General features: G+C 60.4%; 219 protein-coding genes, 3 tRNA genes, 2 rRNA genes and 4 pseudogenes (1 of these 228 running past the window's edge). 122 read left to right on the top strand and 106 right to left on the bottom strand.

Features of this window, described 5'->3' with window-relative positions:
* The 4 genes from nusA to ACP7E6_RS17240 all read left to right on the top strand — a co-directional run.
* Window positions 1-878 carry the 3' portion of a transcription termination factor NusA gene (nusA, locus tag ACP7E6_RS17255; RefSeq protein WP_426230971.1) on the top strand. 730 nt of this gene lie to the left of the window's left edge, so only the last 878 of its 1608 coding nucleotides appear in the window; the start codon falls outside the window, past its left edge; it ends in the stop codon at window positions 876-878.
* Window positions 879-926: 48 nt separating this feature from the next.
* Window positions 927-1613, top strand: coding sequence for an RNA-binding protein (locus tag ACP7E6_RS17250; protein WP_426230970.1), 687 nt, complete (start codon window positions 927-929; stop codon window positions 1611-1613).
* A 104-nt stretch (window positions 1614-1717) separates the two neighbouring features.
* Window positions 1718-4423, top strand: coding sequence for a translation initiation factor IF-2 (infB, locus tag ACP7E6_RS17245; RefSeq protein WP_426230969.1), 2706 nt, complete (start codon window positions 1718-1720; stop codon window positions 4421-4423).
* Window positions 4424-4600: 177 nt separating this feature from the next.
* Entirely contained in the window at window positions 4601-4984 is a 384-nt protein-coding gene (locus tag ACP7E6_RS17240; RefSeq protein ID WP_426230968.1) for a hypothetical protein, read from the top strand.
* A 34-nt stretch (window positions 4985-5018) separates the two neighbouring features.
* Here ACP7E6_RS17240 and ACP7E6_RS17235 read toward each other — a convergent pair whose 3' ends face one another.
* Window positions 5019-5468 (bottom strand): DoxX family protein, encoded by a 450-nt coding sequence (locus ACP7E6_RS17235; protein ID WP_426230967.1) that lies wholly within the window; start codon window positions 5466-5468, stop codon window positions 5019-5021.
* Window positions 5469-5657: 189 nt separating this feature from the next.
* Here ACP7E6_RS17235 and ACP7E6_RS17230 point away from each other — a divergent pair, with 189 nt between their 5' ends.
* The 4 genes from ACP7E6_RS17230 (at window position 5658) to ACP7E6_RS17215 (ending at window position 8334) form a co-directional block, all read left to right on the top strand.
* Window positions 5658-5939, top strand: a complete 282-nt coding sequence (locus ACP7E6_RS17230) for a SelT/SelW/SelH family protein (RefSeq protein WP_426230966.1) — start codon at window positions 5658-5660, stop codon at window positions 5937-5939.
* A gap of 85 nt (window positions 5940-6024) precedes the next feature.
* Window positions 6025-6381 carry a YqaA family protein gene (locus tag ACP7E6_RS17225; protein WP_426231178.1) on the top strand — a complete coding sequence of 119 codons (357 nt, stop codon included), beginning with the start codon at window positions 6025-6027 and terminating at the stop codon, window positions 6379-6381.
* A 288-nt stretch (window positions 6382-6669) separates the two neighbouring features.
* Complete coding sequence (locus tag ACP7E6_RS17220) at window positions 6670-8109, top strand: phosphomannomutase (protein ID WP_426230965.1); 1440 nt, start codon at window positions 6670-6672, stop codon at window positions 8107-8109.
* Window positions 8110-8247: 138 nt separating this feature from the next.
* Window positions 8248-8334: transfer RNA gene (locus tag ACP7E6_RS17215), tRNA-Leu, on the top strand.
* Window positions 8335-8446: 112 nt separating this feature from the next.
* Here ACP7E6_RS17215 and ACP7E6_RS17210 read toward each other — a convergent pair.
* Window positions 8447-9475: a helix-turn-helix transcriptional regulator gene (locus ACP7E6_RS17210; protein WP_426230964.1), complete on the bottom strand. Its 1029-nt coding sequence runs from the start codon at window positions 9473-9475 to the stop codon at window positions 8447-8449.
* Between the two features lie 221 nt (window positions 9476-9696).
* Between ACP7E6_RS17210 and ACP7E6_RS17205 the strand changes: the two genes are divergently transcribed.
* From ACP7E6_RS17205 to ACP7E6_RS17190, 4 genes are all read left to right on the top strand, one after another.
* Window positions 9697-11952, top strand: a complete 2256-nt coding sequence (locus ACP7E6_RS17205) for a TonB-dependent siderophore receptor (RefSeq protein ID WP_426230963.1) — start codon at window positions 9697-9699, stop codon at window positions 11950-11952.
* Window positions 11946-13106: an ABC transporter substrate-binding protein gene (locus tag ACP7E6_RS17200; protein ID WP_426230962.1), complete on the top strand. Its 1161-nt coding sequence runs from the start codon at window positions 11946-11948 to the stop codon at window positions 13104-13106. The genes ACP7E6_RS17205 and ACP7E6_RS17200 overlap by 7 nt, the downstream gene beginning before the upstream one ends.
* A 12-nt stretch (window positions 13107-13118) precedes the next feature.
* Window positions 13119-14186: a DUF2218 domain-containing protein gene (locus tag ACP7E6_RS17195; protein WP_426230961.1), complete on the top strand. Its 1068-nt coding sequence runs from the start codon at window positions 13119-13121 to the stop codon at window positions 14184-14186.
* A gap of 446 nt (window positions 14187-14632) precedes the next feature.
* Window positions 14633-15094 (top strand): RrF2 family transcriptional regulator, encoded by a 462-nt coding sequence (locus tag ACP7E6_RS17190; RefSeq protein ID WP_426230960.1) that lies wholly within the window; start codon window positions 14633-14635, stop codon window positions 15092-15094.
* Between the two features lie 138 nt (window positions 15095-15232).
* On the opposite strand, the gene ACP7E6_RS17185 is transcribed toward ACP7E6_RS17190, so the two are convergent.
* Window positions 15233-16258: a porin gene (locus ACP7E6_RS17185; RefSeq protein ID WP_426230959.1), complete on the bottom strand. Its 1026-nt coding sequence runs from the start codon at window positions 16256-16258 to the stop codon at window positions 15233-15235.
* Between the two features lie 667 nt (window positions 16259-16925).
* On the opposite strand from ACP7E6_RS17185, the gene ACP7E6_RS17180 reads away from it, so the two are divergent.
* The 7 genes from ACP7E6_RS17180 to ACP7E6_RS17150 all read left to right on the top strand — a co-directional run bounded on the left by ACP7E6_RS17180 (window position 16926) and on the right by ACP7E6_RS17150 (window position 24951).
* Window positions 16926-18062 (top strand): transporter substrate-binding protein, encoded by a 1137-nt coding sequence (locus ACP7E6_RS17180; protein ID WP_426230958.1) that lies wholly within the window; start codon window positions 16926-16928, stop codon window positions 18060-18062.
* A complete protein-coding gene (locus tag ACP7E6_RS17175; RefSeq protein WP_426230957.1) occupies window positions 18059-18640 on the top strand; it encodes an ANTAR domain-containing response regulator in 582 nt (193 codons plus the stop codon). Before ACP7E6_RS17180 ends, ACP7E6_RS17175 begins: the two co-directional genes overlap by 4 nt.
* Window positions 18640-19488 carry an ABC transporter permease gene (locus ACP7E6_RS17170; protein WP_426230956.1) on the top strand — a complete coding sequence of 283 codons (849 nt, stop codon included), beginning with the start codon at window positions 18640-18642 and terminating at the stop codon, window positions 19486-19488. Before ACP7E6_RS17175 ends, ACP7E6_RS17170 begins: the two co-directional genes overlap by 1 nt.
* Before the next feature lies 1 nt (window position 19489).
* Window positions 19490-20410 (top strand): ABC transporter permease, encoded by a 921-nt coding sequence (locus tag ACP7E6_RS17165; protein ID WP_426230955.1) that lies wholly within the window; start codon window positions 19490-19492, stop codon window positions 20408-20410.
* 32 nt (window positions 20411-20442) lie between these two features.
* Window positions 20443-22062 carry an ABC transporter substrate-binding protein gene (locus ACP7E6_RS17160; RefSeq protein WP_426230954.1) on the top strand — a complete coding sequence of 540 codons (1620 nt, stop codon included), beginning with the start codon at window positions 20443-20445 and terminating at the stop codon, window positions 22060-22062.
* A gap of 265 nt (window positions 22063-22327) precedes the next feature.
* Entirely contained in the window at window positions 22328-23272 is a 945-nt protein-coding gene (locus tag ACP7E6_RS17155) for an acetamidase/formamidase family protein (protein WP_426230953.1), read from the top strand.
* On the top strand, window positions 23269-24951 hold the full coding sequence (locus tag ACP7E6_RS17150; protein ID WP_426230952.1) for an ABC transporter ATP-binding protein: 1683 nt from the start codon (window positions 23269-23271) through the stop codon (window positions 24949-24951). The genes ACP7E6_RS17155 and ACP7E6_RS17150 overlap by 4 nt, the downstream gene beginning before the upstream one ends.
* A 49-nt stretch (window positions 24952-25000) precedes the next feature.
* Here the strand turns inward: ACP7E6_RS17150 and ACP7E6_RS17145 are convergent, their stop codons facing one another.
* On the bottom strand, window positions 25001-26053 hold the full coding sequence (locus ACP7E6_RS17145; RefSeq protein WP_426230951.1) for a LacI family DNA-binding transcriptional regulator: 1053 nt from the start codon (window positions 26051-26053) through the stop codon (window positions 25001-25003).
* Window positions 26054-26162: 109 nt separating this feature from the next.
* Here ACP7E6_RS17145 and ACP7E6_RS17140 point away from each other — a divergent pair, with 109 nt between their 5' ends.
* Complete coding sequence (locus ACP7E6_RS17140; RefSeq protein WP_426230950.1) at window positions 26163-26999, top strand: phytanoyl-CoA dioxygenase family protein; 837 nt, start codon at window positions 26163-26165, stop codon at window positions 26997-26999.
* 27 nt (window positions 27000-27026) lie between these two features.
* Here the strand turns inward: ACP7E6_RS17140 and ACP7E6_RS17135 are convergent, their stop codons facing one another.
* Complete coding sequence (locus ACP7E6_RS17135; protein WP_426230949.1) at window positions 27027-27644, bottom strand: flavodoxin family protein; 618 nt, start codon at window positions 27642-27644, stop codon at window positions 27027-27029.
* Window positions 27645-27807: 163 nt separating this feature from the next.
* Between ACP7E6_RS17135 and ACP7E6_RS17130 the strand changes: the two genes are divergently transcribed.
* The 8 genes from ACP7E6_RS17130 to ACP7E6_RS17095 all read left to right on the top strand — a co-directional run bounded on the left by ACP7E6_RS17130 (window position 27808) and on the right by ACP7E6_RS17095 (window position 34090).
* Window positions 27808-29340: an acyl-CoA carboxylase subunit beta gene (locus ACP7E6_RS17130; protein WP_426230948.1), complete on the top strand. Its 1533-nt coding sequence runs from the start codon at window positions 27808-27810 to the stop codon at window positions 29338-29340.
* Window positions 29341-29576: 236 nt separating this feature from the next.
* Window positions 29577-30497, top strand: a complete 921-nt coding sequence (gene yghU, locus ACP7E6_RS17125; protein ID WP_426230947.1) for a glutathione-dependent disulfide-bond oxidoreductase — start codon at window positions 29577-29579, stop codon at window positions 30495-30497.
* Between the two features lie 10 nt (window positions 30498-30507).
* Window positions 30508-30885, top strand: coding sequence for a hypothetical protein (locus ACP7E6_RS17120; protein ID WP_113246236.1), 378 nt, complete (start codon window positions 30508-30510; stop codon window positions 30883-30885).
* A 4-nt stretch (window positions 30886-30889) separates the two neighbouring features.
* A complete protein-coding gene (locus ACP7E6_RS17115; RefSeq protein WP_426230946.1) occupies window positions 30890-31303 on the top strand; it encodes a hypothetical protein in 414 nt (137 codons plus the stop codon).
* A 229-nt stretch (window positions 31304-31532) separates the two neighbouring features.
* The gene (locus tag ACP7E6_RS17110; protein WP_426230945.1) at window positions 31533-31721 is read left to right on the top strand and encodes a hypothetical protein; all 189 of its coding nucleotides are present in this window, start codon (window positions 31533-31535) and stop codon (window positions 31719-31721) included.
* A gap of 173 nt (window positions 31722-31894) precedes the next feature.
* Window positions 31895-32077: a hypothetical protein gene (locus ACP7E6_RS17105; RefSeq protein WP_426230944.1), complete on the top strand. Its 183-nt coding sequence runs from the start codon at window positions 31895-31897 to the stop codon at window positions 32075-32077.
* 46 nt (window positions 32078-32123) lie between these two features.
* Window positions 32124-32570, top strand: a complete 447-nt coding sequence (locus ACP7E6_RS17100) for a winged helix-turn-helix transcriptional regulator (RefSeq protein WP_426230943.1) — start codon at window positions 32124-32126, stop codon at window positions 32568-32570.
* Between the two features lie 242 nt (window positions 32571-32812).
* Window positions 32813-34090 (top strand): MFS transporter, encoded by a 1278-nt coding sequence (locus ACP7E6_RS17095; protein WP_426230942.1) that lies wholly within the window; start codon window positions 32813-32815, stop codon window positions 34088-34090.
* 6 nt (window positions 34091-34096) lie between these two features.
* On the opposite strand, the gene ACP7E6_RS17090 is transcribed toward ACP7E6_RS17095, so the two are convergent.
* Both ACP7E6_RS17090 and ACP7E6_RS17085 read right to left on the bottom strand, forming a co-directional pair.
* Window positions 34097-35128: a hydroxyacid dehydrogenase gene (locus ACP7E6_RS17090; protein WP_426230941.1), complete on the bottom strand. Its 1032-nt coding sequence runs from the start codon at window positions 35126-35128 to the stop codon at window positions 34097-34099.
* A 105-nt stretch (window positions 35129-35233) separates the two neighbouring features.
* Window positions 35234-35551 (bottom strand): hypothetical protein, encoded by a 318-nt coding sequence (locus tag ACP7E6_RS17085; RefSeq protein WP_426230940.1) that lies wholly within the window; start codon window positions 35549-35551, stop codon window positions 35234-35236.
* 141 nt (window positions 35552-35692) lie between these two features.
* Between ACP7E6_RS17085 and ACP7E6_RS17080 the strand changes: the two genes are divergently transcribed.
* From ACP7E6_RS17080 to ACP7E6_RS17065, 4 genes are all read left to right on the top strand, one after another.
* Window positions 35693-36319, top strand: a complete 627-nt coding sequence (locus ACP7E6_RS17080; RefSeq protein ID WP_426230939.1) for a ribonuclease D — start codon at window positions 35693-35695, stop codon at window positions 36317-36319.
* Window positions 36320-36446: 127 nt separating this feature from the next.
* The gene (locus ACP7E6_RS17075; RefSeq protein ID WP_426230938.1) at window positions 36447-36773 is read left to right on the top strand and encodes a DUF817 family protein; all 327 of its coding nucleotides are present in this window, start codon (window positions 36447-36449) and stop codon (window positions 36771-36773) included.
* Window positions 36774-36874: 101 nt separating this feature from the next.
* Window positions 36875-38236: a hypothetical protein gene (locus ACP7E6_RS17070; RefSeq protein WP_426230937.1), complete on the top strand. Its 1362-nt coding sequence runs from the start codon at window positions 36875-36877 to the stop codon at window positions 38234-38236.
* A gap of 70 nt (window positions 38237-38306) precedes the next feature.
* Complete coding sequence (locus ACP7E6_RS17065) at window positions 38307-39368, top strand: hypothetical protein (RefSeq protein ID WP_426230936.1); 1062 nt, start codon at window positions 38307-38309, stop codon at window positions 39366-39368.
* Between the two features lie 51 nt (window positions 39369-39419).
* Here the strand turns inward: ACP7E6_RS17065 and ACP7E6_RS17060 are convergent, their stop codons facing one another.
* Entirely contained in the window at window positions 39420-40802 is a 1383-nt protein-coding gene (locus ACP7E6_RS17060) for a nicotinate phosphoribosyltransferase (protein WP_426230935.1), read from the bottom strand.
* A gap of 360 nt (window positions 40803-41162) precedes the next feature.
* On the opposite strand from ACP7E6_RS17060, the gene ACP7E6_RS17055 reads away from it, so the two are divergent.
* Window positions 41163-43019, top strand: coding sequence for a hypothetical protein (locus ACP7E6_RS17055; RefSeq protein WP_426230934.1), 1857 nt, complete (start codon window positions 41163-41165; stop codon window positions 43017-43019).
* 92 nt (window positions 43020-43111) lie between these two features.
* On the opposite strand, the gene rpsA is transcribed toward ACP7E6_RS17055, so the two are convergent.
* The 3 genes from rpsA to ACP7E6_RS17040 form a co-directional block, all read right to left on the bottom strand.
* Entirely contained in the window at window positions 43112-44815 is a 1704-nt protein-coding gene (rpsA, locus tag ACP7E6_RS17050; RefSeq protein WP_426124856.1) for a 30S ribosomal protein S1, read from the bottom strand.
* Window positions 44816-44967: 152 nt separating this feature from the next.
* A complete protein-coding gene (cmk, locus tag ACP7E6_RS17045; protein WP_426230933.1) occupies window positions 44968-45618 on the bottom strand; it encodes a (d)CMP kinase in 651 nt (216 codons plus the stop codon).
* A complete protein-coding gene (locus tag ACP7E6_RS17040) occupies window positions 45615-45830 on the bottom strand; it encodes a hypothetical protein (RefSeq protein ID WP_426230932.1) in 216 nt (71 codons plus the stop codon). The genes cmk and ACP7E6_RS17040 overlap by 4 nt, the downstream gene beginning before the upstream one ends.
* 155 nt (window positions 45831-45985) lie before the next feature.
* Here ACP7E6_RS17040 and ACP7E6_RS17035 point away from each other — a divergent pair, with 155 nt between their 5' ends.
* The 3 genes from ACP7E6_RS17035 to ACP7E6_RS17025 all read left to right on the top strand — a co-directional run bounded on the left by ACP7E6_RS17035 (window position 45986) and on the right by ACP7E6_RS17025 (window position 47612).
* Entirely contained in the window at window positions 45986-46375 is a 390-nt protein-coding gene (locus tag ACP7E6_RS17035) for a TIGR02300 family protein (protein ID WP_060638155.1), read from the top strand.
* 202 nt (window positions 46376-46577) lie between these two features.
* A tRNA-Ala gene (locus tag ACP7E6_RS17030) sits at window positions 46578-46653 on the top strand.
* A 179-nt stretch (window positions 46654-46832) separates the two neighbouring features.
* A complete protein-coding gene (locus ACP7E6_RS17025) occupies window positions 46833-47612 on the top strand; it encodes an SDR family oxidoreductase (protein ID WP_426230931.1) in 780 nt (259 codons plus the stop codon).
* Between the two features lie 62 nt (window positions 47613-47674).
* On the opposite strand, the gene ACP7E6_RS17020 is transcribed toward ACP7E6_RS17025, so the two are convergent.
* The gene (locus ACP7E6_RS17020; RefSeq protein ID WP_426124861.1) at window positions 47675-47929 is read right to left on the bottom strand and encodes a DUF6894 family protein; all 255 of its coding nucleotides are present in this window, start codon (window positions 47927-47929) and stop codon (window positions 47675-47677) included.
* 149 nt (window positions 47930-48078) lie between these two features.
* Between ACP7E6_RS17020 and ACP7E6_RS17015 the strand changes: the two genes are divergently transcribed.
* Window positions 48079-48798 carry a Crp/Fnr family transcriptional regulator gene (locus ACP7E6_RS17015; RefSeq protein ID WP_426230930.1) on the top strand — a complete coding sequence of 240 codons (720 nt, stop codon included), beginning with the start codon at window positions 48079-48081 and terminating at the stop codon, window positions 48796-48798.
* Between the two features lie 16 nt (window positions 48799-48814).
* Here the strand turns inward: ACP7E6_RS17015 and ACP7E6_RS17010 are convergent, their stop codons facing one another.
* From ACP7E6_RS17010 to tauA, 3 genes are read right to left on the bottom strand one after another with little or no spacing between them, the layout of a single operon-like run.
* A complete protein-coding gene (locus ACP7E6_RS17010) occupies window positions 48815-49663 on the bottom strand; it encodes an ABC transporter permease subunit (protein WP_426230929.1) in 849 nt (282 codons plus the stop codon).
* Window positions 49660-50457, bottom strand: a complete 798-nt coding sequence (locus ACP7E6_RS17005) for a taurine ABC transporter ATP-binding protein (RefSeq protein WP_426230928.1) — start codon at window positions 50455-50457, stop codon at window positions 49660-49662. Before ACP7E6_RS17005 ends, ACP7E6_RS17010 begins: the two co-directional genes overlap by 4 nt.
* A 56-nt stretch (window positions 50458-50513) precedes the next feature.
* Window positions 50514-51524 carry a taurine ABC transporter substrate-binding protein gene (tauA, locus tag ACP7E6_RS17000; protein ID WP_426230927.1) on the bottom strand — a complete coding sequence of 337 codons (1011 nt, stop codon included), beginning with the start codon at window positions 51522-51524 and terminating at the stop codon, window positions 50514-50516.
* A 217-nt stretch (window positions 51525-51741) separates the two neighbouring features.
* Between tauA and ACP7E6_RS16995 the strand changes: the two genes are divergently transcribed.
* A complete protein-coding gene (locus ACP7E6_RS16995; RefSeq protein WP_426230926.1) occupies window positions 51742-53109 on the top strand; it encodes an LLM class flavin-dependent oxidoreductase in 1368 nt (455 codons plus the stop codon).
* A 4-nt stretch (window positions 53110-53113) separates the two neighbouring features.
* Here ACP7E6_RS16995 and ACP7E6_RS16990 read toward each other — a convergent pair whose 3' ends face one another.
* The 3 genes from ACP7E6_RS16990 to ACP7E6_RS16980 all read right to left on the bottom strand — a co-directional run bounded on the left by ACP7E6_RS16990 (window position 53114) and on the right by ACP7E6_RS16980 (window position 55786).
* The gene (locus ACP7E6_RS16990) at window positions 53114-53767 is read right to left on the bottom strand and encodes a methionine ABC transporter permease (RefSeq protein ID WP_426230925.1); all 654 of its coding nucleotides are present in this window, start codon (window positions 53765-53767) and stop codon (window positions 53114-53116) included.
* Window positions 53748-54827 (bottom strand): methionine ABC transporter ATP-binding protein, encoded by a 1080-nt coding sequence (locus ACP7E6_RS16985; RefSeq protein WP_426230924.1) that lies wholly within the window; start codon window positions 54825-54827, stop codon window positions 53748-53750. The genes ACP7E6_RS16990 and ACP7E6_RS16985 overlap by 20 nt, the downstream gene beginning before the upstream one ends.
* A gap of 125 nt (window positions 54828-54952) precedes the next feature.
* Complete coding sequence (locus ACP7E6_RS16980; RefSeq protein ID WP_426230923.1) at window positions 54953-55786, bottom strand: MetQ/NlpA family lipoprotein; 834 nt, start codon at window positions 55784-55786, stop codon at window positions 54953-54955.
* 268 nt (window positions 55787-56054) lie between these two features.
* On the opposite strand from ACP7E6_RS16980, the gene ACP7E6_RS16975 reads away from it, so the two are divergent.
* Window positions 56055-56483, top strand: coding sequence for an OsmC family protein (locus ACP7E6_RS16975; protein ID WP_426230922.1), 429 nt, complete (start codon window positions 56055-56057; stop codon window positions 56481-56483).
* A gap of 19 nt (window positions 56484-56502) precedes the next feature.
* Here the strand turns inward: ACP7E6_RS16975 and ACP7E6_RS16970 are convergent, their stop codons facing one another.
* The gene (locus tag ACP7E6_RS16970; protein WP_426230921.1) at window positions 56503-57084 is read right to left on the bottom strand and encodes a DUF1349 domain-containing protein; all 582 of its coding nucleotides are present in this window, start codon (window positions 57082-57084) and stop codon (window positions 56503-56505) included.
* A 188-nt stretch (window positions 57085-57272) separates the two neighbouring features.
* Between ACP7E6_RS16970 and ACP7E6_RS16965 the strand changes: the two genes are divergently transcribed.
* From ACP7E6_RS16965 to ACP7E6_RS16955, 3 genes are read left to right on the top strand one after another with little or no spacing between them, the layout of a single operon-like run.
* Window positions 57273-58580, top strand: coding sequence for a UDP-glucose dehydrogenase family protein (locus ACP7E6_RS16965; RefSeq protein WP_426230920.1), 1308 nt, complete (start codon window positions 57273-57275; stop codon window positions 58578-58580).
* Between the two features lie 47 nt (window positions 58581-58627).
* Window positions 58628-59659: an NAD-dependent epimerase gene (locus tag ACP7E6_RS16960; RefSeq protein ID WP_426230919.1), complete on the top strand. Its 1032-nt coding sequence runs from the start codon at window positions 58628-58630 to the stop codon at window positions 59657-59659.
* A complete protein-coding gene (locus tag ACP7E6_RS16955) occupies window positions 59640-60416 on the top strand; it encodes a metallophosphoesterase (RefSeq protein WP_426230918.1) in 777 nt (258 codons plus the stop codon). The genes ACP7E6_RS16960 and ACP7E6_RS16955 overlap by 20 nt, the downstream gene beginning before the upstream one ends.
* Before the next feature lie 23 nt (window positions 60417-60439).
* On the opposite strand, the gene ACP7E6_RS16950 is transcribed toward ACP7E6_RS16955, so the two are convergent.
* Entirely contained in the window at window positions 60440-61597 is a 1158-nt protein-coding gene (locus ACP7E6_RS16950) for a fumarylacetoacetate hydrolase family protein (RefSeq protein ID WP_426230917.1), read from the bottom strand.
* Window positions 61598-61840: 243 nt separating this feature from the next.
* Between ACP7E6_RS16950 and ACP7E6_RS16945 the strand changes: the two genes are divergently transcribed.
* The 3 genes from ACP7E6_RS16945 to ACP7E6_RS16935 all read left to right on the top strand — a co-directional run bounded on the left by ACP7E6_RS16945 (window position 61841) and on the right by ACP7E6_RS16935 (window position 64702).
* Window positions 61841-63025 carry a TMEM43 family protein gene (locus tag ACP7E6_RS16945; protein WP_426230916.1) on the top strand — a complete coding sequence of 395 codons (1185 nt, stop codon included), beginning with the start codon at window positions 61841-61843 and terminating at the stop codon, window positions 63023-63025.
* A gap of 155 nt (window positions 63026-63180) precedes the next feature.
* Complete coding sequence (locus tag ACP7E6_RS16940; RefSeq protein WP_426230915.1) at window positions 63181-63969, top strand: YdcF family protein; 789 nt, start codon at window positions 63181-63183, stop codon at window positions 63967-63969.
* Window positions 63970-64066: 97 nt separating this feature from the next.
* Window positions 64067-64702 (top strand): trimeric intracellular cation channel family protein, encoded by a 636-nt coding sequence (locus ACP7E6_RS16935; RefSeq protein WP_426230914.1) that lies wholly within the window; start codon window positions 64067-64069, stop codon window positions 64700-64702.
* A gap of 33 nt (window positions 64703-64735) precedes the next feature.
* Here the strand turns inward: ACP7E6_RS16935 and irrA are convergent, their stop codons facing one another.
* A complete protein-coding gene (gene irrA / locus ACP7E6_RS16930) occupies window positions 64736-65155 on the bottom strand; it encodes an iron response transcriptional regulator IrrA (protein ID WP_060637917.1) in 420 nt (139 codons plus the stop codon).
* A gap of 320 nt (window positions 65156-65475) precedes the next feature.
* Between irrA and fabA the strand changes: the two genes are divergently transcribed.
* From fabA to ACP7E6_RS16905, 5 genes and pseudogenes are all read left to right on the top strand, one after another.
* On the top strand, window positions 65476-65991 hold the full coding sequence (gene fabA / locus ACP7E6_RS16925) for a 3-hydroxyacyl-[acyl-carrier-protein] dehydratase FabA (RefSeq protein ID WP_318415760.1): 516 nt from the start codon (window positions 65476-65478) through the stop codon (window positions 65989-65991).
* Window positions 65992-66038: 47 nt separating this feature from the next.
* Window positions 66039-67262 (top strand): beta-ketoacyl-ACP synthase I, encoded by a 1224-nt coding sequence (fabB, locus tag ACP7E6_RS16920; RefSeq protein ID WP_426230913.1) that lies wholly within the window; start codon window positions 66039-66041, stop codon window positions 67260-67262.
* 4 nt (window positions 67263-67266) lie between these two features.
* Entirely contained in the window at window positions 67267-68073 is an 807-nt protein-coding gene (fabI, locus tag ACP7E6_RS16915) for an enoyl-ACP reductase FabI (protein ID WP_426230912.1), read from the top strand.
* A gap of 102 nt (window positions 68074-68175) precedes the next feature.
* On the top strand, window positions 68176-70062 hold the full coding sequence (gene htpG / locus ACP7E6_RS16910) for a molecular chaperone HtpG (protein WP_426230911.1): 1887 nt from the start codon (window positions 68176-68178) through the stop codon (window positions 70060-70062).
* A 173-nt stretch (window positions 70063-70235) separates the two neighbouring features.
* A pseudogene (locus ACP7E6_RS16905) lies at window positions 70236-70586 on the top strand (type II toxin-antitoxin system HicB family antitoxin); the annotation flags it as partial.
* Between the two features lie 4 nt (window positions 70587-70590).
* On the opposite strand, the gene ACP7E6_RS16900 reads toward ACP7E6_RS16905, so the two are convergent.
* The 9 genes from ACP7E6_RS16900 to rbfA form a co-directional block, all read right to left on the bottom strand.
* Window positions 70591-70833 carry a hypothetical protein gene (locus ACP7E6_RS16900; protein ID WP_426230910.1) on the bottom strand — a complete coding sequence of 81 codons (243 nt, stop codon included), beginning with the start codon at window positions 70831-70833 and terminating at the stop codon, window positions 70591-70593.
* Between the two features lie 96 nt (window positions 70834-70929).
* Window positions 70930-71946: a class I SAM-dependent methyltransferase gene (locus tag ACP7E6_RS16895; RefSeq protein WP_426230909.1), complete on the bottom strand. Its 1017-nt coding sequence runs from the start codon at window positions 71944-71946 to the stop codon at window positions 70930-70932.
* Between the two features lie 168 nt (window positions 71947-72114).
* A complete protein-coding gene (gene pnp / locus ACP7E6_RS16890; protein WP_426230908.1) occupies window positions 72115-74247 on the bottom strand; it encodes a polyribonucleotide nucleotidyltransferase in 2133 nt (710 codons plus the stop codon).
* A 366-nt stretch (window positions 74248-74613) separates the two neighbouring features.
* On the bottom strand, window positions 74614-74883 hold the full coding sequence (gene rpsO / locus ACP7E6_RS16885; RefSeq protein ID WP_060637911.1) for a 30S ribosomal protein S15: 270 nt from the start codon (window positions 74881-74883) through the stop codon (window positions 74614-74616).
* 178 nt (window positions 74884-75061) lie between these two features.
* Window positions 75062-75394: an SH3 domain-containing protein gene (locus ACP7E6_RS16880; RefSeq protein ID WP_426230907.1), complete on the bottom strand. Its 333-nt coding sequence runs from the start codon at window positions 75392-75394 to the stop codon at window positions 75062-75064.
* A 37-nt stretch (window positions 75395-75431) separates the two neighbouring features.
* Entirely contained in the window at window positions 75432-77141 is a 1710-nt protein-coding gene (locus ACP7E6_RS16875; RefSeq protein ID WP_426230906.1) for a sensor histidine kinase, read from the bottom strand.
* A gap of 181 nt (window positions 77142-77322) precedes the next feature.
* Window positions 77323-78258 carry a tRNA pseudouridine(55) synthase TruB gene (gene truB, locus ACP7E6_RS16870; protein WP_426230905.1) on the bottom strand — a complete coding sequence of 312 codons (936 nt, stop codon included), beginning with the start codon at window positions 78256-78258 and terminating at the stop codon, window positions 77323-77325.
* Between the two features lie 3 nt (window positions 78259-78261).
* Window positions 78262-78717, bottom strand: a complete 456-nt coding sequence (locus ACP7E6_RS16865) for a hypothetical protein (protein WP_426230904.1) — start codon at window positions 78715-78717, stop codon at window positions 78262-78264.
* Window positions 78717-79121 (bottom strand): 30S ribosome-binding factor RbfA, encoded by a 405-nt coding sequence (gene rbfA / locus ACP7E6_RS16860; RefSeq protein WP_113245463.1) that lies wholly within the window; start codon window positions 79119-79121, stop codon window positions 78717-78719. Before rbfA ends, ACP7E6_RS16865 begins: the two co-directional genes overlap by 1 nt.
* A gap of 188 nt (window positions 79122-79309) precedes the next feature.
* On the opposite strand from rbfA, the gene ACP7E6_RS16855 reads away from it, so the two are divergent.
* The 3 genes from ACP7E6_RS16855 to ACP7E6_RS16845 all read left to right on the top strand — a co-directional run bounded on the left by ACP7E6_RS16855 (window position 79310) and on the right by ACP7E6_RS16845 (window position 81522).
* On the top strand, window positions 79310-80062 hold the full coding sequence (locus ACP7E6_RS16855; RefSeq protein WP_426230903.1) for a type 1 glutamine amidotransferase: 753 nt from the start codon (window positions 79310-79312) through the stop codon (window positions 80060-80062).
* A 123-nt stretch (window positions 80063-80185) separates the two neighbouring features.
* Window positions 80186-80944, top strand: a complete 759-nt coding sequence (locus ACP7E6_RS16850) for a pentapeptide repeat-containing protein (protein WP_426230902.1) — start codon at window positions 80186-80188, stop codon at window positions 80942-80944.
* A 116-nt stretch (window positions 80945-81060) separates the two neighbouring features.
* On the top strand, window positions 81061-81522 hold the full coding sequence (locus ACP7E6_RS16845) for a GFA family protein (RefSeq protein WP_426230901.1): 462 nt from the start codon (window positions 81061-81063) through the stop codon (window positions 81520-81522).
* On the opposite strand, the gene ACP7E6_RS16840 is transcribed toward ACP7E6_RS16845, so the two are convergent.
* The 4 genes from ACP7E6_RS16840 to ACP7E6_RS16825 are packed head-to-tail and all read right to left on the bottom strand — an operon-like array spanning window position 81519 to window position 85272.
* The gene (locus ACP7E6_RS16840; RefSeq protein WP_426230900.1) at window positions 81519-81818 is read right to left on the bottom strand and encodes a CcdB family protein; all 300 of its coding nucleotides are present in this window, start codon (window positions 81816-81818) and stop codon (window positions 81519-81521) included. The two genes, ACP7E6_RS16845 and ACP7E6_RS16840, sit on opposite strands and share 4 nt — an antisense overlap.
* Window positions 81818-82048 (bottom strand): type II toxin-antitoxin system CcdA family antitoxin, encoded by a 231-nt coding sequence (locus ACP7E6_RS16835; RefSeq protein WP_426231177.1) that lies wholly within the window; start codon window positions 82046-82048, stop codon window positions 81818-81820. Before ACP7E6_RS16835 ends, ACP7E6_RS16840 begins: the two co-directional genes overlap by 1 nt.
* A gap of 58 nt (window positions 82049-82106) precedes the next feature.
* Window positions 82107-83942, bottom strand: coding sequence for a translation elongation factor 4 (gene lepA, locus ACP7E6_RS16830; protein ID WP_426124900.1), 1836 nt, complete (start codon window positions 83940-83942; stop codon window positions 82107-82109).
* Window positions 83943-83991: 49 nt separating this feature from the next.
* Entirely contained in the window at window positions 83992-85272 is a 1281-nt protein-coding gene (locus ACP7E6_RS16825) for an MFS transporter (RefSeq protein ID WP_426230899.1), read from the bottom strand.
* Window positions 85273-85489: 217 nt separating this feature from the next.
* Between ACP7E6_RS16825 and ACP7E6_RS16820 the strand changes: the two genes are divergently transcribed.
* From ACP7E6_RS16820 to ACP7E6_RS16810, 3 genes are all read left to right on the top strand, one after another.
* Window positions 85490-86065 carry a helix-turn-helix domain-containing protein gene (locus ACP7E6_RS16820; protein ID WP_426230898.1) on the top strand — a complete coding sequence of 192 codons (576 nt, stop codon included), beginning with the start codon at window positions 85490-85492 and terminating at the stop codon, window positions 86063-86065.
* A gap of 5 nt (window positions 86066-86070) precedes the next feature.
* The gene (locus ACP7E6_RS16815; protein ID WP_426230897.1) at window positions 86071-86601 is read left to right on the top strand and encodes a GNAT family N-acetyltransferase; all 531 of its coding nucleotides are present in this window, start codon (window positions 86071-86073) and stop codon (window positions 86599-86601) included.
* 159 nt (window positions 86602-86760) lie between these two features.
* Window positions 86761-87138 (top strand): hypothetical protein, encoded by a 378-nt coding sequence (locus tag ACP7E6_RS16810; RefSeq protein ID WP_426230896.1) that lies wholly within the window; start codon window positions 86761-86763, stop codon window positions 87136-87138.
* A 59-nt stretch (window positions 87139-87197) separates the two neighbouring features.
* Here the strand turns inward: ACP7E6_RS16810 and ACP7E6_RS16805 are convergent, their stop codons facing one another.
* On the bottom strand, window positions 87198-87908 hold the full coding sequence (locus tag ACP7E6_RS16805) for an anti-sigma factor (protein WP_426230895.1): 711 nt from the start codon (window positions 87906-87908) through the stop codon (window positions 87198-87200).
* Complete coding sequence (locus tag ACP7E6_RS16800) at window positions 87905-88456, bottom strand: sigma-70 family RNA polymerase sigma factor (protein WP_426230894.1); 552 nt, start codon at window positions 88454-88456, stop codon at window positions 87905-87907. Before ACP7E6_RS16800 ends, ACP7E6_RS16805 begins: the two co-directional genes overlap by 4 nt.
* Before the next feature lie 241 nt (window positions 88457-88697).
* On the opposite strand from ACP7E6_RS16800, the gene ACP7E6_RS16795 reads away from it, so the two are divergent.
* From ACP7E6_RS16795 to ACP7E6_RS16785, 3 genes are all read left to right on the top strand, one after another.
* Window positions 88698-89486 carry a DUF4394 domain-containing protein gene (locus ACP7E6_RS16795; protein WP_426230893.1) on the top strand — a complete coding sequence of 263 codons (789 nt, stop codon included), beginning with the start codon at window positions 88698-88700 and terminating at the stop codon, window positions 89484-89486.
* A 177-nt stretch (window positions 89487-89663) separates the two neighbouring features.
* Window positions 89664-90329, top strand: coding sequence for an OmpA family protein (locus ACP7E6_RS16790; protein WP_426124910.1), 666 nt, complete (start codon window positions 89664-89666; stop codon window positions 90327-90329).
* Window positions 90330-90533: 204 nt separating this feature from the next.
* Window positions 90534-90668, top strand: a complete 135-nt coding sequence (locus ACP7E6_RS16785; protein WP_426230892.1) for a hypothetical protein — start codon at window positions 90534-90536, stop codon at window positions 90666-90668.
* Window positions 90669-90767: 99 nt separating this feature from the next.
* On the opposite strand, the gene ACP7E6_RS16780 is transcribed toward ACP7E6_RS16785, so the two are convergent.
* Together ACP7E6_RS16780 and epmA are read right to left on the bottom strand one after the other, a co-directional pair.
* Window positions 90768-91838 carry a lysine-2,3-aminomutase-like protein gene (locus tag ACP7E6_RS16780; RefSeq protein ID WP_426230891.1) on the bottom strand — a complete coding sequence of 357 codons (1071 nt, stop codon included), beginning with the start codon at window positions 91836-91838 and terminating at the stop codon, window positions 90768-90770.
* Complete coding sequence (gene epmA / locus ACP7E6_RS16775; protein WP_426230890.1) at window positions 91835-92905, bottom strand: EF-P lysine aminoacylase EpmA; 1071 nt, start codon at window positions 92903-92905, stop codon at window positions 91835-91837. Before epmA ends, ACP7E6_RS16780 begins: the two co-directional genes overlap by 4 nt.
* A gap of 199 nt (window positions 92906-93104) precedes the next feature.
* Between epmA and efp the strand changes: the two genes are divergently transcribed.
* A complete protein-coding gene (efp, locus tag ACP7E6_RS16770; protein ID WP_426230889.1) occupies window positions 93105-93674 on the top strand; it encodes an elongation factor P in 570 nt (189 codons plus the stop codon).
* Window positions 93675-93746: 72 nt separating this feature from the next.
* Here efp and ACP7E6_RS16765 read toward each other — a convergent pair whose 3' ends face one another.
* Together ACP7E6_RS16765 and ACP7E6_RS16760 are read right to left on the bottom strand one after the other, a co-directional pair.
* The gene (locus tag ACP7E6_RS16765; protein WP_426230888.1) at window positions 93747-94076 is read right to left on the bottom strand and encodes a hypothetical protein; all 330 of its coding nucleotides are present in this window, start codon (window positions 94074-94076) and stop codon (window positions 93747-93749) included.
* Window positions 94077-94097: 21 nt separating this feature from the next.
* Window positions 94098-94349, bottom strand: a complete 252-nt coding sequence (locus tag ACP7E6_RS16760) for a GlsB/YeaQ/YmgE family stress response membrane protein (protein WP_426231176.1) — start codon at window positions 94347-94349, stop codon at window positions 94098-94100.
* Between the two features lie 205 nt (window positions 94350-94554).
* On the opposite strand from ACP7E6_RS16760, the gene ACP7E6_RS16755 reads away from it, so the two are divergent.
* Together ACP7E6_RS16755 and ACP7E6_RS16750 are read left to right on the top strand one after the other, a co-directional pair.
* Window positions 94555-95448, top strand: a complete 894-nt coding sequence (locus ACP7E6_RS16755) for an EamA family transporter (protein ID WP_426230887.1) — start codon at window positions 94555-94557, stop codon at window positions 95446-95448.
* A gap of 85 nt (window positions 95449-95533) precedes the next feature.
* The gene (locus ACP7E6_RS16750; RefSeq protein ID WP_426230886.1) at window positions 95534-96775 is read left to right on the top strand and encodes a class I SAM-dependent methyltransferase; all 1242 of its coding nucleotides are present in this window, start codon (window positions 95534-95536) and stop codon (window positions 96773-96775) included.
* Here ACP7E6_RS16750 and ACP7E6_RS16745 read toward each other — a convergent pair.
* Window positions 96765-97586 (bottom strand): lipo-like protein, encoded by an 822-nt coding sequence (locus ACP7E6_RS16745; RefSeq protein WP_426230885.1) that lies wholly within the window; start codon window positions 97584-97586, stop codon window positions 96765-96767. The two genes, ACP7E6_RS16750 and ACP7E6_RS16745, sit on opposite strands and share 11 nt — an antisense overlap.
* Before the next feature lie 149 nt (window positions 97587-97735).
* On the opposite strand from ACP7E6_RS16745, the gene mbfA reads away from it, so the two are divergent.
* Together mbfA and ACP7E6_RS16735 are read left to right on the top strand one after the other, a co-directional pair.
* The gene (gene mbfA, locus ACP7E6_RS16740) at window positions 97736-98719 is read left to right on the top strand and encodes an iron exporter MbfA (protein ID WP_426230884.1); all 984 of its coding nucleotides are present in this window, start codon (window positions 97736-97738) and stop codon (window positions 98717-98719) included.
* A gap of 122 nt (window positions 98720-98841) precedes the next feature.
* Window positions 98842-99444, top strand: coding sequence for a hypothetical protein (locus ACP7E6_RS16735; protein WP_426230883.1), 603 nt, complete (start codon window positions 98842-98844; stop codon window positions 99442-99444).
* Window positions 99445-99564: 120 nt separating this feature from the next.
* Here the strand turns inward: ACP7E6_RS16735 and ACP7E6_RS16730 are convergent, their stop codons facing one another.
* Together ACP7E6_RS16730 and ACP7E6_RS16725 are read right to left on the bottom strand one after the other, a co-directional pair.
* On the bottom strand, window positions 99565-100188 hold the full coding sequence (locus tag ACP7E6_RS16730; RefSeq protein ID WP_426230882.1) for a transglutaminase-like cysteine peptidase: 624 nt from the start codon (window positions 100186-100188) through the stop codon (window positions 99565-99567).
* A 224-nt stretch (window positions 100189-100412) separates the two neighbouring features.
* On the bottom strand, window positions 100413-101216 hold the full coding sequence (locus tag ACP7E6_RS16725) for an alpha/beta hydrolase (RefSeq protein WP_426230881.1): 804 nt from the start codon (window positions 101214-101216) through the stop codon (window positions 100413-100415).
* Between the two features lie 216 nt (window positions 101217-101432).
* On the opposite strand from ACP7E6_RS16725, the gene infC reads away from it, so the two are divergent.
* The 8 genes and pseudogenes from infC to ACP7E6_RS16685 all read left to right on the top strand — a co-directional run.
* The gene (gene infC / locus ACP7E6_RS16720; protein ID WP_113245492.1) at window positions 101433-101969 is read left to right on the top strand and encodes a translation initiation factor IF-3; all 537 of its coding nucleotides are present in this window, start codon (window positions 101433-101435) and stop codon (window positions 101967-101969) included.
* A gap of 223 nt (window positions 101970-102192) precedes the next feature.
* Entirely contained in the window at window positions 102193-102396 is a 204-nt protein-coding gene (gene rpmI / locus ACP7E6_RS16715) for a 50S ribosomal protein L35 (RefSeq protein ID WP_112644609.1), read from the top strand.
* Between the two features lie 36 nt (window positions 102397-102432).
* Entirely contained in the window at window positions 102433-102837 is a 405-nt protein-coding gene (gene rplT / locus ACP7E6_RS16710; protein WP_113245493.1) for a 50S ribosomal protein L20, read from the top strand.
* A gap of 108 nt (window positions 102838-102945) precedes the next feature.
* Window positions 102946-104031 (top strand): phenylalanine--tRNA ligase subunit alpha, encoded by a 1086-nt coding sequence (gene pheS / locus ACP7E6_RS16705; RefSeq protein ID WP_426230880.1) that lies wholly within the window; start codon window positions 102946-102948, stop codon window positions 104029-104031.
* Window positions 104032-104035: 4 nt separating this feature from the next.
* Complete coding sequence (locus tag ACP7E6_RS16700; protein WP_426230879.1) at window positions 104036-104272, top strand: DUF4160 domain-containing protein; 237 nt, start codon at window positions 104036-104038, stop codon at window positions 104270-104272.
* Complete coding sequence (locus ACP7E6_RS16695; RefSeq protein WP_426230878.1) at window positions 104253-104528, top strand: DUF2442 domain-containing protein; 276 nt, start codon at window positions 104253-104255, stop codon at window positions 104526-104528. The genes ACP7E6_RS16700 and ACP7E6_RS16695 overlap by 20 nt, the downstream gene beginning before the upstream one ends.
* Window positions 104529-104615: 87 nt before the next feature.
* Window positions 104616-106031 (top strand): annotated as a pseudogene (pheT, locus tag ACP7E6_RS16690) (phenylalanine--tRNA ligase subunit beta); the annotation flags it as partial.
* Window positions 106008-107108 (top strand): annotated as a pseudogene (locus ACP7E6_RS16685) (phenylalanine--tRNA ligase subunit beta); the annotation flags it as partial. The pseudogenes pheT and ACP7E6_RS16685, both read left to right, overlap by 24 nt.
* A 135-nt stretch (window positions 107109-107243) precedes the next feature.
* On the opposite strand, the gene ACP7E6_RS16680 reads toward ACP7E6_RS16685, so the two are convergent.
* Together ACP7E6_RS16680 and ACP7E6_RS16675 are read right to left on the bottom strand one after the other, a co-directional pair.
* On the bottom strand, window positions 107244-107720 hold the full coding sequence (locus ACP7E6_RS16680) for a TIGR02391 family protein (RefSeq protein WP_426230877.1): 477 nt from the start codon (window positions 107718-107720) through the stop codon (window positions 107244-107246).
* Window positions 107717-108391: a DUF5343 domain-containing protein gene (locus ACP7E6_RS16675; RefSeq protein WP_426230876.1), complete on the bottom strand. Its 675-nt coding sequence runs from the start codon at window positions 108389-108391 to the stop codon at window positions 107717-107719. The genes ACP7E6_RS16680 and ACP7E6_RS16675 overlap by 4 nt, the downstream gene beginning before the upstream one ends.
* A gap of 501 nt (window positions 108392-108892) precedes the next feature.
* Here ACP7E6_RS16675 and ACP7E6_RS16670 point away from each other — a divergent pair.
* Window positions 108893-110083 (top strand): TCR/Tet family MFS transporter, encoded by a 1191-nt coding sequence (locus ACP7E6_RS16670; RefSeq protein ID WP_426230875.1) that lies wholly within the window; start codon window positions 108893-108895, stop codon window positions 110081-110083.
* A 59-nt stretch (window positions 110084-110142) separates the two neighbouring features.
* Here the strand turns inward: ACP7E6_RS16670 and ACP7E6_RS16665 are convergent, their stop codons facing one another.
* Window positions 110143-110301 carry a hypothetical protein gene (locus tag ACP7E6_RS16665; protein ID WP_426230874.1) on the bottom strand — a complete coding sequence of 53 codons (159 nt, stop codon included), beginning with the start codon at window positions 110299-110301 and terminating at the stop codon, window positions 110143-110145.
* Window positions 110302-110924: 623 nt separating this feature from the next.
* On the bottom strand, window positions 110925-111284 hold the full coding sequence (locus ACP7E6_RS16660) for a nuclear transport factor 2 family protein (RefSeq protein WP_426230873.1): 360 nt from the start codon (window positions 111282-111284) through the stop codon (window positions 110925-110927).
* 150 nt (window positions 111285-111434) lie between these two features.
* Between ACP7E6_RS16660 and ACP7E6_RS16655 the strand changes: the two genes are divergently transcribed.
* Complete coding sequence (locus ACP7E6_RS16655; RefSeq protein ID WP_426230872.1) at window positions 111435-112052, top strand: hypothetical protein; 618 nt, start codon at window positions 111435-111437, stop codon at window positions 112050-112052.
* Here the strand turns inward: ACP7E6_RS16655 and ACP7E6_RS16650 are convergent.
* Complete coding sequence (locus tag ACP7E6_RS16650) at window positions 112049-112492, bottom strand: GNAT family N-acetyltransferase (RefSeq protein WP_426230871.1); 444 nt, start codon at window positions 112490-112492, stop codon at window positions 112049-112051. The genes ACP7E6_RS16655 and ACP7E6_RS16650 overlap by 4 nt on opposite strands.
* A gap of 19 nt (window positions 112493-112511) precedes the next feature.
* Complete coding sequence (locus ACP7E6_RS16645) at window positions 112512-113462, bottom strand: aldo/keto reductase (RefSeq protein WP_426230870.1); 951 nt, start codon at window positions 113460-113462, stop codon at window positions 112512-112514.
* Between the two features lie 174 nt (window positions 113463-113636).
* Between ACP7E6_RS16645 and ACP7E6_RS16640 the strand changes: the two genes are divergently transcribed.
* Entirely contained in the window at window positions 113637-114623 is a 987-nt protein-coding gene (locus ACP7E6_RS16640) for a Gfo/Idh/MocA family protein (protein ID WP_426230869.1), read from the top strand.
* A gap of 76 nt (window positions 114624-114699) precedes the next feature.
* Here ACP7E6_RS16640 and ACP7E6_RS16635 read toward each other — a convergent pair whose 3' ends face one another.
* Window positions 114700-114921 carry a hypothetical protein gene (locus ACP7E6_RS16635; RefSeq protein ID WP_426230868.1) on the bottom strand — a complete coding sequence of 74 codons (222 nt, stop codon included), beginning with the start codon at window positions 114919-114921 and terminating at the stop codon, window positions 114700-114702.
* 196 nt (window positions 114922-115117) lie between these two features.
* Here ACP7E6_RS16635 and xseA point away from each other — a divergent pair, with 196 nt between their 5' ends.
* The 4 genes from xseA (at window position 115118) to ACP7E6_RS16615 (ending at window position 118597) form a co-directional block, all read left to right on the top strand.
* Window positions 115118-116710, top strand: a complete 1593-nt coding sequence (gene xseA / locus ACP7E6_RS16630; protein WP_426230867.1) for an exodeoxyribonuclease VII large subunit — start codon at window positions 115118-115120, stop codon at window positions 116708-116710.
* A 1-nt stretch (window position 116711) separates the two neighbouring features.
* On the top strand, window positions 116712-117302 hold the full coding sequence (locus ACP7E6_RS16625; protein WP_426230866.1) for an NAD(P)H-dependent oxidoreductase: 591 nt from the start codon (window positions 116712-116714) through the stop codon (window positions 117300-117302).
* An 83-nt stretch (window positions 117303-117385) separates the two neighbouring features.
* Window positions 117386-117736 carry a MarR family winged helix-turn-helix transcriptional regulator gene (locus ACP7E6_RS16620; protein WP_426230865.1) on the top strand — a complete coding sequence of 117 codons (351 nt, stop codon included), beginning with the start codon at window positions 117386-117388 and terminating at the stop codon, window positions 117734-117736.
* 6 nt (window positions 117737-117742) lie between these two features.
* The gene (locus ACP7E6_RS16615; RefSeq protein WP_426230864.1) at window positions 117743-118597 is read left to right on the top strand and encodes an NlpC/P60 family protein; all 855 of its coding nucleotides are present in this window, start codon (window positions 117743-117745) and stop codon (window positions 118595-118597) included.
* Here the strand turns inward: ACP7E6_RS16615 and ACP7E6_RS16610 are convergent, their stop codons facing one another.
* From ACP7E6_RS16610 to ACP7E6_RS16590, 5 genes are all read right to left on the bottom strand, one after another.
* On the bottom strand, window positions 118598-119557 hold the full coding sequence (locus ACP7E6_RS16610) for a 2-hydroxyacid dehydrogenase (protein ID WP_426230863.1): 960 nt from the start codon (window positions 119555-119557) through the stop codon (window positions 118598-118600).
* Window positions 119558-119568: 11 nt separating this feature from the next.
* Window positions 119569-121197 carry an ABC transporter ATP-binding protein gene (locus ACP7E6_RS16605; protein WP_426230862.1) on the bottom strand — a complete coding sequence of 543 codons (1629 nt, stop codon included), beginning with the start codon at window positions 121195-121197 and terminating at the stop codon, window positions 119569-119571.
* An 8-nt stretch (window positions 121198-121205) separates the two neighbouring features.
* Window positions 121206-122360, bottom strand: a complete 1155-nt coding sequence (locus ACP7E6_RS16600) for an ABC transporter permease (protein WP_426230861.1) — start codon at window positions 122358-122360, stop codon at window positions 121206-121208.
* Window positions 122360-123445 carry a microcin C ABC transporter permease YejB gene (locus ACP7E6_RS16595; RefSeq protein WP_426230860.1) on the bottom strand — a complete coding sequence of 362 codons (1086 nt, stop codon included), beginning with the start codon at window positions 123443-123445 and terminating at the stop codon, window positions 122360-122362. Before ACP7E6_RS16595 ends, ACP7E6_RS16600 begins: the two co-directional genes overlap by 1 nt.
* 179 nt (window positions 123446-123624) lie before the next feature.
* Entirely contained in the window at window positions 123625-125457 is a 1833-nt protein-coding gene (locus ACP7E6_RS16590) for an extracellular solute-binding protein (RefSeq protein WP_426230859.1), read from the bottom strand.
* 217 nt (window positions 125458-125674) lie between these two features.
* Here ACP7E6_RS16590 and mepA point away from each other — a divergent pair, with 217 nt between their 5' ends.
* The 6 genes from mepA to ACP7E6_RS16560 all read left to right on the top strand — a co-directional run bounded on the left by mepA (window position 125675) and on the right by ACP7E6_RS16560 (window position 131720).
* A complete protein-coding gene (mepA, locus tag ACP7E6_RS16585) occupies window positions 125675-126739 on the top strand; it encodes a penicillin-insensitive murein endopeptidase (protein WP_426230858.1) in 1065 nt (354 codons plus the stop codon).
* A 114-nt stretch (window positions 126740-126853) separates the two neighbouring features.
* Complete coding sequence (locus tag ACP7E6_RS16580; RefSeq protein WP_426230857.1) at window positions 126854-127234, top strand: methylglyoxal synthase; 381 nt, start codon at window positions 126854-126856, stop codon at window positions 127232-127234.
* A gap of 49 nt (window positions 127235-127283) precedes the next feature.
* Window positions 127284-128309, top strand: coding sequence for a glucokinase (locus ACP7E6_RS16575; RefSeq protein WP_426230856.1), 1026 nt, complete (start codon window positions 127284-127286; stop codon window positions 128307-128309).
* A 101-nt stretch (window positions 128310-128410) separates the two neighbouring features.
* Window positions 128411-130222 (top strand): ABC transporter ATP-binding protein, encoded by a 1812-nt coding sequence (locus ACP7E6_RS16570; RefSeq protein ID WP_426230855.1) that lies wholly within the window; start codon window positions 128411-128413, stop codon window positions 130220-130222.
* Between the two features lie 16 nt (window positions 130223-130238).
* Window positions 130239-131057, top strand: a complete 819-nt coding sequence (gene dapB, locus ACP7E6_RS16565; RefSeq protein ID WP_426230854.1) for a 4-hydroxy-tetrahydrodipicolinate reductase — start codon at window positions 130239-130241, stop codon at window positions 131055-131057.
* 27 nt (window positions 131058-131084) lie between these two features.
* On the top strand, window positions 131085-131720 hold the full coding sequence (locus tag ACP7E6_RS16560; protein WP_060637854.1) for a 2,3-bisphosphoglycerate-dependent phosphoglycerate mutase: 636 nt from the start codon (window positions 131085-131087) through the stop codon (window positions 131718-131720).
* Between the two features lie 55 nt (window positions 131721-131775).
* Here the strand turns inward: ACP7E6_RS16560 and ACP7E6_RS16555 are convergent, their stop codons facing one another.
* Window positions 131776-132648 carry a methylated-DNA--[protein]-cysteine S-methyltransferase gene (locus ACP7E6_RS16555; RefSeq protein ID WP_426230853.1) on the bottom strand — a complete coding sequence of 291 codons (873 nt, stop codon included), beginning with the start codon at window positions 132646-132648 and terminating at the stop codon, window positions 131776-131778.
* A 64-nt stretch (window positions 132649-132712) separates the two neighbouring features.
* Entirely contained in the window at window positions 132713-133210 is a 498-nt protein-coding gene (locus ACP7E6_RS16550; protein WP_426230852.1) for a DUF2244 domain-containing protein, read from the bottom strand.
* Between the two features lie 22 nt (window positions 133211-133232).
* Between ACP7E6_RS16550 and nth the strand changes: the two genes are divergently transcribed.
* Window positions 133233-133997, top strand: coding sequence for an endonuclease III (gene nth / locus ACP7E6_RS16545; RefSeq protein WP_426230851.1), 765 nt, complete (start codon window positions 133233-133235; stop codon window positions 133995-133997).
* Here nth and ACP7E6_RS16540 read toward each other — a convergent pair.
* Window positions 133990-134568 carry a TetR/AcrR family transcriptional regulator gene (locus ACP7E6_RS16540; protein ID WP_426230850.1) on the bottom strand — a complete coding sequence of 193 codons (579 nt, stop codon included), beginning with the start codon at window positions 134566-134568 and terminating at the stop codon, window positions 133990-133992. The genes nth and ACP7E6_RS16540 overlap by 8 nt on opposite strands.
* An 83-nt stretch (window positions 134569-134651) precedes the next feature.
* On the opposite strand from ACP7E6_RS16540, the gene ACP7E6_RS16535 reads away from it, so the two are divergent.
* On the top strand, window positions 134652-135077 hold the full coding sequence (locus ACP7E6_RS16535) for a VOC family protein (RefSeq protein ID WP_426230849.1): 426 nt from the start codon (window positions 134652-134654) through the stop codon (window positions 135075-135077).
* A gap of 6 nt (window positions 135078-135083) precedes the next feature.
* Here the strand turns inward: ACP7E6_RS16535 and ACP7E6_RS16530 are convergent, their stop codons facing one another.
* Entirely contained in the window at window positions 135084-136253 is a 1170-nt protein-coding gene (locus tag ACP7E6_RS16530; protein WP_426230848.1) for an MFS transporter, read from the bottom strand.
* A gap of 132 nt (window positions 136254-136385) precedes the next feature.
* Window positions 136386-137006: a TetR/AcrR family transcriptional regulator gene (locus tag ACP7E6_RS16525; protein WP_426230847.1), complete on the bottom strand. Its 621-nt coding sequence runs from the start codon at window positions 137004-137006 to the stop codon at window positions 136386-136388.
* 140 nt (window positions 137007-137146) lie between these two features.
* Between ACP7E6_RS16525 and ACP7E6_RS16520 the strand changes: the two genes are divergently transcribed.
* Window positions 137147-138139: an adenosine kinase gene (locus ACP7E6_RS16520; protein ID WP_426230846.1), complete on the top strand. Its 993-nt coding sequence runs from the start codon at window positions 137147-137149 to the stop codon at window positions 138137-138139.
* Window positions 138140-138161: 22 nt separating this feature from the next.
* Here the strand turns inward: ACP7E6_RS16520 and ACP7E6_RS16515 are convergent, their stop codons facing one another.
* Window positions 138162-138701 (bottom strand): SH3 domain-containing protein, encoded by a 540-nt coding sequence (locus ACP7E6_RS16515; RefSeq protein WP_426230845.1) that lies wholly within the window; start codon window positions 138699-138701, stop codon window positions 138162-138164.
* Window positions 138702-138898: 197 nt separating this feature from the next.
* Here ACP7E6_RS16515 and ACP7E6_RS16510 point away from each other — a divergent pair, with 197 nt between their 5' ends.
* Entirely contained in the window at window positions 138899-139903 is a 1005-nt protein-coding gene (locus ACP7E6_RS16510) for a 2-hydroxyacid dehydrogenase (protein ID WP_426230844.1), read from the top strand.
* A 4-nt stretch (window positions 139904-139907) separates the two neighbouring features.
* Here the strand turns inward: ACP7E6_RS16510 and ACP7E6_RS16505 are convergent, their stop codons facing one another.
* The 3 genes from ACP7E6_RS16505 to recF are packed head-to-tail and all read right to left on the bottom strand — an operon-like array spanning window position 139908 to window position 142273.
* On the bottom strand, window positions 139908-140378 hold the full coding sequence (locus tag ACP7E6_RS16505) for a GNAT family N-acetyltransferase (protein ID WP_426230843.1): 471 nt from the start codon (window positions 140376-140378) through the stop codon (window positions 139908-139910).
* Window positions 140375-141136: a molybdopterin-synthase adenylyltransferase MoeB gene (gene moeB, locus ACP7E6_RS16500; RefSeq protein WP_426230842.1), complete on the bottom strand. Its 762-nt coding sequence runs from the start codon at window positions 141134-141136 to the stop codon at window positions 140375-140377. The genes ACP7E6_RS16505 and moeB overlap by 4 nt, the downstream gene beginning before the upstream one ends.
* Window positions 141137-141148: 12 nt before the next feature.
* The gene (recF, locus tag ACP7E6_RS16495) at window positions 141149-142273 is read right to left on the bottom strand and encodes a DNA replication/repair protein RecF (protein WP_426230841.1); all 1125 of its coding nucleotides are present in this window, start codon (window positions 142271-142273) and stop codon (window positions 141149-141151) included.
* A gap of 215 nt (window positions 142274-142488) precedes the next feature.
* Between recF and ACP7E6_RS16490 the strand changes: the two genes are divergently transcribed.
* From ACP7E6_RS16490 to ACP7E6_RS16480, 3 genes and pseudogenes are all read left to right on the top strand, one after another.
* Entirely contained in the window at window positions 142489-142950 is a 462-nt protein-coding gene (locus ACP7E6_RS16490; RefSeq protein ID WP_426230840.1) for a MarR family winged helix-turn-helix transcriptional regulator, read from the top strand.
* A pseudogene (locus ACP7E6_RS16485) lies at window positions 142943-144144 on the top strand (HlyD family secretion protein). Before ACP7E6_RS16490 ends, ACP7E6_RS16485 begins: the two are co-directional and overlap by 8 nt.
* Before the next feature lie 5 nt (window positions 144145-144149).
* A complete protein-coding gene (locus ACP7E6_RS16480) occupies window positions 144150-145691 on the top strand; it encodes a DHA2 family efflux MFS transporter permease subunit (protein ID WP_426230839.1) in 1542 nt (513 codons plus the stop codon).
* A gap of 6 nt (window positions 145692-145697) precedes the next feature.
* Here ACP7E6_RS16480 and ACP7E6_RS16475 read toward each other — a convergent pair whose 3' ends face one another.
* The 4 genes from ACP7E6_RS16475 to dnaK form a co-directional block, all read right to left on the bottom strand.
* Window positions 145698-146417 carry a glutathione S-transferase gene (locus ACP7E6_RS16475; RefSeq protein ID WP_426230838.1) on the bottom strand — a complete coding sequence of 240 codons (720 nt, stop codon included), beginning with the start codon at window positions 146415-146417 and terminating at the stop codon, window positions 145698-145700.
* Between the two features lie 129 nt (window positions 146418-146546).
* A complete protein-coding gene (gene dnaJ, locus ACP7E6_RS16470) occupies window positions 146547-147677 on the bottom strand; it encodes a molecular chaperone DnaJ (protein WP_426230837.1) in 1131 nt (376 codons plus the stop codon).
* A gap of 244 nt (window positions 147678-147921) precedes the next feature.
* Window positions 147922-148515 (bottom strand): GNAT family N-acetyltransferase, encoded by a 594-nt coding sequence (locus ACP7E6_RS16465; protein ID WP_426230836.1) that lies wholly within the window; start codon window positions 148513-148515, stop codon window positions 147922-147924.
* A gap of 89 nt (window positions 148516-148604) precedes the next feature.
* Window positions 148605-150527, bottom strand: coding sequence for a molecular chaperone DnaK (gene dnaK / locus ACP7E6_RS16460; RefSeq protein WP_426230835.1), 1923 nt, complete (start codon window positions 150525-150527; stop codon window positions 148605-148607).
* A 439-nt stretch (window positions 150528-150966) separates the two neighbouring features.
* Here dnaK and ACP7E6_RS16455 point away from each other — a divergent pair, with 439 nt between their 5' ends.
* From ACP7E6_RS16455 to ACP7E6_RS16445, 3 genes are all read left to right on the top strand, one after another.
* Window positions 150967-151686 (top strand): hypothetical protein, encoded by a 720-nt coding sequence (locus ACP7E6_RS16455; RefSeq protein ID WP_426230834.1) that lies wholly within the window; start codon window positions 150967-150969, stop codon window positions 151684-151686.
* A gap of 4 nt (window positions 151687-151690) precedes the next feature.
* Window positions 151691-152059 (top strand): hypothetical protein, encoded by a 369-nt coding sequence (locus tag ACP7E6_RS16450; RefSeq protein WP_037103752.1) that lies wholly within the window; start codon window positions 151691-151693, stop codon window positions 152057-152059.
* A gap of 99 nt (window positions 152060-152158) precedes the next feature.
* On the top strand, window positions 152159-152527 hold the full coding sequence (locus ACP7E6_RS16445) for a hypothetical protein (RefSeq protein ID WP_426230833.1): 369 nt from the start codon (window positions 152159-152161) through the stop codon (window positions 152525-152527).
* Between the two features lie 74 nt (window positions 152528-152601).
* Here the strand turns inward: ACP7E6_RS16445 and ACP7E6_RS16440 are convergent, their stop codons facing one another.
* Window positions 152602-154845 (bottom strand): transglycosylase domain-containing protein, encoded by a 2244-nt coding sequence (locus tag ACP7E6_RS16440; protein ID WP_426230832.1) that lies wholly within the window; start codon window positions 154843-154845, stop codon window positions 152602-152604.
* 409 nt (window positions 154846-155254) lie between these two features.
* Here ACP7E6_RS16440 and ACP7E6_RS16435 point away from each other — a divergent pair, with 409 nt between their 5' ends.
* The 4 genes from ACP7E6_RS16435 (at window position 155255) to ACP7E6_RS16420 (ending at window position 156446) form a co-directional block, all read left to right on the top strand.
* The gene (locus ACP7E6_RS16435) at window positions 155255-155401 is read left to right on the top strand and encodes a hypothetical protein (RefSeq protein WP_426230831.1); all 147 of its coding nucleotides are present in this window, start codon (window positions 155255-155257) and stop codon (window positions 155399-155401) included.
* 116 nt (window positions 155402-155517) lie between these two features.
* The gene (locus tag ACP7E6_RS16430) at window positions 155518-155844 is read left to right on the top strand and encodes a hypothetical protein (protein ID WP_426230830.1); all 327 of its coding nucleotides are present in this window, start codon (window positions 155518-155520) and stop codon (window positions 155842-155844) included.
* A 120-nt stretch (window positions 155845-155964) separates the two neighbouring features.
* Entirely contained in the window at window positions 155965-156159 is a 195-nt protein-coding gene (locus tag ACP7E6_RS16425) for a hypothetical protein (RefSeq protein ID WP_426230829.1), read from the top strand.
* A gap of 23 nt (window positions 156160-156182) precedes the next feature.
* Entirely contained in the window at window positions 156183-156446 is a 264-nt protein-coding gene (locus ACP7E6_RS16420) for a DUF2934 domain-containing protein (protein ID WP_426230828.1), read from the top strand.
* Window positions 156447-156503: 57 nt separating this feature from the next.
* On the opposite strand, the gene ACP7E6_RS16415 is transcribed toward ACP7E6_RS16420, so the two are convergent.
* Window positions 156504-156656: an entericidin gene (locus ACP7E6_RS16415; protein WP_426230827.1), complete on the bottom strand. Its 153-nt coding sequence runs from the start codon at window positions 156654-156656 to the stop codon at window positions 156504-156506.
* A gap of 377 nt (window positions 156657-157033) precedes the next feature.
* On the opposite strand from ACP7E6_RS16415, the gene ACP7E6_RS16410 reads away from it, so the two are divergent.
* Window positions 157034-157243, top strand: coding sequence for a cold-shock protein (locus ACP7E6_RS16410; protein ID WP_056338617.1), 210 nt, complete (start codon window positions 157034-157036; stop codon window positions 157241-157243).
* Window positions 157244-157504: 261 nt separating this feature from the next.
* On the top strand, window positions 157505-157993 hold the full coding sequence (locus tag ACP7E6_RS16405) for a hypothetical protein (RefSeq protein WP_426230826.1): 489 nt from the start codon (window positions 157505-157507) through the stop codon (window positions 157991-157993).
* A gap of 12 nt (window positions 157994-158005) precedes the next feature.
* Here the strand turns inward: ACP7E6_RS16405 and ACP7E6_RS16400 are convergent, their stop codons facing one another.
* The 3 genes from ACP7E6_RS16400 to ACP7E6_RS16390 form a co-directional block, all read right to left on the bottom strand.
* Window positions 158006-158968 carry a lysylphosphatidylglycerol synthase domain-containing protein gene (locus ACP7E6_RS16400; protein WP_426230825.1) on the bottom strand — a complete coding sequence of 321 codons (963 nt, stop codon included), beginning with the start codon at window positions 158966-158968 and terminating at the stop codon, window positions 158006-158008.
* Window positions 158969-159070: 102 nt separating this feature from the next.
* Window positions 159071-160459, bottom strand: coding sequence for a M20/M25/M40 family metallo-hydrolase (locus ACP7E6_RS16395; RefSeq protein ID WP_426230824.1), 1389 nt, complete (start codon window positions 160457-160459; stop codon window positions 159071-159073).
* Window positions 160460-160663: 204 nt separating this feature from the next.
* Window positions 160664-161095: a MarR family winged helix-turn-helix transcriptional regulator gene (locus ACP7E6_RS16390; RefSeq protein ID WP_426230823.1), complete on the bottom strand. Its 432-nt coding sequence runs from the start codon at window positions 161093-161095 to the stop codon at window positions 160664-160666.
* Window positions 161096-162121: 1026 nt separating this feature from the next.
* Here ACP7E6_RS16390 and ACP7E6_RS16385 point away from each other — a divergent pair.
* The 3 genes from ACP7E6_RS16385 (at window position 162122) to polA (ending at window position 166685) form a co-directional block, all read left to right on the top strand.
* Entirely contained in the window at window positions 162122-162763 is a 642-nt protein-coding gene (locus ACP7E6_RS16385; RefSeq protein WP_426230822.1) for a hydrolase, read from the top strand.
* 44 nt (window positions 162764-162807) lie between these two features.
* Window positions 162808-163497 carry a hydrolase gene (locus ACP7E6_RS16380; protein WP_426230821.1) on the top strand — a complete coding sequence of 230 codons (690 nt, stop codon included), beginning with the start codon at window positions 162808-162810 and terminating at the stop codon, window positions 163495-163497.
* Window positions 163498-163658: 161 nt separating this feature from the next.
* Window positions 163659-166685, top strand: coding sequence for a DNA polymerase I (gene polA, locus ACP7E6_RS16375; protein ID WP_426230820.1), 3027 nt, complete (start codon window positions 163659-163661; stop codon window positions 166683-166685).
* A 127-nt stretch (window positions 166686-166812) separates the two neighbouring features.
* Here polA and ACP7E6_RS16370 read toward each other — a convergent pair whose 3' ends face one another.
* From ACP7E6_RS16370 to ACP7E6_RS16330, 9 genes are all read right to left on the bottom strand, one after another.
* Window positions 166813-167454 (bottom strand): TetR family transcriptional regulator, encoded by a 642-nt coding sequence (locus tag ACP7E6_RS16370; RefSeq protein ID WP_426230819.1) that lies wholly within the window; start codon window positions 167452-167454, stop codon window positions 166813-166815.
* Between the two features lie 49 nt (window positions 167455-167503).
* A complete protein-coding gene (locus ACP7E6_RS16365) occupies window positions 167504-170641 on the bottom strand; it encodes a multidrug efflux RND transporter permease subunit (protein ID WP_426230818.1) in 3138 nt (1045 codons plus the stop codon).
* Between the two features lie 11 nt (window positions 170642-170652).
* Window positions 170653-171942, bottom strand: a complete 1290-nt coding sequence (locus tag ACP7E6_RS16360; protein WP_426230817.1) for an efflux RND transporter periplasmic adaptor subunit — start codon at window positions 171940-171942, stop codon at window positions 170653-170655.
* A 237-nt stretch (window positions 171943-172179) separates the two neighbouring features.
* The gene (locus ACP7E6_RS16355; RefSeq protein ID WP_426230816.1) at window positions 172180-173181 is read right to left on the bottom strand and encodes an ABC transporter ATP-binding protein; all 1002 of its coding nucleotides are present in this window, start codon (window positions 173179-173181) and stop codon (window positions 172180-172182) included.
* 70 nt (window positions 173182-173251) lie between these two features.
* Window positions 173252-174307, bottom strand: a complete 1056-nt coding sequence (locus tag ACP7E6_RS16350; protein WP_426230815.1) for a Gfo/Idh/MocA family protein — start codon at window positions 174305-174307, stop codon at window positions 173252-173254.
* Entirely contained in the window at window positions 174307-175146 is an 840-nt protein-coding gene (locus ACP7E6_RS16345) for a carbohydrate ABC transporter permease (RefSeq protein WP_426230814.1), read from the bottom strand. Before ACP7E6_RS16345 ends, ACP7E6_RS16350 begins: the two co-directional genes overlap by 1 nt.
* Window positions 175147-175158: 12 nt before the next feature.
* Entirely contained in the window at window positions 175159-176109 is a 951-nt protein-coding gene (locus tag ACP7E6_RS16340; protein WP_426230813.1) for a carbohydrate ABC transporter permease, read from the bottom strand.
* Window positions 176110-176396: 287 nt separating this feature from the next.
* Window positions 176397-177656, bottom strand: a complete 1260-nt coding sequence (locus ACP7E6_RS16335; protein WP_426230812.1) for an ABC transporter substrate-binding protein — start codon at window positions 177654-177656, stop codon at window positions 176397-176399.
* 53 nt (window positions 177657-177709) lie between these two features.
* The gene (locus ACP7E6_RS16330; RefSeq protein WP_426230811.1) at window positions 177710-178609 is read right to left on the bottom strand and encodes an N-acetylmuramic acid 6-phosphate etherase; all 900 of its coding nucleotides are present in this window, start codon (window positions 178607-178609) and stop codon (window positions 177710-177712) included.
* A 197-nt stretch (window positions 178610-178806) separates the two neighbouring features.
* On the opposite strand from ACP7E6_RS16330, the gene ACP7E6_RS16325 reads away from it, so the two are divergent.
* From ACP7E6_RS16325 to nagA, 4 genes are read left to right on the top strand one after another with little or no spacing between them, the layout of a single operon-like run.
* Window positions 178807-179685 carry a BadF/BadG/BcrA/BcrD ATPase family protein gene (locus tag ACP7E6_RS16325; RefSeq protein WP_426230810.1) on the top strand — a complete coding sequence of 293 codons (879 nt, stop codon included), beginning with the start codon at window positions 178807-178809 and terminating at the stop codon, window positions 179683-179685.
* Window positions 179682-180446, top strand: a complete 765-nt coding sequence (locus ACP7E6_RS16320; RefSeq protein ID WP_113245560.1) for a GntR family transcriptional regulator — start codon at window positions 179682-179684, stop codon at window positions 180444-180446. The genes ACP7E6_RS16325 and ACP7E6_RS16320 overlap by 4 nt, the downstream gene beginning before the upstream one ends.
* A 28-nt stretch (window positions 180447-180474) precedes the next feature.
* Window positions 180475-181497: an SIS domain-containing protein gene (locus ACP7E6_RS16315; RefSeq protein WP_426231175.1), complete on the top strand. Its 1023-nt coding sequence runs from the start codon at window positions 180475-180477 to the stop codon at window positions 181495-181497.
* The gene (nagA, locus tag ACP7E6_RS16310) at window positions 181494-182654 is read left to right on the top strand and encodes an N-acetylglucosamine-6-phosphate deacetylase (RefSeq protein WP_426230809.1); all 1161 of its coding nucleotides are present in this window, start codon (window positions 181494-181496) and stop codon (window positions 182652-182654) included. Before ACP7E6_RS16315 ends, nagA begins: the two co-directional genes overlap by 4 nt.
* 12 nt (window positions 182655-182666) lie before the next feature.
* Here nagA and ACP7E6_RS16305 read toward each other — a convergent pair whose 3' ends face one another.
* The 3 genes from ACP7E6_RS16305 to ACP7E6_RS16295 are packed head-to-tail and all read right to left on the bottom strand — an operon-like array spanning window position 182667 to window position 185670.
* The gene (locus ACP7E6_RS16305) at window positions 182667-183395 is read right to left on the bottom strand and encodes a copper homeostasis protein CutC (protein WP_426230808.1); all 729 of its coding nucleotides are present in this window, start codon (window positions 183393-183395) and stop codon (window positions 182667-182669) included.
* Window positions 183395-184303, bottom strand: coding sequence for an ROK family protein (locus tag ACP7E6_RS16300; protein ID WP_426230807.1), 909 nt, complete (start codon window positions 184301-184303; stop codon window positions 183395-183397). Before ACP7E6_RS16300 ends, ACP7E6_RS16305 begins: the two co-directional genes overlap by 1 nt.
* Window positions 184300-185670 carry an amidase gene (locus ACP7E6_RS16295; protein ID WP_426230806.1) on the bottom strand — a complete coding sequence of 457 codons (1371 nt, stop codon included), beginning with the start codon at window positions 185668-185670 and terminating at the stop codon, window positions 184300-184302. Before ACP7E6_RS16295 ends, ACP7E6_RS16300 begins: the two co-directional genes overlap by 4 nt.
* Window positions 185671-185863: 193 nt before the next feature.
* Between ACP7E6_RS16295 and ACP7E6_RS16290 the strand changes: the two genes are divergently transcribed.
* Genes ACP7E6_RS16290 through ACP7E6_RS16280 form a run of 3 tightly spaced genes read left to right on the top strand, consistent with a single transcriptional unit; the run spans window position 185864 to window position 188443 of the window.
* Entirely contained in the window at window positions 185864-186610 is a 747-nt protein-coding gene (locus ACP7E6_RS16290; RefSeq protein WP_426230805.1) for a sulfate transporter family protein, read from the top strand.
* Window positions 186611-186662: 52 nt separating this feature from the next.
* Window positions 186663-187307, top strand: a complete 645-nt coding sequence (locus tag ACP7E6_RS16285; protein WP_426230804.1) for a helix-turn-helix transcriptional regulator — start codon at window positions 186663-186665, stop codon at window positions 187305-187307.
* Entirely contained in the window at window positions 187304-188443 is a 1140-nt protein-coding gene (locus ACP7E6_RS16280; protein WP_426230803.1) for an aminotransferase class I/II-fold pyridoxal phosphate-dependent enzyme, read from the top strand. Before ACP7E6_RS16285 ends, ACP7E6_RS16280 begins: the two co-directional genes overlap by 4 nt.
* Window positions 188444-188454: 11 nt before the next feature.
* Here the strand turns inward: ACP7E6_RS16280 and ACP7E6_RS16275 are convergent, their stop codons facing one another.
* The 7 genes from ACP7E6_RS16275 to kdpF all read right to left on the bottom strand — a co-directional run bounded on the left by ACP7E6_RS16275 (window position 188455) and on the right by kdpF (window position 196708).
* Window positions 188455-189150: a response regulator transcription factor gene (locus ACP7E6_RS16275; protein ID WP_426230802.1), complete on the bottom strand. Its 696-nt coding sequence runs from the start codon at window positions 189148-189150 to the stop codon at window positions 188455-188457.
* Window positions 189147-191855, bottom strand: coding sequence for a DUF4118 domain-containing protein (locus ACP7E6_RS16270; RefSeq protein ID WP_426231174.1), 2709 nt, complete (start codon window positions 191853-191855; stop codon window positions 189147-189149). Before ACP7E6_RS16270 ends, ACP7E6_RS16275 begins: the two co-directional genes overlap by 4 nt.
* Before the next feature lie 162 nt (window positions 191856-192017).
* On the bottom strand, window positions 192018-192581 hold the full coding sequence (gene kdpC, locus ACP7E6_RS16265; RefSeq protein ID WP_426230801.1) for a potassium-transporting ATPase subunit KdpC: 564 nt from the start codon (window positions 192579-192581) through the stop codon (window positions 192018-192020).
* A gap of 27 nt (window positions 192582-192608) precedes the next feature.
* Window positions 192609-194666: a potassium-transporting ATPase subunit KdpB gene (gene kdpB / locus ACP7E6_RS16260; protein ID WP_426230800.1), complete on the bottom strand. Its 2058-nt coding sequence runs from the start codon at window positions 194664-194666 to the stop codon at window positions 192609-192611.
* Between the two features lie 45 nt (window positions 194667-194711).
* On the bottom strand, window positions 194712-194879 hold the full coding sequence (locus tag ACP7E6_RS16255; protein ID WP_318415949.1) for a hypothetical protein: 168 nt from the start codon (window positions 194877-194879) through the stop codon (window positions 194712-194714).
* An 8-nt stretch (window positions 194880-194887) separates the two neighbouring features.
* The gene (gene kdpA / locus ACP7E6_RS16250) at window positions 194888-196591 is read right to left on the bottom strand and encodes a potassium-transporting ATPase subunit KdpA (RefSeq protein WP_426230799.1); all 1704 of its coding nucleotides are present in this window, start codon (window positions 196589-196591) and stop codon (window positions 194888-194890) included.
* Window positions 196592-196618: 27 nt separating this feature from the next.
* Complete coding sequence (gene kdpF / locus ACP7E6_RS16245; protein ID WP_037103661.1) at window positions 196619-196708, bottom strand: K(+)-transporting ATPase subunit F; 90 nt, start codon at window positions 196706-196708, stop codon at window positions 196619-196621.
* Between the two features lie 702 nt (window positions 196709-197410).
* On the opposite strand from kdpF, the gene ACP7E6_RS16240 reads away from it, so the two are divergent.
* The 3 genes from ACP7E6_RS16240 (at window position 197411) to ACP7E6_RS16230 (ending at window position 200467) form a co-directional block, all read left to right on the top strand.
* Entirely contained in the window at window positions 197411-197884 is a 474-nt protein-coding gene (locus ACP7E6_RS16240; protein WP_426230798.1) for a hypothetical protein, read from the top strand.
* A 352-nt stretch (window positions 197885-198236) separates the two neighbouring features.
* Window positions 198237-199853 (top strand): SulP family inorganic anion transporter, encoded by a 1617-nt coding sequence (locus tag ACP7E6_RS16235; protein ID WP_426230797.1) that lies wholly within the window; start codon window positions 198237-198239, stop codon window positions 199851-199853.
* A complete protein-coding gene (locus tag ACP7E6_RS16230; protein ID WP_426230796.1) occupies window positions 199850-200467 on the top strand; it encodes a ParB-like protein in 618 nt (205 codons plus the stop codon). The genes ACP7E6_RS16235 and ACP7E6_RS16230 overlap by 4 nt, the downstream gene beginning before the upstream one ends.
* Window positions 200468-200512: 45 nt before the next feature.
* Here ACP7E6_RS16230 and ACP7E6_RS16225 read toward each other — a convergent pair whose 3' ends face one another.
* A complete protein-coding gene (locus ACP7E6_RS16225; RefSeq protein WP_426230795.1) occupies window positions 200513-203599 on the bottom strand; it encodes an efflux RND transporter permease subunit in 3087 nt (1028 codons plus the stop codon).
* On the bottom strand, window positions 203596-204840 hold the full coding sequence (locus tag ACP7E6_RS16220) for an efflux RND transporter periplasmic adaptor subunit (protein WP_426230794.1): 1245 nt from the start codon (window positions 204838-204840) through the stop codon (window positions 203596-203598). Before ACP7E6_RS16220 ends, ACP7E6_RS16225 begins: the two co-directional genes overlap by 4 nt.
* Window positions 204841-205293: 453 nt before the next feature.
* On the opposite strand from ACP7E6_RS16220, the gene ACP7E6_RS16215 reads away from it, so the two are divergent.
* On the top strand, window positions 205294-205911 hold the full coding sequence (locus ACP7E6_RS16215) for a Crp/Fnr family transcriptional regulator (RefSeq protein WP_426230793.1): 618 nt from the start codon (window positions 205294-205296) through the stop codon (window positions 205909-205911).
* On the opposite strand, the gene ACP7E6_RS16210 is transcribed toward ACP7E6_RS16215, so the two are convergent.
* From ACP7E6_RS16210 to ccoN, 9 genes are all read right to left on the bottom strand, one after another.
* The gene (locus ACP7E6_RS16210; protein WP_426230792.1) at window positions 205908-206342 is read right to left on the bottom strand and encodes a hemerythrin domain-containing protein; all 435 of its coding nucleotides are present in this window, start codon (window positions 206340-206342) and stop codon (window positions 205908-205910) included. The genes ACP7E6_RS16215 and ACP7E6_RS16210 overlap by 4 nt on opposite strands.
* 164 nt (window positions 206343-206506) lie before the next feature.
* A complete protein-coding gene (ccoS, locus tag ACP7E6_RS16205; protein ID WP_426230791.1) occupies window positions 206507-206680 on the bottom strand; it encodes a cbb3-type cytochrome oxidase assembly protein CcoS in 174 nt (57 codons plus the stop codon).
* Window positions 206677-208944 (bottom strand): heavy metal translocating P-type ATPase, encoded by a 2268-nt coding sequence (locus tag ACP7E6_RS16200; RefSeq protein WP_426230790.1) that lies wholly within the window; start codon window positions 208942-208944, stop codon window positions 206677-206679. The genes ccoS and ACP7E6_RS16200 overlap by 4 nt, the downstream gene beginning before the upstream one ends.
* On the bottom strand, window positions 208941-209426 hold the full coding sequence (locus ACP7E6_RS16195) for a FixH family protein (protein WP_426230789.1): 486 nt from the start codon (window positions 209424-209426) through the stop codon (window positions 208941-208943). The genes ACP7E6_RS16200 and ACP7E6_RS16195 overlap by 4 nt, the downstream gene beginning before the upstream one ends.
* Entirely contained in the window at window positions 209423-210982 is a 1560-nt protein-coding gene (ccoG, locus tag ACP7E6_RS16190; RefSeq protein ID WP_426230788.1) for a cytochrome c oxidase accessory protein CcoG, read from the bottom strand. The genes ACP7E6_RS16195 and ccoG overlap by 4 nt, the downstream gene beginning before the upstream one ends.
* A 112-nt stretch (window positions 210983-211094) precedes the next feature.
* The gene (gene ccoP, locus ACP7E6_RS16185) at window positions 211095-211970 is read right to left on the bottom strand and encodes a cytochrome-c oxidase, cbb3-type subunit III (protein WP_426230787.1); all 876 of its coding nucleotides are present in this window, start codon (window positions 211968-211970) and stop codon (window positions 211095-211097) included.
* Window position 211971: 1 nt separating this feature from the next.
* Window positions 211972-212121: a cbb3-type cytochrome c oxidase subunit 3 gene (locus tag ACP7E6_RS16180; RefSeq protein WP_113552405.1), complete on the bottom strand. Its 150-nt coding sequence runs from the start codon at window positions 212119-212121 to the stop codon at window positions 211972-211974.
* A 14-nt stretch (window positions 212122-212135) separates the two neighbouring features.
* Entirely contained in the window at window positions 212136-212867 is a 732-nt protein-coding gene (ccoO, locus tag ACP7E6_RS16175; protein WP_426230786.1) for a cytochrome-c oxidase, cbb3-type subunit II, read from the bottom strand.
* A 12-nt stretch (window positions 212868-212879) separates the two neighbouring features.
* Window positions 212880-214490, bottom strand: a complete 1611-nt coding sequence (gene ccoN, locus ACP7E6_RS16170) for a cytochrome-c oxidase, cbb3-type subunit I (RefSeq protein WP_426230785.1) — start codon at window positions 214488-214490, stop codon at window positions 212880-212882.
* 186 nt (window positions 214491-214676) lie between these two features.
* Here ccoN and hemN point away from each other — a divergent pair, with 186 nt between their 5' ends.
* The 7 genes from hemN to ACP7E6_RS16135 all read left to right on the top strand — a co-directional run bounded on the left by hemN (window position 214677) and on the right by ACP7E6_RS16135 (window position 220997).
* The gene (gene hemN / locus ACP7E6_RS16165; protein ID WP_426230784.1) at window positions 214677-216023 is read left to right on the top strand and encodes an oxygen-independent coproporphyrinogen III oxidase; all 1347 of its coding nucleotides are present in this window, start codon (window positions 214677-214679) and stop codon (window positions 216021-216023) included.
* 226 nt (window positions 216024-216249) lie between these two features.
* On the top strand, window positions 216250-216693 hold the full coding sequence (locus ACP7E6_RS16160) for a helix-turn-helix domain-containing protein (RefSeq protein ID WP_426230783.1): 444 nt from the start codon (window positions 216250-216252) through the stop codon (window positions 216691-216693).
* A gap of 5 nt (window positions 216694-216698) precedes the next feature.
* Window positions 216699-218504, top strand: coding sequence for a peptide antibiotic resistance protein (locus ACP7E6_RS16155; RefSeq protein WP_426230782.1), 1806 nt, complete (start codon window positions 216699-216701; stop codon window positions 218502-218504).
* Window positions 218505-218529: 25 nt separating this feature from the next.
* The gene (locus ACP7E6_RS16150) at window positions 218530-218745 is read left to right on the top strand and encodes a hypothetical protein (protein WP_426230781.1); all 216 of its coding nucleotides are present in this window, start codon (window positions 218530-218532) and stop codon (window positions 218743-218745) included.
* Window positions 218745-219938 (top strand): YcaO-like family protein, encoded by a 1194-nt coding sequence (locus tag ACP7E6_RS16145; RefSeq protein WP_426230780.1) that lies wholly within the window; start codon window positions 218745-218747, stop codon window positions 219936-219938. Before ACP7E6_RS16150 ends, ACP7E6_RS16145 begins: the two co-directional genes overlap by 1 nt.
* Window positions 219935-220675: a TfuA-like protein gene (locus tag ACP7E6_RS16140; RefSeq protein ID WP_426230779.1), complete on the top strand. Its 741-nt coding sequence runs from the start codon at window positions 219935-219937 to the stop codon at window positions 220673-220675. The genes ACP7E6_RS16145 and ACP7E6_RS16140 overlap by 4 nt, the downstream gene beginning before the upstream one ends.
* A gap of 76 nt (window positions 220676-220751) precedes the next feature.
* The gene (locus ACP7E6_RS16135; protein WP_426230778.1) at window positions 220752-220997 is read left to right on the top strand and encodes a hypothetical protein; all 246 of its coding nucleotides are present in this window, start codon (window positions 220752-220754) and stop codon (window positions 220995-220997) included.
* Between the two features lie 209 nt (window positions 220998-221206).
* On the opposite strand, the gene ACP7E6_RS16130 is transcribed toward ACP7E6_RS16135, so the two are convergent.
* The 3 genes from ACP7E6_RS16130 to ACP7E6_RS16120 form a co-directional block, all read right to left on the bottom strand.
* Window positions 221207-221283, bottom strand: a tRNA-Met gene (locus ACP7E6_RS16130).
* Window positions 221284-221599: 316 nt separating this feature from the next.
* Window positions 221600-221714: ribosomal RNA gene (gene rrf, locus ACP7E6_RS16125) — 5S ribosomal RNA — on the bottom strand.
* A gap of 443 nt (window positions 221715-222157) precedes the next feature.
* A 23S ribosomal RNA gene (locus tag ACP7E6_RS16120) occupies window positions 222158-222266 on the bottom strand; the annotation flags it as partial.

Below are 222266 nucleotides of genomic sequence, written 5' to 3'. Positions count from 1 at the left end.
CCAACGATTCGTCGATCGACCCGGTCGGCGCCTGCGTCGGTATGCGCGGCTCGCGCGTTCAGGCCGTTGTCGGCGAATTGCAGGGCGAGAAGATCGACATCATTCCTTGGAACGAGAACCCGGCATCGTTTATCGTCAACGCGCTGCAGCCGGCTGAAGTCACCAAGGTCGTTCTTGACGAAGACGCAGAGCGCATCGAAGTGGTGGTTCCGGATGAACAGCTGTCGCTGGCCATCGGCCGCCGCGGCCAGAACGTTCGCCTGGCATCGCAGCTGACCGGCTGGGATATCGACATTATGACGGAAGCGGAAGAATCCGAGCGCCGCCAGAAGGAATTCAACGAACGCACCGCGCTGTTCATGGAAGCCCTCGACGTCGACGAAATGGTTGGCCAGGTTCTGGCATCGGAAGGCTTTGCCGCTGTCGAAGAACTTGCCTATGTCGAGGTTGACGAAATTGCTTCGATCGAAGGCTTCGACGAGGACACTGCCAGCGAACTGCAGACCCGCGCTCGCGAATATCTCGATCGGCTTGAAGGCGAATTGGATGCCAAGCGTATTGCTCTCGGCGTGTCCGACGAACTGCGCACGATCAACGGCATGACCAGCCAGATGCTGGTTGCGCTCGGTGAAGACGGCATCAAGACGATGGAAGACTTTGCGGGCTGCGCCGCTGACGATCTCGTCGGTTGGTCGGAACGCAAGGACGGCGAGACGAAGAAGTTTGAAGGCCTGTTTTCCAAGCTCGAAATCTCCCGTGTCGATGCCGAACGCATGGTCCTGCAGGCGCGTCTTGCTGCCGGCTGGATCACCGAGGAAGATCTGGCGCGTGAAGAGGAAGCGCTCGAAGTCGTGGAAGGCGCGGAACAGGACGCCTGATAAGGCGTTGCTGACCGTGATCCAAGCTGATGCTGCTTGAAAATCGCCATGTTGATTGAAGACAAGGACCCTGCCGGGGACATCGATGGTGAAGCAGTGAACGGCCGCATGTGCATCGTGACACGGCAGAGCGGAACTCCGGAAACGCTGATCCGCTTTGTTGCTGGGCCTGATGGCCGGGTGGTACCCGACCTGAAGAAACAGCTACCGGGCCGGGGCTGCTGGGTAAGCGCCGAACGGGCTATCGTCGAGAAGGCGATCGCCAAGAAGTTGTTTGCCCGCGGGCTGAAGCGGACGGATGTGACGGCCGGACCGGAGCTTGCCGATGAGGTCGACCGGCTCCTGTCAATGCAACTGGGCGGCATGATGAACCTGGCGCGAAAAGCCGCGCAGTTCATCAGCGGCGCTTCGAAAGTCGAGCAGGCCGTCCGTGGACTGGCTGCGCTCGCCACCTTCCATGCGGTAGATGCCGCAGCGGACGGGGTGCGCAAGATAGACCAGGCGCGCAAGGCGATGAGCTTTGTCGTCGATGACGGACAGGAAATACCCTCCTTTCGCTTCTTCACCGAGGCGCAAATGGAAGGGCTTTTAGGCCAGAATGCTTTTATCCATGCCGCAGCGCTTGCAGGGCAGGCGGGTGAGGGTGTAGTGAAGCGCGCAAACATGCTCGAAAGATACCGGGGAACCGTCCCCGCTCGAGCCGTTGGCGCCGAATCTGGCTTGCCGACACAATGACGCGGGTCACCGGCGAAGGCCGGCACAACCGCGATTGCAAAACAGAAATTGAACGGCGGGGTCTGGTGATACGCATCCGGCCCTGATCTTAGGAACGGAACGGAATGACCGACAACAACGACGACAAGACATTCGGCGGAGCCAAGAAGACGCTGACCCTGAAGCCTTCCGGGGTGAGCCAGGGAACTGTTCGCCAGGACATGGGTCGCGGCCGGACGAAGGCAGTCGTGGTCGAAACGCGCAAGCGGCGGCCGATGCGGCCGGAAGACGAAAAGCCGGTCATGCCGATTGCAGCCGCACCAGTGGCCCCGGCGCGCGTGGTCGAACCACAGCGGCCGGCGCCCGTGCAGCAGCAGCAACCTGCGCGTCCGGCTCCTCAGCAACAGCAGCCGCGCCAGCAGGACAATCGCCAGGACAACAACAACCGGCCGCGGGTCGGTGTGGTTCTCAATCAGCTCTCTGCTGGTGAGATCGACGCCCGCCGCCGCGCGCTTGCCGAAGCCCAGATCCGCGACGCCGAAGACGCCAAGCGCCGCGCTGCCGATGAGGCACTCCGTCAGGCCGCTGAGGCCGAACGTCTGAAGGCCGAACAGGCTGAAGCAGCCCGTCTCGCCGCCGAAGAGGCAGCCCGGACGCCTGCGGAACGCGCCGCCGAAAAGGCAGCCGCAGAGGCAGCGCTTGCCGCCGAAGCGGAGGCAGCAGCCGTTGCCGCCCGCAAGGCGGAAGATCAGGCGCGCGCCGAGGCCGCAAAGCCTGCAACGACACCTTCGACAATTACCCCGGCACTCGCCGCCCGCCGCAAGGCGGAAGGCGAAGAGACAGAGGCCCGTCCGAACCGCGGCGCCACCGCACCGGTTCGCGGCAAGGTCGTTCGCCCGGAACCTGCCAAGGCCCCTGCCCGTCCGAAGACGGAAGAGGAACGCCGCAAGGGCAAGCTGACGCTGACTGCCGCTCTCGACGACGACGGCAATCCGCGCGGCCGCTCGATGGCTGCCATGCGCCGCCGGCAGGAAAAGTTTCGGCGCAGCCAGATGCAGGAAACCCGCGAAAAGGTCATGCGCGAAGTGATTCTGCCGGAAACCATCACCATTCAGGAACTGTCGCAGCGTATGGCCGAACGGGCCGTCGATGTGATTAAGTACCTGATGAAGGAAGGCCAGATGATGAAGCCGGGCGACGTCATCGACGCCGACCTTGCTGAACTCATCGCCGGCGAATTCGGCCATACCGTCAAGCGCGTTTCGGAATCCGACGTCGAAGAAGGCCTGTTCAACGGCAAGGACGATGGCGATATGATGCCGCGTCCGCCGATCGTGACCATCATGGGTCACGTCGATCACGGCAAGACATCGCTGCTCGACGCCATCCGCAAGACCCATGTGGTTTCGGGCGAAGCCGGTGGCATCACCCAGCATATCGGCGCCTACCAGGTCGAGCAGAACGGTCACAAGATCACCTTCATCGACACTCCCGGTCACGCCGCCTTTACCGCGATGCGTGCCCGTGGCGCCCAGGCGACCGACATTGCGATCCTTGTGGTTGCCGCCGACGACAGCGTCATGCCGCAGACGATCGAATCCATCAGCCACGCAAAGGCTGCCGGCGTTCCGATCATCGTGGCGATCAACAAGGTCGACAAGCACGAAGCCGATCCGCAGAAGGTGCGCAACCAGCTGCTGCAGCACGAAGTGTTCGTGGAAACCATGGGCGGTGAAGTGCTCGACGTCGAAGTCTCGGCCAAGACCGGTCTCGGTATCGACAAGCTGCTCGAAGCCATCCTGTTGCAGGCCGAAATTCTCGACCTGCGCGCCGATGCAGACCGCACGGCAGAAGGTACCGTGGTTGAAGCCCAGCTTGATCGCGGCCGTGGCGCAGTTGCCACCGTTCTCGTTCAGAAGGGCACATTGAAGCCTGGCCAGATCATCGTCGCCGGCGACCAGTGGGGCCGTGTCCGCGCCCTCGTCAACGACAAGGGCGAACACGTCAAGGAAGCGCCTCCGTCGATGCCGGTCGAGATTCTCGGTCTTTCCGGCACGCCGCTGGCAGGTGACAAGTTCGCCGTCGTCGAAAACGAAAGCCGAGCCCGCGAAATCTCGGAATATCGTCAGCGCCTGACCCGCGACAAGGCTGTTGCCCGTGCATCCGGCCAGCGTGGTTCGCTGGAACAGATGATGATGACGCTGCAGAATACCGGCCTCAAGGAATTCCCGCTGGTCATCAAGGGCGACGTGCAGGGCTCGATAGAAGCCATTGCCGGCGCACTCGACAAGCTGGGAACCGACGAGGTTCGTGCCCGCATCGTCCATTCGGGTGCCGGTGGTATCACCGAGTCCGACATCTCTCTGGCGGAAGCCTCGAACGCGGCCATCATCGGCTTCAACGTTCGTGCCAACGCCCAGGCCCGCACCGCCGCAGAACGCGCCGGTATCGAGATCCGCTACTACAACATCATCTACGATCTGGTGGATGACGTGAAGGCAGCGATGTCGGGTCTTCTTTCGCCGGAACGCCGCGAAACCTTCCTCGGCAATGCCGAAATCCTGGAAGTGTTCAACATCACCAAGACCGGCAAGGTCGCGGGTTGCCGCGTCATCGAAGGCAAGGTCGAACGTGGTGCAGGGGTGCGTCTGGTTCGCGACAACGTCGTTATCCACGAAGGCAAGCTCAAGACCCTCAAGCGCTTCAAGGACGAAGTCTCCGAAGTGCCGATGGGCCAGGAATGCGGTATGGCCTTCGAGAATTACGAAGACATCCGCGCCGGCGACACGATCGAGTGCTTCCGCGTCGAGCACATCACCCGCACGCTGTAAGCGCTTCCGGGCTGATAAAGACACTAATGAAAATGGCGGCTCCGGCCGCCATTTTGCTGTCTGGGATCCAACATTGGGCGAAAAGCACTCCCACAGGGCGATCCACCTGAAAATGGATATGGCGGCGGCGGGTGGCAGCGCCTACCTTGCTGGAGTTCAACCGTTCGGAAGGTTCACATGCTCGCGCAATTCCTCGCCATCACCCTGATCAACACATTCACCTGGTTCGGCGGGCAAGGCTATTGCGCCTATGACTTTGCCGTTCTGGAAAGCGGCGAAGAACTGACGGATATTTCGCTGACGCTGCGGCCGCAATTCGACCCTGAGAACACCGCGACCGGCAACACGGAATTGCCGGATGAAACCATCACGTTCGATGTTCTGGGCGGATCGGCCGTCAATGCGGGAAATACGGCGAAGATCGAGACCGACTGCAATGTCGAGGGGTTCGATATTGTCGCTGCCACGGGGACGGCGAAGGGGGAGGCACTGGACCTCATCGCAGCGGAGCGCGTCGAGATCGACACCTACAAGCCGCTGAATCTGAAGATCGGGAAATAGCGCTGCAGCCAGCTTTCGGCCGCAGCGCTTGCTGTCAAATCTGGCGGCCGATCTTGGCGTCGACGGACTGGGAATTCGATCCGCGAATGGCAAAGAAAAAGAAGATCGCGGCCCAGAGGATCGACTTTTCGGCGCCAGCCAGACCTTCGCCCTTAACGATGCCGTGGAAATAGACCGTGACAAGCAGAACGATCATGGCGGCAAAAGATGCGGGGCGGGTGAACAGGCCGATTGCAATCAGGATGCCACCGAAGAATTCCGTAGCCGCCAGGAGCGGCGACCAGAAGACGCCGGGATAGAACCCAAGGCTTTCCACCATGCCGGCAGCGCCAAAGGGATTGATGATCTTGCCATAGCCGTGGGTGACGAGCAGAACGCCGGCCACCACCCGCAGCAGCGTTTCGGCCGTCGTATCGAGCGGCAGGTAGAACCGCTGCAGTGCAGGCAGCATCGCTGGCGGCCGCGTCGATGTAAGGTCAGTCATGTTGGCTCCTCTTGATTTTTGCAACGCAGCATTCTGTTGCTGCGAAAATCACGACGATCAAGGGATGCTCCCGCTAAAACCTGATAAACTGAGTTAACAATTTCGTGAGATATTCTTGATTGGGTGGTGTTGCGGCCCGGCCCGTCGGTGGATAACGTCCGCGCCAACCCAAACCATCACGGAACCGACATGTCTCAGAAGCCGCGCATCGCTATTCTCTATTGCACCCAGTGCAACTGGCTGCTGCGGGCTGCCTGGATGGCACAGGAACTGCTCTCCACCTTTGGCGACAGCCTGGGCGAAGTCGCCCTCATTCCCGGCACCGGTGGCAACTTTGAAATCCATGCCGGCGAGACGCTGATCTGGGAGCGCAAGCGTGACGGCGGTTTCCCTGGGCCGAAGGAATTGAAGCAGCGTGTCCGCGACGTGATCGAACCTGCGCGTGATCTCGGCCACACCGACCGGACCTGATGCCTTGACCATAAGCCTGCTTTTCGGCGTTTTCAGCGCCGCTTTCCTTTCGGCCACGTTGCTGGTCGGCGTCTCGGAAGCCGCATTGATCCTTGCCTCCAGGCAACCGGATGCGCAACTCATTGGCCTTTTTCTGGCCGCGACGGCGGGCAATGTGCTGGGCGCAATCGTCAATTTCGTGCTCGGCCGCTTTCTCCTTCGTTTCGAAAACAGTCGCTGGTTTCCGGTCAGCCCCCTGAACCGGAAACGGGCGGAGGCGCTATTTGGGCGTTATGGCCGGCCTATCCTGTTGTTCTCATGGCTGCCAATAGTCGGCGACCCGCTGACGCTGGTGGCCGGCCTGTTGCGCACGCCTTTCACCGTCTTCCTCATCTATGTGACGATCGGCAAGGCAGCGCGTTACGCGGTGCTGTTATGGGCATGGGACACGTTTGCCGCTTGACAGGAGTACAGACAAAACGGCGGGAAATATCCTGGCCGATTTTTCCATATACGTCCCTTAACGATTGAGGGGAGCGGCAAATCGTGTAGCCTGGGCCACCCACGGGGACACAGTTCGCCGATGGAATGTAGGCGCGGTGCACACGCCGCCCGGTATTTGATTATTCGTGCTTTAATGGTCATAGGCTGGAAATTTGGCACGTTTCACGTCCAGCCCTTCACAATCGGTAGAATGTGCCGATATTGCCTGTAAATCACGCGCCTGCCTGCCGGCGAGACGGAGGATAGATTGAGTTTGAAATTTGGCACCAGCGGCCTGCGCGGCCTTTCCATCGATCTCAACGGCCCCCCTGCCGCCATCTACGCCACGGCGTTTGCCCGCTACCTCATCTCGTCCGGACAGGCCAAACCCGGGGATCCGATCCTGCTTGGCCGGGACTTTCGCGCGTCCAGTCCGGAAGTTTCGGCGATCTGCGCCGGTGCCTTGACCCGCGCCGGACTGACCGTTCTCGATTGCGTTACGGTCCCGACGCCGGCTCTGGCACTCTATGGATTGGAGATCGGCGCCGCTGCATTGATGATCACCGGCTCGCACATTCCCGCTGATCGCAACGGTATCAAGTTCTACCGCCCCGACGGCGAGATCTCCAAAATCGACGAGAATGCGATCGGCAGGGAGGCCGACGCACTCAAGGCCCGGTCCGTCCCGGTCGATGCGACGCCGGGACCGGCGTCCGATCATTCCGAACAGGCCGAAGCCCTGTTCCTCGCCCGCAACGCCGGAATTCTTCCCGCTGGCGCTCTGTCCGGCCTGAAAGTCGGGGTGTACCAGCACAGCACGGTGGCGCGTGACCTGTTCGTCGAAGTGCTGACCGGCTACGGCGCCGATGTCGTGCCACTCGGCCGCTCGGCCGATTTCATTCCGGTGGATACCGAGGCCGTGTCGCCCGCAACCGTCGATATGCTCAAGGCGTGGGCCGCCGAGCATAGGCTCGACGCGATCATCTCGGCCGATGGCGACGGCGACCGTCCGCTGGTCAGCGACGAAACCGGCCTGCCCTTGCGCGGCGACCTTTTGGGGCTGATCGCGGCAGAGTTTACCGGTGCTACAGTTGCCGTCACACCGGTTACCTCCAATTCCGGCCTGGAGCGCCAACCGGGCCTATCCATCCTGCGCACCCGCGTCGGCTCGCCCTTTGTCATCGAGGGTATGGCGGAGGCTGTGCGCAACGGGAAAACCGGCGTCGTCGGTTTCGAGGCCAATGGCGGCACCTTGACCGCCACGGACTTCATGCTCAACGGCACCACGCTCAGAGCCCTGCCGACACGCGATAGCTTCCTGCCGGTGCTCGCGGTACTTTCGCTTGCCGCACGCGGCCACCGGCCTCTCTCGGCGCTTGCGGCTGACTTTGCGCTGCCGGTGGCGCTGAGCGACCGGATCGAGAATTTTCCACTGGAGACAAGTGCTGCGCTGATGCGCTATCTCCGGTCGGGACCGGACAATATAGCGGAATTTCTGGCTCCGATCGGAAAACCGGAATCGCTCAGCGACATCGACGGATTGCGCGTGACGCTGACCGATCGCAGCGTCGTTCACTTCCGTCCTTCGGGCAATGCGCCGGAAATGCGCTGCTATGCCGAAGCGGAAACCGCCGATCAGGCAAAGCGGGTGCTCGAACAGGGGTTGGCTTGCATCCGTGCCTTTGGCCAGCGACACCGCAAAGCCTGATTACAGGAGTTGCGGCGAAATCGTTTTGTGGAAAATCATTGCCCTTCAACGGTTTGCTCAACTTTCCTGCGCATTTTCAAGAAAACTTCAAAAACCCTGTTGACACAAAAGCGTGGGGCCCGTACACCCCCGCTCGTCGCCCAGATGGCGGAATTGGTAGACGCGCCAGCTTCAGGTGCTGGTACTCGAAAGGGTGTGGAGGTTCGAGTCCTCTTCTGGGCACCAATTTCATATTCACAACTGCTCAGGCAGTTCTGAAGATCAAAAAAGCCCGGTTCGCCGGGCTTTTTTCGTTTCGGGGATTCGGCGTTTCCGGCAGGCATTGCAATGCAAAACATCAGCCCTTGCGCGTCAGCATGACATGGCGCGGGGTGGTGCCGAACTGGCGGCGGAAGGCGGTGGCAAAATTGGCCGCCGTTGAGTAGCCGGCAATGGCACTGGCTTCCTGCACCGTCACCTCGCCGCTCTCCAAGGCCACGAAAGCGCGCTCCAGCCGAAGTGTGCGGACATATTCAAAGATGCTCTGGCTTTCAGAAACCCGGAACAGCCGCTGCAGGCCGCTGGCGCTGACGCCGGCCGCGCGGGCGATCATATCGACATTGAGCGGAGCGGCCCAGTGGACGATGATGTAATCCTTGGCTCGTTCCAGGCAGACGGCGTCCTGACGGGTGAGCAGCATGCCTCCCGGTGCACGCCGGCTCGCATGAAGCACCGCCGCCATCGTTTCGGCGACAAGCTCCACAGCCCGGCTTTCAAGGTAAAGGTCCCGCAATGCCGGCAGAAGTGGCAGTGGCGCAAAGATCTGCCGGACCAGCTCGGTCATCCGCGGTGTCAGCATCCAGCGATGCTCGGCCAGATGCTCACGCATCAACCGTTCGCCGCCCCTGGTATCAGCAATCTCCTCCAGAGCATCGAGATGCAGCCATTCGGGCGTCGCCGAGACAACGAGATGCCGTAAATGCTGGCGCCCGTGCGAGGCGCGCTGGAAACTCTCCGGGTTGGCATTCATGATCGCAACGCCGCTTGCCACTCCTTTTTGGGCGTGGAACGCAAAACGGCGGTCGCCAATCGCAAGGTCGATATTGCCGTCGAGAAAGAAGATGCACGATAGCTCTTCGCCGAGCTGCGATGTCGCGGTGAACGGCCGTTCCTCGATCGCGTCGCTGACATGCAGCACGAGCCCGCGGCGGAGTTCCCGATGCAGGAACTCACCCCTTATCAGCGTATCGTCGGGCAAGAGCTGGTCATCCGGACTTTCGAGCACGACGCCGTCCTGACGCAGGAAATCGCGCACCCGCAGCCGCTTGGCCGCACCATGCTGTCCTTGGCCGGCCTCGATGCCCGGTTGAATCGTGGAGGACGTCATAGCAACCCTTCGAAACGCTTCATGTCACCGGTTTGCACCGGGAACCTTACCACCCGCCTTGCGCCTGCTGCCGGACAAAAACTTTGGCGGCGAACAAACCTATCTGCGCGATGCGCAAAGGTCGCTTCGTTGCCGATCGTGGGACAAGTGTCCTAAAGCAATATCTTAACTTGATTTAACAGGTCAAGTTTATCAGAGATGATTTCGTGAGGGACGGGCTGATGAGCGGTGGGCAGAAGACGGCGTTGGGCGAAAATTATCAGGCAAGGTCCTTGAAGCGGGCGATCAGCCTCAAACGCAACGAGATTTTGCTGGCCTCGTCCATGATTTACGGTCTCGTCAGCCTTTGCGGACCGGTCCTTGCTCAGGAAGTCAGCTCAGCCACGTCGCTCGAAAAAATCACCGTCGAAGGCGGCAAGGACAACCCGAAGGGACCGGACCGGGGCATCGTCGCCAAGCGTAGCTTGACCAGTTCAAAGACGGACACTTCGCTCCTGGAAACGCCGCAGGCCGTCAGCGTCGTCACGCGCGACCAGATGGATGCGCAGGGCGCCAATACGGTACCGGAGGCTTTGCGCTACACACCGGGCATTCTGCCGGATCCGAACGGCTATGACATTCGCTATGACTGGCTCTACATCCGCGGCTTCAATACCTACGGCACGGTCTGGCTGGACGGACTGGTGCTGCCCGGCGACCCCAACAACTACGCGACGCCCAGCATCAATCCTTACGCGCTCGAACGCATCGACGTCATCAAGGGTCCAGCTTCGGTGCTCTACGGCCGCGCGATCCCGGGCGGCCTCGTCAACGAAGTCCGCAATCGGCCGCAACAGGAAAGCCGCAACGAACTTGGTATCGAGACCTCCTCGCATGGTGGTATCCAGGGCACGTTCGACTTTACCGGTCCTGTCAGCGCGGGCAGCGACTGGTCCTATCGCCTGACCGGCCTTGGCAAGAACATGGGCACGCAGATCGACCGGGAACGCGAGCGCCAGCTGATGCTCGCGCCGAGCCTGACCTGGGCGCCGACCGACCAGACCGAGCTGACACTTTACGGCTATTATCAGAATGACCGGCCGAAAGATTTCAACCCGCGCTTTTATCCGGCGATCGGTACCTTGATCGAAAACCCGCTGGGGCAGATCCCGCGCGACCTATTTCTCGGCGATCCCGACGCCAGCGTCTTCGAGCGTGATTTCTACGCGCTGGGCTATGAGTTCTCCCACGAATTCAACGAGACCTGGACCGTGCGCCAGAACCTGCGCTACGGCCGCTCCGACCAGAACATGTTCCTCGTGCTGGTCAACCCGGCCTTCGCCTATCAGCCGGACGGCCATACGCTAAACCGCGCCTCGGCCGTTTCCGACGACTGGGTTTCGAGCTTCAACGTCGACACCCAACTTGAAGCGCGCTTCGATACCGGCGCCTTCGATCATACCGCTCTCTTCGGGATCGACTATCTGAGTGCGAATTCCTCCACCAATTTCGGCAACGGTGTTGCCGGTGTGCCGCCGCTCGACTATCTCAACCCGGTTTATGGCGCTGGTTCCATCCCCAAGCCGGCCATCCAGCGTTCAGGACTGCAGGAACAGCGCCAGATCGGCTTTTATGTCCAGGACCAGATCCGCTATGACAACTGGATCGGCACTTTCGGGCTGCGCTACGATCTTTCCGACATCGATACGCAAAACCGGATGCTTGCCGGGTCACCGGCTGTTTCCAATGATGATCGGGAACTGACCTGGCGCGCAGGTCTCACCTATCTGTTCGACACTGGCATCGCTCCCTATGTCAGCTATTCCACCACCTTCCTGCCGGCACTTGGCTCCAGCCAGACCGGCACGCCGTTCGAGGCGCAGAAGGCCGAGCAATACGAGATCGGCGTGAAATACGAGCCGCCGGGCGGCAACGGCATGATCACCGCTTCGCTGTTCGACCTGACGCTTGAGAATGGCCTGACACCGGACCCCACGAGTGCGCTCTACAATGTCCAGACCGGAAAACAGCGCGTGCGCGGCCTTGAGCTGGAAGCCAAGTATGAGGTGACGCCGGAGCTCGACCTGCTCGCAGCCTATGCCTTTTCGCATTCAGAAGTGCTGGAAAGCACGAGCGCCATCGCCAGAGGCCGCGAAATGCTGCGCCTGCCGGAGCATCAGGCCAGCGTCTGGGTAAACTATCATCCGGCTGCGGTCGAAGGCCTGTCACTCAGCGCCGGCGTGCGCATGACATCCCCCTACCAGACGGACGCCGGTTACCTGAAAGCGCTGCGCATTCCCGGCCGGGCGCTTGTCGATATCGGCGCCCAGTATGATTTCGGCGCCATGGATAGGGCGTTTGCCGGAACGACGCTTCGCATCAACGTCACCAATCTCTTCGACAAGGAATATGTCTCCCATTGCCTCAACATGACAGGCGGAAGCTGCAACTACGGCGCAGGCCGGGCCGTTACGGCGAGCCTGAAATACACATGGTAACCGTCCAGCCAGCGATCGTCAGGAAGAGGGCGGCCAGTCTGCTGGCCGCCCTCTTCGCGCTTGTCGCGTTCGGTGCTCTCTCGTTTCTCCTTGCACCGCCTGCGCATGCCGAAATCCGGTTCACGGATGCGGCCGGGCGGGAGGTGCGCCTTGCCAAACCGGCTGAGCGTATCGCCACCAATGAAAGCCTGCTCCTGCTGTCGCTGGCGCTGATCGAGCCCGATCCGATCTCCCGTATCGCCGGCTGGGCAGCGCCGCAGCGGATCGATCGGGGCTACTATAACGACCTCAAGCAGCGCTTCCCAGCCATCGACGCCATTCCCGTGGCTGGCGGTGTGATGGCGTCGACAACCTCGCCGGAAGCGATCCTGGCCGTCAGTCCGGATGTCTTTATCGTTTCCATCTGGGACCAGGGCTGGATGGAAATCGCCGCGACGCTGGAATCCGCCGGGGTGCCCGTCGTCTTTCTCGATGGCCCGCAAAACAAGCACGGCGGACCAGCGGACACGACCATCTTTTCACTGGAACTTCTCGGCAAGGTCATTGGCCGTGAGGCCGAAGCCCGAACGTTCGGCGAATTCCTCCGGCCGCGTTATCAGCGCATTACCGGGCGCACCAGTGGGATTGCCCGCAAGTCCGTTCTGGTCGATGCCCATGCCGGTGCCATCTGTTGTTCGACGCCGGGGCGTGAAAACCGGATGACGGACTATCTGCGGCTGGCCGGCGGCGACAGCATCGGCGCCGATATGCCCGGCTATGACGGAAGGCTCAGCGCCGAGTTCGTGATGGAGAAGGATCCGGACGTCTATATTGCCACCGGCGGCCCGCATCTTGCCGCGCAGGGTGGCCTCGTGCTCGGCGGTGACGTTGGCGCGGAGGCGGCAGCCCAGTCCTTCGCCCATGTCGTCACCAACGATGTGCGGGCCAACCTGACGGCCGTGCGCGAGGGCCGGGCTCATGCGCTCTCCCATCAGCTTTCGATTTCGGTTCTCAATATTCTGGTCTTCGAATGCTACGCGAAATGGATTCACCCGGAGCTCTTTGAGGATATCGACCCCAATGAGACCCTGGCCGAGATCAACAGGCTGTTTCTGAGCGTACCGCTCAAGGGCACCTTCTGGCTGGATTTCGACGCTTCGCGTTTGCCGCAATAAGAGGACGGGTCAATGGATGGTCGGACCTATACGGCACAGACGCTCATCGACCTTGCCGATCCAGAGCCCGTGATTGCTGATCTCTGCAATCACATGCTCGAACACAATGCCGAGATCAGCAAGGAAGCCGGCGACGTGCTGCTGCGCCTGTCCGGCTGCAGTGCCCGCTTCTCTGCTGAAGGGGCACTGACGCGTGTGGTTATCCAAGCACCGGACTTCGAACACCTCTATTTCGCGCGCATGACCGTTGCATCGCACATCCTCGAATTCGCAGGGGAAGCCGCGCCGGCGATCAGTTGGAGCGGCGACCATGACGATACGGCGCGGCCGCCGAATTTTCAGATTCTGACGGTTACCGGCTGCCGGGATGTGACACAGCATGTGCGCCGCATCACCTTCCACTGCGAGAACGCGTCGCGTTTCGCGCGCCTCGACGCCCTGCATCTGAATCTGCTGATCCAGCAGCCCGGTCTTGCGGAACCGCAATGGCCCTTCGTCGGGGCAAGCGGCATCATCGAGTGGGAACGGCCGGATCTGAAACCGTCCATGAGAAAATACACCGTGCGTTCGGTGAACCTGGAAACGAGACAAATCGATATCGACTTCGTGCTGCATGCCGATGCCGGACCGGGATCAAGCTTTGCCGAGACCGTCACCATCGGCACGGAAGTCGGCGTACTCGGCCCCGGCGGTGGCGGACTTGTCGATGCGAGCTGGTATCTGTTTGCCGGCGACGAGACCGCTATTCCAGCCATCGCCCGCATGCTTGAAAACCTGCCGGCCGATGCAGCCGGGGTCGCCTATCTCGAAATTTCCGGCGCTGCCGAAATCCAGAACCTGCAGAAGCCTGCCGATGTCGATATTCAATGGTTGATCCGCAACGAAGAGAGCCCCGGCACGCTCCTTGTCCAAGCGGTAAGCGAAACGCCCAGGCCCCAGGGCGACCAAACCATCTACCTTTGGACCGCCTGCGAATTCAATGCCTTCAAAACCATTCGGCAGTTCGCACGCCAAACCTGGAAACTGAACAACGACCAGCATCTCGTAGTCGCCTATTGGCGGGCGGGCAGGACATCGTGAAACTCCTGCCTTCGACCTCACCGTAGAAGAAGCGGCCTGCCCAACATGGACTTCGAGTTCCATTGCCGAAACTTGCACGTTCATGATTTACTTGAACACCTCCGGCTGCAGCATCCTCGGCGAAAGGCCGCGAATCTGCGATTTCGAAGCGACGGTGCAGCGGACACGAAAGGGCGATGCCCCAGATGCAGCAAATACAAATTTCGCTGAGGCGCCCTCAATATGAGGATTACCCCTATTGAAATCGCATTTCCGAAATCCCATTTGTTCGTCACGAGCGGCGCCGATGTAATCCGAGCCGTATTCTCCCGAAACGATTGGCGATCCGATCAAGCGGGTGCAGTTTTATTGAGGACGATGCCTCTGGCGTTAAAGCGCTGGAGAGTTTTACTATGTCCGCACTAATCATCTAGTTTTTTCAAAAGTGTGCAGTAGTATGTGCCCTCATGATGGACACACGCTTCTCTTCGGCTCTGCAGATCATTATTACAGTCGCCGTCAATGAAAAGAACAACACGCGCTCGACGAGCGATGCACTGGCAGCGAAGCTCGATGCCAGGCCCAGTCTTGTGCGCAAACTGGTTGCGCCATTGATGCAGAAGAACATCCTCGTATCCTCGGAAGGATATCAGGGTGGTTATAGGCTCGGGCGGCCTGCGGAGGCGATATATCTGAGCGAGATTTACCTGGCGGTGATGCCGGACAAGAAAATCTGGGGCACGCGCGACGACATTCCCGCCGAGTGCTTCATTTCAAGCAATATGAATGAATGGTCGGCAAAGCTCAGCAAAAAAGCGGAGCAAGCCCTGCTTGGCCTTCTGGGGGAAAAATCCGTCGAGGATGCCATATCGGAACTGGCGCATATCGACGGCGGCAAGTGTCCGATGGGAAGGGCGATTGCGCCCTGAGACGCCGCGCAATGCGGCCGTGCGGGACGGCCGGAGGGAGCCGGACCGTCCCCGTCACTGATCGGAGGTCAGTCAAATCCGTGACGAACCGTTGGCTAGCCGGGCCTTTGCGCGGCTAGCCAGATATCAAACGGCGATTTAGAAATCGCGCTGCAGGCGCACGAAGCCGAACACTTCGTCATCACCATCGTCTTCGTCGTGATACTGAACGCTCACCTTGCTGCGGAGACCGTCGGTGATCTTGTAATCAACCGTTACGCCGCCGGTCCAGGCATCACCACCGCCAAAGCCGTTGCCGGTGCTGCTCAGGGCAATATTGCTGAAATACTGAACGCCTGGCGTGATCGCGAACTTTTCGTTGACCTTCAGTTCGTACTGAGCGCCAACCGTCCATTCGGATTCTTCGTAGTAGTAGTTGGCGCCGGTTGCATAAGCACCGTAGATGCCGAGCTGGCCTGGGCCGAGATCCGCATAGATGATCGCGCGGACAGCGCCTTCTTCGGTATCCGTGTCATAACCGCCAAGCAGGTAACCGGTGACAGCGCCGACCGTACCGGAAACCTGACCGGTGATGCCGACATTGTTAGGGCCTTCGCCCGGCTTCGTGTTGTAGCTGTCTTCCAGCTCTTCCACGGCGATACCGGCCTTGAAAGCATCGGTTTCGTACTGGTAGCGAATGGCGTTGTGACGGGTTTCGTTGCTGGCGATAGCATCGGTTTCGCCGCTCAAGTCGTCATCCCACCAGCTGTACTGCATACCAACGCGCAGACCGGCGATTTCGATGTAACCCTGGTCAAGGAAGGTCTTGTTGTCCGAAGAACCCGAGGAATTCCGGGCATTGGTACGCAGAGCAACAAGGCTCGTCAGCGTGCCGAATTCGGTGTCGTTCTTTGCCTGGAACTCAAGCTGAGCGCGGGTAAAGGTGTTCCAGTCAGACGAACCCGACTCATTGCGACCGAAGTCGGTCTGGAAACGGATGTAACCGCCGATTTTCAGGCAGGTTTCTGTTCCCGGGATGTAGAAGTAGCCGGTGCCGAACGCGTCGCAGACGCGAACGTATTCCATCGGCTCGGGTTCAGCAGCAACAATAGCGTCGGCGGCAAATGCGCCGTTTGCTGTGGTCAAGGCCGCAGCAGAGGCAAAAAGAATAGCCTTCATAGTCATTTCGGATCCAATCAAGTTTCGATTGGGCACAGGTTTTCGTGGCTGAAAAATCAGCGTCCCCCACCCCAAATATCGATTCAAGCCCCAATGGCAGCGGCCGAAACCGCACGCCGAGATTACATGGGCGAAGAACTGTAACAATCAAAATTACAGTCATGTTCTGTCATAATTGCAGGTTGTGATTTTGAGTGTTGCCGAAACGCAACGGCTTGAGATGCCCGATGGTGAGTACCCTCACTACCTTAAATGTGCATGCAAGCCGGTTCACAAACCACAGAGGGTGTGACCGGTAACATCTCAGATCGTTCAGTTAGGGACCTTTACCCTGAACCGCAAGTGGAATGGCTTGACGTTTTCGTGAAGGACGTCGAAACGGCGCAATGCGCACGAATCTTGCTGGGCGATCGGCCGCCGCGCAGTATTGTAAGGCCGCGGCGCTGCTTTGCCGGGACGCCCTCATGAACGAATCAGTGATTTACCTCCAGTCCGCAGGCGTTGTCGCCATACGAATCGCGCTTGACATGACAGCAATGCCCGTATTTTAATCCTGCCAACGGATTAAGCAGTTTCCTTGATATGACCTTATGGTCGCTGGGCAGTTTGGCCCCACGATGCTCCCATCTCAGATGGGCACGGCGTCGTGGGGTTTTTGGTTTTTGGCGGGCTGATGAAAAACGCGGTACGGATTGGCATCCTTTATTCGACGACCGGCCCTTATGCCGAGATCGGACGCGACGCGCGCGACGGCGCCGATTTTGCGATCGAGGAAGTTCGCGCCGTCCATGGCAATGCCATCGAGCCGGTCACCATCGATCCCCATGCCGATATCGCCGCCTATCTCGAAGGTGCCCGAGCGATGCTGCGCGATCACGGCTGCCGGCATATTATCGGAACCATTACCTCGCTCGCCCGCAAGGAGGTCATTCCGCTTGTCGAAAAACATGACGGCCTGCTCTGGTACATGTGCCCCTACGAGGGCTTCGAAGCCAATGACAATGTCATCTATACCGGCGGCTGTCCCAACCAGCATCTTTTGCCGCTGTTCGACTATCTGATCCCGCGCTTCGGCCGCCGTCCCTATCTGGTCGGCGCGAACTACGTCTGGGGTTGGGAGATGAACCGGCTGGCCCGCGAGCTGATCGAGGACGCCGGTGGCGAGGTGCTCGGCGAGCGCTACCTGCCGCTGGAGGAAACCGCAGTCGAGCGCATCGTGCTCGATATCGAGCAGCGCCGCCCGAGCTTCATCCTCAACAATTTCATCGGCCCGTCCAGTTACGCCTTTCTCGCCGCCATCCGCGCGCTTGGGGCGCGCAATCCGGCCTTCCTCCCGGAAAATTGTCCGGTCGTCAGCTGCGACCTGCAGGAAAGCGAACTCCCCCATATCGGCCTCGGTGTCGCCACCGGCCAGCTCTGCGCGGCCGCCTATTTCGATACGGTGGCGACCCCGGAAAATGCCACCTTCAAGGCGCAGGTGGCAGCCAAGTTCGGCAGCCAGCGGCGTATTTCGAGCGTTTTTGCCAGCGCCTATGCCTCGGTCAAGCTTTGCACTGAAGCCATCATCACAGCCGGAACGGACGATCCGACCGCCGTCGCGCGTCAACTGTCGGCCGCTCCGCATCCAACCGTCCTTGGTCCAATCCTGATCAATCCCGATACCCGCCATGCGGCCCTGCCCTTCCATCTCGGCCGGATCAATGATGAAGGCAGTTTCGATATCATCGCCTCGCAGCCGGCCATCGCCGCCGATCCTTATCTCACCGGCCGACGCACGCGTCCGCCGGCACAGCTGAGGGTCGTGTCATGAGGGAAACACCGAATTTCACCGGCTGGCGCTCCACGATCCTGCACCGGGAAGACAACACCACCGAACGCCTGACGCGGCAATTGAAGCTCATCGGCTTCCAGGTGATGGTTCAATGGCAGCCGCTCGATGCCACCGACCTGCCGGATTTCGTACTTGTCGATGCCGACCAAGGCTGGGACGGTCTTTTGCCATGGAGCGGCGGCAGTGCCCCCCGCCCGCTGGTGGCGCTGCTCGGCTCGGAAGCGCCCGGCCGGATTGCCTGGGCGATGCAACAGGGTGTCGGCGCCATCATCGCCAAGCCGCTGGCCTCTTCGGCCGTTTACCCCGCTCTGGTCATGGCGCTCGGCATTCACCGCGAGCGCAAAGCGATGATCGACAAGCTGAATCATCTGGAAGAGCGCGTGCGCCTGCGGCCGCTGGTCCATGCCGCCGTCGAGCGGATTATTGCCGAGCGTCACGTCGATGAGGAACTCGCCTATACGATCCTGCGCAATTGCGCGATGCGGCGCCGGATGCCGATGGAGCAGGTCGCCGCCTCCATCCTCGGTGGCGCCGAGCCCATGCCGGAGGCCGGTTGATGCGCATCCTGAAAAGCATGATCCGCCAGCCGTCGGCGCTGTTCGGGCTGGCGATCGTCGCCCTCGTCATCTTCATGGCGATCGCAGCGCCATTGATTGCGCCCTACAATCCCGACGAACAGATGTTCGACGGGCTGACGCTCGAGGGCGCGCCGATGGCGCCGAGCGCCCAGTTCCTGCTCGGCACCGACACGCTCGGCCGCGACCTGTTCTCCCGCCTTCTCTACGGTGCCCGCACATCGCTGATCATCGGCCTCGTGGCCAATGGTATCGCGGTGACGATCGGCCTGCTGATCGGCATCCTGTCGGGCTATATGCGCGGCCTCATAGGCAATGCGCTGATGCGCTTCACCGATCTGATGATGGCGTTTCCGGCTCTGCTTCTGGCCATCGTGCTGGCGGCGCTGTTGCGCCCCAGTCTCTGGATCGTCGCGATGGTGATCGCGCTGGTCAACTGGGTACAGGTTGCCCGCATCGTCTATACCGAAACGCGCGGACTGGTGGAGCGCGATTTCATCCTGGCCGAACGGTCGCTGGGTGCCGGCCATATCCGCATCCTGTTCCATCACATCCTGCCGCATCTGATGCCGACGGCGATCGTCTGGGGCACGCTCGGCATCGCCACGACCGTGCTTCTGGAAGCGACCCTGTCCTTCCTGGGCATCGGCGTACAGCCGCCGACGCCCTCCTGGGGCAATATCATCTTCGAAAGCCAGAGCTATTTCCAGGCAGCCCCCTGGCTGGTGTTCATCCCCGGCGCCGTCATTCTGTTGACCGCGCTCTCCTTCAACCTGGTCGGCGATGCGCTGCGCGATATTCTCGACCCGACCCAGCGCGGAAGGGGTTGAGATGATCTTTTTGATCCTGCGGCGGCTCGTCCAGACGGCGCTGATCCTTTTCGGCGTCGCGGCCATCACCTTCCTTCTGCTCTACGCTTTGCCCGCCGATCCCGCCCGGATGATCGCCGGCCGTAGCGCCACTGCCCAGACGGTCGCCAATATCCGCCATGAACTCGGCCTCGACCAGCCGCTCTTCTCGCAATTCTGGAATTACCTGAAGGGCCTCACTGAGGGCAATCTCGGCCGCTCCTACGCGCAAAAGACCGATGTCGGCGCGCTGATCGCCGCCCGGCTGCCGGCAACGCTCATCCTGATGGCGGCCGGTATCTTCGTCGAGGTGGTGCTCGGGCTGTTGCTCGGCGTCATCGCGGCGGTGCGCCGCGGCGGGCCGGTCGATCGTTTCGTGATGATGGCCTCGTTCGTCGGCGTGTCGGCGCCGCAGTTCGTCGCGGCCCTTCTGCTTCTCTATGTCTTCGCAGTCACGCTCGCCTGGTTCCCGATGAGCGGCTTCGGCACCTTCGCCCATGTCGTCCTGCCGGCCACCACGCTCGGCATTCTCGGGGCCGGCTGGTATGCGCGCATGGTGCGCTCGGCGATGATCGACGTGCTCAATCAGGATTACGTGCGCACCGCCCGCGCCAAGGGCCTGTCGTCCGCCCGTATCGTCTTTCGCCATGCGCTGCCGAATGCGCTTTTACCGATCATTGCCATGATCGGCATCGATATCGGCCAGTTCATGAGCGGCGTCGTGGTGGTCGAGGCCGTCTACGGCTGGCCCGGCACCGGCCAGCTCGCCTGGCAGGCAATCCAGCAGGTCGATATCCCGATCATCATGGGCGTGACGCTGGTTTCCGCACTTGCCATCGTCATCGGCAATCTCGTCGCCGATCTGATCGCACCACTCATCGATCCGCGCATTCGTGCGCGCTAACCACATCAGCAACCAAAAAGGGGAACTCAAAAATGTTCAAACGCTGGCTTCGAAATTCGACAATCGCGATGGCCCTCGCCCTCACCCCGCTGCCTGGCTTCGCGCAGGATGCCATCAAGCAAGGCGGCGATATCGTCATCACCTACAAGGACGACATTGCCACGCTCGATCCGGCAGTAGGCTACGACTGGGTCAACTGGTCGATGATCAAGAGCCTCTATTCGCGCCTGATGGATTATACGCCGGGCACGCCGGACCTGATCCCATCGTTGGCCGAGAGCTTTACAGTCTCGCCCGATGGCCTCACCTACACGTTCAAGCTGCGCAAGGGCGTGAAGTTCACCAACGGCCGTGAAGTTGTCGCCTCCGACGTCAAATATTCGATCGAGCGCGCCGTCGATCCGAAGACGCAAGGCCCGGGTGCCGGCTTCTTCGGCGCCATCAAGGGTTTTGACGCGGTCACCGGCGGTACGTCGACGACTCTGGACGGCATTGCCACACCGGATGATCAGACCGTCGTCTTCACGTTGTCGCGTCCCGACGCCACCTTCCTGCACGTTCTCGCCATCAACTTCGCCTCCGTCGTACCCAAGGAAGCTGTCGAGGCGGAAGCCGGTGATTTCGGCAAGAAGCCGGTCGGTTCAGGGACGTTCGTGCTGAAGGAATGGACCATCGGCCAGCGTCTCGTGTTCGAGCGCAACCCGGATTACTTCGTCAAAGACATGCCGCATATCGACAAGTTCACCGTCGAAGTCGGTCAGGAGCCGCTGGTGGCGCTGCTGCGCCTGCAGAAGGGCGAAGTCGATATTGCCGGTGACGGCGTGCCGCCGGCCAAGTTCCTCGAAATCAAGAACTCGCCGGAAGGTGCCGAGATCATCGTCGATGGCGCCCAGCTGCATACCGGCTACATCACGCTGAACACCAAGGTGGCTCCGTTCGACAACGTGAAGGTCCGCCAGGCCCTCAACATGGCCATCAACAAGGAGCGCATCACCCGCATCCTCAACGGCCGCGCCACCGCTGCCAACCAGCCGCTGCCGCCGCTGATGCCGGGCTATGACAAAGCCTTCACCGGCTATGCCTTCGACGTCGAAAAGGCCAAGGCGCTCTTGGCGGAAGCCGGCTTCCCGGATGGTTTCGAAACGATCCTCTACTCGACCAATACCGATCCGCAGCCGCGCATCGCGCAGGCAATCCAGCAGGATCTGGCCGCTGTCGGCGTCAAGGCCGAAGTTCGCGCTCTGGCGCAGGCCAACGTGATCGCCGCCGGCGGCACCGAAGGTGAAGCGCCGATGATCTGGTCGGGCGGTATGGCCTGGATCGCCGACTTCCCGGATCCGTCTAATTTCTACGGTCCGATCCTCGGTTGCTCGGGTGCTGTCCAGGGCGGCTGGAACTGGTCCTGGTATTGCAACAAGGATCTCGATGCCCGCGCAATTGCGGCCGATTCGATGTCGGACCCGGCCAAGGCTGGCGAGCGTCAGGCCGAATGGGGCAAGATCTTCACCGATATCATGGCCGACGCACCGTGGATCCCGGTCACCAACGAACGCCGCGTCGTCGCCAAGTCGCCGCGCATGGGCGGCGACGGCAATATCTACATCGATCCGACCCGCGTCATCAACTACGACGCGATCTTCGTGAAGGAGTAAACGGCGAGTCTACTGGAAAACACAAAGGCAGTTGTTTGATGTTGCCGACATCCATCTTCCGTCATCCTCGCCCTTGTGGCGGGGATCCAGCGACCCGACGTCCGTCGGGTCAAAGGGCCTTTCAGCCCAAAGACTTGGGCTGGCTGGATTCCTGTGACAAGCACAGGAATGACGGAGATTTTTGCCTCGCCCTGAATCCAATAGCCCGCTTATCGACCAAGGGACAAAGCCTCACAGCAAAAAGTCCAAATCCGAGGAACAACCAATGTGCGTCGCCTGCACCCACACCATCCACCGCGCCCAGCACAATTTCGGCTGGAACAAGGATTTCGAACCCGCTCTCATCGCCAAGCCCGGTGAGACCATCCATTTCGAATGCCTGGATTCCTCCGGTGGCCAGCTCGGTGCCGGTTCGACGCTCGAAACCCTGGCGGGGCTCGATTTCAACAAGATCAATCCTGTCACCGGCCCTGTCTATGTCGAAGGTGCCAAGCCGGGCGATGCCCTGAAGGTGACGATCCGCCGCTTCATCCCGTCCGGTGTCGGCTGGACCGCTAATATTCCGGGCTTTGGCCTGCTGGCCGACCAGTTCAAGGAACCGGCTTTGCATATGTGGTCCTACGATCCGCACAGCATGGCGCCGTCGCTCTATGGCCCGGGCGGCAAGGTGCCGTTGAAACCTTTTGCCGGCACGATCGGCGTTGCCCCGGCAGAACCCGGCCTGCATTCCGTCGTGCCGCCGCGCCGGGTCGGCGGCAATCTCGATATCCGCGACCTGACATCCGGCGTGCTGCTCTATCTGCCGGTCGAGGTCGAGGGCGCGCTGTTTTCGATCGGCGACACCCACGCCGCCCAGGGCGACGGTGAAGTCTGCGGCACCGCCATCGAAAGCCAGATGGAAGTCGAGGCGACGATCGAGCTGGTCAAGGACGCACGCCTGCAAAGCCCGCGCTTCACCACCACCGGTCCCGTCACCCGCCATCTCGACGGCATGGGTTATGAAGTGACGACCGGCATCGGCCCGGACCTGATGACCGGCGCCCGCGAAGCGCTGATGCGGATGATCGATCTGCTCGGCTCCGAGCATGGCATGAACCCCGTCGATGCCTATCTGCTCTGCTCGGTCTGCGGCGATCTCAGAATCAGCGAGATCGTCGATATGCCCAATTGGGTCGTCTCCTTCTATTTCCCGAGGATCGTGTTCGCGTGACATCTGCTTTTCCCGTTTCCCCATCGGTCCTCACCGTCGGCAAGCTCTGCGTCGATGCCCGCACACCGGAAGGCCGCAGGCGCGTTCTCGACGACGTCAGTTTCGATCTGAAGCTTGGGGAAACGCTCTGCATTGCCGGCGAAAGCGGCTCGGGAAAATCGGTGACGTCGCTGGCCATCATGGGGCTTCTGCCGAAGGCGTCGTTGCAGATCGCCTCCGGCAGCATCGCGCTCGAAGGCCGGGAACTGTCGCGCCTGTCCAACAGCGCCATGCGCAGCGTCCGTGGCGGCGATGTCGCCATGGTGTTCCAGGAGCCGATGACCTCGCTCAATCCGGTGATGTCGATCGGCGCGCAGCTGACCGAAGCCATTCGCGAGCATCAGGGATCGGAGGGTGACAGTGCCGATGCGGTGGCGCTGCGCATGCTCGATGCCGTCCACATGACGGAGCCTGCCAAACGGCTGAAACAATATCCGCATGAGCTCTCCGGCGGCATGCGCCAGCGGGTGATGATCGCCATGGCGCTGTCCTGCCGTCCAAAGGTGCTGATAGCCGACGAACCGACGACCGCGCTCGACGTGACGGTACAGGCGCAGATCCTCAAGCTGATGGACGAGCTGAAGCGTGAATTCGGCGCCTCGATCATCCTGATTACCCATGACATGGGCGTCGTCGCGCAGATGGCCGACCGCGTCGTCATCATGCAGCAAGGCCGCATCATCGAACAGGGCGATGCCCTGCCGATCTTCAGCGCCCCGACGCAACGCTATACCCAGGAATTGCTGGCCGCCGTGCCCCGGCTCGGCGCCAATGCCGGCACCGATGGCCCGCCGCGTATCAGCCCCGCAGCGGTGGATGCGCCGCCGCTTGATCGCACACCGGTGCTGACCGTGCGCGGACTGGACGTCACCTATGGAAAGGCCACCGGCTGGCTTTCGGGCAAGAAGCCGCCCGCTTCCGCTGTCAGCGGCGTCTCCTTCGAGATCCTTCCAGGCCAGACACTGGGCCTCGTCGGCGAAAGCGGTTCGGGCAAATCCACCACCGGCAAGGCCGTGCTCGGCCTCATTCCCTTCACCGGCGATGTTGTCATCGACGGCCAGAATATTGGCGGCCTCAGCCAACGCCAGATGCGGCCGGTGCGGCGCAGCGCCCAGATGATCTTTCAGGATCCTTATGCCTCGCTCGATCCGCGCATGGCGGTCGGCGCCGCCATCGCCGAACCGCTGATCATCCATGGCCTCGCCAACAAGGGCGAGCGCGACGACCGCGTGGCGGAACTCCTGCGCCGCGTCGGCCTGCAGCCCGATGCCGCCAGCCGCTATCCGCACGAATTTTCCGGGGGCCAGCGCCAGCGCATCTGCATCGCCCGGGCGCTGACGCTCGGCCCGAAACTGATCGTCGCCGATGAAAGCGTTGCAGCCCTTGACGTCTCCGTGCGCGCCCGCGTGCTCGATCTGATGCTGGAACTGCAGGAGACGATGGGGCTTGCCTATCTGCTGATCTCGCACGACATGGCGGTGATCGAGCGCATGTCGCACAATGTCGCGGTCATGCGCTCCGGCCGCATCGTCGAAATGGGATCGCGCCGGTCGGTGTTCGAAAATCCGCAGGACGCCTATACGCGGGCGCTGATGGCAGCTGTGCCGATCCCCGACCCGGCCTTGCGCAACGTCGCTTGATAGGCCGGTAGCGAGCACGCATCTGTAGCCGGATAATCTTCTGTCTGGGCTACGTCGGGGCCGCGAGTGAATCGCGTTCGATGAGGTTGCAATCCATCTTGGTCAGCGGATAGGTCTCCTTGCCGGATCTGCGTCCCTTGCCAAGCTGCCCGATCGCCCAGGCGCCCATGGCCCGGTGCGGCAGGATCAGCGTGCTCAACTGCGGCCGCAGGTGACGGCAGAGTTCGTCGTCGTCATAGCCGATGACCGAGACATCCTGCGGGATTTTCAGGCCGGCATCGCGCAGCGCGTTGTAGCAGCCGGATGCCATCTTGTCGTTCTGGCAGAAGAAAGCGGTCGGGCGGTCCTTCAGCGCCAGAAAACGCTGCGTCGCCTCGAACCCCGAGGTCGGCGACCAGTTGCCCTCGCCGACTAGGCCGGCATCATAGGCGATACCGGCCTTTGCCAGCGCCTTCTTGTACCCCCTCAACCGGTCCTGCGCGGCTTGCATGAACGGTTCGCCGATAATGGTCGCGATGCGCCGATGGCCAAGCCGGATCAGCGTCTCGGTGGCGGCAAAACCGCCGGCGACTTCATCGGGAACGACGGACGGAAAGCGGCTTTCCGGCGCGTAGCAATTGAGCAGCACGACGGGGACCGGAAGACCTTCGAGAAAAGCGGGCGGCGTTACCTGCCGGGTAAAGATCGTCATGTAGATCAGTCCCTCGATGCCGCTGCGCAACATCGCCTCGACGGCCTTTTCCTCGCGGTCAGGATTGCCCATCGTCTGGGCAACGAGGATGGTCGCCCCCTCGTCCCAGCAGGCCTGCCGCGCGCCCTCGATGGCATTGACCGATTCCGGCGTCGTCGCCAGCTGATCGCAGATGAAGCCGATCGTGCCACTGTGCAAATTGCCGAGCACCGACCGATGGATCAGCGACGACGCGCCATAGCCCAGCGCGCGGGCCGCCTCGATGACCTTGCCGCGCGTTTCCGCCGAGATCGTCACCCCCGTCGCATTGTTCAGAACAAACGACACGGTCGCCTGCGAGCAGCCGGCAAGCCGCGCAACATCCGTCATCGTCACGCGGCGCGGCGGTTTTTCATGTTTGGTTTTCGTCAAGACTGCAATTCCCCGGACAGAGCGGGAAATCTAGCTCATTTATTCTCATAAGCATATTGACTAATAAATATTAATTGCACTAGGCTGGGAATAACGGAGGAGACCGATCATGAATGCACCATCGCGATTTTCGTATGACCTGCAGGACAATCTCAAGACCCTGAAGGAGGACGGCATCACCGGACTGAAGGGCGCCTTTGCGCCCGAATGGGCCGATGCGATGCGGGAGGACATGATGACGGCTTTCTGGTCGGCCATCCAGCGTCCGGGCGGCGCGGTCGGCCGTGGTCCGCGGCGCTGGTACGTGGAAATCCATCCGCAGGATTTTCGCGGCTTCGTCGATCTGATCATGCACCCATGGGTGATCGCCATGTGCGAGAATGCACTGGGGCCCGATTACCAGATCGTCGAGATCGGCTTGGACGTACCGTTCGAAGGTGCGCGGTACCAGCCCTGGCATCGCGATTTTCCGTCACCGGAAGACACCTATGTAGACCGCCGCATCACCTCGCTCGCCTTCAACCTGACCGGCGTCGATGTCACGCCGGATATGGGACCGTTCGAGATCGCCCCCGGCACCCAGTATGATGACGGCCGCGAATGGAAACACGAGATGTTTCCGGACAAGGCGCTCTGGGCTCCTTTTCAGGAACGCGCTACCCGCAAATTCCCGCAGCGCGGCGACATTTCCTGCCGCTCTGCTTTGACCGTCCATCGCGGTACCGAACACCTGTCGCCGATCGCCCGGCCGGTCATGGTCTTGGGCGTCGATGCGCCCGGTGCCGGCCATGCGGAACTGCACGACATGATGGTGACGCAGGACTATTTCGATGCCCTGCCTGCGAAAGCCAAGAAGCACCTCATCTGCCGCGTCGTCGATGAACTGGTGCCCATCACCCAGAAGCATGACATCGAGGGGCTGGTGATGGGTGCTGATCCCGCTTAGGCGGATTTTCCGGCGAGGGCGGATCAGTTACGTGTCTTCGCCGGGATATTGTGAGGCTTTGAGCAGACCGGCAAGATGCGCGGTATTGCGGGCAAGCATGGAGATCATCGTCTCAACCACCTCGGGAACCGTGTCCAGATCGACGAAATTGACCGAGCCCATCGCCTCGCCGACCCAATAGGCCACCGCATTGGCCGGGATGGTGAAGCCGACATCGTTGAGCGCCTGATAGACTTCGGCCGAGACATGATGGGCGCCGTCTTCGTTGCCGACCACCGCGACGGCGGCAACCTTGCCATAGGAAACCATTCGCCCGGCATCATCGGTTTCATCGAGAAACGCGTCCATGCGTTCGAGAGCCCGCTTGCAGACGCTGCCCGGCTGCCCCATCCAGATGGGGGTGCCCATGATTAGAATATCGGCGGCCAGGATCTTGCTGCGGATCTCCGGCCATTCATCGCCCTCCCCTTCGTCAGAGGTTACGCCCGGCTTGATATTATGATCAGCAAGCCAGATGGTGTCGGTGCTGACGTCGTACTTGGTGAACTCAACCGCGATCAGGTCGAGCATTTGCGCGGTCGATGATTTCTCGGTCGAGAAAGAGGATTTGAGCGTGCCGTTCAGGGCGAGGGCTTTCAGGGGCATTGGCTTTTTCTCCGTTGACATCAGCGGCTAACGCGCCTTGACCGGAAAAGATGCGGCCTGGATCGGATTCCCCTTCGTCCAACAGGCGGCCCACTGACACGATCGGTGATTTCCTTCGATCGTGTTTCCGGCTAAGCAGGAGACAAAGACGACGGGAGGAAGCATGCGCAATATCATCGACACCGTGGAAGCGCGTCGCACTGAAGCGCGTCTTGGCGGCGGGCAGAAGCGCATCGATGCCCAGCATGCCAAGGGCAAGCTGACGGCACGCGAGCGCATCGAGGTGCTGCTCGACGAAGGCTCGTTCGAAGAATACGACATGTACGTCACCCACCGCGCCGTCGATTTCGGCATGGCGGAGCAGAAGGTGGCCGGCGACGGCGTCGTCACCGGCTGGGGCACGATCAACGGCCGCCAGGTCTATGTCTTCTCGCAGGATTTCACCGTGCTCGGCGGTTCGCTGTCCGAAACCCATGCGCAGAAAATCTGCAAGATCATGGACATGGCCGTGCGCAACGGTGCGCCGGTGATCGGGCTGAACGATTCCGGCGGTGCCCGCATCCAGGAAGGTGTCGCCTCGCTTGCCGGTTATGCCGAAGTGTTCCGCCGCAATGCCGAGGCGTCGGGCGTCATCCCACAGATTTCCGTGATCATGGGGCCCTGCGCCGGAGGTGCGGTCTATTCGCCGGCGATGACCGACTTCATCTTCATGGTGCGCGACAGTTCCTACATGTTCGTCACCGGCCCGGACGTGGTCAAGACCGTCACCAACGAGATCGTCACGGCCGAAGAGCTGGGCGGCGCCGGTACCCATACGAAGAAATCCTCGGTTGCCGACGCGGCCTATGAAAACGATATCGAGACCTTGGAACAGGTCCGCCTGCTGTTTGATTTCCTGCCGCTCAACAACCGCGAAAAGCCGCCGGTCCGCCCGTTCCACGACGATCCGGCCCGCCTTGAAAACCGGCTCGACACGCTGATCCCCGACAGCTCGGCAAAACCCTACGACATGAAGGAGCTCATTCATGCGATCGCCGACGAAGGCGATTTCTTCGAGCTTCAGGAGGCGTTTGCCCGCAACATCATCACCGGCTTCATCCGGCTGGAAGGCCAGAGCGTCGGCGTCGTCGCCAACCAGCCAATGGTGCTGGCCGGGTGCCTGGATATCGACTCATCGCGAAAGGCTGCCCGCTTCGTGCGTTTCTGCGATGCCTTCTCGATCCCGATCCTGACGCTGGTCGACGTGCCCGGCTTCCTGCCCGGCGTGGCGCAGGAATATGGCGGCGTCATCAAGCACGGCGCCAAGCTTCTGTTCGCCTATTCACAGGCGACCGTGCCGATGGTGACGCTGATCACCCGAAAAGCCTATGGCGGCGCCTATGACGTCATGGCGTCGAAACATATCGGCGCCGACGTCAACTATGCCTGGCCGACCGCCGAAATCGCCGTGATGGGCGCCAAAGGCGCCACCGAAATCCTCTACCGCTCCGAACTCGGCGACGCAGACAAAATCGCCGCCCGGACGAAGGAATACGAGGAACGCTTCGCCAACCCCTTCGTCGCCGCCGAACGCGGTTTTATCGACGAGGTGATCATGCCGCACTCCTCCCGCCGCCGCCTTTCCCGCGCCTTTGCCTCGCTGCGCGGCAAACGGAAAGAGCAACTGTGGCGCAAGCACGACACGATACCGCTATAGCCTTCACAGGCTTTTGAACTCACAGCCGTCATCCTCGGGCTTGACCCGAGGATCCACAGATACACACTCCGCCGGAATGTTGGGCATGGATCCTCGGGTCAAGCCCGAGGATGACGGAGAAAGAAAATACGCCTTTGGGGAAATTGACATCGACACTAGCGAAAATCATGGCTCGCTTCCCATATGCCTACTGTGCTCCCCTCTCGCGCGCACCTCCCACTATCAAGGACCACACCATGACCGAAAAAAATCCCGCCGATAATTTTCCCGCCGGTTACGAAGTCCCGAAGGTCTGGACTTGGGACAAGGGCAATGGCGGCACGTTTGCCAATATCAACCGGCCGATCGCCGGACCGACGCAGGATAAGGCGCTGCCGGTCGGCAGACATCCGCTGCAGCTCTATTCGCTTGGCACGCCGAATGGCGTCAAGGTGACGATCATGCTGGAGGAACTGCTGGCGGCGAGGCACAAGGATGCGGAATACGACGCCTGGCTGATTAAAATCGGCGATGGCGACCAGTTCGGCTCGGGTTTTGTCGACGTCAATCCGAACTCGAAAATCCCGGCGCTGATGGACCATGCGCCGAAGGGCGGCGGTGCGCCGGTGCGCGTGTTTGAATCCGCCTCGATCCTGCTTTATCTCGCCGAAAAGTTTGGCGCCTTCCTGCCAACGGACCTTCGCGCCCGCACCGAGACGTTCAACTGGCTGTTCTGGCAGATGGGCTCGGCCCCCTTCCTCGGCGGCGGCTTTGGCCATTTCTATGCCTATGCGCCGATGCACATCAAATACGCCATCGACCGCTACGCCATGGAAGTGAAGCGCCAGCTCGACGTGCTCGACCGGCATCTGGCCGACAACCAGTTCCTGGCCGGTTCGGAATACACCATCGCCGACATGGCCACCTGGCCCTGGTATGGCAACTTGGCGCTCGGTCAGGCCTATGGCGATGCCGGTACCTTCCTCGATGTGCAGAGTTATAAGAACGTCCAGCGCTGGACGGCCGAGATCGCCGCCCGCCCGGCGGTCAAGCGCGGCCGCATGGTCAACCGTCTGAGCGGCGATCCCGCCGAACAATTGCATGAACGCCACGACGCCTCCGACTTCGATACGAAGACGCAGGACAAGATCGCCCCGGCCGGCTCGGCTAAGGCGTAAGGAGACCAAGATGGCCAAGCGGCCCGAGATGACAAAACACAGGGGCTTTCCCTCCGGCTTGCCGGGCCACGGCCATCATTTCACCATCCGGCGGGCGAACGAGAAGGGCGTCACGCCGCTCAAGGCGTTGCAGCGCCTCGCCCGACCGAACTCGATCGAACAGAAGGTCGATGCCGCCTTCCTGCATGCGCTCTGGCACCAGTTTGGCACCGAGCCGTTCGAGCGCGGCAATCTCGATGCCGGACGGCTGAACCTTTTGTTCGGCCGCGAAGTCGTGCCGGCCGAGGAGCCGTTCAACGCCACATCCTATGAGGCATTGCTGCGGATCGACGAACGGGTAGGGCGCAAGAACTTCCCGGAAGCTTTCGAAGACGTGTTCGAGGTGTGACGCCATGGCCAAGACCCCTGAAATGCCCAAGCATCGCGGCTTTCCGCCCGGCCTGCTCGGAACCCAATGGCAGTTCACCCTGCGCCGGGCCAATTCCAAGGTCACCCCTTTGACGGCATGGCCGCGGCAGCGGACCATGGATCAGACGGTGGCACTGGCCGATATCGGCTTCGTGCAGGCGCTCTGGCAGTATTTCGGCACGACGCCGTTCCAGCGCGGCAATCTGGATGGAGAGCGCCTCTGCCGCCTGTTCGGGCGCGAACTGCTGCCGGCGGAACGGGGTTTTGATCCGGCCTCATACGAGGGCCTGCTGAAGCTCAACGAGGCCTTGGCCCGGAAGAATTTTCCGCAAGCTTTCGAGGTTGAGAAGACAGATGCAGGCGCGGTGCGCGGCAGCGGGAAATCGCGCGGCGATTAGCGCATATGCCGCCCCCCCCCGCGCGGTGCTCGACCGTCTGGAAGGCCGGTCGCGCCCCGCGTGAGGCGGCTTCACCCCCATTAATCACCGCTCAAAAATTCTGCTTTCGATTTCAAGGAAATGACGCATTCTGGTCACGTGCTCAGCTGATTCGCCTCATGTGCCTGCGTCCAGACCGGATTGAGAGCCGAACGACAACGCTAAATGATTTAGCCGGGGGGCAGGCGCAATGCAGAAGCGCGACGACGTCGAAAACTGGGCAGTTTACAGGGCACAACAAATTCTGATGCGCGAGGGCATGGACCTCGCGCTGTCGGCACGCGATTTCGATAGCGGCATGGTGAGGGCCAAGGGCAAGCTCCTTGCCATGGCCATCGCAGCCTCGCTGGTCGAAGCGTCGGCAGCCCGGGCGGATTGATCGGACGGAGCAGGCGTCGCGACCGGCAAATCCGCTGCGCGACAGCTCATTCTCCGGCTTAATACCCTAAGATCTGGGACTTGTCAGCGCTGCTGAAGGCTCTACACTATCGGTCCGAACTGGGTATGTTTCGAACGATAGGTGAAGCAATGTCGTTTCTCTCGGACATGGCCTTGAATCAGAGTGAAATCGAAGTGGTCTGCGGCGCGCTCGAGGAGTGGTGCCGGCAAACCCGCACGGCCCTCGACAGCGATGATGGCCGCGATGCCGCCACCGTCATGCTCGGCCTCTACAAAACCGGCCACGAGACCAAGGACTCGATCCTTGCGGCGATGCGCCGGGTCAACGGTGGGTGACGCCGAGCAACTTGCATGATGCAAGCCGAGGCTCTACATAAGGGCCATGCAGCGCCGGAACTTCGACGAGATGAATTGCCCCATCGCCCGCACCCTCGACCGGGTCGGCGAATGGTGGAGCATTCTCATCCTGCGGGATGTCTTCTTCGGCCGCACCAAATTCGACGAATTCCAGAAAAGCACCGGCATTGCGCCGAACATCCTGACCCGCCGGCTGAAATCGCTGGTCGAAGCCGGGCTTCTGGAAAAGCGCGCCTATCAGGACCGGCCGGTGCGCTACGAGTATCTGCTGACCGGTATGGGACGTGAATTGCAGCCGCTGTTGATCGCGCTATCGGTGTTCGGCAACCGGCATTTTGCCGATCGTGGCGTGACCATGCGGCTGACCGACACTGAAACAGGGGCGGCCGCACAACCGATCTATGTCGATGGGCTGACCGGCAAGCCGATAGACGCCGAAAATTTCTCTCTGAAATCAATCCGCCAAGCCTGAATTTTCCCCGGCCCCAGAGACGGCGGTAAACTCCTCTGAGATCGTCAGTAGAGATCGTCTCTTTGCGCTTTTCTACCCCTACACTTCCCGAACCGTCTTGCCGATGAGGCACAGCCCCACGCTGTTCGCCATCCTCCCCGCCAGTAACTTGCATCATGAAAGCTTTTGTATTAGTGACTTTTACATCAATAGTCACTCCGTCGCATCGCTCCTGATGCCGGCGCCCGTTGAGAACCCTGCCCATGCTCTCCACAACGCTCTCCAAACGGCTTGAACAACGGGATATCCACTATGGCTGGATCGTTGCTGCCACCGCATTCCTCACCATGCTCGTCACCGCCGGCACGATCGGCGCGCCTTCGGTGCTGATCCTGCCACTGCAGAAGGAATTCGGCTGGGAGGCTACCGAGATTTCGGCGGCGCTGGCCATGCGCTTCATCCTGTTCGGGTTGATGGCGCCGTTTGCGGCGGCGCTGATGAACCGCTTCGGCATGCGTTTGATGGCGCTGACGGCGCTGACCGTGGTTTTCATCGGCATGGGGCTGTCGCTGTTCATGCGCGAAGTCTGGCAGTTGGTCGTGCTCTGGGGCTTCGTCGTCGGCACAGGCACCGGGCTGACGGCGATGGTCATGGGCGCAACGGTTGCCACCCGCTGGTTTACGGCCCGGCGCGGCCTTGTGATCGGTCTGTTGACGGCCAGCACCGCCACCGGCCAGCTCGTGTTCATGCCGCTGATCGCGGCGCTGACGGAAGCCTATGGCTGGCGTGCGGCCATCCTGTTCATTCTCGGCATGCTGTTCGTCTGCGCCGTGGCCATGCTGCTGTTCATGCGCGACAGGCCTTCCGACCTGGGTCTGCGCCCCTACGGCCAGGTGGTCGACGACCCGCCAGCAACAGGTCCGCTCAAGACCAATTCGCCGATCGACGTGCTGATCGAGGCTTCGAAGACGCGGATTTTCTGGGTTCTGTTCCTGTCGTTCTTCGTCTGCGGCGCCTCGACCAACGGGCTGATCCAGACGCATTTCGTCTCGCTCTGCGCCGATTACGGCATGACGGCGATCACCGCGACCGGCATTCTCGCCATCATCGGCCTGTTCGATTTCGCCGGGACCGTCGCCTCGGGCTGGCTGTCCGACCGTTACGACAATCGCTGGCTGTTGTTCTGGTATTATGGCCTGCGCGGATTGTCGCTGCTCTGGCTGCCGTTCACCGGCTTCGAATTCCTCGGCCTGTCGATCTTCGCCATTTTCTACGGGCTGGATTGGGTGGCCACCGTTCCGCCGACAGTCAAGCTCACCGCCCAGCATTTCGGCCGCGAGCGCGCCAACATGGTGTTCGGCTGGGTGTTCACCGGCCACCAGATCGGCGCCGCTTTTGCAGCGTTCGGCGGCGGCTTCATCCGCGACAATTACGCGAGCTACCTGCCCGCGCTGATGATCGCCGGAGCGCTTTGCCTGATGGCGGCACCCTTGGTACTTTCGGCAGGCACATCCAAGCTGAAGCCGGCGACCGCCGGTTGATGGGGGTCAGTTGACGCTGACGGGCTTGGAACGCATGCGGGACACCGTCTCGCGCTCCGCCCGCTTGCAGCGCATCGGCGGCAGGTTGCGGTCCATCAGGTCCATATCCTCCAGCACCATGTCGCCCATTTTCTTGAAGGCGCTATCGAGCGCTCCAGCCCGATGGGCCGAGCGGAGAAAACCCTTGAGGTTGCGGACGGGATGATCAAGCGGCAATGGCTCGTCGGGATAGACGTCGCTGGCTGCCACGATATGGCCGCTTGCGACCGCCGCCATCAGCGCATCGAAATCGACGACATTGGCGCGGCTGAGCAGGATGAAGGCGGCGCCCTGACGCATGCTGGCAAACGCAGGAGCGCCGAGGAAATGCTGGTTCTCGCTGGTAACGGCCGCGACGACGAAGATGAAATCACTCTGCGTCAAAACATCCTCCAGGCTCGACGGCGTAACGCCGTTATCGATCAGGATCGAGGCCGGCATCCAGGGGTCGTAGACGCGGGTATGGGTGCGAAAACCGGAGAGCACCCGGTTCAGCGCCTTGCCGAGATCGCCAAAACCGATGATGCCGACATCGGCGCCCGAAAGCAGCCTCGCTTGGACATTGCTTTCGCCACCCCAGAGCTCCCGGCCCTCGCGAAAATCGACGTCCGCATCGACGATGCCGCGGGCGATGTTCAGCGCCATGGCAAGGCCCATCTCGGCGACCGGCTCGGCAAACACTTGGCCCGTCGTCACCACATGGATGCCGCGGGCAAACAGCACCTCATAGGGCATGTTGTTGATCAGGTTGCTTTCGACATTGAGGATACAACGCAGCTGCGGCATCCGCGCCAAGGTCTCGGCGCTCAAGGGCGGCTGGCCGATGATGTAGCGGGCTTCACCGAGGATATCATCGCTGAGCCCGGCGATATTGTCCGGATCGGCTTCGACGATCCGATATCCGGCTTTCAGCTTCTCCAGTGCCTGCGGCGTGAAGATCAGATCGAGCGTGCGCGGCTCCGGCGCGCAGATGGCCAGCGGCCGTTGCGTTTCAGGCATGAAATCATCTCCCTGGCCGGGCGCGGGAAAGGCCCGGCATTCCTCTTGGCCGAACTTGTATTGATGATCCGCCGATTTGCAAGGCGGCTGGCCGCGAGGATCGGGCTAATAATCGAGACCGCGCATATAGCGGTCGATCGAGCGGGGCGTGCCGGGAGACTGGAACACCGGGCCGTCGCCCTGGCGGCAATTGTTGATGGTCCGGTAGCGCGGAGCAAAGGTCGGGTGCCCCTCGCGCTCGACGACCGTCTGTTCGCAGTAAATCCGTTTGGCATCGAACGCCTCTTCCGGTGTCTTCACACCCGGCAGGTCGGTGTAGACCTGCGCAAGCTCAACAGGCGCAGTGGAGAGCGGCGCCGCGACGGCCGGGACAGCGGAGAGAACCAGGGAGGTGGAGAGAAAAACAGTCTGCAGGGTCAACATCTACGTTCCAACTGATGCCCGATCAACGCCACAGGTCTCCCCCGGGCGTGAGGAGACGGTATCGCTTCCGGCGAAGTTGCGCTATAGCCCAACGACTTGAACCAAAGCGCGGCACATCGTCCGGCTGATGTGGGGTTTTCCATGGCAAATACAATACGGCTTCACGAAGGCGATATCTCAGTTGAAGACGCTGCCCGCTACAAGGGTGCCATCGCCATCGATACCGAAACGCTCGGCCTCGTTCCGCGCCGTGACCGGCTCTGCCTCGTCCAGCTTTCGCCGGGCGACGGCACGGCCGACGTGATCCGGATTGCCAAGGGCCAGACGCAGGCGCCGAACCTCGTTACCATGCTGCAAGACCCGACCCGCCAGAAGATTTTCCACTTCGGCCGCTTCGATATCGCCGTGTTGTTTCACACGTTCGGTGTGACGACGACACCGGTGTTCTGCACCAAGATCGCCTCGCGGCTGACGCGGACCTATACGGACCGGCACGGGCTGAAGGACAATCTGAAGGAACTGCTAGAGGTCGATATTTCCAAGCAGCAGCAGTCCTCCGACTGGGCCGCCGAAAAACTTTCGCAGGCACAGCTGGAATATGCCGCATCCGACGTGCTGCATCTGCATGCGCTGCGCGACAAGCTGACGGCGCGCCTGATCCGCGACGGCCGCGCCGAGCATGCCGACGCCTGTTTCGCCTTCCTGCCGACCCGTTCCAAGCTTGACCTGATCGGCTGGGAAGACACGGATATTTTCGCACACAGCTGATGCAGCCCATCAAAAATCACCAGACCGGACCTGTCCTTGAACCCATACGGGTGTGGATCCGCCAGCAGCTGGCCAGGCTGCCACCGGCGCTTGCCGAATTCATTCTGTTTGGACTGAAACAGGCGATATGCGCCTCGGGCTGTTTGCGGCCACGCTTCTGCTTTTCGGGCGGGTGCGGATCTATTTTACCGTGGAGCGGGAGGCACGCTGGATGCCGTTGGTTCTGGCGGCCTTCCTCACCAGCATCTTTCTCTGGATTGCCGAGAACATCGGCACGGCAACGGGCATATGGCTTTATCCCGGCCAGACGGAGTGGCACATGGTATCGCTGCAGAAATTGGGCTCCTGGTACCTGTTGCTTTATGTCAGCTTCGTTCTGGTGACGATCGTGTGCAAACCCCAGCCACCGGCGAAAATGATCGGAAGGACGGCTTGGCCTCCTCACGACGCATGACTGACCGCTAATACAACGACCGCGAAAATAGGTTAATCAGACATTAAAGGTTGCCGGTTACTGTTTACGATATCCCACGTTGCAGACCGCGCGGAGCAGCCATGATTACCCCCCTTCAGTCCAGTGCCGCAATCGTTACCACCACTCTGATGCAGTCGATGATCGACCAGGCGGACGAGAAGCGTGCCGAAGACGAAAAGAAGGCGCGCAGGGAGACGAAGGAAGACGATATCCTCAAGGCACGCATTTCGGCAAGCAAGAGCCATGCCGCCCTGAACGACAAGGTCAATGCCCATTTCTTCGGCGCCCTGAAGGGCGACGACAGCCCCATGGTCAAGCTGATCTCGCGTTTTCTCAATATCCTCGGCGTGAGCCGTGACGAGGGCGAATCCGACTCGGATTTCGGTACCCGTGTCGAGGATACGCTGACGCTGGTCTCGATGATCGGCAAGAAGGAAGCGAACCTCCCTGTCAGTTCGCCCATCCCTGGTGGAGCACAGGAGATCACCCTGGCTCGCTTCCGGGTGAAAGTCGATGACATCGATGCGGTGCTCGACGGCACCGCCGAAGAGCCGACCGAAATGACGAAGATGGCTGCCCGCTTCGTGACGCGTTACGGTCTGACAGAGAGCGACGGTGAAGAGGATCTGCCCTACAGCAAGCGGATCGGCGAGACGATGGCGAGCGTGCGCAAGTCGATGCCGGCCGATATTGCAGAGCTCGAAACCAAGGCCGGTTTGAGGGACCTTGGGATCACCACGGCCCAACTTGTGGATGCGATCAAAAACCCCACCGGCAAGCAGGCGCAAATCATCCAGGAAGCTATCGATGATGCGGCGCGCGATACCGGCGGATCGAAGGAAGACAAGCAGATCGCCATCCAGCGGCTGGAGGATGTCGCCGATCCAAAATCCATCGAAGAGCTGAAGCTTGAAAAGACACAGCAGCCGGACCCAACCCGCGTCGAGACTGCCGAAACGCGCAAGGAGCGCGAAGAGGATATTCGCAAGCTGGAGGCGGGAGAGAAGCTCGAGGACGTCAAGGACGTTCAGGAGACGATCGAGAAGGTCAACGATGCCATCCTCGGCGCACCCGGCCAAACCGATACACCGGCCGCTGACGGCAAGCCCGCAGCAGAGGTCGTCACATCGGGCGATCTGCTTCTGACTTTGGCTGCGGGCGCCGAAATGGCGGAAATCGAAGAAGAGGCCGAAAGCACTACTGCCAGCAGCGCGGCTGGCCGCACCGATACGGTCGATCCGGAAGCCGGAACGACGGACACGTCAGAAGAAGCCAAGGAAGAGGCCGATGCGGCCGTTCTGCTGGCCCGAGCCGGCTCAGGAGACGCAGCAGCGCCTGCAGGCGGGGATGCGGAAGCAAGCGGCATTCTGCCCGTTAGCCTGGATGAAAACGGGATTTACGAAATTCTCAAGCGTCAGGCCCAAGGAACGCGGGCCGCCTGATCGAAACCGCAGCTTGAACGACAAGATAGCGCGCTCAACATGACGCCTCAACCGATTGGATCGATTTGACATGCTGTTTCCCACCCAGCAAGCGGCCGCGACCGGCATTACTTCCCTGATGCAATCGGTCATCGATGACGCCGAAAAGCGCCGGGTCGAGGAAGAGGAGAAGCTGAAAGGCAAGAAGGACGACAAGGTTCTCAAGACACAGCTGCGTTCCGACGAGGTGCAGAGCGCCGCCAACGATAAGATCAACGCGCATTTCTTCAATACGAGCGCTCTCGATGTCAACGCGATGAAGATCAAGCTGATCGAATCGCTTGGGGAAATGCTCGGCATCGAAAAGCAGGAGGGTCAATCCGGTTACAGCTACGGAGTGCAGCTTGAAAAGGCGATCGCGCAACTCAGTCCCCAAGAGCAATTTGCCTTGTCTGACAAGCTCGGGCTCGCCGATCTCGGCATTTCCCTTGATGACCTCGTGAAGGCGATCAAGAACCCCTACGGCAAGCAGGACGACAAACTCGAACTTGCCTTGGAAGAACGCGCCACCGGCCTTTCGGGAACCACGGCCTCGCGGACCAGGACCCTGCAGAGGATGGAGGCTATTGCCGACCCGAAAACCCTCGAGGAGCTGAAACTCGAACGGGCGGGAGAGACGAGTGACCCCACTAAGGTCGAGGATGAGGAAACGAAGGCTGAGCTTGAAGAGCATATCGGCGCATTGGAGGCCGGGGAAAAGCTGGAGGATGTCAAGGACCTTCGCGCAGCCGTGAAGACGCAGAACGAACAGGCGCTCGGGAAAGGTACTGCCGAAACCGGTGCAACCGAGGACCCGGTGGCGGTGGCCGTCGAGACGATCCAGGTCCTGGCGGCGGTGGATGGAGAGGCGATCAGCAGCACCGTGGACCCGACAGTGGCAGCTGAGGGCCTTGCCAGCGAGATGGCCGACAAAGGTCCAGCAAACGCCAATGGCAAGAACGATATTTCGTTGAGCGAACAGGACGAGGTCTACCTGATTGCCAAGAACGGCCCGGACATGACCGACGTTGCCGACCCGTCAATCCTACCGATTGCGGTCGATGAAAACGGCATATACGCGCTGCTTTTACAGAAGGAAAAGCAAGCCGCCTGATTACGCCTGACGAGGCCGAGGCGCACCACCATCACTTCCTGGGGCAAAACCCTATTTTACCCGGGTGCGGATTTCCTCAAAGCTCCAATCGCGTAGCAGGTCGCCGTTCTTCCAGACCGTTTCCAGATGATTGTGGCGATCCTTGAGCTCATCAAGGCGCGCCGCTTCGAGGCCACCCAGACCGCTGACAACGGCCTGACGGCCCGCCTTTGAAGCCTTGACGTTCATGGTCGCGGGGCGTTTGAAGACATCGTGCCATTTGCCGGTCTCGTCGAGACGCGCATTGGCTTTCATGGCGAAGGAATAGGTGTCGCGGTTGACCTTCTGCAAAAGCCCGCCGCCCACGCCGAAGGCGATGTTTTCGGCCGAAAAGCCGAAAGCCTCCAGCCGGCCGAGGATTTGGCTGATATCGGCGTTGGAAATACCGTCGCCCTGGATCACCCGGACGGACCTGTCGAGCACCTTGTAGCCTTTGCCGTTCAGCGTTGAGCCGAAGTGATAGTCGAGCTGCTTGATCACATGCACCGGCGTCTCGATCGGATCGCCGCTGTCGGGCCGGATGACCACCGTACCGCCGCTGGCCCTGACCTTTTCACGCAGCTGCTTGCCCCAGATTTCCGAGACGGCATAGTTGATATCGTAGCTATCCGACACGACGGCGAACATGCCGCCGCCGGCAAAACGATCGACCATGTTGGAATAGGCTTCGGCTTCCCGCTCGACGCCCCAGGCGGTCATCGTCGAGTGTTCGGATGCGGGGATCGAGAACCCGGCCATTTCGGCGCCATAGTAGCGCCGGGCATAGAGCACGCCGGTCATCGTGTCGGTGCCCATGAAATTGACGAGATGGGCAGCGCCGCCGATACCGGCCTGTTCAAGCGCGCCGACCCCACGCGCGCCAAAATCGTGCAGGCGGAAGGGCAAGGCGGCGTCAGGATCGTCGCATGTTTTCTCAAGAATCGGCCGGATGATCTGCTTGACCTTGCGGGCATTGCTGGCGACCGACGACGGATACCAGACGGCGCGCAGCAGCGCGGTCTCGATATAGGATGTCAGCCAGAAACTCTCCGGATCGGTATTGACCACCTGCACCATCGGCACGCCGCGGCGCAGCAAGGTGCCCTCCGGCAGGGCCTGGATTTCCAGCGGCAAGTAGCCGCCGAAATGACCGACGATCCGCATCCAGCCGGCGCGGTTGAACGGCAGGCCATGGGCAAGGACGATCGCTTCGGCTTCATCGATATCGGCTGATGTCACCGGCTTGCCGAGATATTCCTTCAGGAACATCTGCAGGCCGAAGAACAGGACGTCGGCCTGATCCGGATGTCCGCGCGTTTCGATATAAGCGGAGATTGCCCGCGTGCCCGGCGGATATTGTAGGAAATGGCTGAACTTGTAGCTATCGGTGTTGAGGATCAGGTTGGTCAAGTTCATCGCATTCCCCCCGAAAGCAATTCCATGCCCACCGCACAATGGCCGGTGACGCAGCGCCAAGATGTACGCGAGCGAAGAAAGGGCGGCAAGGGCCAACGGGCGGCCTTCCGTCCAAGATAACCCGCCTTCGGTATGGTTAATATTCTGTCAATCATTCTGCCCTAATATGAAAGACATACAATGCTCGGCCACCTTGGTTCCGAAGCAGCCGCCGCAGTCTGGTTTGGCCGTGAACGAGCCGTCGGGCATGCGCATGAAGCGCCAATATCCCTGACATATGCGTGGCGACGTCCGGTCCTTAGCCGGCATACCGCACAGATTTGACCACGGAGCTTCAACCCGAGCTTGACGGAGATTGCGATGCTGATGCCCATTCTCTCAGTCAAAACGCCCCTCGCAGTGGCACAGGCGGCCGTCGCCGTTGAAGCCGTCTCGCCCCAGGAGCGGACGCTTCCGGTCTCGATTCCGGGGCGAATTTCGGGAATCCAGTCGGAAGCGGTTCTCAAAATCCTGGAGACGCTGAACCGGCATCTGCTCGGAAGCGAGCCCCTGCCGAAGGATGCGCTGATCCGCCTGCTCGATACGCTGGCAAAAATCCTAAAATTTCCGCCACTGCCGCAGGAGACGCTGCGCGATTTCGGCAAGCGGCTGGCCGTCTTTCTCGAAACGCTGCCGCCGGCAGCCCGGGCAGCGCTGGAAAAGCAATTGGGGCAGCACAACCTGGCGATCTCTATCAAGATCCTCGCCGAGGTGCTGAAAATGCCCTCGATCATCGATATGCCCCGACTGCTGGATAGGCCTTTCGTGCCGCCGATGGTGCCGCGTACCGGCGTCGGCCAACCCGATGGCAGGCCGCTGCCAACGCAGACACAACCGCAGGGACAGACACCCGTGCCGGGCCGGCAGGCGCCGATGCCCGCCTCGCAAACGATCATGGCCAGCCCCCCTGTCGTCATTGCCGATCCCGGGATGTTGCAGGCCGCACTGAAAAAGGCTTTCGGTGGCGACGAAACGACGCCCGCCATTTTAGCCTTCGAAGAAAGCCTCAACGAGGATGGTCCGGCAACTACGTTGCGCGCGGAGCAGCCGGCAAAGGCTCCGACGGCACGCGGCAATGACGCAGCACGGGTCAGCGGGCAACCGCAACAGGCCGCGAAGGCAAGTTCCGACACAATCCCGCTGCTGCGCGCCGCTGCGGCCTTTCTCGCTGCCGATCCGGAGGCTCTGTCACTGATCTCCACCATCGCGTCCGGCATGGATGACCATTTGAAGGCAGAGCTGGTGGAGGAGCTGGGGCTCGACCTTGTCGAGCCAAAGGACGCATCCACACAGCCGGAGGATTCTGCCGGGGCGGACAAGACTGGAGCCGACATCGATGGCGGCGATCTCAACACGCTGGAAGCCGAGACAGACACGCGGGCAACTGCGGAAACGTCAACTGTCAAACCGGCCGGCGCCCGCAATCTCACCGAAGTTGACGGCTTCAAGGGGCACGATCTCGGAGAGTGGGAACTGGAGCCCCAAGCACAGGATCAAACGTTCACGGATGCCGAATATGTTCCTTCGCCCTTGGACGACGCGGAGATGGACCGCTCGGAAAGAAGCCTCGCCCAGACGCTGAAGGCCCTGGTCGAAGCCAGCCTACCGCTGCCCGGCGGCGCGGATGCGCCAGAGACGCTGTTTGCCATGCTGGCCGCCGAGACGGCGGATATGGGCGCCGAGATCCTGTTTGCGCAGCTGGAAGCCACCGACAATGCCGAGATACTGCCGGACACATCCCTGCTCACCGGCGATATCGGCGACGGGATGGAGATGGCGGGGATGGAACCGGACACATGGAGCGCAATGCTGGATGGACCTGAGGAAAAAGCGGCCGGCCGCCAGACGCTCCTGCATTCCGCGACGATGGAAGAGAATGCACGCGAAGCCCTGACGCCGCGGCTGCCCGAAGCGGGCATTATCCGCGACGCCATCCCCTTTGCTATGATCCCCTACCTGCCGGCAAAGACGCTAGACGCGCGCGCCATCGAGTTGGAGGACGAGGAGAAACAGGCCTTTGCAGACGAAGAGGACAAAGGCCAGCAAGGCGAAGACGGCGACCACCCGGAAAGCCGGGAAGAGGATGGGCCCACTGCGCAGCAGACCGGTCAGGACGAGCGCGAGAACGACGGCGACGCCGCCTATGATCTCTACCGCCGCATGGGCGGATACGGCTGAGCCCATTCGCGCGCAGATACTACTTGGAACAGGACACGAAAAAGCCCGCGGAAATCGCTTTCCGCGGGCTTCTTTATTCAGACTGCAAAGGCTTATTCGCCGCCGCGGTTCTTCAGGGCTGCGCCCAGGATGTCGCCGAGCGAAGCGCCACTGTCGGACGAACCGAACTGTGCGACGGCTTCCTTCTCTTCAGCGATTTCCAGCGCCTTGATCGACAGCATGACCTTGCGGTCCTTCTTGGAGAAGTTGGTGACGCGGGCGTCGACAACCTGACCAACGGAGAAACGCTCCGGACGCTGTTCGTCGCGGTCACGCGACAGATCGGCACGGCGGATGAACGAGGTGAGGTCTTCGTGGTTGACGAGCTTCACTTCGATGCCACCGTCGTTGACGGCCAGGACTTCGCACGAGACAACGGCGTTCTTGCGCAGATCGCCAGATGTAGCGGCATCGCCGACTGCATCCTTGCCGAGCTGCTTGATGCCGAGCGAGATGCGTTCCTTTTCGACGTCCACATCCAGAACGACGGCCTTGACCATGTCGCCCTTGTTGAACTCTTCGATGACCTGTTCGCCCGGACGGTTCCAGTCGAGGTCGGAGAGATGCACCATGCCGTCAACGTCGCCGTCGAGGCCAATGAACAGGCCGAATTCGGTCTTGTTCTTGACTTCGCCTTCAACTTCCGTACCAGCCGGATGGCTGTGCGCGAATGCCTGCCACGGATTCTCGAGCGTCTGCTTGAGGCCGAGCGAGATGCGGCGCTTGGTCGGGTCGACTTCGAGAACGACAACGTCGACTTCCTGCGTCGTGGACAGGATCTTGCCGGGATGTACGTTCTTCTTGGTCCAGGACATTTCGGAAATGTGGATCAGGCCTTCGATGCCCGGCTCCAGCTCTACGAATGCACCGTAGTCGGTGATGTTGGTGACGGTACCGGAGATCTTCTTGCCGACCGGGTACTTGGCACCGATGCCATCCCAAGGATCCGACTCGAGCTGCTTCATGCCGAGCGAGATGCGGTGGGTTTCCTGGTTGATGCGGATGATCTGAACCTTGACCTGCTGGCCGATGTTCAGGATTTCCGACGGATGGTTGACGCGGCGCCATGCCATGTCGGTGACGTGCAGCAGGCCGTCGATGCCGCCGAGGTCAACGAACGCACCGTAATCGGTGATGTTCTTGACGACGCCGTCAACAACCTGGCCTTCTTCGAGGTTCTGGACGATTTCCGAACGCTGTTCAGCACGCGATTCTTCAAGAACCGTACGGCGCGAAACGACGATGTTGCCGCGGCGCTTGTCCATCTTGAGGATTTCGAAGGGCTGCGGGTTGTGCATCAGCGGAGTGACGTCGCGGATCGGACGAATGTCGACCTGGGAGCGCGGAAGGAAGGCAACGGCACCATCCAGATCGACGGTGAAACCACCCTTGACCTGGTTGAAGATGACGCCTTCGACGCGTTCGCCGGCTTCGAACTTGACTTCGAGACGGATCCAGCTCTCTTCGCGGCGAGCCTTTTCGCGCGACAGAACAGCTTCGCCCATCGCATTTTCGATGCGCTCGACGTAAACTTCGACTTCATCGCCGACCTTCAGCGTGCCGTCCTTGGCCTTCGCGCCGAATTCCTTCAGAGCGATGCGGCCTTCGACCTTGAGGCCGACGTCAACGATTGCGACGTCCTTCTCGATGGCCGTTACAATACCCTTGGTGACGTAGCCTTCGGCAAGATCCTGCGTAGCAAAGGATTCCTGCAGCAACGCGGCAAAATCGTCGCGGGTGGGGTTAGCTTGAGACATGAATACTCCTGATGTGCCTTCATGGGGCACAGGCGCCGGGGGTTAGCGTTGACAGGTCCAAAAACCATCCGCTCCAATCATGAAGGAGCAAATCCGGCGCGGGGATGGTGGTTCGGACTATTTCGTCGCAGGCTTGACCGGAAAATCGTGGTTCAATTTTCCGAACCTGCTGAATGCTTCAATGCGGCATCGACAAACGTCTTCGCCGTTAAGAATGCGGCCTCTATACTCATTTCGGACGTATCTAGCAAGTGCGCATCCGCAGCCGGACGCAGCGGGCTGTCGGCGCGTCCCATGTCGCGTTCGTCACGTTTGACGATATCGGCCAGGATCTCCAGGAAATCGGCCGGAACGCCGTTACCGACGATCTCGTCGAACCGTCGCCGCGCCCGCACTTCGGCCGAGGCGGTCACATAGAGTTTCACGGGCGCATCCGGGCAGACGACGGTACCGATATCGCGGCCATCGAGCACCGTGCCGGGTTCCCTCAGCGAAAAGGCGCGCTGCGTCTCGACAAGCGCCTGGCGCACCAGCGGCATGACGGCGATCTTGGAGGCCGCTTCGCCGATCGAATGGGCGGAGAGGACGCTGCGGTCGAGCCCTGCAAGCTCGATGTCGCGGGCCATCTGCTCGGCGATCCTCTCGTCGTCCAGCGGCAGTCCGGCATCCAGCAGCGCCTTGGCCGTGGCGCGGTAGGTCAGCCCGGTATCGAGATGATGGAAACCGTACTCCTCAGCGATCCGGCGCGACAATGTCCCCTTGCCCGCAGCCGCAGGTCCGTCGATGGCGATGATGAAAGTCATTGTGCTACCTGAAAGTGGATATGATCGTCGTGGCGTGCCGCGCCCTGGAATCTCACAGTACCGTTGTCCGCGGCAAGCGTTTTTGCGAAATCCACCTCCGGTCCTAGCCAGACCATCCACCCACTTCGGCGGTAGATAAAAAACTCAACGCGCGTGGAACCCCCTATCCGCGACTTTGCATGCTGCGTAACACCAAGTTGCAGAATGGTCATCCTCTCTTCCAAAGAAAAGCGCAGCGGACGCTTGCACAAGTTAATCTTTGACAGACGGGGCCAAGACGATTATGGGGACCGGCTAATTCATTTCACCTTCAACGCCGGTATTCCGGCAGATGCCGGTAATTCCGGCCATTCAAGAGGCTTTGACCGTGGCAAAAGCGGAACTTGGAACAAAACGCGTCGATCCGGAAACGGGCCGTAAATTCTACGACCTGAACAAGGACCCGATCGTTTCTCCCTATACCGGAAAATCCTATCCGCTCTCCTTCTTCGAGGAAACATCCGTTGCCAAGGTAATGGAAAAGGCTGCAGAAGAAGACGAGGTTCAGGAAGTCGATACCGAGAACCCTGAAGTCGAACTGGTCTCGCTCGAGGATGCCGACAGCGAAGCAGCCGGCGGCGACGACATTCCGGATTTGGGCGATGACGACGTCGAAATCGAAGGCGATGACGACGATACGTTCCTGGAAGCAGACGAAGACGACGAGGACGGCCTGTCCGACCTGATCGGCGTCTCGGACGACGACGACGAGGTCTAAACCTCACAGAATTCAAACAATTGCGTCCGCACGGGTTTTTCAACCCTCATGCGGACGCAAGGCTCCGGGCGCACACAATAAAAACGTCGTCCTTTGTCTTTTTCGGCTTGCCATCTTCAAAAAGCAGAAGTATGAAGCCGCCAACCGACCGGACAAACAGTTCGGACGGCCTTCCCGGAACCGGCTTTGCCGGACCCAAAATGGGGCTATAGCTCAGCTGGGAGAGCGCTTGCATGGCATGCAAGAGGTCAGCGGTTCGATCCCGCTTAGCTCCACCAAATCTTTTCCTGATCCACTGTTGAGTACCGCAAAGTGTTTGATCTGCATCGACCGCGTCTTGCTGCGTCAACCTGTTACCCACAACACTCAACCGCCCGTTCCCTGATCTTTTCCGTTGACTGCAAGCCATCCTCGCGCTCCAACCGTCGCTACAAAAAAGCGGCAGCAGGAGCACACCATGGATCTCGGGATCAACAGCAAGCGGGCACTCGTGCTCGGCGGCAGCAAGGGGCTGGGGCGCGGGATTGCCGAAGCGCTGGCGGCAGAGGGAGCGATTGTTGCCCTGACGGGGCGGGATCAGGCCAAGTCGGCGTTGAGTGCGGCGGAGATCGGTGATTCGGTCCGCGGATTTGCGCTTGATCTTGAAGACCCCGATGCCATTGACCCATTCCTCGACCGGCTTGCGGCCGATTTCGGTGATATCGATATCCTCGTGCTGAACGGAGGCGGGCCGCCGCCGAGCCTGGCTTCGGAGATCGATCCGGCGTTCTGGCGCGCGCAATTCGATACAATGGTGCTGGCCGGCATGCGCATCACCAACCGGTTGCTGCCATCGATGCGCCAGAACGGCTGGGGGCGGATCATGGCCGTGGCTTCCACCAGCATTCGCGAGCCGATCGCAGGCCTCACCGCCTCCAACGCGCTGCGCAGCGCCGTTGCCGGCTGGCTGAAGACGCTTGCGGGGGAAGTGGCGGCCCAAGGCGTTACCGTCAACATGCTTCTGCCTGGCCGGCTGGCGACGGACAGAACGCTGAGCTTCGACAAAATGGATGCCGAGAGTGAAGGGTTGAGCATCGAGACGGTTGCGGCGCGCAGCCAGTCAGACATTCCGGTCGGCCGCTATGGTACGCCAGCCGAGTTCGGGGCGGTTGCAGCGTTCCTGGCCAGCCGTCAGGCAGGCTACATTACCGGTATTGCTCTGCCAATCGACGGGGGCCTCAGCCGGGCAATGCTGTAGCTGGATTCATTGCTCCGGCTCGCCAGCGGTCCGGTCCACGGACGGCCGGCGAGCCGATGCTGCTATTCGGTTGGTTCGGCCTCGAACCATGAATTGCTGAAGGTCAGATTGGCCATGGAAACAGCTCTGCCTTTGTCATCGCGAACCACAACGGATACTGCGCCGTTTGGCTGCTCGCCAATCTCATCCTGGACGACATCCAGCAGGATCCGGCTGACTTCCCGGGTCACGCTTTCGCGTGTTGAGAGCTCCAACCCGTCTTCGTCGCGCGTTGCGCCGTCGCCGTTGTGCAGATCGAAAAAGTATCGGCTCATCATCTTTGCATCCGTTGAACGATCAGGAATTCGCCGGAATGAAAATAGTTCCTGAAATCAACAGGATTCGTCATTCATATGTCAATGTTAAATGAGCCCCGGCCGTTTGTGGGATAGGTGGAGAGCCCATCCCTCACACGGCATGCCGCAAATTGATCGATTCCCTTCTTCTCAATCTCCAAAGCCATGATGTGGTGTTGCCGCATGAGGTGGCACTGCTCAGGAACCTGATTTGGCGCGACCGGCGCTTCAAGGTCGACGAGGAGATCGTGGTCGAGGGATCGCGGCCAGGCTACAGCACGCTGCTGATCGACGGCTTTGCGGCGCGTTACAAGTTCCTGGCCGACGGCACGCGCCAGATCACCGCCCTGCACATTGCCGGCGATTTCGTCGATCTGCACGCATTTCTGCTCAAGACCATGGACCATGGCATCGTGGCCATGTCGCAATGCCATGTGGCCTTCGTCGAGCACGGCGACCTCAAGGCCATCACCGAATCACAACCGCATCTCAGCCGCCTGCTCTGGCTCGACACGCTGATCGATGGCGCCATCCACCGCGAGTGGATCGTGGCGATGGGGCGGCGCTCGAAAAAGTCGCATCTCGCCCATCTGGTCTGCGAATTGTTCATGCGGCTGCAGGTGGTCGGGCGCACGACCGGCTACAGCTTTCATTTTCCACTGACGCAGGTGGAACTTGCCGATGTTCTCGGCATATCGCTGGTGCACCTCAACAAGACCCTGCAGATCCTGCGCAAGGCGGAGTTGCTGACCTGGATCGGCCAGATGATCACCATTCTCGACTGGCCACGCCTGCAGGAGCTGGCGCAGTTCGACCCGACCTATCTCAGCCAGACGGTCGAGCCGCGATAGGCCTGAATCCCTTCCCCTAACGATGCGCGGCCCAGGGCACGAACCAGCGCTCCAGCAGGCGCGCCAGGATTTCGAACAGGAACGCGATCGCGGCAATGACGATGATGCCGGCAATGACGATGTCGGTGACGAGGAATTGCGCGGCAGACTGGATCATGAAGCCGAGACCGCGGCTTGCCGCCACCAATTCGGCTGCCACCAGCGTCGACCAGCCTGCGCCGAGCGCGATGCGGGTTCCGGTTAGGATCGACGGGATGGTGCTGGGCAGGATCACCTGCAGGAGGATTTGTAGCCTGGTCGCGCCGAACGATCTGGCCGCATTGATGAAATCGGCAGGCGCCGATTTGACCCCTGCGGCGGTCGATAGGATGATCGGTGGCAGCATGGCGAGCGAGATGACGGTGATCTTCGAGGCTTCGCCGATGCCGATCCAGATGATGATCAGCGGCAGATAGGCCAGCGGCGGCAGCGGCCGCAGGAATTCGACGATCGGATCGAGAATGCCCTTGCCGACACGGCTGGTGCCGATGGCAAGACCGGCTGGAATACCGATGACGATGGCGGCGGCAAGGGCTGCAAAGATGCGCAGCAGGCTGGCCAGCGTGTGCTCGGCAAGCGTCGAATCGACGAAACCATTGACCGCGACGGAATAGATCGCCTTCAGGACGATCAGGGGCGACGGCAGGAAGAGCGGCGACACGAAGCCATAGGCCGAGGCAAGGCTCCAAGCGGCAATGATGACAGCGATGGTTGCTAATGAGACCGGCAAGGTCCCTAAGCTGCGCCTGGGCTTTTGCGCTTCGATCACGGCATCAGCAGGCACAGTCGGGGTGACGGGTACAATGGCGCCGATATTGATCGTCATGCCGCTTCCTCCCCGCTATCCGCATGAATGAGGCCGTTCAGGCCATCGTGAAGACGCCGGTATTCCGGCGTATCCTTGATATCCTGCAGTGATTTTCCGCTGAGCAACTGCCTGCCGAAACTTGCCGGGATATCGGCGATGATACGGCCGGGATTGGGCGCCAGCACGATGACGCGGGTGGCGAGCAGCATGGCCTCCTCGATACTGTGGGTGATCAAGAGCGCTCCGGTCTTGCTGTCTGACCAGACCTTGAGCAGGAATTGCTGCAGGCGGGTGCGGGTCAGCGCATCGAGCGCGCCGAGCGGCTCGTCGAGCAGCAGGAAGCGGGGCTCGGAGGCCAGCGCACGGGCGATGCCGACGCGCTGGCGCATGCCGCCTGACAGTTCCCAGATATTCTTGGCACCGGCATTTTCCAGGCCGACCTTGGCGAGCAACTCATCGGCCCGCAGCCGGCGCTCGCCCTTGGCGATTCCCTTGAGCTTCAGCGGAAAGGCGACATTGTCGCGGGCGTTCAGCCAGGGATAGAGCGCATCGTCCTGAAAGACGACCGCACGATCGGCGGCCGGCCCGGTAATATCCATGCCATCCACAGAGACGCGGCCGGACGTGGGTTTGAGGAACCCTGCGGCAAGGTTGAGAAGGCTGGTCTTGCCGGAACCGGAGCGGCCGATGACCGCAACGAATTCATCCGAGGCAAGATGCAGCGTCACGCCATCCAGCACCAGCCGCGTTTGACGGCTGTCGCGCTCGGCCGGAAACGCCAGGGATACGGATTGCAGCGACAGGACGCTCATGATCACACCGATGGTTTGTGGCGCTGGAATCCCTGATGGATTCCAGCGCCTGTTTTTTAAAGACCAGCCTTGGCGGCTTCGACGACCCAGCGCGACGAGACGTAGGGCGCATAGTCCGGAAGAACCGCCGGGATCTTGCCCTGTTCAAGCAAGAAGGCCGAGGTTTCCGCCACGGCCTTTGCCGTACCGCCGCCGAGCAGATCGGCACCGGCCTGCTCCTTGAGAGATGGGAAATGATAACCCTTCAGAAGAGCCGGAACTTCCTCGACCTTGGCGCCGGTGAGCTTGGCGATTTTTTCCGCTTCCGGCGATGCGGCATTCCAGCTGTCCGGATTGGCAAGGTACGATGCGTAGGCCTTGCCGGTCACCTGGACGAAGCCGGTCACGATTTCCGGATGTTCCTCTGCGAACTTCTTGCTGACGATCCAGGCATCGAAGGTCGGACCGCCCCATGAAGCGACATCCGCCGACGTGGCAAGCACGCTGCCGGTTTTTTTCAGCTCCGACAGGACCGGATCCCAGACGTAGGCGCCGTCGATATCGCCGCGTTCCCAGGCGGCTGCGATTTCCGGCGGCCGCAGGTTGAGGATTTCGACCGATTTCGGATCGACCTTCCAGTGCTTCAGCGCCGTCAGCAGGCTGTAATGGGCAGTGGAAACGAAAGGCGTGGCGATCTTCTTGCCGGCAAGACCTTCGGGCTTGTCGATGCCCTTGACGGCCAGCGCTTCGGCTTCCGAGATCAGGCCGACAACGAAGATCGTCTCGATCGGAATTTCGCGGCTGGCGGCAGCAGCCAGCGGCGAGGAGCCGACATAGCCGATATCGAGCGAGCCGGAAGCGATCGCGGTGATCACATCGGCACCGCTGTCGAATTTCTGCCAGTTGATCTTGGCGCCGGTGACCTTTTCATAGGTCCCGTCGGCCTGCGGGACGCGCGACGGCTCGACGATCGGCTGGTAGCCGATATTGACGTTGACGTCGGCGGCGTATGAAAAATTGCTCTGCGTTGCAAAGGCGAGAACGGCCAAGGTGGCGGTTCCCAAAAGGCAGCGTCGGTTGATTGTCATGTCCCTCTCCCGGCAATGGTTCAATGGCATTCCGCGCCGAAGGCTCCGGTGGAATGATGTTTAATCATTGTAAAATTCATAGAATTTATAGAGATAAAAAATTCCCGATTTCGCGATCCTTTCGTAATGCGAATCTAAATTAACGAAGGACTTGGGTCTTTTCGCCGGAATGGTACTAAACAGAGAAAAACACGACCGAAAGACAGGGGATGGCCGGATGAAAACGATGCAGATCTACGCCTTCGACATGAACTGCGTCGGACACATCAACCATGGTCTGTGGACACATCCGCGCGATCAGTCGGTGCGCTATACCGATCTCGACTACTGGACGGATCTGGCTATCACCGCCGAACGCGGCAAACTGGACGGGCTGTTCCTGGCGGATATCGTCGGGGTCTATGACGTCTACAAAAGCAACCCGGCACCGACGATCGAGACCGGCGCGCAGATCCCGGTCAACGATCCGCTGATCCCGATTTCAGCCATGGCGCATGTCACCAAACATCTAGGCTTCGGCGTTACGGTCAACACAACCTACGAACCGCCATTTCTTTTGGCGCGGCGCATGTCGACGCTGGACCACCTGACCAAGGGGCGGATCGGCTGGAATATCGTCACCGGCTATCTCGACAGCGCTGCCCGCAGTATGGGTATGGAGCGGCAGCCGGACCATGACGCCCGCTACGACGCGGCGGAAGAGTATCTCGAGGTGCTCTACAAGCTCTGGGAAGGCAGCTGGGACGACGATGCGGTGCTGCGCGACAAGACAGGCCGGATATTTGCCGATCCCTCCCGGGTGCGGGCTGTCAGGCATGACGGGCGTTACCACAAGATGGAGGGCATCCATCTCAGCGAGCCCTCGCCACAGCGCACGCCGCTTTTGTTTCAGGCCGGCGCTTCGGCTCGGGGGCAGGATTTTGCCGGCAAACATGCGGAATGCGTGTTCATCGCCAGCGCCGCGCCGCAAGCTGCCAAGCCCATCGTTGAAGGCTTGCGCCGGAAGGCCGAGGAATTCGGACGGGGCCGCGCTGCCTTGCGCATCCTCAATCTGTTGACCGTCGTTGTCGGGCGGACGGAAAAGGAAGCGCAGGACAAGCTGGAGGACTATCGCCGCCACGCCAGCATCGAAGCGTCACTGGCACATTATTCAAGCTCCATCGGCATTGATCTATCCAAATATGGGCTGGATGAACCGATCGAACAATTGACCACCAATGCCAACCAGTCGGCACTGGCGGCAATAACCAAACAGGCGGCAAAGCCGGTGACGGTGCGGCAGATCACCGGGCAGATGCTGCTGGGAAGCCGGATGAAGCCGGTAGTCGGCTCGCCGGAGCAGATTGCCGACCATTTGCAGATGTGGATCGAGGAGGCCGGCATCGACGGCTTCAACCTCGCCCGCACGGTCGCACCGGAGAGCCTTGCAGATTTCGTCGATCTTGTCGTGCCGGTTCTGCAGGAACGCGGTCTGTTCAAGGCCGATTATGCTGAGGGTCCGCTGCGGCAGAAACTGTTCGGCGGCGGAAACGGAAGGCTGACCGCCTCCCATCCCGCCGCCGCATTCAGGCATACAAGAGATTAGCCGGCTATTTATGATCCAGTCTGGCGACGAGGCGGTCGCCAAGCCACTGGATGCCGCAGACCAGAATGATCAGTACGATAACCACGGCAATCATCACCGTGGTCTCGAACCGCTGGTAACCGTAGCGGATGGCGAGATCGCCGAGGCCACCGGCCCCGATGGCACCTGCCATGGCGGAAGCTCCGACCAGAGTCACCAGTGTGACTGTAAAACCGGAGATGATGCCCGGCAGCGCTTCCGGCACCAGCACTTCGCGGATGATCGTCCAGCGATTGCCGCCCATGGCGCGCACCGCATCGATCAGGCCACGATCGACCTCACGCAGCGACACTTCGGCAATACGGGCGTAATAGGGCGTGGCGGCAATCGCCAGCGGCACAATGGCCGCCCAGGTGCCAAGCGCCGTTCCGACGATGAGCCGCGTCAGCGGGATCAGCGCGACGAGCAGGATGATGAAGGGCACGGAGCGGAAGCCGTTGACGATGGCGCCGAGCAGGCTGTTCAACCAGGGCTTTTCGGCAATGCCGCCACGGGCGGTGGCAACCAGCGCCAGACCGAGCGGTAAGCCGGCGACCAGCGAGATGAGGCCGGAGGCACCGGTCATCAGGATGGTTTCCCACAGAGAGCGGAAAAGCAGTTCAAGCATGATTGGTGTCATAACCAAGCACCTCCACCCGCGCACCGCGAGCTTTTAGAAAATTCTGAACCTGTTCGGGCAGTGCAGCGTCGCTTGCGGGAACGGCAATGAAGAACCGCGCCACCGGCTGGTCCTGAATATGATCGATACCGCCGTGAACGAGGCGGAAGGATTGCGGCAGCGCCTGCGACAGATCGGCAAACAGCGCGCCCTGGGCGGCTGGGCCTGCCATGTCGATGCTGAGGATCTGCTCGGCACCACCAACCGGCGACAGCCGCGCGGCAATAGTGTCCGGCAGTTGCGGGCGGATGCCGCTGAGCAGGCTCTGCGTGATCGGCGCCTGCGGATCGGCGAACACCGACCAGACCTGGCCCTCTTCGACGATACGCCCGGCATCGATGACGGCGACGCGGTCGGCGACGCTGCGCACCACTTCCATCTCGTGGGTGATCAAAAGGATGGTCAGGCCGAGCTTGCGGTTGATGTCCTTCAGCAGAGCCAGGATCGAGCGGGTGGTTTCCGGGTCGAGCGCCGAGGTGGCTTCGTCGGACAGAAGTAATGCAGGCCTTGCGGCGAGTGCGCGGGCGATGCCGACGCGTTGCTTCTGGCCGCCGGAGAGCGATGACGGATAGGCTTTCGCCTTGTCGGAAAGCCCGACGAGATCCAGAAGTTCGGCAGCACGCCTCAGGCGCTCGGCCTTGCCGAGGCCTTCGATCTTCAGCGGCAAGACGACGTTTTCCTCCACGGTCTTTGCCGACAGAAGATTGAAATGCTGAAAGATCATGCCGATGCGGCGGCGCAGTGGCTGCAGATCCTTTTCGCTCAGGCCGGTGATGTTGCGGCCCTCGATATGGATTTCGCCGCTATCGGCCTGTTCCAGCCCGTTCAGGCACCGGATCAGCGTCGACTTGCCGGCACCGCTGCGGCCGATAATGCCGAGGATTTCGCCCTTGCGCACCGTCAGCGACACGCCGTCCAGAGCAGGCGTCGTGCCGAAGCGCCGCTTGACGTCCGTCAGCCGGACGACCTCATCGGCCAGCGGCGGTACCGCGATCGCAGACGCGGAAACAACAGAATTCATGCCTTGTCCTTCGTTGGGTTTTCGGCGTTTGGTTTCGGGCGTCTCTATAACGCCCAAGGCGGCCCTGGCAAATGAATGCCAGAGCCGCCCGGTTTTGAAGTCGTTCGACGGACCGCCGATAGTGATCAATAGGCGCTGATGCCGGTGCCCTTGTAGACCTTGTCGAATTCGGCCTTGACGGCGTCGTTCTGGTAGGCGGAGACCAGTGTCTTCACCCAGGCTTCGTTCTCGCTGCCCTGCTTGACGGCGATGAAGTTGCGGTAGGGATTGTTGTCGACCGGCTCCTGGGCGATGCGGTCTTCTGCCGACAGACCGCTCTTCAGCGCCCAATCGGTGTTGACGACGGCGGCATCGAGATCTTCGATCGCGCGGCCGACGACGCCGGCGTCGAGTTCCTTGATTTCGACCTTCTTCGGATTTTCAACGATATCGGCGATCGTCGCCAGGATCCCGGTGCCATCCTTGAGCTTGATGATGCCTTCGTTCTGCAGCACGCGCAGGGCACGGCCTTCGTTCGACGGATCGTTCGGCACGCCAATCACAGCACCTTCCGGCAGTTCCGCGATGGTCTTGAACTTCTTGGTGTAGAGGCCGATCGGCCAGACGCCGGTATAGCCGACATTGACGATGTGGTAGCCGTGCTGCTGGATCTGGTTGTCGAGATAAGGCTGGTGCTGGAAGGCGTTTGCATCGACTTCGCCGCGCTCAAGCGCCTCGTTCGGCTGGGTGTAATCGTTGAAAACGATGGTTTCGATGGTCAGGCCCTGCTTTGCAGCTTCTGCGGTGACAACGCGCCAGACATCCTCGTCCTCACCGCTGATGATGCCGACCTTGATCGACTTGTCTTCGGCAAAGCTTGCCGACGGCGCGGCAAAACCAGCGATCGCAGCGGCGGAAACGGCAAGAGCGGTCAGGGCCGCGCGGCGCGAGAGAGTGTGAAGAAACGTCTTTTTGGTCATTGTCAGTCCCGTCCTGTCAAATGAGGCGAGCGCCCCGGTGTGGGATGGTTATCGCAAAATAGGATGCACTGGGCGAAGCACGAACGCCTCTTATCAGGTGATGGCCGGGAAAACTCTTGCGGATGTCCGGCTATTTATGGACACAAATTTCCATAAAATCCGTAGACTAATTATTCCGGCAGGTTTTATTGGTCGCAGAAGCCAAAAATGCTTCCAACACAGGAAAATTGCATATCAAATGAGCAGCGCGTGACTTTGGGAGAGCAGAATGGCGGAATTAACGACAAAAACCAGGCCGACGGGCGCAACCGCTGTTCTCGCCCGGCACGGCTTTCCGCAGGTGACATCCGCGACCGGCGGCGAAATCCAGATCGTCACCGGTCCGTCGCAGCCAGGCTTCAACCCGATCGACCTTTTATATGCATCGCTGTCGGCCTGCCTGACGATGAGCGCCCGGATCGCTGCAAACCAGATGGGCCTGCTCGACCAGCTGACCGAAATCCGTGCCGACGTGACCGGCGAAAAATCCACCGAGGGCCTGTCGCGGGTGGTGAAGTTCAATGTCGTGCTGACGATCCGGGGAGACATTCACGCGGAAGCGCGGCATGCGATTGCGCAAGCCGCCGAGGAGGAAATCTGCACGGTCAGCAATACGCTTCGCGGCGGTGCGGATTTTTCAATGACCGTTCACGATTAAAGCGACCGCGACTTAGTCGTTATCCCACATCATGAAGAACGCGGCTGATCGGCGCGCCGACGTCGATATCGCTGAACGTCGCCTCAAACCCACCGCGCTCCGGCGAGCATGCCGTGATCCCGAATTGAGCATCCTCGGCTGAGAACGGGCAAAGCCGCGCCATCTGCCATGGCGCATGCTCGGCAAACCGGAATTGAACGCGCACGGCAGCGTCATGGCGCGTCAGCCGCACGAAAAGCGGCGCGGACGGCGAAAGACCGGGCAGCGGGATCACCGACCAGTCCGACACGCCGCGCGTGACGACCACGCTGAAATGCATCAGCCCATCGGTATATTCTATGCCGCACTTGATCCAGTTGCGCTCGTCCAGCCGCAGCATCAGTCCGGCCTGGTCATAGAGAGTTTCGTAGACGCCGGTGATCGTCGCAGAGCCGGTAAAATCGCCGGAGACCGGACGCAGATAGGCATGACCGCTATCACGATGGAAGCCGTAGAAAGTGTCCTGCCAAAAATCAGTTTTCGCATCGGTTTTCAGCGAAAGCCCGCTGGCGTCTTCGTGCCAGACGGCCGGTTCGTTATGCCAGCGAAATGCCTCGGCCATGTTTGCTTCCCTCGTCACTGGTGTCGTGGCGGCAATCTATCCATCGGCGACCAGCTGGCAAGCCCGACGGCGGGCCGGCGCTTCACATCCGGCATTGGCAAGGCGCGTGTGTTTGACTATGGATGCCGACAAGTGCGCATGTGACGCAGGGCGTGATGCGCCCGTATGATGACATTCTGGAGTGTGCCATGAAAATCACGATGATCGGTGCCGGTTATGTTGGACTTGTCTCCGGCGTTTGTTTTGCCGATTTCGGCCATGACGTTGTCTGTATCGACAAGGACGCGGGCAAGATCGAAGCTTTGCTCGCCGGCCGCATCCCGATCTTCGAGCCTGGCCTCGAGCAGCTGGTCGCCGAAAATGTCAAGGATGGCCGCCTGAGCTTCACCACGGATCTCGCTACCAGCGTGTCCGAGAGTGAGGTGATTTTCATTGCCGTCGGTACGCCGTCGCGCCGCGGCGATGGCCATGCCGATCTGTCCTACGTCTATGATGCGGCTCGCGAGATTGCCGCGCACGTGACCGGCTTTACCGTCATCGTTACCAAGTCGACCGTTCCGGTCGGCACCGGCGATGAAGTCGAGCGGATCATGCGCGAGACCAATCCGGATGCCGATATCGCCGTGGTCTCCAATCCTGAATTCCTGCGCGAGGGTGCCGCTATCGACGATTTCAAGCGGCCTGACCGCATCGTCATCGGCCTCAACGACGAACGTGCCCGGGGCGTGATGACCGAGGTCTACCGGCCGCTCTACCTCAACCAGTCGCCTCTGCTCTTTACGACGCGGCGCACCTCCGAGCTGATCAAATATGCCGGAAATGCCTTTCTGGCGATGAAGATCACCTTCATCAACGAAATGGCTGACCTGTGCGAAAAGGTCGGCGCCAATGTACAGGAAGTCGCGCGCGGCATCGGCCTGGACGGGCGTATCGGCGGCAAATTCCTGCATGCCGGCCCCGGCTATGGCGGCTCGTGCTTCCCGAAGGACACGCTGGCGCTGGTGAAGACCGCCCAGGATCACGACAGCCCGGTGCGGCTGATCGAGACGGTGGTCTCCGTCAACGACAACCGCAAGCGCGCCATGGGCCGCAAGGTCATCGCGGCTGCCGGCGGCGACGTGCGTGGCAAGAAGGTCGCGGTGCTCGGCCTCACATTCAAACCCAATACCGACGACATGCGCGACAGTCCCGCCATCGCCGTCATCCAGGCGCTGACCGATGCCGGCGCCATCGTTACCGGTTACGATCCTGAGGGCATGGAGAATGCGAAATACGTGATCGACGGCATTGCCTATGCCGACAATCCCTACAAGGCAGCCGAAGGCGCTGACGCACTTGTCATCGTTACCGAGTGGAACGAATTCCGGGCGCTCAATCTCGATCGCCTGAAGGCTCTGATGAACACGCCGGTCCTCGTCGATCTCAGGAACATCTATCAGTCCGGCGAGGTCACCAAGCATGGCTTCGCCTATACCAGCGTCGGCCGCCCGGAATAGGCTGCGATGGGTCCGATCCGGGCAGACAAGACAGGCAAGGAGCCGGCATGCGCTATCTGATAACGGGAACGGCAGGGTTCATCGGGTTCCATCTGGCCAAGCGGCTGCTGGACGACGGTCATTTCGTGACCGGCTTCGATGGCATGACACCCTACTACGATGTCCGCCTGAAGGAACGGCGCCATGCAATTCTCGCACGGTCCAACGGCTTTCGGCCGGTGATCGGCATGCTGGAAGACAAGAACGCGCTGGAACGGGCGGCCGAGATCGGCGAGCCCGACATCATCGTTCACCTCGCGGCCCAGGCAGGGGTCCGCTACAGCCTGGAAAACCCCAAGGCCTATGTCGATTCCAACCTGATCGGCTCCTGGAACATCCTGGAACTGGCCAAGGCCGTGCAGCCGAAGCATCTGCTTCTGGCCTCCACCTCCTCGATCTACGGCGCCAACGAGAAAATCCCGTTTGCCGAGACCGACCGTGCCGACGAGCCGATGACGCTATACGCCGCCACCAAGAAGTCCGGCGAGCTGATGGCGCACAGCTATGCGCATCTCTACAAAGTGCCGACGACAGCCTTCCGCTTCTTTACAGTCTACGGCCCCTGGGGGCGTCCGGATATGGCGTTGTTCAAATTCGTCGATTGCATCCTCAACGGCCGGCCGATCGAGATCTATGGCGAAGGCCGGATGAGCCGCGACTTCACCTATATCGACGATCTCGTCGAAGGCATCGTCCGGTTGATGGGCGTCGTTCCGGCCGAGGAGAACCGCGTCGAGCAGATCGATACCCTGTCGCACCATGCGCCTTTCAGGATGGTCAATGTCGGCGGCGGACAGCCGGTCGAACTGATGCGTTTCGTCGAGACGGTCGAAGCTGCCGTCGGGCGCCCGGCGATCCGCACGATGCTGCCGATGCAGCAGGGCGATGTGCCCAGAACCTTCGCCGCACCTGATCTTCTCAACAGCCTTACCGGCTTCACGCCGTCCATTTCGGTGGAAGAGGGCGTGCGCCGCTTCGTCGAGTGGTATCGCGCCGAGATGGTGGCGACAGGGGCGCCTGATGATCCGCGGCATTCTTGATTTCCTGCGCGGCGGCGCTCAAGCGCCACAGCCCAAACAAAGGCAAAAGCTCTTTTTCGAGAGCGGCCCTGACCATATCTATGCCGTCGGAGACGTGCACGGTTACGATGACACCCTGGGCAGGCTGGAAGAGCTGATCGTTGCGGATGGCTCCAAGCGGGACGGCACCAAATGGCTGGTCATGCTTGGGGATTACGTCGATCGCGGACCGAGATCATCCGCCGTGCTCACCCGGCTGACCACCCGGCCTCTGGTCGGCATCCGCCGCGTCTGCCTCGCCGGCAATCACGAGGCGGTCATGCTCGATTTCCTCGGCAATCCCTCGGCGGATCATCCATGGCTGAGATTGGGGGGGCTTCAGACACTGTCTTCATACGGGCTGAACACGCTTCCGTCCAACCGCGAAGAACAGAGAAAACTGGTGCGGTCTCTCATTCCCGTCGCCCACGTCGCTTTCCTCGAATCCCTACCGTCGATGCTGCAGGTACCGGGCTTTTGTTTCGTGCATGCGGGTTTGAAAAAAGGCGTGGCACCGGCCGACCAGACGGATGCGGACCTGCTGTGGCTGCGCCCACTGGCCACTGACGGCAACGCCGCCATCAACGGCTTCGTTACCGTGCACGGCCACACCCCGGTGTCAGGGGTAGAGATCAGGCCCGAGCGCATCAATATCGACACGGGCATCTACATGAGCGGCGTCCTGTCGGCCGTGCGGCTGTCGCGCCGCGAACCGCCGGAAATCATTCAGAGCCGCTGAGCGGCCTCACACGAGCGCACGCATCAGAGCAATCCGCGCGCCGCCAGATTGCGCATCAACGCCGACGGACCAAACGTCCAGGGCGGGCATTCGGTCGAGAGACGCACGGTGTTGGTCAGCGATCCCAGTTCAGCATTGGCAATCGTCACCACATCGCCGAGCTTGTGGGTAAACCCCTGCCCCGGTGCATCGCGGTCTTCGACCGGCGCAAACAGGGTTCCCATGAACAGCATGAAGCCATCCGGATATTGATGATGGCGGCCGATCGTCTGGGAGACGAGATCGAGCGGATCGCGGCTGATTTCCCGCATCGTGCTCGCCCCCTTGAGGACGAACCCGTCGGGACCGCTGATGGTCAGCGACAGATCGGCGCTGCGAACGTCGTCAATCGAATAGGTATCGTCGAACAGGCGGATGAACGGGCCGATGGCGGATGAAGCGTTGTTGTCCTTGGCCTTGCCGAGCAGCAGTGCTGAGCGGCCCTCGACATCGCGCAGGTTGACGTCGTTACCGAGTGTCGCTCCCTTGACGCGGCCCTGGCTATCGACGGCCAGCACGATCTCAGGCTCGGGATTGTTCCATTTCGAGATCGGATGCAGCCCGACCGAGGCACCCCAGCCGACAGAGGCCAGAACCTGCGCCTTGGAAAACACCTCCGCATCCGGGCCGATGCCGACTTCCAGATATTGCGACCAGACGCCCACCTCGATCAGCGCCGCCTTGACCTTGGCGGCTTCCGCCGATCCGGCCTTCAGGTCGCGCAGGCTGTCGCCGATGATAGCGGTAACGCGCTTGCGCATTGTTTCGGCCAGCGCCGGGTTTCCCGCTGCCTTTTCCTCGATGACCCGCTCGATCATCGAGCGGGCGAAAGTGACTCCACAGGCTTTGACCGCCTGTAGGTCGCAAGGGGCAAGCAAATGGATAACACTGAGATCGCCGGCTGCCTCCACCGAGGCGGCCGTCACGGCCTCAAGGCTGGACAGCCGTTCACCTTGACGGCCCGACAGCAAACCGATGGGGTCGTCGAGTTCCAAAAGGTCGCGCATCGTCGGCACCTCTTTCGACGTGATGTCGATGAGATCGCCACCCCGCAGAACCACCAGCGCTGGACCCGCAACATCGGGCCGCCAGACGCGCCCGACGAATGTTCCCGTTCCAAACACCTCGTTGGCCGATGTCATGCTGTCCCTCCCGAACCAAGATCACGGCGGCAAGATACAAGCCGCTAGATTACGGACAAGTTGCCAAATGGAAAAACAACTCTGCTAACGCCCCGAAACATTCGCGAATACCCCAAAGAGTGTTCATCGAAGAGCTCGGACGCTCTATTTAATTTTACTGATTTTCTGCTAGCACCTGTTTCAGCGAATAAGCGTGTCGAACCAACCGTTAGACGGACGGGCACCAGCAGAGGGACGAGGGGTATGAGCTTTACGGAAACAACCACGAAATCGTGGTTTTCAAAACTGAAAAGCGGCCTTGCCGGGCTTATCATCGGTCCTATCCTGGTGATCGGGATGATCTGGCTGTTGTCCTGGAACGAAGGCCGTTCCGTCCAGACCTATCGCGCTCTGGTGGAAGGTGCCGGCATCGTCGTTTCGATCGATAACGGCAGCGTAGATCCGGCCAATGAAGGCAAGCTCGTCCATGTCTCCGGCCCGGTCAAGCCGGATGGGACGCCCGAGGATCCGATGCTGGGTGTCTCGGCAGAAGGTGCGGCCGGGCTCAACCGCCAGGTCGAGATGTACCAGTGGATCGAAGACAGCAAGAGCGAGACACAGAAGACGCTCGGCGGCGGCGAAGAAACCGTCACGACCTATAGCTACAAGAAGGAATGGCGCCCGCGCCCGGTCGATTCCTCCGATTTCAAGCAGAGCGACCAGCACCAGAACCCCGAGATGCCGATCGAGGGTGATCGCTTCACGGTGGCGACGGCGACGCTCGGTGCTTTCACGATCGACGGCAAGGCCGTTGCCAATCTCGGCACGGAAACCCCGGTCAAGCTGTCTCCCGATGTCATCAACCAGGTCACGGCTGCGATCGGTTCCGGCAAGCCGGTCAATGCCAATGGCACCACAATCTACGTGTCGCAGAACCGTCAGAACCCGGCCATCGGCGACCTGCGCATCAGTTTCAGCCGTGAAGACATTGCCGAAGCCAGCTTCGTCGGCGCCCAGAAGGGCACAAACGTCACCGGCTACAAGGCATCCAACGGCCGTGACCTGTTCCTGAGCGCTGCCGGAAAGGTCGATGCACCGCAGATGTTCGATGCCGCCCAGAGCGAGAATACGTTGATCACCTGGCTCATTCGCGGAGGCGGGTTGCTCGGTATGTTCATCGGCTTTGCCCTGATGCTGTCGATCCTCGGCATCATCGCCGATGTCATTCCGTTCGTCGGCTCGATCGTCGGTTTCGGCACCTCGGTCATCGCCGTCATCCTGACGCTGATCCTTGGGCCTCTGGTTATCGCCATCGCCTGGATTGCCTACCGGCCGGTGCTGGCCATCGCCATCATCACTACCGGCATCCTGCTCGCTGCCGGGCTGATCTATCTGAGGCGGAACAAGACGGTTGCCCCACAAGTGCCAACAACGCTCGGCCGCGCCTGAAAGCCCGGACCGTCTGTAGCCCGGAAGGCCCGTTGCGGATGAACCGCCGCGGGCCTCTTCCTGTCTAGATTTGACTCCATTGGCCAATACCGCTCGGGCTGCTAGGTTCGCCCTCCGCGATCCCATACTCCCAGGAAGAGACGGTAACAGGCACCATGTTTCTCGCATCAAAACTGTTCTGGCTGCTTGCCCAGCCCCTGTCGCTGGTCTTCATTCTCCTGGTCATGAGCTTCCTTCTCGCTGCCGCCGGCTTCCGGCGGCTGTACCGGTTTCTGTCCGGCCTTGCCGTTACCCTGCTTTTCCTCACCCTCTTCACCAGCACCGGTGCCGTTGCGCTTCAGGTGCTGGAAAACCGCATCGCAAAGCCCGCAGGCCTGCCGGCTGATCTCTCCTGCATCATCATCCTTGGTGGAGCGTTCGAAAGCGAGGTGATTGCCAAGCGGGGCGGCATCGAGCTCAACCAGGCGGCGGACCGGTTCGTCGAGGGGCTGAAGATCGCCCAGTCCCACCCGTCGGCGCGAATTCTGGTCTCGGGCGGCGACGGCTCGTTCAGCGGGAAATATGACGGCGACGCGCACACATCCGAGACATTCTTCTCGACCTTCGGCATTGCCCCGGAACGGCTGATCCGCGAAGACCAGTCACGCACCACCTTCGAGAATGCGGCCAATACGAAGCAGCTGCTGGAAGCGAACGGGTTGTCGAACTGCGCCCTCATCACCTCGGCCTTCCACATGCCGCGCTCCGTCGGACTGTTCCGCAAGCTCGGCATTGCCGTGACGCCATGGCCGGTGGATTATCGCACCAGCGGCGAAGCGACCCTTGGCCCCGATTTCAGCCAGCCTTCCTTGAACGCGCAGCTGACGACAACGGCGATGCGCGAATGGACGGGACTGGTCGCCTATTTCATTAGCGGCCGCACACACGTTCTCTTTCCGCAATAGGCAATGATATCTGCTTCAAGACCTGCCGTTGACGCGAAGGCGCGGTTGTGGTCCTTCTCGATTTTTTGACGGGCTCGATTTTCTGGCGGGGGGAAAAATGCCGATCCTGGAAATTCTCGACTATGCGGGGGTGGCGGTTTTCGCCGCGACCGGGGCGCTGTCGGCCTCGCGCAAACAGCTGGATATCATCGGCTACATCTTCCTCGCCTCGGTCACCGGCATCGGCGGCGGCACGTTGCGCGACGTCATCCTTGGTGCGACGCCGGTCTTCTGGGTGACCAATCCGATCTATCTGCTCGTCTGCGGCAGCATGGGCCTTCTGGTGTTCTTCTCGGCCCATATGATGGAATCGCGCTACAAATTCCTCGTCTGGCTCGATGCCATAGGGCTTGCTGCCTATAGCGTCATGGGAGCTGCCAAGGGGCTGGCTGCGACGGGATCCCCCATCGTTGCGCTTGTCACCGGCATGTTGACGGCGACCTTTGGCGGTATCCTGCGCGACCTGCTTGCGGGCGAACCGTCGGTGCTGCTGCGTCCGGAAATCTATGTGACGGCGGCGCTTGTCGGCGCAGGTGTCTTCACCGGTGCAACCTGGTTCGGTGCTCCGCTACTGATCGCCTCAAGCCTTGGCGTGCTGACCGCCTTTGCGGTGCGCGGCGGCGCGTTGAAATACGGCTGGACGCTGCCAACCGGAGACACCAGGCCAGGCCGTCATCCCGACGACGTAATGTAGAACGTCGTCGATGACACAATATCAAAAGAAGGCTTAGCCGCGCTTGGGGCGTAAACGGATGATGACATCCACATGGGCAATTTCCATGCCCTCGGGCGGCTCGGGCAGATTGCCGATCGTCAGGCTGCTGACCGGAATATCGAGGACCTCGTTATGGCCTTCGACGAAGAAATGGTGATGATCGGACACGTTGGTGTCGAAATAGGTCTTGGCGCTTTCCACGGCCAGAACACGGATCATACCGGCCTCGGTGAACTGGTGCAGCGTGTTGTAGACCGTCGCCAGCGACACCGGAACACCGGCCGTCACGGCTTCTTCATGCAGTTCCTCGACCGTCAGATGGCGATCGCCCTTGGCAAAGATCAGGTCGGCAAGCGCCATACGCTGGCGCGTCGGCCTGAGGCCGGAGCGGCGCAGGCGTTCTTCCGAACAGATCTCGATGGCAGTCGTCATACGGACAGATCCAGATTTCCAAGCTATTGCAGAACACACTTACAGAGCCGATATAACTTTTGCCGAGAATGCTTTCAATAGTAAGCAAGCTCCCTCAAGGCATCCAGGCGGTAAAAACCGCCTGGTTCTTGGGGCAAAAGGCAATTATCTCTGGCTGTTGCAGCAGCCATCATGTATGCGACGGCGGAATTAGGCCTTGTGCTTGGCCGGACAGGAATATGCGAAACGACGCGCTTGGGTCATACCGGAGCTTCAATTCGCACCCATCTTGCTCTAAACCAAGTCAACCAAAAACGGATGTAGCGGGGAAACCACAGTTCATGACGACCAGACAATCCAGCTTCAATTATGAAGAGATCCTGAAATGCGGTCGCGGCGAACTGTTTGGCCCGGGCAACGCCCAGCTGCCACTGCCCCCGATGCTGATGGTTCACCGTATCACCGACATCTCCGAAACCGGTGGCGCATTCGACAAGGGCTACATCCGGGCCGAATATGACGTGCGTCCCGATGACTGGTATTTCCCATGCCACTTCCAGGGCAATCCGATCATGCCGGGCTGCCTCGGCCTTGATGGCATGTGGCAGCTGACGGGCTTCTTCCTCGGCTGGCTCGGCGAACCCGGCCGCGGCATGGCGCTTTCCACCGGCGAAGTGAAGTTCAAGGGCATGATCCGCCCGGAAACCAAGCTCCTGGAATATGGCATCGACTTCAAGCGCGTCATGCGCGGCCGCCTTGTGCTCGGCACGGCCGATGGCTGGCTGAAGGCCGATGGCGAAACCATCTATCAGGCGTCCGACCTTCGCGTCGGCCTGTCGAAAGAAAAAGCTGCCTGAACCGCGGCATAGCCGCACTCAGCTAGATTATAGAAGAGGTCATCCACATGAGACGGGTTGTTGTTACGGGTCTGGGCATTGTTTCCTCGATCGGAAACGATGCGCAGGAAGTCACCACGTCGCTGCGTGAAGCAAAATCCGGCATTTCGTTTTCGAACGATTTTGCCGAACACGGCTTCAAGTGCCAGGTCTGGGGTGCGCCCAATCTCGACACGACCGATCTCGTCGATCGCCGCGCCGCACGCTTCCTGTCGCAGGGCGGCATGTGGAACCACGTCGCGATGAAGCAGGCGATTGCCGACAGCGGCCTTGAAGACAAGGATATCGGCGGCAACGAGCGCACCGGTATCATCATGGGTTCGGGCGGTCCGTCCACCCGTACGCTGATCGAAGCGGCTGAAATCACCCTGAAGAACAACAGCCCCAAGCGCATCGGCCCGTTTGCCGTGCCGAAGGCGATGTCCTCGACAGCATCTGCGACGCTTGCCACCTGGTTCAAGATCCACGGCGTCAACTACTCGATCTCGTCGGCCTGCTCGACCTCGGCACATTGCATCGGCAATGCCATGGAAATGATCCAGTGGGGCAAGCAGGACGTCATGTTCGCCGGCGGCCACGAAGACCTCGACTGGACCATGTCGAACCTTTTCGACGCGATGGGCGCGATGTCATCCAAGTACAACGACACGCCTTCGACCGCTTCGCGCGCCTATGACGTCTCCCGCGATGGCTTCGTCATCGCTGGTGGTGCCGGCGTTCTGGTTCTGGAAGAGCTGGAACATGCCAAGGCCCGCGGCGCCAAGATCTATGCCGAAATCACCGGCTACGGCGCGACTTCGGACGGCTACGACATGGTGGCTCCGTCTGGCGAAGGTGCTATCCGCTGCATGCGCCAGGCACTGGCAACGGTGAAGGGTGAAGTCGATTACGTCAACACGCACGGGACCTCGACGCCGGTCGGCGATTCGAAGGAAATCGGCGCCATCCGCGAAGTCTTCGGCAACAAGATCCCGCATATCCAGTCGACCAAGTCGCTGACCGGCCATTCGCTCGGCGCTGCCGGCGTGCAGGAATCGATCTACGGCCTGTTGATGATGCAGGCCGGCTTCATCGGCGAAAGCGCCCATATCACCGAACTCGACCCGGAATTCGACGGCGTGCCGATCGTGCGCAAGCGCATCGACAATGCCAAGATCGATACCGTCCTGTCGAACTCCTTCGGCTTCGGCGGCACCAATGCCACGCTCGTTTTCCAGCGCCATAACGGATAAATCCATGACCGGTATCATGAACGGAAAGCGCGGCCTCATCATGGGGGTCGCCAACAGCCACTCCATCGCATGGGGCATTGCGCAGAAGCTGGCTGGCCAGGGCGCTGAACTCGCTTTCACCTACCAGGGCGAAGCGCTCGGCAAGCGTGTCAAGCCGCTCGCCGCCGAACTCGGCTCCGATTTCGTCATCCCCTGCGATGTCGAGGACATTGCTTCGGTGGATGCGACCATCGATACGATCAAGGAGAAGTGGGGCAAGCTCGATTTCATCGTGCACGCCATCGGCTTTTCCGACAAGAACGAACTGAAGGGCCTTTACGCCGACACCTCGCGTGAAAACTTTTCGCGCACCATGGTGATCTCCTGCTTCTCCTTCACGGAGATCGCCAAGCGCGCCGCAGGCCTGATGAACGAAGGCGGCGCGATGCTGACGCTGACCTATGGCGGCTCCACCCGCATCATGCCGAACTACAACGTCATGGGCGTTGCGAAAGCTGCCCTGGAAGCGTCCGTCCGCTATCTTGCTGGCGACTACGGCCCGCGCGGCATCCGCGTCAACGCCATCTCCGCCGGCCCGATCCGCACGCTGGCTGGCGCCGGCATTTCCGATGCCCGCGCCATGCTCTCCTGGCAGCAGAAAAATGCGCCGCTCCGCCGCACCGTCACCATCGAGGATGTCGGCAACTCGGCGCTCTACCTTCTCTCCGACCTCTCAAGTGGCGTCACCGGCGAAATCCATTATGTGGACTCCGGCTACAACATCACCTCGATGCCGGCCATCGATGCCTTGCGCACGGCGGACACGGAGTAACATCCGGACCGCCGCCCCTTTCCGTGCCTCTTGAATTTTGCACCTGCACTTGCCAGTTCAGAGCGCGCAAACCATCCAGATACACGTTGAGGACAGATACGCATGAGCAATGCCGCTGAAAAACCCGTCGAAAATCACGTCTTCGAAGCCGATGTCGCACGCCTGCTGCATCTCATGGTGCACTCGGTCTATTCCGACAAGGACGTGTTCCTGCGCGAGCTGATCTCCAACGCCGCCGATGCCTGCGAGAAATTGCGATACGAAGCCATCAGCGCGCCCGAACTGCTCACTGACGATCCGACACCGCGCATCACCCTGACGCTCGATGCGGACAACAACACGCTCATCGTCGAAGACAACGGTATCGGCATGAGCCGTGACGACATGATCGAGGCGCTCGGCACTATCGCCCGTTCCGGCACCCGCGCCTTCATGGAACGCGTCGAGGCGGCCAAGGCCGGCGAAGGCGCCCAGTTGATCGGCCAGTTCGGCGTCGGCTTCTATTCCGCCTTCATGATCGCAGACAAGGTCGATGTCGTCTCGCGCCTTGCCGGCAGCGCCCACGCCTTTGTCTGGTCGTCCGACGGCAAGGGCAGCTACACGGTATCCGAGGCCGATCTGACGGACGCGCCCGCGCGCGGTACCCGCATCACCATGCATCTGATGGACGACGCCAAGAGCTATACCTCCAAATGGAGCGTCCAGAAGATCGTCAAGGACCAGTCCGGCCATGTTCCTGTGCCGATCGACCTGATCGAGAAACCCGGCGCGGACGCCGAGCGCATCGGCGATGGCACCGCTCTGTGGACGAAATCCCGCAACGAGATCAGCAAGGAAGAATACGCCGATTTCTATCGCGGCGTTTCCGGCCAGTACGACGAGCCGGCTTTGACCGTGCATTTCCGTGCCGAAGGCCGGCATGAATATACCGGACTTGCGTTTGTCCCGGAATCAAAGCCGATCGACATGTTCGATCCTTCGGCCAAGGGCCGCATGAAGCTCTACGTCAAGCGCGTCTTTATCACCGACGATGCAGAGCTGCTGCCGCGCTACCTGCGCTTCGTGCGTGGCCTGGTCGATACATCCGACCTGCCGCTCAATGTCTCGCGCGAGATGATCCAGGAAAGCCCGATCCTTGCCGCCATCCGCAAGGGCCTGACCAACCGCGTGCTGACTGCCATCGAGAAGATGGCCGACAGCGACACGGACGCCTTTGCCAAGCTCTGGGACGCCTTTGGCGCCGTGCTCAAGGAAGGCATCTACGACGATTTCGAGCGCCGCGAACAGCTGATCGCGCTATCGCGCTTCCGCACCACCACGTCCGACGAGGCGACCCGGTCGCTTGCCGACTACGTCAAGGACATGAAGGACGCGCAGGCGGCGATCTATTACCTGACGGGCGACAATCTCGACCGGCTGAAGGCCTCGCCGCAGCTCGAAGGTTTTCGCGCCCGCGGGATCGAGGTCTTGCTGCTGACCGATTCCGTCGACAGTTTCTGGGTCACCGCTGCGCCCGATTTCGAAGGCAAGCCGTTCAAGTCGATCACCCAAGGGGCGGCCGATCTGACGCAGGTTCCAACAGCCGACGGCGAAACACCGGTAACGCCGGAAACATCCGAAGCCGTCACCGATTTCATCGCCTTTGCCAAGACGACACTCGGCGATGCGGTATCGGATGTGCGGGCGTCCGACCGCCTGACGGAAAGCGCCGTCTGCCTTGTTGCGCCTGAGCAGGGCTATGACCGCCAGCTGGAAAAGCTGCTGCAGGGTTCCGGTAGGCTCGACTTGATTGCCAAGCCGGTGCTTGAGATCAATCCAGGCCACGGCCTGATCTCGGCACTGGCCGCCGGCGGTAGCAACGAATTCCGCACCGACGCCGTACAACTCCTGCTCGACCAGGCCCGCGTCCTCGACGGTGACAAGCCACAGGACCCGCGCGCCTTTGCCGAGCGGCTGTCACGGCTGTTTGAGCGGGCTATGAAGAGCTAATTTCGCTGGGTGCCTGACGGCCGCCCCCCTCTGTCACTTCGTGACATCTCCCCCTCAAGGGGGGAGATCATTCTTTTCCCTAATAGTGGACAGAGCCAGCGGCCAATCTCCCCCCTTGAGGGGGAGATGTCACGAAGTGACAGAGGGGGGAGCTCGCGGCATAGTCAGAGTGCTATGGCGTCACGTTTCCGGACCTGCCGGGCGTTTTCTCTGCTGCCGATCAGGAAGAGGATTTGACTGCAAACGCGGTCGAGGCAATCCGGTTATGGGCTGAGGATCAGGCGCTGCCCGACCCCTCCTCGCATGACGAAATCATGCGCCAGGAGGATATTCGCAAGGAACTAGCATCAGGCGCTTTCCTTATGCGCGTTCCCTTCATCGAGGATAGCACCCGTATCGTGCGTGCCAATGTCACCTTCGAAAAGGGCATGCTGGATGCCATCGACATGGCTGCCCGCGAACGCGGGCTGACACGTTCGGCTTTTCTTGCCAGCTGCGCCCGCAAGGAAATCGAGGCTGCCTAAAGGCTCAGGCGGCCCACCAGACCGCGAGCAGAACGGCGAGGACCCCGACAGCAAAGATGGCGAACATCGTCATCTGCTTGCGGGTATTGCCCAAAACGACTGGATCGATCGGCGCACGCGCGCCGGTCTGAAAGGCCAGGGGCACCTCGGATGTTGCGCCCTTGCCTTCGATGCTCTTGATATCCTTTACCATCGCCTCAGCGACGCCCTCGGTAACGGGCGGGCGGTACCCAGCGCTAGAAGTCATAGGCACACTCCATTTAAGCCTCAACATAGGCGCGTGGCTGCGAGAGCCTCAGCGTGTACCCGTTTCGTCAATAAAGCAATTGCAAAAGCAAGCGGTTCAGCGCTTGCCCCAGAGCACCTTGAAGCGCGCATTGCGGCAGGTTTCGCCCCATTCCTTGAAGGTTTCGGGCATGACCGTCTCATAGGGCAGGCCGCGATTGGCAACCAGCATCAGCCGTCCGCCAATCTTCAGCGCCTTCGCGGCCGCCTTGATCATCGCAGCGCCCAGCGCCGGGTCGGCAGCCTGCGTCTCGTGGAACGGCGGATTCATGACGATCAGGTCGTACTTGTCGCGGGTTTCTTCAGACGTCAGGTCCTGCCAGAAGAAACGTGTCGGCACGTTCGGGCAATTGGCCTTCAGGTTTGCCCGTGCGGCTTCCAGCGAATGATAATCGGCCTCGAACAGGTCGATGCCCTTAAGTCCCGGTGCCTTCTCGGCCAGCATGACCGACAGATAGCCCCAACCGGCGCCGAAATCGGCGGCGTGACCCTTGAAGTCGTCTGGAAGGCGCGAGGCCAGCAGTTCGGAGCCGGCGTCGATCCGCTCATGCGAAAACATGCCCGGTGCTGCATCGAAGCGGCCCTCGACACGAGCCGGCTTCTTTGAAAATTTGGCGATGACGTCGGTGGCGTCTTCCGGACGGCCGAACCAGAAGGCGATGCCGTGATATTTCGGCAGGCTGTCGCCACCCCAGCCGAGCTGGTTGACGCGCTTGCGCAACGATTGGATGCCGTCGTCCTTGCCGCCGGCGACAACGATCAGGCCGCCGACCTTGACGCGCTTCAGCGCTTCGGCGATCCGGTCTTCGTTCTCGCCCTTGTGCTTGCCGCAGAGGATCAAGGCCGCGTCATAGTCTTCACCCTCGACAACTGGGGACACGGACGCCTTGGCGGCCTCCAGAGCCTTGTAGAGCGGCTTTGACGCCTGCACGGCGGCAATCGTGCCAAAGAATTCTGCCGGCAGCCGGTAGCCAGCCTCGGCTCCCAGGAACAGCACACGCTCGCCTTCGCCGGGTGCCGGAACAACGCCGGTTTCGAAAGGATGGAAAAGGGTCTTCAGCGTGTCGCGGCTCATGGTCGAGGTCCTCGGGCTTGTCAGGGAAGATGGAAAGCGATTTCCCGAAAATGACAAACGGTAACAAAGGGAATGAGAGATTGCCCGGCTCGGACGGCTCTCAGGGGAAATAAGAAAGGGCGCGGAACGATCCGCTCCGCGCCCGTAGTCGATTAAACGGTCGAACGCTTATTCAGCGGCTTCGCCTTCGCCCCTGGCGACTTCCTTGCCGGTTGCCTGGTCGACAACCTTCATGGAGAGGCGAACCTTGCCGCGCTCATCGAAGCCCATCAGCTTGACCCAGACCTTGTCGCCTTCCTTGACGACGTCGGAGGTCTTGGCAACACGGTCGGAAGCGAGCTGCGAGATGTGCACGAGGCCATCACGCGGACCGAAGAAGTTGACGAAAGCGCCGAAGTCGGCGGTCTTGACGACCGTGCCTTCGTAGATCTGGCCGACTTCCGGTTCTGCAACGATCGAGTGGATCCACTTGCGGGCCGCTTCGATTTCCTTGGCGGAGGACGAAGCGATCTTGATCGTGCCATCGTCTTCGATGTTGATCTTGGCGCCGGTCTTTTCGACGATTTCGCGGATGACCTTGCCGCCCGAACCGATGACTTCACGGATCTTGTCGACCGGGATGTTCATCACTTCGATGCGCGGTGCGAATTCGCCGAGCTGCGAGCGGCCTTCGGTGATGGCGTTGGCCATCTCGCCGAGGATGTGCTTGCGGCCGCCCTGTGCCTGCTCGAGCGCGACCTTCATGATCTCTTCGGTGATACCGGCGATCTTGATGTCCATCTGCAGCGAGGTGATGCCGTCGGCAGTGCCGGCGACCTTGAAGTCCATGTCGCCGAGGTGATCTTCGTCGCCGAGGATATCGGAGAGAACGGCGAAGCGTTCACCTTCGAGGATCAGGCCCATGGCGATACCGGCAACCGGCTTGGCCAGGGGAACGCCGGCATCCATCAGTGCGAGCGAGGTGCCGCAGACGGTTGCCATCGAGGACGAGCCGTTCGACTCGGTGATTTCGGAAACGACGCGCAGCGTGTAGGGGAACTGGTCCGCAGCCGGCAGCATCGGACGGATAGCGCGCCATGCGAGCTTGCCGTGGCCGATCTCGCGGCGGCCCGGGGAGCCCATGCGGCCTGTTTCGCCGACCGAGTAGGGCGGGAAGTTGTAGTGCAGCAGGAACTTTTCCTTGTACATGCCGGTCAGGCTATCGACGTACTGTTCGTCTTCGCCGGTGCCGAGCGTGGCAACAACAATCGCCTGCGTTTCGCCGCGGGTGAACAGCGCCGAACCATGGGTGCGCGGCAGGATGCCGACTTCGGAGACGATCTTGCGGACGGTGTCCAGATCGCGGCCGTCTATACGGCTCTTGGTGTCGAGAATGTTCCAGCGAACGATCTTGGCCTGCAGGTGCTTGAACACTGCGCCGATGACTTCGTTCGTGTACTTCGGCTCAGCACCTTCCGGGAAGAAATGGGCCTTCACCTTTGCCTTGACGGCGTCGACGGCAGCGTAGCGTTCAGCCTTCTGGGTGTTCTTGTAGGCAACACGCAGTTCGGCTTCGGCGATGCCGAGCATTTCGGCTTCGAGTTCGGAATGATCTTCCGGCGTGAAATCGCGCGGTTCCTTGGCAGCCACTTCAGCGAGCTTGATGATCGCGTCGATGACCGGCTGGAAGCCCTTGTGGCCGAACATGACGGCGCCGAGCATGATCTCTTCGTTGAGTTCCTTGGCTTCCGATTCGACCATCAGGACGGCGTCCTGGGTGCCGGCAACGACGAGGTCGAGGATCGACTCAGGCATTTCGTCGAGATGCGGGTTCAGAACGTACTGGCCGTTGATGTAGCCAACGCGTGCGCCGCCGACCGGGCCCATGAAAGGAACGCCGGAGATCGTCAGGGCAGCAGAGGCCGCAACCATCGACAGGACGTCCGGATCGTTTTCGAGGTCGTGCTGCATGACGGTGACGACAACCTGGGTGTCGTTCTTGTAGCCATCAGGAAACAGCGGGCGGATCGGGCGGTCGATCAGGCGGGAAACCAGTGTTTCCTTTTCCGACGGACGGCCTTCGCGCTTGAAATAGCCGCCGGGGATCTTGCCGGCTGCGTAGGTCTTTTCCTGGTAGTTGACGGTCAGCGGGAAGAAATCCTGGCCCGGCTTCGGCGACTTGGCCGAAACGACGGTGGCGAGAACGACGGTTTCGCCGTAGGTGGCGAGAACTGCGCCGTCAGCCTGACGGGCGATCTTGCCGGTTTCGAGCTTGAGCGGGCGGCCTGCCCATTCAATTTCGACTGTGTGGGTATCGAACATGTTTTGTCCTTCGTGTGCGGCAATGCCGCGCCGCAGCCAGTGTGGCGCGGGCGGCAGTTGTTTTCGCTGATATGACACATCACGGGCAAGACAACGGGAGGCTTCCAAAATTGGCTGGCGCTCGTTCCGTTCCCTCAAAGCATGACGCTCCGGGTGCGTGGAAAACGCGCAAGCGCCGAAGCATCCTGCAATCCTGCCCCATGACAGGTCATCGGTTGGTTCCGCAGAGCCGGCCCATCCGGTCTGCTGGGGTGTCCGCTTCCAACCGCGCCGTTTCGGCATTTTTGGAAGCGTAAACGCGGGGTGTACTCCCCCGCAAAAAACAAACCGGCGGGCCCTTGTTGAAAGGTCCCGCCGGTGTAAGGCTTAGCGGCGAATGCCGAGAGCAGTAATCAGCTTGGTGTACCGTGCCTCTTCCTTGCCCTTGACATAGTCAAGAAGCGAACGGCGAGTGGAAACCATTGCCAGAAGGCCACGACGCGAGTGGTTGTCCTTCTTGTGACCCTTGAAGTGTTCGGTCAGGTTGTTGATCCGCTCGGTGAGGATTGCAACCTGGACTTCCGGGGAACCGGTGTCGCCTTCGACGGTTGCGTATTCCTTGATAAGCGCAGCCTTGCGCTCTGCAGTGATCGACATCGTGTCATCCTTTCAATGTTTAGGATTTCAGGTCGCCAGCAGCCGGGATGTCGTCTAGCTGCGGCCGTGAAGGCAAAAGTCCGCAGAGAGCGGGGTCTGATGCTGGCGCTGCCTATAAACCATCCGGCATTAAAAAGAAAGAGGGCGGATAAAGGTGGCGCAATCGCTCGACATGCCGTCATTGCGGCGGCGTACGCGGCTTCATCGGGGCGGATTTCGTGTCGTCCTCGGCCATCGTACAATCGAGGTAGCTGGCAAACACCCAGCCGAGCGTGCCGTCCGGCGCAGTCACCTTGGCCCACCGTTTGCCGGCAAGCGTCCGCTCGTCGACAATGACCACGGCAGCACCGTTGCGCAGAACGGAAAAGACGCGGCCTTGCGGCGCGGACCGCACGTTAAGGGGCGTTCCGGTCGGGTCCGCGACGACACAGCCGGCGGCCAAAGCGGCGGCCGGATCGCCTGACGATACCGCGACGACAACGAGCGCTGTCCTGATGATATTTAGAAGCATATCCCCTCCACGACAAACCAGGGCATCCGCAAACACCCTATGGCGAAACCGAGAGATTGGCGCTCAGCTTTTCGTCCGGGATTTTAACGCGCCATTCGATCCCGTCGTCGTGCATGATCCGCTCCAACTTGGCATCCAGCGCCATGCCGAGCATGCGCTCCAGCACCATGGTGCCAAACCCCTTGCGCACGCTGCCGCCCTCGGGAGGAGCAATGTCGGCGCCCTTTTCTCTCCAGACGAACAGGAACGTGCCATCGGAAACCGACCATTGCAGGTCGATCACACCGCTCGCGTTGGCAAGCGCTCCATACTTGGTGGCGTTGGTGGCAAGTTCGTGCAAGGCCATGCCGAGTGTCTGCGACACTTGCGCATCCAGCCGAACCGGTGGCCCTGACAGATGAACCCTCTCCGGATCATCTGGCGTAAACGGCTGCAGCTGGTTTTGCGCCAGCTCGCGGAAATCGACGCCCTGCGCGGCATTGGCAATCATCAGATCGGTCGAGCGGGCAAGGCCGGCGATGCGCTTGCGGAACGTTTCGGCGAAATCCGCCCGGCTTTCCGCTGCGTTGAGCGATTGGTTGAGCATCGACTGGATGACGGTGAGCTGGTTTTTCGAGCGGTGCGCCACCTCGCGCATCAGGAAGCGGATCTCGTTTTCCGCCTTTCGGCGCGCTTGCGCCGCTTCTGCCAAAGCCGCCGATACGGTTTCGATTTCGGCGATCATGTGCCTGCGTGCCGCAATCGGCCTACCCGCTCCCAAGAGGTGCGCGTCGCGAGCCAGCATTTTGACGCCTTGCGCCAGAAGCCGTGCAATGGTCGCCGATCCGGCGATTGCTATACCGGCAAAGATAAGCCCGCCCAGCGACAGCCAAAGATAGGACCAGAGCGCAGGCGCATCGACATCCGCACTTTTCGCCCAGGCAATGATCTTCCAGCCGGTGAGCACGGAAAATTCGGTGACCGTCCTGTATTCCACACCATCATTCACTGCGTCGCCGACGCCGACACGCAATGCCGGCACGATCTCCATGAAAAACGGCTTGCCGACCGCCAGCTTCGGATCGGACGATGCAATCACCTTGCCAGCTCCGTCCAGCAATGCCGCATCCCAGCCGGGCGACAAGACGTCCCGGTTGACCGCCTTGAGCATATTCTCGGCATTCTGGGTCAGGGTCAGCAGGTAGTCGCCATTGCCGAGCGGGGTGGTGATCGGAAGGTAGACGTTGAACACCCATCGTTTCGCTGTCTGACCATAGAAGACGTTCGAGACGAACGGACCGCCATTTTCGAATGCCTGGTCGATGGAGGTCGGGTCGGATGCTTTCGCCAGCGGGGTTCCAAACGGTACCCGCGTATTGAAAAGCTGATTGTGGGCGCGGTCGATCACCAGCAGGTTCGAATCCGTTCCCGCAAGCGATGAGCGGGCGCGCTCGTAGAATTGCCGAAGATTCTTGTTGTCGTTCGTGCTCGCCGTGGACATGACCTTCAGCGTGGTCAGCATACTATCGATCTCGCGCTCCACCACGCGCGTGACCGAGCCGGTCGAGGCCTTGAGCAGCGCTGTGACCACGCGCTCCTGCTCATCGGTGCTGCGTTTCAGAATGATCATCGAAAACACGAAGGAGGGAATAATGGCGACGAGCAAAAGCACCGTCAGATAGAATGACAGTGGACGTCTCAGTCGCGAACGCAAGAGCGCTCTCCAGGGAGCACGCGGCGCACCTTCTCTGTCCAGTCCGTCGCTCAAGCGTCCATCACCCAAATTCCATAGCCGAACATCGGCAACAGCCCGATTTCGATTCACGTTGCACGCGGGCCACGCCCGAAGGAGTTTTGCGAATCCAGAATACAGGTCCGGAACATGCGCCAGCGGTTTCCGGAAGGCAACCGATGCCATGCGCCGAAATTTATGAGGATCTACCGGAGGATCAAGCGGTGACGAAGACGCGCTTCGGCCGGAATTCGCCTTCGCCGATTTCGCCGATGGCAACCAGCTTGCCCCGCGAGGTCGCATAGGCCTCCGGTTCGGACGTTGGGGCATCGCGGCCGCGCAGGATGATTGGATTGCCCATTTTCAGGCGATGGGCCTGGTCCTCGGAAATGGCGATATGCGGCAGGTTCGACAGGGCTTCGCCAGTATCGATCAGGAAAGCATCGAGCGCTTCCAGCCGTTCCTCGTCGCTTTCGATCTTTTCCAGCGCCACCAGCTCGGCCAGCGGCACCATGGCTTCCTCGGCAAACGGCGCCACGAAGCTGCGGCGCAGCGAAGCGATGTGACCGAAGCAGCCGAGATCACGGCCGAAATCACGGGCCAGCGAGCGCACATAGGTGCCCTTGCCGCATTCGATCTCGAAATGTGCCAGGTTTGGCGTGCACCCAAGCAGCGACAGGCGGAAGACTTCGACTTCGCGGGCCGGAATATCGACGGTCTCGCCTTCGCGGGCCAGATCGTAGGCGCGGTTGCCATCGATCTTGATCGCCGAAAACTGCGGCGGCACCTGGCTGATGACGCCGGTATATGCCGGCAGAAGCGCGCGAATGTCTTCTTCGGACGGGCGGGTATCGGAAGATTGCGTCACCTCGCCTTCGAGATCGTCGGTCGAGCGCTCTTCGCCCCAGGCGACGGCGAATTCATAGATCTTGCGGCCGTCCATGACATAGGGAACGGTCTTGGTCGCATCGCCCAGCGCGATCGGCAGCATGCCCGACGCCAAAGGATCGAGCGTACCGGCATGCCCGGCCTTCTGCGCCTTGAACAGCCACTTGATCTTCGATACGGCCTCGGTCGAGCCGAAATCCAGCGGTTTGTCGAGGATCAGCCAGCCGGAAATCGGCCGGCCCTTGGGCTTACGGGGTTTTGACATGCTTCAAGCTCTTTTTTTGCGGAACGTCGCGGCAGTCTTGGCAACGCTGCCATCGGGCATTTTCTGGCTGTTGCCCTTTTCAAAGCCAAGGGCATAGAGACGGCGTGCGATCAAATATCCGGCGGCAATGGTCGCCCCATTGCCGGCGCTATAGTCCTCGCCGAGACCTTCGACCAGCAAGGGCTCGATGGCGCCCAGCGGCGGTTTTCCGGATGCGGCGGCCTCCAATAGCAGCTTTTCATTATAGGGCGAAGAGACGATGGCTTCGAGTGCCTTCATCTCGCGGTCACCATGGGCGATGTCCTTGCCGTGGCGAAACGGCAGGCCGGAGGCGACTATCATTTCCACGAGGCGGACAGAATCGGCATTGTCGAAGCGTGCCAGACCGTTGCGATAGAATGTCTGGCGCTGTTCGAACGTCCAGCTGTTGAGTTCGTCCAGAGTGATATGCTTTGCCATCACTGCTCGCCGTCTTCGTCCTTCAGATCGCGCATAACTTCCGGCGACCGCAGCAGCTGGTCGATCTTCTTGTAGTTGTCGAAGCTGGTATCGTCCTTGAAGCGGACTTCCGGCATGTATTTCAGCTGCCGGATATGCGGGGTCAAACGGCCACGAATGTATTTGGCATGACGGTTCAGCGCTTCGATGACATTGGAGTGATCGGCAACGCCGAGCGGTGTCACGAAGGCCGTGGCGACGCGCAGGTCGGTCGACATGCGGACTTCGGAAATCGAAATCACTGTCGTCTCAAGCAAGGAATCGCGCACTTCGCCACGTTGCAGCACCTGTGTCAGGCCTGCACGTACCTGTTCGCCGACCCTCAGCATGCGCTGCGAGGGGGCAGAGGATGTCACTTTACTCATGGTTTTTCCGCTGTCTGGCGTTTCAAGGAACGCGACCAAGGCGGTCCAATGCTACTTTCAGGCAAAAAGGTCAAGGCTTTCCGGTCATTCAGCCAGCCGCGCCAGCGGCGAAATCAGCCCGCAACCCTCTTGAAAGCGGGCACGCGGCATGGTCAACCTGATCGAAACGGCGAGCCGACGGAGACAGGATGCGGGTTCTGGTGGTTGAAAACATGGCGCATTCCGACCTTGGACAGGTTGGGGTGGCGTTGCAGGAAGCAGGCGCCCAGATCGACCCGCGCCAGCCGTTCACCGGACAAGCCCTGTCCGGCGACATTGATGGGCATGATGCCCTTGTCGTACTTGGCGGCGAGCAGAGTGCGGTCGATGACCATATCCATCCCTACCTGCCGGAGCTTGCCCGATTGATGCGTGCCTTTGCCGATGCCGGCAAATCGGTGCTTGGCATCTGCCTCGGCAGCCAGCTTTTGGCCCGCGCACACGGCGGCGACAATCTTCTCGGCAGAACGCGGGAATTTGGCTGGCACGAGGTCACGCTGACGGCGGAAGGCGAACGCGATCCGGTGCTCAGCGCCGCAGGCCCTGCATTCAAAAGCTTCGAATGGCATTCCGACAGCTTTACGATCCCACCCGGCGCCGTGCATCTGGCCACAAACCCGACTGTCACCAATCAGGCCTTCCGGATCGGCCGCGCCGCTTACGGCATGCAGTTTCATTTCGAGGCGGGGACACCCGTCGTCGAGGGCTGGAACCGGACCTTTGAAACGGTGATCAACCGCATCGATCCGGACTGGCTGCAACATTATCCGGAACATGCCGCACGCCATGCCGGGCAGTCAGATGCTGCCGGATTGGCGTTGGCGCGTGCCTGGGTCGCCACGATCCAGCCCGCCGAATATGTTGACCATGGTACCCACCGCTTGGCGGGCGTCAGCGCATGACAGATAAACGCGGTCCGGCATTTGCCGTCGGAGCCAATGATCCTATCTATTACACTGCGTGACATCGTATAGAGCGCAGGAGGAGCTTGCGACCGGGGCAAGCTTGAAGCTGAGGAGCAGAATATGCGGATAAAGAACCTTTTCGACGGACAAGCCGAGCATTCGGTGCCGAACCATGGTTCCACCGCCAAATACCGCCCTCTTGCCATCGGTGTTCTGACGGTCTTAGCGTCTCTGGCGACCACTGCCCCCGCAATGGCCGCCTATTGCGGCAGCACGCCGGAGCCGGGGCTCGACTGGAGCGAATGCACCAAGAAGAACCTGATGCTACCCTCCAGCGAACTCGAAGGCGCCAACCTCTCCGGCACCGATTTTTCGTTGACCGATCTGAGCGGTTCGAACCTGACATCGGCCAACCTCGAAAAGGCCAATCTGGTGCGCGCATGGCTGGCCGGAGCCAAGGCTGAAAAAGCCAATTTCGCCCGCGTCGAGGCCTATCGCTCAAGCTTTGCCAATATTGCCGCCAACGGCGCTTCGTTTGCCGGCGCCGAACTGCAGCGCGCCGATTTCAGCGGCGCCGATCTGACCGGAGCCAATTTCGAAAAGGCGGAGGTCGGCCGCGTCCTGTTCAAGGGTGCCGTGCTTACCGGCACGCGCTTCGCGCTTGCCAACCTGTCGCGCGCCAATCTCAGCGGCGCGACCTTCGAAGGCCCCCTGGATTTCGACCAGGCTTTCCTGTTCCTGACCCATATCGAGGGGCTGGATCTTTCCGCAGCCAAGGGCCTCGTCCAGGCCCAGGTCGATCTGGCTTGCGGCGACAAGGAAACCAAGCTGCCGGAAGGATTGACGACCCCGGCGGGCTGGCCCTGCGCTTCAGACTGAGCCGGCTAACGAGCGACGCATATCGTCCAGGATGTGCCCTCGCTTAGCCCCATCGGAAACACTGGACATCAGAGGCTTCTCCGCTAGGTTCATCGGCAAAATCGGAGGAGCGAATCATGAACCGACTGAATGTCCCCCAGGAAGGCGGCTGCCGATGCGGCCAGGTGCGGCTGAAGATCAGCGCAGCGCCGATCATCACCATGGCCTGCCACTGCACCGGCTGCCAGAAAATGTCCTCCAGCGCCTTTTCGCTCAGCGCCGCCATCCCGGCCGAGGGTTTTGAAGTCATCGCCGGCGAACCGGTGATCGGCGGCCTGCACGGCGCTACCCGTCACTATTTTTGCCCGCATTGCCTGACCTGGATGTTCACCCGCCCCGAAGGCATGGACTGGTTCGTCAATCTGCGCTCGACCATGCTGGACGACACAAGCGGTGTTGCCCCTTTCGTCGAGACATTCACCAGCGAGAAACTGCCCTGGGTGGCAACATCGGCCATGCACTCCTACGAGACATTTCCGCCGATGGAAGCCTTTGGGGGGCTGATTCAGGAATTTGCCGAACGAACGGCATCCGCCTAAAACCCCTGGAACAGAAAATCCGTCGCTGCGGTAATGGCGTCCGCATGACCGGTGAGGTCGGCCACGGTCTCTCCGATTTCGGAAACAGGAAGCGCCGCCATACGCTGCGTCGCCATGACATAAAGCTCCCCGTTGATCCGAAAACGGGGATTGAGCCGGGAGATCGACCAGGACATGTCCCCGACCAGATAGAGAGGCACCATCACTCTGGAGGGCAGATCGTCCAGCATATTGGTTTGAATATCAATGGCCAAGACGGATTCTGACTTCAGCCGGTAGACCCGGAATCTGGCCATCAGAATTGGCGATATTTCGCCAACGGCAAACCATGCTTCGCGACATAGTCATTCTCCAGACGGATCGCCTCGGCATTTTCCAGCCGCCACAGGCGTTCCTGCTCGGCCTTAACGGCACGCCCGATGCCATCCTCGGCCGCACGCGACAAATTGATCTTGAGATCGCGCGCCTGCGAGACGAGGTCGCTGTCGAGGGACAGATTGGCAGATTTACGGGCGGGCTGAGACATGGTTTTCTCCATCGTGCATGCGCCGAATATATGCGCATGCCCGATGGAAGGAAAGACCTTACTCGTCGCTCATCTTCAGCGCTGCGATGAACGCTTCCTGCGGAATATCCACCTTGCCGAACTGGCGCATGCGCTTCTTGCCGGCCTTCTGCTTGTCGAGCAGCTTGCGCTTGCGCGAGGCGTCGCCGCCGTAGCATTTTGCCGTCACGTCCTTGCGCAGTGCCGAGATGGTTTCGCGGGCGATGACGTTGCCGCCGATGGCGGCCTGGATCGGGATCTTGAACATGTGCTTGGGGATCAGGTCCTTGAGCTTTTCGCACATGTCGCGGCCGCGCCGTTCGGCAGCCATGCGGTGCACCATCATCGACAGGGCATCGACAGGCTCGCCATTGACCAGCACCGACAGCTTGACCAGATGGCCTTCGCGGTGATCGGTCAGGTGATAATCGAACGAGGCATAGCCCTTCGAGATCGACTTCAGCCGGTCGTAGAAATCGAACACGACTTCGTTGAGCGGCAGGTCATAGGTCAACATGGCGCGCTTGCCCACATAGGTAAGCTCGATCTGCAGGCCGCGCCGGTCCTGGCACAGCTTCAGAATGCCGCCGAGATAGTCGTCAGGCGTCAGGATCGTCGCGCGGATCCACGGCTCGTGGATTTCGGCAACCTTGACCACATCCGGCATATCGGCCGGATTGTGCAGCTCGCGCTCCGTGCCGTCGTTCATGAACAGCTTGTAGACGACCGACGGAGCGGTGGCGATCAGGTCGAGATCGAACTCGCGCTCGAGGCGTTCCTGAATGATTTCGAGATGCAGCAAGCCAAGGAAGCCGCAACGGAAACCGAAGCCGAGCGCTGCAGACGATTCCATCTCGAACGAGAAGGAGGCGTCGTTGAGGCGCAGCTTGCCCATGGCGGAGCGCAGATCCTCGAAATCGGCGGCATCGACCGGGAAGAGACCGCAGAACACCACCGGCTGGGCCGGCTTGAAGCCCGGCAGCATCTTGGCCGTCTGGCGCTTGTCCTCGGTGATGGTGTCGCCGACGCGGGTGTCGGCCACTTCCTTGATCGAGGCGGTGATGAAGCCGATCTCGCCAGGGCCGAGCGCCTCGACATTGACCATCTTTGGCGTGATGACGCCGACGCGCTCCACCTGATATTTGGCGTCCGCACCCATCATCCGCACCGTCATGCCGCGCTTCAGCGTGCCGTCGAGCACGCGCACGAGAACGATGACGCCGAGATAGGCGTCGTACCAGCTATCGACGAGCAACGCCTTCAACGGGCCATTCTCGCCTTCCTCGCTCTTCGGCGCCGGCAACTGGTGGACGATCGCTTCCAGCACCTCGGGAATGCCGAAGCCGGTCTTGGCCGAGATCAGCACGGCCTGGGAGGCGTCGATGCCGATGACTTCCTCGATCTGCTCGCGGATACGGTCGGGTTCGGCGGCCGGCAGGTCGATCTTGTTGAGAACGGTGACGATCTCGTGATTGTTGTCGATCGCCTGATAGACGTTGGCGAGCGTCTGGGCTTCAACGCCCTGCGACGCATCCACCACCAGCAGCGAGCCTTCGCAGGCCGACAGCGAGCGCGAGACTTCATAGGCGAAGTCGACATGGCCGGGGGTGTCGATCAGGTTGAGGACATAGGTCTCGCCATTGTTGGCGACGTAATGCAGGCGCACGGTCTGCGCCTTGATGGTGATGCCTCGCTCCTTCTCGATATCCATCGAGTCGAGAACCTGCTCCGACATTTCGCGTGCGGCAAGGCCGCCGGTCGACTGGATCAACCGGTCAGCCAGCGTCGACTTGCCATGGTCGATATGGGCCACGATCGAGAAATTGCGGATGTGCGACAGGGGCGTCTTTGAAGGTGTTGTGCTCATGCGCCGCATATAGCAGCGGTATCAATCGCCGCAAAGCAGGAAATGCAGGCTTTGTTCACTATAATTGCCGGATATCGCCCGCAACCGGATCGCCCTCGACCATCGCACCGGCATTCGGCATCTGGGCGCTCTTCATCTCGAAATTTTCGCGCAGGTGCGGCGGCACCGTTTCACGGAACTTGAGCCGCACGGCGACGAAGGCCGCATAAGCAAGCGCCGTGCCCATGGCCGCATAGATGAAGGTGTTTGGGCCGAAGACCGGTGTCAGCAGCGTGATCGACAGAGGGATGATCGTGGCAGCGATCGACCAGCACATCAGAAGCGTCGAGGCGAGCGGCACGAAATCGGCGGGTGCGGTGCGATCGTTGGCATGGGCATTGGCAATCGAATAGACGGTTTCGACGGCACCGGCAAAAACGGCGAAGACCAGCATCAGCAGGATCAGGTTGGCAAACGAGACGGAGAGCGCCACGAGGGCGGCGGCGGCAATCAGCAGGCAGACGAGGATCAGCACGATGCGCCGGTCGATCCGGTCCGACAGCACGCCCATCGGATACTGGATGAAGATCAGCCCGAACTGCATGACCAGCATCAACAGTGCCACATCGCCCTGGCTGACCGAATTGGCGGCGGCATAGATCGGGGTAAAGCCCTGCACGGCCATGGATAGCCCACCGGCAGCAAGAACGCCGACGAAGGCGACGGGGGAATTGCGCCAGACCATCGGCACATCGACGCTGACTTTGGCTGGCGGCGGCGGATTGGGCAGGCGGGTCAGGCCGATCGGCAGGATCGCCATGGTGGTGAAGAAGATGGTGAGCAGCGGCGCCAGATTGCCATCCGCCGGGATCTGGCCGAACAGCCAGGCGCCAGCGCCAATGGCAATGACATAGACCATGTAGAACACCGACATCGCCTTGCCGCGCCAGCTGTTGGCGCTGGCATGGTTGAGCCAGCTGAGCGAGATGATGAAATTGATATTGCCCGCCGCACCATAGACGCCGCGCGCAAAAACCCAGAGCAGTGGATGGAAGCCGAGCGCGATCAAAAAGGCCGACAGCAGAACCAGCGCCATCGAGCAGGAAAACGCCCGTGCATGGCCGACCCTGCGGATCATCGGTCCGGCAACGACGCAACCGGCGAGACCACCAAAGGCAAGGGCCGTGACCGCAGCACCGGCCACCCAGGGCGGGCTGTCGCCCTTCGCCAAAAGGAAAGGCACATAGGCGAACATCATGCCATTGCCGATGCCGACACAGGCCATGGAGGCGACAATGCTGGCGATCGACAGCACGGATGCGCGCGGCTGCTCGGACCGGATTCCTTCTATCGCCGCCATTCACCCTCTCAAGCCCGCAACAGGCGGCACTGCCGCCGCCTGTTCAAGTCTTCACTAAGATATTGATCGCAAGGCGATTTCCTCAGCCGCCTCGCGAAATCGCACTCTATCCGGTTGCGTCGAATTTGAATGTCGCCAAAACGGCATAGGCCGACTTTATTTCAAGGGACCCGCAATTTTCATTGACTCCACTATAAGAACAATTAATTCTCTTATAATGGAAAATTCAAACGGTTTCGAAACGGATATTGCCGCCCGGATGAGGGCGCTGAGATTGGCTCAGTCGATGACGCTCGACGATCTCGCCACCCGCGCCGGCGTCAGCCGGGCGATGATCTCGCGCATCGAACGTGGCGAAGCGAGCCCGACCGCCCACCTTCTCGCCCGGCTCTGCAGTGCATTGGGCACGACCTTGTCGCGATTTTTTGCAGACGGCGAAAACACTGAAGATCCGCTCTCGCGCCGGAACGACCAGCGGATCTGGCGCGATCCCGAAACCGGCTACCTGCGCCGCTCGGTCTCACCGGATGGCACCGGTTCGCCTGTCGATATCGTCGAGGTCGAGTTTCCGCCGGGTGCCCGCGTGGTGTTCGAGCAGCAGCAATTCGACGCCGGGCTGACGCAGCATCTCTGGCTGTTCGAAGGCAGGCTGACCATGACCGCCGGCGAAGAGACGCATGTGCTTGAGGCCGGCGACTGCCTGTTCATGCGGCTTGCCGAGGCCCACATCTTTCACAATCCGCATGGCAAGCCGGCACGCTACGCCATCATTCTCAACCGCAGCAAAGTCTAATCCCAATGTCCAAGATTACTATCCGCACGCTCACTCCTTCCGAAACCACGGCCGCCCTGCCCGCGCTTGCCGACATCCTGTCCGATTGCGTCGAGGGTGGCGCCTCCGTCGGCTTCATGTCGCCCTATACCTCGCAGGATGCGGCCCCTTATTGGCAAGGGGTTGCCCAGGCGGTCACCGAAGGCAACACGGTACTGATCGTGGCGGAGAAGGACGGCGAAATCCTTGGCACGGTTCAGCTCGGTATCGGCACGATGCCGAACCAGCCGCATCGCGCCGACCTGAAGAAGCTGCTCGTCCACCGCAAGGCCCGCGGTCTCGGGCTTTCGCGCCTGCTGATGGACGCTGCCGAAGACGCCGCGGTCCAGCATGGACGGCATGTTCTGGTACTCGACACGGCAACCGGAAGCCCGGCGGAGAGCATCTACGAAAAATTCGGCTGGCAGCGTGTCGGCGTCATTCCGCAATATGCCCTGATGCCGGATGGCAGCTATTGCGGCTCGACGTTCTTCTACAAATCACTGGCTGCGGATTGACGTGCCGAAAACACGCAGGGCTCCACCTGTCCTTGTCACCAAAAATGGCCATACCGCGCTGAAAAAACCACGTTTTCGGGCCGATCCGCCCATTCCGCACCCCTTATCTTCATGCTAGCTGATGTACTGCCGCAAGGCCGATATTCTTAAGGGGAACCCATGAAAACCATTCTTCAGCGCGCGGGTCTGGCCGCGCTTTCCATCGCCATGCTTCTCGGCGGCGTCTCCGTTGGCTCAGCTGCCGACGTCACCTTCGAGATGAAAAACAGCCATCCGAATGCCGTCGAAGTCGAGCTTTACAGCCAGGACCGCGACCATGTCTGGCCGGGCAACAACCAGGTTTACCTGCTGGATGACGGCGAAACCAAGCAGATTCCGCTGTCCTGCGATCAGGGTGAAAAGATCTGCTACGGCGCCTGGATTTCCGGCGACAAGTCGACCTATTGGGGCACCGGTCCGGACAATGGCGAAACCTGCACCGATTGCTGCTACACCTGCACGGGCGGCAACACCGAAGAGATCGATCTGACCGAATAGTGGTCAAGAGACGCAGCGGGGGCTCCTGCGACCGGAGCGCCCGCCAGCCTTCAGACAATTCAGCGCGGCATCTTTGCAAAACCCTTGACCAGGATAGGCCCCGTTGGCCGGCCTGTCGGCGAGCCGCCGGCCTGCTCGATGGTAATCTCGTAGAGTTGCGCTTCCTGCGGCTGCGGCAGTACGGGACCGGCAAGAACGATTTCCTGTGAACGCGGCAAAAGCCCCAGCGACACAGGCCCCAGTTCCTTCGAGGGAAGCGTCCACACCTGCATGATACGGCCTTTTGGAACTTCGAAATCGACAAGCGGCTTAACGCGGGCCGACGCATTGCCGAAATCCTCGACAATTGCCTGTGGCTCTCCCGCTGCATCCAGAAGCACGGCAACAACGCGCGGCTCCGGCTGCGACAGCAGGCTCCAGCCCAGACCCACCGCCAGAAGCAGCGACGCGGCAATGCCGCCAAGCGCCGTGCGGCGCCATACGGAGCCGCTGTTGTCATTTGCCGCCTCCGGCTGCGCAAATCCCGCAGTGACACCGGCCTTTGGCTCATCCAGCGTCGCAGCGATACGCCCCCACAGGCCTTCCGGTTCGGCACCGGGCTTTGCCAGAAGATCCAGTGCCAGAAAACGATCGCGGCTTGCGGCGACGGCGGCGCGCAAGGCTGCGTCGTTTTCGATCTCCACTTCGACGCGAGCATGATCGGCCGGATCCAGAAGGCCCAGAACATATTCGTCGGCCAGTTCATCAATATCCTGCTTGCCCACGCTCATGCCATGCACTCCCGAAGCGAGGCCAGCCCACGGCGAACCCACGCCTTGGCGGTGCCGAGCGGCACCTTCAGCCGGCCGGCGATCTCGCCATGGGTATAGCCGGATATATAGACCATCAGGATGCTCCGGCGCTTGGTCTCGTCGAGCCGCGACAGGCACGCGCGCAACCGGTTCTGGCGATCGAGATCGGCCCAGACATTGGCTGCATGATCCATGTGCTCGGCATCGTGCAGATCGGCGAGATTATCGGGCTCGGTGAATTCCAGCCGCTTGCCGTCGCGCACCAGATTGAGCGCCCGGTTGCGGGCAATTGCATAGATCCAGCCGCGCGCCGATCCACGATCCGGCGTGTATTGTCCGGCCTTGGTCCATATCTGGATAAAGGCTTCCTGCACGACATCTTCGGCCAGTTCGCGCCGGCGCAGGATGCGCTGGGCAACGGCTACGAGCCGAGCGCCTTCCAGATCGAAGATCGTCCGCAGCGCATTGCGATCGCCATTGGCGCAACCGGCCAGTGCGTCTGCCAATTTCTCCTGATGCTCCTGCATTCTACTCCCACTGTCTCCCGCGCCGGTCAGCATGCGTCCCGGTTGCGCACATTGCATCGACGGCCGTTGCTCAAATGCCCACATAGGCTTTTTACCCGCCAGAGTGACCTCTGGATGCATTTGAGGAAAATAAAATTCTGGCCGGTGCATCCAAACCTAGCCTCCCGTGTGTCTACCGGTTGGAAGGCGGCTACAGATGGATCGCCTCCTGTGACGATTTCAGACAACAAGGAGACTTCGAATGAAGACCATGAAGACTGCATTGATCGCCTCCACGGTCCTGTTTACCAGCGGCGGCATCGGGTTTGCTGCGCCGGTTCTCGGCCTGACCGGAGACAAGACGCTCGTTCTGTTCGACACGGCCAATCCGGCTGTGACCAAGACAATCGACGTTACCGGCGTCGACAGCCTCGCCGGCATCGATTTCCGGCCGTCCAACAAGACCGTGATCGGCGTAACGCCGGATAGCCGGATCGTCACCATCGATCTTGAAACGGGTGCAGCAAGCGATGTTGCCAAGGTGAATACGCCGCTGCCAATCGACGATGCGGCGGTGGTGGTGGACTTCAACCCGATGGCCGACCGGCTGCGCTTCATGACCGGCGTTACCAATCACCGCGTTCATCCCGACACAGGCGAAGTCACCGTCGATGGCAAGCTCGCTTACGAGGACGGCGACATGCACAAGGGCGAAACGCCGAACATCGTCGCTGCCGCCTACATCAATTCCCACGGCAAGCCGGAAAAGACCGGGATGTACAATATCGACGCGACGATCGGCGCCTTGATCAAGCAGACCAAACCGAATGACGGCACGCTGGCCGCAATCGGCAAGCTCGGCATCGATGGCGCAGCGCCGACCTTCGCCTTCGACATCCAGACCACCGAGGACGGAACCAATACGGCGTGGCTTGCCAATGGCACCAAGCTCTACACGGTCAACCTGGAAACGGGCGCGGCCACGGCGGCGGGCGAGATTACCGGCTCGCCAGGCGCGCTCCGCGACATCGCCGTTTTGCCGGCAATGTAGTGATTGCGCACCGGGCGGGTGGGCAACCCTGCCGGCCTGCCCGGTTCGAAAGCAAAGGCATGACGGTGCAACATGGGGCTGAAACAGAAAGTTGATTTTCCAAAAGGCATGATCTTCATCTTCCTGCCGCAATCGGTAGTATGAAGCAGAGTAGATCTTTTGGGGACCCGTGATTCCATGATGAAGAAAATTGCCGTTCTGGCCATCGCCGCAATCTATCTTTCCGGCTGCACCACGACCGACCCGTATACGGGCGAGCAGAAAATGTCGAACACCGCCGGTGGCGCGCTGATCGGTGCGGGGCTGGGTGCAGCAACCGGCCTTCTGGTCGGTGGCAGCTCTGCCGGACGCCGCGACGCCGCTCTTGTCGGCGCCGGCATCGGTGCCCTCGGCGGCGGCCTGATCGGCAACTACATGGACAGCCAGGAATCCGAACTGCGCGCACAGCTGCAGAACACCGGTGTTTCGGTCACCCGCGTCGGCGACCGCATCGTTCTCAACATGCCGGAAAATATCACCTTCGCTACCGATCAGGACCAGATGAGCCCCAGGGCCTATCCGACGCTGAACTCGGTCGCGATCGTGCTGCGCAAGTTCAACAAGACGTTGATCGATGTCGATGGCCATACGGATTCGACCGGTAGCGCCAGCCACAACCAGGACCTTTCGGAACGGCGCGCCATCTCGGTCGCCAATTATCTCGGCTCGCAGGGCGTCGACCAGCGCCGCATGTCGGCCGTCGGCTACGGACCGGACCGGCCGATCGCTTCGAATGGCAGCCCGGCAGGACGCGCCCAGAACCGCCGCGTCGAAATCTCGATCGCGCCGATCAAACAGGGCTGATTTGGTTTATCGCCTTGAAACGCCGGCCGCTCTGCAGTGGCCGGCTTTTTTTTGCGCACGAAAACGCCGTCCGATGCCGCATCGAACCGGCTCGCCATTGTCGGCGGTGCGTCCGACGCGTTCCGGCAAACGGCCGCTCATCGTTCGCCTTGAACGGTCTGGCCCCACTCGCCGGCGTTTTTCCCGTATTCTCACGCCTTGGCCTTGATCGAGGATTTAGACGAAGAGATACGCCGGAAGCCGGAAACGCTGATTGTACTGTTCGACCTCAATTCGGCGCAGACGCGGATATCGCCGCTTGTCACCAGCGGCATGAGAGCCGTCGATATCGCCGGGTAGCACGGCATCGGCCGTTGGAAGCCATGTACGGTCGATAATCCGGAAAACCGGTACCGGCCGGCAATCGGAACTCAGTGCCCTTTTGGGCAAAATCCGTCGTTAAAGAGGCTGCTTGCCGGCCGATGCGGGCGGATAGACGTGCTCTTCGCCATTGAAATCCGACACGGTGTAGCAGCCGCCGCCGTTATCCTCGATGGTCGAGGCGCTGATCACCGTCTTGCCGTGGCCGCCGGGAATATCAAGGATGTAGGCGGGCTGGCAGAGGCCGGAAACGCGGCCGCGCAGCGAAGCGACCAGCGTCTGGCCTTCCTCGATCGTCAGGCGGAAATGGCTGGTTCCCGGCGCAAGGTCCGGATGATGCAGGTAATACGGCTTGATGCGGTTTTCGACGAAGGCGCGCATCAGCGCCGCCAGCGTGTCGGGATCGTCATTGACACCCTTGAGCAGCACCGACTGGCTGACCATGACGATGCCACTATCGACCAGCCGGGCGCAGGCAGCGCGCGCTTCCGCCGTCAATTCCCGCGGATGATTGGCGTGTAGCGCCAGATAGGTGGTCTTGCCGCTGGCCTTGAGTGCTGCGATCAGCGCGTCGTCGACGCGCTCGGGCTCGACGACCGGCACGCGGGTGTGGAAGCGGACGATCTTGACATGCTCTATCGATGCCAGCCGTTCCATGATCGAGGCCAGCCGGCGCGGCGATAGCACCAGCGGATCGCCGCCGGTGAGGATGACTTCCCAGATTTCCGGATGTCCGGCAATATAGCCAAACGCATTATCCATCGCCTGCGATGCAAGTGTGCCGAGCCCCTGAGGCCCGACCATTTCGCGGCGGAAGCAGAAGCGGCAATAGACCGGGCAGACATGCACCGCTTTCAACAGCACGCGATCCGGATACCGATGGACAATGCCCTCGACGGGACTATGGGCGCCATCGCCGATCGGGTCTTCACGCTCTTCCGGCAAACGTAAAAGCTCTGCCGCATCAGGGATGAACTGCCGGGCGATCGGATCATTGGGGTCGTTGGGATCAATGAGGGCTGAGATCGCCGGCGTCACAGCCACCGCATAACGCAAGGCAACCGCATCCAGCCCGGCGCGCCGTTCGGCCGAAACAAGGCCCGCGCCCTGCAGATCATCGATCGTCTTCAAGGAACGAAGCGCTGTCACTTGCGGCCCTCGCTCAGCGGGCTGGTCTCTGCCACCGGTGCCCAGATCACCTGATCGATCCGCGATGCGCCGGTTGCCAGCATCACCAGCCGGTCGAAGCCGAGCGCGCTGCCGCTGGCCTGCGGCATGATCTCGAGCGCCCTTAAAAAGTCCTCATCCAGCGGATAGGTCTCGCCATAGACGCGGCTCTTCTCCGCCATCTCCAGGCCGAAGCGGCGGCGCTGTTCGCTCGCATCGGTCAATTCGCCAAAGGCGTTGGCCAGTTCCACTCCGCAGGCGTAGAGCTCGAACCGTTCGGCGACGCGCGGATCGTGCGGCGTGGGCCTCGCCAGCGCTGCCTCGGCGACCGGATACTCATAAAGGATCGTCGCGCGGCCGAAACCGAGATTGGGCTCGACCTTCTCGACGATCACCCGGCTGAACATATCCGCCCAGGTATCATCGTCAGCGACCCGAAGCCCGGCCGCGCGCAGGGTTGCGGCCAAGCTTTCCCGGTCGGTGTCGCCGCCCGCATCGATAGACGAGAGGAGATCGACGCCTGCGAACCGTGCAAAGGCCTCGGCAACGGTGATGCGCTGCGGCTCGGCAAACGGATCGGCCTGTGCGCCGCGATAGGTCAGCTGCCTTGCCCCCACCGTTTCGGCTGCAAGACCCAACATCTCCGCGCAATCTCGCATCAACGTTTGGTAGGTTTCGCCGGCGCGGTACCATTCGAGCATGGTGAATTCCGGATGGTGCAGCGGTCCGCGCTCCCGATTGCGGTAGACATGGGCGAAGCAGGCGATGCGCTCCTCGCCGGCGGACAGCAGTTTCTTGCAGGCAAACTCCGGCGAGGTGTGCAGATAGAGCGGCGCCGTGCTGCCGTCGTGATGGATCGCCTGCGTTGCAAAGGCATGCAGATGCGCCTCATTGCCAGGCGATATCTGCAGGGTCGCGGTGTCCACTTCGACAAAATCGCGTGCCGCGAAGAAGCCGCGCAAGGCAGCCTGAATCCGATTGCGGCCGATCAGGAAACCTCGGCGGTCGGCATGGACGTCCGGCGTCCACCAGGGAGAGGCAGCAGGCATGAAGGTCGTGTTTCCGTTTTCTCGGGCAGTCGATATTTTACGGCAGTTGCACGGGTTTCTTCGAGCCGTATCCGCCGTCACACTGGCAATTTATCCAAATATAGGATAGGTGCGGCCCGAAAACGCTTTCTGGCGTCTGTGACGCGCATATTTCGTGCGCTCCTCTACGACGCATCAGCCTCAGTTACAAGGAAGACTTATGGTCAAGGTAATCGCCTCTTCTGTCCGCAAGGGCAATGTTCTCGAAGTCGACGGCAAGCTCTATGCCGTTCTGACCGCCGCGAACTTTCATCCCGGCAAGGGCACGCCGGTGACCCAGGTGGACATGCGCCGTATTTCCGATGGCGTGAAGGTTTCGGAACGCTGGCGCACCACCGAGCAGGTCGAGCGCGCCTTCGTCGAGGACAGCGAACATACCTTCCTTTATGAAGACGGCGAAGGCTTCCACTTCATGAACCCGCAGACCTACGATCAGGTGGCCGTTTCGCCCGACGTCGTCGGCGACGACAAGGCCTATCTCCAGGAAGGCATGTCCGTTCAGCTGAAGATGTTCGAAGGTCTGGCGCTTGCCATGGAATTGCCGACCCGCATGACGCTTGAAATCGTTGAGACCGAGCCGGTCGTCAAGGGCCAGACGGCGTCCTCGTCCTACAAGCCGGCGATCATGTCGAACGGCGTTCGAACCATGGTTCCGCCGCATATCGGCGTCGGCACCCGCGTCGTCATCCTGACGGAAGACGCCTCCTATGTGGAACGCGCCAAGGATTGATCCCTCATCTCTGGAATACAAAACGGGCGCGGTTTCAACCGCGCCCGTTTCCGTTGTCGTGCTCAACGATAGTTAGTGCTTCAATTCCGGGTAGATTTCCGAAACTTCATCCGCGTCGCTAGGGGTATCGTCATACCCTTCGAGCGTCACAGAAATGCTGTCTCCGACATCCAGCCCGCCTTCCCGGCGCACGGCGATGCGTGATCCGTTGTCTCGCACCAGGATAGCCTCTCCATTGAAACCCTGCTTCAGCAGCCAGTCACGCGGCGCATTGAGCCGGATACGGACCTGACGGCTATCGTCTTCTTCGCGGGCTTCAACGAGTTCATAGGAAACCGGCTGCGAATTGCCGTTGATTTCCAATTGGCCCTGACCGCTGCCTTCGGCTGCAAATGTCAGCATGAACGTCTCCTTTGGAAGAGTTTAGCGGCGCACGGCACGGCCCACCGCGATCAGAATGCAGGCTCCGATGAAGCCGATGACCAGATATGCCAACCAGCCGGTGAAGCCCATATTGGCAAAGGCAAGGATGGCATTGAGGACGATGGCGCCGATAATGCCCAGAATGATATTCATGAACATGCCCATGTTGGATTTCATGAACTGTTCTGCCATCCATCCGGCAAAACCGCCGATGATGATTGCCGCGATCCAGCCTACGCCGTTGACGTCCATGTTTTTGCCCTCGCTTAACATAATTGTTGCTGCGACCAATAACGCGTTGGTGGGCAATATGTTCCAAGCGGCTTCGTGAGCATTATCAAATACCCTTATATTAACCCTCACAAATATGAATTTGCTGCTGATTGCAGCTTCCGTTACAGCCCTGCCGGGAGATCGGCATTGGCTGGGGGAGAATAACGTCTTGGATCAACAGGCAATGGCAACAGCCCACGCAAAGGAAGGCACCGTTCCACCCACGCCCACGGTACCGGGCATCGGCACCACGGCCGCGCTGACCGGTGGCCTGATGTGCCTCCTGTCGATGTCGAGTGTTCAGTTTGGTTCGGCGCTTTCAGCGCCAGCGATTGCCGCCTACGGCCCGTTCGGCACCACCTGGCTGCGCCTGGCTTGGGCCGCCGTTATGCTTGCCATCATCGTGCGTCCGCCGATCCTTCGCTATTCGCGGGCGCAGTGGCGGATGGCCGGGCTGCTCGGCGCCTGCATGGCCGGCATGACCTTGTGTTTCTTTGCGGCGATCGAACGTATTCCGCTCGGCCTTGCCGTTGCCATAGACTTCCTTGGCCCGCTCGCGGTGGCCACCTTTGCCTTCGGCCTTGGCTGGCGCCTTGTCTGGCCGTTGATCGCCGCTGGCGGCGTGCTTTTGCTGGCCCATGACGGCAACGGCTGGATTGGCGACATCACCGGCGTTCTTTTTGCCTTCGGAGCTGCCGCCGGCTGGGGGCTTTACATCATCCTGATGAAGAAGGCCGGAAACGCCTTTGAGGGCCTGCAGGGCCTCTCCATGTCGCTGATCGTCGCGGCAATCGTCGCCACGCCCTTCGGGCTGATCGATGCGCCGCGCATGACGGCCGAAGGTGTGGTGACCATCGCCGGTCTGGCGCTGCTTGTGCCGCTGATCCCCTATGCGCTGGAAATGATCGCGCTGCGCCGGATGAGCACGTCTTCCTTCGGCATCCTGATGAGCCTTGAGCCGGCGCTTGGCGCCCTTGCCGGCTTTCTGGTGCTGAGCCAGCCGATGACCGCCCTGCAGATCATGGGGACGGTTCTCGTCGTTGCCGCGAGCGCCGGTGCCACCGCCACCGGCCGCTGATACTGCCAGAATTAATGGGGCGCTTTTTGCAAACCCGGTGATAGAGTGATGCTCCGCAAGCGTCGCTTTTTCCATCGAGGTGTGCATGTTTCCACTATCGCATATGATGAAAGCATTCATTCGCAAGGGCCAGTTGACCGTCATCGATGCCGATGGCAAACCGCATGTTTTCAAGGGTGAACCCGGTCCGGAAGTGACCATGCGGCTCACCGATCGCAAGCTCTATCGCAGCCTCGTCTTCAATTCGGAACTTGCCGCCGGCGAAGCCTACATGGACGGCACGCTGCGCTTCGAGGACGGCTCGACATTACGCGATTTCCTGACGCTGTTTTCGATCAACCGGCTGTCGCTGGGTTCCTATCCCATCCAGAAGGCGCTGCGCGCCATCAAGATGCGCTTCCGCAAGCGCCAGCAGTCCAACGTCAAGGGTGAGGCCCAGCGCAACGTCGCCCATCACTACGACCTCGGCAACGACTTCTACAAACTCTTCCTCGACGAGCATATGCTTTACTCCTGCGCCTATTTCCGCGAACCGGACGAGACGCTGGAGCAGGCGCAGCGCAACAAGCTGAGGCTGCTCGCCTCGAAACTCTGCCTCAGACCCGGCATGAAAGTGCTGGATATCGGCTGCGGCTGGGGAGACCTGGCGCTGTATCTTGCCCAGCTCGAAAATGTCGAAGTGCTGGGGGTCACACTCTCCAAGGAACAGCAGGCGCTGGCGACGCAACGCGCCAAGGATGCCGGGCTTGAAGGACGTGTCCGCTTCGAACTGCGCGACTATCGCGAAGTCAACGAGAGCTTCGATCGCATCGTTTCCGTCGGCATGTTCGAACATGTCGGCGTTAGCCATTACGATGAGTATTTCAAGAAGCTGAATGCGCTGATGCCCGATGACGGCATCGCGGTCCTTCATTCGATCGGCCATATGAGCCCACCCGGTATGGCCAGCGCCTGGCTGCGCAAATATATTTTCCCGGGTGCCTACTCGCCCGCGCTCTCCGAGGTTTTCGAGGTGGTCGAGCGCAACAGCCTGTGGGTGAGCGATCTGGAATTCCTGCGTGTGCACTATGCGACGACGCTCAAGCACTGGGTCGAGCGCTTCGACAAGAACCGCGACAAGGTCGTGGAGATGTATGACGAGCGCTTTGCCCGGATGTGGGAATTCTATCTGGTCAGCTGCGAAATGATGTTCCGCACCGGCAGCCAGCTGGTGTTTCACATGCAGCTGTCACGCTCGCGTGATGCTGCCCCCATCGTGCGCGACTACATCACCGACCGGCAGAAGGCTTATATCGTCCGCGAGCAGACGCTGAATATTACCCTATGAACGCCTGATCGTCGTCTCCCTGCCATTGCAGCCGCTTGTAGTCGAAGCCGTATTCGAGCGTCGGTTTCACCACGGCAAAATAAGGCGAGAGATCGAAATCGCGTGGCGTGTAAAGCGAATGATGGCGGATATGCAGGATTTCGGCGCGTGAATAGGTCGATGTCGCCGACGCCCGGCCCGGTGCACGGGTGATCTCCGGCAGGATCGGATAGCGGATCTGCTCGAAGGCCTGCGCAATCAGCGTCGAGCAGATGGCGCGTGTCGGATCGCCAGACCCGAACGCCAGCATGCGGCGGCGAAAGCGCACCGGCACCGGCGGCGTCGGCATGAAATAACGCAGCATGTCGAAGATGTTCTTCATGTCGTATTTCAGCCCGAGCCTTGAGATCATGAAAGAGAGAACCGCGTTGCGATCATCCGGCGTCAGCCCGACAGGCCGGCAGATACGGGTGTTGTAGGTACAGTATTTTCGGAGCGGCACCGCAACGCAGCCCTCGCCGAGATTGACCTCGATCAGCTGCGGCCGATCGATAATGGGGAGCGTTGCCTGATCGAGCGTCAGCGGGATTTCGTCGCCGGCAAAGAAGGCTGCATGCGACCAGGTCGATTGGGTGAGGTATTTGATGGTGTTGGAAATCTTGTGATTGCCCTCGATCAGCAGGATATCTCCCGGCCGCAGCGTCCGGGCCAACGTCTCGGGATCGGATGGCGTGTAGGGCTCGTAGCCCGACGTCAGTGCCGTCAGCTTTCCTGCCATCGCCATGCCGATGCGATCGAGAAGCGTATCCTTGCTGGTCAGAAGCGGGTTCATGCGAAAGCAGCCTTCTTCCGGGCGTTCATCCTTCTGTTTATGTAGGAATTTATCCGGCCACCTGTCGAGTCACACTGCCGCGTTAGGGGTTGACCTTCGCGTGAAGCGGCCCTAAATTTAGAATTATTCTAAACTAGGTTGACCGCATCATGTTTTCCCGCTTGCTTTCGCTCTCCAAGCGTCCGCTGTCCTCGCTGTCCGAACAGGAGGTTCTGGCGCTTGCCATCTCGTCCGAAGAGGACGACAGCCGCATCTACTTTGCCTATGCCGACGCGCTGAAGGACAAATATCTGGATTCCGCCAAGGTCTTCGAGGACATGGGCGAAGTGGAAAACGCCCACAAGACCATGCTGATCGACATGCACCGCCGCCGGTTCGGCGAGCGCATCCCGCTGATTCGCCGCGAACATGTCAAAGGCTTCCTCACCCGCAAGCCGGACTGGCTGCGCCACAACCAGTCGCTCGACGCCATGCGCCGCGAAGCCGAGACGATGGAAACGCAGGCGTATAATTTCTATGTCGAGGCGGCAAAGAACACCTCCGATGCGGCAACCCGGCAATTGCTGGGCGACTTGGCCCTGGCCGAACAGGGCCATGAGGACATTGCCCGCATGCTGACCGAAAAACATGTGCCGGAAGGGGCGCGCAAGAAAGAAGATGAGGCGGCACACCGCCAATTCCTGCTGACATACGTGCAGCCTGGTCTTGCCGGACTGATGGACGGCTCGGTCTCGACGCTCGCACCCATCTTCGCCGCAGCGTTTGCCACCCAGGACACCTGGCAGACCTTTCTGGTCGGCCTGTCCGCCTCGGTTGGCGCCGGCATATCCATGGGCTTTACCGAAGCAGCGCATGACGACGGCAAACTTTCGGGCCGCGGTTCGCCGCTCAAGCGCGGTCTTGCCTGCGGTATCATGACGACGCTCGGCGGCCTCGGCCACGCTTTGCCCTATCTCATTCCGCACTTCTGGACCGCCACGATCACCGCAGGCATCATCGTCTTCTTCGAACTCTGGGCCATCGCCTTCATTCAGAACAAGTATATGGAAACCCCGTTCCTGCGCGCGGCCTTCCAGGTGGTTCTCGGTGGTGGGCTGGTGCTGGCTGCGGGTGTGTTGATCGGCAATGCGTGATGAATGCAAGATCGGAGGCCAGGCAATTCTGTTAACATGGGTTAGCCGCGACAATGCACTTCACAAATAAACCAATATTCCTTGGTGCATGAAGCATATATTCGATTCCAAGGAGGAGTTTTATGCCCCTTTCCCGCCTGCTGGCCTTAACTTCCATTGTGGGCGTATCGATTTTTCCTAGTCCTTCCGCGGCTCAAGATGGCAATAAGAGTATCCAAGGCGAATGGACGACCGATTGCTTGCCCATAGGGAAAAACGGCAGGCATGGATATGTGACCCGCATCACCATTACAGACAATGAGATAAGGGCTACATCGCAGATCTACGCGAAAAGCCAGTGCCAAACACCCACGGTTCAGGTGAATTTTGCCGGATCACTCATTCATGCTCAAGACGAGGGCGGGCAAGTTCGCATCGAGCATGTTGTCGGCACCCTCACGACCACGCCCAACATCAAAGATGTTGTCGATCACTACAATAAAGAAACGGGCGATAGGGCTGGTTGCGGGTTGACGGGGTGGCAGGAAAACGTGCCGGTGTCGGTCGCGGGAAAAACCTGTGGCCCCTTCACGTTCGCTGCTGCAGGAACGCATCTGTATGACAGTGTATGGGTTACGGGAAATCAACTCCGTTTTGGAGCCTTTCCCGTTGCATGGACAAACACGTCCGCTGGGAAAACACCGTCGAAGCCGCTGGATACAATTTACTACAGAACCGGTCGGTAAGACAGGCGTCGCAGCAGACAGATTTCACGGCGAACCAACCACTTTTGACGTTTTCGAGCACGACAAAAGTTCGTTGCGACAATGATTAGGTGTCGTTGTCGTTTGCGTTCGAACCAGCAATCAGTTTCCGACCGAACCGACCAGCACTTCCGCGCCGTTTTCGATCGTCACCCAGCGGCCCGTGTTGAACGATGCCTGGCGCTTGAGGAAGCGATAGGGCGTCTTGCTCCAGATTTTGATTTCATTTTCGAGGTTGTCGAGGATGAAGTCGCCCTGCGCCGTGCGTACGGTCAGCACGGCATGGCCTTCGCCGTCCGGTTTGCGGACGACGGTGATCAGCAGATCAGACGGAGAGAAGCCCTTCTCCATCAGGCGCTTGCGCTTCAGGAGGACGAAATCCTCGCAATCGCCGGCGCCAGTGTCGGGATAGGCCCAGACCTCGTCCTTGCCGTAAAGGTCCATGTCGGTGATCGGGGTGATTTCGGTGTTGACGGCGAAATTGACCTCGCGGATGACCGACCAACCGAAATCGGTGACACGGGGTGCAACCGCCGATTTGGTCTTGAGCTCGCATTCCGGGCGGTGGGTCTGGCAGAACTCGTAATGGCCGATCGGCTGCGAGGTGATGGCACCGGTCTGCATCGACAGCGCGGTTGCCGACGGCGCCGGGATGGCAATGCCTGCAGAAGCGAAAACAGCTGCAAGTGCCACGACCACTTTCCTGATGCCCATCAACTGCGCCATGCGTGTCCCCTGTGGCGCGGCTTCTTTCTAAACACTTCAGAAAGAATCCCCGCGAAAGCCTGAAATCCGTGGTCAGCTTTCGCGGTAAACCCGCCGCGCGCCGCTCTAATCGTTAACAAAGAGTTAACAGCGCGGCCGAAACGAAGTCAATCAGCTGAATCGGGGATCGCCGGATATGGTTAAAATGCCCGGCAAGGCCTTTGGTCGTAGGGGGTTTACGGTGGTTAGGCGGCGGACATGGCATCCACGGCAGTGAGAATCCGCTCGATATCCTCCGGTCGCGACAGGCGGTGATCGCCATCGCGGATGAGTGTCATCACCACATCGTCCGACGGCAGATGCTCCATCAGCTTCAGGGCATGACCATAGGGAACGTCGGGATCCTGCATGCCCTGCAGGATATGCACCGGGCAGCCGGTCTCGATGATACCGGTCAGAACGCGGTTTTTCCGCCCGTCCTCGATCAATCGTGCCGTGAAGATATTCGGTTCCGGGCCATAGGGCGTCGGCTCCTCGAAATAACCGCGCTCGGCAAGCGAGGTCCGTTCGGCATCCGAAAGATTGGGCTCGATCAGGTCGCTGGTGAAATCCGGCGCCGGTGCGATCAGGACGAGACCGGCAATTTTTGCGCCTTCGCCACGCGCCCGCAGCTCGGCAATCAGCCTGAGCGCCACCCAGCACCCCATAGACGAGCCGACCAGCACCATGCGATCGGGGCCAACATCATCGATGACCGCAAGACTTTCCTCCAGCCACCGCGAAATCGTCCCATCGGTAAAGACACCGCCCGAGGCGCCATGGCCGGAATAATCAAACCGGACGCAGGCGCAACCCAGATCAGCCGCATGCCGCTCCAGCTCGACGGCCTTGGTGCCGGTCATGTCCGACCGGTAGCCGCCCAGCCAGACCAGCGTGGGCAGGGTATTGCCGCTCTTGGCCGGCAGGATGCGCATGGCGATTTGGCGCGATTCGCTGCCGGTGCCGACTTCGAGTGTGTCGGGATCGGCGTTCGACATTGGCGATGACATGCTGTTTTCCTTGTTTTTAAGCGGTTCGCGCTGATTTTCTTTCTAAAACAGATTCTCCGAATGCCTGACAGGTGGTGATTTTCGTGAAGAGCTGTGTTATTGACTTTTCCGCAGCAATTTACACATGAAGACCAAGCGGCAGTTGGACGGCAGTTTGCCGGGACAAAGCGCTATCAACCGACATTGCATTCGTAACAGCTCGAGGAGAGTACGACCATTCGCAGACCGTTCAAAACGGACGCCCCTGTCAAAGACGGGCCCCGCTCTAACAAGGAAATCCGGTCCCTCCGGGTTCAGCTCATCGACGCCGAAGGTGTAAACCACGGCAGCATTCCCACCGAACAGGCGCTCCGCATGGCGGAAGAACTGGGCCTCGACCTCGTCGAGATCTCGCCGAACGCGGAACCGCCGGTGTGCAAGATCCTTGATCTGGGCAAACTGAAATATTCAACGCAGAAGAAAGCCGCCGAGGCGCGCAAGAAGCAGAAGATCATCGAGATTAAGGAGATCAAGATGCGTCCGAACATCGACACGCACGACTACGACGTCAAGATGCGCGCGATGAACCGCTTCTTCGAAGAGGGCGACAAGGTCAAGGTGACCTTGAAATTCCGCGGCCGTGAAATGGCGCACCAGGAACTGGGCATGAAACTGCTCCTCCAGGTCAAGGAAGACACCACGGCAATCGCCAAGGTCGAAGCCGAGCCGAAGCTGGAAGGCCGTCAAATGATGATGGTCCTGGCTCCGAGGTAACCGCCTCGCTTCCAGGCCGTGACCTGATGAAAGCCGCCGGACTGGCGGCTTTTTCATTTTGACGGTGGGCAAGCGGGAATTATCCCGAGTCCCATTGCACTTTTCGGGCGCTTCGGTTACAAGCCCCCGTCCGAACGGTCCGGCAGGGCATGCCGTGGCCGTTCTTTACGCTGGAGACGACCTCGTCAGTCGATCTCAAAACCAAGAAGAATGGAGTAGCAAAATGCCCAAGATGAAGACGAAATCCTCGGCCAAGAAGCGGTTCAAGATCACCGCGACCGGCAAGGTGATGGCAGCTGCCGCAGGCAAGCGCCATGGCATGATCAAGCGGTCCAACAAGTTCATTCGTACCGCCCGCGGAACGATGGTTCTGGCCGAGCCCGATGGCAAGAAGGTCATCAAGAACTACCTGCCCAACGGTCTCTGAGACGTCTGGCACTTTGGATTTTAAGGAGATCATATCATGGCACGTGTAAAACGCGGCGTAACATCCCACGCCAAGCATAAGAAGACACTCAAGGCAGCCAAGGGCTTCTACGGCCGCCGCAAGAATACCATCCGCGCAGCCAAGGCTGCCGTGGATCGCTCGAAGGCGTTTGCCTATCGCGACCGCAAGGTCAACAAGCGCAACTTCCGCGCCCTCTGGATCCAGCGCATCAACGCTGCCGTTCGCGAACATGGCCTGACATACGGCCGTTTCATCGACGGTCTGTCGAAGGCTGGCATCGAAGTCGACCGCAAGGTTCTCTCCGACATGGCTATCCATGAGCCGGCAGCATTCGGCGCCCTGATCGCCGCTGCAAAGAAGGCGCTGGATTACCTCAAGGAAGCCGGCACCAAGAACGAGTTTGAAAGCGCGGTTCGTTAAGACCCAGCGCTTCCCAGCCTCTTGGAATTTAAATTGGGAAACCCGCGCTGGCTCGGCTGGCGCGGGTTTTTCTTTGACTGATCACGGCAATGAACCGGGAAATGAACGATGTCCGATCTGGAAACACTGAAAGACAATCTGCTGGCCGAAGTGACCGCTGCCGGTGACGAAGCGGCGATCGAAGCCGTGCGCGTCAATGCGCTTGGCAAGAAGGGCTCGATCTCCGAGCTTTTGAAGACGCTTGGCACCATGACGCCGGAAGAGCGCCAGACGCGCGGTGCCGCGATCAACGCGCTGAAGACCGACGTTTTTGCCGCGATCACCGCCCGCAAGTCCGATCTGAAGGACGCGGCGATTGCCGAGCGGCTGGCCCGCGAAACCGTCGATATCTCACTGCCCGTGCGCTCTTCCCCGGTTGAGCGCGGCCGCATCCATCCGATCAGCCAGATCATCGACGAGATCACCGCGATCTTCGCCGACATGGGTTTCTCGATCGCCGAAGGTCCGGATATCGAGACCGACTATTACAATTTCACCGCGCTGAACTTCCCCGAAGGTCACCCGGCCCGCGAGATGCACGACACGTTCTTCTTCAATCCGGACGCAAACGGCGAGCGCAAGGTTCTGCGCACCCATACATCGCCGGTACAGATCCGCACGATGGAGGCCCAGAAGCCACCGATCCGCATCATCATCCCCGGCAAGACCTACCGCCAGGACAGCGATGCCACACATTCGCCGATGTTCCATCAGGTCGAGGGCCTCGTCGTCGATACCAAGTCGAACGTCGCCAACATGCGCTGGATTCTCGAAGAATTCTGCAAGACCTTCTTCGAGGTCGACGACGTGACGATGCGGTTCCGCCCATCCTTCTTCCCGTTCACCGAGCCGTCCTTCGAGGTCGATATCCAGTGTGACCGGTCCTCCGGGCCGATCGTCAAGTTCGGCGAGGGCACCGACTGGATGGAAATCCTCGGCTGCGGCATGGTCCACCCCAACGTGCTGCGCGCCGGCGGCCTTGATCCCGATGTCTACCAGGGCTTTGCCTGGGGCATGGGTCTCGACCGCATCGCCATGCTGAAATACGGCATGCCCGATTTGCGCAACTTCTTCGACGCCGACGTCCGCTGGATGAGCCATTATGGTTTTCGCCCGCTCGACATGCCGACCCTGTTTGGCGGCTTGAGCGCGTGATGCCATGCCGACTTTGCTGATTTGGCACGGCTACAAATTCAGGCTCTATGCTTTGGATGTCGGCGAACCGCCGCATATCCATATCGTCAAAGACGGCAAGTCCCTGAAGGTCTGGCTGAACAGTTTGGAAGTCGCGCGGAACAAAGGATATACTGATCAGGAAATTGCAAGGCTGCTCAATGTGGCCTTGGAACATCGTGATGAATGGATAGGTGCTTGGAATGACTTCTTTGGCCTTTGAAACCGATGAAATGCGCCCGGTGCGGGCTTGGTGCGCTGACGGCGAAGTTCACGTCGCGCTCGCCGACGGCCGCGTCATCGCCACGCCCCTCTGGTGGTATCCTTTCCTGTCGAAACTCGATGATCGCGAACTGAACGATATCGAGTTGATGTACGAGGGCATCTGGTGGACGGCTGCAGATGAAGGCATATCGGTAAAAAGCATGTTTATGGGCGTGAAGGCACCGGGCGCGAAAGCGCCGGAGAAGGCCGCCTGACGATCAGCGGATGCCGTTTTGACAAAACAAATCTATCTACAACGACGCCACACCGCTCATGCAGATAGTCTAACCTGAGAAAAAATCATGAAATTCACACTCTCCTGGCTGAAAGACCATCTGGAAACGGATGCTACCCTTGAACAGATCTGCGCGCGCCTGACCGCGATCGGGCTCGAGGTCGAGGACGTCGACGACAAGGCCGCGTTCAAACCCTTCGTCATCGCCAAGGTCGTCTCGGCCGAAAAGCATCCGCAGGCCGACAAGCTCAAGGTGCTGATGGTCGATACCGGTACCGGCGCCCCGATCCAGGTCGTCTGCGGCGCCCCGAATGCCCGCGCAGGCCTCGTCGGCGCCTTCGCCGCTCCCGGCGCCTATGTTCCGGGCATCGACGTGACACTCGCCGTCGGCACCATCCGCGGCGTCGAAAGCCGCGGCATGATGTGCTCGGAAAAAGAGCTGCAGATGTCGGACAACCATGACGGCATCATCGACCTGCCGGACGACGCACCGGTCGGCACCAGCTTTGCCGCCTATGCCGGGCTCGACGATCCGATGATCGAGATCAACCTGACGCCGAACCGCCCGGACTGCACGTCGATCTACGGCATTGCCCGCGATCTCGCCGCCTCCGGCCTCGGCACCCTCAAGGCAGCCCCGACGCCGACCTTCAAGGTCGAAGGCGACACCACCACCAAGGTCACGCTCGACCTTGGCGAAGACAGTCATCTCTGCCTGGGTTTCGCCCTGCGTCTCGTGCGCGGCGTCAAGAACGGCCCGAGCCCGAAATGGATGCAGCAGCGCCTGCTCGCCATCGGCCTTCGCCCGATCAATGCGCTGGTCGATGTCACCAATTACATGACCTTCGACCAGGGCCGGCCGCTGCACGTCTTCGATGCGGCCAAGGTCAAGGGCAACCTCACCGTCCGCCGGGCCATCGAAGGCGAAAAGGTTCTGGCGCTCGATACGCGCGAATATACTCTTTCGCCGGCTAACGTTGTTATCGCCGATGACAATGGCATCGAGTCGATCGGCGGCATCATGGGCGGCGAGCATTCCGGCTGCGACGAGAACACCGTCGACGTGCTGATCGAATCGGCCCTCTGGGACCCGATGAACATCGCCAAGAGCGGCCGCGCGCTGGGGATCATCACCGATGCCCGCTACCGCTTCGAGCGCGGCGTCGATCCGGAATACATGGTTGAAGGCCTCGAACGCGCCACACAGCTGGTGCTCGATATCTGCGGCGGCACCGCGGCCAAGGCCGATGTCGTCGGTTATGCCGGCTACACGGCCAAGATCGTCGATTTCCCGGTTTCCGAGGTCAAGCGCCTGACCGGTCTTGAGGTTAGCGCTGAAGAAAGTATCGCTATTTTGGAGGCACTTGGTTTTGGAGTTGAGCAAGCCTATCGCTTCAATCCTGATTATGTTGTTCCTGAAGGAGTTCCTGATTTTTCGTCCCCAGAAAAGCTGGATGGTCGCTACACAGTTTCCGTCCCCTCCTGGCGTCCTGATGTCGATGGCAAGGCCGACCTCGTGGAAGAAGTCATGCGCATCCATGGCGTCGATAATATCAAGCCTGAACCGATCGAAAGCCTCGGCGCCGTCAATGGCAAGATCCTGACGACCCTGCAGATCCGCACCCGGCTTGCCAAGCGGTCGCTGGCTGCACGCGGCATGCTGGAAGCCGTCACCTGGTCGTTCATCTCGAAGGCCCAGGCCGAGCTTTTCGGCGGCGGCGCAGCCTCGTTGTCGCTGGCAAACCCGATCGCCGCCGACATGTCCGACATGCGGCCATCGCTGCTGCCCGGTCTTTTGACCGCCGCCCAGCGCAATGCCGACAAGGGTTTTGGCGATGTGGCGATCTTCGAAGTCTCCGGAACCTATGAGAACGACACACCGTCGGGCCAGCGCCGCGTGGCCGGCGGTATCCGCCGTGGCACGGCATCGCTTGCCGGCGCCGGCCGCTCCTGGTCGAATGCCACCAAGGGCGGCGGCAAGCCGGTCGACGTGTTCGACGCCAAGGCCGACGCCATAGCTGTTCTCGAAGCCTGCGGCGTGCCGATGGGCAATGTCCAGTTCGAAGCCGGCGGCCCGTCCTGGTATCACCCCGGCCGTTCCGGCACGATCAAGCTCGGTCCGAAGATCGTTCTCGGCCATTTCGGCGAGTTCCATCCGAAGGTGCTGGAAGCGCTTGACGTTTCCGGCGCACTCGCCGGCTTCGAAGTCTATGTCGATGCCATGCCCGAGCCGAAGAAGAAGGCCACCCGCACCAAACCGGCGCTGGAGCTTTCCCCCTTCCAGGCCGTCAAGCGCGATTTCGCCTTCGTGGTCGACAAATCAGTCGAAGCCGGCGCGATCCTGAAGGCCGCCTCGAGCGCCGATCGCAAGCTGGTCACCGGCGTCAACGTCTTCGATATCTTCGAAGGCGCATCCGTCGGCGAAGGCAAGAAATCCATCGCCATCGAAGTCGTCATCCAGCCTGCAGACCGCACGCTGACCGACGAGGATTTCGAAGCGTTGACGGGCAAGATCATCGCCAATGTGACGAAGAACACCGGCGGGGTTCTGCGGGCTTGAAAAACACGGACGGAGGGGCGATTTTCCGCCTCTCTGTCCACCTGATGCGTGATCGGCTGCCGTGTTTTGACGATGAACGCGGCGACACATGTGCCAGAAGCGGACAGCGAACATCATCTTCTAGGTTACGCTCATCTAAGGGGCCTTACGGGCCTCAAGTGCCCTGAAAAGGACCGAAGCTACGGAAAGATGATCAAGACACATATCAATCGGATCAATGCGGTTGTCGTGCCCACGAGGATTTCGAATGCCAGACATAGTACCGGCGAAGACGTAGCGGAAACCCTTTTGTTCGTCTTTATCGCTCATGGTTTTTAGATCAGTGAGTTTTATCTTCGGGCCAGTTTCATTAAACGCATTCATCATCAGGCTAAAGCCTGTATCCTCGATGCCTGAAATAGCCTTCACCTGATTATCAATGTATTTGAACGCCTCGAAGGTCGCCTGTGCGTAGTGGCCGTCATCAAATAGTTTTATAGATACACCTGCAATATCCGAGTGGATATTACGCTCGTCAAACGGATGAATGCTCTCGCCTTCGCTGACGACAGGCTCTCCAATGTTCTTGGCCGTACGGGTGATCCGTTCAAAAAACGAAAATGTTTCGCTCATTGGAAGAGATTGGCCCTGATGCTTTTAAAAATTGCGTCGTAAGCCTCCTGCGTCCCTTCTGCGGGCAAATTGATTTCGATACGTACGGTCAAAGCCATATCGCTTTTTTGCTGCTTGGGTGGCGAAGATGAGGCATCTTGCGACATTGTTTCAGGCTTGGTTGATTCTGCAGGTTTCGCTTTCTTAATCTGGACCTTTGTTTTGCTATTATTCGCAACCTTTGGTTTTGCTACCGCCTCACCGTCTGTTTGGTGGCCAGCCAATTCACGCAAGGCTATAAATACGCCGGCTTGCCGGCCACCGATAATATCGCTTGTCTTGTCGGCATTGCGAAAATAACTGATAAGTTGAGCCTTATTCATCGTCCAGGCATCGTCGCCGCGTAGATCGAACAGATCCCCATACGCCGCCTTTACCATTGTTTCGAATGACGATTGAAACTCGACCTCGTCATGCTGCGTCATTACCGCGTGGCCTTCGTCTGTGCGCTTTCCCTGCTCATCTATTAGGCCGAGAAACTGGAGCACGTTTATAACGTAGCTTTCATTCTTGGAGGCGAGACCCAATTTCTTGACCGTTTCCGACGTGACGGTCGCTGGGAAGTTCTTACGCATGAACCCAATCATCTGCGTAATATTTCCTGGACCGGATATGTACGGATGCGATGCCATCTAAACCCCCAAGTGTTCTCTCACTCAACTTTCTACTGAATCGTGTAAAGCGTCAACCGCCGGTAACTATATCCTGCACCCCGAAAGAACTGGAGAATTTTGATCGACTAGAAGGTGACAATGGCGCATTTTCATAGCTCCTAGACTTTTCGACCTAAGAGTGATCAGCGACATGATAGGGCACTGCCATAGTCCAAGGGCCACCTCCAAGGCGGATTCTGACACACCTCTCTGCCACCGCCAAAAACGAACTTGTCGCACGCCATCGCCGGGTGTAAATAACCGCCATCGCGAAAAGCGACCGCTTCCCTTGAGCCGCCCATTGGCGGAGTAAACAGGTGGACGAATTGTCGTCCAGGTGGTCAAGCACACGCCATCCCTGCGTATTCGGCGGGATCGGCCAGCGTTCCCCTGAAACCACTGCCTGACGTTCGTCAGGCCTCATCGCACGTCATCGTGTGCCTCTCGGCGCCCGCATGTCTGCGTCGATCGGATCGCGCCATGAACAGGCCCCTACTTGTCATTTTTACCGCCATTGTCCTCGATGCCGTCGGCATCGGTCTCATTTTCCCCATTCTGCCCTCCCTGCTACAGGAGGTCACTCACACCCAGAACGTCGCGCCCTATATCGGCACGATGACCGCGCTTTATGCGGTGATGCAGTTTATCTTTGCCCCGGTTCTCGGCGCTCTCAGCGATCGTATCGGCCGCCGGCCCGTGCTGCTGATTTCGCTTGGCGGTGCGGCCATCAACTATCTCTTTCTGGCTTTCGCATCCAATCTCTGGATGCTGCTTATCGGCCGCGCCATCGCCGGCCTCACCAGCGCCAACATCGCCGTGGCGATGGCCTATATCACCGACATCTCTGCCGAGGACCAACGCGCCCGGCGCTTTGGTCTGTTCAACGCCATGTTCGGCATCGGCTTCATCATCGGCCCCGTTCTCGGTGGCGTCCTTGGCGATCATTGGCTGCGGCTGCCGTTCATCGCAGCCGCGCTGCTCAACGGCTGCAATCTGCTTCTGGCCTACTTCATCCTGCCGGAATCCCGCCCGCCAACACGCGAGACACTGGATCTGGGCGCACTCAATCCGTTGCGCCCCTTGCGCTGGGTCTTCTCGATGAAGAACGTGCTGCCCGTCATCCTGATCTTTTTCATCTTCAGCGCCACCGGCGAGGCCTATGGCACCTGCTGGGCGCTGTGGGGCAACGATGCCTTTCATTGGAACGGTCTGTGGATCGGCCTGTCCCTCGGTGCCTTCGGCATCTGCCAGACGCTCGCCCAGGCATTCCTGCCGGGTCCGGCCGTAAAACTTCTCGGCGAACGGACAGCTATTCTGGCCGGGGTCATCGGCACCTGCATTGCCCTCATCGTCATGGCATTCGCCACGGAAAGCTGGATGATCTTCGCGATCATGCCGGTGTTTGCGCTTGGCGGTATCGGCGTGCCAGCGCTGCAGGCGCTCGCGACCCGGCAGGTCGACGAGCGTAGCCAAGGCCAGTTCCAGGGCGTGCTGGCCTCGGTTGTCAGCCTTGCCTCGATCGCGGCACCACTGGTTTTCTCAAGCGTCTACTTCGTTTTCCGGCAACAATGGCCCGGCGCGATCTGGCTATCGGTCGTCGCCGTCTACGCGATCGGCATGCTTTTGGTGCTTGGCCTGCGATTGAAGCCCCGGGCGGCAATAGCACCATAAGGCCGTCGCTCTCCGCAACAGATTGGAAGCAGATCCTGACGGGGATACGCGGCAGTCCATCAAGACGGACTGCGCGCTGGAAAACCGGTGTGGTTGACGTTCATACCGCTGAAATATTTCATGTTTCCAGCCTCATAGAATGAGCGGCCGGAGCCACGCGACCCGACCGCGAGCTTTTTTTCATCCCCGCAAATCCCCGCGATCAGAACCTGTGTCATCATCATCGCGTCCTGTCATCGGCGAGACCGCTAGGCGTAGCGGTGAGACAGGGCCGGTGCCGGGCGGAGGACAGACGTAAGCCTTTGTCCGGTGGATGGTCAGAAAGTGGTTTCCCTCCCGTCTGCAAAATGGCGGGGCGTGCCTGTGAGGCACACATGAGGACCGGCGAGCGGTATTGCGACAGCAGTATCTTTCCTGGCGCGGCGGCAACGTCAGCGTCACCCCGTATCAAAAGGGCGCCGTCATCCCCGCAGAGAAACCGGAGTTGCCCATCGTCGAACACTGAACGGGGCGCTGGAAGGCGTCATATACCTTACTTTGTCCCGGCACTTTCCAGCGCCCCGGCCAAGTCAACCGAACCAGCAGACCCACGGCGGATTTCCGGGCGTGGTTATAGACCGTTGAGGAAAGCGGCGATCTCCCTCTTCTCCCCCCGCGGGGAGAAGAGAGAACTCTACCTCCCCCTTGAGGGGGGAGGTCGCCGCAGCGCGGCGGGTGGGGGTGACCACGGCGAGCGCCATAATCAATTGTGCACGCCGCAGATCACCCCACCCCGGAGCTTTGCTCCGACCCTCCCCCTCAAGGGGAGGGTAAAACCGCAACAACCTTTGGCGAACAGACTTTACCGGTGCAGATGAAACAGCTTGTTGACGATCACCCAGCGGCCGTCGATCTTCAGCAGCGACAGGTAGTCGGAAAACCGCATGCCGGCGAATTCGTCGGCGACCTTGACGAAGGCGGCGTCGCCCTCGATGTCGGTGATCTCGATATCCATCAGCGGCTGGGTTCCGGGAGGGGCCGGCGGTTCGGCGAGGGTGGCGGCGATGAAATCGTCGCGGGACATCCACTCGACGGCGCCCTGATAATGGCCGATGATCTTGGCATCCGGATGGAAAGCCTTGCGCAGCGCCGCTTCGTTGCAAAACGCCATGCCATCGACATAGAGGTGAACGACTGCGCCTATTGCCTGCTCGTCGGACATGTTTCTCTCCCTTGCTGACCGCTTGATCCTAGCACGAAGGCGCGGTCGAATGAAGGCGAGACGGCGGATCGTCCAAGACTTGGCGCACGGAAAACGGGTGGCTCGCCCTGCCTCTCCGGCATAGGCTTTACCAAAACCAAGGAGCATCGGATGAAAAAGCCGGGATCGATGAAAGCACTGGAGGATATGGGCCGGGCGCGGCTGTCGGAGAATTTCTTCCTGCGCGATTTTCTGCATTCGGAAATCGCCGACTTCTACGGCATGCAAAATATTCCCGACGATCCACAACTGGCAATCGCTGCCGGCACAAAACTCTGCGAGGAACTTCTGGAGCCGTTGCAACGGACATTCGGGCGGCTGCACATCCGCTCCGGCTACCGGTCGCGTTCGGTCAACGAGTTCGGCAACAGCAACAAGCTCAACTGCTCGACCAATGCGGCAACGGCCGCCGATCATATCTGGGACATGCGCGATGGCGATGGCTGCATGGGCGCCACGGCCTGCATCGTCATTCCCTGGGTCTGGGACCGGCGCGCGACCATGGGCGGCTGGCAGTCGCTGGCCTGGTGGATCCACGATCACCTGCCCTATGCCTCGCTCTGCTTCTTCCCAAAGCTCTGGGCCGTCAACATTCAATGGCATGAACGGCCGGTCCGGCGCATCCGCAGCTATATCGCGCCGGCGGGGCTTCTGACCAAGGCGGGCATGGCCAATCATTCCGGCAGCCATGCCGAATTCTACGAGGGCTTCCCAAGCCTCAAAGGTTAAAAACTCAACCGGTAGCGCACGTGGCCGTCGGCTTCGGTATAGTGATCGTAGAGTTTTCGCGCCGTCTCGTTGCCTTCGTCGGTGTGCCAGTACAGGCGCGCCCAGCCGTTGATTTTGGCCCTGGCGACGAGATCGTCGAGCAGCGCCTTGCCGATGCCCCGTCCACGGGCCGCCTCGTCAAGAAACAGATCCTCCAGATAGCAGACCGGCTCCTTGACCCAGGTTGCCTCATGCAAAAGGCAAATGGCGAAGCCGACCACCCGGCCATCCAGAACGGCAACCCGCATGAACAGCGGCGTCGCCGGGTCGATGATCCGCCCCCAGGTGGCGGCGGTCACCTCCTGCGATACGGCGACCTTGTAGAAGGTCACATAAGCCGCCCAGAGCTTGCGCCAATCGGTCTCGTCACCTGCTTCCGCATCGCGGATCTCAACACTCATGGTCCACCTCCCCTTGCGCTTATTCGCTGGCTTCGTTGAGCAGCCGGACGGCTTCGTCGGAAAGGGTGATCGCGGCCGATTTCGCCAGGCTTTCAAGCTGCTTCAGGCTGGTGGCGCTGGCGATCGGTGCCGTTACGCCCTTGCGCGCCATGATCCAGGCCAGGGCAATTTCCGCCTGCGTATTGCCAGTATCGGCCGCCACTTCGTCCAGCGCTCCGAGAATGCGCATGCCGCGCCCGTCGAGATATTTGCCGACGCCGCTGCCGCGCGCCGAGCCTTCGAGGTCCTTGTGCGAGCGATATTTGCCCGACAGGAAGCCACGCGCCAAGCCGAAGTAGCTGATGACGCCGATCTCCTCGGCGATGCAGAGGTTGCGGAGCGGCCCGTCGAAGGACGCCCGGTCATAAAGATTATATTCCGGCTGCAGCACATCATAGCGCGGCAGATTCTGATTGGCTGAAACATCAAGTGCTGCGCGCAACTGCTCGGCATTCAGATTGGAAGCGCCGGCATGGCGGATCTTGCCCTGCTGCAGGAGCTTGTCATAGGCGCCCAGCGTTTCCTCGTACGGTGTCTCATCATCCGGCCAATGGGAAAGATAGACATCGATATGATCGGTCTGGAGCCGGCGAAGCGAATCCTCCACCGCCTGCATGATCCACTTGGCCGAAAGGCCCTTTTTGCCCGGCCCCAGGTCAGAGCCGACCTTGGTGATGATGACGGCTTCGTCCCGGGCACGGCCCGACTGCTTCAACCATTTGCCGATGATCGTCTCGGATTCGCCGCCCACATTGCCGGGAACCCAGGACGAATAGACATCTGCGGTATCGATCGCATTGAAGCCCGCATCGAAAAAGGCGTCGAGCAATTGGAAGGAGGTTTTTTCATCGGCGGTCCAGCCGAAGACATTGCCGCCGAAAACCAGCGGCGCGATCGGCAGGCCCGTGCGGCCAAGGGTTCGCTTTTGCATGGGGTCGCTCCAGATTGTTTGGGGTCATCGCTTGGGAGGCGTGAAGTCTGCACCATGGACATAGGCGGGGTACAGCGCTTTTACATGCGCGGTCGTATTTTTATTCCGGCGCGGGCCGCTTGATAGGCACGTACCTCGGGGATACTGTGCCGCCAAAATTGGAGAGGACACATCATGTTGCGTTTCGGTATTCTGTCGACGGCCAAGATCGGCCGCGAACTCGTTGTTCCAGCCATTCAGGACGCTGAAAACTGCGTCGTGACGGCGATTGCCAGCCGCGACCTGTCCAGGGCGCGCGAGATGGCCGATCGCTTTTCCGTGCCGCATGCCTTCGGCTCCTATGAGGAAATGCTCGCTTCCGACCTGATCGACGCCGTCTATATTCCGCTGCCGACCTCGCAGCATGTCGAATGGACGATCAAGGCTGCCAACGCCGGAAAACACGTGCTCTGCGAAAAGCCGATGGCGCTCAACGCATCGGAAATCGACGCCGTGATCGAGGCGCGCGACCGCAACAAGGTTCTGGTGTCGGAAGCCTATATGGTCACCTACAGCCCGGTCTGGCGCAAGGTCCGCTCGCTGCTGGCCGAGGGTGCGATCGGTAAGTTGCGGCATGTGCAGGGCGCCTTCACCTATTACAACCGCGACGCCGGCAACATGCGCAACATGCCGGAGCTCGGCGGCGGCGGGCTGCCGGATATCGGCGTCTATCCGACGATCTCGACCCGTTTCGTCACCGGCAAAGAGCCTATCCGGGTTCAGGCAAGTACGGATCGCGATCCGGAATTCGGCACCGACATGTATTCGAGCGTACGGGCCGATTTCGGCGATTTCGAGCTGAGTTTTTACATCTCCACCCAGCTCGCCGCCCGCCAGATCATGGTGTTCCACGGCGAAAAGGGTTTCATCGAGGTCAAATCCCCCTTCAACGCCGACCGTTACGGCGCCGAAGAACTGGAACTGACCAACCAGAATCACTCGCAGTCGCAGCTTTTCCGTTTCCAGGACGCCCGCCAGTACAAGCTGGAGGCAGAAGCCTTTTCGCGCGCTGCGAAGGGCGAAGCGGAAGAAGTCGTGACGCTGGAGAGCTCGGTCAACAACCAGAAACTGATCGACGCCATCTACCGCGCCGGCGAGAAGGATGGCTGGGAACCGGTCTGAACTGCTTCACACCAAACAGAAACCCGCCGAAAACAGCGCGGCGGGTTCACACCACCGGCATCCCGGATCGCGATATCTATGCCTCGGAGTGCAGCGCCGCGACCAGCGCGATCAGAAATGTCGCCCCCATGCCGGCATTATACGCCAGGATCGCCAGCCCGAGTGCGAGCAGCGACACATTCCCCAGCGAACAGATCGCCGCGAGAGCAAAAGCGATGATGATCAGCCACGGCGTCGTGCAATAACAAATCAGCGAGCGCGTGCCCGCCGCCAACAATCCGATTGCAAATGCGGTCAAGATTATCATCCGACCCTCCCGCCATAACCACGATGCGGCGAGACTGCGCCGGGGGCGCTAAAATTGACTTAAATTTCAACGTGTCCGGCGCCATGCGCCCAGTTTGGACAGCATGAAACCGCAGGTATGGTGAAAGCTTTGTTGAGAGCAGTACCAAAGGCTGGCCATCCGCCGCCGGGCACGGCAAAATAGCCGGATGAGCTCGTTCTTCGAATCCGATTCGCCCTCCAATCTCGCCGAGTATTCGGTGTCCGAACTGTCCGGCTCCATCAAGCGCACGGTCGAGCAGGCCTTTGACCAAGTGCGGGTGCGGGGCGAGATTTCCGGCTATCGCGGCCCGCATTCTTCGGGTCACGCCTATTTTTCCCTGAAGGACGACAAGGCGCGCATCGATGCCGTGATCTGGAAAGGCACGATGAGCCGGCTGAAGTTCCGGCCCGAAGAGGGCATGGAAGTGATCGCCACCGGCAAGGTGACGACGTTCCCCGGATCCTCCAAATACCAGATTGTCATTGAAACGCTGGAGCCAGCTGGTGCTGGCGCGCTGATGGCGCTGATCGAGGAGCGTAAGCGCAAGCTCGGCGCTGAGGGATTGTTCGATCCATCGCGCAAACGGCTGCTGCCTTATATGCCAAAAGTCATCGGCGTCATTACCTCGCCGACCGGTGCCGTCATCCGCGATATCCTGCACCGCATTGCCGACCGCTTTCCAGTCCACGTTATCGTCTGGCCGGTGCGGGTGCAGGGCGAAGGCTCCGGCAATGAGGTGGCGGCGGCGATCGAGGGCTTCAATGCCTTTACGGCTGGTGGCCCGATCGCCCGGCCCGACCTTTTGATCGTGGCGCGCGGTGGCGGCAGCCTGGAGGATCTCTGGAGTTTTAACGACGAAGCCGTGGTGCGGGCGGCGGCCAATTCGCAGATTCCGCTGATCTCCGCCGTCGGCCACGAGACGGACTGGACCTTGATCGACTACGCCAGCGACCAGAGGGCGCCGACGCCGACAGGGGCTGCGGAAATGGCCGTACCGGTGAAGGCTGATCTGGAGGCTGTTACCTCAGCACTGTCTGCACGGCTGAAATCTGCTGTCGGGCGGCAGATGGACAATCGCCGCCAGAGCGTTCGGGCGCTGACCCGCGCCCTGCCCTCGCTCGACCAGTTGCTGGCTCTGCCCCGCCGCCGTTTCGACGAGGCATCGGCGGGATTGGGCCGCGGGTTGCAGATGAACACCGCCAACAAGCGGCGGAGCTTCGAGCGCACTGCGGCGCACCTGAGGCCGGACGTTCTCTCGAACCGGATCAACGAACGGCGCCAAAAGCTTGGCGAGCGGATGATCCGTGCCGAGCGTATCGTCGAGCGGTTGCTGCAGCGCTCTGCCTCGCGGGTATCCTCCGCCGATGTTGCGCTCCGCACCCTGCCCGCCCGTTTACTGAGCCAGATTCACCGGTCTCAGGATCGGCTGACCGGTCTTTCCGGCAGGGCCGACAGCGCGCTTCTGGCCGACCTGCGGCGGCGGCGCAGTGCGGTGACGGCGCATGACCGCATCCTGCAATCGCTATCCTATCGCAACGTCCTGAAGCGCGGCTATGCGCTGGTGCGGGACGAAACCGGAACTCCGGTGAAGGGCGCTGCGGCTTTGTCGCTCAACCAGACGATCGCCATCGAATTCGCCGATGGTTCAATCAACGCACTGACGACAGAGGGCGGCGCTAATCCGCCGCCACAGCCGGCAAAGAAACGCGCCGACAAGCCGGCGGACGCAGCACCGTCCAAACAGGGCAGCCTGTTCTAGGATGCGCATTCTCCTCGTTCTCGCCCATCCGCTCGCCGACAGCTTTGCCGCAGGCGTTGCCGCCACTGCGAAGGCAGCACTTGAGAAGGGCGGCCATAGCGTCGATCTGCTGGATCTCTACCGTGAAGGCTTCGATCCGCGCCTGCAGGAAGAAGAACGGTGCGGTTATTTCGACACGCCCTATGACACTACGGGCGTCGACGATATCGTCGCACGGCTACGGGCCGCCGATGGGCTGATCCTGGTCTTTCCGCAATGGTGGTTCAATTTTCCGGCGATCCTCAAGGGCTTCTTCGACCGGGTCTTTGCACCGGGCGTCGCCTTCGACCACGAACAGTACGGCGGCCGTATCCTTCCGCGCCTGACGAACATCAGGCTGTTCTGGGCGCTGACGACCACAGGCTCGCCCTGGTGGGTCGTCAAGCTCTACATGGGCAACCCGGTGCGGCGCCTCTTGAAACGCGGGATTGCGGCGTTCTGCGCCAAGGACGTCAAATTCCGGATGATCTCGCTGCACGATATGGACCGGGTGAAGCCAGCGCAGCGCGCCGCCCATCTGGCAAAAATTGAAAAGGCTCTGGAACGGATATGAAATCCGGGCAGGCAGACGGAAAAGAAACGGTTCCGTAACGGTCTGACAGCTAACATACCGGCTGATTGAAGCGAGGGCGTCCGATGCCGGTGGAATTATCAGCTTCGCAGGCTTTGAACCTCTGGCACAGAGTTTCGCTTGAACAGGTGCGGATCGACAAGCGCGACCTGACGCTCCGGCAAATCTCCATCCTGCTGCATATCTACCTCGTTCCGCCGCCGCATACGGTGCGTGGGCTGGCCGGAATTCTGGGTGTCACCAAGCCTGTCATCACCCGTGCGCTCGACACGATGGGCGATCTCGGCCTTGTGACCCGGGCCCGTGACGAACGTGACAAACGCAACGTGATCATCAAGCGCACGGTCGATGGTGCGCTTTATCTTGAAAAACTTGGCGATCTGATCATTGATCAGGGACGCAAACTGTCTATTTGAGAAACCATGCTTGATCTTCCAGACCGCCGGCTGAACGCCTACCGCACCGACCTTGCCGAGGAACGCCTGCGCGGCGTCGTCGAGGCTCCAAACTATGTCAGCGGCACTGCAGGAATCATCTGCGTCCCCGTTGTCCAGATGCGGGCGCGCCCAGAACTGGAATGCGGCACGGATACGGAGCTTTTACTCGGCGAAACCGTCCGTGTTTTCGATACGGATGCCGGCTGGGCCTGGGTGAAGTCCGATTTCGACGGTTATGTCGGCTATATCCCGGACTACGCCGTTTCGCCTGTCGTGCGCAGCCTGACCCATATCGTCACCGCGCCGCGTACCTTCATCTATTCGGGGCCGGACCTGAAATTCCCGACCGTGCAGGCGCTGTCGATGGGCAACCGTATTGCCGTCATCGACGAGCGCGAAACACGCGGTACACGCTATTTCCTGCTGGAAGGCGGGCAGGCGGTGATTGCCAACCACTGCGCCGAGGTCGGCCAGCCGCTTTCCGGCGATTATGTCGCCATTGCCGAGCGGTTTCTCGAAACCCCCTATCTCTGGGGCGGGCGCTCCGGCTTCGGCATCGACTGCTCCGGCCTCGTTCAGCTGTCGATGATGATGGTTGGCCGCGCTGCGCCGCGCGACACCGACATGCAGGCCAGGGACCTCGGCACTGAGATCGACCGCAGCGAACTCACGCGCGGCGACCTGGTGTTCTGGAAGGGCCATGTGGCGATCATGGAAGACGAGAGGACGCTGCTGCATGCCAACGGCCATACGATGACCGTTTCGCATGAGGGGCTTGAAGAATCGATCCAGCGGATCGGCTGGCTCTATAACAAGCCGACAGGCTTCCGCCGGCCCTGATCAATAGCCGGCTTTGCGATCCACCAGATGCTCCAGCGGCAGGCCGCTCTCGAAGCGGTCCATCTGTTGCTCGGCATGGACAAACAGCGCCTTGACGTCTGACGACGCCGCCACATGCGGCGTGACATAGACATTGCCCATATCCCAGAACGGGCTGTCACTGTCCAACGGCTCCTGCTCGAACACATCGAGCGAAGCGCCGCCAAGAACGCCCGACTTGATCGCAGCGATGATATCCGCGCTCACCTGACTGCCGCCACGGCCGCCATTGATCACGACCGGGGCGCCGAAAGGCCCCTTTCGGCTGAGCTTTGAAAACAGAGAGGCGTTCAGGATGCCCTTGGTCTCTGCCGTCAACGGCAGCAGGCTGACGAGGAAATCGGTCTTTGCCAGAAAGGCATCCAGCGCATTGCCGTCAAAGGTTTCGACGCCATCGATTGTCTTTTTCGAGCGCGACCAGCCGATCGTCTTGAAGCCCATGACGCCGAGTTTGCGGATGGCATCCTGACCGAGAATGCCGAGGCCCATGACGCCGACGGTGACATCGGCCGCTTCCGGCTGGCTGAGATCCTCCCAGAGATGTGCCTTGGCCCGCGCCTCGTAGGCCCGCTGCTGGCGCAGGTGCATGAGGCAGTTCATGACCACCCATTCGCTCATCCGTGTCGTCAGGCTTCGGTCCACAAAGCGGACCAGCGGTACATCCGGCAGGCCTGGAAGAGTCAGGACGTGATCGACGCCGGCACCGCCGGAAAACACCACCTTTAAATCCGGCGCTCGGGAAAACAGGTCGGGATCTGATTTCCAGACGACGGCATAATCGATGCCGGAAAGATCGCGGCCGTTGTGGGCAGGGTTGGCGAGATTGAGGACCTCGCGCCCCAGGAACGCACCCTTCAGGCCGTCCTCCACTTCGCGCGGAATGAACTTCAGATCGACGATGACGGGGCTTTTCGCGGGCATAACAACAGACTCTATTGGCGGACGGCGGGCACATCGACCGCTTCCATATTGAAGGCAGCAGCCATCAGCGCCTTGGTATAATCTTCCCGCGGCGCCGTGAAGATGCGCTCGGAAGGGCCCTGCTCGACCACCTTGCCGAGCCGCATGACAATCATGTCGTTGGCAAGGGCGCGGACGACTTTCAGGTCGTGGCTGATGAAGAGATAGGCCAGCGAATGCTTCGCCTGCAGGTCACGCAAGAGATCGACCACCTGCGCCTGAACGCTCATATCCAGAGCCGACGTCGGCTCGTCGAGCATGACGAATTGGGGTTTCAGCACCATAGCGCGGGCAATGGCGACACGCTGGCGCTGGCCGCCGGAGAATTCATGCGGGTAGCGCCACCGCGTCGCCGCATCGAGACCGACTTCTTCCAGTGCTGCCGCCACGCGTGCGTCACGCTCCTTCTCGGAAAGGCTGGGCTCATGCACTTTCAGTCCTTCGGCGATGATGTCGCTGATGGCCATGCGCGGGCTGAGCGAACCAAAGGGATCCTGGAAAACGATCTGCATGCGGTTGCGCAAGGGGCGCATCTGCTTGAACGAATAGCCGGCTATCTCGTTGCCGATAAAGCTGATCCGCCCCTTCGACGAGATCAGACGCGTCAGCGCCAGGCCAAGCGTCGTCTTGCCCGAACCGGATTCGCCGACGACGCCGAGCGTCTGGCCGGCACGCAGCGTCAGGTCGATGCCATCGACCGCCTTCACATGATCGACCACCTTGCGCAGGAAGCCGGCCTTGATCGGGAACCAGACCTTCATGTCTTGCGCCTGCATCACCACCGGTTTCGACGTGTCGGAAACGGGTGGCACGCCCTTGGGCTCGGAGGCCAGCAGATGGCGGGTATAGGCATGCTGCGGATTGGCGAAAATCTCTGCGGTGGGGCCGGTTTCGACGATCTTGCCCTTGGTCATGACGCAGACCCGGTCGGCGATCTTGCGGACGATGCCGAGGTCATGGGTGATGAACAGCATCGACATGCCGTGATCATCCTTGAGCTTTTTCAGAAGCTCGAGGATCTGCGCCTGCACCGTTACGTCGAGTGCCGTGGTTGGCTCGTCGGCTATCAGCAGTTCCGGCCGGTTGGCGAGCGCCATGGCAATCATGACGCGCTGGCGCTGGCCGCCGGACAGTTCGTGTGGATAGGCGGCAAGCCGCTTTTCCGGCTCGCGTATGCCGACCTGATTGAGCAGTTCCAGCACGCGGGTCCGCGCCGCGGCGCCGGTGATCCCCTGGTGAAGATCGAGGATTTCGGCGATCTGCCGCTCGATCGAATGCAGCGGGTTGAGCGAGGTCATCGGCTCCTGAAAGATCATCGTGATGTCGTTGCCGCGCACCTGGCGCAGTTCGGCATCCGAGGCCGTCATCAGGTCCTTGCCGTTGAAGAGGATTTCGCCGCTCGGATGGCTGGCGGCGGGATAGGGCAGAAGCTTCAGGATCGAATTGGCCGAGACCGATTTTCCCGAGCCGGATTCACCCACCAGCGCCACCACTTCGCCGCGCTTGATATCGAAGGAAATGCCGTCCACTGCCGTCGATGTCCTGCCGCCCTGGTGAAAGGCGACCGAGAGATTGCGCACGGAAAGGAGTGTGTCTGTCATCGTGGCGCTCATCGAAACGTCTTCCTTGGGTCGAAGGCATCGCGGGCGGCTTCGCCGATGAAAATCAGTAGCGACAGCATCACCGACATGACGACGAAGGCGGTCAGCCCGAGCCACGGGGCCTGCAGGTTGGACTTGCCCTGGCTGATCAGCTCGCCGAGCGAGGCGGATCCCGGCGGCATGCCGAAGCCGAGGAAATCGAGCGAGGTCAGCGTCGTGATCGAGCCGGACAGGATGAATGGCAGGAAGGTCAGCGTCGCCACCATGGCATTGGGCAGAAGGTGACGGAACATGATCGTCCGGTTGTTGACGCCGAGTGCGCGGGCGGCCCGCACATATTCGAAATTGCGCGCCCGCAGGAACTCGGCCCGCACGATGCCGACGAAACCGACCCAGGAGAACAGCAGCATGATGCCGAGCAATATGAAGAAACCCGGCGGCAGGATCGCGGCGATGATCAACAGGATGTAGAGAACCGGCATCGACGACCAGATCTCGATGAAGCGCTGCAGGAGCAGGTCCGTCCAGCCGCCGAAATAGCCCTGTACGGCACCGGCCGTGACACCGACGACGGCGGAGGCGATGGTCAGACACAGGCCGAAGAGGACGGAGATGCGGAACCCGTAGATCATCCGCGCCGCAACATCGCGTGCCTGGTCGTCGGTGCCCAGCCAATTGAGATTGCCGAGCGTGCAGCCGGGATCGTTTTCGCCCTGCGGATAGCCGGAGCAGCGCTCGGCCTTGTCCATCAGCCAAAAGGGCTTTGTCGGCGCCGAATGCGGAATGTTGGAATTGGCCGTCTGGTAGGAATAGCGGATCGGCGGCCAGATCATCCAGCCGTTCGCCTTGATCTCGTCGGAGATTTCGGGCGCGCCATAGTCGGTGATCGCCAGGAAGCCCAAATCGCCGAGGAATTTTTCCTCCGGATACTGCACCAGCGCCGGTACCAGCAGCTCGCCCATGTAAGAGACCAGCACCGGCCTGTCATTGGCGATGAACTCGGCACCGAGGCTGAGGCCGAACAGAACGAGGAAAATCCAGAACGACCAGAAGCCGCGGCGGTTGGCCTTGAAATTATCCCAGCGGCGGCGGTTGACCGGCGACAGGCGGCCGGTGCGGCCGGTCACCAGAGTTGGATCGGCAGAGACGATGTCGGCGGCCATCAGACGTCCCTCCTGTCGAAATCGATGCGCGGATCGACCCAGGTATAAACGAGGTCAGACAGAAGGCTGACGAACAGGCCCATCAGCGAGAAGATATAGAGCGTTGCAAAGACGATCGGATAATCGCGCTTGACGATGGCGTCATAGCCGAGACGCCCAAGGCCATCGAGCGAGAAGATATATTCGGTCAGCAGTGAGCCGGTGAAGAAGGCGGTGATGAACGCGCCGGGGAAACCAGCGATGATGATCAGCATGGCATTGCGAAAGACATGGCCGTAGAGAACCTGCCGCTCGTTCAGCCCCTTGGCCCGCGCCGTGGTGACATACTGCTTCTTGATTTCGTCGATAAAGGAATTCTTGGTGAGCAGCGTCGTCGTCGCAAAGGCCGACATCAAAAGCGTGATCAGCGGCAATGTCATGTGCCAGAAATAGTCGAGGATCTTTTGCCACCAGTTCAGCTGCGCGAAATTATCGGAGACGATGCCGCGCAGCGGGAACCAGTCGAAGAACGAGCCACCCGCAAACAGCACGATCAACAGGATGCCGAACAGGAAGCCCGGAACCGCATAGCCGACGATGATGATGCCGGATGTCCAGACATCGAATGTCGAGCCGTCGGACATGGCCTTCTTGATACCGAGAGGGATGGAAATCGCATAAGAAAACAGTAGGATCCAAAGCCCGAGCGAGATCGACACCGGCATCTTGTCGAGGATCAGGTCGATGACCGAGGTATTGCGGAAGAAACTCTCGCCGAAATCGAAGCGGATATAGTTCCACATCATCTGGCCGAAGCGCTCCAGCGGCGGCTTGTCGAAGCCAAACTGCTTTTCCAGTTTTTTGATGAATTCCGGATCAAGACCCTGTGCACCCCGGTACCGGCCCGAGGATTCGTCGCCTATCGACTGCCCGAGATCACCACTGCTCCCGGACAACCGGTCGCCGCCCTGCTGGCCGGTCAGATCGGAAATCACCTGCTCGACGGGACCGCCGGGCGCAAACTGGATGACGGCGAAGGAGATGGCCATGATGCCGACGATCGTCGGGATCATCAAGAGAAGCCGTCGCAGGATATAGGCACCCATCAGCGTTGCTCCCGCCTGCTGCCGTTTCCAGCAACACGATCCGATCCGCAAGCGGCCTGCCACCTGTTTTCAGTCAATCCGTTCGTCTCCTTGAAGGCGCCCCTGCCAAACCGGCCAGGACGCCCAAACTGATTCGCATATGTGCATTTGGAGTACATGATGAGCCGTACGCAAGGCTTTCATGGGGTTCCGGCAGGCTTCGACCACCACACATCCGGGAATCCCATGCCGTAATAGGGCAAGTCCGCCGGATGGCTCAGGTGATTCCAGTAGGCGACGCGCACAGCCTTGGAATAGAACAGAGGCACAACATAGTGATGTGCCAGCAGCACGCGGTCGAGCGCCCTTGTGGTCGCCACAAGCTCCTGCCGGTTCGGCGCGAAGACGATCTTACTAATCAGTTCGTCGATCGCCGGATCGGCAATGCCCGCATAGTTCTTCGAGCCCTGCTGATCGACCGAGGCTGAGCCCCAATAGTCGCTCTGCTCGTTGCCGGGCACCAGTGTCTGCGCCCAGATGCCGTAGATCATATCATAATCGAAGCTCCGGACGCGATTGGTGTATTGCGAGTCATCGACAGTGCGCATGCGGGCATCGATGCCGATCTTCTTCACGCTGTTGACGAATGGCGAGACCGTACGCTCGAAGGACGGGTTGGACAGAAGGATCTCGAAGCCGAAAGGTTCGCCGGTCTTCGTGTTCACCAGCCGGTTTCCCTTGAGCTCGTAGCCGGCCTCCTTGAAGAGGGCGAGCGCCGTGCGCAGGTTCCCGCGTACCTTCTGCGGATCGCCGTTGATGGGGTTCGTGTAGGGTGTGGTGAAGACGGCAGCAGGGATCTTGTCCTTCAGCGCCTCCAGAATTTCCTTCTCGCGGCCCTCGGGCAGGCCAGAGGAGGCAAGTTCTGTGTTCCAGAAGTAGCTATCGACGCGTTGATAGGCGTTATGGGCAAGCGTGCGGTTCAGGTCCTCGAAATCGAAGGCATAGTTCAGCGCCTCGCGCACCTTCTGATCCTTGAATTTGTCGCGGCGCAGGTTCGGCACGAAGGCCTGCATGATGCCGGTGGCACGTAGCGGATTCTCGATCTCCGCGCGAATCACCCGGCCATCCTTCGCTGCCGGGAAGTCATAGGCTGTCGCCCAATGGCTGGCGCTACTGTCCCTGTAGAAATCGACATCACCGGCGCGCACAGCCTCGAACTCCACGGTCTTGTCGGCGAAGAACGTATAAGTGATCGTGCCGAAATTGTTCTGGCCGACATTCACGTTGACGTTCTTGCCCCAATAATCGTCGCGCAATTCGAAGCGGATCGAGCCGCCTGCCTGGAAGGAGGCGATTTTGTACGGCCCTGAGCCCATGACCGGCTCCAGCGTCGTCCGGCTGATATCGCGCTTGTTGCCCTTCGTATCCTGGCCCTCCCACCAGTGCTTCGGCACGATCGGAAACTGGCCGAGAATGTTCGGCAGCTCGCGATTGTTCTTCTCATCGAAGCGGAAGGTGACGTCGCGCTCGCCGGTCTTTTCAGCCGAGACCACATGGCGGTAATAGTTGGAAAGAAGGGGATTGTGTTCCTTTGACATATTGAAGGAGAAGATGACGTCTTCCGGCGTCACCGGCTTGCCGTCCGCCCACTTTGCTTCAGCGCGCAGCCGAAACGTCGCGGAGGAAAAGTCGTCGGGATAGGAGACGCCTTCGGCGAGCAGCCCGTAGGAGGCGGTGACCTCGTCTTCGGCGGATTTCAAAAGCGTATCGAAGACAAGAGACGTGACGCCGGCCGCCGCCTCGCCCTTGGAAAGGATCGGGTTGAACGTGTCGTAAGTCCCGGTTTCGGAGAGCTTCAGCTCGCCGCCTTTGGGCGCATCAGGATTGACATAATCGAAGCGGGCAAAGCCGTCTTTATGTTTCAGCTCGCCAATCGTGGAAATGCCGCCGTGCCAGACCGGCTCCTGAGCCACCACCGGTCCAGTTGCCAGGAAGATGGTTGCTGCCAAAGCCAATGCGCGTCTGAAATTCATGCCAATTCGCCTCTTCCGTTTTTCATTTTCCCGCTGCTTGAACGACAGAATAGGCAAAATCCGGGCAATTGACAGAAGCTGCCTCAAATCGGGCATTTTTTTTGGGTCACGGTTGCGTGTCCCGCAAGGCTGACACAAAGACGGAGTGTCAGTCTCGACACGGCAAATCGCAGTTGGGCGTTGTGGATTGCCACGCGCTATCAGAAACGGACGGCATATGACACCGACACATGCACGCTTTCTCCGGCAGATGGCATCGATGGCGCTGATCGCGCTTATGAGCCTGAGTCTTGTCGCCGTGGAGATGGCTTCGGCCGGCGATACGCCTGCAAAGCAAATCTTCGGCAAGGTAAAGCTACCAAGCGAGACGGCGGCGAACCCGATCGGGTTTTACGCCAAGGGCTGCATGGCCGGCGCCGTGGCCATCCCGACGGACGGGCCGACATGGCAGGCGATGCGTCTGTCGCGAAACCGGCGCTGGGGCAATCCGGCGATGATCCAGTTGCTGGAAAAATTCTCTCAGGATGCGGTTCGGCTCGGATGGGGATCCGGCATCCTGATCGGCGACATTTCCCAGCCGCGCGGTGGCCCGATGATTACCGGACATGCGTCCCATCAGATCGGGCTGGACGCGGATATCTGGTTTCAGCCCAAGCCTGCGCAGTCGCTTTCCGCGCAGACGCGCGAGGACATGCCGTTCATCTCGATGCTCGACAAGAGCAAGTTCCTGACTGTCAATTCAGACCGCTGGACACCGACCCACGCCAAGCTGGTGATGCAGGCGGCAAGCTATCCGCAGGTGGAGCGCGTTTTCGTCAACCCGGCGATCAAGAAGAAGCTGTGCGAGACATGGACCGGTGACCGCGACCTGCTCGGCAAGGTCCGTCCGGTCTATGGCCATGACGAGCATTTCCATATTCGCATGTTCTGCCCGCCGGGTACGCCGAGCTGCAAGGCGCAGGCCCCGGTCGCCAGCGGCGACGGGTGCGACAAGTCGCTTGCCTGGTGGTTCACCAAGGAACCTTGGGCCGCACCGAAAAAGGATCCGAATGCCAAGCCGGTGAAACCACGCTTCACGACCCTGTCTGACCTGCCGAAAGCCTGCACGGCGCTGCTGGCCGCGCCTGCGGCCTCGGAACAGTCGGCCACTTTCGGCTCGGCTTACGTGGCGCCGCAGCCAACGCCCGGCGATGCGGCGATTCAACAGGCCATTCATGCGGCAAACAGTGACCTGCCGGACAATGACGTTCCGATCCCCCTGGCCCGTCCTGCCACGCAATAGGCTTGAGGCGCCGAAACTTTCGGCGCTTTTCAACCGACGAGCAGTGCTGTAGAGAAAATCAAATCGATTTAATTCGAGACTTTTCTTGGTCGGCGTGATGCCGGGAGTTCTGTGATGGCCAGCCAGACATGCGTGGCGCTGATTGCGCACGATCAGAAGAAAGACGACATGGCCGCGTTTGCGCAGGCCAACGAGGCCGTCTTTGCCGGCTGGAAAATCGTTGCCACCGGGACCACCGGCGGGCGCGTTCAGGAGGCCTGTCCCAGTCTCAACGTAATCCGGCTGAAGAGCGGCCCGCTTGGTGGCGATCAACAGATCGGCGCAATGATCGCCACAGGCGACGTGCATATGCTGATCTTCTTCGTCGATCCCCTCACCGCCATGCCACATGATGTCGATGTCAAGGCGCTGATGCGGCTTGCCACCGTCTACGATATTCCGATGGCGCTGAACCGGGCGACCGCAGAACGGTTGATCGACTTCAACCAACCCTGATACAGCTCTTTTCAAGCCTTCAGTCCGCACGATCATAACGGAACCCTCCATGCCTACGCTCCCAGACACCGACAGCGGCCTTACCTTTCCGATCCTGATCGGCGACATTGGCGGAACCAACGCCCGGTTCGCGCTGCTCATCGACGCCTTTGCCGAGCCGAAGCTGTTTCCAATCATTCCGACGACCAATTACGCCAGCATCGAGGAAGCGCTGCAGACCAGCATTCTCGACAAGACCTCGGTCCAGCCGCGCTCGGCGATCATCGCTGTGGCAGGCCCGGTCAAGGGCGACGAGATACCGCTGACCAATGCCGGCTGGGTGATCAAGCCGAAGGACATGCTGACGGCGCTGTCGCTGGAAGACGTCATCATCATCAACGATTTCGAGGCGCAGGCGCTGGCCATTGCCTCGATCGGCAACGAGGGCCGGGAACAGATCGGCCCCGGCACAATCCTCGAATCCGCCTCATGCGCTGTGCTTGGGCCAGGAACGGGCCTTGGTGTTGCGGGCCTTGTCCATGCGCAGCATACTTGGTTTCCGGTTCCCGGCGAAGGCGGTCATGTGGATGTCGGTCCACGCACCGAGCGCGACTATCAGATATGGCCCTTCCTCGAGCCGATCGAGGGACGCATTTCGGCCGAACAGTTGCTGTGTGGCCGCGGCATCGTGAACATCTACCGCGCCGTCTGCGAATCAAAGGCATGGGAACCGAAACTTGCCGATCCGGCAGCAGTGACCACCAATGCACTTGCCGGCAGCGACGAGGCGGCGGTGGAGACTATTTCGTTGTTTTCCACCTATCTCGGCCGCGTCGCCGGTGACATGGCGATGATCTTCATGGCGCGTGGAGGCGTGTTCCTCGCCGGCGGCATTTCGCAAAAGATCCTGCCGGCCCTTAAGAAACCGGAATTCCGCCTGGCCTTCGAAGACAAGGCGCCACATTCGGCGCTGCTCAAGACCATCCCGACTTTTGTGGTCACCCACCCGACCGCAGCCCTGTCCGGCCTTGCCGCCTATTCGCGCACGCCGTCGCGCTTCGGTGTGGCAATGGAGGGACGGCGCTGGAGAACTTGAGGCTGCCGCCCCGGCTCAGACTCGCCAAACGGGGATCAAGGTACTATAGAGCCCGGTGAAATAAGGCGCTTCAAAGCGCGCCGGGTTTTAAGGAAACCAGCTTGAAGCAAGCCAAGACAAAGCTCCCCGCAATCGATCGCGAGACCATTACCAGCGTTCTCAAGCGGGTGATCGCTGAAAACGGGCGCGCGCATCTGCGCGGCTATATCTTCGCCATCGCGTGCTTGGCCCTCGTCGCCGCCACGACCGCTTTTACCGCATGGATCATGGAATCCGTCGTCAACGAAGCCTTTGCCAACAAGCGCGCGGACATCGTCCTCTACATCTGCGGTGCAATCTTTCTCGCCTTCGTGCTACGCGGCTTTGCCACGTATGGTCAGGCCGTGGCGCTCTCGAAGATCGGCAACAACATCGTCGCCAGCTACCAGCGGCGGCTCTATTCGCATCTGATGGCGCTGAGTGTCGGCTACTTCAGCGATACGCGCTCGGCGCGTATTTCCGCCCAGATCAGCCAGAACGTCTCCGGCATCCGCGATGTACTCAACATGACGGTGACGTCGCTTGCCCGCGACTTTCTGACATTGGTGGCGTTGATCGGCGTGATGATCAGCAAGGACTGGCTGCTGACGCTGATCGTTTTCGTCGTCGCACCGCCATTGCTGATCGGCCTTCGCTACATCTCGCGCCGGTTGCGGCTGGCGACGCGCGAATCGGTGGAGATCAATAGCCACGTACTCGGCGCGATGCAGGAAACCATCCAGGGCATCACCATCGTCAAAGCATTCACGATGGAAGAGCAACTGCGGACCAAGGTCGAGACGATTATCGACAGGGCCGAAAACCGAGCCAACCGCATTGCCCGCCTCAGCGAACGCACCGCGCCGATGACGGAAACCTTTGCCGGTTTTGCGATTTCCAGTGTGTTGGCCTATGCCGCCTTCCGGGCGATCTACGATGGCGTCCAGCCAGGGGCTTTCTTTGCCTTCATGACGGCGCTGCTGATGGCCTATGATCCGGCCCGCCGCCTGGCGCGGCTACAGGTTTCACTGGAGCGCGCCGTCGTCAATGCCCGGATGATCTACGAAATTCTCGATATGGTCCCGCATCAACGCGACCTGCCGGACGCTCGCGACCTGACGCTCGGAGCAGCCGCTATCGAATTCAGGAACGTCCGGTTCTCCTACAACCAGGGCGACGATATCCTCAAGGGTGTCAGCTTCATCGCAGAAGGCGGCAAGACGACGGCGCTTGTCGGGCCATCCGGTGCCGGCAAATCGACCGTCATCAGCCTCATTCCGCGGTTCTACGACCCTTCCGGCGGCGAGATCCTGATCGACGGACAGGACATCGCCCATGTCACCAAGCAGTCGCTGCGCAACGGCCTCGCCTATGTCTCGCAGCAGCCTTATCTGTTCGAAGGATCGATCCGCGACAATATCCGCTATGGCCGCCCCACCGCCACGGATGCAGAAGTCGAGGAGGCTGCGAAACTGGCCTATGCGCATGACTTCATCCGCACACAGCCGCAAGGATACGACACCGCAGTCGGCGAAAACGGTGTGACCCTTTCCGGTGGCCAGCGCCAGCGGCTGTCCATCGCCCGCGCATTGGTGCGCAATGCGCCCATTTTGCTTCTCGACGAGGCAACTTCTGCACTGGATACCGAATCGGAAGCAGCCGTCCAGAAGGCGCTCGATCACGCCATGAGCGGCCGCACCGTGGTGGTCATCGCTCACCGCCTGTCCACCGTCGTCAATGCCGACAAGATCATCGTCATGAAGGACGGGATCGTTGCCGAGGAAGGCACGCATGAGGCGCTTGCGCAGCGCAGTGACGGCCTTTACGCTCGCCTTCACAATCTGCAAGGCACGGCGGAGTCAGAACCGGTCGCGGATGCCGAAACACTGATCTGAGGAAAATGAGGCAGGCATGAGCGGGACAGACATGAAACTCGTGGTGGTCGGTGCCGCAGGCCGGATGGGCCAGACGCTGATCCGCACCATCCATGCCATGCCGGGCGCGACCGTCTTTGCCGCCGTCGAACGGCCGGGTTCGGCCTTCATCGGCCGCGATGCCGGCGAGATTGCCGGGCTTGGATCGACCGGTGTCATCGTCACCGACAAACCGCTCGAAGCCTTTGTCGAGGCGGAAGGCGTGCTCGATTTCACCGCGCCTGCCTCCTCGGTGGATTTTGCCGGCCTCGCGGCGCAGGCCCGCATCGTCCATGTCATCGGCACGACCGGTTGCTCATTGGACGATGAGGAAAAATTCAAGGCGGCCGGGCGGCATGCCCGGATCGTCAAATCCGGCAATATGAGCCTCGGCGTCAACCTCCTCGGCGTGCTGACACAGCAGGCGGCCCGCGCGCTTGGGCCGGAAAACTGGGACATCGAAATCCTCGAAATGCACCACAAGCACAAGGTCGACGCGCCGTCCGGAACGGCACTGCTGCTTGGCGAAGCAGCCGCCAGAGGCCGCGAGATCGACCTTGCCGAACATTCGGTGCGGGTGCGCGACGGCCATACCGGCGCACGTGTCACTGGCGCCATCGGCTTTGCCACATTGCGCGGCGGCTCCGTCATCGGCGAGCATTCCGTCATCCTTGCAGGCGAAGGCGAGCAGGTGACATTGTCCCATTCGGCGACCGACCGGGCAATCTTTGCCCGGGGCGCCATTACCGCTGCACTCTGGGCACGCAACCAGAAACCCGGCTTCTATTCCATGCTCGACGTGCTCGGGCTGTCCTGACCCCTAAAACTCCCCGGAGGAACTTCTATGAGCGGCACCCTCGTCCTTGTGCGTCACGGCCAGAGCGACTGGAACCTGAAGAACTTGTTTACCGGCTGGAAGGACCCCGACCTGACGCCGCTTGGCATCGAGGAAGCCAATGCCGGCGGAAAGGCGCTGGCAGATTACGGCATCAAGTTCGACGTCGCCTTCACATCGGTGCTGACGCGCGCGCAGCATACGCTGAAGCTCATCCTCGACAATCTCGGCCAGCCCGATCTGGAAACCATCAAGGACCAGGCGCTGAACGAGCGCGACTACGGCGATCTGTCCGGTCTCAACAAGGACGACGCCCGCGCCAAGTGGGGCGAAGAGCAGGTGCATATCTGGCGCCGCTCCTACGACGTACCGCCGCCAGGTGGCGAAAGCCTGAAGGACACCGGCGCCCGCGTCTGGCCCTATTACATGACCGACATCCTGCCGCGCGTGCTGGCCGGAGAAAAAGTTCTCGTTGCCGCGCACGGCAATTCGCTGCGCTCGCTACTGATGGTTCTCGACCGGCTTGACCGCGAACAGATCCTCTCGGTCAACCTCGCGACCGGCGTGCCGATGGTCTACAAGCTGAAGGCCGATTCCACCGTCGCTTCCAAGGAAGTGCTTGGCGATATGTCCGGCGCGCATTGAGCGTCCTGATGGATCGAACTCAATGAAAAGGGCCGCGCAAGCGGCCCCTTTCCTGTCAGACCTTGCCGGCCTCCCAGCCGAGCATCGCCCGCTTGCGGGTGAGGCCCCAGTGATAGCCGGTCAAGGCACCGCTCTTGCCGAGTGCCCGATGGCAGGGAACGACGAACGAGATCGGGTTGCGGCCGACGGCGGCACCGACAGCGCGCGAGGCGGTGGGCTGGCCGATATCGCAGGCAATGTCGGAATAGGTGACCGCCTTGCCCATCGGGATCTTCAACAGCGATTCCCAGACGCGGATCTGGAAATCGGAGCCGATCAGCACGACGCGCAACGGCTCTTGCGCGCTCCATTCCCTGGCATCGAAAATACGAGCCGCGTAGCCGGCGGTTGATGCGCTGTCCTCGATAAACTGGGCATTCGGCCAGCGGCTGGCCATATCCTCGAAGCTGGCTTTTTCATCGCCGGCATCGTTGAAAGCCAGACCGGCCAAGCCGCGATCGGTAACCATCACCAGCGCCACGCCGAATGGGCAGGGATGGAAACCATATCGAATCGTCAACCCGCCGCCGCGTTGCTTCCACTCGCCCGGCGACATCGCCTCGTGGGTGACGAACAGATCATGCAGACGCGAAGGCCCTGAGAGGCCGAGTTCGAAACTGGTCTCCAAAAGCGGCAATTCTTCCTGGCGCAGCAGGCGCTTGGCATGGTCAAGCGTCACGGCCTGGAGAAACGCCTTTGGCGACAGCCCGGCCCAGCGGGTAAAGGTCTTCTGAAGCTGCGTCGGCGACTGACCGAGATCACTGGCAATGGCGTCGAGAGACGGCTGATCGCGATAATTCTCGGTCAACAGTTCGACGACGCGGCTGACGGTCTCGTAATCGCTGCCGTGCGGCGTGATGTCGGTGGGAATCGATGTCTTGGTATCCATCAGCGTATCTCCTTAAGACCAGAGATAAACACTCGAAGCGGGTCATCGCCACCCGATTCTTGTTCTATCGGCGTTTCACCGTCGCCAAGGCACCGGAAAAGGCGGCGGCGAATGTCTCGCGGTCATCGCGGTTGAGGGAAGAGCCGATATCGGTGGTGCGCTGCCGGTCGCTGAGCTGCATCGAGACGATGCCTATCTCTTGATGACGGGAAATGTTGAACCGCGTCCAGAAAGGGTTGAACCGGTGCTCGGTCATCCGGCCGGCCGGGTTGAACTTGCGCACGGAAACATCGGTGCGCGAAATGCGGATTTCCTCGCGGGCGCGGGCGGAGCGATAATTCAGCCAGAACGCACCGAACAGCAGCAGGAAATCCAGCCCGAAGAAAAAGACGATCGGCCAGGCTCCGATGACGACGAAAACGAAGATATGGACGAGGCTCATCAGGGCAGCGATGAACAGGAAAACCTTGAAACCCTTTATTCCGAGCGAACGGTAGGGTGTCAGCTCGGCGGCGAAAACCGGCTGCTCCTCACTCGACATCTCGGCGTTGCCATCATTCATGGCGAATGACTATAGATGCATCATGAAAAACGTGAAACCAAAATCAGCGGTCAAGCCGGCGAAAACAAAATCCGCGACAACCGGCCGCGCCACGATAAAGCCGAAGACGATCTACAGCAGGGAAGAGATCGAGGAGATTTTCCGCCGTTTCTCGATCCAGCGGCCCGAGCCGAAGGGCGAGCTGGAACACGTCAATCCGTTCACGCTGGTTGTTGCGGTGGCACTGTCGGCGCAGGCGACGGATGCCGGCGTCAACAAGGCGACGCGGGCGCTTTTCGCCATTGCCGACACGCCGGAAAAGATGGTTGAGCTCGGCGAGGAGCAGGTTCGCGAACATATCAAGTCTATCGGGCTTTACCGCAACAAGGCCAAGAACGTCATAGCGCTCAGCGAAAAACTGATCGCCGAATTCGGCGGCGAAGTGCCGCGCACCCGCGAGGAACTGATCACCTTGCCCGGCGTTGGCCGCAAGACCGCCAATGTGGTGCTCTCCATGGCGTTCGGCCAGGCGACGATGGCGGTCGATACGCATATTTTCCGCATCGCCAACCGGCTCTGTCTGGCACCGGGGAAGACCCCGAACGAGATCGAACACCAGCTGATGCAGATCATCCCCGGTCACTATCTCTACCATGCCCATCACTGGCTGATCCTGCACGGGCGCTATTGCTGCAAGGCGCGCAAGCCGGAATGCCAGCGCTGCGTCATTGCCGATATCTGCAAGGCGGCCGAAAAGACCAGCGAAATGCCGGCACCGCTGGTCGAGCTGCCGGCGCAGATCATCTGACGGAAATGCCGTCAATCAGGGCGGCGATCGCCGCCTCATAATCATCACGCCTGCCGCCGGCCTCGATCGCCAGCGCTGCGCGGTCGAAGGCAGCGGAGAAAAGCTGAGCAAATGCGCCCAGCAATGCGGGGTCCTTGCCGGTTGCTGCAAACAGATTTGCGAGGCCAGCCTTCAAGCTCCCCTCCGCATGCTCAGCGTCTATGCCCTGCAGACTGTGAAGTCCGAGAATGGCGGGGCCTTCAAGCAGCAGAAGGCGTGTGCGGCCGGGCACAGCCATTGCATCGAAATAGCCACGTGCGCCGTCCAGCAGAGCTTCGCGGGCGTTGCTGGATCCGGCGGCTTTAGCCTCGATCTCGACGCCTACCTGGCGGGCTTCGTCAGCGACGACGGCCGCAAACAACGCCTTCTTATCCTCGAAATGATGATAGAGCGCGCCGCGCGTCACGCCAGCGGCGCTGGCGATCTCAGGGGTCGCCGTATCGGCATAGCCTTTTTCGACGAATAGCCCGCGCGCCGCCGCCATCAGGGCGAGGCGCATGCTATCGGTCCGATCCTTGTTGCTGCGTCGCATTTTCCACCTTTACATACAATCTGCATGTATGTTATTTACAAAAACATGCAGAATGTATGATAATTTCGCACGGAGGAAAAGCCATGAAAATCACCAGCTACTATCCCGTCATCATGACCGGCGACGTTCAGGGCACGGCCGAATTCTATATCCGGCATTTCGGCTTCAAAGCGCTGTTTACGGCTGACTGGTATATGCACCTGCAATCAACTGAGAACGAGCATGTGACGCTGGCCATTCTCGACGGCAGTCACGAGACAATCCCGGAAAGTGGACGCGGGACCGTTTGTGGGCTTCTGCTCAATTTCGAGGTCGAGGATCCGGATGCAGTCTATGCGCAATTCCAGGCCTCAGGCCTGCCGATCCTCCTAACGCTGCGCGATGAGGATTTCGGCCAGCGGCATTTCATCACCGCCGATCCGAACGGTGTGTTGATCGACGTGATCAAGCCGATCCCGCCAACGGCGGAATTTGCGGCCCTGTATGATGCGTCCATCCTGCCGGCCTGATCGCACTCAGGCCGAAACCGGCCTGCGTTCCGTCAGCGAATAGAGGAGTGCCGCGATCGGCAGTGCCAGGCCGAGCATCGAGGTGGCCCACCAGCCGCCTTGCGCGTAAAGCCAGCCGCCGAGTGCCGACCCTACGGCGCCGCCGGCAAAGAACGTCGCCATATATAGCCCATTCAGGCGGCTGCGATACTCCGCGCCGAGCATGAAGATGGCGCGCTGGCCCATAACCAGATTGGTCACGACGCCAAAATCCAGGAGGATGGCGGCGAAGGTGAGAAGGCCGAGTGCCCACAGTGACCCGGCCGGCGCGATATGGGTGATGATGAAGGCTGCCGCGACGGAAATCATCGACAGGCGCGTTGCCGGAAAACTCCAGCCCTTGTCTGCAAGACGCCCGCTAATGGGTGCGGCGATGGCACCCGCGGCACCGGCCAACGCGAACAGCGCGATCTGCCCCTGCGACAGGCCGAATTCCGGCCCGGACAGCAGCAACGGCGTTGTCGTCCAGAACAGGCTGAAGGCAGCGAACATGAAGGCGTGATACAGCGAGCGGCGGCGCAGCATCGGCGTGGTTGCGACCAACCTCCCCATCGAAGCCAGCAGCGCGCCGTAGCTCAATCCCGTCTGCGGAATGCGCGGCGGCAGGGAGCGCGCCAGCACTGCGGCCAGAATGACCAGCACTGCTGCCGAGATGAAGAAGACCATATGCCAGGGCAGGAACTCGGCAATGAAGCTCGAGGCCGGACGCGCCAGCATGATGCCGACCATCAGGCCGCTCATGACATTGCCGACAGCCTGTCCGCGATGCGCCTCCGGTGCCATATGCGCCGCATAAGGCACGATGATCTGGATGGCGACGGAGCCTAGCCCGATGAAAAACGCCGAGGCCAAAAACGGTAGCGGCGTCGAGGCGAGCCCGGCGCCGATCACCGCAACTGTTCCCAGCGCCATCACCGAAAGGATCAGCTTGCGATTTTCGAAGAGATCGCCCAGGGGCACGATCAGCAGAAGGCCGAGGCCATAACCGATCTGCGTCAGCGTCACAATCAATCCTGCCGCTCCGGGAGAAAGACCCAGCGACGCGCTGATCGGGCCAATCAAAGGCTGCGCGTAATAGAGGTTGGCAGCGATCAGGCCGCAGGAAGCGGCCAGAAGGAACATCATCGACGATGACATGGCTTTGGATTCTTGAGCCTTGGATTCGGAAGTTTTGGGTTCTGGGGTTTTGGGTTCTGAAACAATTTCACCCCGGCATGCGATACTGGTCACGGTCGTCTCCAAAGTCCAAATTCAAAAAATCAAAAACGGTCAGCCCAACAGCTTCATCGCCACATCGGTAACCGCCATCATCTCAGGGCGGCTGCGGCCGGTTTTCCCGACGATGCGCATGCCCTGCAGCAGGCAAAGCAGCGCGCGGGCGGTATCCCCGGCATCGACACTGGTGGATACGGATCCATCCGACTGGCCCAGCAGAATGCAATTCTTCATGATCGCTTCGTTGCTGGCGTGGGCGACATCGACGCGCTCTGCAGCAACCGGATCCGATGCGGCCAGTTCCGCCGCAGTCGCAACGACGAGACAACCACGCTGGCCGAGCTCGCCATGTGCTGCCTCGGCATAAAACTGCAGCGCGGCTTTGATCTTGTCGCGGCCGAGCGGAATGGGCGTAATCGCCGCCATGAGCTTCGTGTTGCGCAAAACACGGTAGCGGTCGAACGCAGCGAGCAGGATGCCGCGCTTGTCCTTGAAGGCCTTGTAGATGCTGCCGGGCGTCAACTGCATCGCATCCGAAAGATCGCTGATGGACGTGCCGTGGTAACCGCGAACCGAGAAAACATCGATGGCGTGCTCCAGGGCCGCATCTGTGTCGAACTCCCGGGGGCGACCGCGCGGGCGTTGGTCCTGTGGTGTTTCTGCATTGGTTTCCATGCAGGCCATATAGGAAACGATCGTTTCCTATATCAAGTAAAATTTCCGTGTAGACGCTCTTTTTCGCTTTCCACTTCCAAACTGCTGGAAATCCGCTATTACCGGACACCGACTGACACAAACATTCCAGGCGGTTCCGGATGACAAAATTCGACGTGCTCACGATCGGCAATGCGATTGTGGATATCATTGCGCGCTGCGACGACGCATTCCTGGTCCACAACGGCATCATCAAGAGCGCGATGAACCTGATCGATGCCGACAGGGCAGAACTGCTCTATTCGCGCATGGGACCGGCACTCGAAGCGTCCGGTGGCAGCGCCGGCAATACCGCTGCGGGCATTGCCAATCTCGGCGGCCGGGCCGCCTATTTCGGCAAGGTGGCCAACGACCAGCTGGGCGAGATCTTCACCCATGACATCCGTGCCCAAGGTGTGCATTTCGAGACAAAGCCGCTCGATGATCTTCCGCCGACCGCCCGCTCGATGATCTTCGTCACCGAGGACGGCGAGCGCTCGATGAACACCTATCTTGGCGCCTGCGTCGAACTCGGACCAGATGATGTCGAGCCGTCGGTGGTTGCAGACGCGGCCGTCACCTATTTCGAAGGCTATCTGTGGGACCCGCCGCTCGCCAAGGACGCCATCCGCGAATGCGCCCGCATTGCCCATGAGAACGGCCGTGAAGTTGCGATGACGCTGTCCGACAGCTTCTGCGTCCATCGCTACCGGGCAGAATTCCTCGACCTGATGCGCTCCGGCACCGTCGACATCGTCTTTGCAAACCGCGCCGAGGCCTTGGCGCTATACGAGACGGAAGACTTCGAGCAGGCGCTGTCGATGATCTCGAAAGATTGCAAGCTGGCCGCAGTAACGTTGAGCGAGGAAGGCTCGATCATCGTCAAGGGTGACGAGCGGGTCAAAGTCGAGGCGACGACGGTCAACCGCGTTGTCGATACGACAGGTGCGGGCGATCTCTACGCCGCCGGTTTCCTGCATGGTTATACGACGGGACGGTCATTGGCCGATTGCGGCAAGCTCGGCAGCCTTGCGGCTGGCATCGTCATCGAGCAGATCGGCCCGCGCCCGATGATCTCGCTGTCTGCAGCCGCTAAGCAAGCCGGTCTGCTCTGACCGGTTTGCCGTCGCGCAATCCCTACTTGAAGGCTTCGCCCGGATACGCGCCCCAGATTTCGCCCTGAGAAATCCAGCCATCGGTGCCTTGCGCTTCGGCGCGGCACCATTCGCCGTTGCACTCGCCGACATGAACGACGACGCCCGGCTCAATCCGTGCGACGATGGCGCCGCCCGATTGCGGGTCGCGCCGCATGTTGACGAAGACGCCCTCGCCCTTGCCACGCATCCATGGGGCAGCAACGGCCGTCCGGTCGCCGGACAGCAGCGCCTGGTTGACCCAGCCCTCGGTGCCATCGGCATCGCGGATCTTGCGCCAATTGTCATATTCCTGGGTCACTTCGACCGGCACACCCGACTTGAGATAACGCCAGGCAACGGCATAATCGACACTCGGGCCAACGCGAAGATTGACGCTCTTGGATTTCAGGCTGACGAAGCGGGGCAATGGCAGCCCGCTGGCACCCTTGGCCGCCTGGGCAAAAGCCGGTGCTGCCTCGATTGCGACGAGTGACAAGGTGACTGCGGTGGCGAAAGCGAGCCTGGAAAGGAACTGACGCATGACAAAATCCATTTTCCAAAAAAATTCAGAAGCTTGCAGCTAAATCTCTGACCGAACCCGTCGAAGACAAGCAAATCGTCTGGGAACATCTCGAGTTTTGTTTGTCTTCCCCACCGGGTCTGGTAGAAAATGGAACTGCAGGGAGAACGATCACTCATCTTGGTTAAAAACCCGTCAACAAGGCGAAGCAGGCAGCAATGACCGCGAAGAAAAAACCCAAGGTCTACATCACCCGCAAACTGCCCGATGTCGTCGAGACGCGCATGCGCGAACTGTTCGACGCTGAGCTCAACATCGACGACACGCCGCGCACGCAGCCCGAACTGGTGGCAGCCGTGAAGCGGGCAGATGTCCTCGTTCCGACCCTTACCGACCGGATTGACGCCGCACTGATCGAACAGGCCGGACCGCAGCTGAAACTAATCGCCAGCTTTTCCAACGGCGTCGACCATATCGATGTCGATGCCGCCGCGCGCCATGGCATAACCGTGACCAACACGCCAAACGTGTTGACCGAAGATACCGCCGACATGACGCTGGCACTCATTCTCGCCGTTCCGCGCCGGCTGACGGAAGGGGCCAATATCCTGACCGACCGCAAGGGCGAATGGGCCGGCTGGTCACCGACCTGGATGCTCGGGCGCCGTATTTCCGGCAAGCGCATCGGCATTGTCGGCATGGGCCGGATCGGCACTGCCGTCGCTCGACGCGCCAAGGCTTTCGGGTTGTCGATCCATTACCACAATCGCCATCGCGTCAGCACCGAGACCGAGGAAAAACTGGAGGCGACCTATTGGGATAGCCTCGACCAGATGCTCGCCCGCGTCGATATCGTTTCGGTCAATTGTCCGTCGACACCAGCGACCTACCACCTGCTTTCGGCACGACGGCTGGCGCTGATGCAGCCGACCAGCTACATCGTCAATACGGCCCGCGGCAGCATCGTCGATGAAGTCGCGCTGATCAAATGCCTGCGTGAAGGCAAGATTGCCGGCGCCGGGCTCGACGTGTTCGAGAACGAACCGGCCGTCAACCCGAAGCTCGTCAAGCTTGCCAGCGAAGGCAAGGTGGTGCTCTTGCCGCACATGAGTTCGGCAACGCTTGAGGGCCGCATCGACATGGGCGACAAGGTGGTGATCAATATCCGCACCTTCTTTGACGGCCACCGCCCCCCGGATCGTGTCCTGCCCGGCCGCGATTGATCCCTCAGAGCGTCTTCCGCATCTCGACGAAGGTCGGACGGGAAAAACCGGGATGGCAGCCTTCCGCAGTGCGGACAAAGCCCCACTTCGCGAAGACAAGGTGGTTTTCCGTAAGCTCGATTCGCATTTCGAGGCGCAGGCAGGGCAGTCCGCATGCGACAGCGTAGGCTTCGGCCGCCTGCAACAATAGCCGCCCTATACCCTTACCCTGCGCATCCGGAGCAACGGCAAGCTTGCCGATATAGAGACAATCCGGCGGTTCCGGCTTGCAGAAGATACAGCCCAGCAATTGACCGTTCTCGATAGCTGCATAGGCTTTCTCAACCCGCGCCTTTTCCATCAGCAACGGTAGGGTCAGCAGCAGTGCAGACGATGGCGGATCGATGCGGGGCTGCATATAGGTGAAGGAGGCAAGGATGAGCGCCAGAAGCGCGTCCCAATTGCCGAACGTTTCATCGATCGGGACGAGGTTCACCGCGTTCTCCGGCTGTATTTGATGGTCTCGAACCGTGCGGCGAGCCCGTCATACATCAGCAGGCGGCCAATGAGTGGCTCACCAGCGCCGGTGATGACCTTGATGCCTTCCATAGCCTGCAATGTACCGATAACGCCGGTCAACGCGCCAACGATACCGGCTTCGGCGCAGGAGGGCACGACACCCGGCGGCGGCGGTTCGGGAAAGAGATCGCGATAGCCCGGATTCTGGCGGCCATCGGCCGCCTTCTTCCACGGCTGGAGAACAGTCAGCGCCCCATCGAAGCGGCCGACGGCGGCCGTCACCAAGGTGATTTCCAGACGCTCCGCCGTATCGGCGGCGAGATAGCGGGTGGTGAAATTGTCGGAGCCATCGACAACAATGTCATAGGCGGAAAACAAGGTGTCAGCATTGGCCGCCTCCAGCCGCTCCACATGCCGAATTACATCCACATGCGGATTGATCCGCTGGAGTGCATCCGTGGCGCTGTCAGCTTTGGTACGGCCGATATCGGGGGTGCCATGGATGACCTGACGCTGCAGGTTCGACAGCGAAACAGTATCGTCATCGACGATGCCCAGCGTGCCGACACCGGCGCCGGCGAGATATTGCAGGACCGGCGCACCAAGGCCACCGGCACCGATGACCAGCACCCGAGCCGCCTTCAGCGCCTGCTGCCCGGCCCCACCGATTTCCGGCAGGATGATGTGGCGGGCATAGCGCTGGATTTCTTCGGCATTCAGAGGTTGTTTGCTCATGATATCGAACTCTCACCCGGAAACGGTGCCGTTGGCAACGGTGAGATAACGCGCACGGTCGCCAAGGGCTGAAAACATCGACTGGTCGGTGCCGGTCATGAACGCCTGGCCGCCGAGATCGTCGACAAGATCGAACAGCGCCGCCCGCCTGCCTTCGTCGAGATGGGCGGCGATCTCATCGAGCAGCAATACCGGCGAATGGCCGGTCATATTGCCGACCAGGCGGGCATGGGCGAGGATCAGGCCAACGAGAAGCGCTTTCTGTTCGCCGGTCGAGCACCGCGCGGCTTCCATGTTTTTGGCACGGTGACGGATCAACAGATCGCTGCGGTGGGGGCCATCGAGCGTGCGGCCTGCGGCGGCGTCGCGGTATCGGCCAGCCCTCATCATTTCCAGATATTGCTCTTCCAGATCGAAGGCCGGGCGATGCCATTCGCCGTCGAGAAAACCGGAGAGCGCCAGGTCAGCGGCCGGGAACACGCCGCCTTCATGATTGCGATCCACCAGCCCCGCCAAAAGACCGAGCATTTCCTGCCGCGCTAGGGCCATCGAGATGCCAAGCTCTGCCATCTGGCGCTCAAGGCCCGTCAACCAGACCGGATCCGGGCGCCCTTCCGACAAAAGCTTGTTGCGGCTGCGCATGGCGCGCTCGTAATCGGTGGCGCGGCGGCCGTGTTCCGGATCGAGCGACAGCACAAGCCGGTCGAGAAAGCGGCGGCGGTCACCAGAGCCGCCGGTGAACAGGCCGTCCATGGCCGGTGTCAGCCAGAGCACGCGCAAATGATCGAGAAGTTCATCGACCGTCTTGACCGTCGTCCCGTTCAACCGAAGGCGGCGTGTCTGGCCTTCGTCGGTGCCTGCAGTGCCCGTACCGATCTCAACCGGGCCGTCCATGCCCTCAAGCTCTGCAAACACCGAGAAGCCCGTCTCTGCTCCGACCCGCGCCACATCGGCATAGGCGGCACGGCGCAGCCCGCGCCCCGGCGACAGGAAGGAAACGGCTTCCATCAAATTGGTCTTGCCCGCACCGTTCTCGCCGGTCAGCACCACATGGCGGGTGTCGAGATCGAGCGATAGTCCCGCATAATTGCGAAAATCACTGAGCTTCAGACGGGAAAGAGAAACCTTGTGCGGCATGGGGAATCCGGTTTGCGTTGGGGTGAGAGCTAAGCCGAGAGGACGCCGATGGCAAGGCGGAACATCGGTTAGCGTCACGTCCGAGGCCATGGCGCCGCAGATCACCGAGATGTGGCAGAAAAATTACCGCAGCGCACACATGCCTGATTGCGCAGGTGCGAATACTCAAATAAGATTGCTTATCTTATGCATGCTAATGATATGGCACTCAATCCATGAACCTCACCCCTACCCTGGGTTTTCTGCTTCACGACGTAGCCCGCCTGCTGCGCAAGCGCTTCGAGCAACGCGCGAAACACATGGGCCTGACACGCTCGCAATGGCAGACGATCGCCTATTTGGCACGCAACGAAGGCATCCATCAGAGCGGTCTTGCCGAACTCCTGGAAATCGAACCGATTACCCTGATGCGGGTGCTCGACAAGCTTGCCGAGCGCGGCTTCATCGAACGGCGACGCCACGAGACCGACCGACGCATCTCGCTTCTCTACACAACCGAACTGGCAAGGGGGCTTTTGTCCGATATGCGCGCCATCGGCGACGCAACGCGTTCCGAAGCCTTGCAAGACATTCCCGATGAGGACCGTGAAAAACTCGTCACCATTCTCGACCTGATGAAATCCAACCTCCTGCAGGCCTGCCGCGCGCCGGCCGATAAAGAAACCCACCATGGCTGACTCCCTCCGCGTACCCGCCAATGCCAATATCACCGCCCCTGAAACGTCCGAAGCTGTGACAGCCGAAGCAAAGATCAACACCGCACCTCCGGCATCTGCCGATCCTGCCCCTGCCGCCGGCATCGTTCGCCGCCGCCGCAGCCTGAAGCGGCCGATCCTGTTTGCACTGCTGCCGATCGCGCTGATTGCCGGCGGCTACTTCTATGTGACCGGCGGCCAGATTATGGAAACCGACAACGCCTATCTGCAGGCGGACATGGTCGGCGTTTCGACCGATGTTGCCGGTACCGTTGCCACCGTCAATGTGCACGAGAATGAAACGGTCAAGGCCGGACAGGTTCTATTCCAGTTGAAGCCGGATTCGTTCCGCATCGCCTTGGAAGGGGCTGAGGCCAAGCTCGCCGCCTCCCGCAACGAACTTTTGAACCTCAAGGCGAGCTACGCCCAGACGCTGGCGCAGATTGCCCAGGTCGAGGCCGACATTCCCTATTACCAGACCGCTTTCGACCGGCAGCCGACCCTGATCACCAATGCTGCCGCGTCGCATGCAACCTATGACCAGGCCAAGCACGATCTCGACGCCGCCAAGCAGAAGGTGACGGTTGCCAAGGCCCAGGCCGCAACGACGCTGGCCCAGCTGGGCGGCGATGCCAATCAGCCGATTGAGCGAAACCCGCTCTATCTCGAAGCCAAATCGGCCGTGGACGACGCACAACGCCAGTTGGACGACACGACGGTGCGGGCACCGTTGACGGCGTCGTCACCAATGTCAACGCGCTGCAACCCGGCAGCTATCTGGATGCAGCACAGCAGGCCTTCTCGCTGGTCTCGACCAAGAACATGTGGATCGCGGCCAATCCGAAGGAAACCGAGCTTACCTATGTGAAGCCGGGCCAGCCGGTGACCATCACCGTCGATACCTATCCGGGGATCGAATGGAAGGGCAAGGTCGCCAGCGTCAGCCCGGCTTCCGGCGCCAGCTTCGCGCTGCTGCCGGCACAGAATACGTCCGGCAACTGGGTAAAGGTGGTGCAGCGCATTCCGATGCGGGTGACGATCGACGACACCGCCGGCAAGCCGCCGCTGCGTGTCGGCATGAGCACGCTGGTTGCCGTCGATACCGGCCGTGCGCGCGGAATGCCGGACATGATCCAGAAACTTCTCGGCCATTCGACCGCCCACGCCCAAGAGTAACGGCCATGAGCAGCATAGCCTCTGCCGCCACGACGCCCGTCGCCAATCGCGGCGCCATCACCGCCTGCATCATCCTTGCGGTAATCATGCAGGCGCTGGACACGACCATCGCCAATGTGGCGCTGCCCTACATTCAGGGCAGCGTGGCGGCGAGCGCGGACCAGATCAACTGGGTGCTGACTTCCTACATAGTCGCCGCCGCGATCATGACGCCGCCGTCCGGGTTTCTGGCGGCGAAGTTCGGCCGCAAGCGGGTTCTGCTGGTGGCGATCGTCGGCTTCGTCGCGGCTTCGGTGCTTTGCGGCCTCGCCCAATCGCTGCCGCAGATCGTCGGTTTCCGCCTGCTGCAAGGCCTGTTCGGCGCAGCGCTCGTTCCCCTGTCGCAGGGCATCCTGCTTGACATCTATTCGGTCGAGGAACGCGGATCGGCGATGGCGCTGTTTGGCGTCTCGGTGATGGTCGGCCCGGTGCTCGGCCCGGTCATTGGCGGCTGGCTGACGGAAAATATCAGCTGGCGCTGGGTGTTCTACATCAACGTGCCGATCGGTGCGCTGGCCTTTGCCGGCATCAGCATCTTCGTCAAGGAAACCAGGCTGGACACGCAGGCGAAACTCGACTGGTTCGGCTTCGGCATGCTTAGCCTCGGCATCGCCTCGCTGCAGCTTTTCCTCGATCGCGGCGGCCAGCTCGACTGGTTTTCTTCGGGCGAAATCCTGATCGAAGCCATCGTCTGCGCCAGTGCGTTTTATCTGCTGGTGATCCATACGCTGACGACGGAAAAATCCTTCATCAATCCGCGCCTTTTCCTCGACCAGAACTTTGCCGTCAGCATGCTGTTCATCTTCGTCGTCGGCGTCACCTATCTGGCCTCGCTGGCGCTGATGACGCCCTATCTGCAATCGCTGATGGGCTATCCCGTCGTCACCGCCGGCATCGTCATGGGGCCGCGCGGGCTCGGAACGATGGTCTGCATGTTCGTCGTCGGCCGCCTGATCGGCAAGGTCGATACGCGCATCCTGCTGTTCACCGGATTGGCGATCACCGCCTGGGCGATGTACGACATGATCGGCTGGACGCCGGATGTCTCGCAGTGGACGATCATCTCCGTCGGCTTCATTCAGGGCGCCGGGCTCGGCTTTCTGTTCGTGCCGCTGACGACGATCGCCTTTGCGACGCTGCCGGCCGAAATGCGTGGCGATGGCACCGGGCTCTACAATCTCTCCCGCAATATCGGCTCCAGTGTCGGCATCGCTGTCGTCTCCGCGTTGCTGATTGAAAACACCCAGATCAATCATGCTTCGATCGCTGCTTATGTCACCCCGTTCAACCATGCCTTCCAGGCACCGGCGGCTGCGGGGTTCGATCCGATGACTGCCGTCGGGCGTGCTTCGCTCGACAATATCGTCACGCTGCAGGCGACGATCATCGCCTATATGGACGACTTCAAGCTGCTGATGATCATGTCGCTGGCGGTGATGCCGCTGGTCTTCCTGCTGCGCAAGCCGAAGGCTCCGCCGGCAATCGACCACAGCGCGGTGATGGAGTAAGCGGCTTTAACGCCGGTCGAGCTCCGGATAATAGCGGAAGATGCCCTGTTCGTTGAAGGCAAGCCGCCGTTCCGAGGTCAGATAGGCCTTGATCCGCGATAACTCGCGAACCTGCGCATTCAGCGTAACAAGGAGCGGAAAGTCCGGCTCTACCGCCGTCATCGCGGCTGGAAAAGCATAACGCAGCCCCTCGATGAGGTGGAACAGCGACAGATCGACATAGGTCAGTGTTTCGCCCAAGGCATGTACCTGCCCTTGGCTGTTCTTCGCCAGCTGCCCTTCGAAATAGCCAAGGAATTTCGGTAGCCGTTCTTCGCGAAAATTCCCGGCGCGACGCAGCGCCTCGTCCTTCTGGTCCTCGTAATAGAGCGACACGCCGATCGGATGATGGACGTCGTGGATTTCAGCGACGAAATCCGTGATGCTGAGTTGCAGCCCATGCGCGGTTATCCGCCCAGCCTCGTCTTCGGGCGCGAGAGCCAGCCGATTACCCAAATAAAGCAGGATATTGGCGGCGTGGGAGATGACGAGGTCTCCATCCTTCAGGAAAGGCGGGGCAAGCGGCGTAACGCCCGCCGTCCTGGTCTTCATCATCGCCATCATCCGTGCCATGCCGCCGTCATTGCGGGCGACATCGATGTAGTCCGCACCCGCCTGTTCCAGCGCCAGACGAACGAACTCACCCCGGCCGGGGATGCCGTCCCAATAATAGAGTTCGTAGGTCATGGCGCACCTTTCGCGTTGGGATACAGCGTGGCTGCAGGACTGGCCGCAGACAAAAAAGCCGGAGGCATCGCTGCCTCCGGCTATCATATATTGCCAATTATCCGTTCGGCCAGTCGCCGATTGCGGCGATCACTCGATGTCGAAGAAATCCTTCATGCGGGAGAAGAAGCCCGCCGATTCCGGATTGTTTTCCTTCGACGACAGCTCCTCGAACTCCTTCAGCAGCTCGCGCTGGCGCTTGGTCAGCTGCTGCGGCGTCTCGATCTGGATCTGGATATAGAGATCACCCATCTGGCTGGAGCGCAGCACCGGCATCCCCTTGGCCTTCAGGCGGAACTGCTTGCCAGCCTGTGTGCCTTCCGGCACCGAAACCCGCGACTTGGTACCATCGAGCGTCGCCACATCGAACTTGCCGCCAAGGGCTGCCGTCGTCATCGAGATCGGCACGCTGCAATAAAGATCGGCGCCGTCGCGCTGATAGAACTCATGCGGCTTTACCGACAGGAAAATATAGAGATCGCCGGAAGGCCCGCCACGCAGACCGGCTTCACCCTCGCCGGACAGGCGGATACGGGTGCCGTCCTCGATGCCGGCCGGGATATTGACCGAGAGCGAACGCTCTTCAGTGATGCGGCCCTGGCCGTGGCACTTGCCACACGGGTCGGCAATCGTCTGGCCGCGGCCCTGACAGGTCGGGCAGGTGCGCTCGATCGAGAAGAAGCCCTGGGCGGCACGCACACGGCCGGAACCCTGGCAGGTGGCGCAGGTGGTCGGCTTGGTGCCGGGCTTGGCACCCGAGCCGGTGCAGACATCGCAGGTGATCGAGGTCGGCACACGGATCTGCGCCGTCTTGCCGGCATAGGCCTCTTCGAGCGAGATTTCCATATTGTAGCGCAGATCGGCACCACGCTCGCGGCCGCCAGACGAGCGCCGCTGCCGGCCGCCGCCCATCATCTCGCCAAAGATGTCTTCGAAAATATCGGAGAACCCGCCGGCACCACCGCCCATGCCAGCGCCGCCGCCGCCCATGCCGCCCTGTTCGAACGCTGCGTGACCGTAGCGGTCATAGGCTGCCCGCTTCTGCGGGTCCTTGAGCATCTCGTAGGCTAGACTGATCTCCTTGAACGTCTTTTCAGCTTCCGCATCGCCAGGGTTCTTGTCCGGATGATACTTCATTGCAAGTTTGCGGAAAGCGCTCTTGAGCTCCTTCTCGTCTGCTGTTTTCGCAACGCCGAGCGTTTCGTAAAGATCACGTTTCATACTTGCAGAATGTCCTGTTGAATAGGCGCGTCGAAACCGGCTGCCCGGCGGTCGCCAAATTTCCTTGCAACAGGATTTAGTAAACCTTCAAGCGGGATACCATAGGCAATACACTATCTCGGCCTCTTTTTCTCGGAAAAGCATTGAATCAAGCTCTCTCACCTTCGTTCCGTGCCTTTGGGCAAGATCGATTCGGGGCAGAAACGGATTTGATTCCGTACCGGAACGGCTTCTTGGCATTGGGTCACGCATCGTCCCGGCCGCAATCAAGAAATTTCATGAAATAGACGGATGCCTTGGCAGCCCCGTGAGGATCGACAAAATGGTGAGGAACAACGCCGATTTCCCGCCAGCCCAAACGGCGATAAAGCCGTTCCCCGGCCCCACCCAAAACCGTATCGAGAATAAGGAGCGAACGCACTAGCCGTACAGCTTCCGTCTCTACAGCCAACATCAGCGCGGTACCGACACCTCTACCCTGGAAATCACGGTGGACGAGCAATTTGAAAATCTCCGCCCGATGCGGAGCATTCGGTTCCGGGGACAGATATAGCTGGACCATTCCGACGATCTGCCCGTCGATCGTGGCGCAGAAAAGCAATCGTTCTTGTTCGGCAATGGCGTTGAAAACACTCAGCCAATAGGCCTCTGACTGCTCGCGGCTGAAGGGCAGGACAAATCCGACGACCGCGCCATCTTCGACGCTTTGGACGAGTATCGTTGCAAGCCGGTCCAGATTCTGCGCCGCATACGCCCTGTCGACAATCGAGATTTCCATTTCGCCCCTCAACTGGCTATACAGCTGCCGCAGTGTGACCTGGAAGGCTTTGGCGTTCAACGGGTCGCCGTGGGGCCGTGTTCATAACCGAAAACAAAAAACCCGGAGCTTTGCGGCTCCGGGCTATCTGACGGATATTTGAAAAAGACTTATGCGGACTTCTTACGGTCGTCCTCGTCTTTGACTTCTTCATAGTCGGCATCGACGATGTCGCTATCGCGGGCTGCATCGGCCTCTGCATCCGCATGGGCCGTTTCAGTCTGCTGCGATTCGTACATCGCCTGGCCAAGCTTCATCGAAGCTTCGAGAAGCGTCTGGGTCTTGGTCTTGATGTCTTCAGCATCCGGCTCGGAGGCTTCGACGGAGGTCTTCAGAGACGCGATCGCATCGGAGATCGCGGTGCGCTCGGCTTCCGTGACCTTGTCGCCGAATTCCTTCAGGGACTTTTCCGACGAATGAATCAGGCTTTCGGCCTGGTTCTTCGCTTCGACGCCTTCACGGCGCTTCTTGTCGCTCTCGGCATTGGCCTCGGCATCCTTGACCATCTTCTCGATATCGGCGTCGGACAAACCGCCCGATGCCTGGATGCGGATCTGATGCTCCTTGCCGGTGCCCTTGTCCTTGGCCGAAACCTGGACAATGCCGTTGGCGTCGATATCGAAGGTGACTTCGATCTGCGGAACGCCACGCGGTGCCGGTGGAATGCCGACCAGGTCGAACTGGCCAAGCAGCTTATTGTCCTGGGCCATTTCGCGCTCGCCTTGGCTGACGCGGATGGTCACGGCATTCTGGCTGTCTTCGGCCGTCGAGAAGGTCTGCGACTTCTTCGTCGGGATCGTCGTGTTGCGTTCGATCAGGCGGGTGAACACGCCACCCAGCGTTTCGATGCCGAGCGACAGCGGGGTCACGTCGAGGAGCAGAACGTCCTTGACGTCGCCCTGCAGAACGCCGGCCTGGATCGCGGCGCCCATGGCAACCACTTCATCCGGGTTGACGCCCTTGTGCGGCTCCTTGCCGAACAGCTGCTTGACGATTTCCTGTACCTTCGGCATGCGGCTCATGCCGCCGACCAGAACGACTTCGTCGATCTCGGCTGCGGTGACGCCGGCATCCTTAAGGGCTGCCTTGCACGGTGCAACGGTGCGCTGAACCAGCTCGTCAACCAGGCTTTCGAACTTGGCGCGCGACAGCTTCATCGTCAGGTGCTTCGGACCGGTGGCATCCGCCGTGATGAACGGCAGGTTGATTTCGGTCTGCTGCGACGACGACAGTTCGATCTTGGCCTTTTCAGCAGCTTCCTTAAGGCGCTGCAGAGCCAGCTTGTCGTTCTTCAGGTCGATGCCCTGATCCTTCTTGAACTCGGCTGCAAGATATTCGACCAGACGCATGTCGAAGTCTTCGCCGCCGAGGAAGGTGTCGCCGTTGGTCGACTTCACTTCGAAGACGCCGTCGCCGATTTCCAGAACCGAGATATCGAACGTACCGCCGCCCAAGTCGTAAACGGCGATGGTCTTGCCGTCCTTCTTGTCGAGGCCGTAAGCGAGGGCTGCTGCGGTCGGCTCGTTGATAATACGGAGCACTTCAAGACCGGCGATGCGGCCTGCATCCTTGGTTGCCTGGCGCTGCGCGTCGTTGAAGTAAGCCGGAACGGTGATAACAGCCTGCGTGACCTTTTCACCGAGATAGGATTCTGCGGTTTCCTTCATCTTCTGAAGGATCATGGCGGAGATCTGCGACGGGGAATAACCCTTGCCCTGCGCTTCGACCCATGCGTCGCCATTGTCGCCCTTGACGATCTTGTAAGGAACGAGGGCCTTGTCCTTTTCGACGAACTTGTCGTCGTAACGGCGGCCGATCAGGCGCTTGACGGCAAACAGCGTGTTTTCCGGGTTGGTGACGGCCTGACGCTTGGCCGGCTGGCCGGTCAGACGCTCGCCATCGTCGTTGAATGCAACGATCGACGGCGTGGTGCGTGCACCTTCCGCATTCTCAATGACCTTCGCGTCCTTGCCGTCCATGACGGAGACGCAGGAGTTGGTCGTTCCCAAGTCGATACCGATTACTTTAGCCATGTCGTTCTCTCCTTGCAGCGGACTGTCAGAACCCGGTCAGGCATTCATGCGACAGCCCCTAACGGGATGGTCTGTGGAATATTCGCAGCGAAAACTGCGGTGATGGGGCGTATATAAGGACCAGTGTTTCGGACTGCAAGGCATGACGACGCCACGAAGCCGAGGAAATCAACGCCTATTATGATGAAGCATCGCGCGCCGTTACGGAAATCAGCAATCCTCTCTTGAAGCGATTGCGGTTCTCGCTCCAGAACAGCGGGGACGTCCAGCAGGCATGGCGGTGTCGATGCGATCGTCTGCTGCGGGAAAATCATCGCATGTTCATTGGGTTGACCAGAACATAATTGTTTCGCAGGCTTTTTCCAGCCTGAATTTATCCCCGCCGCCTCTACACCACGCACAATTGTCCGACTGAATTGAAAAGCGGATGGCGTGGCCAATGATTTCGACAGACCCGGCAGACTTGAGCCTGCGAAAACTCAGCTACCGGCAGGCGGCGATGGCCGTCGAAATTCGAGCGCTGACCTTATGCCTGGAATGGAAAGCCGGTTTTCGCCCCGAGCAGCCGCGGGTGCCAGCCGGCAATCCCGATGGCGGGCAATGGGCCGGAGACGGTTCCGACAGCCGGCCGATCCGCGTCAACCGCCGCGGGCCTCGTGGCGCGGGACAAGTCCGCATTCTCGACAGATGGCAGCCCGTCACGCCTGGGCAGGAAGCGCGGCTGGCGGTCAGTATTGGCCGGATGCAGGAAGCGTTACGCGCCGTTCAAAGACGTGACCCGAACTGGCGGCCGACCCCGCAAGCCTACGAGACGGTCGAGGGGCTGATACGAGCCAATGAACCCGTAACACAGGAGGCGATGCTCCGCGCACTTCAGTTGAGGCTGCCGCGGACAGGCATCGGACCCTTTGCTAAGGAGTGGATTGCGGCGCCAGCAACCAACAGGCGGCTGACCAGGAGGGAACAGGCGGAAATCGATCGCATCGGCCGTACCTACGGATGCCACTGGTGTGGTATAAAGACATCGGGAACCAAGCGCGGTCATTTTATTGGCGACCATCAGGTGCCACAATCGCTTGGCAAACCAAGTAGAATTTATCCGCATTGCTGGCCGTGCAGTCAATCACAAGGTGGACTTTTATCGAAAAGGAGATTTTGACACCATGACCGTGCAGCACCTGTCGATCGCTCCGGAATATGTGAGCTTTTACGTTGCAGGCCGTCGAAATGTCGATATTCCGACGCACATGGATAGGCGAGGTGTCCTTTCGTCAAAAGACTGCATTCTCATTCCCGCGCTCTATTGGAACGACGGGGACACGCACGTGACGTTTGGACCAGCTTCCGAGATTGAGGAGAAACGGGAGCCTGATTTCAACGGGATTCTGAACACCCCCAATCAAGAAGTTATCTTATTTGACGCGAACCAACCCCAATACGCCATTGCGCGTGTCCCATCCGCGAAAACCCGTATCCAAGTCTGGATGGATCACCCGATCGAGCCAGAGAACGTGGTTATTGCCTGGGGATAAGCAAAAGTCGTGCAGCCAAGAGATGCTGCCCGATGACGAGTTGATGTTGAGCGCAGTAAATCACAAGGCGGGCTGATATCTCAAGAAAGGGAATACTTGATGTCCGTAAAGAAAATTACAATCACGCCCGAATACCTGAGTATCTATGTTGCAGGTCGTCGCAATGTGAAGATTCCTCTCCACATGGACAGGCAAGGAATATTTTCCTCTCCTGACTGCATCAACGTTCCAGCTTACTATTGGAGCGACGGAGATACCAATGTGACGTTTGGACCAATTACGGAAATTACAGGGATAAGAAAACCTGATTTCGACGGGATTCTGAACACCCCCAATAACGAACTTATTTTGTTTGATGCTATCGAGCCCGAATTCGCCAGTGCACACGTGCCGTCCACGAAAACTCGGATTCGTGTCTGGATCGATCACCCGATCGAGCCGGAAAACGTTGTCATCGCTTGGGGATAGCGGCTGTTCAAATTGACTCAGTCCTACATGGAAAACGACTCCCATCGTCAGGAGCACCAAATGGCGGCGGCGGTTCAACCGCCGGTCAGGATGTCAAACAGGGTCGTGCGGCGGGTCGCACCGGTGGTCTCACCGACATCGGCTGGTGGTGTAAGCCCGGAATTTGCCGCCTGCGCCGGCTGATCGAAATCCTGCGTGCCAGCCATCTGTCCGTTGGCGACGGGTGCTTGCGGAAATTCATCCGCCGCCCCCTTGCCGAACGTGCCCGAGATAACATCGCCAACGCTTTCGGGTGCGGCCTGATTGCCGTCGAATGTCGGCTGGATCCCGGTCGTGCCGAAGACCGGCGAGGGCGACAGGCCTTCATGGGCGGCCGTCATGAAATCATGCCAGGCCTTGGCCGGAAGACCGCCGCCGGTGACCTTCTTCATCGACTTGCCATCATCATTGCCGAACCAGACCCCGGTGGTCAGATTGCTGGTGAAGCCGACGAACAAAGCATCACGGAAGGACTGGGTCGTGCCCGATTTGCCGGCTGCCTGCCAGCCCTTCAGCCGGGCAGCCTTGCCGGTACCATGATCGATCACGCCCACCATCATCTGGTTCATCTCGCTGACAACAGCCGGATCCAGCACACGGGGTGGATTGTCATAGGTATTTTCATAAAGAACAGTGCCGTCAGCCGTTGAAATCCGCCGGATCACATGCGGCGTCGCCTTGAAGCCGCCATTCATGAACGGCGCATAGGCTGACGTCAGCTCGACAAGGCTGACCTCCGAGGTTCCGAGCGCGATCGAGGCGTTCGACTGCATTTCGGATTCGATACCGAGCCGGCGCGCCAGCTTGATGACATTCTGCGGGCCCACCTCCATCACCAGTTGGGCGGCGATGGTGTTGAGCGAATTGGCCAGCGCATTGGCGAGAGTCACCTCGCCGCGATATTTCTGATCGTAATTCTCCGGCGTCCAGTTGCCGATCCGGACCGGCGCATCATTGCGGATCGACATCGGTGTGCGGCCGATTTCCATGGCGGCAGCATAGACGAAGGGCTTGAAGGCCGAACCCGGCTGGCGCCTTGCCTTGACGGCGCGGTCAAACTGGCTTTCGGCATAGTCACGGCCACCGACAAGGGCGCGGATGGCGCCGGTGCCATCGATCGATACCAGCGCGGCTTGAGAGACATCCAGTTTCTGCCCGGATGCATCGAGGCTTGCAGCCAGTGTTTCCTCGGCCTTCTTTTCCAGATTGATATCGAGCGTCGTATCGACGATCAGATCCTGGCTGATCTCGCCGACCATGCCCGGCAGTTGGTCCATGACCATGTCGGCAACATAATATTGCGCACCGGACCAGAAGCTTTTCGCCTTGGTCGGTGTCTGCGACATCGCGGTCTTGATCTCGCTGTCGGTGATGAAGCCTTCCTCGCGCATGGCGCCGAGTACGACCTGGGCCCGCTCTTCGGCAGCCTTCGGATCGCGCGCCGGCGAGAGGCGCGACGGCGCCTTCAGGAGGCCTGCGAGCAAGGCCGCCTCGCCCAGGTTCACATCCCGGGCGGATTTGTTGAAATAGCGCCGCGAGGCCGCTTCGACACCATAGGCATTGGAACCGAAGAACACCCGGTTCAGATACATCGCAAGAATCTGGTCCTTGGTGTATTTCTGCTCCAGCCAGACGGAGAGCAGCACTTCCTGCACCTTCCGCTCGAGCGTGCGCTCCGGCGAGAGGAACAGGTTCTTGGCCAGCTGCTGGGTGATTGTCGAACCGCCCTGCACCATGCGCCCAGAGGTGATATTGGTCAGTATCGCCCTTCCCAGACCGAGCGGATCGACGCCGAAATGCGAATAGAAGCGCCGGTCCTCGATGGCGATGACCGCCTGCGGAATATAGGGCGACATGTTTTCGAGCGACAGCGCCTCGCCGCCGGTGGCGCCGCGATTGGCAATGATATCGCCGCTGACAGCCAGTATCTTGACGTTGGGCGGCCGGTCCGGAATGGCCCAGGTGGTGGCGCTTGGCATGCGCGATCCATAATAGAGCACCAGTCCGCCAACGCCGATGGCGCCCCAAATTCCGAGCACGACGCACCAGTAGACCAGCGACCGGACCAGGCCCGTCAGGCCTCCCCCACCACGCGAACCGCCCCTTCTGCTGGTTTTTCGTGAACTGGTCTTCTTCGCTCCAGGCTTCGAACCACCGGATTTCGTGCCGCCGCCACTGACGCGTTCGCCGGCATTCATGCGCAGATCGCCGTCATCCTGACCGCGTCCACCTTCAAAGGAAGGTTCAATCCTCTGCCCTGATGTTCGATTTCCTGCCATGTCGGGGTGGGTCTGCTCCAGCTGGGCGTTTGGGGAGCGTGGCCGGCACATAGTCCGCAACGCACGATTTCGCACCGTGCGATGAAGTGTAAATGCGGCGATTTAAGGGGGCGTTAAATTCACGGCCTCAAGTGCCGCCGGTTCCCGGCCGCGCGAGAACGCACTTGCGGAATGCGGCAATAATCGCCATGTAATGATCAGCACCGACAGCGGTGGCTGAAGCAATTCCATCGCTTCAGCGCGGCCAACTCAAATCCGCTCGCCAGATTTTTGGAACATGCGGCAAGCGTGTCCTTAATTCTCTGACCCAGCCTGTTACTCTTTTGCTAGACCGTTTCGCGACGGAATGGCCGCTTTTGTGACGTTAAGCGTTCCGGCGGCCTCAAACAACGATCCAAGGAGACCACCCATGTCGACCCCCTCAGACAAGCCCTACGAACCGATCTCTTTCGCAAAGAAACACCGGATATCCGTTGAAGACGCCCGCAACATCCTCGACCAGGCAGCCGGCGATAAAAAGGCTGCCGACAAGCATGCGCGGCGTGTCAGCGTTTAAATTTTGATACCCTGTGGGCGGCACCGCTGCATCGACGTGCCGCACAACAGACTTTCCATTGTTGGGAACCATTCCACTGGCTAACTCGTTTGTCGGTCGGCAACAGGAGAACCAAGATGGCAGAAACAACCAATAACGACATTGAATCATTGCGGGCCGAAGTGGCGCGCCTTTCCAAAATCGTCAGCGCCCAGAGCGCTCAGGCTTACAGTGATGTCCGTGACCGGGCATCCAGTGTGCTTGATGCCGCAGCACCTGTGGCCCGAAAAGCGGTAAGTGCAGCCCGGACCGAAGGCAGCGCCATCGCTCAAACCGCCCGGGAACATCCGGCAGCGGCTGGCAGCGCACTGACGTTTGCGCTGCTGGTCGGAGGGGCGATCGGCTTTTTGCTGGGGGCTGCCTCCAAGCAGGAGCCGGAACCTTCCCGCCGCCGATATTGGTAACGCACGGACTGCCAAAGCGGCGTGCAGATTTGAAAGGCCCCGATCGGGGCCTTTTTTCATGAGACACCGGAACTTTTTTCCCCAAATCCGGTTATCCGAGCCTCAAACAGGGGATTTGCCATGGGCCAGATTTATCATCTCAATTCAGAAAACGACGAGCTTCTGTCAGAGGCTGAAAAAGCTTTCGATCTCTCTGCGCGTAGGCAGGCACTGCTGAGAAACGTTCGCGACGTGCCGGAAACGCCGCGCCGGAAACCGGTTCTGAAAGCCCTTGCCGGCTTGCTCATTCCTGTTTCGCACGGCCTGCAAAACTGAAACCCTATCGCGGCGGAAGACCAATGGAAAACGACATAGAAACCAAAATCCGGAAGCGCGCCTACCAGCTTTGGCAGGACGACGGCTCGCCCGACGGCAAGCAGGAAGACCACTGGGCAGCGGCTGCACGCGAAATCGACGGCGGCGAGGGTGAAGGCGGAGATGCCGTTAACCAGAGTGTCGTGCGCGAAGCGATCCGCGAACACACCGATGCGTTTGTTGTGGCGACCGATCTGGACGACGCAGATCAACGCGAAAGCTCGCCCGGCACGCGCGAACAGCCGTAGCCGAACCTTTCTCCCGAGAGTTCGCCGCCATTGGCGAGCCCATGTAAATTTCTTCTGTCAATTCGCGTTGGCACGCGCAACGCGGTGGGTCGCATCATCCAGCGCATGACTGGTCTGTACGCCATCCCGCTTCATGCCTCGCACAGTGTTGGCACATCCGGACAGCGAAAGTAGAGCCAGGCAAACGGCAGCTATCAGGAACCTCGACATTTTTGGTCCTCCACTTCACAGAGATAAACAGGACATGACGCCGCCATTAAATAAATCAACCGGCGTGCGGAAAATACCGTGCCGCGCTCAAGATGGCTGCGGATAATTTCTGAGGCAAAATCGAAAAAGAGTGCGTCTCCAGCTTGGTATTCGGCTTATAAAATCCAATAAAAACAATGCGTCAGGTTAAAAATGAATATTAAAACTTGACTGACGAGCTTTGATAACCTATTTGAGCTTTGGTCGATATTTGTTAGATGACTTTGGTTTTTGCGACTTGTGCGCAATCGGACGAACTTTCCTTCAGATTCGAACAAAAGCTTTTCCGTAACGTTTACGGGATGGTTCAACATAATTTGCTAGAGAAAGGGATCGTTATGGCCACTGGCACAGTAAAATGGTTTAATTCCACAAAGGGCTTCGGCTTCATCCAGCCGGACGACGGCAGCCAGGACGTTTTCGTACACGTTTCTGCTGTTGAGCGCGCTGGTATGCGTGGCCTCAATGACGGCCAGAAGATCAGCTTCGAGCTCGTCAAGGACCGCAAGTCCGGCAAGATGTCTGCAGACAACCTGCAGGCTGCTTAATTAAATCTGGCGCGATTATCCGCGCCGGAGAAATGCGCTTCCGCGGTTGACCACGGATGTACTGGCAGGAGTGTCGAAGCGTGTTGTGAAAGGTCGGGTTCTCCCGGCCTTTTTGTTTTTTGGGGTCATGCCTTTTGCAGCACCCCGGCTTTTTGCAGCACTCGGCTTTGGCGGCGCGGTTTTTAGCGGCTAATGCTAGGCTGCACCTTCAAATCGCCTTATCCGCATTGAAACTCCCTGTGAACAACAGGAGTCGTGTGCATGAAAGCCATTCTCATTTCCCTTTCGACGGCTGTAGCCCTGGCAGGGTCTACCGTTCACGCCGACGCCCAGGATCAGGCGGCCTATATCGACGACCGCTCGGATGGCCCCGCTCTCGTCCGCTCGCTGTACAATGCCATCAATCGCCATGAATATGCCCGCGCCTACAGCTATTTCAGCGATCCGGTCGATAGCTACGAAACATTCGTGAAGGGCTATGAGAAGACTGTGGACGTTCAGGTCTTGATCGGCTCCGTGACGCAGGAGGGGGCGGCCGGCAGTATCTATGCTCCGGTTCCGGTGGCTATCAAATCCACGGAGAAAGGCGGCAACGAAAAGATCTTCGCTGGCTGCTACATCACCCGTATCGTCAATGCCGCCATTCAGGAGCCGCCCTTCGCGCCACTGCATATCGAGAGCGCCGAGCTTGAGAATGTTGCGGGGCCCCTGGAAAAAGCGCTGCCAAAAATCTGCCACTCGCCCTCATAGGGCAGGCCAAGCTCAGGCACCGTCTTTTTCGCCAGCCTCGGCCTTGCGGCCGGCAAGGAACTGTCCCCGTTCGAAAATCACCACGACGGTGAGCGCAATCAGAAATGGAACGATCAGGTAGAACAGGCGGAAGATGGCAAGCCCTGCGAGAACCCCGGCCGGGTCCATTTCTGGCAGTGCGGCGATAAACACCAGCTCCAGCACGCCGAGACCGCCCGGCGCATGGGAGAGCAGAGCTGCGGAAAACGAGGCCAGAAACACTCCGAGAATCACCATGTAACCTGGGTTTCCGGCTTCGGGCAGGGCGAAATAGATGATGCCAGCGGCTGCGATCAATTCGACGGGAGCAATCACCAATTGGCGCAACGCTAACGAAGGTTTCGGATATTCCAGCCGGAACCAGCGGGTGTGCAGCGGCCGGAACCCGACGAGGCTGCCGACGATGTAAAGTGCAATCAGCGCCAGAATGATCAGGCCGGTGGAAATGGACGCGCCGATCGGCAGGAAGGTGGCGAAACGGGCGGTAATTTCGGGCTCGACCAAAAGCACGATGGCTGCGAGCATCAGCGTGCCGAGCGCGAATGTGAACGAGCAGAAGGCGACGAGAATGCCGGTCTCTCCGGCCGTCAGCCCCTTCGATCCATAGGCCCGGTAGCGCACGACGGCGCCGGAAAAGACCGAGGCGCCGACCGTATGCGACAGCGCATAGGCCGTGAAGGAACACACGGTAATGAACCAGAGCGATATTTTGTGGCCGAGATGCTCGAGCGCCAGGTGATCATAGGCCGCCAGCGCCGCATAGGCGGCCAGCGTCGCAGCTCCGGCCAACAACCAGCTTTTCAGCGATACCGCTTCCAGGCTTGCCATGAAATCGGCGGCCGAAAGGCCGTGAAGCTCATGATAGAGACCATAAAGCGAAAACACGATCGCGGCGAGACCTATCAACGGCCAAGCGAGTTTGCGTACCGTTTTCATGAGGCGATTATTCTTGAATTCTGTAGCTGGCAAAATGTCATCTGCACGAAAAGAACACCCCCGACCGGCCTGGTCAAGGGTGCTAACCGTTAACGTTGGCGCTTAAACCGCGAGCGCGTCGAGAATCCGGATCCACGAACGGATGCCCTTGTGGAAGGACTGAAGCTCGTACTTCTCGTTCGGCGAGTGAATGCGATCATCCGAAAGGCCAAAACCCACCAGCAGGGATTCCATGCCGAGCATCTTCTGGAAATCGCCGACGATCGGGATCGAGCCGCCCATGCCGATCAGAACCGCAGGCTTTGGCCATTCATCGGAAAGAGCCGATTTTGCCGTGTTCAGAAGCGCCGAGTCGTAAGGCAGCTGGATCGCCGGAGAGCCGCCGTGCTGGTGAAACTCCACCGAGCAATCGGCCGGGATTTTCGAGGTGACATAGGCACGGAATGCGGCGCGGATCTTTTCAGGGCTCTGTGCGCCAACAAGGCGGAAGGAAACCTTGGCGGACGCCTGCGCCGCGATCACGGTCTTGAACCCTTCGCCGGTATAACCACCCCAGATGCCGTTGACCTCGGCCGTCGGCCGGGCCCAGGTCAGCTCCATGACCGAACGGCCCTTTTCGCCTGACGGAATCGACAGGCCGATTTCGCCAAGGAATTTTTCCGTCGTCATGCCCAGTGTGTCCCAGGCGGCCTTGATCTGCGTCGGCATTTCCTCGACGCCTTCATAGAAACCGTCCAGCGTGACGCGGCCGGTCTCATCGTGCAGCCCGGCGAGGATTTGCGACAGGATATGGATCGGATTGGCGGCGGCACCACCGAAATAGCCGGAATGCAGATCACGGTCGGCGGCGGTGATGACGATCTCCTCACCGACGAGACCGCGCAGGCCAGCAGAGATCGCCGGTGTATCGCGGTCCCACATATTCGTATCGCAGACCAGCGCGTAGTCAGCCTTCAGTTCGGCTGCGTTCGCTTCCAGGAAGGGCTTCAGCGATGGCGAACCGGATTCCTCCTCACCCTCGAACAGAATGGTGACTTCGCAGGGCAACGCAGCGTTGACATCCTTGAACGCGCGGCAGGCCTCGACGAAGGTCAGGAGCTGGCCCTTGTCGTCAGCCGTTCCACGCCCCGTGATGACCTTGCGGCCGCCATCCAGTTGCTTGATCGACGGCTCGAATGGAGCGGTGTCCCAGAGATTGAGCGGATCGACCGGCTGGACGTCGTAATGGCCATAGAACAGCACGTGCGGCGCACCGGCCTTGCCGGCCGCGTGATGGGCAACCACCATCGGATGACCGGGCGTGTCACGCACCGATGCTTCGAAACCCAGGCTGGTCAATTCGGCGACCAGCCATTCCGCCGCCTTGCGGCATTCCGCCTTGAAGGCCGGATCGGTGGAGATCGACTGGATGCGGACCAGATCGAAAAGCCGCTCCAAGCTTTTTGGGAGATTGTGGTCTGCGCGGGTGAGAATGCTGGCCGTGTCTGTCATGTCGGAATCCTTGTTGTCGCGGCGGAACCTACTGCATAATTCCGTAAATCGGAATCGATTTAAGGGAGAGTTTTGCAGCAAGTTAAATGCTGCAGCGGCCTCGCGCGTCAGGAGATGATGCGCGGCGCAGTCGGCAAGGACTGGCGACGCTTTCAGCAAATACTTTGATTGAAGATGATCATCATGCCAGAACGGAAAAAGGTGTCAGTTCTGCGCACCATTGGCGATCGCCATACGCATATATTCGAGCATGAGTTCCCGCTCGAAATGGCGAAAACCGGATAACAGGGATTGATCTGCGGCAAGTGCTGCCTCTTTTGCCTCCTCCTCCATTTCCCTGGCCTTGGTGGTCAGGAAAATCTGCTGCGCGCGCCTGTCGGTCGGGTGCTTCTTGCGCAGGACCAATCCGTCCCGTTCCATCCGCGCCAGAGTATTGGCCATCGTTGCCTGCTCGATATCGAGGCGGTCGAGCAACTGTTTCTGGGTCAGCCCCTCTTCGCTCCACAATTCCAGGAGAACCGGAAACTGACCGGGTGCAAAGCCAAGTTTCTGGCCTCTCTCCTGCAGGGCGCGGGAGAAGCTTTTCGCCAGAAGGCTGGACAGGTATGTTGCTGAATCCATACGGTCGAAGGCCATGTCTATGGGTACCTCTCCCCAAGCTGGAACACAAGTTACATTGCGTGCGATGGACCGGCAGGCAACACGATTTCACACGGATGTGATGCTTGCCTTAAGCACATACAAAAACCGCCATGGCGGAGGCGGGGCCACGGCGGTTTTTGTTATGAATTGGACAAAGGCCCGGAGAGGGGGATAGGCCTTTGTCCTTACATCTGGGTTCGGCGGGGGACAGGCCTTTGACCAGATGACGGCGCGTTCAGGTGCCGTTGGTTATCATTTGTGGTGCCAAATGTGGCTTTTCAAGGGACTCCTGCGACCCGGCGCATTACAAATTGGTAACGTTCCTGTGAGGGCCCTCACTTTTTCTTTTGCCGATGTCCATGCTCCTCGAAACCGGCTGCGTCAGCCACCAGAAGCCGCCGCATTTCTCACTCACCTCTGTCTCGATGAGGTTTCTTGCCGGAAGCCTGCAATCGATTGATCTTCCAATATTCGTCTGTACGGAAATCCAGAATCGCACGCCGAGGAGGGTAGCCCGTGCAAAGGCTGTGTGAATGCCCCTCCCTCGGAGCGCAATCGGGTAGGAAAGACACCAGCCTGCCCGCGTGCATATCGTCTCTGATCATGAATGCCGGGAACTGGCGGTCGCTGCCGCCACGAAGCGCTGCAAAACGCAGTGTCACCGCAAATAGCCTGTCGCAATGCTGGATGAGACGAACCCCGGGGCGCTCTTCCAACCGCATTATGCACCGGTTAAGCTCGGATTCCGCTTGCCGAGTTTTCGAGCGGCGGCAGTAAGCTGCCCTGTTCGATCAGAAAGACAACGAACCAAGGTCGTCAAGTCCTGCCTGAACTTGATTGTCCTGTTTTCAGGACAGAGCAATCCGAAATGCCGGTCTACCGCCATTGCCGTTGCGGCAGTATTTTCGTCCTGACACGTCGCCTACCATTTCGCCCATCGGGAAAAACGGCTCGCACCCCGGGCGATGAAGGCAAAGCCTTCAAATTATAAAGCGAGCCTTGAACGGAAGGAAACAAGCCATGACCAGCGAAACGATCCGCGATCCCGCCCGTGATCACCTGCTCACACCGCAGAATTCCGCCTTTATCATCATCGATTATCAACCTGTGCAGGTGAACTCGATCGCCTCCATGGACCGGCAATTGCTCGTCAATAACATTGCCGGCGCCGCCAAGGCCGCAGTCGCCTACGGTCTGCCGATCGTGCACTCGACCGTCAACGTCAAGACCGGCCTCAACAAACCGCCGATCTCGCAAGTCAGCAAGGTTCTACGCGAATATCCGACCTATGACCGCACCACGATCAACTCGTGGGAGGATGTGGAATTCAGACAGGCCGTTGAGAAGACCGGCCGCAAAAAGCTGATCATGACGGCGCTTTGGACGGAGGCCTGCCTGACATTCCCGGCGCTTGATGCGCTCAAGGAAGGTTACGAGGTCTATGTTCCCATCGATGCCGTCGGCGGCACATCGGTCGCGGCGCATGAAGCCGCTCTTCGCCGCATCGAGCAGGCGGGCGGCCAGATGATCAGCGTGCCCCAGCTGTTCTGCGAGCTGCAGCGCGACTGGCAGCGCTCCGCTACCGTACCAGCCTTCATGAACCTGTTCATCGAAACCGGAGGAACCGCCGGCATCCAGTTTTCATACGACAAGGCCGACTGAACACTACGCTTGAACCCACCCAACATCCCCGAAAGGACTTTTCCATGACAACGCCAAATACCATCGCAAACTTCAACGGCCAGAAACCGGTGATCGATGCCGACGACGCCGTGATGCTGTTGATCGACCACCAGAGCGGCCTCTTCCAGACCATCGGCGACATGCCGATGCCGGTCCTGCGAAACCACGCTGCTGCGCTGGCCAAGATGGCCACGCTCTGCAAGATGCCGGTGATCACCACAGCCTCCGTCCCGCAAGGCCCGAACGGCCCGCTGATCCCCGAAATCCACGCAAACGCCCCGCACGCGACCTACATCGCCCGCAAGGGTGAGATCAACGCCTGGGACAATGCCGATTTCGTCGCCGCCGTGAAGGCGACGGGGCGCAAGACACTGATCATCGCGGGCACCATCACCAGCGTCTGCATGGCTTTTCCGGCGATCGCCGCGGTTCATGACGGCTACAAGGTCTTTGCGGTGATCGACGCATCCGGCACCTATTCGAAAATGGCCGAGGAGATCACGCTCGCACGTGTCGTCCAGGCCGGTGTCGTGCCGATGGACATGGCCGCTGTGGCCTCGGAGTTGCAGAAGACCTGGCACCGTGACGATGCACAGGATTGGGCGGAAATCTACACCAAGATCTTCCCGGCCTATCAGCTGTTGATCGAAAGCTACGCCCGGGCTCAACAGGTCGTGACCGACCACGAGCAGCTCGACTCCCAGCGCGGCTGACAAAAAGCGCGCGGCAGGTCATTAGCTTGCCGCGCGCCTTTGAAGAGCAGGGCCTCTGCCACACAATTCAGCGGCAAAACGTCAAGCAACCGGTTAAAATTTCTCGCCGCTCGGGAATGAAATATGGACGGCCATCGCGGCCCGCGCTATCCCTTGTCGCCATGAAAAAAGGTGATCATCTCTTCCTCGTCGACGGCTCCGGATTCATTTTCCGGGCGTTCCACGCCATCCCGCCGCTCAACCGCAAATCGGATGGTCTGCCGGTCAATGCCGTCTCCGGTTTCTGCAACATGCTGTGGAAGCTTTTGACCGATGCGCGCGACACGTCCGTTGGGGTAACACCGACCCATTTTGCGGTGATTTTCGACTATTCGTCGAAGACCTTCCGCAACGAACTCTACGACCAGTACAAGGCGAACCGCACAGCGCCGCCGGAAGATCTGATTCCGCAATTCGGGCTGATCCGGCATGCAACACGCGCTTTCAACCTGCCCTGCATCGAAAAGGAAGGTTTTGAGGCCGACGATCTGATCGCCACCTATGCACGGATGGCGGAGGCAACGGGCGCCGATGTAACGATCATCTCGTCCGACAAAGACCTGATGCAGCTCGTCACCGCCAATGTGTCGATGTATGACAGCATGAAGGACAAGCAGATCTCGATCCCGGAAGTGATCGAGAAATGGGGCGTGCCGCCGGAAAAAATGATCGATCTGCAGGCGATGACCGGCGACAGTACCGACAACGTGCCCGGCATTCCCGGTATTGGACCGAAAACGGCGGCGCAGCTGCTGGAGGAATTCGGCGACCTTGAAACTCTGCTTGCCCGCGCCGGTGAAATCAAGCAGCAGAAGCGCCGCGAAAACATCATCGCCAATACCGAGCTTGCGCGGCTATCGCGGCAATTGGTGACGCTGAAGACCGACACGCCGATCGACGTGCCGCTTGACGATTTCGAGCTGCATGCGCAGGACGGACCAAAACTCGTCGCCTTTCTGAAGACCATGGAATTCACCACGCTGACCCGCCGGGTCGCGGCGGCGACCGAGACGGATGCGGATGCAGTCGAGCCAGCAGCCGTCCCGGTCGAATGGGGCGCGCAGGCGCATGGACCGGATCTCGACAAGGGCGACCTCGCCTCCCCGTCTTCTCCATCGGCCTTATCGTCCGCGAAATCATCGGCGGCCGGAAGTGCTGCGGCTGCCGCGACATCTCTTGGCGCCATCCCGGACGGCGGCCCGCTGGCTGCGACACCGCAGTCTTTGGCGCAGGGCCGTGCAGAACTTTTTGAAACGGCCAAGATCGACCCCAGCGGCTATGTGGCTATCCGCGATCTGGCGACGCTCGACGCCTGGATTGCGGCTGCCCGCGAGACCGGCATTGTGGCCTTCGATACTGAAACCACGTCGCTCGATGCGATGCAGGCGGAACTCGTAGGCTTCTCTCTCGCCATCGCCGACAACAGCAAGAACCCGTCCGGCACCGATATTCGCGCCGCCTATGTGCCGTTGATCCACAAGACCGGCGGCAACGATCTTTTCAGCGATGGGGTGAAGCTCGCTCCGGACCAGATTCCGGCCGCAGCCGCGCTGGAGCGGCTGAAGGACCTTTTGGAAGACCCATCGGTCCTCAAGATCGCCCAGAATCTCAAATACGACTACCTAGTGATGAAGCGCCACGGCGTCAGTATTGTCAGTTTCGACGATACGATGCTGATGTCCTATGTGGTCGATGCCGGCGCCGGTACGCACGGCATGGATTCGCTGTCGGAAAAGTGGCTTGGCCATCAGCCGATCCCTTACAAGGATGTTGCAGGCAGCGGCAAATCTGCCGTCAGCTTCGATTATGTCGACATCGAAAAGGCTACCGCTTATGCGGCTGAGGATGCCGATGTGACGCTGCGGCTCTGGCAGGTGCTGAAACCGCGCCTGGCTGCCAAGAATCTCAATGCCGTCTATGAGCGCCTGGAGCGGCCGCTCGTGCCGGTTCTGGCGCGCATGGAAGAACGGGGCATTACCATCGACAGGCAGATCCTGTCGCGGCTCTCTGGCGAACTGGCGCAGGGTGCCGCCGGTCTCGAACACGAAATTTACGCGCTCGTCGGCGAGAGCTTTAATATCGGCTCACCAAAACAGCTGGGCGATATCCTGTTCGGCCGCCTTGGCCTGCCCGGCGGCGCCAAGACCAAGACCGGGCAATGGTCAACCTCGGCGCAGGTGCTTGAAGAACTTGCCCTGGAAGGCCACGAACTGCCGCGCAAGATCGTCGATTGGCGCCAGCTGACCAAGCTCAAATCCACCTATACCGACGCCCTTCCCGGCTTCGTGCATCCGGAGACGAAGCGCGTCCACACATCCTATGCGCTGGCCGCCACGACCACGGGACGTCTCTCCTCCTCCGAGCCCAACCTGCAGAATATTCCGGTACGCACTTCCGAAGGCCGCAAGATCCGTACGGCGTTCATCTCTACGCCAGGCCACCAGCTGGTTTCGGCCGACTACAGCCAGATCGAACTGCGGGTGCTTGCCCATGTCGCCGAAATCCCGCAGCTGAAACAGGCCTTTGCCGATGGCATCGACATTCATGCGATGACCGCATCGGAAATGTTTGGCGTGCCGGTCGAGGGCATGCCGAGCGAGATCCGCCGCCGCGCCAAGGCGATCAATTTCGGCATCATCTACGGTATTTCCGCCTTCGGCTTGGCCAACCAGCTGTCGATCGAACGCTCGGAAGCCGGCGAGTATATCAAGAAGTATTTCGAGCGCTTTCCCGGCATCCGCGACTATATGGAAAGCACCAAGGCGTTTGCCCGCGAAAACGGCTATGTCGAAACCATCTTCGGCCGCCGCGCGCACTATCCGGACATCCGCTCGTCCAACCCCTCGCACCGCGCCTTCAATGAGCGTGCAGCGATCAACGCACCGATCCAGGGCTCGGCTGCCGATATCATCCGCCGCGCGATGGTGAAGATGGAGCCGGCATTGGAACAGGCCGGCCTGTCGCAGCGCGCCCGTATGCTGCTGCAGGTCCATGACGAATTGATTTTCGAAGTCGAGGATGCCGATGTCGAGCGAACCATCCCGCTGGTCGTCTCGGTGATGGAAAACGCGGCGATGCCGGCGCTCGACATGCGGGTGCCGCTGAAGGTCGATGCGCGGGCTGCCCATAATTGGGACGAAGCGCACTGACAGCAGACGCCGCGACATACGGCTGCTTCGCTCCGGTCCCTGTACGTCGGCAAGTTGAAATCGACATCGGCACCACGCGGACCCTTTGCCGGCAACCCGTTATGTGGTCGCTGACGGGCGCAAGCGTTCAGGAAACGGCGGGCGTCTCGGCGATTGCCGGGAACTGCCTAAAACTGTTGAACAGCCGCTTCAGACCGTCCTTGCCTTCCGCCGCCAGATCGAAACGGCGGCCAAACAGAAGCCATTCGCTGCAGAGCCCCTCCATCATCCAGCGGAGCGCCCTTGTGGCGGATTGCGGTGTCCAGCTTCCGCTGAGGAAACCCTCGGTGCGGGCCCTGTCAAAAGCGCTGTCGAGCATGACCGTATGCCGGTCATCGACCTCCTGCTGTTTTTCCAGAACCGGCAACAGGTCGTCACCATATGGACAGCGCAGGAGAATGGTGAAGATCCGCTGGCGATGCTCGTCTGCCGCCAGTTCTTCCAGCCAGGCTCCCGCCGATTTTTCGATATAGCAGAGCACGTTGGCAGCTGGCTGCTCGACATCGCGTTCGATCATGTCTTCCAGCGGCAAGTTTACGGTGTTGTAAAGCTCGAGGAAAAGATCCGTCTTGTTGGAAAAATGCCAATAGATCGCGCCGCGCGTTACACCGGCCGCCTTGGCCACATCGTCGAGCGACGCGGTGGAAACGCCTTTCTCGAAGAAAACCCGCTCTGCCGCGCTGAGAATGCTGTTGCGCGTTTCTTCCGCCTCGGCCTTGGTTCTGCGCATGACGCCTCCTGACTCAAGAAAAGGCCCGCCTTTCGGCGGGCCGCTTCCATTACTCTGCCGGTGTGACTGCGGTTTCCGCACCGATCGGCTTCAACGTCGTTCTCTTGAACAGCTTCATGATGAACACGAAGAAGACAGGCACGAAGAAGATCGCGAGCACGGTCGCCGAAATCATGCCACCCATGACGCCGGTACCGATGGCGCGCTGGCTGCCCGAGCTTGCGCCGGTGGCAATCGCCAGCGGCAAAACGCCGAGGGTAAAGGCAAGCGAGGTCATCAGGATCGGGCGGAAGCGCAGATGCGCTGCCTCGATGGTGGCATCCAGCAGCGGTTTTCCAGCCTCCATCTGCTCTTTTGCGAACTCGATGATCAGGATCGCGTTTTTCGCCGATAGCCCGATAATGGCGATCAGACCGACCTTGAAGTACACGTCGTTGGGCATGTCGCGGAGAGTCACGGCCAGCACTGCGCCGATGACGCCAAGCGGCACCACCAACATCACCGCCACCGGGATGCTCCAGCTTTCATAGAGCGCTGCAAGGCACAGGAAGATCAGCAGGCAGGCCAGCCCCACCAGAAGCGGTGCCTGGGTACCGGATGCGATTTCTTCACGCGACTGGCCCGTCCACTCATAGCCGAAGCCGGGCGGTAGCTGAGCGAACAGACGTTCCATTTCGGTGATCGCTTCACCGGAGGAATAGCCGGCATTGGCCTGGCCGCTGATCGGAACGGACGGATAACCGTTATAGCCGACCGTCTGGGTCGGGCCGCTCGTCCACTCAATGCTTGCGAAGGCCGACAACGGCACCATGCCGCCATTTGAGTTGCGCACATTGAGCTTCAGAAGGTCGGCCGTCTGCATACGCCGGTTCTCGTCAGCCTGCACCGTCACACGCTGCAGACGTCCGGCATTTGGGAAGTCGTTGACATAGGACGAACCGAGATTGGTCGAGATCGTCGAGTTGATGTCGGCGAAGGCAACGCCGAATGTGTTGGCCTTCTCACGGTCGATGAGCAGGTTGACCTGTGCCGCATCCGGAAGACCATCAACACGAACGCCAGAGATGACCTGGCTTTGCGCGGCAAGGCCCAGAAGCTGGTCACGCGCTGCCGCAAGTGCCGCAGATCCCTGCCCGCCACGATTCTGCAGGCGGAACTCGAAGCCGTTGGAGGTGCCAAGACCCTGAATCGGCGGCGGCGACAGCGCGAAGCTGATCGCATCCTTGATCTGCGACATGGCGCCCGATGCACGCCCCGCAATGACGGAGGCAACATCGTTTGGCCCACGCTCAGACCAGTCCTTCAGCGTCACGAAGGCGAGGCCGGCATTCTGGCCGGTACCGGAGAACGAAAAGCCGCTGATGGCAATTATGCGGTCGACGGCGGGTTCCTTGCTGAAGATCGCTTCTGTCTGCTCGATGACCTCGGTGGTGCGGTTTCCGGTGGCTTCCGACGGAAGCTGCATGCTGACGATGACGAAGCCCTGGTCTTCATCCGGCAGGAAGGAAGACGGCAACTGCATGAACAGATAGGCCAACCCGCCAAGCAGCACGACATAGATCAGCATGAAGCGCCATGTTCGCGTGACCATGCCGGCAACCCAGCCGCTATAGCCGTGCGAAGCCTTGTCGAAGCCACGGTTGAACAGGCCGAAGAAGCCGCGCTTGGTGTGATGATGGCCCTTTGGAACCTGCTTGAGGAAGCTGGCGCATAGTGCCGGCGTCAGCGTCAGGGCCAGCAGTGCCGAGAACAGGATGGAGACCACCATGGTCAGCGAGAACTGCTGGTAGATGACGCCGACGGCACCGGGGAAGAAGGCCATCGGAATGAACACGGCCGACAGAACCAGCGTGATGCCGATAACGGCACCCGTAATCTGCTTCATCGCCTTGCGGGTCGCTTCCTTCGGCGTCAGCCCTTCCTCAGACATGATACGCTCGACGTTCTCGACGACGATGATCGCATCGTCGACAAGAATACCGATGGCAAGCACCATCCCGAACATCGTCAGAACGTTGATCGAAAAGCCCATGGCGAGCATGGCCGCGCACGTACCCAGGAGAGCAACGGGAACGACCAGCGTTGGGATGATGGTGTAGCGGATGTTCTGCAGAAACAGGAACATCACCAGGAACACCAGCGCCACGGCTTCGAGCAGCGTATGCAGAACCTTTTCGATCGAGATCGCCACGAAGGGCGACGTATCGTAAGGAACGGAATATTCCACACCTGCCGGGAAGAAGGTTGCCAGTTCATCCATACGCGCCTTGATAGCCGTGGAGGTAGCAAGCGCATTGCCGGTCGGCGTCAGCTGCACGCCGATAGCGGCGGACGGCTTGCCGTTCAGGCGTGTCGAGAAGCTGTAATCCTGACCGCCGATCTCGATGCGAGCGACGTCACGCAGGCGGACGGCGGAGCCGTTGAGGTTGGCACGCAGGATGATCGCCCCGAACTCTTCAGCCGAGGTGAGCTGGCCCTTGATGAGGACCGGGGCACTGATCTGCTGGGTGATCGGGTTCGGCTGGGCGCCGATGCTGCCGGAAGCAACCTGAGCATTCTGCGCGGTGATCGCTGCATTGATGTCGCCGGCCGTCAGGTTGAGGCCACGCATCTTGTCCGGGTCGAGCCAGATACGCATAGCGCGTTCGGTCGCAAACATTTGTGCCCGGCCGACGCCTTCGACACGCTGGACTTCGTTGAGTACGTTACGGCTGAGATAATCGCCCAACGAAACCGCGTCCATGGACCCGTCCGTGGATGTGAGCGCTAGGATCATCAAAAAGCCGGATCCAGCTTCTTCAACCTCGATGCCCTGCTGGCGTACGGCATCCGGAAGGCGCGCCTCGACGCGGCGAACGCGGTTCTGCACGTCGATCGAGGCATCGCCTGAATCCGTGCCCGGAGTGAAGGTCACGCTGATCGACACACTGCCAGCGGCGCTGGAGGTGGACGAGAAATACTGCATGCCTTCGATGCCGTTCAGCTCATTTTCGATGAGCCGCGTCACACTCTGATAGGTTTCCTCCGACGACGCGCCGGGATAGCTGGTGTTGATGGAGATCTGCGGCGGCGCAACGTTCGGATACTGCGAAATCGGCAGCAACGGCAACGCAATAATACCGGAGATCATGATGAAAAGTGCGACGACCCACGCAAAGATCGGCCGGTCGATAAAGAAACTAGGCATCGATCAGATCCTCACTTCGCCTGTTCGGCGGGCTTGGCGTCTTCGGCCGGCTTGGCGGCAGCGCCGTCTGTGCCCGTCTGTTCAGCAGCAGGCTTTGCGTCGGCCGGTTTTGCGTCGGCAGGCTTCGCTTCGGCTGCGGGTTTGGCATCGCCAGACTTCCAGTCCGTCGGTTCGACGGGCGCGCCCGGGCGAACCTTCTGGAAGCCCTCGACGATAACCTTCTCGCCTGCCTTCAGGCCGTCGCGGATGATCCACTGATCGCCAAGAACGTGACCGGCAGACACGGTGCGCAGTTCGGCCGTCTTGTCGTCTTTCACGACATAGACCTGCGCATTGCCCGACGTATCGCGCTGCACGGCCTGGGTCGGAACGGCGATGGCATTCTTTTCGATGCCCTGTTCGACGATTACGCGTACATACATGCCAGGCAGGAGATCGCCGTCCGGGTTGGGAAATTCGCCGCGCAGCGTTACCTGCCCGGTGGTCTCATCGACGGCTGCTTCCGAGAACAGCAGCTTTCCGGCATGCGGATAGGCGCTGCCGTCATCCATGAGAAGATTGACCTTGGCTTCGTTCTTGTCGCCCGCCAATGCACCGTCCTGCAGCGCCTTGCGCAGGCGGATGAGGTCGGTCGCGGATTGGGTAAAGTCGGCGTAGACAGGATCGAGCTGCTGGATCGTTGCGAGGTTTTCCGAGCCATTGGCGCTGACCAGCGCACCTTCGGTAATCAGGGCGCGGCCGATACGGCCGCTGATCGGGGCCGTCACATTGGTATATTGCAGATTGAGCTGGGCGCTCGCGAGGCCCGCCTCAGCAATCGCCACATCGGCATCGGCCTGCGCCAACTGTGCGATCGCGTCATCATAGGTCTGACCGGTGGCGACGCCGGACTTCTTCAACTGCTCCTGACGATCGGCCGCCTGCTTGGCCTGCAGCTGGACGGCTTTGGCGCGGCGCAGCGTGCCTTCGGCGCTTTCAACCTGAACCTGGAACGAGGCCGGGTCGATCCGGTAGAGCACATCACCGGCGTTCACATGAGAGCCCTGCTCGAACACGCGCTCGATGACGATACCGGTGGCGCGCGGACGCACTTCCGAGATGCGGGTCGCGGCGATACGTCCCGGCAGATCGTTGGTGATCGGCAGCGATTCGGTCTTCGTTGTGATCACCGAGACCTGCGGCGGCGGGTAGGACGGAGCCGCCTGCTTCTCGCTGTCTTCCTTTTGGCATCCTGAAATAATCATCAGGGCAGCCGCAGTTGCAGCCAATATCGGTCGGTTCATCCGCATCTTTGGTTCCATACGCAAAGTCCAGCCGCACGGCCGATCGTCTTTCTTCAAAGAGATCAGCTGCTGCTGGAAGTTCATGAAAATCAATGTGATACGCAGGATTTCCGGGACAAAACCACCGACGCATCAATTATACAAACAGATACGTATGTTAAAATCCGAGGCAGCGCAAGCCGATGATGCGGCGCACAATGAAACGTTACCGAATGATAATTTTCGTCAACGTTCGGATACAATCCCGTTTCAGAATCAGCGCAAAACCCGGTCGTCGGCACCAAAGCGATGCATCGCCGCCTTGTCCGGGCTCGCATAGACGATTTCATCGACATCATATTGATGTTCGCCGAACAGGCGGACGGTCAACAGCCCGGTCACCTCCGTTTCCAGGTAGAGAATCGTGTCGGCACCGAGATGCTCAACATGGATGACCTTGCCCTTCCAGTCGCCGTTTTCGCGCGACAGCGTGATGTGCTCTGGCCGAATACCAATGGTCTTTACCTGCCCCTCGCCAAGCCTGCCGGCTTCGACGAAGTTCATCTGCGGCGAACCGATGAAACCGGCGACGAAGGTGTTTGCCGGCTTGTTGTAGAGCTCCATCGGCGAACCGATCTGTTCGATCTGGCCGGCGTTGAGAACGACAATCTTGTCGGCCAGCGTCATCGCCTCTACCTGGTCATGCGTCACATAGATCATCGTCGCTTTCAGGCTGCGGTGCAGGCGGGCGATCTCAAGGCGCGTGTTGACCCGCAGTGCCGCATCGAGATTGGACAAAGGTTCGTCGAACAGGAAAAGCTTCGGTTCGCGCACGATGGCGCGGCCGATGGCGACGCGCTGGCGCTGGCCTCCGGATAGTTCGGCGGGACGGCGGGCGAGGTAAGGCTCCAGCGACAGCATGCCGGATGCCTTGGCAACCTTGGCATCGACTTCCGCCTTCGGCGCGCCCATCTGCTTCAGGCCAAGACCCATATTGTCCTTCACCGTCAGGTGCGGGTAGAGCGCGTAGGACTGGAACACCATGGCGATGCCGCGCTTGGCGGGCGGCGTGTTGACCACTTCCTGTCCGTCGATCTGGACACTGCCGGATGTCGCGTCTTCAAGACCGGCGATGACGCGCAAGAGGGTCGACTTGCCACAGCCGGACGGCCCGACGAAGATGACGAATTCGCCATCCTTCACCTCGAGGTCGATACCCTTGAGAACTTCGTGATTGCCGAAGGCCTTGCGGATGGATTTCAGATTCAGTGATCCCACGTGAGGCGCCTTTTCGTTGTCGCATATGCCTTTCGTCCCGCTGACAGGCAGCGGAACGGGACATGCTTCGTTAGAGTTTGACCGGCTGGCCGGTACGCACGCTCTCATCGGCCGCAAGGCAGATGCGCAGCGACTGGACGGCATCGTCCATATGTCGTTCGAGATTGATGTTTTCGGTGATGGCTTTCAGCACATAAGCCTGCTCGAGATCGCAGAGTTCCTGGTGTCCCGGCTCGCCATCCATCTTCAGGTCTTCGTCCTTGTGAACGAATTTACCGTCCGCACCGGTTTCTGCCTTATGAACGCGAATGACGGCCGTCTTCGTGTGCGTGTCGATATCGTCGGATTTGGCATTCGGATCCATGACGATCGAAACCGAACCATTTGGAGACATCACGTCCTTCACGAAAAAGGCGGTCTCGGAGATCATCGGCCCCCAGGCTGCTTCGTACCAGCCCAGTGACCCGTCTTCGTAGAGCACCTGCAGATGGCCGTAATTGTACATCGAGGGTGCAATCTCATTCGACAGTCGCAGGCCCATGCCGCGCACTTCGACGGCCTTGGCATCGGTGATCTGGCACATGACATCGACATAGTGCACGCCGCAATCGACGATCGGCGGTGTGGTTTCCATCAATGACTTGTGCGTCATCCATGTCGGGCCGCTGGACTGCTGATTGAGGTTCATGCGGAAAACATAGGGGCCACCGAGCTTGCGAGCCTCGGAGATCAGCCGGATCCAGGACGGATGGTGACGCAGGATATAGCCGACCACCAGCTTCCTGCCGGCCTTCTTTGCTGCCGCCACGACGCGCTCGGCATCGGCGACCGTCGTTGCCAGCGGCTTTTCGATGAAGACGTCGCAGCCTGCTTCGAAAGCCATGACGGCATAATCGGCATGGCTGTCGGAATAGGTACAGATCGAGCAGAGATCGGGCTTCAATTCAGCGAGAGCCGTCGCGAAGTCCGGATGGATCGTATAGCCGCCCAGTTCCGGCGCCAGCACTGGCTTCGAGCGATTGACAAGGCCGACGATCTCGAAGCCGGGATTGTTGTGATAGGCCAGCGCATGGCTGCGGCCCATATTGCCGAGACCGGCGACCAGGACGCGAACGGGTTTGCTCATTACTTGACTGCTCCTGCGGTAATGCCGCGGATCAGCTGCCGCGAGAAGATGACGTAGAGAATAAGAACAGGGAAAATCGCCAGCGACAATGCGGCGAGAACCGCGTTCCAGTTGGTAACGAACTGGCCGATGAACACCTGGGAGCCGAGCGTGACGGTCTTGGTGGCTTCGCCGGGCGCGAGGATCAGCGGGAACCAGAGGTCATTCCAGATCGGGATCATCGTGAAGACGGCAACGGTTGCCATGGCCGGACGGACCAGCGGCAGGACGAGGCGGAAGAAGATCGCATATTCCGACAGGCCATCGATGCGGCCGGCATTCTTCAAGTCATCCGAGACCGAACGCATGAATTCCGACAGGATGAAGATCGCAAGCGGCAATCCTTGAGCGGTATAGACCAGGATCAGCGCCGTCAGCGTGTTGACCAGACCGGCGGCGACCATGCCCTGCAGGATGGCGACGGTGCCCAGCCGGATCGGGATCATGATGCCGATGGCGAGATAGAGCCCCAGCAGCGTATTGCCGCGGAAGCGATATTCCGACAGCGCGAAGGCCGCCATGGCGCCGAACAGTAGCGCAAAGAAGATCGAGACGACCGTGACGATCAGGCTGTTCTGGAAATAGCCGACGAAATCGCCCTGTTTCAGCACCGTCGTGTAACCGATCAGGCTGAACGTTTCCGCCGTCGGCAAAGACAGCGGCGTGCGGAAGATCGCGTTCTTGTCTTTCAGCGAATTCATGATCGTCAGGACGACTGGAAACAGCGCGATCACGGTATAGCCGGCCAATGCCAGGTGAACGAAGCCGGAGCGCAGTGGCGAGATGCGTGCTTTTGACATGATCCGTTCCCCTTAAAACTGGTAGCGGCGAACGCGCCGCTGGATGCCGAAGAGATAGAGCGAGACGCCGGCAAGGATGATCAGGAACATGACGGTGGCGATCGTCGCGCCCATCGAACGGTCACCCAGCTGCAGCTGGAAGCCAAAGAAGGTGCGGTAGAGCAGAGTTCCAAGGATGTCTGTCGCTCCATCCGGCCCGGCAAGCGCGCCCTGCACCGTGTAGATCAGGTCGAAGGCGTTGAAGTTACCGACGAAGGTCAGGATCGAGACCATACCGATCGCGGGCAGGATCAAGGGCAGCTTGATCTTCCAGAACTGGCTCCAGCCCGTGATCCCATCGCATTCGGCAGCTTCGATCACCTCGTCCGGGATGCTGAGAAGGGCGGCATAGATGAGCATCATCGGAATGCCGACATTCTGCCAGACGGAGATCAAGGAGACCGTGATCAACGCCGAGCCCGGCTTGCCGAGCCAAGGTCCGAAGAAAGCCTTTAGACCGACGAGGTCCATGAAGAACGGCGTAATGCCCCAGATCGGCGACAGGATCAGTTTCCAGATGAAACCGACGATGACGAAGGACAGGATCGTCGGCATGAAAATCGCCGTCCGATAGAAAGTCGCGAGCCGGAGCTTGGGGATCGACAGCATGGCGGCGAGCAAAATGCCAAGCGGATTTTGCACTAGCATGTGGATTGCGAAGAAGATGAAATTGTTCTTCAGCGCCCGCCAGAAATCGGCGGCCCAGCGCTCGTCTCCGAACAGGACCTGAAAGTTGGCAAGTCCGACAAAGGTGGATTGGCCGTCGACCGTATTGAACAGCGACAGGCGCAGCGTTTCGATCAGCGGCAGGATCATCACAGCTGAATAGACGATGAAGGCTGGCAACAGGAAAACAAGGATATGCCAGCGTCTCGGCCGCGCCGAAATTTGCATGCTGTCCTCAGACGATATGGCGCTGCTCATGGCTTCTGCCGCTCCGACCCGTTTTTCGTCGATCGCCGCGATATGCGGCAAGGCCTGCGCTGCCGGTCCCCGCCGCGCATGCCATCACCAGCAAGCCCGAAGGCGCTGGCTGGATGTGATTTCAGATTACACGATTTTGCGCTCAATGCGCCGGCGTCTGCATACCTCCCCTTGAGGGGGGAGGTCGCGCGGAACGCGCGGGTGGGGGTGATCCATTGCCGAAGCAAAAGTTCACCCCACCCCGGCACTACGTGCCGACCCTCCCCCTCAAGGGGAGGGTAAATTCGTTACTTGGCAGGCTTGTACCAGCTGTCGAGGCCCTTCTGCAGCTTTTCGGCGGCAACTTCCGGCGTATCGGTGCCGTTGATGACGTTGGCCGATTCAACCCAGGTCTCGTTCTCGAGGTTCGGAGTGCCACGCGACAGGATCTGGTAGGTCGAGCGGATGGTCGGCTTGCACTTTTCGCGCCAGGAGACGAATTCCTGCGCGAGCGGATCGGCCATCTTTACCGGCGTCGAGTTCAGGCTGAAGAAGCCTGGCAGCGAGTTGGCATAGATGTCGGCGAATTCCGGAGAAGCGATCCAGGTGAGAAGCTTCTTGGCTTCTTCCGGGTGTGCGCTCTTGGCATTCAGGCCAACGCCGATGTCGTTGTGGTCGGAGATGTAGCAAGCATCGCCTGCAGCCTTAACCGGCGGCGGGAACGCGCCCATCTTGAACTGAGCCTGCGTGTTGAACAGGCCGATTTCCCACGAGCCGGCCGGGTAGATGGCGGCGCGGCCGAGCGTGAACAGGTTCTGGCTGTCCGGATAGGTCTGGGCTTCGAAACCGTCGCCGAGGTAATCCTTCCACTTGGCAAGAACCTTGTAAGGCTCGACCCAATCGGCGTCAGTCAGCTTCTGCTCGCCCTTGATCAGAGCGGCGCGGCCTTCTTCACCCTTCCAGTAGGTCGGGCCGATGTTCTGGTAGCCCATGGTGGCGGCTTCCCAGAGATCCTTCGTGCCCATGGCGAGCGGGATGTAGGTGCCGTCAGCCTTGATCTTGTCGAGGGCTGCGAAGAATTCGGCTTCCGTCGTTGGGATGGCGATGCCGAGCTTGTCGAAGGCATCCTTGTTGTAGATGAAGCCATGGATAACCGAGGCCATCGGTACGCAGAAAGCGGCCGAGCCATCGTCCGTCGTCCAGGCGGACTTGGCGACCGGCGAGAAGTTCTCCATGCCGGCGAGACCGGTCAGGTCAGCCAAATGCTTCTTGTTGTAAAGTTCGAGCGAGGCGTCGAACGGACGGCATGTGACGAGGTCACCAGCCGAACCGGCATCGAGCTTGGCATTCAGCGCTGCGTTATACTCGGTCGGCGCGGTCGGTGCGAAGACGACCTTGATGCCCGGGTTCTTGGCTTCGAACGCCGGGATCAGCTTTTCCTGCCAGATGGTCAGGTCGTCGTTGCGCCAGCTTTCGATCGTCAGTGTGACGTCTTCGGCATGCGCCAGCCCGGCGGAGCCGAGGATGCTGGATGCAAGCAGCAGGCCTTTCAAGGTAGTGCGGGTCATTACGTTCTCCCTCATTGTGCGCCATTTTTGGCGCGGTTTTAAAACCCTTGGACTCAATGTGCCGCGACAACAGACAAGGCGCGGCGCAAGTTTTGACCAGCTTCGGTAAGCGCTGCTTCTGCAGCCAGCACATCCTTTGCCCCAGCAGCAAGAAGAATGGCGATCTTTACCGAGCCTGATGATGCCGTCAGATAGCGGCCGGCTTCCGTGGCGCCGATACCGGCAATATCGGAAACAATGCGAATGGCACGGCCGCGCAGTTTCGCATTGTCAGCCTTCAGATTGACCATATGTCCGTCGTAGACATGACCGAGATGAATGCCGACAAGGGTCGAAAACATGTTGAAGGCGATCTTCTGCGCGGTGGCTGCACCCATGCGGGTCGATCCGGAAATAACCTCGGGAGGGGTCTGCAGCAGAATGGCGACTTCCGCATTCTGGAAGAGCACAGCACCGGGATTGTTCGCCATGGCGATAACCCGCGCGCCGCGCGCCTTTGCCTCGTCAGCCGCCGCTAGCGCATAAGGCGTCGAGCCGCTTGCCGATACGGAAATCAGACAATCGCCGGCACCGATACCAGCATCGCGCACATCCTTGCGCGCCAGCTCCATATCGTCTTCATAGCCGCCGGCAAGATCCGTGAGGCTCGCGGCACCGCCAGCGAGAAGCACCACGACCTTGTCGAGCGCGATTCCATAAGTACCGGGCAATTCCAGCGCATCGGTCATGGCCATCAGGCCGGAGCTGCCGGCACCGGCGTAAGCCAGCCGTCCGCCACTGGCCAATGCTTCGGCAGCGATCTGCGCGGCAGCCGCAATGGACTCGACAGCAGGATCAACAACCTTAGCCGCGGCCTGCTGGCCGGACGCAAGCAAACGAAGTGCAAGCGCCGGATGCATCACATCCAGTCCCATCGCCTTGTCGTGACGCTCCTCGGTTTTCACTGACGGCATACGCTCAATCTCCCTCTGCGCAAATTAATGCCAAAAAAATACCAATTGTCTAGGAAAAATTAACTTCCAGCGGAAGAAAGTTTTCGATTTCTAAAATAATTTATATATTTCATATTGTTAATCGATAAATCCAATTAGAGACCAAAATCCTCTTGGTAAATGGTATTTTTTTGGTATCATTTTTGTCGGAGGTATCCATGCCACAGTATATTTTAGGAATCGACGGCGGAGGCACGAGCTGCCGCGCGGCTGTAGCGGGCGCCGATGGGCGTATCCTCGGCCGCGGCAAAAGCGGCGCAGCCAACATCCTGACCGATCCCGACAACGCCCTGATCCACATTGTCGGTGCCGCCACGGCTGCATTCGAGGAAGCAAACATCGCTCCCTCCGAAATCGCCTCGGCTTGCGCCCTAGTCGGCGTTGCCGGCAGCAATGTCGGAGATGCCGTGCATTATGTGAAAGAACGCCTGCCCTTCGCCAAGGCCGACATCGAATCCGATGGACTGATAGCGCTGCAGGGTGCTCTCGGCGACAGCGACGGCGCGGTGGCAATCCTCGGCACCGGTTCCATCTATATCTCCCGCCAGGGCGACCAGGTCCGCTACATCGGCGGATGGGGTTTTCAGATCGGCGATCTCGGCAGCGGCGCCCGGCTTGGCCACGCGCTTCTGCAGGAAAGCGTGCTGGCCTTTGACCGGATTCACCCATCGTCGCCGCTGACGGATGCCGTCATGGCGGAGTTCAACAACGACCCTCGCGAGGCCGTGGAATTTGCGCGCGCCGCACGGCCCGGCGAATTCGGCCGCTTTGCGCCCAAGGTTTTCGAGTTCGCAGGCCAGAACGATCCGGTGGCGATCGCTTTGCTGCGCAGCAATGCACAAACCATCGACGAAGCGCTAGACGCCGTCGTGGCGCAGGGCAGCCGCAAGATCTGCCTGCTGGGTGGGTTGGCGCCGATCTACCGTCCATGGCTTGCAGAGCGGCATCAGCCCCTGTTCATGGAACCGGAGGCAGACGCCCTAACCGGCTCGGTTGCTTTAGCAGCCAAGCGCTTTGGCGCAGGGGCCAGGGCATGACCCAGCATCTCGAGGCGATATTGCCGCTGGACGGCCTGCAGGCCGGAGGCTCCGGTCCACTCTATCTCAAGCTACGGCAATCGCTGGAAGACGCTATCCTGTCGGGCAAGCTCAATCATGGCGACGCCCTGCCGCCGGAGCGGGATCTGGCCGACTATGCCAGCATCAGCCGCGTAACGGTGCGCAAGGCCGTCGATGATCTGGTCAAGGACGGTCTGCTGGTGCGCCGCCATGGCTCCGGAACCTTTGTCGTCAAGCCGGTGAGCCGCGTTCAGCAATCGCTGTCGCGGCTGACCTCGTTTACCGAGGACATGTCGCGACGGGGTTTGGTCACAACGGCGCAATGGATCGAGCGCGGGCTCTATCATCCGTCACCAGATGAAATGATGGCGCTGGGCCTGCCAGCCGATGCGCTGGTCGCAAGGCTCGGCCGGCTGCGCATCGCCGACGACATGCCGCTGGCGATCGAGCGGGCCAGTGTTTCCGCGGAGTTCCTGCCGGATCCCATCCGGGTCGGCACCTCGCTCTATGCCGAACTCGACAAGACCAAATCGCGGCCCGTGCGCGCCGTGCAGCGCATTTCCGCCTGCAGCCTGAAGGATCCGGATGCGGCAATGCTTGGCGTGCCGGCCGGTTCCGCCAGCCTGTCGATCGAACGCATCTCCTACCTCGCTTCCGGCCGCGTGGTGGAATTCACCCGCTCGCTCTATCGGGGCGATGCCTATGATTTCGTCGCTGAACTGACTTTGTCGGATTCCTGAGGGCGGCCCAGATAAGAAAGACATGACCATGCAAACCAACATGCGGCGCGAAATCAACGAAATCCCGGAGGCGGCAGCGCGCCTTCTTGAACAATCCAAGGCAGCGGTCAAAGAAACCGGCGCAGCACTGCGTGCGAAAGACCCGGCGTTTTTCGTGACGATTGCCCGTGGCTCGTCCGACCACGCCGCATTGTTCCTGAAATATGCGATCGAGCTTTCGACAGGACGGCCCGTTGCCTCGCTCGGCCCGTCGCTTGCCTCGATCTATGGCGCGAAAATGCAGCTTCAGGGCGCCGCATCGATTGCCATCTCGCAATCCGGAAAAAGCCCGGACATCGTCGCGATGGCTGAGGCCGCGACCAAGGCAGGTGCCGTAACGATCGCGCTCACCAACACCCTGCCCTCGCCGATCTCGGAAGCCAGCACGCATCCGCTCGACATTCTCGCCGGTCCGGAAATCGCTGTGGCCGCAACCAAGTCCTATGTCAATTCGATCGTTGCCGGCCTTGCCATTCTTGGCGAATGGACTGCGGATGCTGCCCTGCAGCGCGCGGTTGCCGATCTGCCCAACCAGTTTGCAAAAGCCGTGAAGCTCGACTGGCAGCCGCTGGCTGACGAACTGGGTGATGCGGAATCCCTGTTCGTGCTTGGCCGCGGCCCGGCGCTGGCCATTGCCAGCGAGGCAGCGCTGAAGTTCAAGGAAACGTCGGGCATGCACGCCGAGGCCTATTCGGCAGCGGAAGTGCTGCATGGACCGGTCGCTCTGGTCGAAAAACGTTTTCCGGTGATCGGCCTTGCCGCGCGCGACGCTGCGGAAGGCTCCGTCGCCGGTATTCTGGACGGGTTGAGCGCCAAGGGTGCCCTGGCCTTCGTCACATCTTCGCAAGCCAAAGCATCCAAGACGCTTCCGTTCATCGCCACCGGACATCCGATCACCGATGCGCTGGCCTTGATCATCCCGTTCTACGGCTTCGTCGAATCCTGGTCGCGTTCGCGCGGCCTCAATCCGGATGCGCCCGTCGCTCTCAAGAAGGTTACGGAAACGCGATGACCGCACAGACAGCCATCACGGGTGCCCGGATTTTCGACGGCCTGTTCTGGCATGATGGCCAGGCGCTGCTGCTCGATGGCGGAGTGGTCACCGGCATCCTGCCGCAGAGCGATCTGCCTGCCGGCACAGATACGATCTCAGCCGACGGTCAGTTGCTCGTACCCGGCTTCATCGACCTGCAGGTCAATGGCGGCGGCGGCGTGATGCTGAACGACCGTCAGGACGTTGACGCTATCCGCACCATTTGCGCGGCGCATGCAAAGTTCGGCACCACCGCGCTGCTCCCGACGCTGATCACCGACACGTTCGAAATCCGCACGCGGACTATTGCCGGCGGCAGACAGGCCAAGGCGGAAAATGTACCCGGATTCCTCGGGCTTCATCTGGAGGGGCCGCATCTTTCCGTTGCCCGCAAGGGCGCGCATGACCCGGCGCTGATCAGGCCAATGGACCAGGCGGATCTCGACGCCATGCTCGCCTGCGCCGGGGTTTTCGATGCCATGATGGTGACGGTCGCACCGGAAAACACCACGACAGCGCAGGTGAAGGCGCTCGCCGAAGCAGGCATCATCGTCAGCCTCGGCCACACCGATGCCGGCTACGCGACCATTGCCGATTACGCCAAGGCCGGCGCGCGCACAGTGACCCATCTGTTCAATGCAATGAGCCCGCTTGGCCATCGCGAGCCCGGCGTTGTCGGCGCGGCTCTCGATATTGGCAAACTGCATGCGGGTATCATCGCCGACGGCTTCCATGTCGATCCCGCATCGATGGGTATTGCGTTGCGTGCCAAGAACGGCCCGGGCCGCATTTTCATCGTCACCGATGCGATGTCGACGATCGGCTCCGACCAGACCAGCTTCTTCCTGAACGGCCGCGAGATCTTCCGCAAGGATGGCCGCCTGACGCTGGCCGACGGGACGTTGGCCGGCGCCGATATCGACATGCTGACTTCCGTGCGTTTTGCCCATGAAAAGTTGGGCCTACCGCTCGACGAGGCGCTGCGAATGGCATCGGCCTATCCCGCCGATGCAGCAGGCGTCGCCGCCCGCAAGGGTAGATTGTTGCCCGGTCTTGATGCGGATTTCGTTCTTCTGACCGCAGGCCTCGACATGGCCTCGACATGGATCGGCGGGACACGCGTTTTCCAGGCCTAGCCTCGTGACGTCTCAGGGCGCGGCGCTCAGCCGCGCCTTCAATGCCCGCACCGCCTGCTCATCCGTTTGCCGGGCACTGGCCGCAACAAAGCCGAGCGACACCAGCCGGGCATCCTGAGCCGGCTTTTCCACCGAACAGGACGAATGGACTTCCGTCACGGAAAGACGGGACAGCAGTCCGCCGACCGTCTCCAGCGTCACGCCGGAGCCGGGCATGATCGAGATGCGATCCTTGGCATCCGCGATAACGGCAGCCAGTGCATCAACGGCATCAGGGGCCCGTTTCGCGCCGCCGGAGGTCAGGATACGCTCGAAACCCAAGTCCACCGCGATCTCGACTGCTTCAGCAAAATCCAACACCAAATCGAAGGCGCGATGCAATGTCAGCCCCAACCCTTGGGCGTGATCTACCAGCACCCTCAAAGTCTCGCTATCCAAACTTCCGTCAGTCCGGCTCGCGCCGAGAACAACACCGGCAAGACCTGCAGACCGGGCGGCATCGATTTCGACGCGCATGACAGCGATATCGCCGGCATCGAAAACAAAATCGCCGGGCCTTGGCCGGATCATCGCATAGACGGGAATTTCTACTTGGCCCGCCAACGCCATCAGGCCCGGTGAAGGCGTCAGCCCGCCGACGGACAGAGCCGAGCACAATTCGATGCGATCGGCGCCGCCATCGACAGCAGCCTGAAGACCGGCCGCATCCTCGACGCAGACTTCCAGAAGAATATTTGTCATTAAGCCTCTCCTGCCAGACCGAGAACGGCTGCGCCAATCAGCCCGGGTTCGATCCGGCATTCGCCCGGCACCACCAGCGGCCGATCGAATTTTCGCAGGATCCGCGCCCGTACGGCCTTGTCGATCTCGGCGATCAGCGGCGTCACATTGGACAGACCGCCGCCGATCGGGACGATCGTCGCGCCGGTGATATTGACCGTCAGCGCCAGCGGTGAGCTGATGAGATCGACAAGCACATCAATGGTCCGGGCGGCTTCGGCATCGCCGTTCTGCCAGAGCGCGGTGATCTCATGGCTTTCCAGGGCCTTGCCGTGCAACGTAAAGTGCAGGCGCTCCATGCCACGGGCGCCGCCGATCGTATCGACGCAGCCGCGTTGGCCGCAACCACAATCGAAGATCGGGATCGCGACGGGCGGCGTACCGGCCATTGAAGCCACTGCCGGGCCATGCCCCCATTCGCCGGCAAAGCCACCCTCCGCATTGATGAGCCGGCCATCGACGACCAGGCCGCCACCGACGCCTGTTCCGAGAATGGCCCCCAGCACGATACGGTACCCGCGCCCGGCACCGGCACCGGCCTCAGCCAGCGCAAAACAATCGGCGTCGTTGGCAATCAACACAGGTAGCCCAAGCAACGCCGAAAGCTCGGCGCCCAGCTTACGCCCGTCGATGCAGGGAACATTGGCGCATTTGATCGCCTGCGTTTCCGGATCGACGACGCCGGTTATCGATATGGCGATACGATCCGGCTTTTCGCCGGCTTGCGCGATCACATCGCGAAGCGTATCGACAAAGGCGCCGAAATCATCCAGCGGCGTGACCCGGCGGCCGAGCGGCTCAATACGGTCCGCCGCGTGAGCTACCGCGCCCTTGATGGCCGATCCGCCAATATCGAAGCAGACGATCATGCGTCACCACGAATGACGGCTTCGGCCGAGAGCGCTGCCGACAGCAGAGCCTCGTCCTGATTTTTCTGGCCGGACAGCAGAAACCCGACCGGCATGCCGGCTTCGCCCGTTCTGCATGGGATCGAGACGCCGCAGCCATCAAGAAAGTTGCCGATCGACGTGTTACGCAACGTCCTGCCGTTTATCTTGAAAAACAGGTCGTCATCGGCGAGCAGCGGAGCAATCGCCGGCGCCACATGCGGCACCGTCGGATGGACGAGCAGTTCGCCGGGCTCCAAGCTCTCGGCGAAGGCGGCAATCAACCGCTGGCGAGCATCGATGATGGCGATGTAGTCGGGCATCATAATCTTTTCACCCAGCCGGGTGCGGGCGACGACGCGTTGATCCATGCGAGCAGCCGCCGGCCCTTCCAGGCGTGCCTTGTGAAGCGCGAACGCTTCGGCAGTGACCAGCGCGCCATGACGCGCGCCAATCTCGAAAATCTCGGCAAAGATCGGGAAAGCGCGGCGCTTGATCCGGGCACCGGCCTTTTCCAGCCTTGAAACCGCAGCTTCAAACGCGGCCACGACACCCGGTTCGGCATCGTCGAAAACGATGGTTTCAGGAATGACAAGCTTCAGGCCGCTCAGGTCCGTCCTGGCGATATCCGGCGCACTCCGTCCGCGCATGGCGGCGTCGATCCAGATCGCATCTTGAACGGTGCGGCACAGCGGCCCGAGCGAATCGAGGCTCTTTGCCAGCGGGAAGACACCCTGCATCGAATATCGGCCGCGCGTCGCCTTGTAGCCGACGATGCCGTTGAAGGCGGCGGGAATACGGATCGAGCCGCCGGTATCCGTGCCGATCGCCACCGGTACTAGACCGGCGGCCACCGCGACGCCGGACCCGGCCGAAGAGCCACCGGGAATGCGCGGCATGTCGCGCGAGGCGGGATTGTGCGCCGTTCCGTAGTGCGGGTTGATGCCGAGGCCGGAAAAGGCGAATTCGCTGAGATTGGTGCGCCCTATACTGACCATTCCGGCACCGGTAAGCGCCATTACAACAGCGGCATCGGCGGCTGCGGGCGCCGCATCGACCAGCACAGCGGAGCCTGCGGTCGTTACCGCTCCCTTGGTATCAAACAGATCCTTCCAGGCGACCGGAATGCCATCCAGCAGTCCGAGGGACCGCCTCGAGCGAAGACGTTGCGAGGACAATTTGGCGTCCGCCAAGGCGCGCTCGCCCAGCAATTCCGTAAAAATTGCCTGGTCCTGGTAGCCGGCTATCTTTTCCAGCGACGTCTTTGTTAGGTCCACCGGATCGAGCACGCCGGACTGCAGCAGTACCGAAAGGCCCGCGACCGATACGTTTCCGTCCACTCCATCCATCGTCTCAACACTCCACAGCTGTCTTGTAGCGGCATCATAACGGTGCCGCACCGGTTTTGGCAGCGAAAACAGCGCCCTTCGCACATGATTTTCGCCGACTTTTCAAGGTCGCAAGCGCCACGGCCTTGCCCGCAAGTCATGCTCCGCCTACATGCGCAGACAGCGGCACGAATGCCTTTAAGGGAGATACCGGATGATACTCGACGCGGCGCGGCTTTCCTTTGCCAATCTTTTTGCGCCGGAAACGCGCTCGGTTTTCTGGAAGGTGCTGGGCCTGACGCTTCTGGCGCTGGTCGGGCTGTGGTTTGCCCTGCGTGAACTGTTCATCTATCTCGCCTTGCCGTGGCTGGACGCCTTGCTGCCCGGAACGCCCGGCTGGGCAGGATGGCTGACATTCGTTGTCGGCATCTTCGCGAGTTTGGGGCTGGCATTGGGTCTGGCATTGCTGCTGGCACCGGTTACGGCACTAATCGCCGGTTTCTTCCTCGACGACGTCGCCGAGGTCGTTGAAAAACGCGACTATCCGCAGGAACCCGCAGGGCGACCCTTGCCGCTGGGCGAAGCGATTTCCGGCACGTTGAAATTTCTCGGCGTCATCATCATCGGCAATATCATCGCGCTTTTCCTGCTTTTGATCCCCGGCATCAACCTGATCGCCTTCTTTCTGGTCAACGGTTACCTATTGGGCCGGGAGTTCTTCGAGTTTGCGGCGATGCGTTACCGCTCACCCGCTGAAGCCCGGCTCTTTCGCGCCAAACATGCCGGCACCGTTTTCCTCAGTGGCCTCGTGCTTGCAGCATTTCTGGCCGTGCCGCTCCTCAACTTGCTGACACCGCTGTTTGCCGCCGGCATGATGGTTCATCTGCACAAGAAGTTGTCGCAGCGCGATCCGGATTTTCAGCGGCAGCTCAACGTCAACAAGCCATCGTTCGGGCGATAATTAATCAATTTGTTAGAATTGACAAATTGTCAATTCGGGCGGATAAGGCGCCATGTCTCACCCGCTCACACCTTTTATTCCGGTCTGCGACGCCGTCGCCACGCTGTTTTCACCGCATGTGGAAGCGGTTCTGCACGACCTTGAAACAGGCGAAATTGTTCATATCGCCAATGCGTTTTCTAAACGCCGGCCGGGGGACAGTTCCCTCAACGAAGCTGGCTTGGTCTCGACCCTTGATGATGACGTGATCGGCCCCTACGGCAAGTCCAACTGGGACGGCCGCAGGCTGAAAGCCATCACTTCCGTGCTGCGCGATGCCGATGGAAAGCCGGTCGGCCTCCTTTGTATCAACCACGATATCGAGGCGTTTGCCGGCATCTTCGACCAACTGAAATCGATGATGGATATTGCCGCGCCCCTGCCGAAGACCTCGGCGTTGATGGCGGAGGATTGGCGAGAGGCGGTCAACGCGGTGATCGGGGAATTTCTGACAACGCACAGGACCAGCCTCTCCGGGCTTACCGGCGCTGACATGGACGGCCTTATCGCGTTGCTGGAAACGCGCGGCGTTTTTGCCATTCGCAAGGCCGTTCCCTATGTCGCCGAGATCCTCAAACTGTCGAGAGCAACGATCTACAACCGCCTTGGCGCGATCCGCCACAAACAGGACGCTGCCCTTCAAGGAGAGCCGCAATGAGCAAGCCGATGCGCGATTTTGTGCTCGAAACTTTCATGTCGAAATGGGAGTTCACCGCCAAATACAACATGACGGCCTCGGATGCCGAGAGCATTCGCCTGCCGGAACTTCTGGCAATGGCCAGTGATGAGGACCGCGCGGACTTCGAAACCCTCAGCCTCGGCTATACGGAGACCTATGGCGCTCCCGTGCTGCGGCAGGAGATTGCACAAACCTATGACACGGTTCAACCGGAAAACCTGATCTGCTTTGCCGGCGCCGAGGAAGCGATCTATGTGGCGATGAAGGTGCTTTTGACACCGGACGACCACGCCATCGTCATCACGCCCAATTATCAGGCCGCCGAAACCCTGCCGTTGAGCATCTGTGCGGTCACGGGCGTGGCGCTGGATATCGACAATGATTGGAACCTCGACCTCGGACAAATCGAAGCCGCCATCCGGCCGAACACCAAGCTGATCTCGATTAATTTCCCGAACAACCCGACCGGCAAAATCCTGCCGCACGCGACGTTTGATGCGCTGATCGAAATCTGCCGCAAGCATGGCATCTGGCTGTTCAGCGATGAAGTCTACCGCCTGATCGAGAGGCAAGAGGCGCTGCGCCTGCCGCAGGCCGTCGATGCCTACGAGCGGGGGATTTCACTCAACGTCATGTCGAAGGCCTATGGGCTTCCGGGCTTGAGGATCGGCTGGCTGGCCTGCAAGGACCAAGACTTCCTGATCCGTTGCGAACGCTACAAGCATTTCCTGTCGATCTGCAATTCGGCACCCTCGGAAGTTCTGGCCCGCATCGGCCTGAAGAACCGCGACAAGATTTTGGCGCGGACGCGGTCCATCGTCCGCAACAATATCGCCGAGTGGAACACATTTTTCGCCGATTTTCCGCATCTGTTCGATTGGCGGGAGCCGGATGGCGGCTGCGTTGCCTTCATTCGCTACAAGGGACCGGAAGGCGTCGAGGAATTTGCGCGGCGCGCGGTCGAGGAGGCCGGCGTGTTCTTCCTGCCGTCGAGCGTCTACCACTCCGAACTGACGCCCGTGCCACAGAATTGCCTGCGTGTTGGTCTCGGCCGCCTGCATATGCCGGAGGGCATCACCGTGCTGCGCAATTGGTTGAACCGCAATAGCCTGTAGAGGCAAGCTGGCTACAGGTCGGCTTCGCGCAGGCGGTAGCCGACGCCGGTTTCGGTGGTGATATATTGCGGCTGGTCCGGCGTCAGCTCGATCTTCTGGCGCAGCTGGCGTACATAGACGCGCAGATACTGCACGTCGTCGGCATTGCCCCAAACCTCTTTCAGCAGAAACTTGTGCGTCAGCACCTTGCCGGCGTGCTGCACAAGGATGCGCAGGATATCGTATTCCTTCGGTGACAGTTTGACCTCGCGGCCATCCACCTTAACGATGCGCTTGACCAGATCGACCGACAGGCCGCCGGTCTGGAACAGTGGCTTTTCCCCCTGCTGCTGCAGCCGGTGGCGCAACGCCACGCGGATACGTGCCACCAGTTCGTTCATGCCGAAGGGTTTGGTGACGTAATCGTCGGCACCGAGTTCAAGCGCCTTGACGATGCCGGCCTCGTCGGTACGGCTCGACAGGATGACGATCGGTAATGTCAGACCCTCCTCGCGCCAGCCGCGTAGCAGATCGTGGCCGGGCATGTCCGGCAGGCCGAGATCGAGCAGGATCAGGTCCGGTTGCTCGTTTTTCACGCTTTCGCGCGCCACCTTGCCATTGCCGGCTTCGCTGACGGCATAATCCTGCGTTGCCAGGCCGACGCGCAGCAGCCGGCGGATGGGCGGCTCGTCATCGACGACCAGAATCTTCACCGCTGAAAGCGTCATTTCATGTCCTTCAGATTGGGGGCATTCGGAAGCAGTGGCAGGCTGATGGTAAAGACGGCACCGGAGTGGTCGATGCGGTTTTCCGCAGCAATGCTACCGCCCATCGCCTCGACGAAACCACGGCAGATCGAGAGGCCAAGCCCGGTTCCAGCCCGAACATGATCGCCCTTGCGCACCCTGTAGAACGTATCGAAAACCCGTTCCAGATCACCCTGCGGAATACCCGGCCCTTCATCGGACATGCGGATCAGGACGCGTTCGCCATTGCTTTCGGCCCGCACGCGGATCGTCGATCCTTCCGGCGCATATTTGGCGGCGTTGTCGAGCAGGTTGAACAGTACCTGTTCGAACAGCACCGGATCGACCCTGATCATCGGCAGATCGGCGGGAACCTCGACGTCAACAGTATGACCGGCCAGAATCTTGCGTGCCCTGCGCAGCGCGCTGCCGACGATATCGCCGGTATAGTGAAAGGCGGCGTTCGGCTCCATGGCGCCGGATTCGATCCGGGTCATGTCGAGCAGATTGGCAATAAACCGGTTCAGCCGTTCGGATTCGTCGGTCACCGTGGTCAGAAGCTCGACGCGGTCTTCCTCCGGCAGAGCGGACTGGTAGTCGCGCAAGGTTCCGGCAGCACCCATGATAGCGGCAAGGGGTGTCTTCAGGTCGTGCGAAATCGAGGTCAGCAAGGCTGAGCGCAGCCGTCCGGCTTCTTCAGCAAGCCGCGCATTATCGACATCGGCCACAAGCTGCACGCGCTCGATGGCAAGCGCCGCCTGATCGGCGAGTGCATCCAGCAGCCGCTGCTGCTCTGGGCTGAGCAACGGTCCCTGCCGGTCATTGTCGAGACCGATGACGCCGACGGCGGCGCGGCCGGTGCGTAAGGGCACATAGAGACGTTTAGCGCCTGGCAACGTATCGGCACCGCGTCCGGCGGCACGATTGTGCTCCCAGGCCCAGCGGGCCGCAGCGATGTCTGCATCGTCGAGCGTATCGTCGGGCGGATAGCCGGCTTTGACCGCGATCGTCCCCTCCTCCGGCAACAGCAATACCACCCGCACTTTCAGCATCGAGGCCAGCTGAAATGCGGTCGCCCAGAGCACATCGTCCAGCGTACCGGTGCCCGCCAGCTTCTTGCTGAACAAGTAAAGATCTTCGGTGGTACGCGCCCGCAACCGTGCGGCGGCCGCCTGCCGCTGGACGCTGGCCGTCAGGTTGCTGGCAATGATCGCTACGATGAAGAAAAGAACGAACGCGACAACGCTGTCGGGATCGCTGATATCGAGCGTATAGAGCGGCTGCAGGAAGAAGAAATTCAAGGCGACGGCGCTAATGACGCTGGCATAGAGAGCCGGCCGCAGACCCTTGGTCACCGCCGTGGTCAAAACCGCCATCAGGAAAACCAGTGCGATGTTGCGCACGTCGAGCGACTGATCGAGCAGAAAACCCACGCCCAGAGCGCAGCCGGCATAAAGCGTTGCCAGCGCATAGGGCTTGATCTTGAACTGGGTTGAAGCCGGGACGGTCTTGACACCCGTTGCAACGGATTCGCCCTCGCGGTCGTCACCGGCGATGACATGGACGCTGATATTTCCGGCCCGCCGGATAAGACGGCTGGTCACCGAGCCGTGCAGCCATTCCCGCCATCCTGATGTTCTCGGCGTTCCGGCGATGATGTGCGTGACGTTGCTGGACGCGGCGACCCGGACGATCTCCTCGGCCTCTTCGGAACCCGGCCTGGTCAGCGCTTCGGCGCCCAGCCGCTCGGCCAGCCGCAGCGTCGCGGCGATACGGTCGCGCGCGGCCTCTGAAAGATGAATCGACCGTGACGTTTCTACATGCAGCGCCACCAACGGAGCCCGCAGGCGGTCCGCCAGGCGGGCCGCATAGCGCACCAGGGACGTGCTGCGCGGCTTGTCATCGATGCAGACCAATACGCGGTCACCCGCCGCCCAAGGGCCGGAAATCGCGTTCGCCTGCATATGCGTCAGCAGTTGATCGTCCACGCGCTGCGCGGTCTGGCGAAGTGCGAGTTCGCGCAGGGCTGTCAGATTTCCCGGCGAGAAATAGTTTTCCAGCGCCCGCTGCGCCGTCTTCGGAATATAGACCTTGCCATCGTGCAGGCGCTTGATCAGGTCCTCCGGCGTCAGATCGATGATCTCGATATCGTCGGCTCGGTCGATGATTGAATCGGGGACGGTTTCGCGCACGCGGATGCGGGTGATCTGGGCGACGACGTCATTCAAGCTTTCGACATGCTGGATGTTGAGCGTCGAGTAGACGTCGATGCCGCGCGACAACAGTTCCTGCACATCCATGTAGCGCTTTGGATGCCGGCTACCGGGTGCATTGGTATGGGCCAGTTCATCGACAAGAACGAGGCCGGGGCGCCGGGCGAGAATGGCATCGATATCCATTTCCTCGAGATGACGGCCCTTGTATTCGATCGGCGTGCGGGCAATGATCTCGAACCCACCGGCAAGCGCCTGGGTCTCCTTGCGGCCATGGGTTTCGACCACGCCGATCACCACGTCGACGCCATCGGCCTTTTTGGCATGGCCGGAGGTCAGCATCTCATAGGTCTTGCCGACCCCGGGTGCTGCGCCCAGAAAGATTTTCAGGCGGCCGCGCGTTTCCTGCTCCGCCCGCTGCAACAGGGCATCGGGAGACGGTCTTCCATCCATATCGCGAACATCGTCCCGCATGCGCGCTCGTCTTTCCTCATCAATGCCGAAAAGCGGCAGGATGCCGCTTTCGACCATACCGGACATGTCCCAAAAGCCCAGAGGGTTTGGGACAGGTTCCATTCCCAGATCACCACCGGCATCGCGCCTCCTTGTCGAAGCGCGATGCCGGAGCGAACAGGCTTAGACAGCTTTATCAAGCGCCATGTTCAGCGCCAAGACATTGACGGCCGGCTCGCCGAGAATACCGAGTTCGCGGGCCTCGACAGCCTGATCGACCAGCGCGCGGACCTTGCCCTCATCCATACCACGCGCCTTGGCGACGCGTGGAACCTGGAAATAGGCGGCTTCCGGTGTGATGTGCGGATCAAGACCGCTGCCCGAAGCGGTGACCAGATCCATCGGTACCGCAGCGCCAGGATTGGTAGTCTTGAGAGCTTCCGCTTCCGCCTTGATGCGGTCGAGCAGCTTCGGGTTGGTAGGCCCGAGGTTGGAGCCGCTGGACGAGGCGGCATTGTAACCATCGCCGGCAGCCGACGGGCGGCCGTGGAAGTAGGTATCCCCGGTAAAGACCTGACCGATCAGTGCGGAACCGACAACGGTCCCGTCCTTTTCGATCAGACTGCCATTGGCCTGATGCGGGAACAGGGCCTGGGTGATGCCTGTCATGCCAAGCGGGTAGGCAAGGCCGGTAATGACGGTGATTGCAACGATCATGACCAGCGCGGGTCTCAATTGTTTCAGCATTGGAATATTCCTTTAAACGAGACCGTTTTACACAAGGCCAAGGGCGGTGATGGCCATGTCGATGGCCTTGATGCCGATGAACGGTACGATGATGCCGCCGAGGCCATAGATCAGCAGATTGCGCGACAGAAGCGCACCAGCGCCGACGGCGCGATAGGTGACGCCGCGTAGCGACAGCGGGATCAGCGCGACGATAACCAGCGCGTTGAAAATGATCGCCGACAGGATGGCGCTTTGCGGCGAGGCAAGCCCCATGATGTTCAGCGCCGAAAGCTGCGGATAAAAGGCCAGGAACATCGCCGGGATAATGGCGAAATACTTGGCGATATCGTTGGCAATCGAGAATGTCGTCAGCGCACCGCGGGTCATCAGCAGCTGTTTGCCGATCTCGACAATCTCGATCAGCTTGGTCGGGTCGGAATCCAGATCGACCATGTTGCCGGCTTCGCGGGCTGCGACTGTACCGGTGTTCATGGCGACACCGACATCGGCCTGGGCAAGCGCCGGAGCATCGTTGGTGCCGTCGCCGCACATGGCGACAAGCTTGCCCTTGGCCTGTTCCTCGCGGATCAGCGACAGCTTGTTTTCCGGCGTTGCCTGGGCCAGGAAATCATCGACGCCGGCTTCGGCAGCGATGGCCGCCGCCGTCATCGGGTTGTCGCCGGTGATCATCACCGTGCGGATACCCATGCGGCGCAGTTCGGCAAACCGTTCGCGGATACCGCCCTTGACGATATCCTTCAGGTGGACGACGCCCATCAGGCGGCCGTCACGCACGACGGCGAGCGGCGTGCCACCCGATTTGGCGATCTCGTCGGCAATGGCCTGGATCTCGCGAACTGTGTCAGGACGTGCCGCCGTGTTCTGGCTGGCGACATAGCTCAGGACCGCATCGACAGCACCCTTGCGGATCGACGAGCCCTCGATATCGACACCGCTCATGCGGCTCTGCGCCGTAAACGGCACGAAGGTCGCGTGCAGCTGTGCCATGTCGCGGGCGCGGATGCCGTATTTCTCCTTGGCCAGCACGACGATGGAGCGGCCTTCCGGCGTTTCATCGGCAAGCGACGCCAGCTGTGCTGCATCGGCAAGGTCCTGCTGCGACACGCCGGAAACCGGGCGAAGCTCGGTTGCCTGGCGATTGCCGAGCGTGATCGTGCCGGTCTTGTCGAGCAGTAGCGTATCGATGTCACCGGCGGCCTCGACGGCGCGGCCGGACATGGCCAGAACATTGAAACGCACCAGACGGTCCATGCCGGCAATGCCGATGGCCGAAAGAAGCGCGCCGATCGTGGTCGGGATCAGCGTCACGAACAAAGCGACGAGCACGATCACCGGAATGGAGCCGCCGGCATAGGTGGCAAAGCTCGGGATCGTCACAACGGCCAGAACGAAGATCAGCGTCATGCCAGCGAGAAGGATATTGAGGGCAATCTCGTTGGGCGTCTTCTGGCGTTCGGCGCCTTCGACTAGGGCGATCATCCGGTCGATGAAGGTGGAGCCGGCAGCGGCGCTGATGCGCACCCGGATCCAGTCCGACAGGACCTGCGTGCCGCCGGTGACGGCCGAACGGTCGCCGCCGGATTCGCGGATGACGGGCGCCGATTCGCCGGTGATCGCGGCTTCGTTGACGGAAGCGACCCCTTCGATGACTTCTCCATCGGACGGAATGATATCGCCGGCTTCAACGAGAACGATATCGCCGACCTTGAGGGTCGTGCCGGATACCATCTTGAAGCTCTTCAGATCCGTTCCGGTCAGAAGCTTAGCCTGTGTTTCGGTACGGGTCTTGCGCAGCGATTCGGCCTGCGCCTTGCCCCGGCCTTCGGCAACCGCTTCGGCAAAATTGGCAAACAGCACCGTGAACCACAGCCAGATATTGAGCTGCAGCGAGAAGGCGAGGTTGCCGCTACCGGTGACGAGATCGCGCAGGAACAGAACGGTTGTCAGCGTCGAGACGACAGCGACGACGAACATCACCGGGTTCTTGGCAAGGGTGCGTGGATCAAGCTTGACAAAAGCCGAGCCGATCGCCGGAATGAGGATGCGAGAGTCCATCAGGCTCGCAGATTTGGACTGGCTCATAAGAGAACTCCAGTTTCTTTTGTGTGTGACATCACGGCGACCGCGTCAGCCGTGGAACAATTCGGTAAAAGCGTGGGCAAGACCGCCGATCACCAGCAGGACCAGCATGAAGGCGATGATGATGCTGGTGGCCTGCGGGGGCGCCGCTCGCGGCGGATCACCGTCGCGAGGGTTGAGGAGCCTTTTGAATTTCTGCTGGAACAAGCGGTTCATCACGGCACCTAGAAGGTTTGACCTGATATCATCGCCAGATGTTCGACGATCGGTCCGAGCGCCAGTGCCGGGAAGAAAGTCAAGCCACCAACGATCAGGATGACGCCGCACAAAAGGCCGACGAAGAGCGGGCCATGGGTCGGGAACGTCCCTGCCGAAGCCGGCGCCGTCTTCTTCATCACCAGCGAACCGGCAATGGCGAGCGCCGGGATGATCACCAGGAAACGGCCCATCAGCATGGCGATGCCAAGCGTGATATTATACCAGGGCGTGTTGCCGGTGAGACCGCCGAAGGCCGAGCCGTTGTTGGCGGCAGCCGAGGTATAGGCATAGAGGATTTCCGAGAACCCGTGCGGTCCTGGATTTCCGATCGACGCCACGCCTGTCGGCAGGAGGACGGAGACTGCGGTGAAACCAAGCATGGTTGCTGGCAGGATGAGGATGGCGAGAACGGCCATCTTGACTTCCTTAGCCTCGATCTTCTTGCCGAGATATTCCGGCGTGCGGCCAACCATCAGGCCGGCGACGAACACCGTCAGGATGACGAACATCAGGATGCCGTACAAGCCGGCGCCAACGCCGCCGATGATGACTTCACCCAGTTCCATGTTGATCAGCGGGATCAGGCCACCCAATGCGGTGAACGAACCGTGCATGGCATTGACGGCCCCACAGGAGGCGGCCGTCGTCACGACTGCGAACAATGACGACAGGACGATGCCGAACCGGACTTCTTTGCCCTCCATGTTGCCGCCATCGATACCCATGGCATGAACCAGCGGATTGCCCGCAGCTTCGGCCCAGTAGGTCACCGTGACACCGGCGAGGAAGAGCACGCCCATCGCGGCGAAGATTGCCCAACCCTGGCGCTGGTTTCCGACCATGCGGCCAAAGACGTTGGTGAAGGCTGCACCGATGGCAAAGATCGTCACCATCTGGATGAGGTTGGAGATCGCGCCCGGATTTTCAAAGGGATGCGCGGAGTTGGCATTGAAGAAGCCGCCGCCATTGGTGCCGAGCATCTTGATTGCCAATTGCGAGGCGACCGGGCCAAGCGCAATGGTCTGCTGCGCACCCTCGATCGTCGTTGCCGTCACGTAGGCGCCAAGCGTCTGCGGTACGCCAAGATAGACATAGGCAATCGTCAGAACGATGCAGATTGGCATAAGGATGTAGAGCGTGGCGCGGGTCATATCGACCCAGAAATTACCGATCGACTTGCCCGATGCGCGCGCGAAACCACGGATGAGCGCAACGGCGATGGCCATGCCGGTTGCGGCGGAAGCAAAATTCTGCACCGTCAGACCGGCCATCTGCACGAGATAGGACATCGTGCTTTCGCCACCATAATTCTGCCAGTTGGTGTTGGCGACGAAACTGGTAGCGGTATTGAACGAAAGCTCAGGCCCGACAGCCGTCATGCCCGCAGGATTGAACGGCAGGAAGCCCTGAAACCGCTGCAGCGCATAGAGAACGGCAAAGCCGGCGAGATTGAACAGAAGCAGGGAGAACACATAACTCGTCCAGTGCTGCTCTTCCTTCTCGCTGGTGCCGGACAGCCGGTAAAGGCCGCGTTCGATCGGGGCAAAAAGAGGCGACAGCAATGTGCGCTCGCCACCGAAGACGCGCGTCATATAGGCGCCGAGCGGCTTGATGAGCAAAATGACGATCCCGCAGAAGATGAGGATCTGGATCCATCCGTTGAGTGTCATGGCAATAACTTTCCGAACCTGGCGTTGTTAGAAGCGCTCAGGGCGAATGAGGGCGTAGGTCAGATAAGCGAGGAGAAACACGGTCACGCCGGCTCCGAGCACATAATCGACAAGCATTTCTCTTAATCCTTCGAATTAGAGACGGTCGCAGGCCCGCGTATAGGCAAACGACAGCGCGAAAAACAAAACACCGATCCCGACCAAGACAATATCCATCATCGATTCAGGCTCCTTTTGTTGAATTTCATCTTTCCCTCCTCTTCAAAGGAGGGCGGCGACGCGAAAGAGGCCCCGTCCGATCATGCGCGACGCAAGATCCGGGGCCTGAATTCCACGCTCAATATGCCGCCGAACCGCATTAGCGTTCGAGACGGGGCGCCGGGGAGAGATATAAAAATCTCATAGGGACTTTTGGGAGAGCGCGCGCTCATCTGGCAGCCTCGGCTGGATCCACCGTGTTGATCCCCGCGTAAAAATATTGAACCAGCCGAATAGTCGGGACGGCTAAACAGTGTTGGAGAACCAACCACGGGTGTGCCTTGGGAGCGCCACGGCGCAGGCTGACACTTTGCCGTTTCCCGCCACCGGCCAGTTTGCCGATACTTGTGCGAGATAACCTTTCCCATAATCGATCGAAATTATGGCGATGGGGAAAATCTGAATATTACTTTAATTTAACATGATCTTATTCGCATCGAGCAGTATATTCCTCAGCGAAGTCATGTATTGCCGGCGGCGATCGGGCCGTGACGCGACACTATAAGATGGCTTCCTATCAAGAGACGTGTGAAAAACGTCTTTATATCAGAGGTAACGCAAATGTTCTCTTTTGCAAAAACCGCAACAATGTCCGCACTTTTCATCTCGGCATCCATCGGTGTTGCTTTCGCCGGCTCCCACGGCGATCCCAGCCATGATCACGGTCATGATTTTGATCGCCACTCCGACGGTCGTCAGGACCGTTCATTGCTTGGGGACGATGACATCACCACGGATGACAGTGCGACCCCGACCTTTGTTGTTCCCGCCTACACCGTCGGTTATGCTTCCGGATCACGACTGAATACAATTCTCAGTGAGCTTCGTGCTGACAATCAAAGTATGAATGCGGATAGGGCACGGGGTCTTCTCACACGCGCTGAATATCAGCGCCTCAAGGCTGACGATACCTGGATACGCCACGAAGCGATGGCAGTAGCTGATCGCAACAACGGTGCGATACCGGCAGCTCGCTACGCTGTCCTGCAAAATCAGGCTCAGCAGCTTCAAGCCAACATTCGCCGCATGGCATAAACGGCCTGCCAGCCCCGAACATGCAGCGCAGGCTGCATGCTTGGGGCTGGCATGTATACGTCAGCCGCGACGGACCATCACCGCGGTCCGGTGCGCCAAAACCTAAACTCTAATCCATTTCGAAACCTGGCGCGGACCATTGATTGTTCGGTCGTCAATGATGTTGACGGATGCACATGAAATTGATTGTATTTTGCAGGATACTCCTCTCCTGGATGCCGCAGTACCCCGCGCCGCAAGCACGGCGGCCAGGCTCTGGTGACCGTCTTAGGACGTGTTGCAGGGTAAAGCCGGATGCAAGGCAACCTGTGGTACCTTCCTTGTCGTGAAAGCACAGGAGAACCGGCCCGCAATGCGCAAAGGAGACTGGATCGCGGGTCTGTCAGTAGCGGGATTGATGCTGCCCGAAGCTGTCGCCTATGCCGGGATTGCCGGCTTGCCGCCGCAGCGGGCGATCTGCGCTGCCATTGCCGGCTGCCTCGCCTATGGGCTAGTTGGGCAAAGCCGCTTTGCAATTGTCAGCCCGACATCTTCCTCCGCCGCCATCCTTGCCGCGACACTGCTGACGCTACCGGGTTCAGTCGACGACAAGGCGTTGCTCGCCACGGTCCTGGTCGCACTCGTCGGCGCTCTCTTCCTGTTCGCATCGATGGTCCGGCTCGGAAATCTCGCAGGTTTCATCTCAAGGCCCGTGTTGCGCGGTTTCGCGTTCGGGCTGGCGATCACCATCATCTTGCGCCAGATACCGGTTCTGGCCGGGGTGCAGGTCAATGCATCCGACATTCTGAACCTCGTTACGGGCTTGGTTTCCTCGGTGCCACATTGGCATCTGCCCAGCGTTCTTATCGGCGCAACGGCTCTCGTGGCCCTGATCGGGCTCCGCCGCGTTCCATTCCTTCCCGGTGCGTTTCTCGTGCTCTGCGGCGGCATCGCCGTCTCGGCCATCTTTGATCTCTCCCACCGCAGTGTTGCCCTTGTCGGCTCTATCCCGCTTCTGCCCGCTTGGCCGGATTTCTCGTCGCGCCAGTGGTCCGAAATCATCACACTGATGCCTTTCGTGCTGCCGCTGGTGCTTATTCTCTTTGCAGAGTCCTGGGGCACCATCCGCTCGTTCTCGCTGCGCCACAATGAGCCCGTGGAAGCGAATCGGGAGCTGGGGGCCCTTGGCCTGGCAAATCTTGCCAGCGCCGTCGTCCAGGGCATGCCGGTCGGGGCCGGGTTTTCGGCAGGTGCTGCCAGCGAGGCGGCAGGCGCACAAAGCCGGGCGACCGCCGTCTTCGCAGCGCTCGGCCTGACACTGATGATCATCTTTGCTTCCGGACCTGTCGCCCTTCTTCCCCAGCCCGTGTTGGCGGCAGTGGTGATCGCCGCATTGACCCATGCACTCGACCCGATGCCGTTGTTGCACCTGTGGCGGCTGAAACGCGATGGTTACATCGCGCTGGGTGCTGCACTCGGTGTGCTGGTGTTCGGGGTTCTCGATGGCATGCTGGTCGCGATCGCGTTGTCGTTGGCAGCACTGCTCAGACGCATGGCATCGCCTTATGTGGCCCGTCTCGGAAGGCTCGCTGGGGGCCACGATTTTGTCGATATCGCCCGCCATGCCGACGCGGTCTCAGTTTCCGGGGTCACCGTCTGGCGGCCGGCGCAGCCCCTGTTTTTCGCCAATGCGGATGCCGTTTTGAACACGATCGCCACCCACGTTCGTGCGGAACGCGACAGCGATTGCGTGGTCGTCAGCCTGGAGGAGAGTTTTGATCTCGACAGCACGGCGCTCGACGCCCTGTTGGAATTCGACGCGACGGTCAAGGCCTCCGGCAAGCGCGCGCAATATGCCCGTGTGCACGACCGGGCCCGCGATCTGATCATGGCCGCAGCGCCTGAGCTTGCCGGGCGTTGCAGCGTCAGCGTGGATGATGCAGTTTCAGCCGTTCTGTCCCAAGCATCAAGCACCGGAGATGCCCAATGACGCAAACCTACGAACCCCATCTGCAACCCGTGGCGATTGCGAGCCTGCGGCCGACGCAAATGACGGTCGGCTTTCGCGAAGTGGCCTGCAAAAGCCTGGAATGGCGCGAGATTTCCGGACATGACGGCGCCGATTTTCTCGGCCGTCATATGGTCCCAGTCGTCATCGGCTGGAAGAAGCATGCCTATCTGATCGATCACCATCATCTCGTCAGGGCTTTGCAGGAAGAAGGCGTCGCGCATGTCCTGACCAGCGTCGTTGCCGATCTCAGCGATCTCGGCAAAACGGAGTTCTGGTCAGTGATGGATCACTATCGCTGGTCCTATCCGTTCGATGCCGCAGGCGAGCGGCAGCCGCATAACAGCCTGCCGAAATCCGTGGCCGGCCTTATCGACGATCCCTACCGGTCGCTGGCCGGCGCACTTCGCGGCGCGGGCGGCTATGCCAAGGACAACACGCCATTCAGCGAGTTCATGTGGGCAGATTTCTTGAGAAACCGCATCGATGCGAAATTGCTGCGCAGAGATTTCAAGGACGCCGAAATCGCCGCCCTCAAACTTGCCAGAACCAAGTCAGCAAGACATCTGCCTGGCTGGTGCGGCCCAAGTGATTGACCTACTGACAGGCAAGAACACTCACCGATACTCGCCTCCGAGAAGTTACTCCGCTGGCGCCGCCACGCCCTTGCGTGACCAGAGCGACCGGGCAAAGGCGGACAACCGTTCGATCTCGACGAAGATGACCGGCGTGATGAACAGCGTCAGCACCTGGCTGACCAGAAGCCCGCCAACAACCGCAACCCCGAGCGGTTGGCGCAATTCCGAGCTGGCGCCGGTTCCGATCGCCACCGGCAACGCGCCGAGGAGTGCGCAGAACGTCGTCATCATGATCGGCCGGAAGCGGCGCACGGCGGCCAGATGGATGGCCTCGTGCGTTTCGTGATTTTCGTCGCGCTGCAGTGTCAGTGCGACATCGATCATCATGATCGCATTCTTCTTGACGATACCGATGAGCATCAGCAAACCGACCAAGGCGATGATCGACAGATCGAAGCCGAAGATCTTCAAGGTCAGCAGCGCTCCGAACGCTGCGGAGGGCAGGCCGGAGAGAATGGTCAGCGGGTGCAGGAAGCTTTCGTAGAAGACCCCCAGCACCACATAGATGATCAGGACGGCTGCGCCGATCAACAGCCCCGTATTGCCGCTGGCCTGCTCGAAAATCTGGGCGGCCCCGGCATAGTTCGTCGTCACGGTTGCAGGAAGATTGATCTGCTGCTTGAGCGCATCGACGCGCGCGGTTACTGTTCCGAGTGACACGCCTTTCGGCAGATTGAACGACAGGGTGACTGCGGTGAGCTGGCCCGTCTGGTTGACGGTAACCGGCCCTGCCTCGCGTGTCACGCGGGCAAAGCTCGACAACGGCACAAGCGTCCCGGACGCGGACGCAATCCGGATTGCCGACAGGGACTGCTCGTTCCAGTCCAGCGACTGATCATACTCGATGATAACGTCATAGCTGTTGCCGGTCGTCTGGATCTGCGTGACAACATAGCTGCCGAATGCCGCCTCCAGCGTCGTGCGCAGTGCCTGAGACGAAATTCCGAGGCTGTTTGCCCGGTCGTTGTCGACGGTGACATGGGCCTGAAGCGCATTGTTCTGCAGGTCGGTGGCAACATCGACAAAATGGGCGGTATCAGCCCGCATCGCATCACCGAGCGTTTGCGACCATTGCCGTGCTGCCGCAGCATCGATCGATTGCAGGACGACTTGGTACAGGCTCTGTGTGCTGCGCCCACCAAAACGCAGGCTCTGCTGGGGCGTGATGAAGGTCTTCAATCCGGCGATCTGCGAGAGCGAATGGCGCAAGGCCTGCAGGGTCGTATCAAGCGGCGGACGCGTGGTGCGCGGTTTCAGTTGAACCAGAAGCGACCCGGAATTGAGCGCCGATCCGCCAGGTCCGGCACCGAGTGTCGAGGTCACATGCGCGACGCTCGGATCGCTGGAGACGATGGCCGCAGCGCGGGCCTGCAATGTGCTCATCGCCTGATAGGATATATCCTGGCGGGCCTGCGTCGAGATCGTCAGGATACCGATATCTTCGGAAGGGAAAAAGCTGCGCGGCAGGCTTGCAAACATCCAACCGGACGCAACAAACGTGGCGGCGAACACCAGCATGACAATTGCGCGATGGCTCAGACACCAGCCGACGGCCCGGCCGTAGGCAGCTGTTACCCTGTCGAATCCCCCTTGGCGCTTCAGCTGCTGCGTATCCCGGTGCGGCAGCCGGGCCGCAAGCATCGGGGTCACGGTCAGCGACACCGTCGCCGAAGCCAGGATTGCCAATGTGACGACGACGCCGAACTCGTTGAGCACGCGCCCGACGATGCCGCCCATCAACAGGATCGGCAGGAAGACGGCGACCAGCGAAATCGACATCGAAATAATGGTGCCGGTGACCTCCCGGCTACCTTCGATCGCCGCCTCAAGCGGCGCCATGCCTTCCTCCACCTTGCGGACGATATTCTCCAGCATGACAATGGCATCATCGACGACGAGCCCGACCGAAAGGGTGAGCCCTAAAAGCGAGATATTGTCGATCGAGAAGCCGAGCGCATGCATGGCGCCCAATGTCGCCACCAGCGACAGCGGTACGGCGAGCGCTGGAATAAGCGTGGCCGCAACCCGCCGGAGGAAGAGATAGATGATAAGGACAACGAGGCCGATGGTAATCATCAGCGTCGTCTCGACATCGGACACTGCGGCGCGGATCGAGACAGAAGCGTCGTTGACGATGTTGATGTGCATGTTTGCCGGAAGATTGGCCTGAAGTTCCGGGACTTTTGCCAGAATGGCATCGACCACCGCCACAGTATTGGCGCCCGGCTGGCGTTGTACTGCCAGCGCAATGGCCGGCTTTCCATCAAGCCAGCTTCCCTGGTTGACGATCGAAGCGCTGTCCACGACATCGGCGACATCGTCCAGCCGCACGATACGGCCGCCCGGCTGGGCGATGATCAGGGTTCGGAACGCTTCGGCATCGCTGCGCTGCGTCGCCACATCGACGGTCAGCGCCTGTGACTTGTTTTGCAAGGTACCGACGGGGGACTGATCATTGGCGGCAGCAACCGTCGTCGCCAGTCCGTCAAGGGAAAGACCACGGGCCTCCAGCTTGTGTGGATCGACCTCGATCCGCACAGCATAGGCCTTGGCGCCATAGACCTGTGCCTGCGCCACGCCGGAAATCGTCGAGAGCGCCGGCGAAATGATGTTTTCCGCGACGTCGTCCATTTTCGTCAGCGCGGCGCCGTCGCCGGTCAGAGCCAGGATCAGCACCGCTGCATCGGCCGGGTTTGCCTTGCGATAGCTCGGTGGCGCGGTGAGATTGTCCGGTAATTGCCGTTCGGCTCTGGCAATCGCTGCCTGGACGTCCGCGGCGGCCGCATCTATGTCGCGCGAAAGATTGAACTGGATCGTGATCTGGGTATTGCCGAGTGACGAGCTGGCGCTGATCGTATCGATCCCGGCGATCGTTTCGAACTGCTTGATCAAGGGCGTGGCGACGGAACTGGCCATCGTGTCCGGCGAGGCACCGGCGAGCTGTGCCGAGACGTTGATGGTTGGGAAATCGGCCTGCGGCAGCGCGGCGACAGGCAGGTTCGTATAGGCGGAAGCGCCTGCGAGGAAAACACCCACGATCAAGAGGATTGTCGCGACCGGACGCCGGATGAAGATTTCGGAGATGTTCATTCGACCGCTCCGGCTTCGGCCCCGCTTTCAGCCACCGTCTCAGGTGCGGCCGCCGGCGCCGAGAAGATCTCGACATGCGTTCCGTCCACCAGCCCCGCCTGCCCCTCGGTCACCACGATCTCGCCCTCCTTGAGGCCAGCGGAGATACCGGTCGTGTCCCCGACGGCAAAGGCGACTTTCACCTTGCGCACTTCGACGGTCTTATCCTGCTTGACGACGTAGCAGACAGCTCCATCGCTCTGCGGCTGCACGGAGACGGACGGCACCAGGACGAGATCTTTCTGTTCGCCGGCGGTGACCGTGACACTCAGCGACTGCCCCGGCCAGAATGTTCCGTCCGAATTTTCAAGACGCGCCCGCATCTTGAACGTACCGGACGGGGCATCCACCGCGTTGTCGATGAACACGATCGGCCCGGTCTCTTCCGCCGTCTTATCCTGGGACAATGTCGGAGAAATTCTGACATTGAGCTGCCCGCCTGCAAGCGCCTGCCGGGCGAGATCGAGATCCGTTTCGGGTAACGTAAACTCCGCATAGACCGGCTTCATCTGCGTCAGCGTGACGATATCTTGACCCGGCGCGACATAGGCACCGGGTGAAAACAGGATCACTCCCAGCTTGCCGTCGAAGGGTGCGCGAATCTGCGTCTGCGTCAGCGCGACCTTGTCGGCTGCAAGCGTGGCATTATCGACGCCGATTGCGGCCTGTGCCTGTTTTGCGGCCGCAACTGCATCATCATATTGCTGACGGGTTTCTGCGCCGTCATTGCTCAGCGCCTCCATCCGTTTCAGGTTTGTATTGGCCTCGTCGAGTGCCGCCTGGTCCTTGGCAAGCGTCGCGGTGTCCCGCGCTATATTTGCATTGATCGTGCGGTCGTCGAGCTGCACCAGCAAAGTGCCGGCCGTGACATCGGCACCGTCCTTGACCAAGATCTGCGCGACGGTGCCCGCCGCCGGACTGGACAGGGCCGTGGACGCGAACGGAACGATGATTCCGAGCGAACTGCGCGTCACCGGCAACGAACCGGCTTTTGCCGTTGTCGTGTTGACGGTCATGACGTTACGCATTTGCCCAACCGCGCCTTTCTTCTTGTCGATCTCGCCGCTCGGTTTGCTTTCGGCTGAATCCATAGACAGAAAGCGTGCGACTCTTTCAGGCAAATAGGGGCTGAGTTCGGCACGCCCAAGAAAAACACCTGCGGCAACGGCAACGACGAAAAGGAGAGAATTCGGGTACCGCATGTCGTTTTCCTTCAGTGGGAACAACGCTTTTCTCGAACGCCAGAATTATGCGACTATTGACGGTCATAAATGACCTTGAACCGGGCAACACGGTGTCAGCAATCACCTCGCCAGAATTAAATTCTGTTTAGAATCGAAAGGATCATCCCGGCCGGTTCTGGTGTCAGTGGATCCTCACCTGCCCGTGTAGATTACACGACCTACCGGGGAGCAGCACCACAGCAGCGGCCCGCGACGAAAGGTCCGTGCCGCTACCCCACTTCACAGCGGCAGATACGAGCAAAATCTGCTAGTCGTGCTTTAGTTGCAGATTTGACCACGCATTGGGGAACCCAACTGTCAGAAGCCGCCCGTATCGATATTCATAACTCAGACACCCCCCTCCTCTGTCGAAGCTGCGAAGTGCGTCACAAGGGATTGTGCGGTGCGTTGGACGCCGGGCAATTGCTTGCCATGGCAAAGCACACCCGCATGACCCGGCATCAAGCAGGCAAATTGCTGGCTGGCGAGGAAACCCCGATCCAGTCCTATGCCAACGTCATGCGCGGCGTCGTCAAACTGACCAAAGTGCTCGAAAACGGCCGCCAGCAGGTTGTCGGCCTCCAGTTCGCGCCGGATTTCCTCGGCCGGCTGTTTGGCCGCGAAAACGCAGTGACGGCGGAAGCCGCATCCGATGTCGAGCTCTGCGAAGTTCCGCGCGCGGCCTTCGAACGGCTGGTGGCCGAGTATCCGCAGATGGAACAGCGGCTTTTCAGCCAGGTTCTGCGCGAGCTCGACGAGGCCAGGGACTGGATGGTCACGCTTGGGCAAAAGACCGCAGCCGAAAAGGTCGCGAGCCTGCTTTACCTCATCGCCGGCCACATCGATCCATCGACCGGCCCCGAAGCACGCGACAGCACCGCGTTCGATCTGCCTCTGTCGCGTATCGATATCGCCGAGTTTCTCGGCCTGACGATCGAGACGGTATCGCGCCAGATCACCAAGCTGCGAACCGATGGGGTGATTTCTGTCGTTGCAAACCGCCACATCACGGTCCCGAGCCTGAACCGCCTGAAGGCGCGCTGCGGTTAAACCGCCAAGGTAGCCCCAGGGCCGGCGGAAAGCATCGGAAGCAGAACGGTGCAGTCAAACCGGATGCGCCGCCTGGCGCAATCGAAATAGCCACGCAGAATGTAGCCGAGCGTTTCCGGCGATGGCTTGCAGAGCCCCGTGCCATAGGCGCGCAAAGCCTCGCAGAGTTCTTCGGCGTAACACTCTTCCTCGAGCTGCTCGTAGCGGATCTGGTTGAGGATTTCCGGCAAGCCGGCCGGCGTTCGCCAAGGCTGCCTGATCCATGGGAGGATGACCTCCTCTTCCAGCCGGTGGACGGCCGTCAGGATCGGCGGGATCGCCCGGCGCAGGTGCAGGCATTCACCGTGCGCAACCTTGTCCGGCAGCCGGTCTGCAACACTTTCCAGCGCGTCGCACAGCATCGTCTGATCCCGCAGCGCACGCTGCAACATGTCAACCGCCGGATGAACTCCGCTCACAACTCTGTCCCAGTCCGCAGATTCGCGTCCATAAATAGGCCTCCCCGGCCAGGCATCCGACCGTACTGCAGCAAACGTGCCGCCGGTTCCTCCGCTTGATAAAAACACTCGCACGTCCATTGATGCCTTGACCTCGATCAAGCCGAGCCGCTGTCGTCCGCCTCCTCCGAGCGATCGTCATCAAGCAGTATGCGTTGTGCCGCACCGTCCAAATCTTCGTACTGGCCGCTTTTCAGCGACCAGATGAAGGCGCCGAGCCCGGCCGATCCAAGCAGGATGGCAACCGGCATGAGATAGATCAGCGATCTCATCGGGACTGGCCCTCCAGGGCGGTGACAGATGATGATGACGTTTCGTCGACATCGGCAGCGCCGCTATTCAACCGTAGGGCATTAGCGATCACCAGCAGTGAAGATGCCGACATGGCGATGGCCGCAACGAGCGGCGTCACATAGCCAAAAACGGCAATTGGGACGGCAAAAGCATTATAGCCGATCGCCAGAGCCAGATTCTGCCGGATCAGCCGGCCGGCCCTGCGCGAAACGTCCAGTGCGACGACGACGGCGCTCAGGGATTCGCGGAGAAAGACGAAATCGGCGGCGTTGCGGCCAACGTCGGCGGCCGTCGCAGGCGCCATGGAGACATGTGCTGCAGTGAGTGCCGGCGCATCGTTGAGCCCATCCCCGACCATCAATGGCCGCCGGCCCTCCAACGCCAAAGCCTGCAGGCGGTCGAGCTTGTCGGCAGGCAGCAGCCCGGCGCCATAGCGTTCGATCTTCAAGATTTTCGCCACGGATTGTACGGATGCCTTCGTATCGCCCGAGAGCAGTTCGACAGGCATGCCGCTCTGCTGCAAACGCCTGATGGTTGAACCCGCCTCGGGGCGAAGCCTGTCGCTGAAGGTGAAGCGGGCGATGATGATCCCGTCTTGCGAAAGCACCGTTGTGGAGCTTTGCAAACCTTGCTCTTCTGGCCCTGCCCAAGCACTGCGCCCGAGACGATAGGTCTTGCCGCCAATTGTCGCCTCGATACCGAGGCCGGGATGTTCGTTGACCTGGTCAACTATGACATCCGGATAATGGAGGCCTGGATGCGCCTTCCAGATGGCGCGGGAGGCGGGATGGCTTGAATATCCGGCAAGGGAGACGGCGATGGCGAGGGCTGTCTCATCTCGCACGTCGCTACCGGCGGGGCTCAAATTGCCCAGCGTCAGGGTTCCGGTCTTGTCGAAAACCGCGACATCGGCCTCGGCAAGCCGCTCCATGGCAGACCCGTCCTTGACCATGATGCCGCGCTCGAACAAGCGGCGCGCGGCGACGACCTGAACGATCGGAACCGCCAATCCGAGTGCGCACGGGCAGGTGATGATCAAGACGGCAATCGCGATGGTGATGGCCTTGTGCCAATCGCCCGAAACCAGCAGCCAGCCGACCCCTGTCAGAAACGCAGTCAAATGCACCGCTGGCGCATAATAGTTCGCTGCGCGATCAGCGATGCGCCGGTAGAGGCCACGTCCGGCTTCAGCCGCTTCCATCAAACGGATGACTTCGGCAAGGAATGAGGCTTCCGCAGCTGCGGTGACTTCGATCGTCAGAGGCCCTGTCAGGTTGAGCGTACCGGCGCTGATGGCATCGCCGACTTTCACCGGTCGCGGATCGCTTTCCCCCGTCACCAGCGAGCAGTCGAGTTCGGAGAGGCCTTGGCGGACGACGGCATCCACCGGAATGCGATCGCCCGCCGCGATGAACACCTGCATTCCAGGCTCGATGCGCGCAAGCGGCATATATTCGCGGGCTCCATCTGGTCCGAGCACCACCGCTCCGGCCGGCGTCATCCGCACCAGACTGCTGACGGCCAAACGCGCCTTCTCCCTCATGACGTGATCGAGCACGCGGCCGATCAGCAGGAAGAACAGCAACGAGGCGACCGCATCAAAATAGGCGTGTGGGCCGTGGTTGATGGTCTCATAGAGGCTCATGCCGAAAGCGAGCGAAATACCGACGGCGATGGGTACGTCCATGTTGGTGCGGCCATGCCGGAGCGCAGATGCCGCCGAGCGGAAGAAGATGCCGCCGCCCAACAGGAGCGCCGGCAGCGCGATCAGGGCCGAAACCCAATGGAACATATCGCGCGTTGCACCCTCCGCTCCCGACCAGACGGAGACTGACAGAAGCATGATGTTGGCCGTCGCAAAACCACAGACAGCAACCGCGCGGATCAGCTCGGACCGTGTGCGATCATTTTTCCCATCCTCCTCGGAAAACAGGTGTGCCGGATAGCCGAGCCGGTACAACACGCCGCAAAAATCCGGAACTGCGTTGTCGCGCCAGCGGATCGATACCCGCCTTGTGGAGAGATTGACGCGGGCATTCTCGACGCCATCGAGCTTGCTCAGCGCCCGTTCGATCTTGCCGATGCAGGCAGCGCAATGCACATTGGGTACCGACAGGTTGGTCTGCCGCAAACCATCGCCAAGCCCGTGGCTGAGCAGGCGGATTTCGTCTGCCGGTGGCATGGCCTGGCGTTCCGCCTCCAGCTCGAGCATGGATGCATTGCCGACGGCACAGCAGCTCATTGGCGTGCCCCATCCTTGACGAGGATACGCCCGCTGTGGCGATAGGGCACGGCAAGCCCGCCGTCGATCTCCAGATTGACGACCCAGACCCCGGGAGAAACATCAGAGGACGCGCTGAGCTGGCCGTTGCCGGATGGTTTCAGTGTGACCGACCAGTCCGCCGCCTCGAATGTCGGATGCTGGAAGGTCGCCTTGCCGCCTGACATCCTGACCGGATTTCCATTGCGGTCGATCAGCGTGAAGGTAATTTTTCCGGCAGCTATGTCGAGCTTCGGCACCCAGCCAAGATCGTTCTGCGTTCGCACTGCCACCATCTTCTCGTTGAACTGCTGGCTCGCGACGTAGGAATTCTCGACCACCAGTCCCGTCCAGCTGGTCACGGCGAACCGCGCCATAACGACATTGACGGCGATGATGACGCCGAAGAAGACGAGCATGATCATCAGCATGTGACGGCCGGTAAATTCGCGGGCCTGTTTCATTTCGAACTCCCCGGCGTCTGAAATGTTGCCGTGTGGGTCTTCGTCTCGGGGCCTTGCGTATCCTCGATGACGAACCGGAATGTCTGCACCTGATCCGTGCTGGCGTGACGCGGCTGAGTGACGAAGACCTTCAGGCTGCGCAGGCGATCCGGCTCGACCGGAACGAGAAAGGATCCGTCACTCCGAGCCTCGATACCGGCGATCGCGACAGAGCTCTGCGGCAGGCCTTCGATCCGCACAGCCATAACGCGCGGTTTGGCGATCATGTTGAGGATCTTCAGCGTGTAACCGTTGCGCACAGAGCCGTCCGACAGCATGACGAATTGCGGATTGCGGTCATGCAGGACATTGACGTCGAGCCGCTCGCGCGTCACCAAAGCGTAGACGAGGCCGACACCGATCAGCGACCAGAGTGCCGCATAGAGCAGCGTTCTTAGCCGCAGGAAAGAGGCGAGGCTGATATGGCGCAGCGTCGCGGCAAGCTTGCCGTCGGCTGTGCGCACACGCGCCGGATCGATCGGCTGCGTGCCTCCGGCGGTCGCCAGCGCCATGTTGGCATTGTAGTCGTTGAGCGTCGTGTAGGAGATCAGGCCGCGCTCCCGGCCGAGCTTGTCCATCACCCCGTCGCAGGCGTCGATGCACAGCGCGCAGGTGATGCACTCCAGCTGCTGGCCGTCGCGGATATCGATCCCCATCGGGCAGACGACGACACAGGCATTGCAGTCGACGCAATCGCCGACGACCGCACCCTGCGCTGCCGACTTCTTGGCATGACGCGAACGCGGCTCGCCGCGCCAGTCATTATAGGTCACCGTCAGCGACGCTTCGTCGAGCATCGCCGCCTGAATGCGCGGCCAGGGGCACATATAGGTGCAGACCTGCTCGCGCATCAGCCCGCCGAAGACGTAGGTCGTCGCCGTCAGGAAAGCGATAGTACTGTAGGCGACGAAGGCCGCTTGGCCGGTGAAGACATCGACGAGCAATGTGGGCGCATCAGCGAAATAGAAAATCCACGCGCCGCCCGTCGCCACGGCTATCAGCAGCCAGATCGCGTGCTTTGCGGTTCGCAACATCAGTTTGCGCAGCGAATAGGGTTCCTTGTCGAGCTTGATGCGGGAGTTGCGGTCGCCTTCGATCGCCCGTTCGACGACCAGAAACAGATCGACCCAGACGGTTTGCGGACAGGTGTAGCCACACCAGGCACGCCCGACGGTCGAGGTCAGCAGGAACAGGCCGAGCCCGGCCATGACCAGCAAACCGGCGACGTAGAAAAACTCCTGCGGCCAGATTTCGATGAAAAAGAAATAGAAGCGCCGGTTGGCAATATCGATCAGCACCGCCTGGTCGGGTGCATAGCCGCCGCGATCCCAGCGCAGCCATGGCACCAGATAGTAGATGCCGAGCGTGATCGCCATCACCAGCCATTTGAAACGGCGAAATCCTCCCGAGGCCCGCTTCGGGAAGATCTTCTTACGCGGCGCATAGAGCACCTGCCGCTGTTTCTGCGAATTGACCGCCTCGGCGTCCAGTCTCTCGATATCCATTTTTTCCAGCATTCCAGCCGCCCGGGCATGATGCCGGCAGAGCCGGCCAATCGTCTTTGAACGGAGACTGGCACCGAGCGGCGCCAATCTCCTTGATCGAGGTCAAGCGACCGTATCGCGACGTCTATTTGCCACCGCCGAGTGAATAGACGTAAGCCGCGAGTTCCTTGACCGTCACATCACCGAGACGGGTGCCCCATGCGGGCATGACGCCGTGTTTCGGAGCACGGATTTGCGCGGCGATCGCTTCCTCGCCGTCCACCAGCAGCGACAGGGTATCGGCGAGATTGGGGGCGCCCATTTCCTGATTGCCCTCGCCGCGCTCGCCGTGGCAGCTGGCGCAATTCTGGGCGAAGATCTGCGCGCCTGGTGCCGTTTCCGCTGGAAAGCCGCTGCCTTTCGACAGATCGGCAACGAAGGTGGCGACAGACGCGATCTCGGCGGGTTTAAGAATATCGCCGAATGCGGGCATCTCGCTGACATGGGTGTCGGCGTCTTCCGGAGCGCGAACACCATGGGCGATAGTCGTCAGGATCTGCTCCGGTGTTCCGCCCCAGAGCCAATCGTCATCATTGAGGTTCGGGAAGCCCTTCGAGCCCTGCGCGCCCGATCCGTGGCACTGGATGCAATTGACCTTGAAGGCTGCGTTGCCGGCGGCCGTGGCGACGGTGCGCAACGTTTCATCGGCAAGGATCTGCTCCATATCGGCAGCCTTGATTGCCGCGACATAGCCTGAGCGGGCCGCTTCGGCCGCCGCAAGTTCGGAGCGCACATCCGCACGGCTTGAATAACCAAGCACGCCCGTGGTTGCCGAAGTGAGCAACGGCCACGCCGGATAGAAGACCGTATAGATGAGAGCCCAGATGATGCAGGCGTAGAAGGACACGACCCACCAGCGCGGCAACGGATTGTTGAGTTCCTTGATGCCGTCCCACTCGTGGCCGGTTGTCGATACGCCCGACAACTCGTCCAGGTGAGGATCTTTATGAGGATCGTGCATATCAGTCGTCCTTGAGCGGAATTTGTGCGGCCTCGTCGGCGGATTTGCGGCTGCCGGGGCGAAACGCAAAAATCAGCGTGCCGACAAAGAACAGCGCCATCGCCAGAAGGCCCCAGCTGTCGGCGAAGGTCCGCAATTGTTGATATTCCATCGGGGTTCTCCTTCTCAGCGGTCGCTGCCGGCTTCGTCGTAGGTCTTGAAATCCACCAGAGTGCCGAGCATCTGCAGGTAGGCGACGAGCGCATCCATTTCGGTGATCGCCTGCGGATTGCCGTCGAAATCGCCGATACGGGCTTTCGGGTAACGGCTCTCGATGCCGGACGTGTCCACCGCCGGATCGGCCTGAGCGCGCAGGTCGGCGTCGGCATTGTCGATCATCTCCTGGCTATAGGGCACGCCGACGGCGGCATTGGCCTTCAGATGAGTGGCGAAATCCTTGACCGGCAGCGGCTTGCTCTTCAGAAAGGCGTAGCTCGGCATCATCGATTCCGGCACGACATCACGCGGCTCTGTCAGGTGCTGGACGTGCCATTCGTTGGAGTAGCGGTTGCCAACACGGGCAAGGTCCGGGCCGGTGCGCTTCGACCCCCATTGGAATGGGTGGTCGTACATCGATTCCGCCGCCAGACTGTAATGGCCGTAGCGCTCGACCTCGTCGCGGAAGGGCCGGATCATCTGGCTGTGGCAGGCGTAGCAGCCCTCGCGGATATAGATGTTGCGGCCGGTGAGTTCCAGCGGCGAGTAGGGCCGCATGCCCTCCACCTTCTCGATGGTGTTTTCGAGATAGAACAGCGGTGCGATCTCGACGATTCCACCGATGCTGACGACCAGAAACGAGCCGATCAGCAGAAGCGTCGCATTGCGCTCGAGGATCGCGTGTTTGTCCAGGATACCCATGGTCTTCTTTCCTTATTCGGCCGCTTGCGGAGCGAGCACGGCGCCACCGATTTCCTGTTCGTCGCGCTGATATCCGAGGATGGTCATCGTGACGTTCCAAGCCATGATCAGGCCGCCGACGAGATAGAGAGCTCCACCCAGCGCACGCACGACATAGTAAAGGTGCATCGCCTCGACGGTTTCGGCGAAGGAGTAGACGAGGAAGCCCTGCTGATCGTATTCGCGCCACATCAGACCTTGCTGGATGCCCGAGACCCACATGACGGCGGCGTAGACGACGAGGCCGAGCGTGGCGAACCAGAAGTGCCAGGTGACCATGCGGACCGAATAGAGCCGCTCGCGGTTCCACAGCTTTGGCACGAGGAAATAGATGGCGCCGAAGGTGATCATGCCGACCCAGCCGAGTGCACCGGAATGCACGTGGCCGATGGTCCAGTCGGTATAGTGGCTGAGCGAGTTGACCGCTTTGATCGACATCATCGGACCTTCGAAGGTCGACATGCCGTAGAAGGCGATGGCCGCGACCATCATGCGGATGATCGGGTCGGTGCGGATCTTGTCCCAGGCGCCCGAAAGCGTCATCAGGCCGTTGATCATGCCGCCCCAGGACGGCATCCACAGCATGATGGAAAACACCATGCCAAGCGTCTGAGCCCAGTCGGGCAGCGCGGTATAGTGCAGATGGTGCGGGCCGGCCCAGATATAGAGGAAGATCAGTGCCCAGAAATGGATAATCGACAGACGGTAGGAATAGACCGGCCGGTTGGCCTGCTTGGGCACGAAATAGTACATCATGCCGAGAAAGCCTGCGGTCAGGAAGAAGCCGACCGCGTTATGGCCGTACCACCACTGGGTTAGCGCATCCTGCACGCCGGCGAAGGCCGAGTAGCTTTTCGAGCCGGTGATCGACACCGGAACAGCCAGGTTGTTGACGATGTGCAGCATCGCCACGGTGACGATGAAGGACAGGTAGAACCAGTTGGCGACGTAGATATGCGGCTCCTTGCGGCGCAGGATCGTGCCGAGGAAGACGATGAGGTAACAGACCCAGACGATCGTCAGCCAGAGATCGACATACCATTCCGGCTCCGCATATTCGCGGCCCTGGGTAATACCGAGCAGATAGCCGGTGGCGGCCATGACAATGAACAGCTGATAGCCCCAGAAGACGAACCAGGCGAGATCGCCACCGAACAGGCGGGCACGGCTGGTGCGCTGGACGACGTAGAACGAGGTCGCGATCAACGCATTGCCGCCGAAGGCAAAGACCACAGCCGATGTGTGCAGCGGCCGCACGCGCCCGAAGGACAGGAACGGCTCGACATTGAGATCGGGATAGGCGAGCTGCAGCGCAATGACGACACCGACCAACAGGCCGACGACACACCAGAACACGGTGGCGATCACGCCGTAGCGGATCGGTCCGTCCATGTAGGCGGACATATCGACCGCCGGCTGCGGCGCAAACGACGCCCGGCGCATCAGGACGATAACCGTCCCGATCAGCACGATTACCAGAATTCCCATGTGGCGTGCGAACAGCTCGTCCTTGGCAAGGCCGGCAGCAAGCAGCGCGAAAAACGCTGCTACGCCGGTGCCGATGATCGCCGATCCGTATTTCATCTCGTCGTCCCCGCATCAATCAGATGTCGGACCGCGCGCAGCGGTCCCCTGCCTCCTTCTCGGAGGAAGCGAAGAGACACGCCTTGATCCAGATCAAAGCGACGAGCGGAGAATAGAGACACGCTGCCCGCGAAGGCCGATCCTATTGGGACTATGGCCCTGAACGACCCAGATCGGACGACGCCCATGCTGCCAACGGCAACGATGCTTGATGCGAAGGTTCCCCGCTATACCAGCTATCCGACCGCGCCGCATTTCCACCCCGGCCTCGGGCCTCAGACCGCAAGGAAGTGGATATCGACGCTACCGACGGACAAGCCCGTATCGCTCTACCTGCACATCCCGTTCTGCGACCGGCTGTGCTGGTTTTGTGCCTGCCATACCAAGCAGACATTGCGATACGAGCCGGTCAGCGACTATCTCCGGGTTCTCCATGCTGAAATCGCAACCATCGGCCGGCTTCTCGACGGGCGCGTGCCGGTCGGCGCCATCCATTTGGGCGGCGGCTCTCCGACGATGCTGCGGCCTGACGACCTGATCGCGCTCGGCAAGCATCTGCGTGACGCCTTCCATGTCCTGCCGGATGCGGAAATCAGTATCGAGATCGATCCGAACGACATTGATGAGCAAAGGCTCGACGCTCTGGCGTCATTCGGTATGACCCGGGCCAGCCTCGGCATCCAGGATTTCGATCCACGCGTACAGAAGGCGATCAACCGGCGGCAAAGTTTCGAGCAGACGGCCTATGTCATTGACGGTGCGCGTGCTCGTGGGGTCCATTCCGTCAATCTCGACCTGCTCTACGGCCTGCCCCACCAAACCGTCGAAAGCGCCACCGTGACATTGCGCCGGTCGCTGCAACTGGCGCCCGATCGCATGGCGCTGTTCGGCTATGCCCATGTGCCCTGGATGAAGAAGCACCAGACGCAGATCAGGGATGAATGGCTGCCGGACGGGACGGAGCGTTACGCGCAGTCGGAAGCCGTGCGGGCGTTGGCCCTCGAGGCCGGATACCAGGCGATCGGCATAGACCACTTCGCGCTGCCCGGCGATGCCTTGACGCTGGCATCGCAACAGGGCCGCCTCAGGCGCAATTTCCAGGGCTATTCCGCCGACCGGTGCGACACGATCATCGGGCTTGGCCCCTCGGCGATCAGCCAGTTCGAACAAGGCTATCTGCAGAACACGCCAGCGACCGGCGACTACATGCGCCGCATTGAAGACAAGGGTTTTGCCACCGTGCGCGGCGTCGCGCTATCGGACGACGACCGCGTCCGCCGGTGGGTGATCGAAAAGCTGATGTGCGATTTCCGTTTTTCCAGCGGCCAAGCCGAACGCCGTTTCGGCACTCTCGCCGGCGATGTCGTGATGCACGCCAAACAACTAGCGGCAATGGAAGGCGATGCGTTGTGCCAATGGCGCAATGACGGGTTTGAAGTCACAGCCAAAGGCCGCCCCTTCGTCCGTCTCATCGCCGCACGCTTCGACACCTATTTTACAGCGACCACAACACGGCACTCGGCAGCTGTCTGAAACGGGCAACGCAACCGTAAAATCATCTGTTTGCTTAATTTGGCGCCAGTCATTGCGCGAAATTTCCGCGTTCACTGGTCGCGTAACGGCTGTGAAGCACAGGCGACCGCAGAATTGAGATTCCGTACCCTCAAGACGCCGGCGAATGTTGCATTTCGAGCAAAAATTGGCATGCTGCGAAGTGCCAACACATGATGGAATCTTGGCAGCGACAGGAGAATGGAACTTGGCAAAGAGCGAACCTCATCAAATCGATGTTCATGTCGGCAATCGCTTGAGGTCGCGACGGCTTGTTTTGGGATTAAGTCAGGAAAAACTGGGTGACCGTCTGGGCATCACCTTCCAGCAGATTCAAAAGTATGAAAAGGGCACCAACCGCGTCAGTGCCAGCAAATTGCAAGCTGCAGCGTTGGTGCTCAATGTTCCTATCGGCTACTTCTTCGAGGACCACGAGCCTGTGGTGCCGGATGGACTGGTACGGGAGGTGGATGAGATCGGAACGTTCCTGCTCTCGCGGGATGGCGTGACGCTCAATCGTGCCTTCACCTCCATCAAGAGCAAGCAGGTTCGCCAGTCCATCATCACCTTGACGAAAGCGCTGGCAAACGCTGATGACACGATTGTTCAGGCGGCAGACACTGAGCGCGTTACCTCCCCCACTCCACGGTGAACCCCATGTTCCTGCAGACATTCGGTAGGTTGCGCCTGCTTGATGCTGCCGGACAGGAGTGCCGGTATCCTCGCAAGGGGCTGTTCCTTATCGCTTATCTGGCGACAGGCACCAGCGCCGAAATCTGCCGTGACGAAGCAGCCGAGCTTTTGTGGGGCAACGAGGATCGCGCCCTAGCATTTACAAACCTCAGGAAGCTGATTTCGCGCCTGCGGACAGCGCATGGGCCGGCTTTGACCATATCGCCCACACATCTTCGCCTCGACCATCGGCAGCTCAACTGCGATGCGGATGCGATAAAGGCGGCAAAGACACCCTTGCCTTCTCTCGTCGAACTGATGAGCCGGACCTTTCTTGCCGAATTCGACGATGTAGAGGGCTCGGCCGGCCGATGGCTGCAGTCACAGCGCCGTACCTACCTGGAATTGCTGCGTGAAAGATTGCTTGAACGATCCGCAGAGGGTTCGACGGCTGCGGGAGCCTCGGCGGCAAGACAAGCCGCTTTCCTGATTCTGGAGCATTGGCCGGAGGATCAGGTCGTGCGCAGAACGCTTTCGGCAGAGCCGCCATCGCAACTGGCCGAACGACCGGTCGAGCCGAAACCTATATTCGCAACCGTTGAACAGCGCACCGCGTCGGATAGCGAATGGGCATTCGGCGCATCGAAACTGCCCCGCGTGGCACTTCTGCCTCCAATCGGCGTGCCGCCAGCTTCTGGCCTCGCCCTTCAAAAAGCGAGTGCCTTGGTCGACGACGTCGCGATCGGGTTATGTGCCCTTCGCAGTCTTTCGGTCATCGCGCCCTACACAGCCGAGCGTATTCGCTCCAGCGACGACAAGGTTCTCCTGCTCAACAAGCACGATATCTCCTATGTGATTGATACGAAACTGACCGATGACGGGCTCTTCGTTCAAATCATCTTCGTTCCCTCAGACCACGTGATCTATGCCGACCGCTTCGAAATCAGCGACGGACTTCTGTCTTTTCATCGGAAGGCTCTGGCGGACGTTGTCAAAGATCGAATTCTTGCCGAGCTGAAACGCAACGAGGGAGCGCTCAGCGACTATGCGTTTCATCCCGATGCCTATCAGCGCTATCTTTCCGGCGTGCAGCAAATGAGCCGGCTAACATTGCCATCGGTTCGAAGCGCCCGCAAGACATTCAGGGAAGCCCTCAATCATAATATCGATTTCTCCCATGCCTTCAGCGGTCTTGCCAAGACCTATTCCATCGAATGGGTTTTGACGGCTCGGGGAGATCCGGAACTGCTGCGGAAAGCGGAGGAAAGCGCGCGATCGGCAATCGAATGCAATCCCGATATCGCCTATGGCTACAAAGAACTAGGCATGGCAAAACTCTATCTTGGCAAACTGGATGAGAGCCTCGAAGCGCTGGCCCGGGCGGAGGAACTGAGCCCCCATTACGCGGACGCCATCTATAGCTACGCCGACGCGCTCATCCATGCCTCCAAGCCCATGGAAGGGCTGGAAAAAATAGAACGCGCCATCTCTTTGAACCCACTTGGACCGGATGAATATTTCTGGTGTGCAGCCGGCGCCAGCTACTTCGTCGGCGCCTTCGACAAAGCCGTTTCCCGCATACACAGCATGTCCAATCAGGCGTCCGCGCACAGATTGTTGGCAGCAAGCTGGGCCATGCTTGGCGACACCAAGCGCGCGCATCACTATCGCCGGAAGGATCGCGAAGCCAACCCGCAATTCGATCTGCAAAAATGGCTCGCTGTGGTCCCGATCAGGGAGACCTGGCAGAAGGACATGTATCGCGAGGGCCTGATGAAGGCCGGCTATTGAAAATTCAACAGAGAGGGAGAATGAAATGTCCAAGGTCGTTGTAATCGGATTTCCGGGAGACAAAAAACTCTACTTGGCCGACGTGGATGCAGGAACAATTAAAGAGCTAACCGGTGTGACGGGATCGCTTGACTCGGCAAACCAACTGCGCGTCTCGGGGGGCACGGTGATAAAGGGCGTCGATTTCGCCGTTGCCGTTTCTGCGGCCGCATCCGTATCAGCCGGACTTTTCGACGCCTGATGCTCGATGGATCAGGACGGAGCGACAGAGCTTGCAGTCCAGCTGAGACTTACAAGCGCGTGTCGTCCCTCCTTCCTGGCTTCGGCATAACACGTGTTGCCCGCCATACGGGCCTTGATCACATCGGCATTCCAGTCTGGTGTGCCTATACACCCAACGCGAAATCCATTGTTGTTGCGCAGGGAAAGGGTCTCACGGACGACGAGGCAAGAACTTCAGCAGTGATGGAATCTCTGGAGAGGATCGTTGCGGCAAGTCCGCATGTCGATCGCGTCGATACCTCGGCAAGCGCTCTAAGACGCGCGGGCAAGCGGTTCCACACCCTATCATGCCTGATCGCGGCGGGCCGGTCGCTGGCGCATGATGAAGAACCGATCTCCTGGGTTGTAGGGACAGACCTGATTTCCGGAGACCACATCCATGTGCCGCTCGATTCTGTGACCCTCGACCGCACGCGGATCGATTGCAGATATTGGCAGTCGTCCGACGGTCTGGCGTCGGGAAACACCTTGGGCGAAGCTTTTTTTCATGGGTTAAACGAGCGCATAGAGCGGGATGCCTATGTTCTGTGGCAGGTGTCGAGCGCCAGACTTCGGCAATCGTCGCGTATCGACCCACGTTCCGTTGACCAGCCGGAGCTTTCATCGCTGACTGCCCGCATCGAGGCGGCCGGGTTCGTGCTGCGATTGTTCGATATGACCAGTGATATCGCTGTACCCTCCTTCAACGCGCTTATCGCTCCCGCCGAGGTGCTTTCCGCCCGCAGCCCGCGTTTTGTCGAGGTGAACCATGGAGCAGGGACCCATCCCTCGGCGGACAGGGCCATGATTCGTGCGATCACTGAAGCGGTGCAGTCGCGCATGACATTCATCAGCGGCGGCAGGGACGATATCTATCCGCCGATCTACAGCCGGCCGTTGCCGGAAGAAACCCGTAACCTTTTGAGGTCGGACCCAGCGGTTCCATTCACACCTTATAGGCGCGATGGCGGAAGGCCGCCGGCCGGCGATGGCGGCGAAATCCTTGCCACTCTGAAGCGAATGGAGCTTGGGCCGATCATTGCCGTGCCGCTCAGCGCCCCTGCCTGGCCGTTTGCCGTGGCAAAAATCCTTGCTCCACAATTGGAGAATCCGGAAGGCCGCCGCGCCCAAAGGTTTGGCCCACGCGCCCTGGCCAAGGGGTCCTTCGGATGAAGCTTCTGTTTGCCGGGCCGACACTGCCAAAGGCGCAAGTCCATGACGCCAATATCACAGTTCGCGGGCCTGCTGGTCAGGGCGACATTTTTCGCGCGGTGGAAGAGGGAGCCACTGTGATCGGCATTGTCGATGGAGCCTTCGAATATACCGCGCCGGTCTGGCATAAGGAAATACTCTACGCTCTCAGTGCCGGAGCAACGGTTCTCGGCGCTGCCAGCATGGGTGCGTTGCGCGCGGCGGAGTGTCATTCATTCGGGATGATCGGTGTCGGACGTATTTTCAAGGATTACCTGGAAGGCATTCGTGTAGACGATTCCGATGTGGCGCAGATTCATGGCCCCGCCGAGCTTGGATGGCTGCCGCTGAGCGAGCCATTGGTCAATGTCACCGCCACGCTTGACCTTCTGCTGGAAGGGCAGCTCCTATCGTCAGCCGAAGCCATTCAGCTGCAGGCCACGGCGGAGGCGATATTCTTCAAGGCCCGGACATGGCGATCGATCCTCGATCGCACGCCCAACATCGGGGCAGACAGAAGCACGTCAATCAGCATCGCCTTGCAGACCTGCCGGGTCAATCAGAAGCGGGCAGATGCAATGGAGCTTGTCGCCATCATGTCACGGCTCGACGTGCAGCGATCGGCGATCAAACCGGACTGGGAATTCCAGCGCACAACCCTTTGGAACGACATGCTGAAACACCATCTCATGGCGAAAGATCCCGGCCATCTATCTTGAAGTGTGTCACGCCCGCGTCACGCGAAGTTTGCTTCGGCTAAGATTAATGTCGCCGCAAATCATTGCGGAGCCGAACATGTCAGCATACGCCACCTTTGCTTCGAACGAGATTGACGCATCGACAGAGAATGAGATCGAAGAGTTTCACGCCATAACGCGTCTGATCGTCTTCGCGAAAGAAAGTGCCGCGCTTCTTGACGCCCATCAGACCGTCTATTGTCTAGATCTGGCGCTGGAGCAAATCACCACCGAATTGCGTCATCGAGCCGACAATTCGTCGGATATCGCAGCCTATCTGAAGGATGCGATCAGCCGCCAATAGGATTTCTCAGCCCCGCAGACATTCTGCGCGAGCGTTTCGATCAAGTAGAGGTTCGCTAACGCGACGCGGTCGACAGACTGTTTGATGTCAGAGCCGAGAGTGCGCTCGCATCGATGCTAGTCGATAGCGGACATTTCACGTTCCCGAACGCAGCAAAGCCCGCCTCCGTTTCCGGATGGCGGGCTTTTTGTGTGTTTTTGGTATTGATTTGGTTGCGGGGGCAGGATTTGAACCTGCGGCCTTCAGGTTATGAGCCTGACGAGCTACCGGGCTGCTCCACCCCGCGCTATCCGTGCAAATCCCTTTCGGGATTTGTCACGTTATCAGCGTTTTGCGTCAGCAAAATCGCGCTGGCGAAAGTCCGAAGGGCTTTTGCCCTTTGCAGCGCATTCGGCTTTTCCGAATGTCGCTTACGCAGGGAGTTGCCTGCGTATGTTTTCTTGGAACGCTTAGCTCATTTTGAGCAGCAACGTCCCTTCATTTCAGTTTCCGGTTTATCTTACCGAAGCAAAAAGGCCGCTTGAGGGCGGCCTGTTTTATCGGCTGGGCCGGCGTTTGTTCGGAGAAGAGAGTGTATTTGGTATTTTTCTTGCCTTTAGCAGACCTGGCAGCGACCTACTCTCCCGCGTCTTAAGACGGAGTACCATTGGCGCAGGGGCGTTTCACGGCCGTGTTCGGAATGGGAACGGGTGCAGCCACCCCGCAATAACCACCAGGTCAACTAAGGGCAAGATTTACACCTGCAGCGCAGGTGTAAATCTCGCTCTTTTCTTGTCCGATATGCCTTATCCTGTTCGCTGGACGCTCACAGGGGACATCGGACGGCCATACGGACACCTCCAAAAGGAGGCGACACCGGCCGGAGCGATTTTAACACCGCAGATGCGGGGTAAAACCAAAAATGAGAAGCTGGTTCACTCGAGGAGTGATTAGGGATTAGTCGTTAGTGACTAGTCATTTTGAACACGTCTTTTTACAATGAACATCTGGCGTTTTCAGCTTTTGGCACATCCGGAGCGAAGCTCCGCAAGGCCAAGGGCCGTCGCGTCTCGTGACGCGCGCCGTCCGCAGCGCAGCCGCCTGAGCGGCGACAGCGTGAGGACATAAATGTCATTGCTATTGCACCATCGGGCTTTGCCCGATGAGCACTAGCAATGAGAACAATCAAGCCAATCGAACGATTAGTACCGGTAAGCTTCATGCATTGCTGCACTTCCACACCCGGCCTATCAACGTGGTAGTCTTCCACGGTTCTCAAGGGAATACTCG

The organism is Pararhizobium sp. DWP3-4 (assembly GCF_049898205.1).
GTDB lineage: Bacteria > Pseudomonadota > Alphaproteobacteria > Rhizobiales > Rhizobiaceae > Pararhizobium.
This window is presented reverse-complemented; position numbering and strand designations above follow the sequence as displayed.

What these genes read in the sequence shown, in the direction of transcription:
- htpG (WP_426230911.1), top strand. Translation starts at nt 68,176, where the DNA reads ATGAGCAATGCCGCTGAAAAACCCGTCGAAAATCACGTCTTCGAAGCC.
- ACP7E6_RS16215 (WP_426230793.1), top strand. Translation starts at nt 205,294, where the DNA reads ATGGCAAAGCACACCCGCATGACCCGGCATCAAGCAGGCAAATTGCTG.
- ACP7E6_RS16615 (WP_426230864.1), top strand. Translation starts at nt 117,743, where the DNA reads ATGCTTGATCTTCCAGACCGCCGGCTGAACGCCTACCGCACCGACCTT.
- hemN (WP_426230784.1), top strand. Translation starts at nt 214,677, where the DNA reads ATGCTGCCAACGGCAACGATGCTTGATGCGAAGGTTCCCCGCTATACC.
- ACP7E6_RS16995 (WP_426230926.1), top strand. Translation starts at nt 51,742, where the DNA reads ATGAAAACGATGCAGATCTACGCCTTCGACATGAACTGCGTCGGACAC.
- ACP7E6_RS16435 (WP_426230831.1), top strand. Translation starts at nt 155,255, where the DNA reads ATGTCGACCCCCTCAGACAAGCCCTACGAACCGATCTCTTTCGCAAAG.
- dnaK (WP_426230835.1), bottom strand. Translation starts at nt 150,527, where the DNA reads ATGGCTAAAGTAATCGGTATCGACTTGGGAACGACCAACTCCTGCGTC.
- ACP7E6_RS16970 (WP_426230921.1), bottom strand. Translation starts at nt 57,084, where the DNA reads ATGGCCGAGGCATTTCGCTGGCATAACGAACCGGCCGTCTGGCACGAA.
- ACP7E6_RS16380 (WP_426230821.1), top strand. Translation starts at nt 162,808, where the DNA reads ATGACAACGCCAAATACCATCGCAAACTTCAACGGCCAGAAACCGGTG.
- ACP7E6_RS16580 (WP_426230857.1), top strand. Translation starts at nt 126,854, where the DNA reads ATGGCCAGCCAGACATGCGTGGCGCTGATTGCGCACGATCAGAAGAAA.
- ACP7E6_RS16270 (WP_426231174.1), bottom strand. Translation starts at nt 191,855, where the DNA reads ATGCGGGACGATGTTCGCGATATGGATGGAAGACCGTCTCCCGATGCC.
- ACP7E6_RS16415 (WP_426230827.1), bottom strand. Translation starts at nt 156,656, where the DNA reads ATGTCGAGGTTCCTGATAGCTGCCGTTTGCCTGGCTCTACTTTCGCTG.
- ACP7E6_RS16825 (WP_426230899.1), bottom strand. Translation starts at nt 85,272, where the DNA reads ATGGCGGCGATAGAAGGAATCCGGTCCGAGCAGCCGCGCGCATCCGTG.
- ACP7E6_RS16280 (WP_426230803.1), top strand. Translation starts at nt 187,304, where the DNA reads ATGAGCAAGCCGATGCGCGATTTTGTGCTCGAAACTTTCATGTCGAAA.
- ACP7E6_RS16800 (WP_426230894.1), bottom strand. Translation starts at nt 88,456, where the DNA reads ATGCAGGAGCATCAGGAGAAATTGGCAGACGCACTGGCCGGTTGCGCC.
- ACP7E6_RS17130 (WP_426230948.1), top strand. Translation starts at nt 27,808, where the DNA reads ATGCGCAATATCATCGACACCGTGGAAGCGCGTCGCACTGAAGCGCGT.
- ACP7E6_RS16320 (WP_113245560.1), top strand. Translation starts at nt 179,682, where the DNA reads ATGACCCAGCATCTCGAGGCGATATTGCCGCTGGACGGCCTGCAGGCC.
- ACP7E6_RS16730 (WP_426230882.1), bottom strand. Translation starts at nt 100,188, where the DNA reads ATGGCGCAGTTGATGGGCATCAGGAAAGTGGTCGTGGCACTTGCAGCT.
- truB (WP_426230905.1), bottom strand. Translation starts at nt 78,258, where the DNA reads ATGTCAAAACCCCGTAAGCCCAAGGGCCGGCCGATTTCCGGCTGGCTG.
- ACP7E6_RS16985 (WP_426230924.1), bottom strand. Translation starts at nt 54,827, where the DNA reads ATGAATTCTGTTGTTTCCGCGTCTGCGATCGCGGTACCGCCGCTGGCC.
- ACP7E6_RS16980 (WP_426230923.1), bottom strand. Translation starts at nt 55,786, where the DNA reads ATGACCAAAAAGACGTTTCTTCACACTCTCTCGCGCCGCGCGGCCCTG.
- ACP7E6_RS17250 (WP_426230970.1), top strand. Translation starts at nt 927, where the DNA reads ATGTTGATTGAAGACAAGGACCCTGCCGGGGACATCGATGGTGAAGCA.
- kdpC (WP_426230801.1), bottom strand. Translation starts at nt 192,581, where the DNA reads ATGCTGAAACAATTGAGACCCGCGCTGGTCATGATCGTTGCAATCACC.
- ACP7E6_RS16900 (WP_426230910.1), bottom strand. Translation starts at nt 70,833, where the DNA reads ATGACTTCTAGCGCTGGGTACCGCCCGCCCGTTACCGAGGGCGTCGCT.
- ACP7E6_RS16655 (WP_426230872.1), top strand. Translation starts at nt 111,435, where the DNA reads ATGAAAAAGCCGGGATCGATGAAAGCACTGGAGGATATGGGCCGGGCG.
- ACP7E6_RS16240 (WP_426230798.1), top strand. Translation starts at nt 197,411, where the DNA reads ATGTTCTCTTTTGCAAAAACCGCAACAATGTCCGCACTTTTCATCTCG.
- ACP7E6_RS16455 (WP_426230834.1), top strand. Translation starts at nt 150,967, where the DNA reads ATGATTTCGACAGACCCGGCAGACTTGAGCCTGCGAAAACTCAGCTAC.
- ACP7E6_RS17095 (WP_426230942.1), top strand. Translation starts at nt 32,813, where the DNA reads ATGCTCTCCACAACGCTCTCCAAACGGCTTGAACAACGGGATATCCAC.
- ACP7E6_RS16200 (WP_426230790.1), bottom strand. Translation starts at nt 208,944, where the DNA reads ATGAGCTGCTGTGCCGTCGGCAATGCATCCATGCTCGAGCTGGAGGCG.
- ACP7E6_RS16950 (WP_426230917.1), bottom strand. Translation starts at nt 61,597, where the DNA reads ATGACATCGGCCAACGAGGTGTTTGGAACGGGAACATTCGTCGGGCGC.
- yghU (WP_426230947.1), top strand. Translation starts at nt 29,577, where the DNA reads ATGACCGAAAAAAATCCCGCCGATAATTTTCCCGCCGGTTACGAAGTC.
- ACP7E6_RS16810 (WP_426230896.1), top strand. Translation starts at nt 86,761, where the DNA reads ATGAAAACCATTCTTCAGCGCGCGGGTCTGGCCGCGCTTTCCATCGCC.
- ACP7E6_RS17025 (WP_426230931.1), top strand. Translation starts at nt 46,833, where the DNA reads ATGGATCTCGGGATCAACAGCAAGCGGGCACTCGTGCTCGGCGGCAGC.
- ACP7E6_RS16880 (WP_426230907.1), bottom strand. Translation starts at nt 75,394, where the DNA reads ATGCTTCTAAATATCATCAGGACAGCGCTCGTTGTCGTCGCGGTATCG.
- ACP7E6_RS16575 (WP_426230856.1), top strand. Translation starts at nt 127,284, where the DNA reads ATGCCTACGCTCCCAGACACCGACAGCGGCCTTACCTTTCCGATCCTG.
- ACP7E6_RS16945 (WP_426230916.1), top strand. Translation starts at nt 61,841, where the DNA reads ATGAGCTTTACGGAAACAACCACGAAATCGTGGTTTTCAAAACTGAAA.
- ACP7E6_RS16195 (WP_426230789.1), bottom strand. Translation starts at nt 209,426, where the DNA reads ATGAAACAGGCCCGCGAATTTACCGGCCGTCACATGCTGATGATCATG.
- ACP7E6_RS16490 (WP_426230840.1), top strand. Translation starts at nt 142,489, where the DNA reads ATGAACCTCACCCCTACCCTGGGTTTTCTGCTTCACGACGTAGCCCGC.
- moeB (WP_426230842.1), bottom strand. Translation starts at nt 141,136, where the DNA reads ATGAGCAAACAACCTCTGAATGCCGAAGAAATCCAGCGCTATGCCCGC.
- ACP7E6_RS16420 (WP_426230828.1), top strand. Translation starts at nt 156,183, where the DNA reads ATGGAAAACGACATAGAAACCAAAATCCGGAAGCGCGCCTACCAGCTT.
- lepA (WP_426124900.1), bottom strand. Translation starts at nt 83,942, where the DNA reads ATGCGGCGCATGAGCACAACACCTTCAAAGACGCCCCTGTCGCACATC.
- ACP7E6_RS16395 (WP_426230824.1), bottom strand. Translation starts at nt 160,459, where the DNA reads ATGACAGACACGGCCAGCATTCTCACCCGCGCAGACCACAATCTCCCA.
- ACP7E6_RS16305 (WP_426230808.1), bottom strand. Translation starts at nt 183,395, where the DNA reads ATGACAAATATTCTTCTGGAAGTCTGCGTCGAGGATGCGGCCGGTCTT.
- ACP7E6_RS16620 (WP_426230865.1), top strand. Translation starts at nt 117,386, where the DNA reads ATGCCGGTGGAATTATCAGCTTCGCAGGCTTTGAACCTCTGGCACAGA.
- ACP7E6_RS16660 (WP_426230873.1), bottom strand. Translation starts at nt 111,284, where the DNA reads ATGTCCGACGAGCAGGCAATAGGCGCAGTCGTTCACCTCTATGTCGAT.
- ACP7E6_RS16335 (WP_426230812.1), bottom strand. Translation starts at nt 177,656, where the DNA reads ATGACCCGCACTACCTTGAAAGGCCTGCTGCTTGCATCCAGCATCCTC.
- rpsO (WP_060637911.1), bottom strand. Translation starts at nt 74,883, where the DNA reads ATGTCGATCACTGCAGAGCGCAAGGCTGCGCTTATCAAGGAATACGCA.
- ACP7E6_RS17190 (WP_426230960.1), top strand. Translation starts at nt 14,633, where the DNA reads ATGATGGACACACGCTTCTCTTCGGCTCTGCAGATCATTATTACAGTC.
- ACP7E6_RS17155 (WP_426230953.1), top strand. Translation starts at nt 22,328, where the DNA reads ATGTGCGTCGCCTGCACCCACACCATCCACCGCGCCCAGCACAATTTC.
- ACP7E6_RS16390 (WP_426230823.1), bottom strand. Translation starts at nt 161,095, where the DNA reads ATGGCCTTCGACCGTATGGATTCAGCAACATACCTGTCCAGCCTTCTG.
- ACP7E6_RS16695 (WP_426230878.1), top strand. Translation starts at nt 104,253, where the DNA reads ATGACTTCTTTGGCCTTTGAAACCGATGAAATGCGCCCGGTGCGGGCT.
- ACP7E6_RS16350 (WP_426230815.1), bottom strand. Translation starts at nt 174,307, where the DNA reads ATGAGCAAACCCGTTCGCGTCCTGGTCGCCGGTCTCGGCAATATGGGC.
- ACP7E6_RS16650 (WP_426230871.1), bottom strand. Translation starts at nt 112,492, where the DNA reads ATGAGTGTTGAGATCCGCGATGCGGAAGCAGGTGACGAGACCGATTGG.
- ACP7E6_RS16150 (WP_426230781.1), top strand. Translation starts at nt 218,530, where the DNA reads ATGTCCAAGGTCGTTGTAATCGGATTTCCGGGAGACAAAAAACTCTAC.
- ACP7E6_RS16725 (WP_426230881.1), bottom strand. Translation starts at nt 101,216, where the DNA reads ATGTCATCGCCAATGTCGAACGCCGATCCCGACACACTCGAAGTCGGC.
- ACP7E6_RS16255 (WP_318415949.1), bottom strand. Translation starts at nt 194,879, where the DNA reads ATGAACCGCTTGTTCCAGCAGAAATTCAAAAGGCTCCTCAACCCTCGC.
- ACP7E6_RS16680 (WP_426230877.1), bottom strand. Translation starts at nt 107,720, where the DNA reads ATGAGCGAAACATTTTCGTTTTTTGAACGGATCACCCGTACGGCCAAG.
- ACP7E6_RS17065 (WP_426230936.1), top strand. Translation starts at nt 38,307, where the DNA reads ATGCTGTTTCCCACCCAGCAAGCGGCCGCGACCGGCATTACTTCCCTG.
- recF (WP_426230841.1), bottom strand. Translation starts at nt 142,273, where the DNA reads ATGCCGCACAAGGTTTCTCTTTCCCGTCTGAAGCTCAGTGATTTTCGC.
- pnp (WP_426230908.1), bottom strand. Translation starts at nt 74,247, where the DNA reads ATGTTCGATACCCACACAGTCGAAATTGAATGGGCAGGCCGCCCGCTC.
- ACP7E6_RS16140 (WP_426230779.1), top strand. Translation starts at nt 219,935, where the DNA reads ATGAAGCTTCTGTTTGCCGGGCCGACACTGCCAAAGGCGCAAGTCCAT.
- ACP7E6_RS17230 (WP_426230966.1), top strand. Translation starts at nt 5,658, where the DNA reads ATGTCTCAGAAGCCGCGCATCGCTATTCTCTATTGCACCCAGTGCAAC.
- efp (WP_426230889.1), top strand. Translation starts at nt 93,105, where the DNA reads ATGGTCAAGGTAATCGCCTCTTCTGTCCGCAAGGGCAATGTTCTCGAA.
- ACP7E6_RS16155 (WP_426230782.1), top strand. Translation starts at nt 216,699, where the DNA reads ATGTTCCTGCAGACATTCGGTAGGTTGCGCCTGCTTGATGCTGCCGGA.
- ACP7E6_RS16230 (WP_426230796.1), top strand. Translation starts at nt 199,850, where the DNA reads ATGACGCAAACCTACGAACCCCATCTGCAACCCGTGGCGATTGCGAGC.
- ACP7E6_RS16475 (WP_426230838.1), bottom strand. Translation starts at nt 146,417, where the DNA reads ATGACCTACGAACTCTATTATTGGGACGGCATCCCCGGCCGGGGTGAG.
- ACP7E6_RS16400 (WP_426230825.1), bottom strand. Translation starts at nt 158,968, where the DNA reads ATGAAAACGGTACGCAAACTCGCTTGGCCGTTGATAGGTCTCGCCGCG.
- ACP7E6_RS17120 (WP_113246236.1), top strand. Translation starts at nt 30,508, where the DNA reads ATGGCCAAGCGGCCCGAGATGACAAAACACAGGGGCTTTCCCTCCGGC.
- ACP7E6_RS17240 (WP_426230968.1), top strand. Translation starts at nt 4,601, where the DNA reads ATGCTCGCGCAATTCCTCGCCATCACCCTGATCAACACATTCACCTGG.
- ACP7E6_RS17210 (WP_426230964.1), bottom strand. Translation starts at nt 9,475, where the DNA reads ATGACGTCCTCCACGATTCAACCGGGCATCGAGGCCGGCCAAGGACAG.
- ACP7E6_RS16410 (WP_056338617.1), top strand. Translation starts at nt 157,034, where the DNA reads ATGGCCACTGGCACAGTAAAATGGTTTAATTCCACAAAGGGCTTCGGC.
- fabI (WP_426230912.1), top strand. Translation starts at nt 67,267, where the DNA reads ATGACCGGTATCATGAACGGAAAGCGCGGCCTCATCATGGGGGTCGCC.
- rpsA (WP_426124856.1), bottom strand. Translation starts at nt 44,815, where the DNA reads ATGTCTCAAGCTAACCCCACCCGCGACGATTTTGCCGCGTTGCTGCAG.
- ccoN (WP_426230785.1), bottom strand. Translation starts at nt 214,490, where the DNA reads ATGAAATACGGATCGGCGATCATCGGCACCGGCGTAGCAGCGTTTTTC.
- ACP7E6_RS16480 (WP_426230839.1), top strand. Translation starts at nt 144,150, where the DNA reads ATGAGCAGCATAGCCTCTGCCGCCACGACGCCCGTCGCCAATCGCGGC.
- ACP7E6_RS17080 (WP_426230939.1), top strand. Translation starts at nt 35,693, where the DNA reads ATGGCAAATACAATACGGCTTCACGAAGGCGATATCTCAGTTGAAGAC.
- ACP7E6_RS16935 (WP_426230914.1), top strand. Translation starts at nt 64,067, where the DNA reads ATGCCGATCCTGGAAATTCTCGACTATGCGGGGGTGGCGGTTTTCGCC.
- nagA (WP_426230809.1), top strand. Translation starts at nt 181,494, where the DNA reads ATGACCGCACAGACAGCCATCACGGGTGCCCGGATTTTCGACGGCCTG.
- ACP7E6_RS17075 (WP_426230938.1), top strand. Translation starts at nt 36,447, where the DNA reads ATGCGCCTCGGGCTGTTTGCGGCCACGCTTCTGCTTTTCGGGCGGGTG.
- ACP7E6_RS16990 (WP_426230925.1), bottom strand. Translation starts at nt 53,767, where the DNA reads ATGACACCAATCATGCTTGAACTGCTTTTCCGCTCTCTGTGGGAAACC.
- ACP7E6_RS16285 (WP_426230804.1), top strand. Translation starts at nt 186,663, where the DNA reads ATGTCTCACCCGCTCACACCTTTTATTCCGGTCTGCGACGCCGTCGCC.
- ACP7E6_RS17085 (WP_426230940.1), bottom strand. Translation starts at nt 35,551, where the DNA reads ATGTTGACCCTGCAGACTGTTTTTCTCTCCACCTCCCTGGTTCTCTCC.
- ACP7E6_RS16595 (WP_426230860.1), bottom strand. Translation starts at nt 123,445, where the DNA reads ATGGGTGCCTATATCCTGCGACGGCTTCTCTTGATGATCCCGACGATC.
- ACP7E6_RS16765 (WP_426230888.1), bottom strand. Translation starts at nt 94,076, where the DNA reads ATGCTGACATTTGCAGCCGAAGGCAGCGGTCAGGGCCAATTGGAAATC.
- ACP7E6_RS16525 (WP_426230847.1), bottom strand. Translation starts at nt 137,006, where the DNA reads ATGGAAACCAATGCAGAAACACCACAGGACCAACGCCCGCGCGGTCGC.
- ACP7E6_RS16385 (WP_426230822.1), top strand. Translation starts at nt 162,122, where the DNA reads ATGACCAGCGAAACGATCCGCGATCCCGCCCGTGATCACCTGCTCACA.
- ACP7E6_RS16340 (WP_426230813.1), bottom strand. Translation starts at nt 176,109, where the DNA reads ATGAGCAGCGCCATATCGTCTGAGGACAGCATGCAAATTTCGGCGCGG.
- ACP7E6_RS17090 (WP_426230941.1), bottom strand. Translation starts at nt 35,128, where the DNA reads ATGCCTGAAACGCAACGGCCGCTGGCCATCTGCGCGCCGGAGCCGCGC.
- ACP7E6_RS16865 (WP_426230904.1), bottom strand. Translation starts at nt 78,717, where the DNA reads ATGGCAAAGCATATCACTCTGGACGAACTCAACAGCTGGACGTTCGAA.
- ACP7E6_RS17135 (WP_426230949.1), bottom strand. Translation starts at nt 27,644, where the DNA reads ATGCCCCTGAAAGCCCTCGCCCTGAACGGCACGCTCAAATCCTCTTTC.
- ACP7E6_RS16665 (WP_426230874.1), bottom strand. Translation starts at nt 110,301, where the DNA reads ATGACACAGGTTCTGATCGCGGGGATTTGCGGGGATGAAAAAAAGCTC.
- ACP7E6_RS17170 (WP_426230956.1), top strand. Translation starts at nt 18,640, where the DNA reads ATGCGCATCCTGAAAAGCATGATCCGCCAGCCGTCGGCGCTGTTCGGG.
- ACP7E6_RS17180 (WP_426230958.1), top strand. Translation starts at nt 16,926, where the DNA reads ATGAAAAACGCGGTACGGATTGGCATCCTTTATTCGACGACCGGCCCT.
- ACP7E6_RS17060 (WP_426230935.1), bottom strand. Translation starts at nt 40,802, where the DNA reads ATGAACTTGACCAACCTGATCCTCAACACCGATAGCTACAAGTTCAGC.
- ACP7E6_RS16795 (WP_426230893.1), top strand. Translation starts at nt 88,698, where the DNA reads ATGAAGACCATGAAGACTGCATTGATCGCCTCCACGGTCCTGTTTACC.
- ccoO (WP_426230786.1), bottom strand. Translation starts at nt 212,867, where the DNA reads ATGGGTATCCTGGACAAACACGCGATCCTCGAGCGCAATGCGACGCTT.
- ACP7E6_RS16535 (WP_426230849.1), top strand. Translation starts at nt 134,652, where the DNA reads ATGAAAATCACCAGCTACTATCCCGTCATCATGACCGGCGACGTTCAG.
- ACP7E6_RS17005 (WP_426230928.1), bottom strand. Translation starts at nt 50,457, where the DNA reads ATGAGCGTCCTGTCGCTGCAATCCGTATCCCTGGCGTTTCCGGCCGAG.
- rbfA (WP_113245463.1), bottom strand. Translation starts at nt 79,121, where the DNA reads ATGAGTAAAGTGACATCCTCTGCCCCCTCGCAGCGCATGCTGAGGGTC.
- ACP7E6_RS16370 (WP_426230819.1), bottom strand. Translation starts at nt 167,454, where the DNA reads ATGCGCAGAACCAAGGCCGAGGCGGAAGAAACGCGCAACAGCATTCTC.
- ACP7E6_RS16290 (WP_426230805.1), top strand. Translation starts at nt 185,864, where the DNA reads ATGATACTCGACGCGGCGCGGCTTTCCTTTGCCAATCTTTTTGCGCCG.
- ACP7E6_RS16135 (WP_426230778.1), top strand. Translation starts at nt 220,752, where the DNA reads ATGTCAGCATACGCCACCTTTGCTTCGAACGAGATTGACGCATCGACA.
- ACP7E6_RS16405 (WP_426230826.1), top strand. Translation starts at nt 157,505, where the DNA reads ATGAAAGCCATTCTCATTTCCCTTTCGACGGCTGTAGCCCTGGCAGGG.
- ACP7E6_RS16295 (WP_426230806.1), bottom strand. Translation starts at nt 185,670, where the DNA reads ATGGATGGAGTGGACGGAAACGTATCGGTCGCGGGCCTTTCGGTACTG.
- mbfA (WP_426230884.1), top strand. Translation starts at nt 97,736, where the DNA reads ATGTTTTCCCGCTTGCTTTCGCTCTCCAAGCGTCCGCTGTCCTCGCTG.
- ACP7E6_RS16220 (WP_426230794.1), bottom strand. Translation starts at nt 204,840, where the DNA reads ATGCGGTACCCGAATTCTCTCCTTTTCGTCGTTGCCGTTGCCGCAGGT.
- rpmI (WP_112644609.1), top strand. Translation starts at nt 102,193, where the DNA reads ATGCCCAAGATGAAGACGAAATCCTCGGCCAAGAAGCGGTTCAAGATC.
- ACP7E6_RS16850 (WP_426230902.1), top strand. Translation starts at nt 80,186, where the DNA reads ATGCGGATAAAGAACCTTTTCGACGGACAAGCCGAGCATTCGGTGCCG.
- polA (WP_426230820.1), top strand. Translation starts at nt 163,659, where the DNA reads ATGAAAAAAGGTGATCATCTCTTCCTCGTCGACGGCTCCGGATTCATT.
- fabB (WP_426230913.1), top strand. Translation starts at nt 66,039, where the DNA reads ATGAGACGGGTTGTTGTTACGGGTCTGGGCATTGTTTCCTCGATCGGA.
- ACP7E6_RS16840 (WP_426230900.1), bottom strand. Translation starts at nt 81,818, where the DNA reads ATGGCCAGATTCCGGGTCTACCGGCTGAAGTCAGAATCCGTCTTGGCC.
- ACP7E6_RS17115 (WP_426230946.1), top strand. Translation starts at nt 30,890, where the DNA reads ATGGCCAAGACCCCTGAAATGCCCAAGCATCGCGGCTTTCCGCCCGGC.
- ACP7E6_RS16605 (WP_426230862.1), bottom strand. Translation starts at nt 121,197, where the DNA reads ATGACAGACACACTCCTTTCCGTGCGCAATCTCTCGGTCGCCTTTCAC.
- ACP7E6_RS16315 (WP_426231175.1), top strand. Translation starts at nt 180,475, where the DNA reads ATGCAAACCAACATGCGGCGCGAAATCAACGAAATCCCGGAGGCGGCA.
- ACP7E6_RS16625 (WP_426230866.1), top strand. Translation starts at nt 116,712, where the DNA reads ATGCGCATTCTCCTCGTTCTCGCCCATCCGCTCGCCGACAGCTTTGCC.
- ACP7E6_RS16145 (WP_426230780.1), top strand. Translation starts at nt 218,745, where the DNA reads ATGCTCGATGGATCAGGACGGAGCGACAGAGCTTGCAGTCCAGCTGAG.
- ACP7E6_RS16180 (WP_113552405.1), bottom strand. Translation starts at nt 212,121, where the DNA reads ATGGAATATCAACAATTGCGGACCTTCGCCGACAGCTGGGGCCTTCTG.
- ACP7E6_RS16750 (WP_426230886.1), top strand. Translation starts at nt 95,534, where the DNA reads ATGTTTCCACTATCGCATATGATGAAAGCATTCATTCGCAAGGGCCAG.
- ACP7E6_RS17165 (WP_426230955.1), top strand. Translation starts at nt 19,490, where the DNA reads ATGATCTTTTTGATCCTGCGGCGGCTCGTCCAGACGGCGCTGATCCTT.
- ACP7E6_RS17055 (WP_426230934.1), top strand. Translation starts at nt 41,163, where the DNA reads ATGCTGATGCCCATTCTCTCAGTCAAAACGCCCCTCGCAGTGGCACAG.
- ACP7E6_RS16645 (WP_426230870.1), bottom strand. Translation starts at nt 113,462, where the DNA reads ATGCAAAAGCGAACCCTTGGCCGCACGGGCCTGCCGATCGCGCCGCTG.
- ACP7E6_RS17205 (WP_426230963.1), top strand. Translation starts at nt 9,697, where the DNA reads ATGAGCGGTGGGCAGAAGACGGCGTTGGGCGAAAATTATCAGGCAAGG.
- ccoP (WP_426230787.1), bottom strand. Translation starts at nt 211,970, where the DNA reads ATGCACGATCCTCATAAAGATCCTCACCTGGACGAGTTGTCGGGCGTA.
- ACP7E6_RS16790 (WP_426124910.1), top strand. Translation starts at nt 89,664, where the DNA reads ATGATGAAGAAAATTGCCGTTCTGGCCATCGCCGCAATCTATCTTTCC.
- ACP7E6_RS17200 (WP_426230962.1), top strand. Translation starts at nt 11,946, where the DNA reads ATGGTAACCGTCCAGCCAGCGATCGTCAGGAAGAGGGCGGCCAGTCTG.
- ACP7E6_RS16590 (WP_426230859.1), bottom strand. Translation starts at nt 125,457, where the DNA reads ATGAATTTCAGACGCGCATTGGCTTTGGCAGCAACCATCTTCCTGGCA.
- ACP7E6_RS17010 (WP_426230929.1), bottom strand. Translation starts at nt 49,663, where the DNA reads ATGACGATCAATATCGGCGCCATTGTACCCGTCACCCCGACTGTGCCT.
- ACP7E6_RS16640 (WP_426230869.1), top strand. Translation starts at nt 113,637, where the DNA reads ATGTTGCGTTTCGGTATTCTGTCGACGGCCAAGATCGGCCGCGAACTC.
- ACP7E6_RS16700 (WP_426230879.1), top strand. Translation starts at nt 104,036, where the DNA reads ATGCCGACTTTGCTGATTTGGCACGGCTACAAATTCAGGCTCTATGCT.
- ACP7E6_RS16555 (WP_426230853.1), bottom strand. Translation starts at nt 132,648, where the DNA reads ATGGATACCAAGACATCGATTCCCACCGACATCACGCCGCACGGCAGC.
- ACP7E6_RS16225 (WP_426230795.1), bottom strand. Translation starts at nt 203,599, where the DNA reads ATGAACATCTCCGAAATCTTCATCCGGCGTCCGGTCGCGACAATCCTC.
- ACP7E6_RS17175 (WP_426230957.1), top strand. Translation starts at nt 18,059, where the DNA reads ATGAGGGAAACACCGAATTTCACCGGCTGGCGCTCCACGATCCTGCAC.
- ACP7E6_RS16300 (WP_426230807.1), bottom strand. Translation starts at nt 184,303, where the DNA reads ATGATCGTCTGCTTCGATATTGGCGGATCGGCCATCAAGGGCGCGGTA.
- infB (WP_426230969.1), top strand. Translation starts at nt 1,718, where the DNA reads ATGACCGACAACAACGACGACAAGACATTCGGCGGAGCCAAGAAGACG.
- ACP7E6_RS17070 (WP_426230937.1), top strand. Translation starts at nt 36,875, where the DNA reads ATGATTACCCCCCTTCAGTCCAGTGCCGCAATCGTTACCACCACTCTG.
- ACP7E6_RS16975 (WP_426230922.1), top strand. Translation starts at nt 56,055, where the DNA reads ATGGCGGAATTAACGACAAAAACCAGGCCGACGGGCGCAACCGCTGTT.
- ACP7E6_RS16845 (WP_426230901.1), top strand. Translation starts at nt 81,061, where the DNA reads ATGAACCGACTGAATGTCCCCCAGGAAGGCGGCTGCCGATGCGGCCAG.
- ACP7E6_RS16745 (WP_426230885.1), bottom strand. Translation starts at nt 97,586, where the DNA reads ATGAACCCGCTTCTGACCAGCAAGGATACGCTTCTCGATCGCATCGGC.
- irrA (WP_060637917.1), bottom strand. Translation starts at nt 65,155, where the DNA reads ATGACGACTGCCATCGAGATCTGTTCGGAAGAACGCCTGCGCCGCTCC.
- dapB (WP_426230854.1), top strand. Translation starts at nt 130,239, where the DNA reads ATGAGCGGGACAGACATGAAACTCGTGGTGGTCGGTGCCGCAGGCCGG.
- ccoS (WP_426230791.1), bottom strand. Translation starts at nt 206,680, where the DNA reads ATGAGATCGCTGATCTATCTCATGCCGGTTGCCATCCTGCTTGGATCG.
- ACP7E6_RS16325 (WP_426230810.1), top strand. Translation starts at nt 178,807, where the DNA reads ATGCCACAGTATATTTTAGGAATCGACGGCGGAGGCACGAGCTGCCGC.
- kdpB (WP_426230800.1), bottom strand. Translation starts at nt 194,666, where the DNA reads ATGAGCCAGTCCAAATCTGCGAGCCTGATGGACTCTCGCATCCTCATT.
- ACP7E6_RS16430 (WP_426230830.1), top strand. Translation starts at nt 155,518, where the DNA reads ATGGCAGAAACAACCAATAACGACATTGAATCATTGCGGGCCGAAGTG.
- nth (WP_426230851.1), top strand. Translation starts at nt 133,233, where the DNA reads ATGAAAAACGTGAAACCAAAATCAGCGGTCAAGCCGGCGAAAACAAAA.
- ACP7E6_RS16540 (WP_426230850.1), bottom strand. Translation starts at nt 134,568, where the DNA reads ATGCGACGCAGCAACAAGGATCGGACCGATAGCATGCGCCTCGCCCTG.
- ACP7E6_RS17020 (WP_426124861.1), bottom strand. Translation starts at nt 47,929, where the DNA reads ATGATGAGCCGATACTTTTTCGATCTGCACAACGGCGACGGCGCAACG.
- ACP7E6_RS16955 (WP_426230918.1), top strand. Translation starts at nt 59,640, where the DNA reads ATGATCCGCGGCATTCTTGATTTCCTGCGCGGCGGCGCTCAAGCGCCA.
- ACP7E6_RS16805 (WP_426230895.1), bottom strand. Translation starts at nt 87,908, where the DNA reads ATGAGCGTGGGCAAGCAGGATATTGATGAACTGGCCGACGAATATGTT.
- ACP7E6_RS17235 (WP_426230967.1), bottom strand. Translation starts at nt 5,468, where the DNA reads ATGACTGACCTTACATCGACGCGGCCGCCAGCGATGCTGCCTGCACTG.
- pheS (WP_426230880.1), top strand. Translation starts at nt 102,946, where the DNA reads ATGTCCGATCTGGAAACACTGAAAGACAATCTGCTGGCCGAAGTGACC.
- ACP7E6_RS16815 (WP_426230897.1), top strand. Translation starts at nt 86,071, where the DNA reads ATGTCCAAGATTACTATCCGCACGCTCACTCCTTCCGAAACCACGGCC.
- ACP7E6_RS16515 (WP_426230845.1), bottom strand. Translation starts at nt 138,701, where the DNA reads ATGCGTCAGTTCCTTTCCAGGCTCGCTTTCGCCACCGCAGTCACCTTG.
- ACP7E6_RS16965 (WP_426230920.1), top strand. Translation starts at nt 57,273, where the DNA reads ATGAAAATCACGATGATCGGTGCCGGTTATGTTGGACTTGTCTCCGGC.
- ACP7E6_RS16550 (WP_426230852.1), bottom strand. Translation starts at nt 133,210, where the DNA reads ATGAATGATGGCAACGCCGAGATGTCGAGTGAGGAGCAGCCGGTTTTC.
- kdpA (WP_426230799.1), bottom strand. Translation starts at nt 196,591, where the DNA reads ATGACACTCAACGGATGGATCCAGATCCTCATCTTCTGCGGGATCGTC.
- tauA (WP_426230927.1), bottom strand. Translation starts at nt 51,524, where the DNA reads ATGACAATCAACCGACGCTGCCTTTTGGGAACCGCCACCTTGGCCGTT.
- ccoG (WP_426230788.1), bottom strand. Translation starts at nt 210,982, where the DNA reads ATGCTGGAAAAAATGGATATCGAGAGACTGGACGCCGAGGCGGTCAAT.
- ACP7E6_RS16235 (WP_426230797.1), top strand. Translation starts at nt 198,237, where the DNA reads ATGCGCAAAGGAGACTGGATCGCGGGTCTGTCAGTAGCGGGATTGATG.
- ACP7E6_RS16895 (WP_426230909.1), bottom strand. Translation starts at nt 71,946, where the DNA reads ATGAGCCGCGACACGCTGAAGACCCTTTTCCATCCTTTCGAAACCGGC.
- ACP7E6_RS16530 (WP_426230848.1), bottom strand. Translation starts at nt 136,253, where the DNA reads ATGTCATCGTCGATGATGTTCCTTCTGGCCGCTTCCTGCGGCCTGATC.
- ACP7E6_RS16940 (WP_426230915.1), top strand. Translation starts at nt 63,181, where the DNA reads ATGTTTCTCGCATCAAAACTGTTCTGGCTGCTTGCCCAGCCCCTGTCG.
- ACP7E6_RS16365 (WP_426230818.1), bottom strand. Translation starts at nt 170,641, where the DNA reads ATGCCTAGTTTCTTTATCGACCGGCCGATCTTTGCGTGGGTCGTCGCA.
- xseA (WP_426230867.1), top strand. Translation starts at nt 115,118, where the DNA reads ATGAGCTCGTTCTTCGAATCCGATTCGCCCTCCAATCTCGCCGAGTAT.
- ACP7E6_RS17140 (WP_426230950.1), top strand. Translation starts at nt 26,163, where the DNA reads ATGAATGCACCATCGCGATTTTCGTATGACCTGCAGGACAATCTCAAG.
- ACP7E6_RS16425 (WP_426230829.1), top strand. Translation starts at nt 155,965, where the DNA reads ATGGGCCAGATTTATCATCTCAATTCAGAAAACGACGAGCTTCTGTCA.
- ACP7E6_RS16510 (WP_426230844.1), top strand. Translation starts at nt 138,899, where the DNA reads ATGACCGCGAAGAAAAAACCCAAGGTCTACATCACCCGCAAACTGCCC.
- ACP7E6_RS16675 (WP_426230876.1), bottom strand. Translation starts at nt 108,391, where the DNA reads ATGGCATCGCATCCGTACATATCCGGTCCAGGAAATATTACGCAGATG.
- kdpF (WP_037103661.1), bottom strand. Translation starts at nt 196,708, where the DNA reads ATGCTTGTCGATTATGTGCTCGGAGCCGGCGTGACCGTGTTTCTCCTC.
- fabA (WP_318415760.1), top strand. Translation starts at nt 65,476, where the DNA reads ATGACGACCAGACAATCCAGCTTCAATTATGAAGAGATCCTGAAATGC.
- ACP7E6_RS16210 (WP_426230792.1), bottom strand. Translation starts at nt 206,342, where the DNA reads ATGTTGCAGCGTGCGCTGCGGGATCAGACGATGCTGTGCGACGCGCTG.
- ACP7E6_RS17040 (WP_426230932.1), bottom strand. Translation starts at nt 45,830, where the DNA reads ATGACCATTCTGCAACTTGGTGTTACGCAGCATGCAAAGTCGCGGATA.
- mepA (WP_426230858.1), top strand. Translation starts at nt 125,675, where the DNA reads ATGACACCGACACATGCACGCTTTCTCCGGCAGATGGCATCGATGGCG.
- ACP7E6_RS16360 (WP_426230817.1), bottom strand. Translation starts at nt 171,942, where the DNA reads ATGGAACCAAAGATGCGGATGAACCGACCGATATTGGCTGCAACTGCG.
- ACP7E6_RS16275 (WP_426230802.1), bottom strand. Translation starts at nt 189,150, where the DNA reads ATGACGCTTTCAGCGGTGAAGATTCTGGTCGTCGATGACGAGCCGCCC.
- ACP7E6_RS17100 (WP_426230943.1), top strand. Translation starts at nt 32,124, where the DNA reads ATGCAGCGCCGGAACTTCGACGAGATGAATTGCCCCATCGCCCGCACC.
- ACP7E6_RS16560 (WP_060637854.1), top strand. Translation starts at nt 131,085, where the DNA reads ATGAGCGGCACCCTCGTCCTTGTGCGTCACGGCCAGAGCGACTGGAAC.
- ACP7E6_RS16735 (WP_426230883.1), top strand. Translation starts at nt 98,842, where the DNA reads ATGCCCCTTTCCCGCCTGCTGGCCTTAACTTCCATTGTGGGCGTATCG.
- ACP7E6_RS17160 (WP_426230954.1), top strand. Translation starts at nt 20,443, where the DNA reads ATGTTCAAACGCTGGCTTCGAAATTCGACAATCGCGATGGCCCTCGCC.
- ACP7E6_RS16450 (WP_037103752.1), top strand. Translation starts at nt 151,691, where the DNA reads ATGACCGTGCAGCACCTGTCGATCGCTCCGGAATATGTGAGCTTTTAC.
- ACP7E6_RS16855 (WP_426230903.1), top strand. Translation starts at nt 79,310, where the DNA reads ATGCGGGTTCTGGTGGTTGAAAACATGGCGCATTCCGACCTTGGACAG.
- ACP7E6_RS16445 (WP_426230833.1), top strand. Translation starts at nt 152,159, where the DNA reads ATGTCCGTAAAGAAAATTACAATCACGCCCGAATACCTGAGTATCTAT.
- ACP7E6_RS16440 (WP_426230832.1), bottom strand. Translation starts at nt 154,845, where the DNA reads ATGGCAGGAAATCGAACATCAGGGCAGAGGATTGAACCTTCCTTTGAA.
- ACP7E6_RS16520 (WP_426230846.1), top strand. Translation starts at nt 137,147, where the DNA reads ATGACAAAATTCGACGTGCTCACGATCGGCAATGCGATTGTGGATATC.
- ACP7E6_RS16760 (WP_426231176.1), bottom strand. Translation starts at nt 94,349, where the DNA reads ATGGACGTCAACGGCGTAGGCTGGATCGCGGCAATCATCATCGGCGGT.
- dnaJ (WP_426230837.1), bottom strand. Translation starts at nt 147,677, where the DNA reads ATGAAACGTGATCTTTACGAAACGCTCGGCGTTGCGAAAACAGCAGAC.
- ACP7E6_RS16820 (WP_426230898.1), top strand. Translation starts at nt 85,490, where the DNA reads ATGGAAAATTCAAACGGTTTCGAAACGGATATTGCCGCCCGGATGAGG.
- ACP7E6_RS16600 (WP_426230861.1), bottom strand. Translation starts at nt 122,360, where the DNA reads ATGGCCGCCGACATCGTCTCTGCCGATCCAACTCTGGTGACCGGCCGC.
- ACP7E6_RS16755 (WP_426230887.1), top strand. Translation starts at nt 94,555, where the DNA reads ATGGCAACAGCCCACGCAAAGGAAGGCACCGTTCCACCCACGCCCACG.
- ACP7E6_RS16960 (WP_426230919.1), top strand. Translation starts at nt 58,628, where the DNA reads ATGCGCTATCTGATAACGGGAACGGCAGGGTTCATCGGGTTCCATCTG.
- ACP7E6_RS17195 (WP_426230961.1), top strand. Translation starts at nt 13,119, where the DNA reads ATGGATGGTCGGACCTATACGGCACAGACGCTCATCGACCTTGCCGAT.
- cmk (WP_426230933.1), bottom strand. Translation starts at nt 45,618, where the DNA reads ATGACTTTCATCATCGCCATCGACGGACCTGCGGCTGCGGGCAAGGGG.
- ACP7E6_RS17110 (WP_426230945.1), top strand. Translation starts at nt 31,533, where the DNA reads ATGCAGAAGCGCGACGACGTCGAAAACTGGGCAGTTTACAGGGCACAA.
- rplT (WP_113245493.1), top strand. Translation starts at nt 102,433, where the DNA reads ATGGCACGTGTAAAACGCGGCGTAACATCCCACGCCAAGCATAAGAAG.
- ACP7E6_RS16345 (WP_426230814.1), bottom strand. Translation starts at nt 175,146, where the DNA reads ATGTCAAAAGCACGCATCTCGCCACTGCGCTCCGGCTTCGTTCACCTG.
- ACP7E6_RS16835 (WP_426231177.1), bottom strand. Translation starts at nt 82,048, where the DNA reads ATGTCTCAGCCCGCCCGTAAATCTGCCAATCTGTCCCTCGACAGCGAC.
- ACP7E6_RS17185 (WP_426230959.1), bottom strand. Translation starts at nt 16,258, where the DNA reads ATGACTATGAAGGCTATTCTTTTTGCCTCTGCTGCGGCCTTGACCACA.
- ACP7E6_RS16670 (WP_426230875.1), top strand. Translation starts at nt 108,893, where the DNA reads ATGAACAGGCCCCTACTTGTCATTTTTACCGCCATTGTCCTCGATGCC.
- epmA (WP_426230890.1), bottom strand. Translation starts at nt 92,905, where the DNA reads ATGCCTGCTGCCTCTCCCTGGTGGACGCCGGACGTCCATGCCGACCGC.
- ACP7E6_RS16330 (WP_426230811.1), bottom strand. Translation starts at nt 178,609, where the DNA reads ATGCCGTCAGTGAAAACCGAGGAGCGTCACGACAAGGCGATGGGACTG.
- ACP7E6_RS16610 (WP_426230863.1), bottom strand. Translation starts at nt 119,557, where the DNA reads ATGCCCGCGAAAAGCCCCGTCATCGTCGATCTGAAGTTCATTCCGCGC.